133 protein-coding genes, 1 tRNA gene and 4 pseudogenes (1 of these 138 cut by a window edge) are annotated in these 230,686 nt (G+C 71.8%); 69 read left to right on the forward strand and 69 right to left on the reverse strand.

Annotated features, from left to right (window positions below):
• Positions 1 to 90 precede the first annotated feature (90 nt).
• From AC067N_RS23675 to AC067N_RS23695, 5 genes are all read right to left on the reverse strand, one after another.
• Positions 91 to 1,149, reverse strand: coding sequence for an MDR family NADP-dependent oxidoreductase (locus AC067N_RS23675; RefSeq protein WP_478680875.1), 1,059 nt, complete (start codon positions 1,147 to 1,149; stop codon positions 91 to 93).
• Entirely contained in the window at positions 1,146 to 2,867 is a 1,722-nt protein-coding gene (locus tag AC067N_RS23680; RefSeq protein WP_478680876.1) for a phytoene desaturase family protein, read from the reverse strand. Before AC067N_RS23680 ends, AC067N_RS23675 begins: the two co-directional genes overlap by 4 nt.
• 140 nt (positions 2,868 to 3,007) lie before the next feature.
• The gene (locus tag AC067N_RS23685; protein WP_478680877.1) at positions 3,008 to 3,397 is read right to left on the reverse strand and encodes a hypothetical protein; all 390 of its coding nucleotides are present in this window, start codon (positions 3,395 to 3,397) and stop codon (positions 3,008 to 3,010) included.
• A complete protein-coding gene (locus AC067N_RS23690) occupies positions 3,387 to 13,013 on the reverse strand; it encodes a non-ribosomal peptide synthetase/type I polyketide synthase (protein WP_478680878.1) in 9,627 nt (3,208 codons plus the stop codon). Before AC067N_RS23690 ends, AC067N_RS23685 begins: the two co-directional genes overlap by 11 nt.
• 203 nt (positions 13,014 to 13,216) lie before the next feature.
• Positions 13,217 to 14,110: a sterol desaturase family protein gene (locus AC067N_RS23695; RefSeq protein WP_478680879.1), complete on the reverse strand. Its 894-nt coding sequence runs from the start codon at positions 14,108 to 14,110 to the stop codon at positions 13,217 to 13,219.
• Positions 14,111 to 14,270: 160 nt separating this feature from the next.
• Between AC067N_RS23695 and AC067N_RS23700 the strand changes: the two genes are divergently transcribed.
• Positions 14,271 to 15,356, forward strand: a complete 1,086-nt coding sequence (locus AC067N_RS23700; RefSeq protein WP_478680880.1) for a hypothetical protein — start codon at positions 14,271 to 14,273, stop codon at positions 15,354 to 15,356.
• A 471-nt stretch (positions 15,357 to 15,827) separates the two neighbouring features.
• On the opposite strand, the gene AC067N_RS23705 is transcribed toward AC067N_RS23700, so the two are convergent.
• Positions 15,828 to 16,247 (reverse strand): MarR family winged helix-turn-helix transcriptional regulator, encoded by a 420-nt coding sequence (locus tag AC067N_RS23705; RefSeq protein WP_478681025.1) that lies wholly within the window; start codon positions 16,245 to 16,247, stop codon positions 15,828 to 15,830.
• 278 nt (positions 16,248 to 16,525) lie between these two features.
• Between AC067N_RS23705 and AC067N_RS23710 the strand changes: the two genes are divergently transcribed.
• Complete coding sequence (locus AC067N_RS23710; RefSeq protein WP_478680881.1) at positions 16,526 to 17,494, forward strand: alpha/beta hydrolase; 969 nt, start codon at positions 16,526 to 16,528, stop codon at positions 17,492 to 17,494.
• A 286-nt stretch (positions 17,495 to 17,780) separates the two neighbouring features.
• Here AC067N_RS23710 and AC067N_RS23715 read toward each other — a convergent pair whose 3' ends face one another.
• From AC067N_RS23715 to AC067N_RS23725, 3 genes are all read right to left on the reverse strand, one after another.
• The gene (locus AC067N_RS23715; protein WP_478680882.1) at positions 17,781 to 20,000 is read right to left on the reverse strand and encodes an NADP-dependent isocitrate dehydrogenase; all 2,220 of its coding nucleotides are present in this window, start codon (positions 19,998 to 20,000) and stop codon (positions 17,781 to 17,783) included.
• A 284-nt stretch (positions 20,001 to 20,284) separates the two neighbouring features.
• A complete protein-coding gene (locus tag AC067N_RS23720; RefSeq protein WP_478680883.1) occupies positions 20,285 to 21,370 on the reverse strand; it encodes a mechanosensitive ion channel family protein in 1,086 nt (361 codons plus the stop codon).
• A 317-nt stretch (positions 21,371 to 21,687) separates the two neighbouring features.
• Positions 21,688 to 21,879, reverse strand: a complete 192-nt coding sequence (locus AC067N_RS23725) for a hypothetical protein (protein ID WP_478680884.1) — start codon at positions 21,877 to 21,879, stop codon at positions 21,688 to 21,690.
• 486 nt (positions 21,880 to 22,365) lie between these two features.
• Between AC067N_RS23725 and AC067N_RS23730 the strand changes: the two genes are divergently transcribed.
• The gene (locus AC067N_RS23730; protein ID WP_478681026.1) at positions 22,366 to 24,243 is read left to right on the forward strand and encodes an ABC transporter ATP-binding protein; all 1,878 of its coding nucleotides are present in this window, start codon (positions 22,366 to 22,368) and stop codon (positions 24,241 to 24,243) included.
• An 88-nt stretch (positions 24,244 to 24,331) separates the two neighbouring features.
• On the opposite strand, the gene AC067N_RS23735 is transcribed toward AC067N_RS23730, so the two are convergent.
• From AC067N_RS23735 to AC067N_RS23770, 8 genes are all read right to left on the reverse strand, one after another.
• Positions 24,332 to 25,075, reverse strand: coding sequence for a metallophosphoesterase family protein (locus tag AC067N_RS23735; RefSeq protein WP_478680885.1), 744 nt, complete (start codon positions 25,073 to 25,075; stop codon positions 24,332 to 24,334).
• On the reverse strand, positions 25,072 to 25,383 hold the full coding sequence (locus AC067N_RS23740) for a hypothetical protein (protein WP_478680886.1): 312 nt from the start codon (positions 25,381 to 25,383) through the stop codon (positions 25,072 to 25,074). The genes AC067N_RS23735 and AC067N_RS23740 overlap by 4 nt, the downstream gene beginning before the upstream one ends.
• Positions 25,367 to 26,014, reverse strand: a complete 648-nt coding sequence (locus AC067N_RS23745) for a nucleotidyltransferase family protein (protein ID WP_478680887.1) — start codon at positions 26,012 to 26,014, stop codon at positions 25,367 to 25,369. The genes AC067N_RS23740 and AC067N_RS23745 overlap by 17 nt, the downstream gene beginning before the upstream one ends.
• A gap of 518 nt (positions 26,015 to 26,532) precedes the next feature.
• Positions 26,533 to 27,111: a GNAT family N-acetyltransferase gene (locus AC067N_RS23750; protein WP_478680888.1), complete on the reverse strand. Its 579-nt coding sequence runs from the start codon at positions 27,109 to 27,111 to the stop codon at positions 26,533 to 26,535.
• Between the two features lie 119 nt (positions 27,112 to 27,230).
• On the reverse strand, positions 27,231 to 28,805 hold the full coding sequence (locus AC067N_RS23755) for a hypothetical protein (protein ID WP_478680889.1): 1,575 nt from the start codon (positions 28,803 to 28,805) through the stop codon (positions 27,231 to 27,233).
• The gene (locus tag AC067N_RS23760; RefSeq protein ID WP_478680890.1) at positions 28,790 to 30,532 is read right to left on the reverse strand and encodes a hypothetical protein; all 1,743 of its coding nucleotides are present in this window, start codon (positions 30,530 to 30,532) and stop codon (positions 28,790 to 28,792) included. The genes AC067N_RS23755 and AC067N_RS23760 overlap by 16 nt, the downstream gene beginning before the upstream one ends.
• Entirely contained in the window at positions 30,529 to 31,104 is a 576-nt protein-coding gene (locus AC067N_RS23765; RefSeq protein WP_478680891.1) for a hypothetical protein, read from the reverse strand. Before AC067N_RS23765 ends, AC067N_RS23760 begins: the two co-directional genes overlap by 4 nt.
• Positions 31,101 to 33,767, reverse strand: coding sequence for a TIR domain-containing protein (locus AC067N_RS23770; RefSeq protein WP_478680892.1), 2,667 nt, complete (start codon positions 33,765 to 33,767; stop codon positions 31,101 to 31,103). The genes AC067N_RS23765 and AC067N_RS23770 overlap by 4 nt, the downstream gene beginning before the upstream one ends.
• 192 nt (positions 33,768 to 33,959) lie before the next feature.
• Between AC067N_RS23770 and AC067N_RS23775 the strand changes: the two genes are divergently transcribed.
• The 6 genes and pseudogenes from AC067N_RS23775 to AC067N_RS23800 all read left to right on the forward strand — a co-directional run bounded on the left by AC067N_RS23775 (position 33,960) and on the right by AC067N_RS23800 (position 41,434).
• Complete coding sequence (locus tag AC067N_RS23775) at positions 33,960 to 34,151, forward strand: hypothetical protein (RefSeq protein ID WP_478680893.1); 192 nt, start codon at positions 33,960 to 33,962, stop codon at positions 34,149 to 34,151.
• Between the two features lie 146 nt (positions 34,152 to 34,297).
• Positions 34,298 to 35,698, forward strand: coding sequence for a helix-turn-helix domain-containing protein (locus AC067N_RS23780; protein ID WP_478680894.1), 1,401 nt, complete (start codon positions 34,298 to 34,300; stop codon positions 35,696 to 35,698).
• A gap of 894 nt (positions 35,699 to 36,592) precedes the next feature.
• Positions 36,593 to 37,495: pseudogene (locus AC067N_RS23785) on the forward strand (non-reducing end alpha-L-arabinofuranosidase family hydrolase); the annotation flags it as partial.
• A 271-nt stretch (positions 37,496 to 37,766) separates the two neighbouring features.
• Positions 37,767 to 39,179, forward strand: a complete 1,413-nt coding sequence (locus AC067N_RS23790) for a DEAD/DEAH box helicase (RefSeq protein ID WP_478680895.1) — start codon at positions 37,767 to 37,769, stop codon at positions 39,177 to 39,179.
• 94 nt (positions 39,180 to 39,273) lie between these two features.
• Complete coding sequence (locus AC067N_RS23795; protein WP_478680896.1) at positions 39,274 to 39,516, forward strand: DUF5302 domain-containing protein; 243 nt, start codon at positions 39,274 to 39,276, stop codon at positions 39,514 to 39,516.
• Positions 39,517 to 39,781: 265 nt separating this feature from the next.
• A complete protein-coding gene (locus AC067N_RS23800; protein ID WP_478680897.1) occupies positions 39,782 to 41,434 on the forward strand; it encodes an N-6 DNA methylase in 1,653 nt (550 codons plus the stop codon).
• Between the two features lie 77 nt (positions 41,435 to 41,511).
• On the opposite strand, the gene AC067N_RS23805 is transcribed toward AC067N_RS23800, so the two are convergent.
• The 5 genes from AC067N_RS23805 to AC067N_RS23825 form a co-directional block, all read right to left on the reverse strand.
• On the reverse strand, positions 41,512 to 42,177 hold the full coding sequence (locus tag AC067N_RS23805) for a hypothetical protein (protein WP_478680898.1): 666 nt from the start codon (positions 42,175 to 42,177) through the stop codon (positions 41,512 to 41,514).
• Positions 42,178 to 42,250: 73 nt separating this feature from the next.
• A complete protein-coding gene (locus tag AC067N_RS23810) occupies positions 42,251 to 42,403 on the reverse strand; it encodes a hypothetical protein (protein WP_478680899.1) in 153 nt (50 codons plus the stop codon).
• A gap of 473 nt (positions 42,404 to 42,876) precedes the next feature.
• Positions 42,877 to 44,124, reverse strand: a complete 1,248-nt coding sequence (locus tag AC067N_RS23815; protein WP_478680900.1) for an McrC family protein — start codon at positions 44,122 to 44,124, stop codon at positions 42,877 to 42,879.
• Positions 44,117 to 46,225 carry an AAA family ATPase gene (locus AC067N_RS23820; RefSeq protein ID WP_478680901.1) on the reverse strand — a complete coding sequence of 703 codons (2,109 nt, stop codon included), beginning with the start codon at positions 46,223 to 46,225 and terminating at the stop codon, positions 44,117 to 44,119. Before AC067N_RS23820 ends, AC067N_RS23815 begins: the two co-directional genes overlap by 8 nt.
• 170 nt (positions 46,226 to 46,395) lie before the next feature.
• Positions 46,396 to 46,854, reverse strand: coding sequence for an ATP-binding protein (locus tag AC067N_RS23825; protein ID WP_478680902.1), 459 nt, complete (start codon positions 46,852 to 46,854; stop codon positions 46,396 to 46,398).
• A gap of 167 nt (positions 46,855 to 47,021) precedes the next feature.
• On the opposite strand from AC067N_RS23825, the gene AC067N_RS23830 reads away from it, so the two are divergent.
• The 3 genes from AC067N_RS23830 (at position 47,022) to AC067N_RS23840 (ending at position 51,395) form a co-directional block, all read left to right on the forward strand.
• Positions 47,022 to 47,888, forward strand: coding sequence for a helix-turn-helix domain-containing protein (locus tag AC067N_RS23830; protein WP_478680903.1), 867 nt, complete (start codon positions 47,022 to 47,024; stop codon positions 47,886 to 47,888).
• Positions 47,885 to 48,070, forward strand: a complete 186-nt coding sequence (locus tag AC067N_RS23835; RefSeq protein ID WP_478680904.1) for a DUF397 domain-containing protein — start codon at positions 47,885 to 47,887, stop codon at positions 48,068 to 48,070. The genes AC067N_RS23830 and AC067N_RS23835 overlap by 4 nt, the downstream gene beginning before the upstream one ends.
• Positions 48,071 to 48,299: 229 nt before the next feature.
• A complete protein-coding gene (locus AC067N_RS23840) occupies positions 48,300 to 51,395 on the forward strand; it encodes a glycosyl hydrolase (protein WP_478680905.1) in 3,096 nt (1,031 codons plus the stop codon).
• 710 nt (positions 51,396 to 52,105) lie between these two features.
• Here AC067N_RS23840 and AC067N_RS23845 read toward each other — a convergent pair.
• Both AC067N_RS23845 and AC067N_RS23850 read right to left on the reverse strand, forming a co-directional pair.
• A tRNA-Trp gene (locus AC067N_RS23845) sits at positions 52,106 to 52,180 on the reverse strand.
• A 123-nt stretch (positions 52,181 to 52,303) separates the two neighbouring features.
• Positions 52,304 to 52,591: a hypothetical protein gene (locus AC067N_RS23850; RefSeq protein WP_478680906.1), complete on the reverse strand. Its 288-nt coding sequence runs from the start codon at positions 52,589 to 52,591 to the stop codon at positions 52,304 to 52,306.
• A gap of 285 nt (positions 52,592 to 52,876) precedes the next feature.
• Between AC067N_RS23850 and AC067N_RS23855 the strand changes: the two genes are divergently transcribed.
• The gene (locus AC067N_RS23855; protein WP_478680907.1) at positions 52,877 to 54,241 is read left to right on the forward strand and encodes a polysialyltransferase family glycosyltransferase; all 1,365 of its coding nucleotides are present in this window, start codon (positions 52,877 to 52,879) and stop codon (positions 54,239 to 54,241) included.
• 224 nt (positions 54,242 to 54,465) lie between these two features.
• Here the strand turns inward: AC067N_RS23855 and AC067N_RS23860 are convergent, their stop codons facing one another.
• Positions 54,466 to 55,113: a 4'-phosphopantetheinyl transferase family protein gene (locus tag AC067N_RS23860; RefSeq protein WP_478680908.1), complete on the reverse strand. Its 648-nt coding sequence runs from the start codon at positions 55,111 to 55,113 to the stop codon at positions 54,466 to 54,468.
• Positions 55,110 to 55,682 (reverse strand): hypothetical protein, encoded by a 573-nt coding sequence (locus AC067N_RS23865; RefSeq protein ID WP_478680909.1) that lies wholly within the window; start codon positions 55,680 to 55,682, stop codon positions 55,110 to 55,112. The genes AC067N_RS23860 and AC067N_RS23865 overlap by 4 nt, the downstream gene beginning before the upstream one ends.
• A gap of 136 nt (positions 55,683 to 55,818) precedes the next feature.
• On the opposite strand from AC067N_RS23865, the gene AC067N_RS23870 reads away from it, so the two are divergent.
• Both AC067N_RS23870 and rfbB read left to right on the forward strand, forming a co-directional pair.
• A complete protein-coding gene (locus AC067N_RS23870; RefSeq protein ID WP_478680910.1) occupies positions 55,819 to 56,886 on the forward strand; it encodes a glucose-1-phosphate thymidylyltransferase in 1,068 nt (355 codons plus the stop codon).
• The gene (gene rfbB / locus AC067N_RS23875) at positions 56,883 to 57,902 is read left to right on the forward strand and encodes a dTDP-glucose 4,6-dehydratase (RefSeq protein WP_478680911.1); all 1,020 of its coding nucleotides are present in this window, start codon (positions 56,883 to 56,885) and stop codon (positions 57,900 to 57,902) included. The genes AC067N_RS23870 and rfbB overlap by 4 nt, the downstream gene beginning before the upstream one ends.
• Before the next feature lie 90 nt (positions 57,903 to 57,992).
• On the opposite strand, the gene AC067N_RS23880 is transcribed toward rfbB, so the two are convergent.
• Together AC067N_RS23880 and AC067N_RS23885 are read right to left on the reverse strand one after the other, a co-directional pair.
• Complete coding sequence (locus AC067N_RS23880; protein ID WP_478680912.1) at positions 57,993 to 60,065, reverse strand: 3-hydroxyacyl-CoA dehydrogenase NAD-binding domain-containing protein; 2,073 nt, start codon at positions 60,063 to 60,065, stop codon at positions 57,993 to 57,995.
• A 69-nt stretch (positions 60,066 to 60,134) separates the two neighbouring features.
• Positions 60,135 to 61,325 carry a cytochrome P450 gene (locus tag AC067N_RS23885; RefSeq protein WP_478680913.1) on the reverse strand — a complete coding sequence of 397 codons (1,191 nt, stop codon included), beginning with the start codon at positions 61,323 to 61,325 and terminating at the stop codon, positions 60,135 to 60,137.
• A gap of 762 nt (positions 61,326 to 62,087) precedes the next feature.
• On the opposite strand from AC067N_RS23885, the gene AC067N_RS23890 reads away from it, so the two are divergent.
• The 12 genes from AC067N_RS23890 (at position 62,088) to AC067N_RS23945 (ending at position 138,561) form a co-directional block, all read left to right on the forward strand.
• Positions 62,088 to 90,191 carry an SDR family NAD(P)-dependent oxidoreductase gene (locus tag AC067N_RS23890; RefSeq protein ID WP_478680914.1) on the forward strand — a complete coding sequence of 9,368 codons (28,104 nt, stop codon included), beginning with the start codon at positions 62,088 to 62,090 and terminating at the stop codon, positions 90,189 to 90,191.
• The gene (locus AC067N_RS23895; RefSeq protein ID WP_478680915.1) at positions 90,188 to 103,900 is read left to right on the forward strand and encodes an SDR family NAD(P)-dependent oxidoreductase; all 13,713 of its coding nucleotides are present in this window, start codon (positions 90,188 to 90,190) and stop codon (positions 103,898 to 103,900) included. The genes AC067N_RS23890 and AC067N_RS23895 overlap by 4 nt, the downstream gene beginning before the upstream one ends.
• Positions 103,897 to 121,560: an SDR family NAD(P)-dependent oxidoreductase gene (locus tag AC067N_RS23900; protein WP_478680916.1), complete on the forward strand. Its 17,664-nt coding sequence runs from the start codon at positions 103,897 to 103,899 to the stop codon at positions 121,558 to 121,560. Before AC067N_RS23895 ends, AC067N_RS23900 begins: the two co-directional genes overlap by 4 nt.
• A complete protein-coding gene (locus AC067N_RS23905; RefSeq protein ID WP_478680917.1) occupies positions 121,561 to 130,896 on the forward strand; it encodes an SDR family NAD(P)-dependent oxidoreductase in 9,336 nt (3,111 codons plus the stop codon).
• A complete protein-coding gene (gene fabD, locus AC067N_RS23910; protein ID WP_478680918.1) occupies positions 130,880 to 131,992 on the forward strand; it encodes an ACP S-malonyltransferase in 1,113 nt (370 codons plus the stop codon). Before AC067N_RS23905 ends, fabD begins: the two co-directional genes overlap by 17 nt.
• Before the next feature lie 67 nt (positions 131,993 to 132,059).
• Positions 132,060 to 133,319, forward strand: a complete 1,260-nt coding sequence (locus AC067N_RS23915; protein WP_478680919.1) for a hydroxymethylglutaryl-CoA synthase family protein — start codon at positions 132,060 to 132,062, stop codon at positions 133,317 to 133,319.
• Positions 133,307 to 134,092, forward strand: coding sequence for an enoyl-CoA hydratase/isomerase (locus AC067N_RS23920; protein ID WP_478680920.1), 786 nt, complete (start codon positions 133,307 to 133,309; stop codon positions 134,090 to 134,092). The genes AC067N_RS23915 and AC067N_RS23920 overlap by 13 nt, the downstream gene beginning before the upstream one ends.
• A 3-nt stretch (positions 134,093 to 134,095) precedes the next feature.
• Complete coding sequence (locus AC067N_RS23925) at positions 134,096 to 134,848, forward strand: polyketide synthase (protein ID WP_478680921.1); 753 nt, start codon at positions 134,096 to 134,098, stop codon at positions 134,846 to 134,848.
• A 4-nt stretch (positions 134,849 to 134,852) separates the two neighbouring features.
• Positions 134,853 to 135,092: an acyl carrier protein gene (locus AC067N_RS23930; protein ID WP_478680922.1), complete on the forward strand. Its 240-nt coding sequence runs from the start codon at positions 134,853 to 134,855 to the stop codon at positions 135,090 to 135,092.
• Positions 135,079 to 136,317 (forward strand): beta-ketoacyl synthase N-terminal-like domain-containing protein, encoded by a 1,239-nt coding sequence (locus AC067N_RS23935; RefSeq protein WP_478680923.1) that lies wholly within the window; start codon positions 135,079 to 135,081, stop codon positions 136,315 to 136,317. The genes AC067N_RS23930 and AC067N_RS23935 overlap by 14 nt, the downstream gene beginning before the upstream one ends.
• The gene (locus AC067N_RS23940; protein ID WP_478680924.1) at positions 136,314 to 137,273 is read left to right on the forward strand and encodes an acyltransferase domain-containing protein; all 960 of its coding nucleotides are present in this window, start codon (positions 136,314 to 136,316) and stop codon (positions 137,271 to 137,273) included. Before AC067N_RS23935 ends, AC067N_RS23940 begins: the two co-directional genes overlap by 4 nt.
• Positions 137,274 to 137,340: 67 nt before the next feature.
• Positions 137,341 to 138,561: a cytochrome P450 family protein gene (locus AC067N_RS23945; RefSeq protein ID WP_478680925.1), complete on the forward strand. Its 1,221-nt coding sequence runs from the start codon at positions 137,341 to 137,343 to the stop codon at positions 138,559 to 138,561.
• 61 nt (positions 138,562 to 138,622) lie between these two features.
• Here the strand turns inward: AC067N_RS23945 and AC067N_RS23950 are convergent, their stop codons facing one another.
• On the reverse strand, positions 138,623 to 139,891 hold the full coding sequence (locus tag AC067N_RS23950; RefSeq protein ID WP_478680926.1) for an activator-dependent family glycosyltransferase: 1,269 nt from the start codon (positions 139,889 to 139,891) through the stop codon (positions 138,623 to 138,625).
• A gap of 307 nt (positions 139,892 to 140,198) precedes the next feature.
• Between AC067N_RS23950 and AC067N_RS23955 the strand changes: the two genes are divergently transcribed.
• Positions 140,199 to 141,107: an SAM-dependent methyltransferase gene (locus AC067N_RS23955; protein WP_478680927.1), complete on the forward strand. Its 909-nt coding sequence runs from the start codon at positions 140,199 to 140,201 to the stop codon at positions 141,105 to 141,107.
• A gap of 5 nt (positions 141,108 to 141,112) precedes the next feature.
• Here the strand turns inward: AC067N_RS23955 and AC067N_RS23960 are convergent, their stop codons facing one another.
• Positions 141,113 to 142,081 (reverse strand): NAD-dependent epimerase/dehydratase family protein, encoded by a 969-nt coding sequence (locus tag AC067N_RS23960; RefSeq protein WP_478680928.1) that lies wholly within the window; start codon positions 142,079 to 142,081, stop codon positions 141,113 to 141,115.
• Between the two features lie 423 nt (positions 142,082 to 142,504).
• Here AC067N_RS23960 and AC067N_RS23965 point away from each other — a divergent pair, with 423 nt between their 5' ends.
• The 7 genes from AC067N_RS23965 (at position 142,505) to AC067N_RS23995 (ending at position 149,276) form a co-directional block, all read left to right on the forward strand.
• The gene (locus AC067N_RS23965; RefSeq protein ID WP_478680929.1) at positions 142,505 to 143,563 is read left to right on the forward strand and encodes a class I SAM-dependent methyltransferase; all 1,059 of its coding nucleotides are present in this window, start codon (positions 142,505 to 142,507) and stop codon (positions 143,561 to 143,563) included.
• A 316-nt stretch (positions 143,564 to 143,879) separates the two neighbouring features.
• Entirely contained in the window at positions 143,880 to 145,097 is a 1,218-nt protein-coding gene (locus tag AC067N_RS23970) for an IS110 family RNA-guided transposase (protein WP_478680930.1), read from the forward strand.
• A 236-nt stretch (positions 145,098 to 145,333) separates the two neighbouring features.
• The gene (locus AC067N_RS23975; RefSeq protein WP_478680931.1) at positions 145,334 to 146,095 is read left to right on the forward strand and encodes a HEAT repeat domain-containing protein; all 762 of its coding nucleotides are present in this window, start codon (positions 145,334 to 145,336) and stop codon (positions 146,093 to 146,095) included.
• 11 nt (positions 146,096 to 146,106) lie between these two features.
• A complete protein-coding gene (locus tag AC067N_RS23980) occupies positions 146,107 to 147,111 on the forward strand; it encodes a MerR family transcriptional regulator (protein WP_478680932.1) in 1,005 nt (334 codons plus the stop codon).
• A gap of 710 nt (positions 147,112 to 147,821) precedes the next feature.
• Positions 147,822 to 148,241 carry an aspartate 1-decarboxylase gene (gene panD, locus AC067N_RS23985; protein ID WP_478680933.1) on the forward strand — a complete coding sequence of 140 codons (420 nt, stop codon included), beginning with the start codon at positions 147,822 to 147,824 and terminating at the stop codon, positions 148,239 to 148,241.
• Between the two features lie 49 nt (positions 148,242 to 148,290).
• On the forward strand, positions 148,291 to 148,635 hold the full coding sequence (locus AC067N_RS23990) for a GNAT family N-acetyltransferase (protein ID WP_478680934.1): 345 nt from the start codon (positions 148,291 to 148,293) through the stop codon (positions 148,633 to 148,635).
• Between the two features lie 8 nt (positions 148,636 to 148,643).
• Positions 148,644 to 149,276, forward strand: coding sequence for an aspartate/glutamate racemase family protein (locus AC067N_RS23995; protein ID WP_478681027.1), 633 nt, complete (start codon positions 148,644 to 148,646; stop codon positions 149,274 to 149,276).
• Positions 149,277 to 149,839: 563 nt separating this feature from the next.
• On the opposite strand, the gene gndA is transcribed toward AC067N_RS23995, so the two are convergent.
• Complete coding sequence (gene gndA / locus AC067N_RS24000; protein ID WP_478680935.1) at positions 149,840 to 151,279, reverse strand: NADP-dependent phosphogluconate dehydrogenase; 1,440 nt, start codon at positions 151,277 to 151,279, stop codon at positions 149,840 to 149,842.
• A 413-nt stretch (positions 151,280 to 151,692) separates the two neighbouring features.
• Between gndA and AC067N_RS24005 the strand changes: the two genes are divergently transcribed.
• Complete coding sequence (locus AC067N_RS24005; protein ID WP_478680936.1) at positions 151,693 to 152,832, forward strand: transglycosylase family protein; 1,140 nt, start codon at positions 151,693 to 151,695, stop codon at positions 152,830 to 152,832.
• 41 nt (positions 152,833 to 152,873) lie between these two features.
• On the opposite strand, the gene AC067N_RS24010 is transcribed toward AC067N_RS24005, so the two are convergent.
• On the reverse strand, positions 152,874 to 154,004 hold the full coding sequence (locus tag AC067N_RS24010; protein WP_478680937.1) for a DMT family transporter: 1,131 nt from the start codon (positions 154,002 to 154,004) through the stop codon (positions 152,874 to 152,876).
• 228 nt (positions 154,005 to 154,232) lie between these two features.
• Between AC067N_RS24010 and AC067N_RS24015 the strand changes: the two genes are divergently transcribed.
• From AC067N_RS24015 to AC067N_RS24035, 5 genes are all read left to right on the forward strand, one after another.
• A complete protein-coding gene (locus AC067N_RS24015; RefSeq protein WP_478680938.1) occupies positions 154,233 to 154,973 on the forward strand; it encodes a (2Fe-2S)-binding protein in 741 nt (246 codons plus the stop codon).
• Positions 154,974 to 155,128: 155 nt separating this feature from the next.
• Positions 155,129 to 156,280, forward strand: a complete 1,152-nt coding sequence (gene glgA / locus AC067N_RS24020) for a glycogen synthase (RefSeq protein WP_478680939.1) — start codon at positions 155,129 to 155,131, stop codon at positions 156,278 to 156,280.
• 47 nt (positions 156,281 to 156,327) lie between these two features.
• Positions 156,328 to 157,548, forward strand: coding sequence for a glucose-1-phosphate adenylyltransferase (gene glgC, locus AC067N_RS24025; RefSeq protein WP_478680940.1), 1,221 nt, complete (start codon positions 156,328 to 156,330; stop codon positions 157,546 to 157,548).
• A 226-nt stretch (positions 157,549 to 157,774) separates the two neighbouring features.
• Positions 157,775 to 159,127, forward strand: a complete 1,353-nt coding sequence (locus AC067N_RS24030) for a wax ester/triacylglycerol synthase family O-acyltransferase (protein ID WP_478680941.1) — start codon at positions 157,775 to 157,777, stop codon at positions 159,125 to 159,127.
• A 337-nt stretch (positions 159,128 to 159,464) separates the two neighbouring features.
• Positions 159,465 to 160,967: an SDR family NAD(P)-dependent oxidoreductase gene (locus tag AC067N_RS24035; protein ID WP_478680942.1), complete on the forward strand. Its 1,503-nt coding sequence runs from the start codon at positions 159,465 to 159,467 to the stop codon at positions 160,965 to 160,967.
• Here the strand turns inward: AC067N_RS24035 and AC067N_RS24040 are convergent.
• Positions 160,946 to 161,440 carry a hypothetical protein gene (locus tag AC067N_RS24040; protein WP_478680943.1) on the reverse strand — a complete coding sequence of 165 codons (495 nt, stop codon included), beginning with the start codon at positions 161,438 to 161,440 and terminating at the stop codon, positions 160,946 to 160,948. The genes AC067N_RS24035 and AC067N_RS24040 overlap by 22 nt on opposite strands.
• Positions 161,441 to 161,934: 494 nt before the next feature.
• Between AC067N_RS24040 and AC067N_RS24045 the strand changes: the two genes are divergently transcribed.
• Positions 161,935 to 162,108 carry a hypothetical protein gene (locus AC067N_RS24045; RefSeq protein WP_478680944.1) on the forward strand — a complete coding sequence of 58 codons (174 nt, stop codon included), beginning with the start codon at positions 161,935 to 161,937 and terminating at the stop codon, positions 162,106 to 162,108.
• A 50-nt stretch (positions 162,109 to 162,158) separates the two neighbouring features.
• Complete coding sequence (locus AC067N_RS24050) at positions 162,159 to 162,641, forward strand: N-acetyltransferase family protein (RefSeq protein WP_478680945.1); 483 nt, start codon at positions 162,159 to 162,161, stop codon at positions 162,639 to 162,641.
• A 7-nt stretch (positions 162,642 to 162,648) separates the two neighbouring features.
• Here AC067N_RS24050 and AC067N_RS24055 read toward each other — a convergent pair whose 3' ends face one another.
• Together AC067N_RS24055 and AC067N_RS24060 are read right to left on the reverse strand one after the other, a co-directional pair.
• Positions 162,649 to 163,995 carry an amidase gene (locus AC067N_RS24055; RefSeq protein ID WP_478680946.1) on the reverse strand — a complete coding sequence of 449 codons (1,347 nt, stop codon included), beginning with the start codon at positions 163,993 to 163,995 and terminating at the stop codon, positions 162,649 to 162,651.
• A 352-nt stretch (positions 163,996 to 164,347) separates the two neighbouring features.
• Positions 164,348 to 165,772, reverse strand: coding sequence for a lipase maturation factor family protein (locus AC067N_RS24060; RefSeq protein WP_478680947.1), 1,425 nt, complete (start codon positions 165,770 to 165,772; stop codon positions 164,348 to 164,350).
• A 129-nt stretch (positions 165,773 to 165,901) separates the two neighbouring features.
• On the opposite strand from AC067N_RS24060, the gene AC067N_RS24065 reads away from it, so the two are divergent.
• On the forward strand, positions 165,902 to 167,983 hold the full coding sequence (locus tag AC067N_RS24065; RefSeq protein ID WP_478680948.1) for a SpoIIE family protein phosphatase: 2,082 nt from the start codon (positions 165,902 to 165,904) through the stop codon (positions 167,981 to 167,983).
• Between the two features lie 252 nt (positions 167,984 to 168,235).
• Positions 168,236 to 169,105, forward strand: coding sequence for an Fpg/Nei family DNA glycosylase (locus AC067N_RS24070; protein ID WP_478680949.1), 870 nt, complete (start codon positions 168,236 to 168,238; stop codon positions 169,103 to 169,105).
• A gap of 94 nt (positions 169,106 to 169,199) precedes the next feature.
• Here AC067N_RS24070 and AC067N_RS24075 read toward each other — a convergent pair whose 3' ends face one another.
• From AC067N_RS24075 to AC067N_RS24090, 4 genes are all read right to left on the reverse strand, one after another.
• Complete coding sequence (locus AC067N_RS24075; RefSeq protein ID WP_478680950.1) at positions 169,200 to 169,859, reverse strand: hypothetical protein; 660 nt, start codon at positions 169,857 to 169,859, stop codon at positions 169,200 to 169,202.
• A gap of 229 nt (positions 169,860 to 170,088) precedes the next feature.
• Positions 170,089 to 170,604, reverse strand: a complete 516-nt coding sequence (locus tag AC067N_RS24080; RefSeq protein ID WP_478680951.1) for a hypothetical protein — start codon at positions 170,602 to 170,604, stop codon at positions 170,089 to 170,091.
• Between the two features lie 147 nt (positions 170,605 to 170,751).
• Complete coding sequence (locus tag AC067N_RS24085; RefSeq protein WP_055522338.1) at positions 170,752 to 171,297, reverse strand: sigma-70 family RNA polymerase sigma factor; 546 nt, start codon at positions 171,295 to 171,297, stop codon at positions 170,752 to 170,754.
• 768 nt (positions 171,298 to 172,065) lie between these two features.
• Positions 172,066 to 172,527 (reverse strand): universal stress protein, encoded by a 462-nt coding sequence (locus AC067N_RS24090; protein WP_478680952.1) that lies wholly within the window; start codon positions 172,525 to 172,527, stop codon positions 172,066 to 172,068.
• A gap of 146 nt (positions 172,528 to 172,673) precedes the next feature.
• On the opposite strand from AC067N_RS24090, the gene AC067N_RS24095 reads away from it, so the two are divergent.
• Positions 172,674 to 173,528: a polysaccharide deacetylase family protein gene (locus AC067N_RS24095; protein ID WP_478680953.1), complete on the forward strand. Its 855-nt coding sequence runs from the start codon at positions 172,674 to 172,676 to the stop codon at positions 173,526 to 173,528.
• A gap of 52 nt (positions 173,529 to 173,580) precedes the next feature.
• On the opposite strand, the gene AC067N_RS24100 is transcribed toward AC067N_RS24095, so the two are convergent.
• Entirely contained in the window at positions 173,581 to 174,252 is a 672-nt protein-coding gene (locus tag AC067N_RS24100) for a class F sortase (protein WP_478680954.1), read from the reverse strand.
• 332 nt (positions 174,253 to 174,584) lie between these two features.
• Here AC067N_RS24100 and AC067N_RS24105 point away from each other — a divergent pair, with 332 nt between their 5' ends.
• Positions 174,585 to 175,076 (forward strand): hypothetical protein, encoded by a 492-nt coding sequence (locus tag AC067N_RS24105; protein ID WP_478680955.1) that lies wholly within the window; start codon positions 174,585 to 174,587, stop codon positions 175,074 to 175,076.
• Between the two features lie 137 nt (positions 175,077 to 175,213).
• Here the strand turns inward: AC067N_RS24105 and AC067N_RS24110 are convergent, their stop codons facing one another.
• From AC067N_RS24110 to AC067N_RS24120, 3 genes are all read right to left on the reverse strand, one after another.
• The gene (locus AC067N_RS24110; RefSeq protein WP_478680956.1) at positions 175,214 to 175,735 is read right to left on the reverse strand and encodes a hypothetical protein; all 522 of its coding nucleotides are present in this window, start codon (positions 175,733 to 175,735) and stop codon (positions 175,214 to 175,216) included.
• A gap of 299 nt (positions 175,736 to 176,034) precedes the next feature.
• Positions 176,035 to 176,799: a bestrophin-like domain gene (locus AC067N_RS24115; RefSeq protein WP_478680957.1), complete on the reverse strand. Its 765-nt coding sequence runs from the start codon at positions 176,797 to 176,799 to the stop codon at positions 176,035 to 176,037.
• A gap of 16 nt (positions 176,800 to 176,815) precedes the next feature.
• The gene (locus AC067N_RS24120) at positions 176,816 to 177,439 is read right to left on the reverse strand and encodes a hypothetical protein (RefSeq protein ID WP_478680958.1); all 624 of its coding nucleotides are present in this window, start codon (positions 177,437 to 177,439) and stop codon (positions 176,816 to 176,818) included.
• A gap of 273 nt (positions 177,440 to 177,712) precedes the next feature.
• Here AC067N_RS24120 and AC067N_RS24125 point away from each other — a divergent pair, with 273 nt between their 5' ends.
• The 3 genes from AC067N_RS24125 to AC067N_RS24135 all read left to right on the forward strand — a co-directional run bounded on the left by AC067N_RS24125 (position 177,713) and on the right by AC067N_RS24135 (position 182,016).
• Positions 177,713 to 178,702 (forward strand): SCO0930 family lipoprotein, encoded by a 990-nt coding sequence (locus tag AC067N_RS24125; protein ID WP_478680959.1) that lies wholly within the window; start codon positions 177,713 to 177,715, stop codon positions 178,700 to 178,702.
• Between the two features lie 369 nt (positions 178,703 to 179,071).
• A complete protein-coding gene (locus AC067N_RS24130; protein WP_478680960.1) occupies positions 179,072 to 179,884 on the forward strand; it encodes an SAM-dependent methyltransferase in 813 nt (270 codons plus the stop codon).
• Positions 179,881 to 182,016: a putative bifunctional diguanylate cyclase/phosphodiesterase gene (locus tag AC067N_RS24135; protein WP_478680961.1), complete on the forward strand. Its 2,136-nt coding sequence runs from the start codon at positions 179,881 to 179,883 to the stop codon at positions 182,014 to 182,016. Before AC067N_RS24130 ends, AC067N_RS24135 begins: the two co-directional genes overlap by 4 nt.
• A gap of 119 nt (positions 182,017 to 182,135) precedes the next feature.
• Here AC067N_RS24135 and AC067N_RS24140 read toward each other — a convergent pair whose 3' ends face one another.
• Positions 182,136 to 183,020: a LysR family transcriptional regulator gene (locus tag AC067N_RS24140; protein WP_478680962.1), complete on the reverse strand. Its 885-nt coding sequence runs from the start codon at positions 183,018 to 183,020 to the stop codon at positions 182,136 to 182,138.
• A 94-nt stretch (positions 183,021 to 183,114) separates the two neighbouring features.
• Between AC067N_RS24140 and AC067N_RS24145 the strand changes: the two genes are divergently transcribed.
• The 5 genes from AC067N_RS24145 to AC067N_RS24165 all read left to right on the forward strand — a co-directional run bounded on the left by AC067N_RS24145 (position 183,115) and on the right by AC067N_RS24165 (position 188,412).
• Positions 183,115 to 183,822, forward strand: a complete 708-nt coding sequence (locus AC067N_RS24145; RefSeq protein ID WP_478680963.1) for a succinate dehydrogenase — start codon at positions 183,115 to 183,117, stop codon at positions 183,820 to 183,822.
• Between the two features lie 2 nt (positions 183,823 to 183,824).
• Entirely contained in the window at positions 183,825 to 185,783 is a 1,959-nt protein-coding gene (locus AC067N_RS24150) for a fumarate reductase/succinate dehydrogenase flavoprotein subunit (RefSeq protein ID WP_478680964.1), read from the forward strand.
• Positions 185,780 to 186,529 (forward strand): succinate dehydrogenase/fumarate reductase iron-sulfur subunit, encoded by a 750-nt coding sequence (locus AC067N_RS24155; protein WP_478680965.1) that lies wholly within the window; start codon positions 185,780 to 185,782, stop codon positions 186,527 to 186,529. The genes AC067N_RS24150 and AC067N_RS24155 overlap by 4 nt, the downstream gene beginning before the upstream one ends.
• Positions 186,530 to 186,761: 232 nt before the next feature.
• On the forward strand, positions 186,762 to 187,544 hold the full coding sequence (locus AC067N_RS24160) for a GNAT family N-acetyltransferase (protein WP_478680966.1): 783 nt from the start codon (positions 186,762 to 186,764) through the stop codon (positions 187,542 to 187,544).
• 4 nt (positions 187,545 to 187,548) lie between these two features.
• The gene (locus tag AC067N_RS24165) at positions 187,549 to 188,412 is read left to right on the forward strand and encodes a lysophospholipid acyltransferase family protein (protein ID WP_478680967.1); all 864 of its coding nucleotides are present in this window, start codon (positions 187,549 to 187,551) and stop codon (positions 188,410 to 188,412) included.
• Here AC067N_RS24165 and AC067N_RS24170 read toward each other — a convergent pair.
• The 6 genes from AC067N_RS24170 to AC067N_RS24195 form a co-directional block, all read right to left on the reverse strand.
• Positions 188,367 to 189,377, reverse strand: a complete 1,011-nt coding sequence (locus tag AC067N_RS24170; RefSeq protein WP_478680968.1) for an LLM class flavin-dependent oxidoreductase — start codon at positions 189,375 to 189,377, stop codon at positions 188,367 to 188,369. The genes AC067N_RS24165 and AC067N_RS24170 overlap by 46 nt on opposite strands.
• A gap of 139 nt (positions 189,378 to 189,516) precedes the next feature.
• Positions 189,517 to 194,712 carry a family 43 glycosylhydrolase gene (locus AC067N_RS24175; RefSeq protein WP_478680969.1) on the reverse strand — a complete coding sequence of 1,732 codons (5,196 nt, stop codon included), beginning with the start codon at positions 194,710 to 194,712 and terminating at the stop codon, positions 189,517 to 189,519.
• A gap of 284 nt (positions 194,713 to 194,996) precedes the next feature.
• Positions 194,997 to 195,956 carry a GNAT family N-acetyltransferase gene (locus tag AC067N_RS24180; protein WP_478680970.1) on the reverse strand — a complete coding sequence of 320 codons (960 nt, stop codon included), beginning with the start codon at positions 195,954 to 195,956 and terminating at the stop codon, positions 194,997 to 194,999.
• 188 nt (positions 195,957 to 196,144) lie between these two features.
• Complete coding sequence (locus AC067N_RS24185; RefSeq protein WP_478680971.1) at positions 196,145 to 196,870, reverse strand: FAD:protein FMN transferase; 726 nt, start codon at positions 196,868 to 196,870, stop codon at positions 196,145 to 196,147.
• A 4-nt stretch (positions 196,871 to 196,874) separates the two neighbouring features.
• The gene (locus tag AC067N_RS24190) at positions 196,875 to 197,270 is read right to left on the reverse strand and encodes an FMN-binding protein (protein ID WP_478680972.1); all 396 of its coding nucleotides are present in this window, start codon (positions 197,268 to 197,270) and stop codon (positions 196,875 to 196,877) included.
• Positions 197,271 to 197,280: 10 nt separating this feature from the next.
• Positions 197,281 to 198,624 (reverse strand): ferredoxin reductase family protein, encoded by a 1,344-nt coding sequence (locus tag AC067N_RS24195; protein WP_478680973.1) that lies wholly within the window; start codon positions 198,622 to 198,624, stop codon positions 197,281 to 197,283.
• Between the two features lie 148 nt (positions 198,625 to 198,772).
• Between AC067N_RS24195 and AC067N_RS24200 the strand changes: the two genes are divergently transcribed.
• Positions 198,773 to 199,462: a response regulator transcription factor gene (locus AC067N_RS24200; protein ID WP_478680974.1), complete on the forward strand. Its 690-nt coding sequence runs from the start codon at positions 198,773 to 198,775 to the stop codon at positions 199,460 to 199,462.
• On the forward strand, positions 199,459 to 200,904 hold the full coding sequence (locus AC067N_RS24205; RefSeq protein ID WP_478680975.1) for a sensor histidine kinase: 1,446 nt from the start codon (positions 199,459 to 199,461) through the stop codon (positions 200,902 to 200,904). The genes AC067N_RS24200 and AC067N_RS24205 overlap by 4 nt, the downstream gene beginning before the upstream one ends.
• Before the next feature lie 83 nt (positions 200,905 to 200,987).
• Here the strand turns inward: AC067N_RS24205 and AC067N_RS24210 are convergent, their stop codons facing one another.
• Together AC067N_RS24210 and AC067N_RS24215 are read right to left on the reverse strand one after the other, a co-directional pair.
• A complete protein-coding gene (locus tag AC067N_RS24210) occupies positions 200,988 to 202,130 on the reverse strand; it encodes a hypothetical protein (RefSeq protein WP_478680976.1) in 1,143 nt (380 codons plus the stop codon).
• Between the two features lie 116 nt (positions 202,131 to 202,246).
• Positions 202,247 to 202,570, reverse strand: a complete 324-nt coding sequence (locus AC067N_RS24215; protein ID WP_478680977.1) for a hypothetical protein — start codon at positions 202,568 to 202,570, stop codon at positions 202,247 to 202,249.
• A 99-nt stretch (positions 202,571 to 202,669) separates the two neighbouring features.
• On the opposite strand from AC067N_RS24215, the pseudogene AC067N_RS24220 reads away from it, so the two are divergent.
• Both AC067N_RS24220 and AC067N_RS24225 read left to right on the forward strand, forming a co-directional pair.
• Positions 202,670 to 202,867 (forward strand): annotated as a pseudogene (locus AC067N_RS24220) (MarR family transcriptional regulator); the annotation flags it as partial.
• 154 nt (positions 202,868 to 203,021) lie between these two features.
• Positions 203,022 to 203,723 carry a 2-phosphosulfolactate phosphatase gene (locus tag AC067N_RS24225; RefSeq protein ID WP_478680978.1) on the forward strand — a complete coding sequence of 234 codons (702 nt, stop codon included), beginning with the start codon at positions 203,022 to 203,024 and terminating at the stop codon, positions 203,721 to 203,723.
• 82 nt (positions 203,724 to 203,805) lie between these two features.
• Here the strand turns inward: AC067N_RS24225 and AC067N_RS24230 are convergent, their stop codons facing one another.
• Positions 203,806 to 204,909, reverse strand: a complete 1,104-nt coding sequence (locus AC067N_RS24230) for an NAD(P)/FAD-dependent oxidoreductase (RefSeq protein WP_478680979.1) — start codon at positions 204,907 to 204,909, stop codon at positions 203,806 to 203,808.
• 137 nt (positions 204,910 to 205,046) lie between these two features.
• On the opposite strand from AC067N_RS24230, the gene AC067N_RS24235 reads away from it, so the two are divergent.
• Complete coding sequence (locus tag AC067N_RS24235; RefSeq protein WP_478680980.1) at positions 205,047 to 205,535, forward strand: phosphatase domain-containing protein; 489 nt, start codon at positions 205,047 to 205,049, stop codon at positions 205,533 to 205,535.
• 6 nt (positions 205,536 to 205,541) lie between these two features.
• Here AC067N_RS24235 and AC067N_RS24240 read toward each other — a convergent pair whose 3' ends face one another.
• The 5 genes from AC067N_RS24240 to egtA form a co-directional block, all read right to left on the reverse strand.
• Complete coding sequence (locus AC067N_RS24240; protein WP_055541560.1) at positions 205,542 to 205,757, reverse strand: dodecin; 216 nt, start codon at positions 205,755 to 205,757, stop codon at positions 205,542 to 205,544.
• Positions 205,758 to 205,939: 182 nt separating this feature from the next.
• Entirely contained in the window at positions 205,940 to 206,902 is a 963-nt protein-coding gene (gene egtD / locus AC067N_RS24245) for an L-histidine N(alpha)-methyltransferase (RefSeq protein WP_478680981.1), read from the reverse strand.
• A complete protein-coding gene (egtC, locus tag AC067N_RS24250; protein WP_478680982.1) occupies positions 206,899 to 207,708 on the reverse strand; it encodes an ergothioneine biosynthesis protein EgtC in 810 nt (269 codons plus the stop codon). The genes egtD and egtC overlap by 4 nt, the downstream gene beginning before the upstream one ends.
• Positions 207,708 to 209,054 carry an ergothioneine biosynthesis protein EgtB gene (gene egtB, locus AC067N_RS24255; protein WP_478680983.1) on the reverse strand — a complete coding sequence of 449 codons (1,347 nt, stop codon included), beginning with the start codon at positions 209,052 to 209,054 and terminating at the stop codon, positions 207,708 to 207,710. Before egtB ends, egtC begins: the two co-directional genes overlap by 1 nt.
• The gene (gene egtA / locus AC067N_RS24260) at positions 209,051 to 210,325 is read right to left on the reverse strand and encodes an ergothioneine biosynthesis glutamate--cysteine ligase EgtA (RefSeq protein WP_478680984.1); all 1,275 of its coding nucleotides are present in this window, start codon (positions 210,323 to 210,325) and stop codon (positions 209,051 to 209,053) included. Before egtA ends, egtB begins: the two co-directional genes overlap by 4 nt.
• Before the next feature lie 301 nt (positions 210,326 to 210,626).
• On the opposite strand from egtA, the gene AC067N_RS24265 reads away from it, so the two are divergent.
• Positions 210,627 to 211,514, forward strand: coding sequence for a TIGR02452 family protein (locus AC067N_RS24265; RefSeq protein WP_478680985.1), 888 nt, complete (start codon positions 210,627 to 210,629; stop codon positions 211,512 to 211,514).
• Here the strand turns inward: AC067N_RS24265 and AC067N_RS24270 are convergent.
• From AC067N_RS24270 to AC067N_RS24290, 5 genes and pseudogenes are all read right to left on the reverse strand, one after another.
• Positions 211,468 to 211,914 (reverse strand): type II toxin-antitoxin system PemK/MazF family toxin, encoded by a 447-nt coding sequence (locus AC067N_RS24270; RefSeq protein WP_478680986.1) that lies wholly within the window; start codon positions 211,912 to 211,914, stop codon positions 211,468 to 211,470. The genes AC067N_RS24265 and AC067N_RS24270 overlap by 47 nt on opposite strands.
• Positions 211,915 to 212,000: 86 nt before the next feature.
• Positions 212,001 to 213,404 carry a flotillin family protein gene (locus AC067N_RS24275; RefSeq protein ID WP_478680987.1) on the reverse strand — a complete coding sequence of 468 codons (1,404 nt, stop codon included), beginning with the start codon at positions 213,402 to 213,404 and terminating at the stop codon, positions 212,001 to 212,003.
• 173 nt (positions 213,405 to 213,577) lie between these two features.
• Positions 213,578 to 213,802, reverse strand: a complete 225-nt coding sequence (locus AC067N_RS24280; RefSeq protein ID WP_478680988.1) for a hypothetical protein — start codon at positions 213,800 to 213,802, stop codon at positions 213,578 to 213,580.
• A 54-nt stretch (positions 213,803 to 213,856) separates the two neighbouring features.
• A complete protein-coding gene (locus tag AC067N_RS24285) occupies positions 213,857 to 215,284 on the reverse strand; it encodes an amidase (protein ID WP_478680989.1) in 1,428 nt (475 codons plus the stop codon).
• Positions 215,285 to 215,574: 290 nt separating this feature from the next.
• Positions 215,575 to 215,835 (reverse strand): annotated as a pseudogene (locus tag AC067N_RS24290) (helix-turn-helix domain-containing protein); the annotation flags it as partial.
• Between the two features lie 617 nt (positions 215,836 to 216,452).
• Here AC067N_RS24290 and AC067N_RS24295 point away from each other — a divergent pair.
• Positions 216,453 to 217,487: a LacI family DNA-binding transcriptional regulator gene (locus AC067N_RS24295; RefSeq protein WP_478680990.1), complete on the forward strand. Its 1,035-nt coding sequence runs from the start codon at positions 216,453 to 216,455 to the stop codon at positions 217,485 to 217,487.
• 133 nt (positions 217,488 to 217,620) lie between these two features.
• Here AC067N_RS24295 and trxA read toward each other — a convergent pair whose 3' ends face one another.
• On the reverse strand, positions 217,621 to 218,007 hold the full coding sequence (gene trxA / locus AC067N_RS24300) for a thioredoxin (protein ID WP_478680991.1): 387 nt from the start codon (positions 218,005 to 218,007) through the stop codon (positions 217,621 to 217,623).
• A gap of 128 nt (positions 218,008 to 218,135) precedes the next feature.
• On the opposite strand from trxA, the gene AC067N_RS24305 reads away from it, so the two are divergent.
• Complete coding sequence (locus AC067N_RS24305; RefSeq protein WP_478680992.1) at positions 218,136 to 219,593, forward strand: dihydrolipoyl dehydrogenase family protein; 1,458 nt, start codon at positions 218,136 to 218,138, stop codon at positions 219,591 to 219,593.
• Positions 219,594 to 219,615: 22 nt separating this feature from the next.
• On the opposite strand, the gene AC067N_RS24310 is transcribed toward AC067N_RS24305, so the two are convergent.
• Positions 219,616 to 220,272: a peptide deformylase gene (locus AC067N_RS24310; protein ID WP_478680993.1), complete on the reverse strand. Its 657-nt coding sequence runs from the start codon at positions 220,270 to 220,272 to the stop codon at positions 219,616 to 219,618.
• 183 nt (positions 220,273 to 220,455) lie between these two features.
• On the opposite strand from AC067N_RS24310, the gene AC067N_RS24315 reads away from it, so the two are divergent.
• Positions 220,456 to 221,898: a PepSY-associated TM helix domain-containing protein gene (locus AC067N_RS24315; protein ID WP_478680994.1), complete on the forward strand. Its 1,443-nt coding sequence runs from the start codon at positions 220,456 to 220,458 to the stop codon at positions 221,896 to 221,898.
• Between the two features lie 93 nt (positions 221,899 to 221,991).
• Here the strand turns inward: AC067N_RS24315 and AC067N_RS24320 are convergent, their stop codons facing one another.
• Positions 221,992 to 222,339, reverse strand: coding sequence for a tetratricopeptide repeat protein (locus AC067N_RS24320; RefSeq protein WP_478680995.1), 348 nt, complete (start codon positions 222,337 to 222,339; stop codon positions 221,992 to 221,994).
• A 247-nt stretch (positions 222,340 to 222,586) separates the two neighbouring features.
• On the opposite strand from AC067N_RS24320, the gene AC067N_RS24325 reads away from it, so the two are divergent.
• Positions 222,587 to 223,552 (forward strand): pirin family protein, encoded by a 966-nt coding sequence (locus tag AC067N_RS24325; RefSeq protein ID WP_478680996.1) that lies wholly within the window; start codon positions 222,587 to 222,589, stop codon positions 223,550 to 223,552.
• A 147-nt stretch (positions 223,553 to 223,699) separates the two neighbouring features.
• The gene (locus tag AC067N_RS24330) at positions 223,700 to 224,191 is read left to right on the forward strand and encodes a GNAT family N-acetyltransferase (RefSeq protein WP_478680997.1); all 492 of its coding nucleotides are present in this window, start codon (positions 223,700 to 223,702) and stop codon (positions 224,189 to 224,191) included.
• Between the two features lie 175 nt (positions 224,192 to 224,366).
• On the opposite strand, the gene AC067N_RS24335 is transcribed toward AC067N_RS24330, so the two are convergent.
• The 3 genes and pseudogenes from AC067N_RS24335 to AC067N_RS24345 all read right to left on the reverse strand — a co-directional run bounded on the left by AC067N_RS24335 (position 224,367) and on the right by AC067N_RS24345 (position 227,280).
• On the reverse strand, positions 224,367 to 225,041 hold the full coding sequence (locus AC067N_RS24335; RefSeq protein WP_478680998.1) for a lytic polysaccharide monooxygenase auxiliary activity family 9 protein: 675 nt from the start codon (positions 225,039 to 225,041) through the stop codon (positions 224,367 to 224,369).
• A 242-nt stretch (positions 225,042 to 225,283) separates the two neighbouring features.
• Positions 225,284 to 225,804 (reverse strand): annotated as a pseudogene (locus AC067N_RS24340) (universal stress protein); the annotation flags it as partial.
• A 462-nt stretch (positions 225,805 to 226,266) separates the two neighbouring features.
• Positions 226,267 to 227,280 (reverse strand): LacI family DNA-binding transcriptional regulator, encoded by a 1,014-nt coding sequence (locus tag AC067N_RS24345; protein ID WP_478680999.1) that lies wholly within the window; start codon positions 227,278 to 227,280, stop codon positions 226,267 to 226,269.
• A gap of 316 nt (positions 227,281 to 227,596) precedes the next feature.
• Between AC067N_RS24345 and AC067N_RS24350 the strand changes: the two genes are divergently transcribed.
• The 3 genes from AC067N_RS24350 to AC067N_RS24360 form a co-directional block, all read left to right on the forward strand.
• A complete protein-coding gene (locus AC067N_RS24350; protein ID WP_478681000.1) occupies positions 227,597 to 228,907 on the forward strand; it encodes an ABC transporter substrate-binding protein in 1,311 nt (436 codons plus the stop codon).
• A gap of 95 nt (positions 228,908 to 229,002) precedes the next feature.
• Positions 229,003 to 229,989: a carbohydrate ABC transporter permease gene (locus AC067N_RS24355; protein ID WP_478681001.1), complete on the forward strand. Its 987-nt coding sequence runs from the start codon at positions 229,003 to 229,005 to the stop codon at positions 229,987 to 229,989.
• Between the two features lie 12 nt (positions 229,990 to 230,001).
• Positions 230,002 to 230,686, forward strand: partial view of a carbohydrate ABC transporter permease gene (locus tag AC067N_RS24360; RefSeq protein ID WP_478681002.1) — the 5' portion only. Its footprint extends 239 nt past the window's final position; 685 of the gene's 924 nt are visible here — the first part of the coding sequence; its start codon is at positions 230,002 to 230,004; the stop codon falls past the right edge of the window.

Consider the following 230,686-nt stretch of genomic DNA (forward strand, 5'->3'; position numbering starts at 1 on the left):
GAGCCGACAAATCCGAAACAGGACAGTCAGCGACGTCAGTCAGAGGGTGAGTCAGGCTCATCAGCAGAACCACCAGTCACATGATCACTGTCAGACCTCGACCAGCACCTTCCCCCGGCTCCCGTCCCGGTTCACATAGAGGCTGCGGTACGCGTCCGGGATGGCGTCGAAGCCGGTGTGCACGGTCTGGTGGTAGTGGATCTCGCCGCTGCGGACCAGCCCGCCCAGTTCCCGGTGCATCTGCGTCAACAGCGGCTCATGGAACCACTCCTGGGCGAAGATGCCGCGGATCGTGGTGCGCGGGAACATGATGTACGGCAGCAGCCGGGGCCCGGTCAGGTCACCGTTCACCGTGGTGGCCCACTGCCAGCAGACGGCCACCTGGCTGTCCACGTTGAGCATGGTGAACACGGCGTCGGTGACGGTCCCGCCCAGGTTGTCGAAGTACCGGTCGACCCCGTCAGGGGCGGCGAGCAGCAGCGCCTGCCGCACCTTCTCCGCGTCGTCGCCCTGTGCATAGAGCACCACCTCGTCGAAGCCGAGCCCGCGCAGATACTCGATCTTGCCCGGTGAGGCGGTGGTGCCCACCACCCGGGCGGCGCCCGCGCGCTTGGCCAACTGGCCCACCAGACTGCCGACCGAGCCGGAGGCGCCGCTGACGACCACCGTGTCGCCGGGACGTACCGTCATGAACCTGGTGAGCGTGCCCCACGCGGTCATCCCGGGCGCGCCCATGATGCCGAGCGCGGTGGACAGCGGCAGCCGCTCGTCGTACGCCTCCGGGTCCAGCCGGCGGTAGGCGGGGAAGACCATCGGGAAGGTACCCGTCCGCCACACCTCCTCGGCGCCGTTGTGGACGACGTGGCTGCGCCAGCCACCGAAGCCCTGCACCAGGTCGCCGACCTCGAACGCGGCCTCAGGCCCCGCCTGGAGCACCTCCATCACGGAGTCCGCGCCCATGTGGTGGCCGATCGGCGTCTCCAGCGCCAGCCCGTTCTGATACGGGTCGACCGAGACGTACCGGGTGCGCAGCAGCATCTCGTCCGGGCGCAGGTCGATCTCCACGTCCTCCACCGTCTTGTGGAAGATGCGTCCGACGTCCGGGACCCCGCCCAGGTGTTCACGGACGACCCACTTCTCGATCCTCATGTCAGTGCTCCTGTCTCGTTGTTCGCGGGATCGCCTGCCGCACCGCCACCGTCGGCCGTCGGCGCCCGTCGCGGTGGCGGCGGTCCGCCGACCGGGAGGACCACATGGGTCGGCGGCGGGGCGCTCCGGTCGATGTCGGCGGTGAAGTCCAGGCCGTCGTCCCGGCAGATGAACTGCATGACGTGCCGGCCGGCGGCGGCCGCCCGGATCAGGCCGCCGATGGTCGCCCAGACCCCGGAGAGGTAGAAGTCCGACAGGCCGGGCAGCACCGGGCCGCTGCGCCTGATCTCCTCCTCCATCGTCTCCGCGCCCTCCACGAAGGGGTTCCAGCCCGGGAAGGTGCCGTCGTAGACGCCCGTGTAGCGGACCTGGGTCAGCGGGGTCGAGACGTCGGCGACGGCGACCGCGTCCCCGAAACCCGGAAACCGCTCGTCCAGGAAGGAGACGATGCCGTTGCGGACCCGCCGCTTCGCGGCCACGTACTCCCTGCCGTGCCGGACCGGCAGGGTGTGCAGCTCCTGACCGCGCCGCACCCGGGAGGACCGTTCCGGTCCCTCGTGCAGCTCGCGCCAGGGGCCGATGTCGGAGAAGTACGTCGCGAACACCACGGTGGAGTCGCGAGGCGCCAGCTCCGGGTAGTGCCGGGTGCGGAACTGCACGTTCATCGACGGGCAGCGGATGCCGGTCAGTTCGCTCGCCTGCCGCTCCGTCAGCAGATAGGTCGTGCACGGGTCGCCCTCCGGGAAGGGCCTTCGCAGCCCGAGGAAGAGGGACACGTAACCGGGTGACAGCTGGCCGGGCTGGTCGATCAGCGAGGTGTAGAGCCTGCGGTAGGTGTCGTTGAGATACCTGCCCCCCAGCAGCTTCATCACCGTGGTGTGGCCGTCGGCCGCCGAGACCACGATGTCCGCGCGGAACTCCCGGCCGTCGCTGAGCCGCACGCCCACCGCGCGGTCCCGCTCGACCAGGATCTCCTCGACCCTGGCGTTGTAGGTGATCGAGCCGCCGAGCCTGCGGTACCGCTCCTCGACCGACCGGGCCAGCCCGAGCGAACCGCCCTCCGGCACGCCCGCCGCGCGATTGGCGTGCGAGGCCAGCTGGAAGTAGAACGGCAGCACCGGGAAGGCCGGATGCTTCTCGTAGAGGATGAAGTTGAACGCCTCACGCAGCAGCGGGTCGCGGAACCGCTGCGCGTAGTCGGTCATCAGCACACCGATCGACTTGCGGATGGTGTTGAAGTACGGGATGAAGGCCGCCATCATCCGCCAGCGCTCCCACCGGCCCATCAACCCGACCGGCTTGAGGAACGGGTAGACCGCCAGCGCCTTCCGGAAGGTCCGGACGCCCGCGCAGAACTCCCGGATCGGCGCGGCGTCGGCCGGTGAGATCGAGAGCAGATGCGCCTGAAGCCGGTCCGGGTCGGAGTAGAAGTGCACCGCCCTGCCGTCCCGGCCCCGGACGATGTTGAACACGTCGAAGTGCCGCATCTCCTTGCCCTGGAGCGCGCCCAGTTCGAGCCAGATCTGGTACATCTCGTTGCCCGGCCCGTTGCCGAGGAGCCAGCTGACACACCAGTCGAAGGTGAAGTCGCTGCGGTCCCAGCCCGTGCACGAGCCACCGGGGATCTCGTGCATCTCGAAGATCTGGGTCCGGTAGCCGTTCATCCGGGCGTAGCACCCGGTGGAGAGACCGCCGAGACCACCCCCGATGATGATCATGCTCTCTCGCCGGCGGCCGGTATCCGTGTCCGTGCCGGCACCCGTGCTCCTGCCGGAGTCCTTGCCTTTCTGCCCCGCCAATGTGCTCGCCTTCCTCGTCGTCCCTGTGGGGTGTGCCGGGTCGCGGTTCCCGTGCGAGGTCACCGGACGACCGGGAGTGTCCGGAGACCGCTGACCACCGCGTCCTGCTTCCCGCGGAGTTCGCTCCGGGGGACGGCCGGCCGCCGGCCGGGCAGCCGGTGCGGCACCCGGGCCAGGCCGAACCGAGGGCCGGCCGGGACCACCCGGACGTCCTCGTACCGCGTGACCAGCCAGCCCTCGTCGCCGTACGGCATCCGGATCCGGGCCGCCGCCCGCTCACGTGACACGGCGTGGCCGGGGTCGAGTTCGAGCCCGCGTGCGGCGAGGGGACAGGGGAGCGCGGGATGCCGGCCGGGCATGGGGGAATCCGTCTCCCGCACCGGGGTGGTGGGGGCGTGCGGGTGCCGTCGGCGCGGGCCGGGCGGACCGGTGCCGATGTCATGACGCATGGGGCGCGGCTCCGGTGAGGATCGACCGGGCGAGCCCGGCGTTGTGGGCGGAGAACTCGTGGTCGAGCATCTCGGCGTGGGCGCCGAAGCCCTGGACGACCGTCGTCCGGGTCGCCGAGCTGGCGTACCAGGCGCCGTGGTATCCGGACTCGTGGAGCGCGGTCTGCTCGGCGTCGGAGATCACGCCGATCTCCGCGGTGACCACCCCGACGTTGGGCGTCCGACTGCAGAAGCGCAGATAGTCGCGGGCCTGGGCACGGGTCTCCTCGGCGACCACGGCCGAGCCGGTGTGCCGCCGCAGATGCTCTTCCAGCTCCCGCTCGAAGGCCTCGACATGCTCGTCGGCGAGGTCGAAGGGCTCCGCGATGCGGTGCGAGTCCACGATCACCACATGGGACACGGCCCGGCCGCGCCGCTCCAGCTCCTTGGCCACCTCGAAGGCCAGGTTGCCGCCGAGCGAGTAGCCGAGCAGCGCGCAGGGACCCTCCGGCTGGAGCGATCCGACCAGATCGGCGTACGCGTCGACCTTGCCGTCCCCCGACACGTAGTTGAAGGCGACCAGCCGGTACTCGGGAAGGTGCTCCGCGAGCCGCCGGTACACCAGGCCGTGGCCGCCGGCCGGCGGGAAGCAGAACAGGGTCTGCCGCTGATCCCGGTTGAACCACAGGTACGGCCTGCCGCCCTCGATCCGGCCGGTGATGATGTCCTCGACGGTCCTGGCCATGCCGTGCAGGGTGGTGACCTCGAACAGCCGGCTCACCGGGACCGTGATGTTGAACTCGGTCTGCAGGCCGTGGACCAGCTCGATCAGCCTGATCGAAGAGCCGCCGCACTCGAAGAAGTCGTGCTGGAGGCCCGGCTTCTCGATGCCGAGCAGCGCCTGCCAGTGCTCGGCCATCCGGACCTCGTAGAGGGTGGCGGGCGGTTCGGCCGCCCGCTCCACGTCGTCCGCCGCGGGGGCGGGCAGCGCGGCGAGATCCACCTTGCCGTGGGCCGTGAGGGGCAGCTCGGGCACCTCGGTGAAGTGTGCCGGGATCATGAAGGTCGGCAGCCGGCCGGCCAGATGACGTCGCAGCCCACGCCGGTCGAGGGTCCGTCCGGGCGCCGGTACGCAGTAGGCGCAGAGCGCGTTCTCGCCGCGCCGGTCGGCACGGACGGTGACCACGGCCCGGTCCACCTCCGGCCACTCGGCGAGCCTGCTCTCGATCTCGCCCGGTTCGATCCGGTGCCCCCGCAGCTTGATCTGTGTGTCGGCCCGGCCGAGCAGATGGATCCGGCCCTGTGCGTCCCAGCGAGCGAGATCGCCCGTGCGGTAGACCCGGACCGGCTCCGTGCCGCCGGCACCGCCCAGCGGCAGGGTGGCGAACCGGCCGGCGGCCCGTTCCTCTGCGCCCGCGTAACCGAGTGCCACACCGCTGCCGCCGATCCACAGCTCGCCGCTGACACCGGGCGGGACCGGGCGGCCGTGCCGGTCCAGCAGATAGCAGGCGCTGTTCGGGAACGGTCGCCCGACGGGGACCATCCGGCCGGCTTCCAGTCCGTCCACCGGTCCCTCGAAGTAAGTGCTGTCGATGGTCGTCTCGGTGAGACCGTACGAGTTGACCAGCCTGGTCCTCGGCCCGCAGAGGGCACGCAGCCGCTGGTACTCCTCGACCTTCCACACATCCGAGCCGACCACCAGCAGCCGCATGAAGTCCAGCCGCTGCCCGGCCCGTTCGCAGTGCTCGGCCAGGACGCGGGCCACCGCGGGAACGAACTCCGCGGCGTCCACCCGCTCGGCGCGCATCACCTGATGGAGCCGGGCCGTGTCGAACAGCAGCTCCCGGCCGACCAGCACCAGCGTCCCGCCCGAGCAGAGCGCGCGGACCACGTCCCCGGTGAAGACGTCGAAGGGCGGGGCGGCCATCTGGAGGTGCACCCTGACATCGGTGTCCAGCCGGTACTCGGCGCGCCAGGCCTGGTACGCGGAGGCCAGGTTGCCGTGGGAGACCCGCACCCCCTTGGGCCGGCCGGAGGACCCCGAGGTGTGGATGACGTACGCGGGGTCCTCCAGGCCCACCGGTACGTCCGTGAAGGCGGTGTCCTCCGCGTCCAGTTCTCCCGTGGTGACCAGCCGTCCCGGCAGCTCGGCGAGCCGGCCGTCGTCCTCGGCGGTGACCAGCAGTCCGGCTCCCGCGTGCTCGACCATGTAGGCCAGCCGGTCGGCCGGGTCGCCGGGGGCGAGCGGGAGATAGGCGGCGCCGGTGCGCAGCACCGCGAGCAGGGCGACGATCAGCTCCGGTGACTTCTCCAGGCAGAGCGCCACCACCGACCCGGGCCCGGCGCCCAGCGCGCTCAGCCGGGCGGCGGCCCGCCGCGAGCGTTCGGCCAGTTCGCCGTAGGTGAGGCGGGCGGCCGGGCCGGGCCCGGCCGGCATCACCACCGCGAGCGCCGCCGGGTCGGCCGCCGCCGCCCGCAGGATCAGCTCGTGCACCGGCTCGTCGTACGCGACCCGGCGGTCCGCGCCGCTCCACCGCCCGAGCACCAGGGCCCGTTCCTCCGGGCCGAGCAGTTCGAGGCCGGTCGCCGCCCGCTCCGGGGCTGCCGTGGTCAGCGCCGTCAGCAGATTGACGTAGTGCCCGGCCAGCCGGGCCACCGTCTCCGGCAGGAAGAGGTCGGTGTTGTACTTGAGCACGCAGTGGAACCGGTGCTCCGACTCGTCCTCGTACGCGGACAGCGTGAGGTCGAACTGGCCTTCCTCCTCGGGCAGTTCGATGTACTCCAGCCGGTAGCCGTACTTCTCCGTGGCGACCTTGTGGTGGAGCAGGATGAACATCGCCTGGAAGACCGCCGAGCGGCTCGGGTCGTGCTGCAGCCCGAGCTTCTCCACCAGCAGCACGAACGGGTACTCCTGGTTGTCCAGCCCGCCCAGCACGGTGGTCCGCACCCGGTCCAGCAGGTCGGCCACGGTCGGCTCGCCGGCCAGCGAGACATACAGCGGCAGCGGGTTGACGAAGTAGCCGTAGACGCCGGCGAACTCCTCGTCGGTGCGGCCGGTCACCGGGCTGCCGACGATCAGGTCGTCCTGGCCCGAGTACGCGTGCAGCAGCAGGTAGTAGGCGCTGAGCAGCACCATGAAGACGGTGACGTTGTGCTCGCGGGCCAGCGCGTGCACCCGGGCGCTCAACTCCTCGTCCAGGACGAAGAACTCCGAGGCGCCGTTGTGGGTCTGCACCGCGGGACGCGGCTTGTCGGTGGGCAGTTCGAGGGCCGGCACCTCGGCCGGCAGCCGCGAACGCCAGTAGTCGAGCATCCTCGACGCCTCGCGCCCGGCCAGGAACTCGTTCTGCCGGTTGAGGAAGTCCAGGTAGCGCGCGGCGACCGGGGGCAGTTCGGGCGCCTCGCCGCGCCGTAGCCCCTCGTAGACCGCGAACAACTCCTCGATGAAGGTGAACGTGGAGATCGCGTCCGAGACGATGTGATGGACCGCCTTCATGATCACCCACCGTTCCGGGCCGCGCCGGAAGAGCCGCAACCGCACCAGCGGGTCGTGCTCCAGGTCGTAGGGCCTGCGGTACTCCCGGACGATCATCGCGTGGATCTCGTCCCAGTCCAGGTGCTCGACGTCGACGACCCCGAAGTCCGGCTCCACCGCCGCGGAGATCCGCTGCACCGGCCCGCCGTCGTCGAGCACGAAGTTGGCCCGCAGCCCGGGATGCCGCTCGACCATGCTCCGGAAGGCGAGGGCCATCAGTTCGGGGTCCAGCTCCACGCGGACCTCGACCGCGCCGCCGATGTTGTAGGCGAACCCGTCCGGGTCGAGCTGCTTGAGGAACCACAGGGCCTTCTGGTTCTGGGTCAGCGGGTACGCCGACTCGTCCTCGAAGCGTTCGACGCGGGCCCCGCCCGGGGCGGGGCGCTCCTCGTGGAGCAGCTCGGCCAGCGACTCGTACAGCTGGGCCACCAGGTCGGCGACCGGCGCGTTGCTCAGCAGCGCCACCAACGGGAGCGCGGTGCCGAGTTCGGTGGTGAGCCGGGCCCGCAGCTCCATCGCGAGCAGCGAGTCCAGGCCGAGGATGCCGAGCCCGGCGCCCGGTTCGACCTGTTCGGCCGGGACCCGGAGCACGGTGGCGACCAGTGCCGTGAACCACTCGGTGAGCAAGGTGAGGCGCTCGGCCTCCCCGCCGGCCCGCAGCGTCTCCAGCGGGCCGGTCGGCTCCGCGGCGGGGGCGGACTCCCGGGCCGCCGCGGCCAGGTCGGCCACCAGCGGTGGCGGTGCCGGATACCAGGAGAGGAAGAGCGGCCAGTCCACCACGGTGGCGATCAGCAGCTGGGCCCGGTCCTGGCCGAGCACCCGTTCCAGTACGGCCATCCCGGTGTCGGGGGCGAGTGAACTCATGCCCCGGCTGGCGCGGTAGTGGTCGATCAGCCCGAGTTCCTCGATCATGCCGGTGGCCCACGGGCCCCAGTCGAGGCTGAGGGCGGGCAGACCGAGCGCCCGGCGGTGGTGGGCCAGCGCGTCCAGGAAGGCGTTCCCGGCGGCGTAGTTGGTCTGCCCGGCGGTGGTCAGCAGTGAGGCGATCGAGGCGAACAGCACGAAGTGGTCCAGTGGTTCGCCGGCCAGCTGCCGGTGCAGGGCGAGGGCGCCGAGCACCTTCGGTCCGTACGCCGCGTCGAACGTCTCCCGGTCCAGCTCGCCGACCAGGGTGTCCCTGACCTGTCCCGCCAGATGGAAGACGCCGCGGATCGGCGGCCGGTCCAGCCGCCGGTACTCGGCCAGCCAGGCGGCCAGCGCGGACTCGTCGGTGATGTCCAGCCGTGCCGGGACCGGCTCGGCGCCCAGGGCCTCCAGCTCCCGCAGGAAGGCGACGCGCCGCCCCTCCGGGCCGGCCGGGTCGACGTCGCGCCACTCCTCGCGCGGCGGCAGCGGACCACGGCCGACCAGGATCAGCCGCCGGGCGCCGCGCCGGACGAGCGTGCGGCACAGCAGCCGGCCGAGCGCGCCGAACGCGCCGGTCACCAGGTACGCGGCGTCCGGGCGGAGCCGGGGCGGCAGTGGCCTGCTCAGCCCTTCGGCGCGGCGCAGCCGGCAGGTGAGCCGGCGGCCCTCGCGCAGTGCGATCTCGTCCTCGTCACCGAGGGCGAACTCACGCAGCAACGCGGCCGCCTCGTCGTCGGCGTCCCCGCCCGGTCCGAGGTCGACCAGCTTGCCGGGGTGGCCGGGCAGCTCCTGATGGCGCAGCACCCGGCCGATCCCCCAGGCGGGAGCGCCCAGCGGCTCGACCGGTTCACCGGCGACGGTGGCCTGCGCGCACCGGGTGACGATGTGCAGCCTGCTGCCCGGGAGTTCGGCGGACAGCACCGCGGCGAGGACGACCAGGCCGTAGGCACCGGGGGAGGTGTGGTGGGCGGGGTCGGTGGCGGGGTCGCCCGGCGCGGACAGTTCCGGCCGGTCGAGGTTCCAGAGGTGGACGACGGCCGCCGGGTCCGGCGTGCCGGACGCTCGGCCGTCGGCCAGCAGGCCGGCCAGATCGGCGGTGGAGCCGGGATCGACGACGGCCGGGCGGTCGCCCTCGGCGGGCCGGTACCCGGCGCCCGGCCGGACGAGCCGGCAACGTCCGCCGCGTGCGGTGATCCGCCGGGCCAGCGCCTCGGCGACGCCCTGCCGGTCCGCGAACACCAGCCAGTTGTCGGCGTGCCCGAGTGGCAGGCCGGAGGCGTCCGGCAGGCCGGGGGTGTCCGACAGGGCGGAGGCGTCCGACGGGCCGGGGGTGTCCGGCAGCTCCGTCCAGACGGGCTCGGCGAGCCAGCCGTCCATGGTCGCCGGGCCGACGGCCGTGGCGGCCCGCTCGACATCGGCGGCCCGGAACCCGGTGATCCCGCCCAGCGGTACGCCCTGCTCGTCGTAGACCGAGAGGTCGCCGACCAGTTCGCCGCCGGTGTCCCCGGTGACGGTGGCGTGCACCCACAGGGGGCGGTCGCCCACCGCGTCGAGCCTCACCTCCTCGATGGCGACCGGCAGCCGGATACCCGTGCCCGTGGGGCGGGCCGTCGCCAGCTGCGGGGTGAGCAGGCTCTGGAACAGGGCGTCCATCACCACCGGATGGACCTGATGGTCCGCTCCCCGGCCGGTGACCGCCGATGTCGGCCGTACCTTGGCCAGGGCTTCGCCGGGGCCGATCCAGACCTCCTCGATGCCCTGGAACGCCGGGCCGTAGTGGTAGCCGAGCGCGGCCAGCTCCGTGTAGCACTCCGGCCCGCTGAGATGGCGGACGGCCCGTTCGCGGAGCGCCGGGGCGTCCAGCGGCCGGTGCGGGCGGCGGCGCTGGCCCGGCCGGACGGTGCCGACGGCGTGCACGGTCCGCTCGGTTCCCCGCCCTGCGGGGGTGGCGACGGTGAAGCCGCCGTGCTCGGTCGAGAGGGTGAGCTGCACGGCGCGGCTCTCCTCGTCGGGCAGGAAGAGCGCCTTGCGCAGCTCGATGCCGGCCAGCGCGGCGTCGGTGCCCCCGGTCAGCGCGCGCACCGCCTGGACGGCCATCTCCAGATAGCCGGCGGCGGGGAAGAGCACGCTGCCCTCGATGCGGTGGTCCTCCAGGTACGGCAGCACCTCGGCGTCCAGCCGGGCCTCCCAGGCCGGCTCGGCGCCCGGCAGCCGGCGGCCGAGCAGCGGATGGTCCATCCGTCCCTGCCGGACGAGTGCGACGGGGCGGGGCTCGACCCAGTGCCGTTCCCGCCGGAACGGGTAGCGCGGCAACGGGACCGTCCGCCCGGCGGGCTGCAGCACGGACCAGTCGACCTCGACACCGAGGTTGTGCAGGGCGGCCGACGACGCGGTGAACGTGGCCCGCTCGTCCTCCTGGCGGCGGATCGACGGCAGGGTGCGCACCTCGGGGAGATCGGCCGCGGCGGTGCGGACGTCACCGGTCGGCCCGGTCGCCCGGTGCTCGATCGTCTCGGTGATCGACCGGCCGAGCACCGGGTGCGGGCCGACCTCGAGGAACAGCCGGTACCCGTCGTCGGCCAGCCGCTCGACCGCCTGCCGGAAGCGGACGCGGTCCCGGACGTTGTGCCACCAGTAGCCGGCGTCCAGCTCGGTGCCGCGCGCGGTGCCCTCGCGTCCGGTGAGATGGAGCGGAACCGTGGCCGGGCGTGGCTTGAGATCGGCGAGCGACTCCAGCAGCTCGTCCTTGATCAGTTCCATCCGGGCGCTGTGGTACGGCACTTCGACGGCCAGCGGGCGGACGAAGACCTGCTCGGCGGTGAGCGTGGCGGCCAGCTCGGCCAGCGCGGTCCCGTCCCCGGCGAGGGTGAGCGAACTCGGGCTGTTGACCGCGGCCACCGAGACCGCGTCGCCGTACGGGCGCAGCCGGCGGACCGCCTCGGCCTCCCCGAGGGCGACGGCGAGCATGCCTCCGCTGCCGGCCAGCCGCTGCTGGAGCCGGCTGCGGTGCACCACCACCTTGACCGCGTCGGCCAGGTCGTAGACGCCGGCCTCGTGAAAGGCGGCCACCTCGCCGGTGGAATGGCCGACGACGGCGTCGGGGCGGACCCCGCGGCTGCGCCAGAGCGCGGCCAGCCCGATTTGTACGGCGAAGTTGGCGGGCTGGGCGAGCCAGGTCTCGGCCATTCGGGAGTCCGCCTCGTCGGCGGCGAGTTCCTCGGTCAGCGACCAGTCGGTCAGCTCGGCCATGTGCTCGGCGCAGCGCTCGACGGCCTCCCGGTACACCGGCTCGGTGGCGAACAGTTGCCGGCCCATCGCCCACCACTGCGGGCCCATGCCGGTGAAGACCCAGGCCAGCCGCCGGTGCCGGGGCTCGCGGCGGTGGTCGGTGAGCACCCGGGGGTGCGGTTCGCCGCGCAGGTAGGCGGAGAGCGCCTCGTCCAGCGAGTCGCGGGCGGCGGAACCCCGGGAGTCGTAGACCACGGAGAGCCGCGCGTCGTGGTGCTGGCGTCGATGGGCCAGGGTGTGGCCGACGTCGGCCGGACGGGCCGGGGCACCGCCCCCCGCACCGGTCAGCTCGCCCCGGACACCGGCGGCCACCTCGGGGAGGGTCGCGGCCTCCCGGGCGCTGAGCGGGAGGACCGTCCAGAGGGGCTGCCCCGGGTCCTCCCCGGCCTCAGGGCCATCGGCCCCGGAGTCCTGCTGCGCAGGCACCCGGGGCCCGCGGCCCTCGGCGGTGGCAGTACCCTTCCCGGCCCGGTCCGCCTCCCCGCCCGGCTCGGCGAGTGCCGGTTCCGGCTCGGGCGCGGCCTCCAGCAGGACGTGCGCGTTGGTGCCGCCGAAGCCGAACGAGTTGACGCCGGCTCTGGCCGGCCCCCGGTGCGCGGGCCAGGGGGTGGGCTCGGTGGGGATCTCGTACGGCAGGGCGCGCGGGTCGATCGCCGGGTTGAGCCGCTCCAGGTTGATGTGCGGTGGGATCAGCCGGTGCTTCAGCGCCAGCGCCGCCTTGATCAGCCCGGCGAGGCCGGCCGCCGACTCGGTGTGCCCGATGTTGGTCTTCACCGAGCCGACGTAGCAGCGGTCTCCGGGCCTGCGGCCCACCGCGAGGGCCCGGGCCAGCGCCGTCGCCTCGATCGGGTCGCCGACGGGTGTGGAGGTGCCGTGCGCCTCGACGTACTGGAGGCTGCCGGGGGCGATCCCGGCCTCGGCGCAGACCCGTTCGATCAGGGCGACCTGGGCGTCCGGGTTGGGCACGGTGATGCCGTGGGTACGGCCGTCCTGGTTGACGCCGCTGCCGATGACGACGGCGTGCACGGGGTCGCCGTCGCGGACGGCGTCGGAGAGCCGCTTGAGGGCGACGACCGCGACACCCTCGGCGCGGACGTAGCCGTCGGCGGCGGCGTCGAAGGTGCGGGAGCGGCCTTGCGGGGAGAGGAAACCGCCCTTCGTCTCGGCGATGGTGTACTGCGGCGCGATGTGGAGCAGGGTGCCGCCCGCCAGTGCGAGGTCGGTCTCGCCGCGGAGCAGGCTCTGGACGGCCAGGTGGACGGCGACCAGGGAGGAGGAGCAGGCGGTGTCGAGGGAGACGCTGGGGCCGCGGAAGTCGAAGCAGTGGGAGATGCGGTTCGACACCATCGTCATCATCGTGCCGGTGGCGGTGTGCGCGGCGAGCGTGTCGAAGGAGAGGTCGGAGAACTGGACGATCTTGTAGTCCAGGGTGAACGCCCCGACGTAGACGCCCACGTCACGGCCTGCCAGCTCGGCGGGTCTCTGGCCGCCGTCCTCCAGGGCCTCCCAGGCCACCTCCAGCAGTTTCCGCTGCTGCGGGTCCATGTGGTCGGCCTCGCGGCCGCTGATGCCGAAGAAGGCGGGGTCGAACTCGTCGAAGCCGTCGATGTATCCGCCCCGGCCGCCGACCAGCCGGCCCGGTTTGGCCTTGTCGCGGCTGCCCAGCGTGGTCACGTCGTACCGGCTGCGCGGGGTCGGGGTGATGCAGTCCTTGCCGTCGACCAGGTTCCGCCAGTACGAGCGGTGGTCGTTGGCCCCGCCGGGCAGCCGGCAGCCGATACCGATGATCGCGATCTTCTCGCGCTCGCCCCCGTGGGGGCCGTGGGGCGGTGGGCCGTCCGGGACGGCGGCGGTGGGCGTCGGAGCGGGGCTGGGGTCCGGGGAGGGAACGAGGCATGAATCCGTCATGGGCGAGTCCTTCGGACGCTTCGTTCGCGTGGGCGGCTCGCAGCAGGGAGTGGACGCACACGCAGGGGACGGTGACCGGCCGCGCCGTGAGCCGTACCGGCCGGAAGCCGTGGCAGCCGAAGGGGCGGACCGCAGAGGTCTGGTCGAGCGGACAGTCGGACGATGAGGTGGTGGTCCGCCGCGGGCGCCGGGCGGAGGGGGTACTACGGCCTGCTCACCCCGGCCGAGCCGGTGGGGGAGCCGACGGGACGTGCGGGCCGGCGCCACGCCTGGAGGTGGCTGGCGACCACCTCGCCGGTCGGGGGGAAGTCCGCCGGGTTCCGCAGCCCCACGGCGACCGGCCGCCGGCCGGGACGCCAGGTGAAACTGCCGAACGCGTGGTCCCAGACCGAGAGTTCGGAGCCGTAGTGACCGGCCTCGGACAGGTCGACACTGTGGTGCAGCCGGTGCTGCTCGGGTCCCGCGAGGACGTGGTTGAGCGGGCCGATCCGGACGTCGATGTTGGCGTGCACGAAGTAGCCCTGGGCGACCACGAAGAGGCCGATCACGAAGACCGCCGCGGCCGAGAACCCCGCCAGGGCCAGTGAGCACTGCACGACGCCCTGCGTGAGCAGGACGTCCACCAGGTGGTTGACCCCGTTGTTCCCGACGTTCACCTTGTCGGGCACATGGTGCACACCGTGCAGCCGCCAGAGCCGTGGGCTGGTGTGGCACCAGCGGTGGATCAGGTAGTTGGCCAGTGAGCCGAGCAGCAGCGCCAGCGGGATCTCCGCCCAGAGCGGCAGTGCCGGGTGCCGCGGCGCGGCCCAGCCGACGACGGTTGCCACCGGCAGTTGGGCCAGGGCTCCGCCGGTGGTCGTGAGGACGAAGTAGACGCCGTACCAGCCCCATTCACGCGCGCTCGGTGCCCATTCCGGCTCGTACGGGATCAACCGTTCGAGCAGCGTGAAGTAGGCGATGGTGCCGACGAGGAAGAGCTGGCTCACCCGGCCGAGGTCCCAGCGCAGGTGCAGGGTGGCGATTGCCGTGGCCACGAGCGTGACCAGCAGGGCCGGGTACGCGACATGGCGCAGCGAAACGAGGAACTGCCCGCGCATGACGCCCCCCTGGCGGAAGTCACCGAAAGTGCTCGTGCCGATACTAAGGGTGGTTGAGGTTCGGTGTGAGAGGCTCCCGGCGAGAATCGGAAAGGGTGGTTTTATCCGATAGTCATAAGGCGATGTGCGAGGTCGCCCGGACCGGTGCAGTCTGAGGATCATGCCAGGCAAGCGGGTGAGGCGCCGCGACGGCGACGGGCCGGACGGGTCCGTCCGGGCCGGCGTACCCGACCTCGAGGCGGTCCTCGACGAGCTCTATGGGACCCCTCCGTCCGGCTTCGTCGCCCGCCGGGAGGTGTGGGCGGCTGCCGCCAGGACGTCCGGTCGCGGCGACGACGCGCGGCTCATCCAACGTGCCCGCCGGCCCACGCTGGCCGCATGGGCGGCCAACCTGCTGCTGCGCTCCCGGCCGGAGGAGTGCGGGCAGTTCCTGGAGCTGGGGGAGTCGCTGCGCGAGGCGTACCGCGTGCTCGACGCGGACGGGCTCAAGGCGCTGTCCGACCAGCGGCGACGTGTCGTCGCGGCGTTGTCCCGGGAGGCGGCCGGGCTGGCCCGTGAGGCCGGGCAGCCGCTGTCCGCCTCGGTGCTGCAGGAGGTCGAGTCCACACTGCGTGCCGTGCTGGCCGACGCGGATGCCGCCGAGCGGTGGGCCGAAGGTCGGCTCAAAACCGCCCTTGCCCCGCCCTCCGCCTTCTCCTCCGACGCCGCACCGGCCGCCTTCTCCTCCGACGCCGCACCGGCCGCCGCCTCCGCGAAGGGGAAGCGACCCGGCCCCTCGAAGACGGCGCGGCCCGCCCCCGTCGAGCCGCCGACGGCGTCGACGCAGGGCCGCACGAGGAAGGACGAACTCGCCGGGCGGCGCCGTGAGCGGCAACTGCGGCTGGAGCGGGAACAGCGGCTCGCGGCGGCACGTGAGGCGGCCGAGGCCGCCGAGCGACGGCTGCGCGACCGGCGGTCGGAGGCGGAGGACGCCGACGCGTCGCTGCGCCGGACCCTCGACCGCCGTGACCGGGCGCGGCGCCAGCTGTCCGCGGCCGAGCGCCGGCTGCGCCAGGCGCGGGAGGACCTCGAACGCGCCGAGGAGCGGGCCGGCCGCGCCGAAGCGGACCTCGACCATGCCGAACAGGAGCAGCGCCGGGCCGAGCAGCGGCGGCGGGCGGCGGCAGACGCCCTGACCGAGGCCGAGCGGGAGACGCGCGACACCGCCCGGGCCGTCCGGCGCCTGACCCGCTCGGACGGGGGATAGGGCCATCCCGATGGATCTCCGCGGGGTCGCGGCGCCCGGTACGCCCTCGCACCGCCGCGCGAAAGCCCGCGTAACGCCACTACGAGGACTGCCACGCGGCACGGCGACAAGAACGCAACGGACGCCGCTCCTTCTCCCGCGCGGAGCCATCGGAAGCCTCCTGGGTGTGCTGTCCCGGGACATTGGTGACGGGCGACTGGCGTCACCGAACCCGGGCCGGTGTGATCCCGACGGTGGCCGGCCCGTCGCGGTGCCGCAGGGGGGCGCCGCCCGTTCCCGCCGGGCGGAGGCCGGGGCGACCGTCGACCAGTGGCGGTCGGTTTCCGGATCGTCCCGCCGCGGGGGTCCTCGGTGGCGCGCGGCGGGAGCTGAGCCTCGCCGCCGTGGGCCTGGAGCTGACCCGGAACAGCGGGACCGGCTCGGCGCGGGCGCACTGGACCGGTGCGCCGAGGCCCCCCGGCCGGTACCTCCTCAGTCCTGGCCGACGTTCGCGGTGAGCAGGCGCAGCAGCTGCTTGGCGACGGTGTGCTGCTCGGGGGTCAGGCCCATCGCGGCGCCGATGTCCACCGGCACGGTCCGGGCCCGCTCCTTGAGCCGGGCCCCGGCCTCGGTGAGACGGATGGCGACGGAGCGCTCGTCGTCCCGGCGTCGTTCACGGCGGAGCAGCCCGCCCGCCTCAAGGCGCTTCAGCAGCGGGGAGAGTGTGCTGGACTCCAGCTGGAGCGCGGCACCGAGGTCGCGTACGGAGATCGAGTCCTGCTCCCAGAGAACCAGCATGACCAGGTACTGCGGGTAGGTCAGGCCCAGTTCCTCCAGCAGGGGCCGGTAACGGGCGGTGACGGCGCGCGAGGCGGCGTACAGCGCGAAACAGAGCTGGTCGTCCAGAAGCAGCGTGTGCCCCTGTGCCGGTTCGGCTCCGTCGGTGCTCACGAGTTCGCCGACTGTGCTCACGGTGTTGCTCCTCCGTCCCGTGCTCTGCATGACGCACTCTCACCCTACCGGCAGCCGCGCGCCTGGATCGAGCCCTAAGAAGTCGGGAGGTATCAAATCGCCTCCTAATTAGTTGTGCGCGATTTAATCGAGCGCTATGTTTCTGGGTGTGCCGCCGCCCCGGTGAGCAACGCGGGCCGAACCTGCCCGCGGCACCACCCCGACCCGAGGAGATCGCCATGTCCGAGACCACCGTCCTCCGTCCTGTCCTCGAACCCGCCGCCGCGGCCTTCGCGGAGGCGACCGCGAACCCTCCGTACCTCTTCGATCTCGGCCCGGTCGAGGGGCGCAAGGTCGTCGACGAGGTGCAGTCGGGCGACATCGCGAAGCCGGACGTCGACGAGGAGTGGGTGACCGTGCCGGGTGGGCCCACCGGCACGGTCAGCGCCCGGATCGTCCGGCCGGCGGGCGCCCGGGGGGTGCTGCCGGTGATCCTCTACATCCACGGCGCGGGCTGGGTCTTCGGCAACGCCCACACCCACGACCGGCTGGTGCGCGAACTGGCGGTCGGCGCGCGGGCCGCGGTCGTCTTCCCCGAGTACGACCTGGCGCCCGAGGCCCGCTACCCGGTCGCGGTCGAGCAGAACTACACGGTGGCCCGCTGGATCGTCGAGGAGGGCGCCGGACACCACCTCGACGCGGCCCGTATCGCGGTGGCCGGTGACTCGGTCGGCGGCAACATGAGCGCCGCGCTGACGCTGATGGCGAAGGACCGCGGCGACGTCCCGCTGGTCCAGCAGGTGCTCTTCTACCCGGTCACCGACGCCGCCTTCGACACCGGCTCCTACCGGCAGTTCGCCGAGGGCTACTTCCTGCGGCGCGACGCGATGCGGTGGTTCTGGGACCAGTACACGACCAGCGAGGAGGAGCGCGCCGAGATCACCGCGTCGCCGCTGCGCGCCTCGGCCGAGCAGCTGGCGGGTCTGCCGCCGGCGCTCGTCGTCACCGCAGAGGCCGATGTGCTGCGCGACGAGGGCGAGGCGTACGCGAACAAGCTGCGCGAGGCCGGTGTCCCGGTGACCGCCGTGCGCTACCAGGGCGTCATCCACGACTTCGTGATGCTGAACGCCCTGCGGGAGACGCACGCGGCCGAGGCCGCCATCAACCAGGCGATCGTCACGCTGCGGGCGGCCCTCGGCACCGCCTGACGACACCGGGGGCCCCGCCGGCGTCGCGCGGCCCCCGGCAACACGCCGCCCCGGCCGGAGATCCCGGCCGGGGCGGCGGTGTGCGGTCTGCGAGGGCGGCGGGCCCGGCGTCCGCGGGCGAGCCGCGGTGGCGCCGGGGCCGGTCGCACGGATCATGCCCGGGCCGCGGGGCTCACCGGCGGCCCCACGCCACCGGTCCCGAAGCCGACACGGTCCGGACGGCCGACCCTGTGTACGGCCGACCCTGTGTACGGCCGGCGGCGGGCCTGCCGTACGGAGCGGAGCGTCAGGCGAAGTTCGCCAGCGCCTCGTTCCACGTGGCCGACGGGCGCATGACCGCGGCGGCCTTGGCCGCGTCGGGCTGGTAGTAGCCGCCGATGTCGGCCGGCTTGCCCTGGACGGCGATCAGCTCGTCGACGATCTTCTGCTCGTTCGCGGAGAGCGTCTCGGCGAGCGGGGCGAAGGCCTTCGCCAGGTCGGCGTCCTCGGTCTGCGCGGCCAGCTCCTGCGCCCAGTACAGGGACAGGAAGAAGTGGCTGCCGCGGTTGTCGATGCCGCCGAGGCGACGCGAGGGGGACTTGTCCTCGTTGAGGAAGGTCGCCGTCGCCCGGTCCAGGGTGTCGGCGAGGACCTTGGCGCGGGTGTTGCCGGTGGCCTCGGCGTACTGCTCCAGCGACGGCACCAGGGCGAAGAACTCACCGAGGGAGTCCCAGCGCAGGTAGTTCTCCTTGACCAGCTGCTGGACGTGCTTCGGGGCGGAGCCGCCGGCGCCCGTCTCGAACAGGCCGCCGCCCGCCATCAGCGGGACGACCGACAGCATCTTGGCGCTGGTGCCCAGCTCCAGGATCGGGAACAGGTCGGTGAGGTAGTCACGCAGGACGTTGCCGGTGACGGAGATGGTGTTCTCGCCGCGGCGGATGCGCTCCACCGACAGCTTGGTGGCCTCGACCGGGGCGAGGATGCGGATGTCCAGGCCCTCGGTGTCGTGCTCGGCCAGGTACGTGTTGACCTTGGCGATCAGGTTGGCGTCGTGGGCGCGGGTCTCGTCCAGCCAGAAGACGGCCGGGTCGCCGGTGGCGCGGGCGCGGGTGACGGCCAGCTTCACCCAGTCCTTGATCGGGGCGTCCTTGGTCTGGCAGGCGCGGAAGATGTCACCGGCGGAGACGGTCTGCTCGATGACCACGTCGCCGTTGCCGTCGACCAGACGGACCGTGCCCGTGGTCGGGATCTCGAAGGTCTTGTCGTGGGAGCCGTACTCCTCGGCCTTCTGCGCCATCAGGCCGACGTTCGGGACCGAGCCCATCGTGGACGGGTCGTAGGCGCCGTTGGCGCGGCAGTCGTCGATCACGGCCTGGTAGACACCCGCGTACGAGGAGTCCGGGAGCACCGCGAGGGTGTCGGCCTCCTGGCCGTCCGGGCCCCACATGTGGCCGGAGGTGCGGATCATGGCCGGCATCGAGGCGTCGACGATGACGTCGGACGGCACGTGCAGGTTGGTGATGCCCTTGTCGGAGTCGACCATCGCCAGCTCCGGGCCCTCGGCGAGCTCGGCGTCGAAGGAGGCCTTGATCTCGGCGCCCTCCGGCAGGGCCTGAAGGCCCTTGAAGATGCCGCCCAGCCCGTCGTTCGGGGAGAGGCCGGCCGCGGCCAGCGTCTCGCCGTACTTCGCGAACGTCTTCGGGAAGAACGCGCGCACCACGTGACCGAAGACGATGGGGTCGGAGACCTTCATCATCGTGGCCTTCAGGTGCACGGAGAACAGCACGCCCTCCGCCTTGGCCCTGGCGACCTGGGCGGTGAGGAACTCGCGCAGCGCGGCGACACGCATCACGGAGGCGTCGACGACCTCGCCCGCGAGGACCGGTACGGACTCGCGCAGCACGGTGGTGGTGCCGTCGTCGCCGACCAGCTCGATCCGCAGCGCGCCGTCCTCGGCGATCACCGCGGACTTCTCGGTGGAGCGGAAGTCGTTCTCGCCCATGGTCGCCACGTTGGTCTTGGACTCGGAGGTCCAGGCGCCCATGCGGTGCGGGTGGGTCTTGGCGTAGTTCTTGACGGAGGCGGGGGCGCGGCGGTCCGAGTTGCCCTCACGCAGGACCGGGTTCACGGCGGAACCCTTGATCTTGTCGTAGCGGGCGCGGATCTCGCGCTCCTCGTCGGTCTTCGGGTCGTCCGGGTAGTCCGGCAGCGCGTAGCCCTGGCTCTGCAGCTCGGCGACGGCGGCCTTCAGCTGCGGGATCGACGCCGAGATGTTCGGCAGCTTGATGATGTTCGCCGCGGGCGTCTTGGCGAGCTCGCCCAGCTCGGAGAGGGCGTCGGGGATGCGCTGGCCCTCCTGGAGGTACTCCGGGAAGACGGCGATGATGCGCCCGGCCAGCGAGATGTCACGGGTCTCGACGGAGACACCGGCCTGCGAGGCGTACGCCTTGATCACCGGCAGGAACGAATACGTCGCCAGGGCCGGGGCCTCGTCAGTGTGTGTGTAGATGATGGTCGAGTCAGTCACCGGGTGCTCCGCTCCACGTCTGCAACATTGCTCGACATCAAGATATCTCGTGACCGGGCGGGATGGGGCAGGGGGCCGGACGCGGTGGAGTTCGGGGCCGTGGGGTGCGGGGGCGGGTGCGGGCGCGTGGTGGTTTCTCGCGCGGTTCCCCGCGCCCCGGAAAAGCGGCCGGGGGCGCGCCCCGTGCTTCCCAGCCGAAGGGCGGTCCGCGGGCCCGGCCCTTCAGGGGCGCGGACAACCGCGCGGCAGGCCCCCGCGCACCCGCACGTCCCCGGCGGAAATCCCTAGGGCACCTCGACCGAGCCGATCGACGTCTCGCGCTGGTGGGGGATGTCCACGCCGCCGCCCGGCTGCAGGGTGACCGTCCGGCGGGGGGCGGGGATGTGGATGCCCTCGGCCCGGTAGCGCCGGTGCAGGCGTTTGATGAACTCGTGCCTGATCCGGTACTGGTCGCTGAACTCCCCGACCCCGAGGATCACGGTCATGCCGATCCGCGAGTCGCCGAAGGTGTGGAAGCGTACGGCGGGCTCATGGTCCGGCACCGCGCCCTCGACGTCCTTCATGGTCTCGGCGATGACCTCGTTGGTCACCCGCTCCACGTGCTCCAGGTCGCTGTCGTAACCGACTCCCACCTGCACGAGCAGGGTCATGTCCTGCTCCGGCTGGTTGAAGTTGGTCATGTTCGTGCCGGCGAGCTGCCCGTTGGGGATGATCACCAGGTTGTTGGAGAGCGACTTGATCGTGGTCTGCCGCCAGTTGATGTCGACGACATAGCCCTCCTCGCCGCTGCTCAGCCTGATGTAGTCGCCCGGCTGGACCGTCTTGGAGGCCAGGATGTGGATGCCCGCGAAGAGGTTGGCGAGCGTGTCCTGAAGGGCCAGCGCCACCGCGAGACCGCCGACACCGAGGGCGGTGACCAGTGGCGCGACCGGGATGCCCAGGGTCTGCAGGATCACCAGGCAGCCGAGGGCGAGGACCGCGACCCGGGTGATGTTCACGAAGATGGTCACCGAGCCGGCCACGCCGGCCCGCGACTGGGTCACCGTACGGACCAGTCCGGCGATGACCCGGGCGGCGGTGATCGTGGCGACCAGGATCAGCAGCACGGTCAGCGACTGGTTCACATTGTGCTGGACCGTCTTCGTGAGCGGCAGCGCCGCCGCGGCGGCAGCCGCGCCGCCCGCGAACGCGCCCCAGGGCACCAGGGAACGCAGCGCGTCGACGATGACGTCGTCACCGCTCCAGCGTGTCTTCGTCGCGTGTCCGCCGAGCCAGCGCAGCAGAAGGCGCAGCAGGAAGGCGGCCACCAGGCCCGCGGCCAGAATGATTCCGGCCACCAGGCAGTCGTCGAGGGTGAGGGCCCGGTTCATCGGCCGCCTCCCGAGAGGCGCGGGGAGCGGTCGACGGGCCGTATGTCATGTCCCGCGGACCGTATGTGATGTGTCGTCACCTTGCCACCTGCTCGAATCCGGAATGCACGATCACGCTTGCCCGACGTGCGTACGACGTCGGGCGCGACCGCTCATCCTGCCGCACCCGTCCGGCTGATCGGCACCGGACCTGCGCGGATCGGCCATTGACGACCCGTCGGGCGCGGCGGAATGTCTGATACGCGCCACCGTGCGCGACCCGACCCGACCCGCGCCGCTCCCTCAGAGCACCTTCAGCCGCACCAGCGCCACCCGTGTCAACGCTCCCGGCGGCAAGGGCAGCCGGAGCGTGATGACGCGGTACGCCGCGGCCCCACGGCCGTGGCCGCGGCCCCCGGGGAGCCCGCCGCCACCAGGGCGACCACGAGCGCCGCGTCCACGGAACCGAGGCCGCCCGGCGCCGGGACCAGGGCGACCGCGACGGTGGCCGCGAGATACGCGAGCACCATGTGGGGCCCCGGTATCCGCCGGCCCAACGCCGGCCCGACGCCGGCCCGACGCCGGCCCGACGGCGGCCATCAGGGGACCGACCCGTCCGGGAGGAGCCGGCCGAGGCGCAGCGCGCCGGGGAACGCCGGCGGCAGGGCGAGCGGCAGACCCGGCCGGGCGACGGACTCCGCCGGCAGGTACAAGGCGGGTGCCGCCTCGGCGCCGTGACCCAGGTGAGACAGGTCGCGCCGGCCGCCGAGGCCCGCCGGGGCAACCGCGCGGCCCCCGACCGCCCGAAGTCCTCGACGAGCACGGAGCGGTGGCGTACGGCGAGCGCCAGGGCCAGATCGGCGTCACACCGGGGGAGGTTCTCCGCCACCGCCCGACGGCGGGTCGTGGACGCGCGGACGCGCGGTGACCGGTGCGGGACCTCACCGCTCGGGAACGTCCCCGGAAAACCCATTGACCTGAAGAATGGTTGAGGTTCTAGCGTCCTCCTCATGAGTATGGAGATGACCGCCTGGAGCCAGCTGCAGGGCATGTCGAACGCCCGGCAGTCGAGCCGCCCCTTCGCCCGTACGACGCTACGGCGCGTCGGCGCCTTCGCCCGTCCACATCGTCGCCGTATCGCGTGGTTCGTCGCGGTCAGTGTGATGACCGCCGTACTCGCCGTCGCGACACCGGTGCTCGCGGGGAACGTCGTAGACGTGATCGTGTCGGACGGCGACGAGGCGCTCGTCGTCCGCCTTGCCGTGCTCATCGCCCTCATCGCGGTCGCCGAGGCGGCCCTCGGGCTGCTCGGCCGATGGCTGTCGGCGAAGCTCGGCGAGGGACTCATCCTCGATCTGCGGACCGCCGTCTTCGATCATGTGCAGCGCATGCCGGTCGCGTTCTTCACACGTACGCGTACGGGAGCGCTCGTCAGTCGTCTCAACAACGACGTCATCGGCGCCCAACGGGCCTTCAGCAACACCCTGTCCGGAGTGGTCGGCAACCTGGTCACCCTGGTCCTCACCCTCACCGTGATGCTCACCCTGTCCTGGCAGATCACCCTGCTGTCGCTGGTCCTGCTGCCCGTGTTCGTGATCCCCGCCCGCCGGACGGGCGCCCGGATGGCCCGGCTCCAGCGGGAGGCCGCCGACCTCAACGCGGCCATGGGCACCCGGATGACCGAACGCTTCTCCGCACCCGGCGCCACCCTCGTCAAACTCTTCGGACGCCCGGCCGACGAGTCCGCGGAGTTCGCCGAACGGGCCCGCCGGGTGCGGGACATCGGCGTGCGTACGGCGATGGCGCAGTCGGCGTTCATCACCGCGCTCACCCTGGTCTCGGCCCTGGCGCTCGCCCTGGTGTACGGCCTCGGGGGCTGGTTCGCGCTGCGCGGCACCCTCGAAGCGGGCGCGATCGTCTCCCTCGCCCTTCTGCTGACCCGCCTCTACGCCCCGCTGACCGCCCTCGCCGGCGCCCGCGTCGAGATCATGAGCGCCCTCGTCAGTTTCGAGCGGGTCTTCGAGGTACTCGACCTGGAACCGCTGATCGACGAGAAACCGGACGCCCGCGAGGTGCCCGAGGGCCCGGTGTCCGTGGAGTTCGAGGACGTCCGCTTCGGCTACCCGTCCGCCGACAAGGTCTCCCTCGCCTCCCTGGAGGAGGTGGCCGCGCTCGACACCCGGGGCGGCACCGAGGTCCTGCACGGGATCTCCTTCCGCGCCGAACCCGGCCGGACCATCGCCCTCGTCGGCTCCTCCGGCGCCGGCAAGTCGACCGTCGCCCAGCTCCTGCCCCGCCTGTACGACACCGACGCCGGCAGCGTCCGCATCGGCGGCGTCGACGTACGGGACCTGAGCGCCGAGTCGCTGCGCGGCACCGTCGGCATGGTCACCCAGGACGGGCACCTCTTCCACGACACCGTCCGCGCCAACCTGCTGCTCGCCCGTCCCGGAGCCACCGACGACGACCTGTGGGAGGTCCTGCGCCGGGCCCGACTCGACGACCTCGTACGCTCCCTGCCCGACGGCCTCGACACCGTGGTCGGCGAACGCGGCTACCGGCTCTCCGGCGGCGAACGCCAGCGCATGACCATCGCCCGGCTGCTGCTGGCCCGCCAGCGCGTCGTCATCCTCGACGAGGCCACGGCCCACCTCGACAACACCTCCGAGGCCGCCGTCCAGGAGGCCCTCACGGAGGCCCTGGAGGGCCGCACCGCCGTAGTCATCGCCCACCGCCTGTCGACCGTACGCGCCGCCGACCAGATCCTCGTCGTCGAGGCCGGCCGGATCGTGGAGCGCGGCACCCACGAGGAACTCCTCGCGGCGGGCGGCCGGTACGCGCAGCTGTACCGCACACAGTTCGCGAAGGACGGGACGACGGTGGCGGTCGTCTGAGGGCTGTCCCGGGCCGGTCCGCCGCCGGCCCGGGACGGGCGCCGCGCGACGGGCACGGACCCGCCGCCCCCGAGCGCGGAAGCCGGGGCTACGACCCGGCGGCGGTCCCGTCCACCGGCAGCCCGTACACGGCGAAGGCGCGCCGGATGACCGGCTGGGCGACATTGCGCACCCGCACGCCGCCACTGGTGATGCCGTGCTCGGTGCCCAGATGGGCGTGGCCGTGGACGGCGAGGTCGGCGCCCGACTCGTCCATCGCCTCCGCCAGCAGATAGCTGCCGAGGAACGGATAGATCTCCAGCGGCTCGCCGACCAGTGTGTCCGGTACGGGCGAGAAGTGGGTGAGCGCGATGCGCACCGCGCAGCCGTCCGCGGCCAGCCCGTCGAGGGCCCCGCGCAGCCCGTCCGCGAGACCCCGGGTGTGCCGGACGAACGCCTTCATCTCGGGTTCGCCGAACTCGCTGCCGCTGCGCCCGGCGAAGCCGCCGCCGAAGCCCTTCGTCCCGGCGACGCCCACCCGGACCCCGTCGACCTCGACGACGGTTCCCTCGCCCTCCAGCACGTTCACGCCCGCCGCCCGGAGGACGTCCGTGACGTCGTCGGGCCGCTCGGCGTGGTGGTCGTGGTTGCCGAGGACGGCGATCACGGGCACCGGCAGCCCGGCAACCTCGTCGGCGACGACCCGCGCCTCCTCGGGAGTGCCGTGCCGGGTGAGGTCACCGGCCAGCAGCAGGAGGTCGGCCTGCCGGTGGAGGGTCTCGAACGCGGGGCGGAGCAGCCCCCGGCTGTCCGGCCCCAGATGGATGTCCCCGACGGCGGCGACCCGGATCACGACAGGTTCTCCGGGTGGTCGGGCGCGGTCACGTCGGCCAGCGCGATGTCGGCCCGGACCGCGATGCCCGGCAGCTCCTCCGCCGCCAGACGCAGGATCGCCTCGCGGTCGTGGGCCGTGGACGCGGTGCCGGTGATATGGACGGATTCGCCCCGCGACTCGATGCGCATACCGAGTTCGGCCAGATCACCGCCGGCGAGCCGTTCACCCAGGTGGGCGATGCGGTACTCCGTGTTCGGCGCCGAGTGCTCGGGGCCGGTGGCGGCGTCCGGGTCGGCGTCCCTTCCGTCATCAGGTCGTGTCGCCATGGCCGGTCTCCTCCGGCTCGATCACATGGAGGCGTTCCAGCAGGTACAGGAAGGCCGCGGGCATCGGCACGGCTCCGCACTCGCGGCGGACCCGGGCCCAGTCGATCTTCTCCCGCAGGGTCCGGGCGATCGGCAGCGCGGAACCGAAGTCGCAGTAGTGCTCCGAGAACGACATCAGCCGCCCGATGAGCAGATCCGTCGCCGACAGCACCGGCATCCACACCGACTGCACCGACAGCACCTCCGCCCGGTCCAGCAGCTCCCGGCTCACCGGGACCCGTGACGGACGGAAGATCAGGTCGACCTCCTGGCCGTGGCTCCGGGTCTTCAGCAGCCAGTCCTCGGGCGGCTGGACCACCGCCAGGCCGGCCGATTCAAGGGTGACGGTGACGGCGTCGATGTCCTCGGGAAGTACGCAGAAGTCGACGTCGTGCTGAAGGGTCCCGGGGCCGCCGTGGGCGTACACGGCGACGCCGCCCGCCAGCGCGAAGGGGTGCCCGCCCGCCTTGAGCAGCGAAGCGACCTCCTTGGCCGCTCCGAGAATCGCCTGGGTGCGGTCCGGAGGGAGCCCGTCGTCGTTCGGGTCGGCGAAATCCCCCGCCGGCCGGACTCCGCCGTTCCGCGTCTTCACGCGCGGCCTCCTGCCGCTGCGAAGAGTGCGAGGCACCGCTGGAGCACGAACGGGTTCTCCATGCTTTCCACGATAGTGCGGCTCCCGCCGATGGCGAGGCGGACGCCGGGCGGACGGCCGACGGCGAGGGGCGGGCGGCGGGGCCCCGGTCGGGACACCTGGCCGGCGTGCCCATATCCGGGTTGCCTACGGAGCGCCCCGCTCCGAACGGCAGGAGCCCCGGCGCGGTGCCGTGCATCTCCGAGCGGCCTGTCACAGGACGTCGCCGCTGCCGTACAGCCCGTGTGCCGCACCTTGTGGCGGCCGTGCCCGGCGGACGGCCGGGCGAGGAGACATGGACACCGCAGCCGTCTCCGGCCTACCCCCGAGCCTCCCCGGGACGGCCCCCGCTCCGTTTCCGAATCGAGCCCGAGATCGTCGAGGGCGGTGGTCGGGCAAGACCGTGTACGGCATCACCGTGCGCCCCGACGGTCCCACGCCCGCGACACTGCGACCGCCGGTCACCTGAAGAGCGATGCTCAGCGCAACCGGCGGGCCATGAACAGCGCCTGTTCGCCGGCGGACTTCGTGCCGTCGTAGAGCGAGGTGTCCAGTCCGCAGAAGGCGAAGCCCATCCGAAGATAGGCGCGAACGGCGGGAGCGTTGACGTTGCTGACCTCCAGCCATACGTGCCCGGCCCCGCACTCCTCGGCGAATTCGAAGGCGTGGCGCATCAGGGTTCGCCCGATCCCCCTGCCGCGCCAGGCCGGCGCGACCTCGATGTCGTCGATGGTCAGCCGACGGTTCCACGCGTCGAAGGACGCCTCCACGAACCCGCACAACTCGTCCCCGTCGTAGGCGACCACCGTCCGGCGTGGCCGGGAGTCCGCGTCGCCTTCCGCGTCTTCGCCGGCAGGGAAGACCTTGCGGAGGGGAGGGTCGATCGGCGTCTGACGGACCGTGAACCCATCGCCCGTGACGGTCACTTCGAACACCGAGTCCGTCGTGAAGGACCCGTCCAGCCCCGCCAGCGCCTCCTCGTCCTCCGGCCGTGCCGGCCGGTAGACGACAGTGCCCGCCGTGCCGCTCACCGTCGCATCGTCCACTGTCGATTCCATGGCACGACCGTACGCCCGTCCACCCGTGGGTGATCGCGTCGCCGCAGGCGACGGGATGTTCGCCGCCGTCAAAGGAAACGCCGAGAACCGCGATACGCTGCGCGGCCCCGTATCGGCCCTCACCCGACCTTCGGTCCGAAACGGACCTCCTCCCCGGCGAGATGGGCGAGACAGAGGTCGAGGAGACCCCGGTGATCGTCGAGGAAAGCACCGTCCTCCACCAAGGGCGCCCCCGCACCGCGCAGTTCGGCGAGCGCCGCCTTGTGTACCCGGACCCCGGCGTGCGACAACGGCCGCAGCAGCAGGGGCCCGACGGGCACCTCCGGAGTGCGTACCTCGCCGACCAGGAACGGGACCACACGGCCGAAGGACTCGATGCGCAGGAACACATAGTGGAAGCGGGCCTCGGGCCGGTCGAGCCATACGTCGAGATGCTGCCCCAACGGCAGGTCCAGCAGCAACGCCGTCCGGCTCGGCCAGCCTTGGCCCAGCCAGCGGCGCACCCGCTGGTCGCCGAGTACCGACAGGGCCGCCACCGACACGGCACGCGGCGCCGGCCCGGCGATGTCCTCGGGTTCGTCGAGCTCCAGCAGTTCCACCACCATGGCGCCCGAGGGCTCCCGCACCGTACGGCGGGCCACGGTGAGCACCCCCGCCGACGCAAGGGCACGACCGGCCCGCAGGGTGTAGTTGGAGGCGAGGCAAGCGGCCGGACGGTGGGTGAGGAAGAGATGCGGCTGAGCCATGTCGGCGACCATCAAGGCCGGATCCGTGTCGCGGGGGAGCAACCTGGCGCTCAGCGGGGGCGCCACGATGAACGTCTCCCGCTCGATGTTGCCGAGCACGATCCCGGGCGCCTCCGCCGCCCGGCGACGATGGCCGGGTTCGATGCCCACCCGGGCGTCGAGCCGCTTGGCCGCCGCGACCAGCCGGGGCGTCCATGCGAGGTGCCCGTCCTGGTCCAGCACCGGAACCCCCGCGAAGCGCAGCGCCTCGGCCGCGGCGTCGTACATGACCTCGGCCACCCGGTCCCACACCGCCTCGTTGGCCGGCCCGAAGAGGTCCGCCGTGAGAACCGGAGCGGTCATCGCCGCGTGCAGCCCGGCGTTGCCGGGCGTCTCGGCGGCCAGCGCGGACACGGCGCGGGCCCAGTCCGGGGGGCGGCGGCGCAGCAGCGCGAACCGGGAGTCCGGCCGCTCGCGGTCACGGACATCGGCGAGTACGAACCGTTCCAGCCCCCGCTCCAGCACTGACCCGATGATCTCCGTCTGCAGACAGACACGGGCGAGCGCGTGTGCCGCGTGGAACCTGGCGTAGGGACTGCTGACCGTCTCCACCAGTCGCTCCATGGCGTCGTAGTGGTGGCGGTACTCGGGATAGCAGGACACCAGGTCGTCCCGGGTCCACCCGAGCGCGGCGGCCGGCAGCCACGAGGCGAACGACTCGTGCACATTGCGGGCCGCTCGGGTGAGTTCGCCGGCGAGGGTCAGAAAACGGGTGAGTCCGGAGGCGCGGCCCAGTTCGTGGTAGACCCGGGCGACGGCTCCGTAGCTCGTGGAGTCCTGCAACTGCTTGTGGTGCCCCTCATGGGCCGAGGCGAACTGAGCGCTCCGCGGATCGTCACCGGGCTGGCTGATCCACCATCCCTCGTGCCCGAAACCGCCCGACGAGTGGCGCATCAGGCGGCCGCCCACACGCCGACGACGGACTCCTGGCCGACGAGGTGCCCGACCACGACGGGTACCGTGTCGGCCTCGTCCGGACCGAGGACCGCCAGGTCGGAGCGGAGGCGCTCGCCCGACGTGTAGTGAATCCAGGAGGCCAGCGACTGCCCCGCCGCGAAACTGCACGGCAGCAGCAGGAGCGGGTCGTCGGCGGCCCGCACGCACAGCACGTAGGCATCCTCCTGTTCGCCGCGCACCGAGATCAGCGCATAGCCCAGCGGCAGCCCGGAGGCCAGCAGCGGTGGGACGGTCTGGCGGGGCAGGGTGTCGAAGAGTGCCGTGGCCCGGCCCGAGGCGCACAGCTTCGGTAGCCAACGGGCGCTCCACGCCTGGTCGAGGCTGCAGGCGAGCGAGTAGTTGACCACGACGCCCAGGTCGGTGCCGGCGCGCGGGAGGTCCGCCAGCTCGTCCGGATCGTCCAGCACCAGTAGGTCCACGGGCCCTTCGCCTCCCTCGTCGGCCGGGACCAGTACCGCGGTGACGGGTGTGGTGGGAGGGTGGTCGGCGAGATGCCCGGCATCCAGCTCGAACTGCCGGCGAAGACGGCCCAGGGACCGCACGCACACGTAGACGTGGCGGCGGGGGTGCTCGCCCGTGGCCGTGACCGTCTCCCGGCGCCCCGCGACATCCGCCCAGCGACGGATGACGGCCCGCCGGGGTGCCCGCAGGGTGAGGTTCTCCAGTTCGAACAGACTGAGCGCGTCGGTCCGGTACTCGCCGGGAGGCACGAAGATCCGTCCGGCCTCCGGGACCAGCTCGCGCAGCCGGGCCAGCGTCCGGGCCGACTGCGCCATCATGTCCTCGATACCGGGTGTGGCGAAGCCCAGCGCCTCCAGGACGCCGCGGACACTCTCGAAGGTGACCGCCTGGAGCCGGTGCCACACCTCGGCATCGAACGCGTCGGGTTCGCTGCCGTCGGCCGGGGTGCTGCTCAGCCTCCTCCAGTCGGCGGGACCGAGCGCGTCGGCGAGGACTGCCTCCAGCTCCGCCCAGGCGGTGAGGCCGGTCCGGCGAAGTGCGGCGAAGCGTGCGTCGGGGCTGTCGGACTCCCTCAGCACCCGAGCGGTGGCGAACCGCTCCGGACCGTGCTCGGCGAGCAGATCCAGAACGGGTGTCTGCATGCAGACCATCAGCGCGCTGGAGACGGCCACGCAGTGCCAGTACGGACGCGCCACCGGATCCGGGCCCACGCGGTGGGCCAGTTCGTGGTAGCGCTGGTAGTCGGGATAGCGGGCGAGGAGTTCGGCGCTGCTCTTCCCGGAGTTGGAGGTGATCACGAAGACCGAGGCGTGGGTGGCGAACGCCTCGTGCGTCGTGCGGCAGCGGCGCACCAGCTCCTCGACGGCGTGACGGAACGTCGGGTCCCCGGTCTTCCGGTGAGCGACATGGCAGGTGAGCAGCGCGGTACCCCAGGAGCTGGAGGCGTTGAGCGCGGCGTGCTCCGCCTCGTGCTGACTGGTCAGCAGCGCGAGCAGAGGGTCCGTGCCGGTGACGTGCCGTACCTCCCAGCCTCCGGGGGAGTACGCACCGGTCATCGCCTGGCTGTCGGGGCCGGTGAACCCGAGGATGTGGCCGATCTCCCCGCTCGGCATCCGCGCCTCGGATCCGTCCGGGTCCGGCTGCCCGTCCGGGTCCGGCTGCCCGTCCGGCCCCGGGTGTCCGTCCGGGTCTGGGTGCTGTCGCCCATCGGCCGTCATCCGTGTGCCTCCGGTACGGCGGGTCGCCGGACGGTGAGGGTGACGCCCCCGTCCGTGAGACGGGGGGTCCCGGTGGCCGAGGCCAGGAGCTGCTCGGTGAACTCCTCGAAATCCTTGGGGTTCACGGTGTCGGCAAGTTCCGCGGGCAACACGTGGGGGCCGGGGCGCAGGACGACGACGGCGTGCAGGGCGCCCGGCTCGCCGACCACTCGGCAGGCCGACGGATCGGCGACGACTGCCAGGCAGTGAGCGGCCAACTCGACCGAGGTGAACGGCGAGACGGCGCCACACTCCACGACGGCCGAGCCCAGCGCGGCCCGTAGCAGGCCCGCCCGGTTGGCGGGCTCACCGATGTCGACCCAGCTGAGGTCGTCGTGCAGTTCGAGCCAGTCCGCAGGGCGGGTACGGCCGCTCGCCCAGGACAGCCCGCACACTCGGGTGACGGCGTCGATGAACTCCTCCTCCCGGCCGGGCGTCAGAGCGGCACCCACGCGTTCGAGCTCAGCGCGATGCAGGTGCTCCCCGTCCACCCGGGCCGCCGTCTTCAGGACGTCGATCGAGTCGTCGGTCACGGTTTCTCCTTGTCCTTCATGGCGGTCAGTCGCTCCAGCCATCGAGCGACGACGGCCGTCTGCTCGGTGAACCGGCCGGGATGGCGCGCCGCTGCCCGGTCGTACAGTTCGGTGGCCCGCAGTGCGAGCCGTCGCGCCTCCTCGGTGTGCTCCTGCCGGGCCAGGAGTACGGAGAGGTTGTGCGAGGTGCCGGCGAGAGCCGGCTCGTAGGCGTCCGGGCGCCGGGCGGCCAGCACCTCCCGCAGGGCGAGCGCCTCCCGGCAGACACTCACCGCGGCGTCCGTTTCGGGCGTCCGCACGCTCAGGGTGTCCAGACAGTCGGCGAGCAGCGACAGATGGGCCGCCCGGTTCTCGCGCACCAGGCCCCGGGCCAGGGCGACCGCCTCCCGCGCCTGGGCGAGGGCACTGGCGTCGTCACCCCGTCGGGCGGACCGCACGGCCTGGTTGTTCAGCGCGGTGACCAGTCCCGCGATCCGGTCCGTCCCCGGAGCCGGCGGGAGCGACCGGTACAGCCGCACGGCCTTTTCACCCGCGGCGAGTGCCTCGACGGGGTTGCCGGTGTCCATGAGCAACAGCGCGTGCACGGCGTGCGCCTCGGCGAGTTCCTGCTTCAGCCCGGCGTCGTCGGCGGCGAGCCGGGCGAACCCGGCGACCGCTTCCTCCGCCGCGACCCGCGCTTCCTCCAGGCACTCACCCCAGAGGCTGCACCGTTGGGCGAACTGCCGTGAGAGCCGGGCCGCTTCGAGTGGGTCCGGGTCCGGCAGCCGCTGGTGGGCGGTCCGTGCCATGCGGGTGAGCACGGCCGAGGTCTCGGCGAGCACCAGGCTGCGCTGTGGCAGCGAGGCCAGTACGGCGATGAGCGCCGCGGGTTCGGCGTCGTGCAGCGCGACGACGATCTCGGCCAGCAAGGGCCCCGGTTCTTCCACGACGAGTGCCGCGTCGAGCGCCGGCAGGACGAGCCTTGCGGGCTGCCGGGCGAGGACGGCGGCGCACGGGCCACGCAAACGGTCGTCGCGGACGAGCACCCGGCCCAGGACGGTCCACGCTCGCAGCATCTGCGTTTCGGAGAGATCTGGCAGGCAGTCCAGCAGGCCGGGTGAGCGCAGCACCGCCCGGGCGGCCTGGGTCTCCCCGACCTGCCGGGGCCGCAGCGGGTTCAGTGCCGCGGGGCCCGGATACATGGCCTGCGCCCAGGCGATGTACTTCTCCACCGTCGTGTCCGGCACCGATCGGAAGGCGGGAAGCGCGGCCAGGGTGGCGACGGCCTCCCGGTGGTCCGCCGCGCCGAAGAGGGTCGCGGCCGCCGCCGTCTGCTCGAACGGGACGGAATCGTCGGACGGGAGCTCGAACGCCTTGGCCACCTGCCTCCAGTACGCGATCTCAAGGTCCAGCATCCGGCCGAACGCGTCGGTCGCGGTCCTGGGGGTACGGTGCGGAGCGGAGGCCGGCAAGCCTGCGGGCTGCGGCATCGCAGGCGCGGGACCTTCCCCGGGTGGCGCGGCGGCCGGTTTCAGGACCGATTCCAGAGCCGCGCCGTGCAGTTCCAGATAGCTCTCCCGGCCGTCGGGTGCGGCGGGTGGTGACCGGTGTCCGGGTGGCGCGAGCCGCAGCCCGGCGGCGAAGGCCCGCGCAGCGCGGTTGAACTCCTGCTCCCGCCAGGCCGGATCCCCGCTCGGCGTGCTCAGGTGCCACACCTCGACCCGGTGGTGGAGCTCCGCTGCCCAGTCGTCGGCGAGCGGGATCTGGTCGAACCAGTGCCCGTGCGAACGCGCGAGCAGCAGCAGCCGGACCGGCGGCCCGTCCGGGGGCCGCCGAGCCGTCACGGCGAGGGCGGCCGCCAGTTGGTCCTGGCGGGCCTCGGCGGCGTCGAACACCAGCAGCGTGGGATGTCTCAGCTCCCGGATCCGCGCCAGAGCCTCCGGAGAGCTGCGTGTGGCGACGAGCCCGGCGCTCCAACCCCGCCCGCGCAGCCGCTCGCACAGCTTTCTCGCGAGCCGGCTCTTGCCATGGCCCCCGGGCGCGGTGAGCATCAGCACCGGCGGTGCCACCGCCTGCTCGCACCAGGCCGTCAGCTGGTCCAGGTACCGTGCCCCCGGGGGTTCTTGGAAGGGCACCACCTGGTACTCGGGCCGCAGCGCGGCGCTCGGCAGCCCCCAGGGCGGCGCGGTCGGCGCGCTCTCCAGCAGCGCCTCGACTCGTAACTCGGGCACCCATTTCTCGACTTCGGCCACCAGCCGCTCCAGGTCCGTCTCCACCGAGCGATGGTGAAGTCGGACGCCATGCTGGAACGCCAACTGGCCTATGTCAGAGGGGAGTTCTTCTTCCTTCGGGGCGGATGCCCCGGTCGCGTACACCGGGATGACCCGTTTGCCGTGCTCGAAGGCGAGTGCTATCTCCCGCCGGACCCAGTCCTCCTCCTGCCACAGACGTAACCGGCCCTCCTCGTCACGGCACTCGACCCAGCGGGGGCCGATGACGGGGAGTACGACCGTCGAGTCCATGAGGCGGGCGACGATCTGGTCCCGGAAGTCGTTGCCAGGGGTGTTCGAGCGGCTGGCCCGGAACACCCTGTCCGCGCCCAGGCGCTCCTTCAGCGCCAGATCGATCAGGGCGGCGGCGTACGGCTCGTCGGCGTTGCGGTAGCTGACGAACACTCCGGGCACGTGCGTCCTCCCGTCCGGTATCGGGCAGTACGACCCCATCGTGGCAGACCGGACCCGCTTGTGCTGCCTGCCCCGGTGGCTTGCTCGGGGGTTGCCTGTTGCCCATGCGTGAAGGCGCTCGGCAACCCCTTCGTCGCGCGGGGGCGACCGCCGCACGATGAGCTCAACACACCATCGGGAGGTGGGACGTTCATGGACAGGCCCCCGCGCACGAGGAGTTGCCTGGTCGCCGTGACGGCGCTGGCCGCTGATCTGCACGACGTGATCGAGCTCCTGCTGCACGCGACGCGATCGAGTGAGGGAGCCGTGCTGCTCGCCCTGGCCGCCGCCTGGTTCGTCCTCGGTGGCGCCTCGCACGACGACTCGACGCCCAAGCCGTCATGACCGCCGTCGCCGGACGCCAAGGCGCCGACCCTTGTCCGCCTTCCTTCCGTGTGTCACCTTTCCGTTACAGCCCGTGTGCGTTCGAGGCCGCCCGCATCGCGGGACGCCGAGCGAGCGGGGCGTCGCGGGTCGGGGCGGGAGGCGATGTGACGGGCGACGTGAGCAACGGCGCGCTGCCCGGCGCGGAGAGCGCGGAACGCTTCGGGCCGGCGCTGCGGCGCCGCCGTATGGCCGTCGGGGTCTCCCTGGCCGAGCTGGCCGAGCGGGTCCACTACAGCAAGGGCTACCTCAGCCGGGTCGAGACCGGCGCCAGACCGCCCAACGCGGTGCTCGCCCGGCGCTGCGACGCCGCCCTGAACGCGGGCGGCATCCTCGCCTCCCTGGTCCCCGCGGACGACCGCGGCGGGGCGGCGGGCGGGCCGACGCCCGTCGCCGGTGACGGCGGGGCCGAAAGGGCGGCTCAGGACAGCGGGTCCGGTGAGCTCGGTGGCGACGAGATGTGGACGATGGGCATGGGGCAGGACGGGTCGATCTGGTTCCAACCCGCGGACCGACGCCAGGTGGTGGCGATGGGAGCGGCCTCGCTGCTCGCGGCCGGGCTCGGCGGGCCCGCCGGGGCGGACCCGGGGGCGGACGCCGAGGAGACCGTTCATGGTTTCTCCGCGCTCTTCCCGCTCATTCGCGCGCTGGGCCAGCGGGCCAGCCCCGCGACGGTGCTGCCGACGGTGGTCGCCCAGACCCGCACCCTGGAGTCGGTCGCCGCACATGCCTCCGGCCGCGGCCGGACCGAGGGCTATCTGCTCGCCTCCCGTTACGCCGAGTACGCGGGCTGGATGGCGCAGGAGGCGGGCCGCGACGACATGGCGGTGTGGTGGACCAACCGGGCCGTCGCCCTGGCGCGCCGCGGCGGAGACCGCGAACTCGCCGCCTACGCCCTCGTCCGCTTCGCGCTGATCCGGATGTACGCCGGTGACGCCCTGTCCACCGTCGCCCTGGCCGTCCGGGCCCAGGACGCCGCCGATGCCGGGCCGCGGGTGCGGGGTCTGGCGGCGCTGCGGGAGGCGCAGGGTCATGCGCTCGCGGGAGCGCAGTCGGAGTGCCTGCGGGCGCTCGACCGGGCCCGCGGCCTCCTGGCGGAGGCGCCGCGCGGCAACGCGCCGGTGCTGGGCACCACCGGCGGGGGTGATCCGGTCGCGCTGGCCACCGCGGGCTGCCTCCACGACTTGGGCAGGCCCGGCCGGGCTGCGGAACTGCTCGGGCGCGAGCTGTCGGCGATTCCTCTGCGGTCCCGGCGGCTGCGGGTCCGCTGGGCGGCCCGTCAGGCGCTGGCGCTGGCATCCGCGGGGGAGCTCGACCAAGCCTGCGAAGTGCTGCGGGACCTGCTGCCGGAGTTCAGCGCGACGGCCTCCTGGACGGTCCGTACCGACCTGGTGGCGCTGGCCAGACTGCTGGCCCGGCATCAGACCCACCGGGGTGTCAGGGAGATGTTCCCGTTGCTCACCGAGAAGCTGTACGTGCCGTCCGCCCACTCCGCCGGCCGTCGGTGAGTTGCCGAGTTGCCGACGGCCCCGCCCCCGCCCGCGCACCCGCGGACGTCTGATCACCGGCGTGCGCCCGGAGTTCCGCGCCCGCGTGCTCCGCACGCGATGACCGCGCCCCGCGGCGTGCCCTCCTGTGCCCCGGACGAGGCGACCTGACCGGGGGAGTCCGGTCCGCTGCGCGCGACGGTCGGGACGTTCGCCGACGCGGCTCATGTCCGAGCACGCGAGGCGGGGAGGCTCCGCCGCCGCATCGAAATGTTTCGATGGTGGTGGCGAATCTTGCGAGAGGTATTGACGCCGCTCGCCAGCTCCCTATGATCCGAATTGATCGATACTTCGCCCCTTGTTCGATATCACGCACACATCAGGGCTGCCCCACTCCGCGAGTGGAGCGCCTCGGGTCGCACCCGTCGAAACGTCCGAGCCGCAAGGAGTACGTCGCATGTGTGTATGTCATGCCCGCGTCAGCCTGATCGCCGCGCGACGCGAGACCACCGCCGGGCCCGCCCCGTCCCGCCGGGGGACTCCCGGGCGCCTGTCGGTGAGGGGTTCGAAGGGGGAGCCGCGCGGGTGGTGACGGTCGACGGGCCGACCGTGTGTCGCGCGGCGCGACGAAGACCCCGGTCCCCACCGGCACGTCCGAGGCCCCGCGGCGCCGGTAGCCGCGAGGAGTCGGGCGACCCGGTGCCCCGGACCGCAAGGAACCGCACCACATCGACAGTCCGGACAGCCTCGGACGAGGCCGGCCGGAACCGCTCACTCACGAATCAAGAGGTCGTCATGCGCAGAGGAATCTTCAGTCGCAAGCGTCTGTCCGTGGTGCTCGCCGCCACGACCGCGGCCCTGGTCTCGATGGCGGGGTCGCTCGTCGCCAACCCGGCCCAGGCGGCCACCAGTGCGTGCTCCCTCCCGTCGACGTACCGGTGGACGTCGACGGGTCCGCTGGCGCAGCCGGCGAACGGGTGGGCCTCGCTGAAGGACTTCACCAACGTGACGTACAACGGCAGGCACCTGGTCTACGGGTCGAACTACTCGGGATCGGGATGGGGCTCGATGATGTTCAGCCCCTTCGCGAACTGGTCGGACATGGGGTCGACCCCCCAGCGCGGCATGAGCCAGTCGACGGTGGCACCCACGCTGTTCTACTTCGCCCCCAAGAGGGTCTGGGTACTGGCCTACCAGTGGGGCGCGTGGCCCTTCATCTACCGCACGTCGAGCGACCCGACCAACCCCAACGGCTGGTCCGCGCCGCAGCCGCTGTTCACCGGCAGCATCTCCGGCTCCGACACCGGCCCGATCGACCAGACCCTGATCGCCGACGGCCAGAACATGTACCTGTTCTTCGCCGGTGACAACGGCAAGATCTACCGGGCGAGCATGCCGATCGGGAACTTCCCGGGCAACTTCGGATCGTCGTACACGACGATCATGAGTGACACGAAGGCCAACCTGTTCGAGGCGCCCCAGGTCTACAAGCTCCAGGACCAGAACCAGTACCTCATGATCGTCGAGGCGATGGGCGCGAACGGCCGCTACTTCCGCTCGTTCACGGCCAACAGCCTGAACGGCTCGTGGACCCCGCAGGCCGCCAGCGAGAGCAGGCCCTTCGCGGGCAAGGCCAACAGCGGTGCCACCTGGACCAACGACATCAGCCACGGTGACCTGGTCCGCAACAACCCCGACCAGACCATGACCGTCGACCCCTGCAACCTGCAGTTCCTCTACCAGGGCAAGGCCCCCAACGCGGGCGGCCCCTACAACCAACTGCCCTACCGGCCGGGTGTCCTCACCCTGCAGCGCTGACCCGCCCTCTCCACGAGGACGTCGACGCACGGGTGCCTGACCCGGGGTTCTCCCCGGGTCAGGCACCCGTGCGTGCGAGCGGGAGAGGATTCGGGCACGGCTTCGACAGCACGGGAACGACGCCGTGGAGGAGTGCCGCGCCGTGTGTTAACGTGATCCTTTTGCGTGGTCGTCGCGGTGGGCGGTCGTAACGTGTCCGGTTCCGCCGGTGCGCGAGTTGTTTCGATACTGCCGGGCCTTCCTCGGTACGTTCCTCTGCGGAAGGCTGTCCATGAAGCATCCCGACGACTCCGGCACGGCGCACGACGGTTCCGCCCGGCCCGAGGGCACCACCCCGGCGCCGCCCCCGGCCGTCTCCTTCGCCGCGCTGGGGCTACCGGCGGAGGTGGTGCGGACGCTGAGCGGTCTCGGGGTGCGCGAACCCTTTCCGATCCAGGCCGCCACCCTGCCCGATGCCCTCAACGGCCGTGACGTCCTGGGGCGCGGGCGCACCGGATCGGGCAAGACGCTCGCCTTCGGCCTGCCTCTGCTGACGCGTACGGCCGGGCGGCGCGCCCAACCCAAGCAGCCCCTCGCCCTGATCCTCGTGCCCACCCGGGAGTTGGCCCAGCAGGTCACCCAGGCGCTTGCGCCCTACGCCGAGGCGCTGCGGCTGCGGATGGCCACGGTCGTCGGCGGCATCTCGATCGGCCGGCAGATCACCGAGCTGCGCCGGGGAGCCGAGGTGGTCGTCGCCACCCCGGGACGTCTGCACGACCTGATCGAGCGCAACGCCTGCCGCCTGGGACGGGTGAGGATCACCGTCCTGGACGAGGCCGACCAGATGTGCGACCTGGGATTCCTGCCGCAGGTCGTCGACGTCCTCGACCAGGTGCGCCCCGACGGCCAGCGGATGCTGTTCTCGGCCACCCTGGATCGCGACGTCGACCAGCTGGTCCGCCGCTACCTCGACGACCCCGTCGTCCACTCGGTCGACCCGTCCGGCGGCACGGCGTCGACGATGGAGCACCACCTACTGGTCGTCCACGGTCCCGACCGCTACGCCGTCACCACGGAGATCGCCGCCCGCGACGGCCGCGTACTGCTGTTCCTCGACACCAAGCACGCCGTCGACCAGCTCACCCGGCATCTGCGGGCCAGCGGGGTGCACGCCGGGGCCTTGCACAGCGGCAAGTCCCAGCCGCAGCGCACACGGACCCTGGCGGAGTTCAGGAGCGGCCGGCTCACCGTGCTGGTGGCGACCGATGTCGCGGCCCGCGGCCTGCATGTCGACGACCTCGATCTCGTGGTCAACGTCGACCCGCCCACCGACCCCAAGGACTATGTGCACCGTGCGGGCCGCACCGCCCGCGCCGGTGAGTCCGGCAGCGTGGTCACCCTCGTACCGGCGGCCCGGCGCCGCGAGGTGAGCCGAATGATGGCCGGGGCCGGCATCGAGGCAACAGTCACCAAAGTGCGCTCGGGTGAGGCGGAGTTGAGCCGGATCACCGGCGCCAAGCCGCCCTCCGGCACCCCCCTCGACGGCGGGCCCGCCGTCCCCCGGCCCAAGAACACCAACGCCCCCTTCCGCGGCCTCGGCACCGGCAAGGACACCTCGCGCGGGGGCGGCCGGTCCCGGAAGGCCGGCGAGGCCCGCAAGCTGGCCGAGGCCCGCAAGGCAGCCCTCGTGCGTCGCAACGGCTGAGAGACCGGAAACGAGCAGGATGACGGTGGCGGCTTCCGCACCGCACCCGGCATGACAAGCTGTGCCTGCCCATCCCCGAACCCAGGAGGTCACCATGACCGCAGAGCCCGCATCGACGGAAGGTTCGGAGCCGGCAGCCGCCGAGACGTCCCCTCTGGCACCGGACGGCGACGGCAACTACGACCTCAAGCGCAAGTTCCGCGAGGCCCTGGCGCGCAAGCGCGGCGCGCAGGCGGACGCCGCCGACGTCGCTGCCCATCCCGATGCGTCGAAGGTGCGCGCGGCGCACGGCCCGGCCGCCGGCCAGCGGTCGTTCCGGCGCAAGAGCGGCGGCTGAGCCGATCGGTCCCGCGACCCGGCGTGAAGCCGTGAGACGGCGAAGCCCCACCGGAGCGCTCCGGTGGGGCTTCGCCGTGAGCGGCCACGCGTTCCCGCGGCTGCTCTGGGCTGTGCCACCGGCCGTGCGAGCAGGACGCCGCGGACGCCCGGGAGGAAGACCCTTGGGATCCGGTACACGCGCTATGCGATCCCCATGCATTCGTTGACGTCGTCAACGAATCATGCATTGATGGAGAGATCGGGCCCTGTGTACGGTTGCCCGTATGACGGACACTCCCGCCCCCATGGCCAACGTGTTGGTCACCGGCTCCGAGATCGCCAGGCTGGCGGGCGTCACCCGTGCCGCCGTCTCGAACTGGCGGCGGCGTTACGACGACTTCCCCTCGCCGGCCGGCGGGGGTGGCAACAGTCCGCTGTTCGACCTGGCCGAGGTCCAGGCCTGGCTGGACCGACAGCGCAAGGGGCAGGAAGTCTCCGTGGAGGTGCAGCTGTGGCAGGCGCTGCGCGGAGTCTACGGCGACGACATGCTCGGCGGGCTCGTGGATGTGGCCCGTCTCCTCACCGAGGGAGAGGAACCCGGGGAGCTTCCCCCTGACGTCGTGCGGCTCGTGCGAGATCTGGCCGACGGCGGCGGCGCGGCGGAGGCGGTGAGCGTCCTCGCGGAGCGTTTCACCGAGTCCGTACGCCGGGCCGGATCGGACCAGGTCACCTCATGGCGGGTCGTCCGGGCCGTACGCCACTTCGCCGGGGAGGTGGCACCTGACGCGACCGTCTTCGACCCGGCCTGCGGCATCGGCTCCCTCCTCCTCTCCGTAGGTCCGGAGCGGGCTCGCCGACGCTGCGGGCAGGAGTCCGACGCCCGCAGGGCCGAGTTCGCGCAACTGAGGGCCGACCTCACCGGGCACATCGGTGTCGACGTCCTCACGGGGGACTCGTTGCGTGACGACCGGTGGACGGAGCTCAAGGCCGACCTGGTCGTCTGTGATCCCCCGGTCGGCGAACCCGACTGGGGGCGTGAGGATCTGTTGCTCGACTCGCGCTGGGAGTTCGGTACCCCGTCCCGTGCCGAGGGCGAACTCGCCTGGCTGCAGCACGCCTATGCGCACACCGCGCCCGGTGGTCGAGTCGTCATGGTCCTGCCCGCCTCGGTCGCCTACCGCAAGGCGGGCCGCCGTATCCGCGCCGAACTCGTACGGCGGGGCGTCCTCACCCAGGTCACCGCACTTCCGCCCGGCATGGCGGCCTCGCACGCGCTTCCGGTCCACCTCTGGCAGCTGCGTCGCCCGCGGACCCCGGGGGACGCCGTCACCACCGTCCGCATGGTCGATCTGACGGCGGCCGATCCGGACGGCTCACTGGAACCTGGCCCCGAGCAGACGGTGGACGTTCCCCTGATCGATCTGCTCGACGATGCCGTGGACCTCACGCCCGGCCGCCATGTCGAGGACTCCCATCGCGACTACGCGGCTGAATACCAGACCTTGCGACGGGAGCTGACCGAGCAGGTGAGGCTGTTGGCGGAGCTGCTGCCGGCGTTGGTGGCGGGCGACGGCCCCGGCTCTCTCGACGGCCCTGCCGTCAGCGTCGCCGACCTCGCGCGCGCGGGGCTCGTCGAGTACGGCGATCCGGAACCGGTCTCGATCAGCGACCAGCTCGACACCGACTACCTCCAGGGCTTTCTGCGCAGCACGGCCAACACCAGGCGCTCGACGACCACCAGTGGCACCTACCGCCTGGACGGCAAGGGCGCCCGCATCCCGCAGATGGACATCGCCGGGCAACGGCGCTACGGGGAGGCCTTCCGCGCGCTTCAGGAGTTCGAGAAGCGAGCGCGCAGAGTGGTGGAACTGAGCCGGGACGCAGCGACCCTGGCCAGGGACGGGCTCGGCAACGGCGCACTCGTCCCGGACAACTGACGGGGAGCGTCACATCGGCGGGGCTCTGGTCCCGGGGCGGACAGCCGGCCGGGACGCGGCGGTCGCCGTCGGGCGCCTCAGGTCATGGTGTTGGTCAGATGCGGGCCCATGTAGCCGACGAAGATCCCGTGATCGGTGCAGGCCCCGTCGTAGTAGTGCAGGCGCGGCGCGATGGTGTTGCCGCCGCCGATCCGCAGGTGGGCACCCATGAACAGCTTGCCGTCCGGATGCACGTGGCGGGGTACGGGGAACGTGCGCGCCCGGCTCCACTCGCCGTTCGCCTTCACGGACTTCGACTCGTCCCTGACGATCTTGCGGGGCGAGATGACGTGCGCTCCCTCGGGCGCGTCCGCACACCACTGCTTGAAGTCGCTGTGCGCGTCGCCGCTCGCGACGGCTTCCGCGAAGTCCTGGAGTGCCAGCAGGGCGTCCCAGGCCATCCGGACCCAGGACGAGCCGTAGGCCTGGTCGTCGAGTTCCAGGGTGTGCTTGGGCCGGCCGGTGAAGTGGACGCGTCGCATGTCGCCGATCCGCTCCAGGATCTCGGCGAAGGAGGTGGGCGCGTCCACCGAGGGGTCCACCGTCGCGTACGCCTTCTCGGCCGCGCCCAGCCTCAGCAGTTCTCTCTGCAGTCGCTTGGGTGGTTGGGCGAGCCAGTGGCGCAGCTGCTCGTCCACGAGTGCACCGGTCCGCACGTAGTCGGTCCGGCTGGTGACCACCATGCGGTAGCGGCGGGCGTCCATCAAGCTGCTCCTCACGTGTACGGGGAAAGGGGGCGGGGTTCAGGCAGTGGCGGCTGCCAGGACGTGGAGCGGTTCACCCACGTCCCGGGTGCCAGGCCCGTACCTCGGCGGGGGTGGACTGGGCGGCAGGCGGCGGATCGCGCACCAGGGCCTGCTCCTCGGTGGGGAGCCCCGATCGGGGGAGACGGGCGAGGGACAGGTCACGGAGGCTGATGGTGGCGCTCACGGCTCGGCTTCCTCGGGTGCTCTGGATGGCTGCGGCGGGCGTGCCCAAGGCGACGCGAGGGGACGGTGAGCCGTTGTCAATCCGAGCATGACGGAAGCGTGTTAGCGACATCAACAGACTTCCGTGAATTCGCCGGGAGTTGAGGTGTGTACACATGTTCGGGTGCATGCCGTGACCGCATGGTTCACCGGGTCGGACCGGTGCGGGCGCACGGGGATGCCCGCCTCAGCGGCTGCCCTGCTCGCTGCGGATGCGAGTACGCGCCGGGCGGCCGGCGCCTCGGGCCGGAGTACTGGCCCCAGCTCAAGGAGCGTGTGCTCGCGTCCGCGGCGAGAAGACCTTCTGCGGGGACGGGGTGCCTCCGCCCACACCCGGGCCGAGCCCGGCGGCCTACGCGAGCACGGCGAACCGGCCATCCCGTGGCCGCGTGGCCGTCCCCGGCTGCCGCCGCCCGCCCGGGCATCGTGCGACGGTCAGCGCAGCACCGAGCCGATCCATGCCGTCGCCTGCTCGGGCGTGGTGCGGGTGTCGACACCGAGGACGTGGATGGTGCCCATCGGGCCCTTGGGGCCGCGCACTCGCAGGGTCCGCTGGGCGTGACTGCCCGGCTGGGGATGGACGATGACGGCCGTCGGGGCGCCGGTGGGCGCGTAGCCCCTGCCGTAGGTGAGGAGCTGATGGACGTCGGCCGCGCTCACGCCGTGGCGGTCGTAACGCTTGTACTTGGCGTCCACGGGCAGCAGCGTGCGATGTGCCGTGTCGTGTCCGGGAAGCCCTGGAAGGCTGAGCAGGAGATCGGGCCTGAAGGTCGAGGCATTGCCCAGGTCTCCGCGGACCGTGATGCCTACGCCGCTTCCGCCGGGCACGGCGTGGCCGCCGTGCGGCCCGGCCGCTTCGGTGCCGAGGCGGCGGACGACGGCTTCCCAGAGCGGGGGCATGGCGAGCAGGAGTCCGTCCGCCGTGGTGCCTTGGTCGGTGAGCAGGTCGGTCACTCCGCCACCGCGCAGCAGCAGGCGGGCCCAGGTGTGGGCGGGCCGGTAGCGAGCGTTGAGGCGGGTGTAATGGGTGCGGTCCAGGGCGCGGAGTGCCGCGGCCGGGGTGGGAGCCTGAGGAAAAGCGCAGGCGACTCCGTGCAGAGCGCGCGCGAGGTCGGGATCGGCGGTCAGGCTGAGGGCCGCCTTCAGCGCGCTCCCCAGAACACGGTTGTCCCGGATGTCCGCTTCCCGGTCGAAGGTGCGGACGTGCAGCTGGTCCAGTTGCCCGTAGCGGCGGGTGGCCTGGGTGGCGACGTCCAGGCGTCCCCGGAGCACCGGCTCGATACTCCGGCGGCGTACGTAGTCCCGGCGCAGTCCCTCCCGCAGCAGCCGTTCGCACTCTCCGAGCAGGGCGGCGGCGACCAGATCGGCGTAACCGTCGGGGCCGGTGGCCCACCGTCTGGGTGTCGCGGGGACGGGCGTACCGAGGGCGTAGGCGAGCCAGGTCATGAGTTGCTCGCCCGGAATGGCGAACTTGGGTGTGATCGCCACGCGGACACGGTCCAGGACCAGGACTCCGACGGTCGCGTCGGCCTTGAGCCGCCACCCGGTGCGCTCCCTGGCCAGAGTGAGACAGCCCCGCGCCTGGAGGGCATGCAGTCGGTCGACGTCCCGGGGGGTGAGCTGACCGGGTTCCAGCAGGGCGGACTCGTACTCGCCGAGCTGAACCGGGGTGCGGTCAGGCATCCGGGCCGGGAACGCCGCTGGTGAACTCGGTCGCCAGCGCGTCCGCCAGGTCCTGCGGGGGCATGAGGAGCGGACGCCCGGTCCCGGCGTCCACCAGGCCGCCGAGGATGCGGTGCAGCAGTTCCGCCCGGCCGAGGCAGTAGTCCTCCAGCAGCGGGATCACCTCGTGGTGGAAGGCTGCGGCCAGATCCTCCTCGGTGGCGATCGGCTCACCGTCGCGGAGCAGGTAGGCGTGCCCGATCTGGTGGTCGGCGTCGAGATGGCGGGCGATGCGGGTGTTGAGGGACTCGAAGAACGCGGCCAGGTCCAGGGGACCGACGGTCCCGGAGACCGCGTCCGGATCAGGGCCCACGGGCAGGAACGCGAAGCGGCGGCGAACCGCGGCGTCCAGGTGGCTGATGCTCCGGTCGGCGGTGTTCATCGTGCCGATGACCCGGACGTTCGGCGGTACGGAGAAGCGCCGCTTGCTGACCGGCAAGGCGACCGGCAGGTTCCGCTTGTCGAGCTCGAGGAGTGTGATCAACTCGCCGAAGATCCGAGGCAGGTCACCGCGGTTGATCTCGTCGACGACCAGCAGGAATGTCTGGTCGGGATGGTCGGCGGCCCGGCTGCACAGGCTGTGGAACAGGCCGTCCGTGAGGGCGAGGGTGAGCCCCGGGCCGGTGGCGCTCAGGTCCGGCTTGAAGCCCTCGACGAAGTCCTCGTAGCCGTAGGAGGGATGGAAGGTGACCAGGCGGACGCGGTCGCCGTGCAGCATCTCGGCCTGCGCCGCGGCACGTTGGGCGGCGTCGGCGCCGAGCACGTCCGCGCGGCCGTCCAGGGCGAGGGCGGCGCCGAGCGCGAGCCGCGTCTTGCCCGTACCGGGCGGCCCGTGCAGGATCACCTGCCCTTTGCGCTCCAGCGCGTCCAGTACGGCCTGTACGTCCTCGGGCAGCGCGACCGGCGTGCCCGCCTGTGTCCGGCCCGTACCCGGGACAGCGTCGGAGCCTGAGTCGGCGTCGTGTGCGGTGAACCTGGCGAAGAGAGAGGGGTCCACCTTGGCGAAGGTGGACCGCCATCCGTGCTGGGGCTTCGACAGTTTCCGCGCGTGGGAGAGGTCCCAGACCACCGGGACGACGTGGTGGAACTCCGGCCGGTCCGGTTCGTAGCGGTAGCTCCCGTCAACGCTGCCGGTGGCCAGGACCTCGTCCGTTCCACGGTTGGCGACGACCCGGTCTCCCGCCTCCAGGTCCCGGAAGGCCAGCAGTCGGCGGGCGAGGGTCAGACTGCCGCCACTGCTGCGCGGCCAGTGCGCGTCCAGGGCATGCTTCAGCTCGGTGTCGCTCTGGTACTGGCCGAGATCGCCGACCTCGTCCCACCCGACGCAGATGAACGAGCCGTCCCGGCATTCCTCCCACAGGCGGGCGCGCTCGCCGGGGGCGATCTTCCAGATGGCGCGCTGCCGGGGATTGAAGTGCTTGTACAGGAAGCGCATCACCTCCTGCCCGGTCCAGCCCTCGAACTCCTCACGGGTCCGGACGAGTTCTCGCAGTTGACGGTTGGTGCGCGAGGCGGGGACACCGGCCTGCGCCTCGCCGCCCAGCAGAGTGACGAACGTCCGCAGATGCTCGGCCGCGTAGATCGGCAGGAAGTGCTGTGGGAAGTAGGTCGCCAGGGACTTGGTCACCAACGTCGGCCCGTATCGCAGCACTTCGAGGTCGTCCAGCGCCTCGAAGTCACCCGCCCCGACGGCGTCGAAGGCCCGGACGAACTGTCCGCGCAGTTTCGCCCAGGCATCCTGCGGATCCAGGCCGCGCAGGGGAGCGGCCATCCGCCATTCGCCGGAGTTGTGGTGGTACATGATGTGCTTTGCGGCGCTGCCGCCCTTGATGCTGCCCAGGTGGGGAGTGCCGAACTCCATGAGCCGGCAGTACGTCGGGCCCGACTCGGGCGGCGCGGCCTGCCCGAGGGCGTAGCGCTCCAGTGGCAGCTCCGCCCACTCCTCCAACGGAAACCGGGACAGCACCTGCTTGCGCTCGTCCTCGGCAGCCGACTCGACCTCCGCCACGGAGGTCCGGTCGAACTCGGCCGCCGCCGTGCGCACATCCACCCCGTTCGTCATGGGGGCCATGATGCCGGACCGCGACGTGGCATCCCACCGCCCGGCGAAGTCGGATGGTTTCCGGTGTGCGACTCAGGTGGCCGACAGAGAAGCATTCCGGGTACGCACTGGTTCGGACAGGCCTTGACCACGGGCGTACGTACCCGGTCCTGCGCCGCTGCCGGAAGGTGCTAACGGGCGCCTCGCCCGGCCGGACTGATTTCCGCCCAGACGGTTTTGCCGGAGGGCGGGCGGGGGTCCGTGCCCCAGCGGTCGGCCAGGGTGTCGACCAACAGCAGGCCGCGGCCCGACTCTTCGTCCGGGCCGCGGTCCTGGGGGATCGCGGGTCGACACTCGCCGCGCGTGTCGCTCACCGCGATGCGCAGGATGCCGACCGTGTCGGCCGGTGTCAGTGCCAGTGTCAGAGTCAGCAAGAAGTCACGGCCCTGGGCGCGGCCGTGCAGTGCCGCGTTCACCGCCAACTCCGCGACCACGTGTTCCGCCCGTTCGATGACTCCGGGTGACAACTCCCAGGCGGTCAGCCGTTCCACGGCCAGGAGGCGGGCGAGGCGGGCCCCGCGGCGAGTGGAGGAGAGCCGCTGCGCGAACGTGTGTGCGGTGGGCGTGAGTTGGGGCGTGATCGCGTTCATGGGACCACGGTGACGGGTGCGAAGGGGTGTGTTCCAGTGGCGCACCCCGTACGCAGCGTCAGCGTACGGGCGCATTCGGTGGACGGTACGGCGTTCCGTCCGTCACTCTGGGTGTTGTCGATCGCGGGGACTCGGCACGGCACGCACGCACCTGGAGGTGGCCGCGTATGACCATCGGCGCGGACGAGAACGACACCGACCTGACGGCCTGCGGGGTGGAGCGGGAACCCGACCGTTCGGACAGTCTGCGGACGTTCGGGGCCGTGCTGCAAGCCCTGCGCGAGCACGCGGGGCTCAGCCGGGCCGAGTTCGCCGAGTTGGTGCGGTACTCCAAACACACCGTTGAGTCGGTGGAGTTGGGGAGGCGGATGCCGGACGAGTCCTTCGTGGAGCGCGCGGAGGAGGCGCTCGGCAACACGGGTGCGCTGAGGAGGTCGGCCAGGTTCCTGACGCGGGGTGAGGCGGGGTTGGCGGAGTGGTTCCGGCGGTGGGCTCGGCTGGAGAAGATCGCGGTCAGTCTGTGTACGTACGAGTGCAGACTGGTGCCGGGGTTGTTGCAGTCGGAGGGGTATATGCGCGCCCTCTGTGACGAGGACATCCCGCCTCTGTCGGACGAGGCCCTTGAGGCCACAGTTCGTGCTCGTATGGAGCGCCAGCGGCTTCTGAAGGAGCGCCCGAACACCACCTTCGACTTCATTGTTGAAGAAGCTGTGTTCATGCGTCGCCTGGGCGGAGTCGACGTGACCCGTGATCTGATCGATCACGTTCTTGGGGCGATTGTCCCGAGAAATGTCACCTTGCAGATCATGCCGGCGAACTCCGAGCACCACGCATGCATGGCAGGGCCTGTCCAGCTGCTGGAAACCCCTGAGGGGAGCTGGCGCGGCTACTCTGAAGGGCAGGAGAACGGCCGGTTGATCGCTGACTCGAAACAGGTCAGCCGACTGCACATGCGCTATGCGAGACTGCGCTCACAGGCCCTCTCCCCGAAGGACTCCGTGGGCCTGCTTGAGCGGATTCGAGGAGCGCTATGAGCACGTCCGAACTCGACTGGTTCAAGTCCAGCTACAGCAGCGCACAGGGAGACAGCTGCGTTGAGGTCGCCGTCACTGAACAGGCCATCCACGTGCGGGACTCCAAGGACGTGACGCGTCCGTCCTTCGCGGTTACCGGTGGAGGCTGGACGCGGTTCGTGCGGTACGTCGCACGAGGCTGAGGCATATCGAGGGCGGCCCTTCCTCCGGGCGGCAGCCTGCCTCGTACCGGACGTGCCGCAGCCGGGGGCCGGACCCACCGCCGGGCGCCCGGCGCACCGGCGGGTCGGCCGTCCGGGCGTCACCGGCCCCGCGCCCGCATCGAATTGAATCCTGCACGACGTATTGACCGCCCGTTGGTGCGATCCTACGTTGACCCGCGTCTTGAGAGCGCTCTCAGAAGGGTCGCGCATGAGATTCCGTAGACGTCTGGCGCTTGTTTCGGCGGCCGCCGTGGCCGCCGCAGGTCTGGCGGGCACCGTCGGTGGCGGTGTCGCCTTCGCCGCCACCGTCGAGGTGGGCAAGGGAAGTTACAGCGACGTTCGGCCGGCTGGGATGAGGGGTCCCTCCGACAACGGTGGCCGGCCGGTCGAGCCCAAGGTCACGTCCGCCATGGCGGACAAGCCCGTGCCGACCAACGACTGGTGGTCCTCGCTGGTCTTCCAGCGGTTCGCCTCCAACCCGTGGTCGGAGAACATGTACGGCCACCCCCTCACCTACAAGGCGGTGTCCGGTGGTCTGGAGGTCGGTTACCCGACCACCCGTCAGATCGTCGGCGGCGGCCGCCAGTACGAGTTCCCGCACAAGGCCGACCTGACCCTCGGCCTCGCGGGCCTCAACTCGCCCGACACCAAGGCGGACGGGTGGAGCGACTGGACCGTCACCCCGTACTGGAAGGACGACGCGCGCACCCTGCGCACGACCATCGGCCACGGCTCGCCGTACGTGTACGCGGAGGGCAGCGGAGGCGCGGCGCGGATCAGCGCCGCGGCCCCGCCGACCGTCTTCGCCGACCGGGGCAACGTCCTCGGCGTCACGATCTCCGGCCACCACTACGCGCTGTTCGCCCCGAGCGGCAGCGACTGGACCGTCTCCGGCGACGAGATCCGGGCCGACCTCGGCTCCAAGGACTATTTCTCCCTGGCCGTCCTCCCCGCCAAGGAGGCGCTCGCCGACTACGAGAAGTACGCCTTCAGCTTCGTGACCGGTTCCGAGGTCGACTGGGACTACCGGGAGGGCGACGGCGAGGTCGAGGCGACCTACACACTGACCACCGAGGCGAAGGAGGGCGAGGAGACCGGCACCCTCCAGGCGCTCTACCGCCACCAGTGGCTGCACACCTCCGACCCGCTGACCGACTACACCTACGTCTCCTCGCGCGGCGAGATGAAGGTCCGCGAGGGCACCTCGTTCACCACCACGCAGAAGGTGCACGGCGTCCTGCCCGGGCTGCCGAGCGCCCCGGGCGTCGACAAGGCGAAGCTGAAGACCTACATCAACGACGTACTGACGCAGGGTGATCCGTTCAGCGGCGCCATCGACACGTACTGGACCGGAAAGGCCCTCGGTAAACTCGCCCAACTCGTGCCGATCGCCGACCAGATCGGCGAGACGGCCGACCGCGACAAGCTCCTTCAGCTCCTCAAGAGCCGGATGCAGGAGTGGTTCACCGCCGGCGGTCCGTCCGAGTTCTCCTACGACAAGGACTGGCGCACCCTCATCGGCTACCCCGCCTCGTACGGCAGCGACCAGGAACTGAACGACCATCACTTCCACTACTCGTACTACGTGATGGCCGCGGCGATCGTGGCGCAGTACGACCCGCGGTGGGCCGCCGACTCCGAGTGGGGCGGCATGGTGAAGGAGCTCATCAAGGACGCCGCCAACCCGGCCAGGGACGATGCCGAGTACCCGTTCCTGCGCGGCTTCGACGTCTACGCCGGACACAGCTGGGCCGCCGGCCACGAGGCGTTCGCCGCCGGCAACAACCAGGAGTCGTCCTCGGAGTCGATCAACCTCAGCGCCGGCCTGATCATGTGGGGTTCGGCCACGGGCGACAAGGCGCTGCGCGACCAGGGCGTCTACATGATGATGACCGAGTCGGAGTCGATCGCGCAGTACTGGTTCGACGCCGACCAGAAGGTCTACCCCGAGGACTTCAGCCACGACGTCGTCGGCATGGTCTGGAGCAGCGGCGGCGCCTACGCCACCTGGTGGACCGCCAACCCCGAGGAGATCCACGGCATCAACTTCCTCCCCGTCACCGGCGGTTCGCTGCACCTGGCCAGGGAGAAGGACATGCTCCGCCGCAGCGTGGCCGAGATGGAGAGGGAGAACGGCGGCCCGGCCGTCGAGTGGCGCGACATCTTCTGGCAGGTCCAGGCGCTGTACGACCCGGCCGGGGCCATGGCGGCCTGGAACCGGTCGAACGGCGGATACGTTCCCGAGGAAGGCGAGACCAAGGCCCACACCTATCACTGGGTCGCCACGATGAACTCCCTCGGTGCGCCGGACATGACCGTCACGGCCGACATGCCGACGGCCGTCGTCTTCGACAGGAACGCCACCAAGACGTACGCCGCGCACAACTACGGAGCCGAGGAGTGTTCGGTGCTCTTCTCCGACGGCGGCGTGCTGAACGTCCCGGCGAAGTCGACCGCGTCCGGAGCCGGCGACGACACGAGGCTCGGGACACTCTGCGGCGCGGCGGGCGGGGGTGAGGAACCCCCGCCGGGCGACGAGAAACCCACCGCGCCCGGCACCCCGGCCGCGACCGACGTCACCGACACCTCCGTCAAGCTGACCTGGGACGCCGCGACCGACGACAAGGGCGTCAAGAACTACGACGTCCTGCGCGACGGTGCGAGGGTCGCCACGGTCACCGAGACCACGTACACCGACACCGGACTGCGCCCCGGCACCGAGTACACCTACGGCGTCCGGGCCCGCGACACCGCCGATCAGGTCGGTCCGGCCGGCGGCACCGTGACCGTCACCACCACGGGTGACGCTCCTCCGCCGTACGTCACGGGCGACACCTTCTACCTGCGGTCGGGTGGAGAGCTCGCCACCCGGGAAGCCGCGACGGGCTCCTCCGACACCATCCGGTCCGCCGGCGGCACCAACAACGACGGCACGCCGAAGAACCCGCTCGTCTACGAGGTGAAGAACGTCAAGGGCGCGGTGAAGCCGGACCGCGGCACGGCCTTCACGTTCAAGGTGGACGCCGGTGACTCCGTCGGCTACGCCCAGCAGGCCCGGGTGTCGTACGACCTGACCGGCGACGGCACGTTCGACCGTGTCGAGACGTTCCGCTACTTCGCCACCGATCCGGTCCCCGGCTGGGAGGAGTACTCCTCTGCCCGGCAGGGGCTGCACTCCGCCTCGGGCACCTTGGACGACCTCGACGGCGGCACCGTCCGCGTGGAGATCTGGAGCGCCCTCGGCAACGGCCCGTCCGCCCTTCAGGTGGGCAAGGGCTCCGTCCTCACCATCCCGTTCGCCTGATCAGGGGCCCGGCTCCGCTCCGGCCCCCCGCCGGTCGGGCCGGGCACCCTTGGTCTGGTCGAGGGGGCCGAGAGCGGTGAGCAGGACGAGGCAGGGGAACAGGCCGCGACGGGCCTGCCGGGCCGGCGCGGTGCGGGGAATCGGGGCATGGATCGCGTGGTGCGGACCGGTGAGCCGATGATCGACGTCCTCTTCCAGAGTCCGATCGACAGCGACCCGCAGCGCGAGCGCGTGTGGACGTGCTCGTACCTCCGGCTCCAGGACCGGGAAGGCGGCCGATCGGGGTCTGCGAGGTCGGCCTGGACACCACCGATCGCACCGCCGTCGAGCCGGCGGAGGCCGCGGTTCCCCAGGACCGAGGTGTCGTCCGAGCCCGCCGACCTCCTGGGCGCGGCGGTGGCGGACACCCTGTCGTTCCGAGGTGGGCGAGCCCGGCCGGTGCCGGTCACCGCTCGCGCCGCGCTCGGCGTCGGGAAACCGGGCGGGCGGGGCCTCAGTAGAGAATGCACGGGTCCATGTCCTCGGCCGCGGCGGCGGAGTCCCGGAGGACGCGCCGGGTCCTCGCGACACAGGGGGCGGGCAAGCGCCGGCGTACACCCAGGAGGACGGTCTGCTGCCGAGCCCAGAACTGCGCGGTGCTCGACAGCTCTGCAGGGCGTCGGCCCATGAGTGAGCGGCCAGGTCCTCATGGATCTGGCCGCTCCGCAGCGCAGGGGCGGCAGGATTTGAACCTGCGGCGTGCGGGTTTGGAATCCGCTGCTCTGGCCGGGCTGAGCTACACCCCTTCGGTGGCTGGAGCCTGTCACGGGGGCGGGTCCCTCTGCCACCGGATTTCGGGCTGAGCGTCCGCGCCTGGACCTTCGCCGAAGCCCGGCGCGGCGTTCGGCGGAGGCGGCGCGCCGGGCCGATCAACCGCCGCAACCAGGGCGAAGGCGGATCCACATGTCGCCGGTGGCCTCGCCGGTCACCGGCACCACGGGCAGGCCATCGCCGTCCATGCCGGTGCCGTGCAGGTTGAGCCGGGGGCAGCCGAGATGCTCGGCGGTCTTGATCGACTCCTCGGCCGTGCGCAGGAGTTCGGCCGTGCCGTCCGGGTCGGTCGAAGTGCCGCGGATGTAGCCGGTCATCGAGGAGAACTCGGCGGGGGCCTGGGCCAGTGCGTTCAGGTCGTGCCGGGTCCAGTCCCGGATCTCCACCTGGAGGCCGGCCTCGTGGATGCGCCGGTATCCAGCGATCCCCCGTTATGGGGGCCTCCGCCGAGCCAGGATGGCAGGGGTGCGGCGTCGTGTTTCAGTGCAGCCGCCGACCTGCCCACAGCTGGTGACGTGGTCGGCGGCGCGGTCCACAGTGTGCGGCCACGGACGTCTTCGGGCGAACCGTTCGATCTCGCCGTACACCGCGTCCGTGGACGTGGCGCGACGACCCTGACTAGGGTTTCGGATGATCACGCTTCATGAACACGACAGGAGCCCCGAACGCTGATGGGCGCGACCCAACTTTTTTTCGCGTGCTCGCAGTACGCGGCCGCCACAGTGACCGCGGCGATCCGGGCAGGGCAGTTCGGCACCAGGGCCGACCACCGACGCATTCTGGTTGTCACGGACCGGGCTGATCTGCCCGAAATCAGTACGGCGCCCGACATGATGGCCGGATTCGCGGTTCTGGCCGCGGAATTCGACGATGTCCGTTCCTGGAACGAGTTCGTCCGGCCCTACCACCCGGCCGAATGGTCTCCGAGGGACCAGGACACGGCTCTGTGGCAACGGGCACTCCGCGCGACCTGGGACCTGGGCACCGGCGATCTCGAGATCGCCTGCGAATCCATCCAGGGACGCCCGTCGCAGACCGTGGCGAGGATCTTTGCCGACAGCCCCATCCATGTATATGCCGACGGCCTGATGAGCTACGGCCCGACGCGGAACAGACTCGACCCCGGAGTGGCGGCGCGGATCCAACGCCTCATTCACGTGGATCTGGTGCCGGGTCTCCGCCCTCTTCTACTGACAGAGCACGGGGTGCCCGCCGAGGTGGTCGCCACCGACGTCTTCACCGCGCTTCTACGCGAACTTGCCGACCAGGCAGGGGACGTGGGACTCGGGCCGACCACCGGGCCCGCGCTGCTGCTGGGTCAGTACCTGTCGTCCATCGGGATTCTGACAGCCGACGAGGAGCAGGCCCTGGAGTTGCGGATGCTCCGTGGCGCGGTACGACTGGGCCACCGCCACGTGCTGTTCAAACCCCATCCATCGGCTCCACTCGACAGGTCCCGGGCGCTGGAGCAGGAAGCACGGCACCTCGGCGTCGAGTTCGGTGTGCTGACCGAGCCGGTTCTGGCTGAAGTCCTCTTCCATCACATGCGGCCGGCCCTGGTGGTCGGCGCATTCTCCACCGCCCTGCTGACCGCGTCTCGTCTCTTCGGCCTCCCCGTGGCCCGGACCGGGACCGATCTCCTCCTGGAACGACTGAGCCCCTATCAGAACAGCAACCGGATTCCGGTGACGCTCGCTGACGCGCTCCTGCCCGACCTCGACGACGCTGATTCCGTGGCCGCGTGGTCGCTGGACCAGGCCCTGGAGGCACGGGGGGACCTGGCCGACCTGATCTCGGCTGTTGGCTTTGCGATGCAACCGGAGGCACACCCGGGGCTGAGACCACTGGCCGACCAGTACCTTGCCCATCACCTGGACGATGACACCCGACGCTATTTCCGGGGGAAGCGCCTGGCCCGGCTGGGACTCCCTGGTGGCACACCGGTGAGATTCGGTTTCGTGCCGCGGACACCGACTGTGCGGCGGGTGGCCCGGGGGGTGCGGTCGGTGCGCAGGGCTGTGTCCCGTCGAGGTTGAGCCCGTGACCGTGGTCGAGGGCCTCACCCTCGGTACCGACGGCGGACCGATCATCGGCGTTGTCGGTTTCGACGCAGAGCCAACGGGGCCGCAGCACGCGGAATCGCATCTCGGCGACGCGACACACGCATGCCGAATACCCGAGCAGAAGCAGCGCGCACCGGGGGACCCGCTGGAGGCCGTCCATGCGGCGGCGGAGAACGCTCCGCTACGGCTCTACGGCTCTACGGCTCTACGGCGATCGACGTCAGCACCAGTCCGTTCCCGACTGTCCAGCGGCCTGAGAAGCCGGTCAGCGGCCTGCCCCGCAGGGTCGGCGCGGGCACGAGCACGCGGGCCGTGAACGTGCCGTCCGGAAGGATGGCGACCGTGGCCTCCTGGAAGTCCAGGAGCCGCCTGCCCACCGGGAACCACGCCTTGTACACGGACTCCTTGGCGCTGAACAGCAATCGGTCCCAGGCCGGGCCCCCGGCGGGCAGCGCGGCCAGCGCGGTGAGGTCCTCGGGGCGGGCGATGGCCTCCAGCACACCGTCGGGGAGGGGCTCGTCCGGCTCCGCGTCGATGCCGAGCGCGGCCACCTCGTCGGCCCGGGCCACCACAGCGGCGCGGTACCCAGGACAGTGCGTCATGCTGCCCACCACGCCCTCGGGCCAGCGGGGCGCGCCCCGCCGGCCGGGCAGCAGCGGCGCCGGCGGGTGTCCGAGCTTCGCCAGCGCGTCCCGCGCGCACGCCCGGACCGTGGTGAACTCGGCCCGCCGCTTGGCGACCGCCCGGGCGATCACCGCCTCCTCCTGGGGGAACAGCGGGGTGTCGAGCCGGTCGGTGAAGCTGTGGACGTACACCGCGCCCGGCGGCAGCAGGCTCTCGATCACGCGCCCACCCGCCCCGTGACCGCCGCCGGTACGTGCCGGGCCGACACGATCTGCCGTGCCAGGTCGTCCCGCGGCCCGGACTGGCGCCACTCGCGCGGAAAGCCGAGCGGCGCCTCCTCGAACCGCGCCCTGTCGTACGCGGCGCGCTGCGGTATGTGCAGATAGCCGTAGACCACGGCTTCCGCGCCGTCGGTGCAGACGATCCCGGTCTCGTGCGCCCGGGCCAGTGACTCCTCGGGTGTCGAGGTGCCGGGCGCCAGGAACGAGTGGCCGTACAGCAGGAACAGCGGCGCGATCCGCACCGGGCCGCCCGCTCCCGTCCACACCGGGTATGGGTCCTCCGGCGTCAGCACCCCGAGGCGCCGGCACATCGCCACCAGTGCCTCGTACCGCGCGACCCCGCGCGGTGCGGCCGTGTCGTCCTTCTCGACGGTCCACACCTCGTGGTTCCCCCGCACCCAGATGACCCGCTCGAACGCGGACTCCGACTTCTCGACGACGGCCCGGTTTTCCTCGTACGACACCTGCAGGCCGCCGACCGCACGCAACTCGCTCTCGGTCCCCCTCATCCGGCCAGCATAATCACGCGCTGCCCGGCGGCTCGTATGGGTACTGCCCCGCACGTCAGTCAGATGATCTAACAAGAAATGATCTAGTGAGTACCGCACGACCGCACTCGCGTTCGGCAGCCTAGAATGCGCCGATATGAAGGCTCTCGTATTATCCGGCGGGGCCGGAACCCGCTTGCGGCCCATCACCCATACCTACGCCAAGCAGCTTGTCCCCGTGGCCAACAAACCCGTGCTCTTCTACGGGTTGGAGGCCATCGCGGAGGCGGGCATCACCGAGGTCGGCATCGTCGTCGGTGACACAGCCCCCGAGATCCAGCGGGCGGTGGGCGACGGCTCCGCCTTCGGCCTCGACATCACCTACATTCGGCAGTCCGCACCCCTTGGCCTGGCCCATGCCGTACTGATTGCAAGGGAGTTCCTCGGTGACGAGGACTTCGTCGTGTATCTCGGTGACAACTTCATCGTCGGCGGCATCGCGGGTCTCGTGGACGAGTTCCGGGGCACCCGCCCGGACGCGCAGATCCTGCTCACCAAGGTGGCCGACCCCTCTGCCTTCGGCGTCGCCGAACTCGACGTCTCAGGAAAGGTGGTGGGGTTGGAGGAGAAGCCGGCCGCCCCGCGCAGCGATCTCGCCCTGGTCGGCGTCTTCCTGTTGACCCCGGCCGTGCACGAGGCCGTGCAGGGGATCGAGCCGTCCGCACGAGGCGAGCTGGAGATAACCGACGCCCTGCAGTGGCTCATCGACCACGGACACGACGTCCGCTCCACGACCATCTCCGGGTACTGGAAGGACACCGGAAACGTCATCGACATGCTGGAGGTCAACCGCGCCGTCTTGGAAGGCGTCGAGGGACACGTCGACGGCTCCGTCGACGAGGCCAGCGAGATCATCGGCCAGGTCATGATCGAAGCGGGCGCCGAGATCAAGGGCTCACGGATCGTGGGACCGGTCGTGGTGGGCGCCAACACGCTGATCGTCGGCTCCTACGTCGGTCCATCCACCTCGATAGCGTCCGACTGCCGAATCGAGTCCAGCGAAATAGAGTTCTCCATCGTCCTGGCCGGAGCCACGATCCAGGGGGTCCGCCGCATCGAGAGTTCGCTGATCGGGCGGGGCGTCGAAGTGACTCCCGCGACCGGTGTGCCGGCGGCCCATCGCCTGGTACTCGGGGACCACAGCAAGGTGCGGATCTCCTCATGACGGACACGAAGGCCACCAGGATCCTCGTCACCGGCGGTGCCGGTTTCATAGGCTCCCACTACGTCCGCACCCTGCTCGGTCCGCAGGGGCCCGCCGGGGTACGGGTCACGGTTCTCGACAAACTGACCTACGCGGGCAACCCGGTCAATCTCGACCCGGTGCGCGAACACCCCGGGTTCTCTTTCGTCCAGGGCGACATCTGCGACGCGGCGACCGTGGACCGGCTGGTCGCCGACCACGACCAGATCGTGCACTTCGCCGCCGAATCGCACGTGGACCGGTCGATCCTGGGCGCCGCCGAGTTCGTCCGGACGAACGTGAGCGGGACCCACGTCCTGCTCGACGCTGCGCTGCGCCACCACGCCGACGGGCGGGGCGTCTTCGTGCACATCTCCACGGACGAGGTGTACGGCTCCATTCCGCACGGCTCCTGGCCGGAGACGGCCCCGCTGTCGCCCAACTCGCCCTACGCGGCCTCGAAGGCTGCCGCGGACCTGATCGCACTCGCCCACCACCGCACGCACGGACTCGACGTGCGGGTGACCCGCTGTTCCAACAACTACGGCCACCACCACTTCCCCGAGAAGCTGATCCCGCTGTTCATCACCCGGCTGATGCGGGGCCGCACGGTCCCGCTGTACGGGGACGGGCTCAACGTCCGCGACTGGCTGCACATCGACGACCACGTCCAGGGCATCGAGCTGGTCCGCACCAAGGGCCGTTCCGGTGAGGTCTACAACATCGGCGGCGGCACCGAACTCACCAACAAGGAGCTGACCTCCCGGCTCCTGGAGGCGTGCGGGGCGGGCTGGGAGTCGGTCGAGTACGTCACCGACCGCAAGGGCCACGACCGCCGTTACTCTGTGGACTGCTCCAAGATCGCCCAGGAACTGGGCTACCGGCCGCGCAGGGACTTCGCCACCGGGCTCGCCGAGACGGTCTCCTGGTACCGCGAGAACCAGCAGTGGTGGGAGCCGCTGGAGCGGCGCGCCGCGCTGGGAGCGGGCGTTCGGTAACACCGTTCCGGTGCCCGTACGAGACCGCCCCGGCGGCCAGCGGTGAGCTGGCCGCCGGGGCGGCACGGGTCCGGTCCGGGGCCGGGTCCGCTACTCCGCCTCGGGCACGCTGGCGACGCCCGGCGGCAGGAACCGCCGGCCCGTCACCCGTTGGGACACGCCGGTCCGGTCGAGGTACGGCGTGATCCCGCCGAGCCAGAACGGCCAGCCGACGCCGAGGATCAGGCACAGGTCGACGTCCTGCGGCTCGGCCACCACGCCCTCGTCCAGCATCCGCCGGATCTCGTCGGCGAGCGCCGCCGACGTACGCTCCAGCAGCGCGGCCGCGGTGGACGGCGAGGAACCGGCCCGCCACAGCGCCGCGACCTCGGGGTCGAGGGTCTTGCCGCCGGCGGCGTCCCGCAGCCACACGGAGGTCTTGCCCGCCTCGGCGAGCCGCCGTAGGTTCCCGCTCACCGCGAACCGGTCGGGGAACGCCGCGTGCAGGGCCTCGGCGACGCGCAGGACCGCCGCGGGGCCGATGAGCCCCAGCAGGCCCAGCGGCGCCATCGGCAGCCCCAGCGGTTCGAACGCCTGGTCCGCCAGCTCGAACGGGGTGCCCTCGTCCAGGGCGGCGACGACCTCGCCCAGGAAGCGGGCGAGCACCCGGTCGACCACGAGCGCGGGCGCGTCCGAGACCAGTACGCACGTCTTGCCCAGCTGCTTGCCCAGTGTGAACGCCGTGGCCAGCGAGGCGTCGTCGGTGCCGTCGGCGCGAACGACCTCCAGCAGCGGCACGGAGGCGACCGGGTCGGCGAAGCGGAGCCCCACCACCCGCTCCGGGTGCCGCAGTTTGAGCGCGGTCTCCGCGACCGACGAGGAGAACGTGGCGGTCGCCAGCACGCATCCGGCCGACACGTACTCCTCGATCTCCGCGAACACCTGCTGCTTCGCCGAGAGATCGCCGTCCAGCGCCTCGACGACGACACCCGCCTCGCGGAGCGCTCCGGTGTCCGGCGAGCCCGACACCAGCGCCTTGACGCGGTCGGCCGCGTCCCGCGACAGCAGGCCGCTGTCGGCCAGCGCGTCGGCCTCGGTGCGCACGCGGACCACCGCTTCGTCCAGGCGTGCCCGGTCGGTGCCGATCAGCACGACCGGGATGTCCAGCTGCCGCGCGAACAGCAGGGCCAGCTGCGTGGCCTGGGGGCCCGTACCGGCGATCCCGACGCTCGGCACCGGGCGCGCCAGCGACTCGTCGGGCAGGCCCGGCTGCTGGGCTGCGCGCCACTGCACCAGGCTGAACGCGTACAGGCTGGCCCGCGACTCGTCGCCCATCAGGACGTCGGCCATGGCTTCGGACTCAGCCCGGTAGCCGCGGTCCAGGTCGTTGTGGCGGGCGAAGTCCAGCAGTTCAACGGCCCGCACCGGGCCCGGCGACGCGCCGCGGGTCTTGGCGTCGACCAGCGCGCGCGCCCGGTCGATCGCCGCGTCCCAGCCCGCGCCGCGGTCGAACTCGGGGCGGGGCACCGGGGTCTGGCCGTTGACGACGTCCGCGACCCAGTGCAGCGACGCGTCGAGGAAGCCGCCCGCGTCCAGCAGCACGTCGGCGACGCCCAGTTCCACGGCCTCGGCGGGCTGGAGCATCTTGTTGTTGAAGGCGTTCTCGATGATCACGGTGACCGCGCGGTCCGGACCGATCAGGTTCGGCAGCAGCTGCGTGCCGCCCCAGCCCTGGAGCAGGCCGAGCGCGCACTCGGGGAAGCCGATCGCGGGGACGTCGGACGCCACCGTCCGGTACTGGCACGACAGCGCCAGCTCCAGCCCGCCGCCGATCGCCACCCCGTTGACGAACGCGAAGGTCGGGATCCGGGAGTCGGTGAAGCGGCGGAACGCGTCGTGGCCGAGCTTGCCTACGGCCAGCGTGGTCTCGCGGTCCATCCCGACGGCGGCCAGGTCGGCGCCGACGGAGAAGCAGAAGGGCTTGCCGGTCACCGCGATCGCCGCCGGGTCCGCGGCCAGCGCCTCATCGAAGGCGGCGTCGATGCTGTTGAGTCCCTCGCGGCCGAACGTGTTCGGCTTGGTGGGGTCGAGCCCGTTGTCCAGGGTGATCAGTGCCACCGGCTTCGCCAGCCCGGGCACCGGGATCACCCGGGTGGTCGCGCGGGTCACGACTTCGTCTCTCACTTGCCCCTCCAGTGTGGGTTCTGCTCGGTCATCGTGCTGCGCGGCGGCACGCCCGGGTCGCCGACCGCCTCACCAGGCGATCGGGAGGGACAGCGGGCCCTGGATCGTGTCGCCCGGCGCGAACGGGATCTGGTCGACCGGGTTGGCCAGGCGCAGGCCGGGCAGACGGGCGAACAGGGCCCGCAGCGCGATTTCCATCTCGACACGCGCGAGGTTGTGGCCGAGGCACAGGTGGGTGCCGTGGCCGAACGTGATGTGGTGGCGCGCGTCGCGCGTCAGGTCCAGCTCGTCGGGGGCCGCGTAGAGGGAGGGGTCCCGGTTGACCAGCGAGGTACCGAAGAACACGGCGTCGTCGGGGCGGATGACCACCCCGCCGATCTCTATCTCCTTGGTGGCCACCCGGGCCAGGCCCTCCACGATGGAGAGGAATCGCAGGAGTTCGTTGACAGCGTTGGGGAACAGCGTGTCGTCGGCCCGCAGCGCGGCGAGCTGCTCGGGGTGCTCCAGCAGCGTCAAGGTGCTCAGTGTGATCATGCTGGCGGTCGACTCGTGACCGGCGATGAGCATGAAGATCGCCAGACTCACCGCGTCCTGGCGCTCCAGCTCACCCGCGTGCATGTGCTCGACCAGCGTGTCGAGCAGGTCGTCGCCCGGCTCGCTCTCCTTGCGGGCTATCAGTTCGCCCATGTAGGTCATGAGTTGGACGGCGGCGCCCGCTGCCTCCTCACCCGTCGTGGCGCGCAGCAGGAGCGAGGACTGCTCCTCGAAGAAGTCGCGGTCGGAGAACGGTACGCCGAGCAGTGCGCAGATCACGCTGGAGGACAGCGGGAGCGCGAACTGGGCGACCAGGTCGGCTGTCTGACCCTTTTCGACCATGTCGTCCAGCAGGTCGTCCACGAGCTGCTGGATCTGCGGGCGTAGGCCGGCGACGCGCTGGTTGGTGAAGCGGGGCAGCAGCATGCGGCGCTGGGCGTGCTGCTCGGGGCCGTCGGCGCCGAGCAGCGGGGTACGGCGCTGCTCGAGGGGGATGGCCGCGAAGCGCGGCGAGGTCACCGGGAAGGCGGGGTTCTCGCGGACCGACGACAGGCGCTCGTCGGTCAGCAGCTGCCGTGCCTCGGCGTGTCCCGTCACGATCCACGCCTCGCGCCCGTCGTAGAGCCTGACGCGGGAGATTGGCCCCTCTTCGAGTAACGGCTGGTAGCCGGTGGGCGGGTGGTAGGGGCAGGAACGATCCTGCGGGAAGGAAACGGCTTCGGTCACGTCTGAACCCCTCGCGAATGTCGGTCCCCGGCAGCGACTGTGCCAGGCACTGGATCATCCCGGCGCGCTCCTGGGGGGTCAACCGCCGCCGGGCTCAATCGGGTTGTACGAGACGCCGGGCCGCATGGTGTGAGGGCGTGTCGGCACCGGTTGCCACCTGCGTCGACGCGGTTGTCCGCCCCTCTCACGCGCTCGGCGGACCCCGGTGGGCAGCGTCGCCGCGGCAAGAATGATCAAGCCTCTTCAACTGCCTTGACGCGAAACTCCTTTGGGGTAGCGTATACCTGCAGTCCGAACGGACGTACGTAGCGTAGTCGGCGGGGGGATGAGGGCATGGCCGTGGAACGGCAGGCGTGCAGGGACGTCGTGGAGGTTCTACGCACTTGTCCGGACGCGCGCACCGGTTCCTCAGCGCTGTGAGGCACCGGCCGCAGCAGGTCCGGCAGACCGTCGGCCGCGCAGATGAGTTCGATCGCGGTGCACATGCTGTTCGTTTTCTTGCAAGGCGCCCTCGTTGCAGGGAACTTGTTCGCTCCTCGGTGCGCGTGAACGCGACGCCGCTTCGAAGGAGAGCGCGCTGAGAGTGTGATCCGGCGGATGCCGGCGGGCAACGGAGCCCGCGCGGCCAGTGGTCGCGCCGCCGCCGCGATCCGCTGTCGAACCCACACGCGAAGTTCGAAGTTGAAGTCCTTTCCTGATCGCCGCCCCCTCGGTTGTGGCACGTCCCGATCGGGATGCCGGGGTTTGAAGGAGGGCTTTTCTGTGCTGAGCAACGACAACGACATCGCCGTCATCGGCATGGCGTGCAGGTTCCCCGGAGCTGACGACTACCGCCAGTTCTGGGCCACCGTGGAGAGCGGTCGCTCGCACATCGGCGAGGTGCCGGGCGACCGTTGGGACTGGCGGGCGTACGCCGACACCGAGGGTCCGGGGACCAGCAGGTGGGGCGCCTTCCTCACGGACGTCGCGGGCTTCGACGCCGCGTTCTTCCGGGTGTCCCCGCTGGAGGCGGAGAGCATGGACCCGCAACAGCGGATCATGCTGCACCTCGTCTGGTCCTGCTTCGAGGACGCCGCCGTGCGCCCCGCCGAGCTGGCCGGCAGCGACGTCGGGGTCTTCATCGGCGCCTTCAACCTGGACTACAAGGGCCTGCAGGAGACGAAGGTGCGCGAGCCGGCCGCGCATCACGCCACGGGGACCGCGGGCGCCGTCATCGCCAACCGCGTGTCCCACTTCTTGGACTTCACCGGCCCCAGCGTGACCGTCGACACCGCGTCCTCCGCATCGCTGGACGCCGTGCACCTGGCCGTGCGGTCCCTGCGGCAGAAGGAGTGCGGCGTCGCGATCGCGGGCGGCATCAGCCTGGTGCTGACGCCCGAGCGGACCGTCTCATTCTCCAAGGTCGGTATGTTGTCCCCGACCGGCTCGTGCAAGACCTTCGACGCACGTGCCGACGGCTACGTGCGCGGCGAGGGCGGCGGCGTGGTGCTGCTCAAGCCGCTCGCGGACGCCGTCCGCGACGGCGACAGCATCCACGGTGTCATCAGGGGCAGCGCCGTCAGCCACGGCGGCCGGACCCGCAGTCTCACCTATCCCAGCGCGGAAGCGCAGGCCCGGGTCGTCTCGAAGGCGCTCGCCCAGGCGGACGTCGAGCCCCGGACCGTCAGTTACGTCGAAGCGCACGGCACCGGCACGCCGACCGGCGACCCGATCGAGGTCCGCGGCCTGGTGGAAGGGTTCCGCAAGGCCCGGGGCAACGACGCCGCCCCCGGACCGTACAACTACTGCGGGCTCGGCTCCGTCAAGCCCAACATCGGCCACCTCGAACCCGCCGCGGGCATCGCGGGCGTCATCAAAGCCCTGCTCGCGATGGAGCACCGCAAGATACCCGGCCTGCCGGACTTCACGAAGCTCAACCCCGCCATCACGCTCGACAGGACGCCCTTCTACATAGCCGACGCCACGCGGGAGTGGGAGGCGCCACGCTCGGAGACGGGCGAGCCGCTGCCGCGCCGCGCCGGGGTCAGCTCGTTCGGCTTCGGTGGTACGAACGCGCACGTGATCCTGGAGGAGGCGCCGACCGGCGAGCCGGTCACGCCGCGCGCCAGGCCCGCCTACCTGCTCTGCCTGTCCGCCAGGACCGACACGGCGTTACGGCGCCGGGTCGATGACCTGGCGGACTGGCTCGGGCGCGCGGACGCAGCCGCCGAGACCGCCGACGTCGACCTGACGGACCTCAGCGCGACGCTGCTGCTGGGACGGGAACACTTCAGCGTCCGGGCGGCCTTCGTCGTACGCGGCGTCGACGAACTGCGCGAGGCGCTGGACCGCTTCACGCGCGAGGGCCGCGCCGCCGACTGCTTCCACAACCTCGGCGCGGACAGGAGGGCGGACGCGCCGGCGACGGGGCTGGAACTCCCCGACTTCCGCCTCGGCGCCGAACTCCCCGCATCCGAGTACGCTCGTCACCTCTGCGACCTGGCCGAAGCCTTCGCCGCGGGCGCCGACCTCCGCGCGCGTGACCTCTTCGCCGGGATCCGTACCGAGAAACTCCGGCTGCCCACGTACCCGTTCGACGCACAGCGGTACTGGATCACGGCCGACCCCGCGCCCGAAGCCCCGGCCGAACAGCTCCCAGCGGCGCGGAGCGACCGGCCGGAGGCCGCGGACCTGGTCCTGGCCGACCTCCGCCGCATCGCCTCCAGCGTCCTCAAACTGCCGACGGACGGCATCCAGCCGGCCGACAAGCTCTCCGACCTGGGCTTCGACTCGGTCGGCAACACCCGGCTGGCCACCGAGCTGAGCGAGCACTACGGGATCGACCTCACGCCGTCGGACCTCTACACGCACTTCACCCTGGGCATGATCCGGGACCACCTGGTCCAGGACCACGGCGAGGCCGTCGCGCGGACGTACCAGACGCATGAGGCGCACGAGACGCGTGAGGGGGCCACCGGCCCGCTGCCCGTACGGCAGGGCAGCCTCCCCGTGACCCGGCCGGAGCCCGCCGCCGCACCGGCAGCTCCGGCCAGGGGCCCCGGCGGCGACGACATCGCCATCATCGGTCTGAGCGGACGCTTCCCGCAGGCGCGGACCGCCGATGACCTCTGGGACATCATCGCGGGCGGCCGGGACGTGGTCGGTCCCCTCCCCGTACAGCGGCGACGGGACTGGACCGGTGCGCCCGGCGACCACGCGCCCAAGGGCGGATGGCTGCCCGGCGCCGCCGAGTTCGACCCGTTGTTCTTCGAGATCGTCCCCAGCGAGGCCGAAGCCATGGACCCCCGGCAGCGACTGCTGCTCCAGGAGTCGTGGCGGGCCCTGGAGGACGCGGGCTACGGCGCGCGGGAACTGCGCGACAACACGATGGGCATGTTCGTCGGCGCCGAACAGGGCGACTACCAGCGGGTCGCCGGCAGCGACGAGACCCTCACCTCCTCCCACGACGGCATCCTGGCATCCCGCCTCGGCTACTTCCTGAACTTCTCCGGACCGGTCATCGCGATCAATACGGCGTGCTCCGCCGGACTGGCCGCCGTCCACCAGGCGTGCGCGAGCCTGCGCACCGGCGAGTGCGACACCGCCCTCGCCGCGGGCGTCAACATCCTCGCGACCTCCCAGTTCTTCCGGCACGCCGACCGCGCCGGGATGCTCTCCGACGACGGCGTCTGCCGCCCCTTCGACAAGCGGGCCAACGGCATGGTGGTCGGCGAGGCGGTCGCCGTCGTGGTGCTCAAGCCCCTGGCCAACGCGCTGGCGGACGGGGACAGGATCCACGCCGTCATCAAGGGAAGTGGCATCAACTACGACGGCCGCACCAACGGCATCACCGCGCCCAGCAGGTCGGCGCAGTCCTCGTTGATGCGCTCCGTGTACGAGCGGTTCGGCATCGATCCGGGCGAGATCGAGCACGTGGTGGCGCACGGCACCGGAACCCGGCTCGGCGACCCCATCGAGGTCAACGCCCTCGCAGACGCCTTCGCCCCGTACACCGACAAGAGGCAGTACTGCGCGCTGACTTCGGTCAAGAGCAACGTCGGGCACACCCTGGCCGCGTCCGGCGTGGTGAGCCTGATCGGCCTGGTGCAGTCGCTGCGGCACGAAACCCTGCCCGCGAGCCTGCACTGCGAGCAGGACAGCGACTACATCGATTGGGCGCACAGCCCCTTCTACGTCAACAAGGAGACCCGCCCCTGGAAGAGCCGGCCGGGCAAGAAGCGGCTGGGCGCGGTCAGTTCCTTCGGGATCAGTGGAACCAACGCCCACGTCGTCGTCGAGGGGTACGACGCGCCGCAGCCCGAGGAATCCGGTGAGCCCGCGCGGCTCCACCTCCTCGTGCTCTCGGCCAAGACCGCCGAGGCGCTGCACGCCAAGACCACCGACCTGCTGGTCTTCCTGGAGAACAAGGGCCGGGACGAGGCGGATCTCGCCCGGATCAGCGCCACGCTCCTGCTCGGCAGGCACCACTTCGCGCACCGTCACGCCCTGCTCGCGGCGACGCCCGAGGAGGCCGCGCGGCTGCTCCGCCAGGTGATCGAAGGGCAGGAGGCGCCCGACGCGTTCCGGGGCGTGCGCCCACGGGACTTCCTACCGCAGGCCGCGCTCGCCGAGTACGCCGGCCAGCTGGTCGAGCGCGCGGGCGGCCAGGTTGCCGACCTGGGCAAGCACCAGGACACCATGCGCGCGCTGGCCGACCTGTACCGGCAGGGTTACGACCTGGAGTGGGCGGGTCTGTTCGGCGGACGCGTGCCGCAGGTAACGTCCCTGCCCACGTATCCCTTCGCCCGCGAGGAGTACTGGATCGAGGGGCGCCACGAGCCCGGTGTGGCGCAGCCGCAGGGCGCGGGCCACGAGAGCGAGGACCTGGGGAACCAGGACCTGCACTTCTACGTGCCGCGCTGGGTGGCGACCGAACCCGTGGCGGGAGCGGGCTCCGGTGCGACCCTGCTCGTCCTCGACGACGAACCGGCGCGCGTCGCGCTCTTCCGCCGCCACCACGCGGGAACCGTGATCCAGGTGCGGTCCGGTGCGTCGTTCGCCGCGCACGCCGCGGACCACTACGTCGTCGACCGGCGCAGCCAGGCGGACTTCGACCGGCTGCTGAGCGCGGTGGGCCTGCCGGGGCGGACGCCGCTCGCCGTCGTCAACCTCTGGCCTCTGGCATCGGACGGCGCGGACCGCACCGTCGAGCTGGAGAGCCTGCTGCACTTCTTCCGGGCGGCACACCGCACCGGACTCGAACACGAACTCCAGCACCTGTCTGTCGTGCCCGACGGGCGGGGGCCGGCCGGAGCGGCGGCGCAGTCGCTCTCGGGGTTTGCGCGCGCCATGACCCCGGTCAACCACCTGATCCGGATGAACACCCTCGAGTTCGGCGGGGAACCGGACGCGGAGTCCGTGGTATCCGGGGTGCTGGACGAACTCCGCGTCGGTGAGGGGACGTCCGCACGGGGACAGGAGGTCCGGCGGGCCGGCGGCCTGCGCTCGAAGCGGGTGCTGCGGCGGTGGACCGGCGGCGCGGACGCCCACTCGTCCGGGCTGCCGCTGAAGGAGAACGGCGTCTACCTCATCAGCGGCGGAGCGGGCGAACTCGGGGGCCACCTTGGCCAGTACCTCGCCGAGCAGTGCCGGGCGAGACTCGTCCTGCTCGGCCGCAGGGCACCCGACGCGGACCTGCGGGAGCGGATCGTGGCGCTGGAGGCGGCCGGCGCGCAGGTCGAGTACCTGCGCTGCGACGTCGCCGACCGCGACGCCGCGCGCGCCGCCATCGACGCCGCCCGGGCGCGGTTCGGCCGGCTGGACGGGGTCTTCCACAGCGCGGGCGTCATGGGCGGCAGCGACGTGATCACCGCGCCGAAGGCAGACTTCGACGGGGTCCTGGCGCCCAAAGTGCACGGCACCGTCCACCTGGACGAGCTGACGCGTGACGAGTCGCTGGACTTCTTCGTGCTGTTCTCGTCGATCGCCGCCCACCTCGGCGACTTCGGGCAGGGCAGCTACGCCGCCGCCAACCGCTTCCTCGACGCCTACGCCCACCACCGCGAGGTGCTGCGGGCCGAGGGCGAGCGCAGCGGCCGGACCATCTCGGTCGACTGGCCCTACTGGGACGAGGGCGGAATGCTCGGGGACATCGAACAGGACGCCACGTCGAAGGCCCTCTACTTCGATCACTCCGGCCTGCGCGGCCTGGGGACGTCCGAGGGCATCGGGGCGCTGATGACGATCCTGGCTTCGGACGAGACGCAGATCGTGGTGGCCAAGGGCGAGCGGGACAAGATAGAGCGGGTCCTGCGCGTCGCCGAACGCGAGCAGGCGGACGCCGCCGTCCGGCGCGAGCCCGAGCCGGTGCGGCCCGCCGCAGAACCGGCCGCCGGGACCTCCGGTTCGACCGGGGAGGCAGGGGCGGCTGCCCTCGAGCTGTTCAACGGGGCCGTCGACTACATCAAGGGCAAGATCTCCCAGGTCTTCAAGATCAAGCCGGAGCGCGTCGACGCCGCCGCCGAACTCGGCGAGTACGGCATCGAATCGATCCAGATCCTGGAGCTTCTGCGGCTGCTGGGCAAGGACTTCGACTCCATACCGGGCACGCTGTTCTTCGAATACCGCACCATCCGCGACCTGGCCCGGTACTTCGTGCGCGAACACGCGGAGCGGATGGCGGCACTGCTCGGCACCGGCCGGGACGCCGCCGCGCCCGCGACCGCCGCGGCCACGACCCTCCCGGCGGCCACCGCGGGGCGGGCCCGGGTGACCGCGCGAGTCGAGGCGCCGAGCGACACCGGGCAGGTGCGCGACGGCGGCTCGGGACGCTCCCGCGACGTGGCCGTCATCGGGATCAGCGGCCGCTACCCGCACGCCGCCGACCTGGACCGGTTATGGGACGTGCTGCGCAAGGGCGAGGACTGCGTCGAGGAGATACCGCCGCACCGGTGGGACAAGGACGCGTACTACGACCCCGAGGCCAAGCCCGGCAGGACCACCAGCAAGTGGGGCGGCTTCATCGACGGGGTCGAGAACTTCGACACCATGTTCTTCGGCATCCCGCCCAAGCGGGCAGCCGCCATGGACCCGCAGTCCCGGCTCGTCCTCCAGGCGGCCTGGGCCGCCATGGAGGACGCCGGGTACACCCGGCAGGGCCTCAACCCCGACGGCACCGCCAAGGTCGGCGTGTACCTGGGCATGACCTGGAACGAGTACCAGCTCTACAGCGGCCAGGACGTGTCCGACCGCGCGGAGGCCGCCAACCTCGTCTCGTACTTCCTCGACCTCCACGGCCCGAGCCTCACCCTCGACACGGCCTGCGCGTCCTCGCTGTACGCGGTCGCCATGGCGTGCGAGAGCATCAGGAGCGGCGAAACGGCGATGGCCTTCGCGGCGGGTGTGAACCTGTCGCTGCACCCGAACAAGTATGTGGCGCTCAGCCAGCTGAACTTCCTCGCCTCCGACGGGCGCTGCCGCTCGTTCGGCGAGGGCGGCACCGGTTACGTCCCCGGGGAGGGCGTGGGCTGCCTCCTGCTCAAGTCCCTGGACCGGGCCGTCGCGGACGGCGACCACGTGCACGCCGTGATCCGGGGCGTGGCGACGCGACACGGCGGCAGGACCAACGGCACCACCGTGCCCAACCCGGCGGCGCAGGCCGACCTGATGGTCGCCACGTTGCGGGACGCGGGGATCTCCGCGGACGACATCAGCTACGTCGAGGCCCACGGGACCGGTACGTCGCTGGGCGACCCCATCGAAATCGCCGGTCTGACCCGGGCGTTCCGCGAGGACACCGACAGGACGGGGTTCTGCTCGATCGGCTCGGTCAAGTCGAACATCGGTCACCTGGAGGCCGCGGCGGGTATCGCGGGTATCACCAAGGTGGTCCTGCAGATGCGGCACGGCATGCTCGCACCCTCGCTGCACGCGCGGCAGCTGAACCCCCACATCGACTTCGCGGACTCGCCGGTGCGCGTGCAGCAGGAGCTGGAGCCGTGGCGGCGGCCCACGAGGACCGTCGCGGGAGTGACCACGCAGGTGCCCCGCATCGCGGCCGTCTCGTCGTTCGGCGCCCATGGAGCCATCGCCGGCGTGGTGATCGAGGAGTACGCGGATCACGACGACCGGCCGGTGCCCGACGCGGCTCCCGAACTGGTGGTGCTGTCGGCGAAGAACGCCGAGCGCCTGCGGGAGAAGGCGCGTGAGCTGCTGCGCTGGCTCCCGGAAGGGGGCCTGAGCACCCGGCTCGCAGACATCGCGTACACGCTGCAGACCGGCAGGGAGGCCATGGAGGAGCGGCTGGCCCTGCTGGTGGCGAGCCGGGCCGAATTGCTCGACAAGCTGCGAGCTTTCCTCGACGGAACCGAGGACGTCGACGGCGTGCGCCGCGGCCGGACGCAGCGCACCCGCGAAGCGGTCGCGGAGTTCGCGGCCGACGAGCAGCGGCAGCGTACGGTGCGGCACTGGCTGGAGCGCGGCGACCACGGGGAACTGATGGACATCTGGACCGACGGCTTCGACGTGGACTGGGAGCACCTCGCGCGCGCCGTGGCGCCGCGGCGCGTCCCCCTGCCCACGTACCCCTTCGCGGCCGAGCGCCACTGGGTCACCGCCCCGCACGCGGCGGGAGCCGTCTCTGGGGCGAGCGGCGCGCCGTCGCACCCGCTGGTGCACGCCAACACCTCGACGCTGGAGGCCCAGCGGTTCGACTCGGTGTTCTCCGGTGACGAGTTCTTCCTGCGGGACCACGTCGTCAGGGGCGACCGCGTGCTGCCGGGCGTGGCGTACCTGGAGATGGCACGGGCCGCGGTGACGGCTTCCGTCGAGAGCCGTCCCAACGGGCTGAGGCTGCGCAACGTGGTGTGGGCGCGCCCCGCCAAGGCCGGCGAGCGGCCCGTCCGGGTCCGCACGGAGCTGTACGCCGCCGAGGACGACGAGATCGCGTTCGAGGTCTCCAGCCTCCCGGACGCGGCCGGTGAAGAGGCGGTGCCCGTGGTGCACAGCCAGGGCGTGGCGTCGCTCGTCGAGCCGGAGCCCGTCGGCCCGGTCGACCTGACGGGCGTGCGGGCCGCGTGCCAGGGCCCGCGGCTCGACGCGGCCGGCTGCTACCGGGCGTACGAGCGCTTCGGCCTGGCGTACGGGCCCGCGCACCGTGGCGTCGAGAGCGTGTGGACCGGGGACGGCCAGGTGCTCGCCCGGCTTCGGCTGCCCGCCGAAGTACGCGGCTCGCTCGACGCGTTCGTGCTGCACCCGAGCCTGCTGGACTCGGCGCTCCAGGCCGCGATCGGTCTGGACGCGCAGGACGCGGCCCGCATCCCGTTCGCGCTGGACGAGCTGCGGGTCTTCGGACCGTGCCACGAGGTGATGTGGGCCTGGGTGCGCCGCAGCGCCGACGACAGGCCGGGGAGCCGGGTGCACAAGCTCGACATCGACCTGTGCGACGAATCGGGCGCCGTGGCCTGCCGGTTCACGGGGTTCTCCGCCAGGCCGTACGAGACCGGTGACACGGCCGCGCGGCCGTCCCGCCCGGAGTCGCCCGGCAGGGCCGCCCCCGAGCCGCGGGACGCCGCACCGGCCGATGCGGCCGTGAGCGGGGACGGGCTCGACGAGCGGGCCTCCCAGTACCTCATCGGGCTGCTGGCGTCGGAGCTGGGCCTGGCCGCGGACCGGATCGACGCCGACGACGCGTTCGAGGTGTACGGCATGGACTCCGTCATGACGATGGCCCTGACCACCAGGCTCGAGCAGGTCTTCGGGTCGCTGCCCAAGACGCTGTTCTTCGAGTACCAGAGCATCCGCGCCCTGACGGAGTACTTCCTCCAGGCCCACGAGGTCGACCTGGGGAAGCTGGTCGGTGCGGACGCGCCGACGGCGGCGAGCGCCCCGTCCCACGCGGGCACCGAATCGGACGCCGACACCGATGCCGGCGCCGGGCACGCCGACCACGAGGGCGCCGCCGGTGCCCCCGCCTCGGCCGCCCGTTCGGTCGCGGCGTCCCGGCGGCGCTTTGCCCAGGTGACCCGGCGCGTGGAGCGGCCCCGCCCCGAGGCCGCCGTGGGCTCCGTCGACGTCGCGATCATCGGCCTGGCGGGGCGCTACCCGCAGGCGCGGAACGTACGGGAGTTCTGGCGGAACCTGGCCGAGGGCAGGGACTCCGTCACCGAGGTTCCGCGCGACAGGTGGGACCACGGCCAGTTCTTCGACCCGGACGTCAACGCCGGCGACAGGACGTACTCGAAGTGGGGCGGCTTCCTGGACGGGGCCGACCGCTTCGACCCGCTGTTCTTCAACATCTCTCCGCGCGAGGCGGAGTACATGGACCCGCAGGAGCGGCTGTTCCTGGAGTGCGTCCAGGAGACTTTCGAGGACGCCGGGTACACCCGCGCCGCGCTCGGCCGCGACCGCGCCGATGGCGGCCCCGGCGGCCACGTCGGCGTGTTCGTCGGGGTGATGTACGAGGAGTACCAGCTGTACGCGGCGCAGGAGCAGGCCAGGGGCCGCAACCTCACGCTGGCGGGCAGCGCCTCGTCGATCGCCAACCGCGTCTCGTACTTCTTCGACCTGCACGGGCCGAGCATGGCCGTCGACACGATGTGCTCCTCGTCGCTCACGGCGATCCAGCTGGCGTGCCAGAGCCTGCTGACGCGCGGCTGCGAGCTGGCCGTCGCGGGCGGGGTCAACCTCTCCGTGCACCCCAACAAGTACCTGATGCTCGCGGGCGGCAAGTACCTGTCGAGCAAGGGGCAGTGCGAGAGCTTCGGCCAGGGCGGTGACGGCTACGTTCCCGGCGAGGGCATCGGCGCCGTCCTGCTGAAGCCGCTGGCGAAGGCGGAGGCGGACGGCGACACGATCTACGGCGTGATCCGGGGCGTGGCCGTCAACCACGGCGGCAGGACGAACGGCTACTCCGTCCCCAACCCCCGTGCGCAGTACGACGTCATCGGCCGGGCACTGCGGGACGCGGGCGTCGACGCGCGGTCGGTGAGCTACGTCGAGGCGCACGGCACCGGTACCTCGCTCGGCGACCCGATCGAGATCGCCGGGCTCACGCGGGCGTTCCGGGAGCACACCCAGGACAGCCAGTTCTGCGCGATCGGTTCGGTGAAGAGCAACATCGGCCACGCGGAGAGCGCCGCGGGCATCTCAGGGCTCACCAAGGTGCTGCTCCAGATGAAGCACGGGCAGTTGGTGCCCTCGCTCCACTCCGAGGTGCTGAACCCGCACATCGACTTCGCGAACAGCCCCTTCTTCGTGCAGCAGGGGCTGACCGAGTGGCAGCGCCCGCTGTCGGCGGACGGCACGGAACTGCCGCGCATCGCCGGGGTCTCCTCCTTCGGCGCCGGCGGCTCCAACGCCCATCTGATCGTGGAGGAGTACGTCCCCGATCCGGCGCGTCGTCGCCCGCGGGAGGGCTCCGAGGTCGTCGTGCTCTCCGCGCGGACCCCGGACGCCCTGCGGGAGCGGGCCGAGCAGTTGGTCGAGTGGCTGGCCGACGAGGACGGCGCCGGGGCCTCGCTCGCGGACGTCGCGCACACCCTGCGGACAGGCCGGGACGCGTTCGAGGAGCGCCTCGGTCTCGTGGCGGACACCACCGCGGACCTCGCCGACAAGCTGACGCGCCACCTCGCCGACGAGGACGTTCCCGGTCTGCACCGGGGCACGGTCAAGCGGCGCCAGGACGACGCGCTCCAGCTCTTGGCCGCGGACGACGACATGGCCCGCACGCTGGGCGCGTGGGTGGAGAAGGGCAAGTTCGACCAACTGCTCAAGCTGTGGGTGACGGGCGTGGCCGTCGACTGGGGCAGGCTCCCCCAGCGGGGCGCGGCGCGCCGCATCCCGATGCCGGCCTACCCCTTTCAGCGCGAGCGCTACTGGCCCGCCACGAGTGAGGAGACCGAGCCTTCGGCGCGGGCGACGGCCCGGCTCCACCCGCTGGTGCACACGAACACCTCCAGCCTGACCGGCCAGCGGTTCGCTTCGGTGTTCACCGGGGACGAGTTCTTCCTGGCCGACCACCGGGTGCACGGCGAGCGTGTGCTCTCCGCCGCCGCCTGCCTCGAACTGGTGCGGGCCGCCGTCGAGGCGTCGCTGGACGAGCCGCACGGAGCGCTGGTCATCGCCGATGTCGTATGGGCGCGGCCGGTGACCGTCGGCGAGGGGCACCGGGGCATCGAGGTACGCCTGCTGCCCAGGGGAGCGGACGAGATCGGCTACGAGATCGTCGGCCTGCGCTCAGGCGACGACCCGGTGGTCCACGGCGAGGGCGTGGTGCGTCTGCCGCAGGAGCCCGCCACGGGCACCGAGCTGGACATCGAGCGCCTGCGCGCGCAGTGCGCGAGCTCCACGGTCGACGCCGACCAGGTGTACGAATGGTTCCTGGCGCAGGGCATCGCGTACGGGCCCGGGCACCGGGGCGTCGAGCGCCTGTGGATCGGCGAAGGCCAGGCCGTGGCCCGGCTGACGCTGCCGGATGCCGTCGGCGCGACCCTGGCGAGCTACGGGCTGCACCCCGCCCTGCTGGACTCCGCGCTCCAGGCGTGCGTCGGACTGGTGCCGGGCGACGGGGCGCGGCGCGAGCTGCTGCTGCCGTTCGCCGTGGACGAGGTGCGGGTGCTCGGCGCGTGCACCGCGTCGATGTGGGCCTGGGTGCGCGGCGCCGCCGACGCGCAGGCGTCCGCCGGCGCTTCGGTGCGCCGCATCGACATCGACATCTGCGACGACGCGGGCACGGTGTGCGTCCGGCTCAGGGGCGTCTCGCTGCGGGCGCTGCCCGCCGAGCAGCCCACGGGTGAGCTGCTCGCCTCGCCGCTCTGGGTCGCCCATGACCGGACGCGGGACGCGGGCGAGGTGGAGGGCGCGCCCGTCGCGCTGGCCCTGCTCATCGCTCTGCCCGAGGTCGCACAGGCGCTGCGGGCGCGCGGGACCGGGCGGGTCGTGCTCCTGGACTCTCCGGCGACGAGCCTCGACGGGCGGTACTCCGACTACGCGCGGCAGGTCTTCTCGCGGCTCAGGGAACTGCTCGGCGAGCGGACGCACTACGCATGTCGCGTCCAGCTCGTCGTCCCGGCCGACGCGGACGCCTGGCTGTGGACGGGCCTGGCGGGCATCCTCAAGACGGCTCAGCTGGAGAACCCCCGTGTCTCGGGCCAGTTGGTCATGGTCGACCCGCAGGACGGGCCGGAGCGTGCCGCTTCCCAGGTGGACGCCGACCGGGCCGTGCCCCAGGACGCGGTGGTCCGGTACCGGGCCGGTGTGCGTGAGGTGCTGCGGTGGCGCGAGTTCGAGGGCGCGCCCGAGCCGCGGCTGCCGTGGAAGGACGGCGGCGTCTACCTGATCACCGGCGGTGCCGGCGGGCTGGGCGCGCTGTTCGCGCGGGAGATCGCCTCGAAGGCGGACCGGCCCCGGCTGGTGCTGACCGGCCGCGCCGCGCCGGACGAGCGCAAGGACCGACTCCTGGAGCGGCTGCGGCTGCTGGGCGCGCAGGCGGAGTACCGGCAGGCCGACGTCGGCGTCGCCGAGGACGTCGCCGAACTCGTGGACTGGACGCGCCGGACCTACGGCGGGGTGGATGGCATCCTGCACTCCGCCGGGGTGCTCAGGGACGGTTTCATCCTGAAGAAGACGGTCGACGACTTCTCCGCCGTCCTCGCCCCCAAGGTCTCGGGGCTGGTGCACCTGGACGCCGCGACCCGGGACGCCGACCTGGACTTCCTCGTCCTCTTCTCGTCCTTCACCGGTGCGTTCGGCAACGTGGGACAGGCCGACTACGCGGCAGCGAACGCGTTCATGGACGCCTTCGCGGCGTACCGGAACGGGCTCGTGGCACAGGGCGAGCGCCGGGGCCGTACGGTGTCGGTCAACTGGCCGCTGTGGGCCGACGGCGGGATGCACGTCGACGCGGGCGTCGAACAGTGGCTGCGGGCGCAGTTCGGCCTGGTACCGCTGCGCGAGGAGACCGGGGTGCGGGCCCTGTACCGGGCGCTGGCCGCACCGGACGACCAGGTCCTCGTCATCGAAGGCGACCGGCCCCGGATGAGGCAGACCCTGCTGGCCGCGGCCGAGCCCGAGGCCACGACCGCACCGCGGCGTACCGAGGACCGTCGCCCGGCGCAGTCGGGGCAGTCGCCGCCGTCGACGCCGGACGCGGGGCAGGAGGCTGAACAGGGGGAGGGCGCGCGGACGCCTGAGACGGCCCAGGCCCTGGCGGGCCGGGCCGAGGCGTACTTCAAGAAGCAGCTGTCGTCGGTGATCAACCTGCCCCCGGCCAAGATCGACTCGGAGGCGACGCTCGACGACTACGGCGTCGACTCCGTCATGACGATGGACATGACGCGGGCCCTCGAGGAGGTCTTCGGGTCGCTGTCGAAGACCCTGTTCTTCGAGTACCGCACCATTGAGGCGCTCGCCGCGCACTTCCTCGAAGCCCACCCGGAGCGCATGCGCGACCTGTTATCCGTCGGCGAGAGCGGTGCCGGTGCCGGGCAAGCGGTGCGCCCCGCCACGGTGAGCGCCGCCGAGCGGCAGCGCGCGTGGCGCGTCTCCTTGCCCGTCTCCGCCACGCTTCCCGCACGGGCCGCCGCCCCGGAGGCCGTTGCCACGGGGCGGACGGACATAGCGATCATCGGTCTGGCGGGCCGCTACCCGCAGGCGCGCGACATGGTGGAGTTCTGGGAGAACCTCGCGGCGGGCCGGGACAGCGTCACCGAGATTCCGGAGTCCCGCTGGGACCACGGCCAGTTCTTCGACCCGCGCAAGGACTCCGTCGGCAAGTCGTACAGCAGGTGGGGCGGGTTCCTTGACGGTGCCTACGAGTTCGACCCGCTGTTCTTCAACATCTCGCCACGCGAGGCGGAGAACATGGACCCGCAGGAGCGACTGTTCCTCCAGTGCGTCCACGACACCCTGGAGGACGCCGGGTACACACGGGGCGGCCCGAAGAGCCGGACCGGCAACGTGCTGGACGGGCGGGTCGGAGTGTTCGTCGGCGTGATGTACGAGGAGTACCAGCTCTACGGCGCCCAGAACCAGCTGCTGGGCGGCGCGGCGGCGGTGGCGGGCAGCTCGGCCTCCATCGCCAATCGGGTGTCGCACGTCTGCGGGTTCCACGGCCCGAGCATGAGTATCGACACGATGTGCTCGTCGTCCCTGACGGCCGTTCACCTCGCCTGCCAGAGCATCAGGTCGGGCGAGTCCGACGTGGCGGTAGCGGGCGGTGTCAACCTCTCGCTCCACCCGAACAAGTACCTGCTGCTGAGCCAGGGCAAGTTCGCCTCGACGGACGGCCGATGCCGGAGCTTCGGCGCGGGCGGCGACGGCTACGTGCCCGGCGAGGGCGTGGGCGCGGTCCTGCTGAAGCCGCTGGCGAAGGCGGTCGCCGACGGGGACCGGATCCACGGCGTCATCAAGGGAACCGCCGTCAACCACGGCGGCGCCGGGGGTTACACGGTGCCGAGCCCCAAGGCGCAGTCGGAGGTGATCGGCCGCGCCCTGGAGAGCGCCGGGGTCGGTGCGCGTGCGGTGAGCTACATCGAGGCGCACGGCACCGGGACCGCGCTGGGTGACCCGATCGAGATCACCGGCCTGTCGAACGCCTTCCGTGACCACACGGACGACAAGCAGTTCTGCGCGATCGGCTCGGTGAAGAGCAACATCGGCCACGCCGAGAGCGCCTCGGGCATCGCCGGGATCACCAAGGTGCTGCTGCAGCTGCGGCACGGCAAGCTCGCGCCGTCCCTGCACGCGCGGACGCTGAACCCGCACATCGACTTCGCGGACACCCCGTTCGTCGTCCAGCGCGAACTGGCCGACTGGGAGCGGCCCGTACTGCCCGGTGGCGGTGCGGGCGAGCAGGCGCCGCGTGTCGCCGGGATCTCGTCCTTCGGCGCGGGCGGATCGAACGCCCACGTCATCATCGCGGAGTACGTGCCGGACGGCCACGAGGACGGGTACCCGCTCGACCCCGCACTCGGCGCGGTGGTGCCGCTGTCGGCGCGCACCGAGGACGGGTTGCGGGCGCGGGCCGAGAACCTGCTGGAGTGGCTGGAGCAGCCGCGGAACGCGGCCGTCGAGCTGGCCGACGTGGCCTACACGCTGCAGGTCGGGCGGGAGGCGATGGAGGAGCGTCTGGGCGTACTCGCCGCGTCCGTGTCGGACCTGGTGGCGGCGTTGCGCGCCTTCCTGGCCCCCGACGGCCCGGGCGACCCGGCCGGTGCCGTGGTGCGCGGCTCGACCAGGAACGAAAGCGGAGTACGGACGCTGCTGGCCGCCGACGCCGATCTGGGCACGATGGTCGCGACCTGGGCGGGCAAGGGGAAGTACGACAAGCTCCTGGAGCTGTGGGCCAACGGCGTGCCCGTCGACTGGAGCGTCCTGTACGACGGTCGCACGCCGCGCCGCATCGGGCTGCCCGCCTACCCCTTCGCCCGCGAGCGCTACTTCCCGTTCGACGGCCAGCCGCTCACCACGCCGGAGCACGCCGCCGCGCCCCGGGCCGGTGCGCCCGTCCGGAACTCGCGGCCTCTGGTCTTCACCGAGGACTGGGAGCCCGCCCCCCTGGAGGACGTGACGGAGGGCCGGGCACGGCGGCTCGGCAGCATCGTCGTCCTGTGCGCCGGTGCCGAGCCCCAGGCGGAGGTCGCGCGGGCGGTCCGAGCGCTCGACCCCGACGCCCGCGTCGCCTTCGTCGCGCCGGGCACCGCCTGCCGCGAGATCTCCCCGGACTCGTACGAGGTCCGCACGGCGGAAGCGGGCGACTATGTGAAGGCCTTCGCCGCCATCGCGGCGAGCCACGGCGGCATCGACGCCGTCTGGGACCTGTGGAAGCTGGCACCGGACTCGCGCCCGGACGACGTCAGCGAGGTCGTCCTCGCCCTCCGGGCCCTGGCCGGGACCGAAGCGGGCGTGCGGCGGTTCGTGCTCGCGGGCCAGTACCGCGACGGTGTCGGGCGCGCCCACCTCGAAGCGGCCATCGGCTTCGAGCGCTCGCTGGGACTCGTACTGCCGCAGACCGCCTTCACGGTCGTGCTCCAGGACGCCGCCGACCCGCGGCGGCCCGGCGGACTCGCGGACTGGGTCGGGCGGCTGGCCGCCGAAGCGGGCCAGGAGACCGCGTCCAGCGCCCTGTACCGGGACGGCCGGCGCTACGTCAGCCGCGTCCGGCCGACGGAGCCGGCCGAGGCCCCCAGCGCCTTCAAGCGCGGCGGGACCTATCTCGTCACCGGTGGCCTGGGCGGCCTCGGCCTGCTCGTGGCCGGGCACCTCACCCGCACCTACGGGGCCGGCGTGGTGCTGACCGGCCGCTCCGCGCCCGACGCGGCATGCCGGGAGAAGGTGCGCGAACTCGGCGCGGACAAGGCCCTGTACGTACAGGCGGACGTCTGCTCCGCGGGCGACATGAAGCGGGTCCTGGCGCAGGCTCGCGAGCGGTTCGGAGCCGTGCACGGCGTCATCCACGCTGCGGGCGTGGAGAGCGAGGGGAGCGTGCTCGACAAGAGCGTGGCCGCCTTCGAGCGAACCACGGCCGCAAAGGTCGCGGGCACGCTCGCGCTCGACGAGGCGCTGGCCGGTGAAGTCATCGACTTCGTCTGCTACTTCTCCTCGACGTCCGCGGTGATCGGCGACTTCGGCACCTGCGACTACGCATTCGGCAACCGCTTCCAGACGGCCTACGCCGCCCAGCGCGGCGAACGGGCCGCCGCCGGGGAGGTCTCCGGCAAGACCGCTGTGATCAACTGGCCGCTGTGGCGCGACGGAGGCATGCGCCTCGACGACGACGCGACCGACCTGTACCTGCGCTCCAGCGGCCAGGACCTGCTGGAGACGGAGGACGGACTGCGGCTCTTCGAGGCCCTGCTGGCCCAGGACGCCGTGCAGCACATGGTCGTGGTCGGGGAGCCGGGCCGGGTGCACCGCTTCCTCGGTCTGCCGCCGCAGCCGACGGTCGCCGCGGCGGAGCACGCCGCCGCATCCGTCACCGCGCCCGCGGCGGCGCCCCCCGGGCCGTCGGCCAAGGGCGTCGCCGAGGGTCTGGACCAGGACCTGCGGAACATCATCCACCGCGTCGTCAAGGTCGCGCCCGACAGGATCCACGAGGACGACAACCTCTCCGAGTACGGCTTCGACTCGGTGAGCCTCGTCGAACTGGCCACCGGCATCGGCAAGCACATCGGCGTCGACATCACACCGTCGGTCTTCTTCAGCCACCCCACGCTCGGGAAGCTGCGGGGCCACCTCGTCGGCAAGCACAAGGACGCCCTCGACGCGCTGTACGGGGCGGCGTCAGCGCCGACGGCGGAGGAATACGCCGACGCGCCCGCCGTACCCGGCGTGCCTGTCGTGTCCGTCGCGGAGGACCGGACGGGGACGGCACCTGCCGCGCAGGCGGTCCGCGTGCCGGCGGCGAGGCCGGCGGGCGGCGACGAAGCCGTGGCAGTCATCGGCATGAGCGGGCGCTTCCCCGGCGCGGGCGACGTCGACGAACTGTGGTCCGTCCTCGCGGAAGGTCGCGACGTCATCAGCCCGGTGAGCGCCGAACGGCTCGCGCTGTGGGGCGAGGCGGCCGACAGCCCGCTCGCCGCCTTCCGCTGCGGACAGCTCTCGGGTCCCGAGGAGTTCGACCCGCTGTTCTTCGAGATTTCCCCCAAGGAGGCCCGCGCCCTCGACCCGCGTCAGCGGCTGCTCCTGCAGGAGTCGTGGCGGGCGCTGGAGGACGCGGCGTGGCGGCCGGGATCGCCGGGCAAGGTCGGCATGTTCGTGGGCGTCGAGCACGGCGACTACGAGGGCCTGGCCGAGAGCACGGGCAGCATCACCGCCAACCACGACGGTGTCCTGGCCGCGCGGCTCGCCCACTTCCTCGACTTCACGGGCCCGGTCATGGCGATCAACACCGCCTGCTCGTCCGGGCTTGTCGCTGCCCACCAGGCGTGCCTGAGCATCCGCGCAGGCGAGTGCGACACGGCACTCGCCGCGGGCGTCAGCCTGATCACCACCCCCCGGCAGCTCACCGACATGCGACAGGCGGGAATGCTGTCCGAGGACGGCGTCTGCTACGCCTTCGACGAGCGCGCCGACGGCATGGTGGCGGGCGAGGCCGTCGCCGTCGTCGTGCTGAAGCGGCTGTCGGCGGCCGTCGCTGACGGGGACCGGATCCACGGCGTCATCCGCGCCAGCGGGATCAACTACGACGGCCGGTCCAACGGCATCACCGCGCCCAACGGTGCCGCGCAGGCAGAACTCCTGCGGTCGACCTACGAGAAGCACGGCATCGACCCGGCGGAGATCGACTACCTGGTCGCCCACGGCACGGGCACCCGGCTCGGCGACCCCGTGGAGGTCAACGCGCTCAACGACGCCTTCACCGGCCTCACCGACAGGCGCCGGTACTGCGCGCTGACCTCGACCAAGCCCAACGTGGGTCACACGCTCGCTGCGTCCGGGCTGGTCAGCCTGATCGGGATCCTCCAGGCCATGCGCCACGAGACCATCCCGGCCAGCCTGCACTGCGAGCAGGAGAGCACGTACATCGACTGGCAGGACAGCCCGTTCTTCGTGAACCGGGCGAACAGACAGTGGCCGCGCACGGCAGGACGCGAGCGGGTCGCGGCCCTGAGCGCCTTCGGAATGAGCGGAACCAACGCACACATGGTGGTGGGAAGCTTCGTGACGCCCGAAACCGAGCCCGACTCGACGGTGCCCGCCCACCTCTTCGCCGTGTCGGCGAAGGACGCGGAGGCGCTGCGGCAGCGGGTCGCCGACCTGGTGGACTTCCTCGACGGCGGCGCCGGCGGGCACGGCCCACGCGAGATCAGCGCGACGCTGCTCGACGGCCGGACCCACTTCCGGCACCGGTGCGCCGTGGTCGCCCGCGACACGGACGAGGCCGCACGCCTGCTCCGCGACTGGCTGGGCGGCGCGGCCGCGCCGGGAGCCGTCGACGGCAGCGTGGCCAAGGGCTTCGTCCCGCGGACCGATGTGCTGGAGTCCGGCAACGGCCTGGTACGCGAGGCGTACCGGCTGCGCCACGACCGGCAGGCGTTCACGGAGGCGCTGCGCCCCGCCGCCGGACTCTACTGCCAGGGGTACGACCTGGACTGGCGGGAGCTGTACGGCGGCAGGCGCCTGACCCCCGTGTCGCTGCCCGGGTACCCGTTCGCCAAGCGGAAGTGCTGGCCCGCCGACGTCACGCGGCTGCCGGCCGGAGCGGCAGAGGGAGCGGGTGTCGGCACCGGGGGCGGGAGCGTCGACGACGCCCGGCTGCGGCGGGTGATCGCTGACTCCGGGAGCGGCCGGGGGTTCGACGATGACCTCCTGTGCGGACTGCTGGTCGCGCAGTTGCGGGAGCTGGGCATGGCGGCGGAGGGCAGCGGCTCCGTCGCCGCGCTCCGAGACCGCCTCACGCCGGGCGGCGTCCATGGCCGCTGGCTCGACGAGAGCCTGCGGTTCCTGGCCGAGCACGGTTATCTGGAGCTGGACGCGGAGCGCTACGAGCCCACCCCGAAGGCGGTGGCGGACGGTGCCACCGCGTGGCGGCGCTGGGCGGCCGTCTGCCGGGACAACGGAGGCACGAACCCCTACGTCAACCTCATGGACCAGGCGATCCGCGGGTGCGCGGACGTCGTCTCCGGACGCAGTAGGGGAACCGACGTGATCTTCCCCGACGCCTCCACGTCGCTGGTCGAGGGCGTCTACCGTCGCTGCGACAGCGCCGAGGCCCTCAACGAGGTCGTCGCGGAGCAGGTGGCGGACCGCGTCGCGGCCCTGCTTGCCGCCGCCCCCGGCCGCCGGGTCCGCGTGCTGGAGATCGGCGCGGGCACGGGTGGCACCACCGAGAAGGTGCTGGGCGCGCTGAGCCGTCACCGGGACGCCGTCGCCGAGTACTGCTACACCGACGTCTCCGCCCACTTCCTGCGTACGGGCAGGCGGCAGTTCGGCGCCGCGCACCCGTACCTGCGCTACGAGCACTTCGACGTGGAGCGGAGCCCGGCGGAGCAGGGCCTGTCCGAGGGGACGTACGACATCGTCCTCGCGACCAACGTCCTGCACGCCACCGGCGATGTCCGGGCGGCGGTGCGCCACGCGCGCGCCCTGCTGGGGCGCGACGGCACGCTCGTCCTGAACGAGCTGGCCGCCCGCACCCTGTTCTCGCACCTGACCTTCGGCCTGCTCGACGGATGGTGGCTCTACCGGGACCCGGAGCTGCGGATCGCCGGATGCCCCGCGCTGGAGCCCGACAGCTGGCGGTCGGTGCTGCGCGACGAGGGCTTCGCTGCCGTCTCCTTCCCCGCCGCCGCCGTCCACGGCGCCGGGCACCAGGTCGTCGTCGCCCGCACCGGCGTGGCGGCGACCGCACCGGACGCGGGCCGCCAGGACCTCGGTACGCGGATCAGCGGCGCGGACCACCGCGAGACCTACGACCGCGCGACGTACGACCGTGCCGCGCACGAGCCGGACGCGCGCGAACTCGACGCGCGCGTGCGGCGCGAGATCGTGGCGCAGCTCCGGAAGGCCCTGGAGCTGGATGAGCACGAGATCCACGTCGAGGACTCGTTCGCGGACTACGGCGTGGACTCCATCGTCGGCGTCCAACTCGTCCGGGATCTCAACGAGACCCTCGGCGGGGTGCTGGAGCCCACCGATTTGTTCGACCACAGTTCGGTCCAGCGCCTGGCCGCCTACGTCACCGAGAACTTCGCGGCGCGGATCGGCGCCCGTCTGGTGCGGCCCGCGCAGGACCAGGAGGCCGCGCCCCCCACGGCGGGCGCTGCGGACACGGCATACACAGCGCCCACCGCACCCTCGGCACACCCGGCACCCGAGATGCTCGCGGCGGGCCCGGCCGGTGCTGACGTGGTGCCGGCCGGGCGCGCCGAACCGCACCTGGAGCCGATCGCCATCGTCGGCATGAGCGGCCGGTTCGGCCGGGCGGAAAGCGTCGACCAGCTGTGGGAGCACCTCGCCAACGGGGACAGCCTCGTCGGCGAGATCACCCGCTGGGACATCTCCCGGTTCGCCGAGCCCGGCGCCGACGTCCCCCGTCACGCGTCGCTGATGAACGACATCGACCTGTTCGACCCGGCGTTCTTCCAGATTTCCGGCGTCGAGGCGACCTATATGGACCCCCAGCAGCGCATCGCCCTGGAGGAGTCCTGGCGGGCACTGGAGGACGCGGGCTACGCCGGTGCGGGCGTCCAGAGCATCAACTGCGGTGTCTACATCGGTACCCAGCCCGTCGACTACCTGCCGTCGCCCGGCGCCGACACCCCGGCCCAGGCCATGTGGGGCAATGCCGAGTCGATCATGCCCGCCCGCATCTCGTACCACCTCGACCTGCGGGGCCCCGCCATCGCCGTCGACACGGCCTGCTCGGGCTCACTGGTCGCCGTGCACCTGGCGTCCCAGGCGCTGCGCGCGGGCGAGGTCGAGATGGCGCTGGCGGGCGGGGTATCCGTCCAGTGCGCGCCCCACTACTACCTTCAGGCCCACCGGGCCGGGATGCTCTCCGCGACCGGGCGGTGCCACACCTTCGACGAGCGGGCGGACGGCTTCGTACCCGGCGACGGCGTCGGCTTCGTCGTGCTCAAGCGTCTGAGCGACGCGCTCGCCGACGGCGACCACATCCACGGCCTGGTCCGCGGCTCCGGCCTCAACCAGGACGGCACGTCCAACGGCATCACCGCGCCGAGCGCGAAGTCCCAGGAGCAGTTGCAGCGGTTCGTTTACGACAAGTACGGCGTCGACCCGGCCGACATCGGGTTCGTCGAGGCGCACGGCACCGGCACCCGGCTCGGCGACCCCATCGAGTTCCAGGCGCTGACCCGCGCGTTCCGCCGCTACACGGACAAGCGGGAGTACTGCGCCATCGGCTCGGTGAAGACCAACATCGGCCACACGTCGCCGACGGCGGGCGTGTCCGGGCTCATCAAGATCCTTCTCGCGCTGCGGCACCGAGAGATCCCGCGCTCCCTCAACTTCGAGCAGGGCAACCCGCACATCGACTTCGCGGCGAGCCCGTTCTACGTCAACACCGTCCACCGGCACTGGCCCGCCGAGGCCGGGCGGCCCCGGCTCGCGGCGCTGAACTCCTTCGGGTTCAGCGGGACCAATGCCCACATGGTGGTCGAGGAGGCGCCCGTTCGGCAGCGCGACGGCGTCCGCCCGCCCGTCCACCTCGTCGTGCTCTCCGCGCTCTCTCGCAAGCAACTGCACACCCAGGCCGAGCAGTTGGCCGATCACCTGCGCGCCAACCCCGGCACCGATCTGGGTGACGTCAGCCTGACGCTGCTGCTCGGCCGCAGGCACTGCGCGGTCCGGCTGGCCTGCGTCGCGCGGACCACCGGCGAACTGGTGGAGCTGCTCAGGGAATGGTTGTCGACCGGGCGCGAGGAGCACGTGCGCGTCACCGACCTCTCCGAGACCCGCCGGGGCGGCGACATCGAGCAGGAGCGGCACGGCGACTCCCGCATCCGGCAGTGCGCCGCAGACGTGTCGGAGAGCGAGCGCGCCGAGCACCTTGCGGTCGTCCGCGACCTGTACCTCCAAGGGTACGAACTGGAGTACGCGGAGCTGTTCGCCGCCGGTGCGTACCGGCGCACCCCGCTGCCGACGTACCCCTTCCAGCGCCGGCGGTACTGGCTGCCCGAGGCGGTCGAGGCCCCCAGCAGGCCCCCGGCCCCGCGCGTGCGGCCCGCGCTCGCGGGTCCGGTGGCCGAGGAGCCCGCAACCGCGCGGCCCGCACCGGCTGAGTTGCCCGCACCCGCAGAGTCCGTGTCGGCGCGGCGCCCGGCGCTCCCCGCGGATGGCAACCACCTGACGCTGACCCCCGTGTGGGTCCGCGACCAGGCACCCGCGCGGGAGCCGGCCCCGCAGGCCGGTGTGGTCGTGTTCGGTGCAGACGCCACCGAACGCGCCCGGCTCACCTCCGTGTTCGGCGCGCCCGCCTTCCTGGACATCGAGCCCGCGCTCGGTGTGGAGGAGCTGACCGCGCGGCTGCGCGGCGTCGGGGACATCCGGCACCTCGTCTGGATCTCGCGGACGGGCGACGACTCGGACGCCACCGCGCTGCTGCGGCGGACCGACGCCGGGGTGATCGCGTTCTTCCGTCTCGTCAAGGCGCTGCTCGCGCTGGGGCACGCGGGTTCGGACCTGACCTGGGCCGTCGTCACCCGGCAGACGCAGCCCGTACTGCGCGGCGAGCGGGTCCACCCCGCCGACGCGGGCCTGCTCGGCCTGGCGAGCGTGATGGGCAAGGAACTCCCCAACTGGCGGGTGAGTCCGCTCGACCTCGGCGCGGGCGACGACCTTCCCGTGACCGCCCTGCTCGGCGCCGCTTCGCAGCCGGTCCGCGCGCTGCGAGGCGGACAGTGGTTCCGCCAGCGGCTGGCGCCCGTCGCGCTCGCCGCGCCCCATGGCAGCCCGTACACCAGGGGCGGAGTGTACGTCGTCCTGGGCGGGGCCGGCGGGCTCGGCGAGATCTGGAGCGAGTACGTGATCAGGGGCTTCGGCGCCCAAGTCGTCTGGATCGGCAGGCGGGAGCCGGACGACGCCGTCCAGCGCAAGATCGACAGGCTGGCCGCGCTCGGCCCCGCGCCCTGGTACGTGCGCGCCGACGCCGCCGACCGCGATTCGCTCGCCGCCGCCCACGCGCGGATCAAGCAGCGCTTCGGCACTGTCAACGGCGTGGTCCACTCCGTGTTCGGCCTGGTGGACCAGGGCCTGCCCAACACCGACGAGCAGCGGCTGCGGCTCGGCCTGAGCGCCAAGCTCGACGCGAGCGCGTGGATGGCCGACGTCTTCGATGCCGACGGCCTGGACTTCATGCTGTTCTTCTCGTCGATATCGTCGCTCAACCCTGCCATGGGCTATTGCAGTTACGTCGCGGGTAGCGCCGTCGAGGACGCCCTCTCCCACCGTCTGTCTGCCGAGCGGCCCTACCCCGTGCGGGTGGTCAACTGGGGGTACTGGGGTGCGGTGGGAAGCGGTCTCGACGTGCCGCAGCACATCAGGGAGCGGATGTACGGGCAGGAGGGGCTGGCCGACATCGACCCGGCCCGCGCCATGGACACCGTCGAGCGGCTCCTGGCCTCGCAGCTGGTGCAGGTGGCCCACCTCAACACGCGCAAGCCGGAGAAGCTCGAGTCGTTCGACGGCCGGGAGTCGGTCCGCGTGCTGGGCCCCCTTGTGCGCGTGCCGGCGCTCTCCCCGGCCCTGCCGTCGCGCGTCGAGCAGGTGCGGGCCGTGCGCACCGGCACCAAGGCCAAGGCGACGGAGCTGGACGAGGTCCTGGCCAGGCTGATCTGGTGCGACCTGCGCGAGCGCGGCTGGTTCGGCAGGCGGACCTTCGACGTGGCGTCCTTCATGCGGGACAACGGGATCCAGGCCGGGTTCGACCGGTGGGTCGGGGAGTGCTTCGCCGTCCTGACACGCTTCGGCCACATCAAGGAGACCAGCGACGGGTCCTTCACCGCCGTCGGCGACCGGTTCGACGCGCGGGCGGCCGAGCGGGAGTGGGAGCGCGGCAAGCGCGTGTGGCTCGCCGACCCCGAGCTGCGGGCCACGGCCGAGCTGGCCGACCGGACCTTCCGGGTGCTCACCGAGATCCTTACGGGGACGGTGTCCGCCGTCGAGGTCATCTTCCCCGGCTCCTCGCTCGAGTTGGTCGAGGGCATCTACAAGCACAACATGATCGCGGACCACTTCAACGATGTCGTCGGCGACTGCGTCGTGGAACTGGTCGAGCGCAGGATCGCCGATGACCCCGACGCCCAGGTCCGCATCTTCGAGGTGGGCGCGGGCACGGGCGGCACGACCGCAACGCTGATGCGGCGCCTCAAGCCGTACGCGCGGAACATCGGCGAGTACTGCTACACCGACATGTCGAACGCCTTCCTCATCCACGGCACGCGCGAGTTCGGCGCGGAGAACCCCTTCCTGCGCTGCCGGCTGTTCGACGCGAGCAAGCCGGTGACGGAGCAGGGCTTCACCGAGGGCGCCTACGACCTCGTCGTCGCGACCAACGTGCTGCACGCCACCCGGGACATCCGCGAGTCGCTGCGCAACGCCAAGGCGCTGATGAAACCCGGGGCCGCCGTGGTCATCAACGAGATCGACGGTTACACGCCGTTCAGCCTGATCACGTTCGCGCTCCTGGACGGCTGGTGGCTGTACGACGACCCGGAGCTGCGCACCGAGGGCGGACCCGCGCTGTCGCCCGAGATGTGGCAGTCCGTGCTGGAGTGGGAGGGGTACCGAGCGGTCGAGTTCCCCAGCGCCGACGCGCACCTGCTCGGCCAGCAAGTCGTCGTGGCCTACAGCGACGGGGTGATCCAGCAGACCCGTTGCGGCGGGCAGCCGGTCGCCGCAGAAGCCGCCATGGTCGCCGCCGCGCCGCCGGCGGGCGGTGCGGACCCGGAGCCCCGTACGCCGACCCGGGTGGACCCGGGAGCCCTCGAGGAGGCCATGGCCGGCTACCTCAAGGATCTGGTGGCGCGCACGCTGATGATCCCGGCGGATTCCGTCAAGACCGGCGAGCCGCTGTCCGCGTACGGCATCGACTCCATCCTGATCCTCCAGCTGCTCAACGGGCTCCAGAAGGACTTCGGGGAGGTCAGCAGCACGCTCTTCTTCGAGTACCGCACCGTCGGCGCGCTGGCCGACCACTTCGTCGCCGAGCGGCCGCAGGACGTCGCCCGGGTGGTCGGCCTCGCGCCGAAGCAGCCGCAGGAGCCGCAGGAGCCGCAGCAGGGGGTCCCCCCTGCCCCGGCGCCCGCCCCGGCCCGGCCCGCCGAGTCCCGTGCCGTCCCGGCACCGGCCCGCGTGACCGACACCCGGACGCCGGAGCGCGCCGTGCGGCCGCGCGGCGGCGGGGACATCGCGATCATCGGGATGAGCGCACGGTTCCCGCAGGCCGATACCCTGGACGAGTTCTGGGCCGGGCTGCGCTCCGGCAGGGACTCGATCACCGAGATCCCCGCGGACAGGTGGGGACTCGACGGCTTCTACGAGGCGGACAAGGACCGGGCCGCCGAAGAGGGCAAGAGCTACAGCAAGTGGGGCGGCTTCCTCGACGGCTTCGCCGAGTTCGACCCGCTGTTCTTCGCGATGACGCCCAACGAGGCGGTGGAGGTCGACCCCCAGGAGCGGCTGTTCCTGCAGGAGACGTGGAAGGCGTTCGAGGACGCGGGCTACACGCGGGCGCGCATCGAGCAGGAGCACGGCGGGCGCGTCGGGGTCTTCGTCGGCATCACGCGCGCCGGGCACAACCTGTACGGTCCCGAGCGGTGGCGGCGCGGCGACACGACATCCCCGTACACCTCCTTCGGTTCGGTCGCGAACCGCGTGTCGTTCAAGCTGAACCTGAACGGCCCCAGCATGCCCATCGACACGATGTGCTCCTCGTCGCTCACGGCGCTGCACGAGGCGTGCGAGCACCTGTTGAGGGACGAGTGCGAACTGGCCGTGACGGGCGGGGTCAACCTCTACCTGCACCCGTCGGGCTACGTCGGCCTCTCCCGGCTGCAGATGCTCTCGGACGACGGCAAGTGCCGCAGCTTCGGGCGCGGCGGCAACGGCTTCGTGCCGGGCGAGGGCGTCGGCGCGCTCGTCCTCAAGCGGCTCGACGACGCGGAGCGGGACAACGACCGCATCCACGCCGTCATCCGCGCCACGAGCGTCAACCACGGGGGCGCGACGAACGGTTACACCGTGCCCAGCCCGGTGGCCCAGGGGAACCTGATCCGCCGGGCGCTGGACAAGGCGGGCATCGACGCTTCCACGGTCAGCTACGTGGAGGCTCACGGCACCGGCACCGAGCTGGGGGACCCCATCGAGATCAACGGACTGAAGCGCGCCTTCTCCGACGACACCCAGGACACCCAGTTCTGCGCGATCGGCTCGGTGAAGAGCAACATCGGGCATGCGGAGGCCGCGGCGGGCGTGGCGGGCGTATGCAAGGTCGTGCTCCAGATGCGCCACGGCGAGCTGGTGCCCACGCTGCACGCGGACGAGGTGAACCCGCACATCGACTTCGCGTCGTCGCCGTTCGTCGTGCAGCGCGAGCGGGCCGAGTGGCGGCGCCCCGTCGTCGGCGTCGACGGGGTCGCCCGCGAGGTGCCGCGCAGGGCGGGTGTCTCGTCCTTCGGCGCGGGCGGCGCCAACGCCCACGTACTGATCGAGGAGTACCGCCCGGCCGGACACGCCTCCCGGCGCGTCCTGGACGGAGGACCGGCCGTGATCGTGCTCTCCGCGATGGACGCGCAGCGGCTGCGCGAGCAGGCGGACGCGCTCCTGCGCTGGCTGGCAGGTCCGGAGCGGGACGAGGTGCCGCTCGCCGACGTCGCGTACACGCTCCAGGTCGGCCGTGAGGCCATGCCCGAGCGGCTCGGGACGGTCGTCGGCTCGCTCGGCGAGCTGGCGGACAGGCTGCGCTGTTTCCTCGACCGGCCCGAGCACACCGAGGGCCTGCACCGCGGCCGCGTCAACCGCGGCGCGGCGTTCACCGCTGACGAGGGCCTGGGCGAGGTCGTCGCGGCCTGGATCGCCGAGGGCCAGTACGCCAAGGTGCTCGACCTGTGGGTGAACGGCTTCGACGTCGACTGGCGGGCGCTGCACGCCGGCATGGACTCGCGGCCGGTATCCCTGCCGACCTATCCCTTCGCCAGGGAGCGGTACTGGGTCGCCGACGAAGCGGTGGACGAAGCGGTGGACGAAGAGGCCGACGAACCCGGCGGCTCTGCGGAACCGGACGGCGAAGGCCCGCGGTCGCAGGTCGACGACGTCCTCGACGACTACCTGAACGGCTCACTCGACCTGGCCGCCGCGGCACAGATGCTCAGCCCGGCGTTCACCACCGCGCCGGTGCGCGCCACGGAAGACGGAGAGGCGGCCAAGTGAACGACGCACTGGTCAAGATGCTGCTGGACCTCAAGGCGAACCGCATCTCCAAGGAACAGTTCAAGGAGGCGGCGAACAGCGGGGCGCCGCGCGCGAGCGAGGACACGGGCCCGGACCTCGTGAGGTTCGGCCCCGTCTGGGAACGGGCGGCCGACGCCACCGCCGCCGGGACACCCGGGCACGTCGTGCTGGTCGCGGGGGAGCGGCAGGTGGCGGAGGCGCTGAGGGGCGCCTTCGACGTCCGCCTCCTGGAGACCCCCGCACCCGGACTCGCCGAGCGCTACACGGAGTTCGCCTGCCAGGTGCTGGAGACGGTCAGGCAACTGCTTGTCGACCCGGCGCTGCCTCGGACGCTCGTCCAGCTCGTCTGCCCGGAGACCGGCGACGACGCGCCGCTGTCCGGTCTGTTCGCGATGGTGCGGACCGCGGCGCTGGAAAACCCGAAGGTCGTGCCGCAGCTGGTGCTCGTCGAACGGGAGCAGCGCGCTCAGCGGGTGGCCGAGCAGGTCCGGGAGGCGCGGGACCACGCCGACGCCTCGGCGGTGCGCTGGCGCGACGGCGAGCGGCAGGTCCTCGCCTGGCGGGAGCTACCGGCCCCCGCCCGCACCGACCTGCCCTGGAAGGAAGGCGGCACCTACGTCATCACCGGCGGCCTTGGCGGCTTGGGCCTGATCTTCGCCGAGGACCTGCTGCGGTCGGTCCGCAGCGCCACGCTCTACCTGACCGGCCGTTCGCCCCTGGACGGCGAGCGGGCGCGGGCGCTGGAGGCGCTGAGCCGCCCGCACGCGCAGGTGCGCTACATGCGGCTCGACGTCGCGGACGCGGCCGCCGTCGAGGAGTTCGTGACCGGGGTCGGGCGGGAGCACGGTTCGATCGACGGCATCATCCACAGTGCCGGGCTCACCAGGGACGGCCTCATCCGGACCAAGACCGCCCAGGAGCTGCGGGAGGTCCTGGCCCCGAAGGTGACCGGGACGGTCAACCTCGATCGCGCCAGCCGGGACCTCGCGCTGGACTTCTTCGCCACGTTCTCCTCCGGCGCCGCGGTCACCGGCAACACCGGACAGGCGGACTACGCGACCGCCAACGCGTTCATGGACGCCTTCGCGCACCACCGCGACGCCCTCGCCGCGGCGGGCCGGCGTTCCGGGCGCAGCCTGTCCGTCAACTGGCCCCTGTGGGCAGAGGGCGGCATGACGGTCGACGAGGAGACGGCGCGGGCGCTCCACGAGGACCTCGGCATGGCTCCGCTGCGCACGGAGAGCGGCATCCGCGTCCTGCACGAGTTCCTCCTGTCGACGCACAGCCAGGTGATGGCCGTCGAGGGCGACGGCGCCCGGATCCGCCGGGCTTTCGCCGCCCCGCCCGCCACCGCCCCGCCCGCCGAGGCCTCGGCGGCCCCGGCGCACACCGGGCCCGGGCTCCCCGCGGCGGCCGTCGACGACGACGAGCTGCGCGAGAAGGTGGTCGACAAGCTCGCCAGGATGCTCGGCGCCGTCACCGGCCTGCGGGCCGCGCAGATCGACGCCGGCGCGACCCTGGAGAGCTACGGGATCGACTCCATCGTCGTCACGCGCCTGAACCGCAAGCTCGCCGCGGTCTTCCCCGGCCTTTCGGTAGCGCTGCTGTACGAGTACAGGTCGCTGGACAGCCTCGGTGCCCACTTCGTCGCCGAACACCGGGAGCAGTGCCTCGTCTGGACCGGCACCGAAGAGGCGCGCCCCGTGGCCACGGCCCCCGCCGTGGCGCAGGCCCCCGCACCGGCCGTCTCCGCTCAGGCCGCCCCCGCCCCTGCCCCGGTCGTCTCCGCTCCGGCCGGCGTCGTGCGGGACACGCCCGACGCCGCCGAGGCCATCGCGGTCATCGGCGTGAGCGGCCGCTTCCCCCGGGCGCGCAACCTCGACGAGTACTGGGAGAACCTGGCCGAGGGGCGCGACTGCGTCTCGGAGGTCCCGCCGCAGCGCTGGGATCTGACCGGCTTCTTCCACGCGAACCGCGACGAGGCCGTCGCGCGGGGGCTGAGCTACAGCAAGTGGGGCGGCTTCCTGGAGGGGTTCGCCGACTTCGACCCGCTGTTCTTCGCCATCTCGCCGCACGAGGCGATGAGCATGGACCCCCAGGAGCGCCTGTTCCTCCAGGAGTCCTGGAACGCGCTGGAGGACGCGGGCTACACCCGCCGCCGCCTGGCCGACCTGCACGGCGGGCGCGTCGGCGTCTTCGCCGGCGTCTCCAAGACCGGCTTCGAGCTGTACGGGCCGGGTCTTTGGGAGCGGGGCGAGAACCTCCACCCCGTCACGTCGTTCGCGGCCGTGGCGAACCGGGTGTCGTACTTCCTCGACCTCAAGGGCCCGAGCCTGGCCATCGACACGATGTGCTCGTCGTCGCTGAGCGCCGTCCACGAGGCGATGGAGCACCTGCGGCGCGGCGAGTGCGACGCGGCCATCGCGGGCGGCGTCAACCTCTACGCCCACCCGTCGAGCTACGTCCTGATGTCCCGGGTGCGGATGCTTTCCGACGACGGCAAGTGCCGCAGTTTCGGCGCGGGCGGCACCGGATTCGTCCCCGGCGAGGGCGTGGCCGTCCTGCTGCTCAAGCGGCTGGCGGACGCGCGGCGCGACGGCGACATCATCCACGCCGTGCTGCGCGGCAGCAGCATCAACCACGGCGGCAGGACCCACGGCTACACCGTGCCCAACCCGGCCTCCCAGGCCGAAGCGGTGCGCGAGGCCATGGACAGGGCCGGGGTTTCGGCGCACGACATCGGCTACGTCGAGACACACGGCACCGGGACCTCGCTCGGCGACCCCATCGAGATCGGCGGTCTGACCCGGGCGTTCGCCGGGGACACCGATTCCCGTCAGTACTGCGCGATCGGCTCGGCCAAGAGCAACATCGGCCACCTGGAGGCCGCGGCGGGCGCCGCCGGGCTGGTCAAGGTGGTGCTCCAGCTGCGGCACGGGAAGATCGCGCCCAGTCTGCACGCACAGGAGCCGAACCCGGAGATCGACTTCGGCTCGACCCCGTTCCGCGTCCAGCGGGAACTGGCCGAGTGGAAGCGCCCCACGGCCGTCGAAGACGGGGCCGTGGTGGAGCGCAACCGCGTCGCCGGGGTCTCCTCGTTCGGCGCCGGAGGCTCCAACGCGCACGTGATCGTGGAGGAGTACCGCGCCACGGCCGCCGCGCCCGACGACCACGGCCCGCAGCTGATCGTGCTCTCGGCCAGGGACCGCGCCCGCCTGCGCGAGCGCGCCGCGGAACTGGCGGGCTGGCTCGGCCGCGGGGACACCGCGCACCCGCGCCTCGCCGACGTCGCGTACACGCTGCAGGTGGGCCGCGAGGCGATGGAGTCGCGGCTCGCCCTGCGCGTCGCCTCGCCGGCCGAACTCACGGACAAGCTCAACGCGTTCGCGGCGGGCGACGACGACATCGAGGACCTGTACCTCGGCGACGTCAAGCAGCACAGGGAGACCCTGGCCCTGCTCACCGCCGACTCCGACATGGCGTCGACCGTCGGGGCGTGGATCGGCAAGGGCAAGTTCGCCAAGCTGATGGACCTCTGGGTCAAGGGACTCGCGTTCGACTGGGAGAGCCTGCCCCGCGCGGGCGCGACGCGCCGGGTGTCCCTGCCGTCGTACCCGTTCGCCAAGGAGCGCTACTGGGTCGGCGACGTGGGCACGGCCGTCCCGCGCACCGGCGGCGCGCCGAGCGCCGGCGCGGTGCACCCGCTGGCGCAGGTGAACTCGTCGACCCTGGAGGTGCAGCGCTTCGACTCGGTGTTCTCCGGCGACGAGTTCTTCCTGCGGGACCACGTCGTCCAGGGCGAGCGGGTGCTGCCGGGCGTGGCGTACGTGGAGATGGCGCGGGCCGCGGTCGCGGCGTCGGTGGAGGGCGCCGACGGGCTGAGGCTGCGCAACGTGGTGTGGGCGCGGCCCGTCAAGGTGGTCGACCAACCCGTGGGGGTGCGCACGACGCTGGTCGTGGAGCCCGGGGGAGAGGTGCGCTTCACGGTCACCACGTCCCCCGGAGCGGACGGCGACGTGGTGCACTGCCAGGGCGCGGCGGTGCTCGGCGCCCTGGGCCGGGTGACGCCGGTGGACATCGCGGGAGTGCGGAGCGCCTGCGAGGGCGCGGTGTGGGACGCGGAGCGCTGCTACGCCCTGTACCGGTCGCTGGGCCTGGACTACGGTCCCGGCCACCGCGGGGTGGAGAGCGTCGCGGTCGGCGAGGGCCAGGCGCTCGCCCGGCTGCGGCTGCCCGCCGGAGCGGCGGCCGCCCCGGGCGAGTTCGTGGTCCACCCGGGCCTGATGGACTCGGCGCTCCAGGCGACCGTGGGGCTGCTCGCCGAGAGCGGCGACGCGAAGGACGGCGCGCTGTTCCTGCCGTTCGCGGTGGACGAGGTGGAGATCCACGCGCCGTTCCGCGACAGCATGTGGGCCTGGGTGCGCTACAGCGCCGACGACAGCCCTGGCAGTGGGGTGCGCAAGCTCGACATCGACGTGTGCGACGACGACGGCGTGGTGTCCTGCCGGTTCACCGGGTTCTCGACACGCGCCTACGGCACCGGCGACGCCCCCGAGCCGCGGCCCGCGGCCCATGCGCCGCGCACGGCTCCCGTACCGCGGCAGGCTCCGGCGCCCGTGCCGGACGGCACGTGGGAGGAGCGCGTCTGCGCCTACCTGGTCGGAGTGCTGGCGGCCGAGCTGCGGCTCGGCGCCGACCGGATCGACGTCGACGACGCCTTCGAGGTCTACGGCATCGACTCGATCATGACCATGAACCTGACCAACAAGCTGGAGCAGGACTTCGGTTCGCTGCCCAAGACGCTGTGGTTCGAGTACCAGAGCATCCGCGGCCTCGCCGGGTACTTCGTGACGGCGCACGAGGAGCGGCTGGCCGAGCTGCTCGGCGCGGCAGGCGGGTCCGACGGCGGGCAGACCGGGCGCACCGAGGACACGGCCGCCGACGGCGCCTGCGCCGAAGCCGCCGGGCCCGTCATGGTGTCGGCGAAGCGTCCGCTGGTACGGGCGCGTGAAGCGGTGCGGACGCGCTCCACGGGGCGCGCCGACGTGGCGATCGTGGGCGTCGCCGGGCGATACCCGGGAGCGTCGAACTTACGGGAGTTCTGGCGCAACCTGGTGGACGGCAGGAACTGCGTGACCGAGATCCCGGCGGACCGCTGGGACCACGGCCGCTACTACGACGCCGACGAGCACGCGGCGGGCAGGACGTACGCCAAGTGGGGCGGGTTCCTGGACGGCGCGGACTGCTTCGACGCACTCTTCTTCAACATCTCGCCGCGCGAGGCGGAGTTCATGGACCCGCAGGAGCGGCTGTTCCTGGAGTGCGTCCAGGAGACGTTCCAGGACGCCGGGTACACGCGGCCCGACCTGAGCCGCCACACCGCCGACGGACTCGGTGGCAACGTCGGCGTCTTCGTCGGCGTGATGTACGAGGAGTACCAGCTGTACGGGGCCCAGGAACAGGCGCGGGGCCGCAACATCGCGCTGTCCGGCAACCCGTCCTCCATCGCGAACCGGGTGTCGTACTTCTTCGACCTGCACGGCCCCTCGATGGCCGTGGACACGATGTGCTCCTCGTCGCTCACGGCGCTGCACCTGGCCTGCCAGAGCATCGTCAACGCCGAGTGCGAGGTGGCTGTCGCCGGTGGCGTCAACCTGTCGCTGCATCCCAACAAGTTCCTGATGCTGGGCAGCGGCAAGTGGGCGTCGAGCCGCGGACTGTGCGAGAGCTTCGGTGCCGACGGCGACGGCTACGTACCCGGTGAGGGCGTGGGAGCCGTTCTGCTCAAGCCGCTGGAGCGCGCGGAGGCGGACGGGGACACGATCTACGGCGTCATCCGCGGCACGGCCGTGAACCACGGCGGCAAGACGAACGGGTACTCGGTGCCCAACCCGCGGGCGCAGGCCGAGGTGATCGGCAGGGCGCTGAGCCGGGCCGGGGTGGACGCCAGGGACGTGTCGTACGTGGAGGCGCACGGCACCGGAACGTCGCTGGGCGACCCGATCGAGATCGCCGGTCTGACGAACGCGTTCCGCGAGTACGCCGAGGACAACCGGTTCTGCGCGATCGGCTCGGTGAAGAGCAACATCGGCCACGCCGAGAGCGCCGCCGGCATCGCCGGGCTCACCAAGGTGCTGCTCCAGATGAAGCACGGGCAGCTGGTTCCGTCTCTGCACTCCGATGTGCTGAACCCGCACATCGACTTCGCGAACAGCCCCTTCACGGTCCAGCGGTCCCTGGCCGAGTGGACCCGCTCCCGCGCCGCCGACGGCACCGAGTCGCCGCGCATCGCCGGCGTGTCCTCGTTCGGGGCCGGAGGGTCGAACGCCCACGTCATCGTGGAGGAGTACGTCGGCACCGAGCGGCCCGACCGGGAGCCGGACGCCGAGGTGGCGATCGTGCTCTCCGCGCGGAACGAAGCCGGGCTGCGCGACCAGGCCGGGCAGCTCCTGGAATGGATCGGCCGGGACGGGGAGGCCGAGGCGCTGTCCGACGTCGCCTACACCCTGCAGACCGGCCGGGACGCGTTCGAGGAACGGCTCGGCCTCGTCGTCGCGGACACCGGTGAACTCACCCGGGCGCTCCGGGGATTCCTCGCGGGCGAGGACGTTCCCGGCCTCTACCGCGCGAAGGCCAGGCGGCGCGGCGACGACAGCCTGCGCGTGTTCGCCGTCGATGAGGACATGGCGCGGGCGCTGGACGCCTGGATCGAGAAGAAGAAGTACGGCAAGCTGCTCGAACTGTGGGTGGCGGGTCTGGCCGTGGACTGGGCGAAGCTGCACGCGCCCGGCACGCGGCGCCGGATCTCCTTGCCCACGTACCCCTTCCAGCGCGAGCGCTACTGGCCGTCCATGGGCGAGGACCGGGCGTTGCCGCCGGGCGCCGCGCGACTGCACCCCCTCGTTCACACGAACACCTCGAGCCTGGCCGGACAGCGGTTCAGCTCGGTGTTCACGGGGGACGAGTTCTTCCTGGCCGACCACCGGGTGAGCGGTGACCGCGTGCTCTCCGGGGCGGCGTGCCTGGAGCTGGTGCGGGCGGCCGTGGCGGTGTCCCTGGACGGCGAGCCGCACGGCACGGTCCGCCTCACCAACGTCGCCTGGACGCGTCCTGTCGTCGTGGGACAGACGCCGCTGGCGGTCCATGTGCGCCTGAGCCCGGTCGGCGGCGACGGCATCGCCTTCGAGGTCTACAGCACCCCCGGCCAGGACCCCGCCGCGCGGTCGGTGATCCACAGCGAGGGCGTGGTGCTCGTGCCGCCCGCGCACGAGGGCGGCGCCCCCCGCACCACGGTCGACCTGGCGGGGCTGCGGGCCAGGTGCCGGGACGTGGAGCTGGACGCCGGTCAGGTGTACGGCGCCTTCGCGGCGCACGGCATCGACTACGGCCCCGGCCACCGCGGCGTCCAGCGGCTGTGGGCGGGCGAAGGACAGGCCGTCGCCCGGCTGGTGCTGCCCGACAGCGTCGGGGCGACGCTGGACGGCTACGGCCTCCACCCGGCCCTGCTGGACTCGGCCCTCCAGGCCGCGGTCGGGGTCACCGCGGACGCCGACGGCACCCCGCATCTGCCCTTCGCGGTCGACGAGGTGGAGATCGCCGGAGACTGCGCGCGGTCCATGTGGGCATGGGTGCGTCCCAGCGGCGGCCGGCAGGAGGACTCCGGAGTCCGCCGGCTCGACATCGACCTGTGCGACGACGACGGTACGGTCGCCATCCGGCTCAAGGGCCTGTCGGTGCGGGCCTACTCGGCCGGGAAGACCGGGACCGGTGAGGCCGGGTCCGGTGAGGCCGGGGCGTTCTTCGCCGCGCCGCACTGGGTCGGCGAGGAACACCGTGGCGGCGCGCGCGAAAGCGGCCCCGCCACGGTGACCGCGGTCGTCGGGCTGCCCGGCGTCGCGGACGTGCTCGAAGCGCGCGCGGGGGCCCGCGTCGTCCGGCTGGAATCCGACGCTTCGGGTCTGGACGGGCGGTTCTCCGACTACGCGGCACAGCTCTTCGGCGTGGTGCGCGAGGTCCTGGCCGAGCGCTCCCCCGACAGGGTGTGCGTACAGGTCGTGGCGGGCGCCGACGGGGAGTCGTCCGTGTGGTCGGGTCTCGCCGGTGTCGTGCGGACCGCCGCGCTGGAGAACCCGCGCGTCACGGGCCAGGTCGTCCTGGCGGAACCGTGGGAGGAGCCGGAGCGGCTCGCCGGGTGGGCGGCGGCCGACCGCGCCACGACGGACGACGCGGTGGTGCGCTACCGCGGCGGTGCCCGTGAGGTGCTGCGGTGGCGCGAGCTGCCCGGCGCCGCTTCGGACGGCGCAGTGCCGGTGGCGTGGCAGGACGCCGGGGTCTACCTGATCACAGGCGGTGCCGGCGGGCTGGGCGTGCTGTTCGCCCGCGACATCGCCGCACGGGTGCGGGGCGCGCGGATCGTGCTCACCGGCCGCGGCCCCCTGGACGAGAGCCGGGAGGCGGTCGTAGCCGAACTGCGGGCGTCGGGTGCGCACGCCACGTACGAGCAGGTCGACGTCACCGACCGGGCCCAGGTGGAGGCGCTGGTGCGCCGCGTCCGCGATGCGTACGGTCGCCTGGACGGCGTCCTGCACAGCGCGGGCGTGATCCGGGACGGCTTCATCCTGAAGAAGTCCCGGGCCGACTTCGACGCCGTGCTGGCGCCGAAGGTGACGGGCCTGGTCAACCTCGACGAGGCGACCCGGGACCTGGACCTCGGCTTCCTCGTGACCTTCTCATCGGTCGCCGGTGTCTCAGGCAACGTCGGGCAGGCCGACTACGCGGCGGCGAACGCCTTCATGGACGCCTTCGCCGCGCACCGCAACACCCTGGTGGCCAGGGGCGAACGGCGCGGCCGAACGCTCTCGGTCAACTGGCCGCTGTGGGCCGACGGCGGGATGGGCGTCGACGCCGGAACCGAGCGGGCGATGCGCGAGAACTTCGGCATGGTCGCGCTGCGGACCCCGACCGGGATCGACGCCCTGCACCGGGCGCTGACCACCGGCGAGGACCAGGTCATGGTCCTGCAGGGCGACACCGAGCGCTTCGCGTCCCTCATCGGCGCCCCGGCGGACGGCCCCGGGCCCGCCGCTGACGACCAGACCGTCGACGCACCGGCCGTCGACGAACTGACCGTCCACACCCCGGGCGCCGACGAACCGGCTTCCGGAGGTGGTGAAGGCGTCGAGCGCGCGACGGTGGCGTACCTCACCAAGCTGCTCTCGTCGGTCATCAACCTCCCCGCCGCCCGGATCGACCCCGAGGCGTCGCTGGAGGACTACGGCATCGACTCCGTGATGACCATGGACCTCACCCGGGCTCTGGAGGAGGTCTTCGGGTCGCTGTCGAAGACCCTGCTCTTCGAGTACCAGAGCATCGAGGCGCTCGCCGGGCACTTCGTGGCCGCCCACCCGCAGAAGGTGCGCGCGCTCCTCCCTGCAACGGACGGTGGCGCACGGGCCGTCGCGGCGGCCGAGCCGGCCGCGCGCGAGACCGTGCCCGCGAAGACGGGCACCTGGCGGGAGCGCGCCGGGCGCCCGCGAGCCGGGGCAGCGGCGGAGGGCACTGCTCCGGCCGGGCCCGCCGACATCGCGATCATCGGCCTGGCGGGCCGCTACCCGCAGGCGCGCGACCTCCACGAGTTCTGGCGCAACCTGGCCGACGCCAAGGACTGCGTCACCGAGATCCCCCCCGAGCGCTGGGAGCACCAGCGCCACTTCGACGCCGGACGGCAGGCTGCCGGAAAGGCGTACAGCAAGTGGGGCGGATTCATCGACGGCGCCTATGAGTTCGACCCCCTCTTCTTCAACATCTCGCCGCGCGAGGCGGAGATCATGGACCCGCAGGAGCGGCTGTTCCTGCAGTGCGTGTACGAGACCCTGGAAGACGCCGGGTACGTACGGGAGTCGGTGAAGACCCGCGCGGGCAACGTGCTCAACGGCCGTGTCGGGGTGTACGTCGGCGTCATGTACGAGGAGTACCAGCTCTACGGCGCGCAGAGCCAGGCGCTCGGCGATCCCCTCGCGGTCAGCGGCAGCGCCGCCGCCATCGCGAACCGGGTGTCGTACTTCTGCAACTTCCACGGCCCGAGCATGAGTGTGGACACCATGTGCTCGTCGTCCCTGACGTCGATCCACCTGGCGTGCCAGAGCATCAGGTGGGGCGACTGCGACGTCGCGGTCGCGGGTGGGGTCAACCTGTCGCTGCACCCGAACAAGTACCTGCTGCTGAGCACCGGCAACTTCGTCTCCAGCTCCGGACGCTGCGAGAGCTTCGGCGCGGGCGGCGACGGCTACGTCCCCGGTGAGGGCGTGGGCGCCGTCCTGCTGAAGCCGCTGGCGAAGGCTGTCGCAGACGGCGACCGGATCTACGGGGTGATCAAGGGTACGGCGCTCAACCACGGCGGGAAGACCAACGGTTACACCGTGCCGAACCCGCACGCACAGGCCGCAACGATCGCCGACGCGCTGAAGGCGGCCGGTGTCAGCGCCCGCGACGTCGGCTACGTCGAGGCCCACGGCACGGGGACCTCGCTCGGCGACCCGATCGAGATCACCGGGCTGTCGAAGGCGTTCCGTGAGCACACCCGGGACAACCAGTTCTGCGCGATCGGTTCGGTGAAGAGCAACATCGGCCACGCGGAGAGTGCCGCCGGGATCGCCGGCCTCACGAAGGTCCTGCTCCAGCTGCGCCACCGCAAGCTCGCCCCGTCCCTGCACGCCGAGACCCTGAACCCGAACATCGACTTCACCAGCACCCCGTTCACCGTCCAGCGCGAACTCGCCGACTGGCCGACGCCCGACCCGGCGACCCCGCGGATCGCCGGGATCTCCTCCTTCGGCGCGGGCGGCTCCAACGCCCACGTCATCGTCGCGGAGTACCTCCCCGCGGCGCGGGAGCACGCCCCGGCGGCCGGCGGCCCCGTCGTCGTGCCCCTGTCGGCGCGCACCGGCGACGAGCTGCGCGACGTGGTCCACAACCTCGCCGAATGGCTGACGCGCCCCGGCAACGACGGACTCGGCCTGGCGGACGTGGCGTACACGCTCCAGGTCGGCCGCGAGCCGCTGGCCGAGCGCCTGGGCATCCTGGCCACCTCCGTGCCCGACCTCGTCGAGAAACTGCGCCACGTCCTCGCGGGCACCCCCGCCGACGACATCGTGCGCAGCGGGGCCAGGGACCAGAACGGCGAGAACACCGTCTCCGCGCTGTTCTCCCACGACGCCGACCTCGACACCCTGATCACGACCTGGGTCGCGAAGGGGAGGCACGAGAAGCTGCTCCAACTGTGGGTCAACGGCGTGCCCGTCGACTGGCACCGCCTCTACCCCGGCGGCAGGGCACCGCGACGCGTCGCACTGCCCACCTATCCGTTCGGCCGCGAGCGCTACTTCCCGTTCGACGACCGGGCCGTGGACACCGGCGGGCCGCGCGTGCTGCACCCGCTGGTGCACGAGAACACGTCGGACCTGACGGAGCAGCGGTTCACCTCGGTGTTCACCGGTCACGAGCCGTTCCTGCGCGACCACGTCGTCAACGGCGCCAAGCTCATGCCGGGCGCGGCCCTGCTGGAGATGGCTGTCGCCGCGACCTGCATCACCTGCCGGACCCAGGCCGAACCCGAGGCGCCGGTGGCGCTCAAGAACGTCGCTCTGGCGCAGCCGCTGCACGTGGGCGGCGAGCCGCGGGAGGTCCACATCGGCCTGCGCCCGCAGGCCGACGGCGACATCGTGTTCCGGGTCTACAGCACCGCCGACGACGCGGAGCCGGTCGTGCACGGCGAAGGCGCCGTCTATCTCGCGGAAGGAGCCGCCCAGCCGGTGCTCGACCTCCGGGCCCTGCGCGAGACCTGCGACCGCGCGGAGCTCACCGCCGAGCAGTGCTACGCGGCGTACAGCGCCGCGGGCATCGACTACGGACCCACGCACCGGGGCGTCCGGCACATCTGGATCGGGCGGGACCAAGCGCTGGCGCGGCTCGCGCTGCCCGCGGCGGCCCACGGCACGCAGGGCGACTACACGGTGCACCCGAGCCTCGTCGACGCGGCGCTGCAGGCGTCCGTGGGCGTGGCGGGCAGCCTGGGGGCACGGCGCGAAGGCGCCGTGCTCGTGCCCTTCGCGATCGACGACGTCCTCGTCCTCGACGGCGGCACCGCCGCCATGTGGGCGCTGGTCCGCCCCAGCGCTGACCAGCCGGGCGACGCCGCGCTCCACAAGGTCGACGTGGACCTGGCCGACGACGAGGGCCGCGTGCGCGTCCGGATCGGCGGCCTGTCCTTCCGCGCCCTCGACGGGCAGCCGGAGCACGGGCAGCCGGAGCACGGGCAGCCGGCCGGACGTGCGCGGCAGACGGCCGACGTGCGGGCGCTGCTGCACCCCCAGTGGCAGACGCGCTCCGCGACGAACGCCCCGCCCGAGGACGACGGCGTGCGGCGCACCGTGCTGCTCGTCGAAATGCCGGAGGTGGCGGCGCTGCTGCCGGTGCACGACAACGCCGTCGTACTGACCTCCGGCGACAAGGAACTGGACCGGCAGTACATCGCGTACGGGCTGCAGGCGCTCGAACACGTGCGTTCCGTGCTGCGCGGCGCGTCCACGGGCCGGGCCGGCATCCAGCTGGTCATCGGCCAGGGCCCCGCGTCCGCCCCGCTGGCCGGGCTCATCGGCCTGCTGCGCACGGCCACGATCGAGAACCCCAACGTCTCGGCGCAGGTCATCCTCCTGGAGGAGACGGACACGCCCGAGAGTGCCGCCGAGCGGGTGCGGGAGAACCGCGCGCACCTCGACGACACGCTCGTGCGGTACGCCGACGGGCGGCGCGAGGTGCTCGTATGGACCGAGGCCGGCGACACCGCGGCCGACGCCCCCCCGGTTCCGTGGCGGGAGAACGGGGTCTACCTCCTGACCGGCGGGGCGGGAGCGCTGGGCCTGGTCTTCGCGCGGGAGATCGCGACGCGCACGCACAGCGCCACGCTGGTGCTGACCGGGCGCTCCCCGGTCGACGCGCGGGTGCGCGAAGCCCTGCGGGAGCTGCGGTCCCACGGCGCGTCGGCGCACTACATACAGCTCGACGTCGCGGACGCGGCAGCGGTCGACGCGGTGGTGGACGCCCTGGTGGAGGAGCACGGCCGCATCGACGGCGTCGTGCATGCCGCCGGGGTGACCCGGGACGGCTACATCCTGACCAAGCGCGCCCGGGACTTCGCGGAAGTCCTGGCCCCGAAGGTGTCCGGAACGGTGAACCTGGACCGGGCGACGGCCACGCTGCCGCTGGACTTCTTCGTGACGTTCTCGTCCACGACGGGCGCGTTCGGCAACGCGGGCCAGGCCGACTACGCGGCGGCCAACGCGTTCATGGACGCCTACACCTGGCACCGCCAGGACCTGGTGGCCCGCCAGGAGCGCTCCGGGCACAGCCTGTCCGTCAACTGGCCGCTGTGGGAGGACGGGGGGATGGGCGTGACACCGGAAGTCCGGGCGGTACTGCGCTCGCGCTACGGCGTCGTCCCCCTCGACACGGCGGCCGGCGTCGCGGCCTTCCTCCGTGCCGTCGCCTCGACGCACCACCAGGTCATGGTCGCCTCCGGACCAGGCCGCGCGGGAGCCGGGGACACCGGCTCGTCCGCCGCGCAACCGAGCTCGCACCAGAGTCCGTACCAGAGTTCCCCCTTCTCCTCTGCCGCCGGGACGAATCAGTGACGCACAACGACACCAGCTCCCTCGAAGCCAAGGCGACGGCGTTCTTCACGGGCGTCCTCTCCGAGGTCATCAAGCTCCCGGCCGACCGCATCGACGCCCGTGCGGCGTTCGACAGCCTGGGACTCGACTCGGTGATGATGATGCGGATGACCGACGAACTGGAGGCCGTCTTAGGGTCGCTGCCGAAGACCCTGTTCTTCGAGTTCCGCGACATCCGCGCCCTCACCAGCCACTTCCTCACCACGCACGGCCCCGAGCTGGCCCGGCACCTGGGCGCGGAGCCCGGCAGCGGGCCCGCGGTTCCCGCGCCGGCTCCGGCCCCGGCGCCCGCCAGGGAGCGGGCCACCGCACCGGGCCTGGCCGCCTTCGCGCGCAAGCCGCTCAGGGCGGGCAAGTGGGCGACGCGGTTCGACGGGCCGCAGACACTGCCGGCCACACCGGCACCCGCACCCGCACCCGTGTCCGCGCCCGCGCCACAGGGCCGGGCGAAAGGGCTCGACATCGCGATCATCGGGCTTGCCGGGCGCTACCCGAAAGCCCGCACGCTGGATGAGTTCTGGGCGAACCTGGCCGACGGACGCGACTGCGTGACCGAGATCCCGGCCGACCGCTGGGACCGGAGCGTGTACTACGACCCCGACAAGGACGCGCCGGGCAAGACGTACAGCAAGTGGGGCGGATTCGTAGACGGCGTCGACGAGTTCGACTCCCTGTTCTTCCGCATATCGCCGCCCGAGGCGAAGCTGATGGACCCGCAGGAGCGGCTGTTCCTGCAGTGCGCCTACGAGGCCGTCGAAGACGCGGGCTACACCCCCGAGCGGCTGAACACCTCGCCCGGTGACGGCACGCGGGCGCGCGTCGGCGTCTATGTCGGGGTGATGTACGAGGAGTACCAGCTGTACGGTGCGCAGGAGCAGGTCCTGGGCAACCCCGTGGCGCTGTCCGGCAATCCGTCGGCCGTCGCCAACCGGGTGTCGTACTTCTTCGACTTCCACGGCCCGAGCATGAGCGTCGACACGATGTGCTCGTCGTCGTTCACCGCCATCCACCTCGCGTGCCAGAGCATCGAGTCCGGCGCGTGCGACGTCGCGATCGCGGGAGGGGTGAACCTGTCGGTCCACCCCAACAAGTACCTGATGCTCGGGCAGGGCAAGTTCGTGTCGAGCAAGGGCCGGTGCGAGAGCTTCGGCGAGGGAGGCGACGGCTACGTCCCCGGCGAGGGCATCGGCGCGGTCCTGCTCAAGCCGCTGCACCTGGCGGTGCGCGACGGGGACCGCATCCACGGCGTCATCAAGGGCATCGCGGTCAACCACGGGGGCCGGACGAACGGCTACTCCGTGCCCAGCCCGCAGGCGCAGGCCCGGTCCGTCTCCGACGCCTGGCGGCAGGCGGGAGTCGACCCGCGCGCGCTGAGCTACATCGAGGCGCACGGCACCGGCACCTCGCTCGGCGACCCGATCGAGATCGCCGGGCTCACGCGGGCGTTCCGGGAGCACACCCAGGACAGCCAGTTCTGCGCGATCGGTTCGGTGAAGAGCAACATCGGCCACGCGGAGAGCGCCGCGGGCATCTCAGGGCTCACCAAGGTGCTGCTCCAGATGAAGCACGGGCAGCTGGTGCCCTCGCTCCACTCCGAAATGCTGAACCCGCACATCGACTTCGCGAACAGCCCCTTCTCCGTGCAGCAGACGCTTGCCGAGTGGAAGCGGCCCGTGCTGGTCGTCGACGGGGAGGAGCGGGAGTTACCCCGCATCGCGGGAATCTCGTCGTTCGGCGCGGGCGGTTCCAACGCGCACCTGGTCGTCGAGGAGTACCGGGCCGAGCCGCCCGCCGCACCCGCCCACGAGGGGCCCGTCGCGGTCGTGCTCTCCGCGCGCAGCGCCGAGCGGTTGCGGGCGAAGGCCGCCGACCTGGCCGACTGGATCGAGGCGCGCGGGCTGTCCGCCGCCGACCTGCCCTCGCTCGCCCACACCTCACAGACCGGCCGCGAGGCCATGCGGGAGCGGCTCGGCATCGTGACGGACTCCGTGGCCGAACTGATCTCCCGGCTGCGGGACTTCGTCGCGGGCACGGAGGACGGCATCGCGCGCGGCCGGGCGGTCCAGGGCGCCGAGAGCCATGTCGACGCCGTCACCGCCGGGCAGCCCAGAGGCCCAGCCGAACTGGTGGAGCTGTGGGTGCGGGGCGCCGTCGTCGACTGGTCCGTGCTGTACGCCGCCGGGACGCCGCCGCGCATCGCCCTGCCGACGTACCCGTTCGCCAGGGAGCGCCACTGGCTCGACACCTCCGCCACCGTCCGTGCCCTGCGGCAGGACGCCCCCGGGGCCCACGTGTTCGAGGAGTACTGGGAGCCCGCGCCCGCTTCGGTGCGCCAGGACGCCGGACCGAGGACCCTGGTGTTCCTGTGCTCCGAACCCGCGAACCAGGCGGAGCTGGAGCGGGCCGCCGGTGAGACCGACCCCGGGACGACGCTCGTCTTCGTCTCGCGGACCCCGGCGACCGACGGCGGCGGGCGGCGCCGCTGGGCGGTGGACGCGGGGGAGCGGGCCGACTGGATCCGCGTCTTCACCGAGATCCGCGAGCGGTTCGGCGCCGTGGACGGCGTACTGAACCTCTGGCCGCTCGAGGAGGGGGCGGGGCCGCGCTCCTACACCGACATCGTCCACCTGCTCCAGGCCGTCGCGACGGTGGAGACGGGCGCCCGGCACGTCCTGCAGGCGGGCGAGTTCCGCGACGGGACGGAGCGCGCCTACGCCGAGTCCTGGCTGGGCTTCGAACGCTCCCTCGGCCAGGTCCTGCCCGGCGTGCGGTTTGCCGCGGTGCTCGACGACGCCGCCGGCACGGGCGTCGCCCGGACGCCCATGGCCGACTGGTTCGCGCGCCTGAGCGCCGGACTCGCCGAGCCCGTGAGCACTCTGTACCGTGACGGGACGCGCCATGTGAGCAGGGTCCGCCCGGCCGCCGCGGGCGCCGGGAACGACCTGCTGAAGCAGGGCGGCACCTACCTGATCACCGGTGGCCTGGGGGCCCTCGGGCTGCTGTTCGCCGAGCACCTCGCCGGCACCCGCTCGGCACGGCTGGTGCTGACCGGCCGCTCGCCCCTCGACGAGGACCGCGCGCGGCGGATCGCCCGGATCGAGTCGCTGGGCGGCGAGATCCACTACGCGCAGGCGGACGTCGCCGACCGGCGGGCCATGCGGGAGGTCGTCCGCGAGGCGCACGAGCGCTTCGGCGGGATCGACGGCGTCATCCACGCCGCCGGGGTCCCCGGTACGGGCAGCGTGCTCACCGGCGAGGCACACGCCTTCCCGGGCCTGCTGGCCGCCAAGGTGGACGGCACGCTCGTGCTCGACGAGGTGCTCGCGGACGAACCCCTCGACTTCGTCTGCTACTTCTCGTCGTCCTCCGCGCAGCTCGGCGACTTCGGAGGCTGCGACTACGCCGTCGGCAACCGCTTCCAGACGCTGTACGCCCTCCACCGCGACGAACTGGTCCGCCGAGGCGCTCGCTCGGGCGCTACCGTCGCCGTCAACTGGCCACTGTGGCGCGACGGCGAGATGGGCTTCGACGACGCGCGGGCCACCGAGCTGTACCTCACCTCCAGCGGCCAGCGCCTGCTGGAGAACGCCGACGGCATCAGGCTCTTCGAGCGGCTCATCGGCCAGGGCGTGCCGCAGGCGCTCGTCATGGCGGGCGAACCGCAGCGGCTGCGCCGCTTGCTCGGGATCGACGAGGGGCCCGCGGAAGCGGCTGGAACCGCTGAGCCCACTGCGCCCGTTGCGACCGTCGCGCCCCCCGCGTCAGCGTCGGCCGCGGCGCCGGGCCACGAGCACCTCGCCGCTCGCGTCCTGTCCGACCTGAAGACGCTGATCGTCGAGACCGTCCGGGTGCCGCGCGACCAGATCCACGCCGACGAGAACCTCGCTCAGCTCGGATTCGACTCGATCACCCTGGTACGGCTCGCGAACGCGATGACCAGGCACTTCGGCGTCGACATCATCCCCTCGGTGTTCTTCTCCCGCCCCACCCCACAGATGCTGGTGGCGCACCTGGTGTCCGAATACCCGGACCTGCTCGGCGACCGCCACCCGGCGGAGTCCGCGGCCGAGGCCGCACCGGCCGCCGCCGAGGCCCCGCCCGAGGCCCGGACCCCGGCGGCTGCTCCCGCGCAGGCCACGGCCGCGCCGGGCCCGGACTCCGGACCCGAGCCCATCGCCGTCATCGCCATGACCGGCCGCTTCCCGGCCGCCCGCACGGTGGACGAGTTCTGGCGGATCCTCATGGACGGGCGCGATGTCCTGTCGGCCGTCCCCGACGACCGGCGCGCCGACTGGAGCGACCCGCAGGCCCCGGACCCCGCGACAGCCCGCGTCGGCTTCGTGCCCGGCATAGGCGAGTTCGACCCGTCCTTCTTCGAGATATCGCCGCGCGAGGCGCGCACCATGGACCCGCGCCAGCGCCTGCTGCTCCAGGAGGCGTGGCACGTCCTGGAAGCCGCGGGCTACGGTGAGCGGAAGCTGCGCGACGAGCGCATCGGCATGTTCGTCGGCGCTGAGCAGGGCGACTATCTCCACCTGGGCGGCGGCGAAGGCACCCTGACGGGACACCACGAGGCGATCCTGGCCTCCCGGCTGGGCTATCTGCTCGACTTCAAGGGCCCCGTGCTCGCCGTCAACACCGCCTGCTCGTCGGGCCTTGCCGCAGCCCACCAGGCGTGCGCCAGCCTGCGCAACGGCGAGTGCGACGCCGCCATCGTGGCCGGGGTCAACCTGGCCGCGTCCTCCCGGGTGTTCGCCGAGACGAGCAAGGCGGGCATGCTCTCCCCGAGCGGTGCCTGCTACGCGTTCGACCGACGCGCGGACGGCATGGTGCTGGGCGAGGCCATCACCGTCGTGATGTTCAAGCGCCTCTCGCAGGCGGAGGCCGACGGCGACGACATCCTCGCCGTGATCCGCGGCAGCGGCATCAACTACGACGGCCGTACGAACGGCATCACCGCCCCGAACGGCGCCGCGCAGGCGCGCCTGTACCGCGCCGTCTACGAGCGGCACGGCATCGAGCCCGCGCACATCGGCCACGTCGTCGCCCACGGAACCGGCACCCGCCTCGGCGACCCGGTCGAGGTCAACGCGCTCAACGAGGTGTTGTCCGAGCACACGGACAGGATCGGGTTCTGCGCGCTCACCTCGACCAAGCCCAACGTCGGTCACACGCTGGCCGCCTCCGGCATCGTCAGCCTGATCGCGCTCGTGCAGTCGGTGCGCCACGGCATCATCCCGCCGAGCGTGCACTGCGAGCAGGACAGCGACTACATCGCCTGGCAGCGGAGCCCCTTCTACGTCAACAAGACCCTGAAGGCGTGGCCGGAGAACCCGTCCGGGACGCGGCTCGGTGCCGTCAGCTCGTTCGGCATGAGCGGCACCAACGTCCACATGGTCGTGGAGAGTTACCGGGGCCGTACCCGCCCGGCGCGGCCCGCCGAGGCACCCGCACGCCTGCTGGCCCTGTCCGCGAAGACCGCGGGGGCGCTGCGCGACCGCATCCGCGACCTGGCCGAGGCCTTGCGGAGCGCGGATCGTGACGCCGTCTCCCTCACCGACGTGAGCCACACCTTGCTGGAGCGCAGGCAGCACTTCGAGCACCGCTGCGCGATCGTCGCCGGCGACCTTGACGAGGCCGTCACCGCGCTGGGCGCCGCCGAGCGCGGCGAGCGGCACGCGGGGATCCGCTACGGCGAGGTCCCGGGCGACTGCGGGGACCGGCCGCGTGACGCGGAGAGCGAGGCGCTGTTCGCGCGGCTCGCCGACGTGGCCACCGCAGGGCACCGAGATGTGCTCCTGGAGCTCGCTGACCTGTACTGCCGGGGCGCTTCCCCCGACTGGCGGGCACTGTTCACGGGCGACGAGCCGCAACTGGTGGCCGTCCCCGGCTACCCCTTCTCGCGCAAGGTGTACTGGGTGAACAGGGAGAACCCCGCAGTGACACGACCGTTGTCCGACAAGCCCGTTGAGGACGCTGCAGCCGCCGAGGCCGCCGAGGCCGCCGAGGAGCCCTCGGGCCCTGTCGCCGGACGCCGCCGGGTCACGCTGCACAACCCGGCCGAGGGGCCGGCCGCGCCGCTGCCGACGGCCGCCAAGCCGAGGAACGTCCGGCTGATCGACCTGGGGGAGCGGTCCGCCGCCCCCGTCGCCCAGGTGGCCGCGGCCGCTCCGGTTCCTCCACCCGCCGCCCCCGTCGCGGTGTCCGCGTCGGTCGCCGCACCGGCGGACGCGGGCGCGGTGAAGGCTGTGGGCGAGCTGCGGCAGGAGCTGCGGAGCGGCCTCGCCGACGTTCTGCAGATGCCGGAGGGCGACATCGATCCCGGCCGCAACTTCACGGACCTGGGCCTGGACTCCATCCTCGGGGTGGAGTGGGTCAGGGCCATCAACAAGAAGTACGGGACCAGCCTCGCCGCCACGAACCTCTACGACCATCCGTCGGTGCGCGAACTCGCGGACTTCGTCCGGGTCCAACTTGCAGCGTCCGCACCCGCGAAGGCTGCATCCCTGGCGGCGCCGCCCGCTCCGGTCACCCAGCCCGCCGCGGCCCCGGCGCCCGCCCGTCCCCGGATCTCGAAGACCGCACTGCTGGAAGGCGTCCGCGACAGCCTCTCCGACGTGCTGTTCCTCGCCGCCGAAGACATCGCCGCCGACCGCAACTTCGTCGAACTCGGCATGGACTCCATCGTCGGCGTGGAGTGGGTGAAGGTCCTCAACAAGAACTACGGGACGTCGCTCGCGGCCACCCAGCTGTACGACCACCCCACCGTGCGCGAGCTCACCGAATTCCTGCTGACGCTGGTGGAATCGGCCTCCGGCCCGGAGCCGGTCGCACCGGTCGCGGCCCACGAGCCCGTCCGGGCGGCCCAGGCCGTCACGCCCCCCGACCTCGTCGCGCACATCGCGCCCGTGGTGGGCACCGCCCCCGCGGCGGACGCTCCTGCGGCACCCGCACCCGCACCCGCACCCGCACCCGCACCCGCACCCGCACCTGCACCCGCCGCCCGCGCCGCCGACAAGGTGGCCGTCGTCGGGATGTCCGGGCGCTACCCCGAAGCGGCGGACCTCAACGCCTACTGGGACAACCTGCGCGGCGGACGCGACTGCGTGACCGAGGTCCCGCCGTCGCGCTGGGACGTCTCGCGGTACTACGACCCCAGGCCCGGCCAGGAGGGCAAGACGTACTCCAAGTGGCTCGGTCACCTCGCGGACGCCGACCACTTCGACCCGCTCTTCTTCAACATCTCCCCTCTGGAGGCCGAGGGGATCGACCCGCAGCACCGGCTGTTCCTTCAGGAGGCGTACCGCGCGTTCGAGGACGCCGGGTACGACCCGCGGTCCCTCGCCTCCCAGAAGTGCGGCGTCTACCTGGGCATCAGCGGCAGCGAGTACAGCTTCCTGGTGTTCGGCGGCGAGGGGACGTCCGCGTCCGCGACGAGCAGCAGCAACGCCATCGCCGCCTCGCGCATCGCCTACTACCTCGACCTCAAGGGCCCGGCCGTCGCCGTCGACACAGCCTGCTCGTCCTCGCTGGTCGCGCTGCACCTCGCCCGGCAGGCGCTGCTGAACGGCGAGATCGACATGGCACTCGTCGGAGGCGTCTCGCTCTACCTGCTCCCCGACACCTACGTCGGCATGTGCCAGGCCGGGATGCTCTCCCCGGAGGGGCGGTGCAAGACGTTCGACAACAGCGCCGACGGGTTCGTCCCCGGCGAGGGCGTCGGCGCCCTGGTGCTCAAGCGCCTCAGCGACGCCGAGGCCGACCGCGACCACGTCCACGGCGTCGTCGCCGCGTCCGGCATCAACCAGGACGGCAGGACGAACGGGATCACGGCGCCGAGCGCCGCCAGCCAGACGGAACTCGTCCGCACGGTCTACGACCGCCACGGCATCGACCCCGCGACCATCGGCTACGTCGAGATGCACGGCACGGGCACGAAGCTGGGCGACCCGATCGAACTCTCCGCGCTGGGCACCGTGTACGGCGAGTCGGGGGTCCCCGCGCGGTCGTGCGCCATCGGAGCGGTGAAGAGCAACATCGGGCACACATCCGAGGCCGCCGGCGTCGCGGGCGTGCACAAGGTGCTGCTGAGCATGCGCCACGGCACGCTGGCACCGTCCCTCAACTTCGCATCGCCCAACGAGCACTTCGACTTCCAGAACTCGCCCTTCCGCGTCGTCACGGCCCCCGAGCCGTGGGAGAGGCCGTCCGACGGCCGCCCGCGGCGAGCCGCCGTCAGCTCGTTCGGGTTCAGCGGGACCAACGCGCATGTCGTGCTGGAGGAGTACCGCGCCAGGACGGACGGCGCCCCGGCCGGGGCGGAGCCCGTGATCGTCACCCTGTCCGCCAGGACCGGGGAACAGCTGGACGAACTGGCGGGGAACCTGCTCGCCTTCGTCAACGACGAGCCCCGGCCCGACCTGGCGCGCCTGGCGTACACCCTCCAGGTGGGCCGGGAGGCGATGGAGGAGCGGCTGGCGTTCGTGGCCGGCTCCCTCTCGGACGTCGTACGCGGGCTCCGTGCGCACCTGGACCGGGCGGACGAAGGCGCGCCCGTGCGCGGCCGGGTGACGGCGGACCAACTGGCCCGCCAGGAGGACGACGAGCGGCAGCAGGAGCTCGTACGGACGTGGACCGCGGCCAAGGACCTACGGCGGCTCGCGCAGGCGTGGACCGAGGGCTGCGCCGTCGACTGGGCCGCGCTCCACATCGGCCCCGCACCCCTGCGCCTGCCGCTGCCGACGTACCCCTTCGCCAAGGAGCGGCACTGGGTCGAGCCCGCGCCGCGCAAGACGGGCGCGTCGGCCGTCGTGCTGCACCCCCTGCTGCACCGCAACACGTCCGGGTTCGCGACCCTGCGCTACACCTCGACGTTCACCGGCGACGAGGACTTCCTCACCGGCCACCGCGTGCGTGGCGAGAAGGTCCTGCCGGGTGCGGCCTACCTGGAGCTGGCGCTGGCCGCGGTGGCCGACGCCTCGGGAACGCCGCCCACCGGGCTGGCGCTGACCGGCGTGGTCTGGACCCGCCCCTTCCAACTGGGCGACGGACCGCGCGACCTGCACGTCAACCTGCGCCGTGACGATGCGCCGACCACGTACTTCGAGGTCCTCACGACGGCGTCGGACACCGCGGGCGACGCGGCCGTGGCCGTCCACGGCGAAGGCTCGGTCGTCCCGCTCGCGGACGGTGCCGCCGACCGCGCGGACCCCATCGACATCGCCCGGCTCCGCGACGAGTGCGGCGCTCGCGAGCTGGACGCCGCGCAGGTCTACGCCGCGTTCGGGGCCGCGGGCATCGAGTACGGGGACTCGTTCCGCTGCGTCGAGCGGGTCCACGTCGGCGAGGGCCAGGCGCTGGCCCGCCTCGTACTGCCCGCCGCCGCGCGGCCGGTGCGCGACGGCTACCTGCTGCACCCGGGACTCACGGACGCGGCCCTGCAGGCCGCCCTGGGAGTGCTGTGGAACACCGCTGACGCCTCGCGCCCCCTGCTGCCGTTCGCCGTGGAGCGCGTCGAGGTGCTCGGCGCCCTGGAGGACACCATGTGGGTCTGGGTCCGCGAAGGCGCGGGCGGGCCGTCCGACGGCTCCGTACGCCGCCTGGACCTCGACCTGTGCGACGACACGGGCCGCGTGCGCGTCCGCATGAGGGGCTTCTCCGTACGGGCCGCCGACGGCGGCGGCGCGCCGAATGACGCGGGCATCCTGCTGTTCCCGCGCTGGCAGCGGCACGAGCTGCCGAGGCCCGCGCGGAGCACGGGCGGTCCGCAGCACGCGCTGGTCTGCGCGGAGGAGGGGGCGATCGCGGACGCCCTGGCCTTGGACCCGACGTGCGAGGTGCTGGTCCTGACCTCGCGGGCGGCCACGGCCGACGGCCGCTACGCCGACTACGCGCTGCAGGTCTTCGAGAAGACGAAGGCGATCCTGCGCGCCACCCCGCGCGCCGAGACACTGGTGCAGGTCGTCGTGCGGGACAGGCCACAGACCGCGGCCCTGTCCGGCCTGGGCGCGCTCGTGTGGAGCGCGCGCCAGGAGAACCCCGGAATCCTCGGCCAGGTCGTCGTCGTGGACGACTACGACGACGTGGCCGCCCTGCGGGCGCGCCTCGCGGCCGAGCGGCTGCGCCCCGAAGATGCGACCGTCCGCTACCGGGGCGGACGGCGCGAAGTGGTCGTGTGGGACGAGGACCGCGCGGCCGACAGGCCCCGTTCCCCATGGCGCACCGGCGGCGTCTACGTGATCACCGGCGGTCTCGGCGGCCTCGGACGGATCTTCGCCGAGGAGATCGCCGGACAGGCCGATGGCGTAACCCTCGTACTGACCGGCCGCTCCCCGGAGTCCGAGCGGTCGCGCCGGTTCCTCGCGGAGCTGCGCGAGGCGGGCGCGCGGGTGTCGTACACGCGGCTCGACGTCACCGACAGGGCAGGTGTCGACGCCCTGGTGGCCGACACCCTGCGCGAGGCGGGCCGCATCGACGGCGTCATCCACAGCGCCGGGGTGCGGGAGGACAACTTCATCCTCAAGAAGTCGCGCGAGGAATTCGCCGACGTACTGCCGCCCAAGGTGACCGGCACGGTCAACCTCGACGAGGCGACCCGGGACGTGGACCTCGACTTCTTCGTGATGTTCTCCTCGGGTGCCGCCGTCACCGGCAACATGGGCCAGGCCGACTACGCGACGGCGAACGCCTTCATGGACGCCTACGCCGAGTATCGGCAGCACCTGGTGGCCCGCGGTGAGCGCCGGGGCCGCACCCTTTCGATCAACTGGTCGCTGTGGGCCGAGGGCGGCATGCGCCCCGACGCCGTCAGCGAGGAGATTCTCCGCGAGCGCTTCGGCATCACCCCGTTGAGCCGCGAGGCGGGGCTCGAAGCCTTCGCGCGATGCCTGCGGACGAACCATCACCAGGTGCTCGTCGTCGCGGGTGACGTGGCGGCCTTCCGAAGCGCCCTCAAGGCACAGCATCCGAGCGAGGACATACGACCCATGAGCGCCGAGAGCAGGACGGAAAAACCGACGCCGCAGGAGAACGACCTGGTACCGGCGGCGGTCAACCACATCAAGTCGCTGCTCGCGACGGCTCTCAAAGTGCCGTGGCAGCGCATCGACGCCGACCTCCCGATGGAGCGCTACGGCATCGACTCGGTGATGGCGCTGACCATGACCGCGAGGCTGGAGGAGGTCTTCGGACGCCTGCCCAAGACGCTCTTCTTCGAGTACCAGAACATCACCGCCCTGGCCGGGTACTTCCTCGCCGCGCACGAGGCCCGCCTGCGCGAGCTGCTGGGGGCCGAAGCCGCCACGGCCGTGACCGGGACGCCGGAGTCGGAGCCCGCACCCCGGGCGGCCCTCACCCCGGCGCCCCCGGCGCCCGCTCAGAGGGTCGCTCCGGTGGCCGCATCCGCGGCGGCCGTGCCGCCCGTGGCCGACATCGCGATCATCGGTCTGGGCGGGCGCTATCCGCAGGCCCGCAACCTGCGCGAGTTCTGGCGCAACCTGTCCGACGGCAGGGACAGCATCGTCGAGATCCCCCGTGACCGCTGGGACCACAGCCTCTACTACGACACGGACGTCTCGCAGCCCGGCAAGACGTACTGCAAGTGGGGCGGGTTCCTCGACGACATCGACCGGTTCGACCCCCAGTTCTTCAACATCTCGCCCCGCGAGGCCGAGGTGGTCGACCCCCAGGAGCGGCTGTTCCTGGAGTGCGTCTACGAGACCCTGCAGGACGCCGGGTACACGCGGCAGGCCCTGCGCGAGTACCGCTCGAACGGCGTCGACGGCAGCGTCGGCCTGTTCGTGGGCGTGATGCACGACGAGTACCAGCTGTACGGCGTCGGCGGGCAGGGTGTCGAGAGCCCCCAGGTGATACCGGGCAACTCGGCCTCGATCGCCAACCGCGTGTCGTACTTCTGCGACTGGCAGGGGCCGAGCGTCACGGTGAAGACGATGTGCTCCTCGTCGCTGACGGCACTGCACCTGGCGTGCCAGAGCCTGCGGGTCGGCGACTGCGAGGTGGCGGTCGCGGGCGGGGTCAACCTGTCGCTGCACCCTGCCAAGTACCTGCTGCTCGGGCAGACCGGGTTCGCGTCGAGCCGGGGCATGTGCGAGAGCTTCGGCAGCGGCGGCGACGGCTATGTGCCGGGCGAGGGCGTGGGCGCCGTGCTGCTCAAGCCGCTCGACCGGGCCATCGCCGACAACGACCGGATCTACGGCGTCATCAAGTCCACCGCCGTCAACCACGGCGGCAGGACCAACGGCTACACGGTCCCCAACCCCAACGCCCAGGCCGCCACGATCGCCTCCGCCCTGGACAGGGCCGGCGTCGACGCCCGTACGGTCAGCTATGTCGAGGCGCACGGCACCGGCACCGAACTCGGTGATCCCATCGAGATCGCGGGCCTGGCCAAGGCGTTCTCCCGGGACACCGACGACCGCCAGTTCTGCGCGATCGGCTCGGTGAAGAGCAACATCGGGCACTGCGAGAGCGCGGCGGGAATCTCCGCCCTGACCAAGGTCCTGCTCCAGCTCCAGCACCGCAAACTGGTGCCCTCGCTCCACGCAGAGGTGCTGAACCCGCACATCGACTTCGCCGAGACGCCCTTCCGGGTGCAGCGCGAATCGGCCGACTGGAAGCGGCCGACGGTCACCACGGCCGACGGCCGGGTGCGGGAGTACCCGCGCATCGCGGGCATCTCCTCGTTCGGCGCCGGCGGCTCGAACGCGCACGTCATCGTCTCGGAGTACGTACCGGCCGAGACGGCCGACCCGGAGCCGGTGGCCGACCCGCTGTCGTCCGTCGTGGTCGTGTCCGCGCGGACCGTCGAACAGCTCCGGGAGTCCGCCCGGCGGCTGGCCGACTGGGCGGAGGAGGAGCGGATCACCGACGCCGACCTGCCCGACATCACGTACACGCTCCAGGTGGGGCGCGAGCACATGGACGAGCGGCTGGCGTTCGTTGCCGGGTCCGTGGCGGAGTTCGTCGCCGGGCTCCGCGCCCACGCCGAGAACGGCGAGGCCGCCGGGCCGTCCGGGCTCTACCGGGGCAAGGCCCAGCGCTCGACGACCGCCGTGTCGTCGCTGTTCGACGACGAGGACATGACGGGTGTCGTCGACGCCTGGCTGCGCAAGCGCAAGCTCGGCAAGCTCCTGGAACTGTGGGTCAACGGGCTGAGCGTGGACTGGCACGGCTGCTACGCCACTGTGCCGCGGCGCGTCGCGCTGCCGACGTACCCCTTCGCGCGCAAGCGGTCCTGGATTCCGGGGAGCACCCGTCAGGACAGCGCGGCGGATGTCCCGTCGAGCGCCGCGCCGAAGCCCGTCGCGGAGCCGAAGGCCGCCCCGGTGGCGGCGGAAGCGCCGAAGGCGAAGGCGGCCGAGCCCGCCCGTACCACGGTGCGGTCCGGTGCCGCCGTGACGTCGAAGCCGCGGGGCATCGGCCTCGCACCGCTCGGCGGCGGGGCCGGGCAGGCACAGGGGCCCGCGCGGAGTTCCGTGCCGTCCGTGGCCCTCACCGCCATCGAGCCGGTCCAAGAAGGGACCGCCGAACCCGCCCCGGTCCCGGTGGTGGCACCGGTCGCGGGCCCGGACGAGGAGACCCTCGCCGCCGAGCTGACCGCGCTCCTCGCCGAGGCGCTGTACCTGGCCGAGGACGAGATCGACCCGGAAGCGAACTTCACCGACCTCGGGCTCGACTCGATCGTCGGCGTGGAGTGGATCAAGGCGATCAACAAGCGGTACGGGCTGGAGCTGGCCGCCACCAGGCTCTACGACACGCCCACCGTCACCGGTCTCGCCGCCCACCTCAGGTCCCTGCTGCCCACGGCCCAGGAGCGGCCGCGGACGCAGGCAGAGCCGCAGGCGCAGGCCGAGCCGCAGGTCCGTGAGGAGCGGGGCGCGGTCGTCGCCGCTGCCGTCACCGAGACCGTTGTCGAGGCCGGACCTGTCCTCGACGAGGACCAGGTGCGGGCCGAACTCCTGACCAGCCTCGCCGAAGCCCTGTACCTGTCCGAGGACGAGCTGGACCCGGACCGCAACTTCACCGCATTCGGGCTCGACTCGATCGTCGGCGTGGAGTGGATCAAGGCGATCAACAAGCGGTACGGCATCGCACTGCAAGCCACCAAGCTCTACGACCACCCGTCCGTCCTGGAACTCGCCGCCCGTGTCGTCGAGGAGGTCGCGAAGACGGGGGGAGCCGGGCAGCCGCGCAAGGTGACGGCCCCCGCCGCCGCTCCCGCCCCGGCTCCCGTCCCCGCCCCGGCTCCCTTACGAGAGCTGGTGGTTGAGCCGGAGCCCGCTCCGGAACCCGTTCCCGTCACCGCTCCGCTCCGCGCTCCGGTCCCCGCTCCGGCGCGGACCCGGTCCGCCGCCCCCGCCGACGCGATCGCCGTCGTCGGCATGGCGGGCAAGTACCCGCTCGCCGACGACCTGGACGAGTACTGGGACAACCTGGCGAACGGGCGCGACTGCGTCCGGGAGATCCCGGCGTCCCGGTGGGATGTCGACAAGTACTACGACCCGCGGCCCAACCAGCCCGGCAAGGTCTACTGCAAGTGGATGGGGCTGCTCGACGACGTCGACGTCTTCGACCCGCTGTTCTTCGGCATCCCGCCGGCCGAGGCCGAGGCGATGGACCCGCAGCAGCGGCTGTTCCTCCAGGAGGCGTACCACGCGTTCGAGGACGCGGGGTACGACGTCCAGGGGCTGAGCGGCCAGAAGTGCGGCGTCTACCTGGGCATCATGAGCAACGAGTACAGCGCGCTCGTACGGGAGCAGGGCGGCGACGCCGGCTCGGCGACCAGCAACAGCAACGCCATCACGGCCGCGCGAATCGCCTACATCCTCAATCTCAGGGGCCCGGCGATCGCCCTCGACACCGCCTGCTCGTCCTCGCTGGTCGGCACCCACCTCGCGGCCCAGGCGCTGCGCAGCGGCGAGATCGACATGGCGCTGGTCGGCGGGGTCACCCTCTACCTGACCGCGGAGTCCTACATCAGCATGTGCGGTGCGGGCATGCTGGCGTCGGACGGCAGGTGCAAGACCTTCGACGACGCCGCCGACGGATTCGTGCCCGGCGAGGGGGTGGGCGCGCTCGTCCTGAAGCGGCTCGCGGACGCCGAGCGCGACGGGGACACCATCCACGGCGTCATCAGCGGCTCCGGCATCAACCAGGACGGGCGGACCAACGGCATCACCGCGCCGAACGCCGCCGGCCAGCGGGAGCTCCAGCAGGACGTGTACGAGCGGTACGGCGTGGACCCCGGCTCCATCAGCTACGTCGAGATGCACGGCACGGGCACCAAGCTCGGCGACCCGATCGAACTTGAGGCCCTTGCCTCCGTCTACCGCGAGAAGACGGACAAGGTCGGCTACTGCGCTATCGGTTCGGTCAAGAGCAACGTGGGCCACACGTCGGCCGCCGCGGGCGTGGCGGCCGTCCAGAAGACGCTGCTCTGCATGAAGAACAGGCAGTTGGTGCCGACGCTGCACTTCAACACCCCCAACGAGCACTTCGACTTCGAGAACTCGCCGTTCTACGTGAACACCGAGCTGGTGCCGTGGAAGGTGGGCGCCGGTGAGACCCGTCGCGCGGCCGTCAGTTCCTTCGGCTTCAGTGGCACGAACGCCCATCTGGTGCTGGAGGAGTACGACTCCGGGGACGCGGACACCGAGCCGGTGGCGAGTGCCGGGACGTCGGTCTTCGTCCTGTCGGCGAAGGGCGAGGAGCAGCTGGGGGCCGTCGCCGAGCGGATCAGAGACCACGTCGCGGCGCGCCCCTCCGTGGACCTGCGGAACCTGGCGTACTCGCTCCAGACCGGGCGCGAGGCGATGACGTGGCGGCTGGCCTTCGCCGCCGCGACGCGCGAAGAGTTCGTGGAGAAGGTGACGCGGTACCTCGCGGGCGGCCCGGCCGACGGGCTGTTCACCGGACGGGTCAAGCCCCGCAGGGGCAAGGCCGCGTCCGCGGGGCAGGAACCGGTCGTCCCCGCGGACGGCGCCCTGACCACCGCGCAGGCCGAGGAGTTGGCGGACCGTTGGGTCCGGGGCACCGCGGTCGACTGGGCGCTGCTCCACCCGCAGGGCGAGCCGCGCCGTGTACCGCTGCCCGCCTACCCCTTCGCGCGTGAGCACTACTGGCTCGGACTGCCCTCGACGGCCCCTGCCGATGCCCCCGCCCCTACCGCGCCCGTGGCCGACGCCCCGGCCGTGTCGAAGCCCGCGGCCGACACCCGGGCCACGGCACAGCCCGTGGCCGACGACCCGAATCCAGGCACGAACGTCCTGCTCAAGCCCGTCTGGGACCAGGTGCCCCGCCCCGAGCCGGTGAACACGGCCGGACTCGGCGGCCGGGTCGTCGTGATCAGCGGGGCCGGGCAGTGGGATCGGATCAGCGCGGCCCTGCCCGCCGCCGAGCGGTTCCCCGTCAGCGCTGCCGACACCGTGGAGACGATCGCCGAGCGGCTCCTGGCCCTGGACGGACCGGTCGACCACCTCATCTGGGCCCCGGCCCCGGCCGGGACAGGCGCCGACGACGCGTTGGTCGAGGCGCAGGAAGGCGGCCTGTACGCCTGCTTCCGCACGCTCAAGGCGCTGCTGCGCACGGGCTACGGCAAGCGCCCACTGGAGATGACCGTCCTGACGGAGCGCAGCCAGCGGGTGCGGCGGGGCGAGCACGTGGACCCGACTCACTCCGGCGTGCACGGCCTGATGGGCTCCGTGGCCAAGGAGTACCCCGGCTGGAACGTCCGCCTGGTCGACCTGGACGGTGGCGGTCACCTGCCGCTGGCCGAGGTCCTGGCCCTGCCCCAGGTCGAGCGCGGCAGCATCTGGGCGCACCGCAGGAACCGCTGGTATTCGCAGGCGCTGGTACCGCTGCAGGGCGCTCCCCAGGAGTCTCCGGACCGTCCGGTGTACCGCCGGGGAGGCACGTACGTCGTGATCGGCGGCGCGGGCGGCATCGGCGAGGCGTGGACGGAACACCTGATCCGTGCCCACGCCGCCCACGTCGTGTGGATCGGCAGGCGGGAGGAGGACGCCGAAATCCGCGAAAAGCTGCGGAGGCTGGCGAAGTTCGGCCCCGCGCCCAGCTACGTGCGGGCCGACGCGGCCGACCGGCAGTCGCTGCGGCGCGCCTACGAGCAGATCAAGCGGAGCCACCCGGTCGTCAACGGGGTGGTCCACTCCGCGATCGTCCTGCTGGACCAGAGCATCGAGCGGATGGACGAGGAGCGCTTCCGTGCCGCCGTCACGGCCAAGGTCGACGTCAGCGTGCGGATGGCGCAGGTGTTCGGTGACGAGCCGCTGGACTTCATGCTGTTCTTCTCCTCCATGAACTCGTTCATGAAGGCGCCCGGGCAGTCCAACTACGTGGCGGGTTCGGTGTTTGAGGACGCGTTCGCCCAACACCTGGCGGGGACGGCTTCGTTCCCCACGAAGATCATGAACTGGGGTTACTGGGGTAGTGTCGGCGTCGTCGCCACCCCCGAGCATCAGAAGCGCATGAGCACGGCGGGAGCGGGCTCCATCACGCCCGCTGACGGCATGTCGGCTCTCGACGTTCTTCTCGGCGGGGCATTCGGCCAACTCGGCTTGGTCAAGGACATGGGGGGTAACGCGTAGATGTGGGGCATAACCCGCAAGGAGACCATCACCACGGCCCGCACGGGCCCCCCGGTGCAACTGGACCGGCTGTGCCGGGACATCGCGGCCGGCGCGGAAGCCCTTCTCGCTGAGGTTCCCGGTGACGCGGACGCGGTCATCGACGAGGACCTGCTCGGCAGGCTCCTGCTCGACCAGCTGCGTACCGCCGGGCTGTTCGCGGTCGACGGCGGTCCTTCGGTGGACGAGGCGATCGCCGGGCTCCCCGTCGGCGACGAACTGCGCCGCTGGGCCGCCGAGTCGGTGCGGCAGCTGCGGATACGCGGCCATCTCCAGGCAGGGCAGGCCAACTTGCGGCCGGAGGCGGCGGACAGCGGCCGTGACCCGTGGGCGGAGTGGGCGGAGCGGAGCGCCCGCTGGGCCGCCGACGCCGACCTGCGCGCGCAGGTCGTCCTCCTCGACGCCACACTCAGGGCACTGCCCCGCATCCTCACCGGCGCCGTACCGGCCACCGACGTCCTGTTCCCCAACTCCTCCCTGGAGCTTGTCGAGGGGATCTACAAGGGCAACGCCGTCACCGACCTCTTCAACGGAGTGCTGGCCGACACGGCAGCCGCGGTCGCGCATGCCATCCTGGGCAGCGGCCCAGGGGCCCGTATCAGGATCCTGGAGATCGGCGCGGGCACGGGCGGCGGCAGCCAGAAGGTCTTACAGAGGCTGGAGCCGCTCGCGTCCCACGTGGAGACCTACTGCTACACCGACCTGTCGCGGTCGTTCCTCATGCATGCCGAGCAGGAGTACGGACCGAAGTACCCCTACCTGGACTACCGACTGCTCGACGTCGAGAAGCCGCTGGCGCCCCAGGGCGTCGAACTCGGCAGCTTCGACCTCGTGCTGGCCACGAACGTCCTGCACGCCACGCGGGACATCCGCAGGACACTGCGCAACGCCAAGGCGGCGCTCAAGGAGAACGGCGTCCTGCTCGCCAACGAGATATCGGCGAACTCCCTCTTCACCCACCTGACGTTCGGCCTGCTGACGGGGTGGTGGCTGTACGAGGACGCCGAGCTGCGCATCCCCGGCTGCCCCGGCCTGTCCCCCGAGTCCTGGGCCGAGGTGCTGGAGGACGAGGGCTTCGACGCCGTTTCGTTCCCGGCGGACGGCCTGCACGGCATGGGGTACCAGATCGTCGCCGCGCAGAGCGACGGCGTGATCCGGCAGGAGGTCGAGCAGGACGCCGCGGCCCGGCGGGACGAGCGGAGGCCGCAGGCCGCCGCGGCGGCGCGGCCGGCGCTCCGCGCCCCGGTCACCGGCGGCGGCCCCGGGCCCGGGGCGGCGGTCTCCGACAGCGCGCTGCAGCAGCACGTCAGCGACGTCGTCTTCGACCAGCTCGCCCAGGCCCTCAAGATCGACAGGGCCCGGATCGACGCCGACGACGCCTTCATGGACTTCGGCGTCGACTCCATCATCGGCGTCCGGCTCATCCACGAGATCAACGAGCGGCTCGGCGTCGACCTGGCCACCACCGACCTGTTCGACCACCCCTCGGTCCGGCAGCTGACGGCGTACGTGCTCGACGAGCACCGGGAGCGGGCCGCCGCATCCCTGCCCCTCGTGCCGACGGCCGTCGCCACCGGGCCCGAGCAGCTCCCGGTGGAGCCCGCACGGCTCGGCACCGACTCGCTCGGCGCGGATTCCGTCCGTACGGCTCCGGAAGCCGTCGTGCCCGCGGGCGTCGCGCGGCCGCCCGCCCCGGGCCGCGAACCGATCGCGATCGTCGGCATGAGCGGGAGGTACGGCGGCTCGCCGGGCGTCGACGAGCTGTGGGAGCACCTGGTGCGCGGGGACAACCTCGTCGAGGAGGTCACCCGCTGGCACCTGCCCGCCCCGCCCCCGGGCGCCCCCGAGTGCAGGCACGGCAGCTTCGTCGACGACCACGACCGGTTCGACCCGGCCTTCTTCAACCTCTCGGGCGTCGAGGCCACCTACATGGACCCCCAGCAGCGGGTGTTCCTGGAAGAGGCGTGGAAGGCGCTGGAGGACGCGGGCTACGCCGGGAACACGGCCCGCGGCAAGCGCTGCGGCGTGTACGTCGGCTGCCAGGAGAGCGGGTACACCGCGCTCTTCGGCGACGAGGTCCCGGCACCGGCCATGTGGGGCAACGCGCTCTCCGCGCTGCCCGCGCGCATCTCGTACCACCTCGACCTGCAGGGCCCCGCGGTCGCCGTCGACACCGCGTGCTCCAGCTCGCTGGTCGCCATCCACCTGGCCTGCCAGGGTCTTTGGGGCGGCGAGACCGAGATGGCGCTGGCGGGCGGCGTCTCCATCCAGTGCACCCCGCAGTTCTACCGGCTCGCGGGCCGGGCCGGGATGCTCTCCCCGACCGGCCGCTGCCACACCTTCGACGACCGCGCCGACGGGTTCGTGCCGGGCGAGGGTGTCGGGGTGGTCGTCCTCAAGAGGCTCGCCGACGCCCTCGCGGACGGGGACCACATCCACGGCGTCATCAGCGGCTCCGGGATCAACCAGGACGGCGCGTCCAACGGCATCACCGCGCCGAGCGCCAAGTCCCAGGAGCGCCTGGAGACGTCCGTCTACGACGCGTTCGGGATCGACCCCGACGGCATACAGCTGGTCGAGGCGCACGGCACGGGCACCAAGCTCGGCGACCCCATCGAGTACCACGCGCTGAAGCGGGCCTTCGGCCGCTACACCGACCGACGGGAGTTCTGCGCGCTGGGCTCGGTCAAGTCCAACCTCGGGCACACCACCACCGCCGCCGGCGTGGCCGGGGTCATCAAGATCCTGCTCTCGCTGAGGCATCGGCGCATCCCGCCGTCGATCAACTTCGAAGTGGGCAACTCCCACATCGACTTCACCGACAGCCCCTTCTACGTCAACACCGAAGACCGCGCCTGGGAGCCGGGCGCGGACGGCAAGCGCCGCGCCGCCGTCAGCTCGTTCGGCGTCAGCGGCACCAACGCTCACATGGTGATCGAGGAGGCACCGCAGCGCGCCCGGCGCGCGAGCGCCCATCCGGCTCACCTCGTCACGCTGTCGGCGGACAGCGCGGAGCAACTGCGCGAGCAGGCCGAACGGCTGGCCGCGCACTGCGCCGCCAACCCGGGGCTCGACCCTGGCGACGTGAGCTTCACCCTGCTGGTCGGGCGAAGGCACCTGACGCACCGCCTGGCCTGCGTGGCGCGCGACCGGGACGACGTCGTGCGCGCGCTGCGCCAGTGGCTGGCCACGGGAGCGGGTCCGCAGGTGCACGTCGGCGGGCCCGCCGAGCGCGGACAGGGCGAGAGGGCCTCGCTGAAGAGCTACGGCAACGACTGCGTACGCCGCTCCGTCTCGGCCACGGACGTCGGGGCCCGTACCGAGCTGCTGTCGACGGTCGCCGACCTCTACGCGCAGGGGTACGACCTCGACTACGCCGGGCTGTTCGCCGGTCAGCGGCCCGTGCGTGTGCCGCTGCCGACCTACCCGTTCGCACGCGACCGCTACTGGGTGCCCGAAGCGCCGCGCCCGGCGGCGGGACCGGCGCCCTCGGCACCGCACCCGCTGCTGCACGTCAACGCCTCGACGCTGCGCGCGCAGCGCTACGAGACCACGTTCACCGGCGGCGAGTACTTCCTCACCGACCACGTGGTGCGGGGGCAGAAGGTCCTGCCGGGCGTCGCCTGTCTGGAGATGGCCAGGGCGGCCGCCGAACTGGCTGAGCCGGACCGCGGCCCGGCGGGGCTGACGCTGCGCAACGTCGTGTGGGCGCGCCCCGTGACGGTCGGCGGGAGTCCGGTGACGCTCACCACGGCGCTCACCCCCGGCAGCCGGGACGAGATCGACTTCGCGATCACCGGTGCGGACGGCGCGGTACACAGCCAGGGCCAGGTGATCAACGCGCCCTGCACCCCGTCGGTGCTCGACGTCGAGCGGATCAGGGCCGCGTGCGACCGGGCCGAACTCGACGCCGGACAGCTGTATCCGCTGTACGAGCGCATCGGCTTCGGGTACGGCCCCGCGCACCGCGGTGTCGAGCGCCTGCACATCGGCCGCGACGAGGTCCTGGTGCGGCTCGCGCAGCCCGGCTCGGTGCGTGACACGCTGGACGCGTTCGTGCTGCACCCCAGCCTGCTCGACTCGATGCTCCAGGGCTCCCTGGGCATGGGGGCGGCGTCCGCGCCGGAATCCGCCCTGGACGTCGCGGGGATGAAGCCGTCGCTGCCGTTCGCCCTGGACGAGCTGGAGATCCTCGGCCCGTGCACGGAGCACATGTGGGCGTGGATCCGCTACAGCCCCGGCACGGCGAAGGCCGGCAGGGTCTTCAAGCTCGACATCGACCTGTGCGACGAGCGGGGCTCGGTGCGCGCCCGGGTGAAGGGCATCTCCTACCGCGTCCTGGACGAGCAGGTCGGCGACACGTGCGTCACCTTCCTGCCCGTGTGGGAGAGGACGGCGCCGGCCGCCACCGAGGCGCAGCCCGCGCGGCACGTCGTGCTGCTGTGCGACATGCCCGACCTGGCCGACGCGTTCGCGGCCCGGCACCCGTCCGCCGACGTACTGCGCCTGACCTCGGCCGCGCCCGGGACGGCCGAGCGCTTCACCGAGTACGCCGTCGCGGCGCTGGAGCACGTCCGCCGGATCATGCCGGGCTCGGCGCGGGACGTACTGGTGCAGCTCGTCGTCCCCGAGGACGGTGACCGGGCACTGGCGCTCGGCCTGCTCGGACTGCTGAAGTCCGCACGGGCCGAGGACCCCGCCCTGCGGGTGCGGGCCGTGCTCGTCGACGCGGACGACAGCCCCGAGCACCTGGCCTCACAGGTGGCCGAGGGCGCCCGGTGGGCCGAAGGCGACTGCGTACGCTTCCGGGGCGGCGAGGCCGAGGTGCTGAACTGGGCCGAGCACACGGCGCCGCCGAAGCGGCGGGTCCCGTGGAAGAACGGCGGCGTCTACCTGGTCACGGGCGGGCTCGGCGGCATCGGCACGCTCGTCGCCGCCGACATGGCCGCCGAGGTCGGCGACGTCACCGTCGTCCTGGCGGGCCGCTCACCACTGGGCCCTGAGCAGGAGGCGCTCATCGCGCGGTGGCGCGGGCAGGGCGCGGACGTGCGCCATGCCCGCGTCGATGTCGGCGACGCCGCGGCGGTCAGAGCCCTGGTCGACGGGATCGTCCGGGACCACGGCGCCCTGCACGGCGTCGTCCACGGTGCCGGAGTCATCAGGGACAACTTCCTCGGGCGCAAGACGCCGCAGGAGTGCCGCGAGGTGCTCGCGCCGAAGGTGGCGGGCGTGGTGAACCTGGACGAGGCCACCAAGGACCTGCAGCTGGACTTCTTCGTCACGTTCGCCGCCGCCGCCGGGGTGTTCGGCAACACCGGGCAGGCCGACTACGCCGCCGCCAACGCCTTTCTCGACGCCTACGCGCACCACAGGCGCGGCCTCGTGGAGCAGGGCCTGCGGTCCGGTGCCAGCGTGTCCGTCGACTGGCCCCTGTGGGCCGACGGCGGCATGCGCGTCGACGAGCGCACCGAGTCGGTGATGCGCGAGCGCCTCGGCATGGTGCCCATGCGGGCCGAGACGGGTATCCAGGCGCTTTACGCGGCCCTCGACGCGGCGCACCCCCAGGTCCTGGTGATCGCGGGCGACGCCACGAGGATCAGGCGTACGGTGCTTCGCGAGGAGCCGCGCCCGGAGCGGGCCCCGGCTCTCCCGGCGGCGGACCGCCCGCCGGCCGCCACCGGCACCGAGGCCGCCCACGCCAAGGTCGTCGGCTATCTGCGCACCGTCATATCGGAGGCCATCCAGGTCCCGGCGCACCGCCTCGACCCGGCCGCGCCCTTCGAGCGGTACGGCATCGACTCGGTGCTGGCGCTGACCATCACCGATCGGCTGGAAGCCGACTTGGGCTCGCTGTCCAAGACGCTGCTGTTCGAGCACCAGTGCGTCAACGACCTCGGCCGGTACTTCCTCGGCGCCCACGCGGACGCGCTGGAGCCGGTCCTGGGCATCGGCGCCGCACCGGAGCAGTCGGCCCCCGCAGCGGAGCGGCCGGTCGCCGTACCGCCGGCGCGGTCGCACGCCGCGCCCGAGACCTCCGTACGAGCGGCCGGGACCTCCGGGCGCCAGGCTGAGCTCCCCGTACGGCCGGCCGGATCCCGCGAAGAGGAAGCGGTCGCGGTCGTCGGACTCGCGGGCCGCTACCCCGGGGCCGCGGACCTGGATGAGCTGTGGGAGAACCTGGTCACCGCCCGCGACTGCGTCACTCGGGTGCCCGCGGACCGCTGGGACCACGAACAGGTCACCGGCGAGCCGGGCGAAGTCCCTCAGTGGGGTGGCTTCCTCGACTCCGTCGCCGACTTCGACGCGCTGCTGTTCAACGTCGCGCCCAGCGAGGCGGCGATCATGGACCCGCAGACCCGGCTGTTCCTCGAATGTGTGTGGACCCTGCTGGAGAGCTCCGGATACACCCGGGACAGGCTGCGGACCCGGCATGGCGGCCGGGTCGGCGTCTACGTCGGCACCATGTACCAGCAGTACCAACTGCTGCCGTCCGACACCGTCCACGAGTCCATCACGTCGGTGGTGTCCGCCAGCGCCGTCGCGAACCGGGTCTCGCACTTCTTCGACCTGCGCGGGCCGAGCATGGCGGTCGACACCACGTGCTCCTCGTCGCTGGTCGCCATCCACATGGCGTGCGAGGAAGTGCGCCGTGGTGGCAGCGAACTCATGATCGTCGGCGGCGTCAACCTCTCGCTCCACCCGAAGAAGTACCGGGGACTGCGCATGACGGGACTGATGGGCAGCAGCCCGGACAGCCGGGCGTTCCTCGACGGCGACGGGTTCGTCCCGGCGGAGGGTGTCGGCGCGGTCCTGCTCAAGCCCCTGTCCCGGGCCGTCAGCGACGGCGACGAGGTCCTGGCGGTGATCAGGTCCAGCGCGGTCAACCACAAGGGGCGTACGAACGGCCCCATGGTGCCCAGCGTCGAGCAGCAGGAAGAGCTGCTGGAGGGGAACCTGCGCAGCGCAGGGGTCCACCCGCGCACCGTCACCTATGTCGAGGCGTCCGCCAACGGCTCGCAGCTGGGCGACGCCGTCGAGTTCGCGGCCCTCAAGAACGTCTTCGGCCGACACACGACCGACGAGGGATTCTGCGCCCTGGGCACCGTCAAGTCCACGATCGGCAACCTCGAAGCCGCGTCGGGCGTCGCCCAGCTCAGCAAGGTCGCCCTGCAGATGCGGCACGGCAGGATCACCCCGCCGCTGCTGCGTGGCGAGCTCAACCCGGGACTCCGGCTCGACGGGACCGCGTTCTACCTGCCGGAGCAGGTCACGCGGTGGGACCGGCCCGTGGCCGAGATCGACGGAGTACGACGGGAGTACCCGAGGCGCGCGACCATCAGCGCTTTCGGGGCGGGCGGTTCCAACGCCCACCTGGTCGTCGAGGAGTACCTTCCCAGGGCCGACGAGCGGGAGCCCGCCGCCGACGCGCGTGAGCCGCGGATCGTGGTCCTCTCGGCCCGCGGAGCGGAACGGCTGCGGGCCCACGCCCGCCGGGTGCTGGGCTTCGTGCGGACGCACGACGAGGTGTCGGTCGCCGATCTCGCGTACACGCTCCAGCGCGGGCGGGAGGCCATGGAGCACCGGCTGGCCGTGGTCGCCGAGGACGTGCAGCAACTCGTCGGTGCTCTGGAGCACTTCTTGCGGGACGAGGCGGCGGACACGGCGCCGGTCCCGCTCTTCACCGGCGACACCAGGCGCGACGGTGCGGAGTTCGGCGCGCTGCTGACCGGGTCGGCAGGTGAGGCGCTCGTCCAGCAGCTCCTCGCCGAGAACCGGTCGCAGGACATCGCCCTGTTCTGGGCGCGGGGAGGCGAGGTGCCGTGGGACCGCGTCCAGGGTACGGGCCGGTTGCTCCCGGCGCTGCCCACCTACCCCTTCGACCGGCAGCGGCACTGGCTCAACCCCGTCCCGGCGGCGGACGGGACGGCGGTCGTGGCGCCGCGGCCGGAGACCCGGGAACCGGTACGGCGAGCGGACGCCCCGCGCTCGGCACCGCGACCCGCACCGGACGGCATCCCTGCCGTCGTCGCGGGCCTGCTCGGCCTGCCCGTGGCGGACCTCGACCTCGACACCCCGCTGGAGGACCTCGGCTTCAGCTCCATCCTGGCCACCCAACTGCTCCAGCGGATTCAGCGGTTCGCCCCCGAATCGGGCTTGCGGGAGCTGGCCGCCTGCCGGACGACACGGGACCTGGTGCGGAGGTTCGGGACCGCGACCCGGCCGGACTCGACGGCGTCCGGGGAGGCTTCGGGCGAACCGACGGAGACCGAACCGGCGGAGCCCGAACCGGCCGAGCTGCCGGAGGTCGTGCACCTCAACGGCAGCAGCCGGGGCAGGCCGGTCTTCTGGTTCCACGGCGGTCTCGGCGGCGTCGAGGCGTACGGCGCCGTCGCTGACAGCATCGAGCGGCCCTTCTACGGCATCCAGGCCAAGGGCTGGATGACCGACAGCGAGCCTGTGACGGGCATCCTCGCGATGGCGGCCCACTACGCCGCCATCATCCGGACCGTCCAGCCGGAGGGCCCGTACGACCTGGGCGGATACTCGCTCGGCGGCATGCTGGCCTACGAGGTCGCGCGGCAGTTGCAGGAAGCGGGCTGTGACGTCGAGACGATCACCATGCTCGACACGATGTACGCCGACGAGGTCAAGGCCAGGACCATGTCGCGCAAGGACATGGTGCTCCAGCAGGTGAACGCGCTGCTGCAGGCCGGTGCCAGGCCCACGGGCCCCGACGCGCCCCCGGCGTTCATCGCGGGCTACGAGGTGGACCTGAGCCGCGACGCCGACGAGCTGCTGGACGAACTGCTGCCGCTCGCCCGGCAGCGGGGACTCGTCGGCGAGACGGCGGCGGTGCGCGAGCGCATCGAGCAGAACATCCGCGTCCTGGAGGCGTACCAGGTACTGGAGTACGAGGTGGCACCGCTGCCCCGACCCGACGCAGTGACCTGCTTCTACTTCCGCAACAGCAGCGGTCTCTTCTACGGTGACCTGGAACCGGTGCTGTCGACCCAGGACGACGGCAAGGCGTTGGACCACGTCGTGTACTGGGGCGAATGGGAGCGGCGCATCCCCGACTTCCACTGCACCGACGTCGACTCGTCGAACCACTTCGTGATGCTCAGCGACGAGGCTTCGCTGTCCGCCATCCGCGCCTTCTGCAAGGTGTTCTACTCCAGCGGTCGGGAGAAGACCAGGATCCCCAACGCCAAGAAGTGGGTGGGCCGCCGCCGCGCCAAGCGGCCGGCCCCGGACCAGGTGAACACGCACGCACACCCCGATGGTGGCAAGAACTAAGAGAGGGCTCGTCGTGAGGACGTACGTTTTCCCCGGTCAGGGATCACAGAAGAAGACGATGGGAGGCACCCTGTTCGACGAGTTCGAGTCGCTCACCCGGGTGGCCGACTCGATCCTGGGCTACTCCATCAAGGAACTGTGCCTGGAGGATCCGGACAACCGGCTGAACCGGACCGAGTTCACCCAGCCCGCCCTCTACGTCGTCAACGCACTGTCGTACTACAAGAAGCTGCAGGAGTCGGAGCGGCCGGACTTCCTCGCTGGGCACAGCCTCGGCGAGTTCAACGCTCTGCTGGCGGCCGAGTGCTTCAACTTCGAGACCGGGCTGCGGCTGGTGCGCAAGCGGGGCGAACTGATGGCCCGGGCGGAGGCGGGCGCGATGGCGGCCGTGCTCAACGCGTCGGCGCAGGAGATCCGTACCATCCTTGACGACAACGGCCTCACCTCGATCGACCTGGCGAACTTCAACTCCGCGTCACAGATAGTGATCTCGGGCCCGCCGGAGGACATCAAGGCGGCCAAGCCGCTCTTCCAGTCCGGAAATCACCTGTTCGCCCCGCTGAACACCAGTGGTGCCTTCCACTCGCGGTACATGGAGCCGGCGCGTCAGGAGTTCACCCGCTTCCTGGACACCGTGACCTTCTCCCCGCAGAAGGTGCCGGTCATCTCCAACGTGACGGCCCGTCCGTACGAGGACCACCGGGCCAAGGAGCTGCTGGCCGAGCAACTGACCAGCGCGGTGCGCTGGTCGGACAGCGTGCAGTACCTTCTCGGGCTGGGCGAGATGGAGTTCGAGGAGCTGGGGCACGGCAACGTGTTGACCAAGCTGATCAACAAGATTCGCCGGGAGGCGCCGCAGCCGCCCCAGCGGCAGACCCGGCTCGCCGCCGATCAACCACCTCTGTCCGCGCAGGAGTTGGTGCGGCAGTGGAACGAGCGGAACCCTGTCGGAACCCGTGTCCGATCCAAGATCGGCGACTACCAGGACCTGCGGACTGCCACCCCGGCAACGGTGCTTTTCGGCCACCGGGCGGCGGTGTACATGATCGGTTATCGCGGCTACTTTGACCTTACTGAGATCGAGTCGGTCAACTAGCGTGGCGTTCCAGGAGGGTTGGCGGCAGGCGTCGGAGCCGCAGTCAGCCAGGGGGAGGAATTTCATGATGCCCGTGGGCATTGAGGCCATGAACGTCTTCGCGGGTACGAGCTACGTGGACGTCAGCAAGCTGGCGGTCCACCGCGGACTCGACACCGCCCGGTTCGAGAACCTCCTGATGAAGGAGAAGACCGTCGCGCTGCCGGACGAGGACCCGGTCACGTTCGGGGTCAACGCGGCGAAGCCGATCATCGACGCGCTCAGCGAGGAGGAGCGCGACCGGATCGAGATGGTGATCACCGCGACGGAGTCGGCCTTCGACTTCGGCAAGTCGATGAGCACGTACTTCCACAGTCTGCTCGGTCTGGGGCGCAACTGCCGCCTTTTCGAGATCAAGGTCGCCTGCTACTCGGGCGTGGCCGCCCTGCAGACTGCGGTGAACTTCGTGCTGTCGCAGACGTCGCCCGGCGCGAAAGCGCTGGTGATCGCCACGGACCTGACGCGGTTCATGGTGGCCGAGGGCGGTGACGCCCTGTCCGAGGACTGGTCCTTCGCCGAGCCCAGCGGCGGGGCCGGCGCGGTCGCCATGCTCGTCAGCGACAACCCGAAGATCTTCCAGATCGACGTCGGCGCGAGCGGCTACTACGGCCACGAGGTGATGGACACCTGCAGGCCGCTGCCCGACAGCGAGGCGGGCAACGCCGAACTGTCGCTGCTGTCCTACCTCGACTGCTGCGAGAACGCCTTCCTGGAGTACCAGCGGCGCGTGGGCGACGTGGACTTCGTCGACACCTTCGGCTACCTGGCGTTCCACACGCCCTTCGGCGGCATGGTCAAGGGCGCGCACCGCAACCTGATGCGCAAGCTGAACAAGGCGCGCCCCGCGGTCATCGAAGAGGACTTCACGCGCCGCATGGGGCCGGGCCTGACGTATTGCCGGCGGGTCGGCAACGTCATGGGCGCCACCACGATGCTCTCGCTGGCAAGCACCATCGACAACGCGGACCTGTCCGGTGGCGCTCAGCGTGTGGGGTGCTTCTCCTACGGCTCCGGATGCTGCTCGGAGTTCTTCAGCGGCGTCGTGCGGCCGGAGAGCCAGCAGCACCTGCGCCGGATGGGCATCGCCGCGTCCCTGGACGACCGGTACGAGCTGGACATGGACCAGTACGACCTGCTGCTCAAGAACAACGACGCGGTCAGGTTCGGCACGCGCAACGTCGAACTCGCCGGCTCCACGGTCCCCGAAACCAGGGCCGCGCTCAGCCGTGAGCGGCTGTTCCTGAAGCGAATAAACGAGTTCCACCGGGAGTACGAGTGGATCTCCTGACCGGCGCCGCGTACGAGACCGTCGAGGTCCGGTTCGCCGGCGAGATCTGCTTCCTGCGGATCAACCGGCCCGAGGCCGAGAACAGGATCAGCAGCCGCCTGGTCGAGGAGTGCGCGAGGGTCGTCGAACTGTGCGAGCAACACGCCAAGGTGCTCGTCCTCGAAGGTCTGCCCGACTTCTTCTGCACGGGTGCCGACTTCCGGGAGATCAGCTCGGCGCCGCAGGGCGGCGGCTACCAGCGGTCGCACGCGGAGGCGCTGTACGACCTCTGGCTGTCGATCGCCCTCGGCTCGTTCGTCTCCGTCGCGCACGTGCGCGGCAGGGTCAACGCCGGGGGAGTGGGCTTCGTGGCCGCCTGCGACGTCGTCCTGAGCGAGGAGAAGGCGGTCTTCAGCCTGTCGGAGCTGCTCTTCGGCCTGATGCCCGCGTGCGTGATGCCCTTCCTCATCAGGAAGGTCGGCGTCTCGAAGGCCAACTACCTGACCTTGATGACCCAGCCGGTCACCGCGAGGCAGGCGCTCGACTGGCAGCTGGTGGACGCCTGCGAGGACAACAGCGCCAACCTGCTGCGCAGGCACCTGCTACGGCTGCGCTATCTGCCGAAGAGCGGCGTCGCGCGCTACAAGAAGTACCTCGGAGCGCTCGACGACACGCTGGTCGCGTCCCGCGAGAAGGCGATCGAGGCGAACCGGGAGGTGTTCTCCGACCAGGAGAACCTGGCAAAGATCTCGCGTTACGTGCGCACGGGACAGTTCCCCTGGGAGGAGGAGTAGCGCGTGCAGGACGATCCGGTGGGCTACACCGACATCGGCGACGGCGTGGTGCAGATCACCATGCAGGACAGGGAGCACAAGAACACCTTCTCCGCCCGGCTCATCAACGGCCTGAGCGAGGCCTTCGAGCGGGTGGCGGCCGACAGCCGGTGCAAGGCCGTCGTCCTCACCGGCTACGACAACTACTTCGCCAGCGGCGGCACCAAGGAGAGCCTGCTCCAGATCCAGAACCGCCAGATCAGCTTCACCGACTCCAACATCTACGGGCTCGCCCTGGACTGCCCCGTCCCGGTCATCTCCGCGATGCAGGGCCACGGCATCGGCGGCGGGTTCGCCATGGGGCTCTTCGCCGACTTCGTCGTCCTCAGCCAGGAGAGCGTCTACACGACGAACTTCATGCAGTACGGGTTCACCCCCGGCATGGGCGCGACGCTGATCCTGCCCAGGAAGCTCGGATTCAGCCTGGGCCAGGACATGCTGCTGTCCGCGAGGACCTTCTACGGGCGCGACCTGAAGGAGCGGGGAGTCCCCTTCCCCGTACTGCGGCGGGCCGAGGTCCTGCCCTACGCGCTGGAGCTGGCGGAGAACCTCGCCGAGAAGCCGAGGGCGTCCCTCATCACCCTCAAGGACCACCTCGTGTCGGACCTGCGGGCCGAACTCCCCTCGTACATCGAGCGCGAGGTGGCGATGCACGACAAGACCTTCCATCAGCCCGAGGTTCGCGACCTCATCCAATCCCGGTACTTAGGTGGTTGACGAAATGCCCATTCAAGAAGTGTTCGACCTGGTCGTGAAGCACACGTGCGAGGTCATGCCCGAACTCGACGGCCATACCTTCGCGGCCACCGACTCGCTGCGCGAACTGGGGGCCAACTCCATGGACCGGGCGGAGATCATCATGATGACGCTGGAGGCGTTGTCGGTGACCATCCCGCTGGTCGAGCTGGCCGGCGCGAAGAACATAGGCGAACTGGCGAAGCTCATCCATGACAAGTCATGACCAGGGCGATGTGGTGATCACCGGCCTCGGGGTCACCACCGCGGTGGGTCAGGGCAAGGACGACTTCATCGCAGCGCTCCTCGAAGGCCGCCACGCCTTCGCCCCGATGCGCAGGCCAGGCCGTTCGCTGCCGGGCGACGAGTCGGCGACGCCCTTCCTGGGCGCCGAGATCGCGGAGCTGTCGGTACCCGAGGCGTTCCCCGCCCGGGTGCTGCGCACCGCCTCCCTGTCCGCCCGCGTCGCCCTGGCGACGATCTCCGAGGCATGGCACGAGGCGGGTCTGGACGACACCGACCCGACCCGCGTCGGCCTGATCGTCGGCGGGTCCAACGTCCAGCAGCGGGAACTTACGCAGGCGCACGCCCGGCACGCCGACCACCCCGAGTTCGTACGCCCCACGTACGGCCTCACGTTCATGGACAGCGACCTCTGTGGTCTGTGCACCGAACTGTTCCCCGTCCGCGGCTTCGCCCACACGCTGGGCGGCGCCTCGGCCAGCGGCCAGCTCGCCGTCCTGCAGGCCGTGCAGGCCGTGCGGTCGGGCCAGGTCGACGTGTGCATCGCCCTCGGGGCGCTGATGGACCTCTCGTACTGGGAGTTCCTGGCGTTCCGGTCCATGGGCGCCATGGGCTCCGACCGCTTCGCCGACGACCCGGGCTCGGCGTGCCGGCCGTTCGACCGGCAGCACGACGGGTTCGTCTTCGGCGAGGGCTGCGGCGCGGTCGTCGTGGAGCGGGAGGGCGCACGCAGCCACCCCGAGCCCTATGCCCGGGTGCTCGGCACGGCCACCGCCGTGGACGGCAACCGTAACCCCGACCCCTCGCTGGCGGGAGAGATCAGCGTCATCGAGGGAGCGCTGGCGCAGGCCGGTCTGACCGCGGGCGACGTCGAGTACGTCAACCCGCACGGGACCGGTTCGGTGATCGGCGACGACACCGAGCTCCGCGCCCTCTCCAAGTGCGGACTGGGCCACGCGCGGATCAACGCCACCAAGTCGATCACCGGCCACGGGCTGACCGCCGCCGGCGCGGTGGAGGTCGTGGCGACGCTGCTGCAGATGCGGGAGCGGCGGCTGCACCCCACCCGCAACCTGGTGGACCCGGTGGACCCGTCCTTCGGCTGGGTGCGGGAGGAGTCACTGCCGTACGAGTTCGAGACCGCCATCAGCCTCAGCATGGGGTTCGGCGGCCTGAGTTCGGCGATCTGCCTGCGGAAGTGGCGATGACCAAACCCGTCGTCTTCATGTACTCGGGACAGGGGTCCCAGTACTTCCACATGACGCGTGAGCTGTACGAGCACAACGCCCGCTACCGGCTCTGGCTGGAACACTGCGACGAGATCGCCTCGCCCCTCATCGGGAAGTCGCTGCTGGACACGGTCTTCGACCCCCGGCGGGACAAGAGCGACCCTTTCGACTCCCTGCCGGACTCCAGCGCGGCGCTGATCTGCGTCGAGTACAGCCTCACGCGCGTCGTCCAGGAACTCGGCCACGAGTGCGACTTCCTCCTCGGCTACAGCCTGGGGGAGATCACCGCGGCCGTGGTCGCGGAGGCGCTGCCCCTGGAGGACGGCATCGGCTTCGCGGTGGAGTTCGCGCGCCTGCTGGAGCGATACACCCCGCGCTCCGGCATGTTGGCGGTCGTCGGCTCGCAGGAACTCCTGCGGACGCATGAGTCCCTGTTCGCCGACTGCTGGGTGACGGGGCGCAACTTCGAGGGGAACTTCGTCGTGAGCGGGCGCGCCGCCGACGTCGACGCGCTCGAACACGCGCTGGAGGCCGAGTCGGTCCTGTGCCAGCGGCTGCCCGTCGACTACGGCGTGCACACCGAGCTGATCGACCCCGTCGAGGAGCAGGCCCGGCGCCTCATGGACTCCCTGAGCTTCGCACCCCCGCAGATCCCCGTCATCTCGTCCGCCACCGAGGAGAGGGTCGAGGAGGTGTCGGCCGACGGCATCTGGGCCGCCGTGCGGGAGCCCGTGGAGTTCTCCCGCACCATCGAGAAGGTGACCGCCTCGGGCGGCGCGACGTTCGTCGACCTCGGCCCCAGCGCCACGCTTGCCACCTTCGTGAAGTACATCGCCGGACCGGGTGGCTGCTCCTCGCACGTGAGCGCCGTCAACCGGTTCGGCAACGACGTGAAGTCGATGAACGACTTCCAGACGTTCATGGCAGCACTGTGACGTTCCCGCCCCACTCGTTCGGCACGGATCCCCGATGTCGACAGAGCATGATTGAGGAGATGTGCCGATGAGCGACGGCAGCCCGATGCCGAGCGATGCCGAGCAGCAGGCGTTCGAGCAGAACCCGCACCTGCTGTACAGCGCCCTGCGGGCGGAGGCCCCGGTCAGCAAGGTGACCGCGCCGGGCGGCCTCGGCGTGTGGATGGTGACCCGCTACGAGGATGCCCGCCCCGCCTTGAGCAGCACCAAGCTGTCCAAGAACGTCCAGGTCGGACAGAAGGTGATCGAGCAGAACACCGACAACGAGGAATTGCGGCTGATGTTCGCAACCGAGCTGTCGGCGCACATGCTCAACTCCGACCCGCCGGTCCACACCCGCCTGCGCAAGCTGGTCAACAAGGTGTTCACCCCGCGGGCCGTGGAGCGGCTGCGCCCCCGGATCGAGGAGGTCACCACGGACCTGCTCGACGCGATGGAGCGCGAGGGCCGGGTGGACCTGATGACCGCCTTCGCGGCCCCGCTGCCGATCGCGGTGATCTGCGAACTCCTCGGCGTCCCGCTGCTCGACCAGGACAAGTTCCGCGGTTGGGTCGCCGCGCAGCTCTCCGGCGACCCGGAGCGGCTCGCCGAAGCCGCGCCCGCCCTGCTGGCGTACCTCGACGAACTCGTCGAGAGCAAGCGCACCAACCCCTCCGAGGACCTGCTCACCGACCTGGTGCACGCCAGCGACGGGGATGACAAGCTCAGCGCCCAGGAACTGGTCTCCATGGCCTTCCTGCTGCTCGTAGCGGGCCACGAGACGACGGTGAACCTCATCGGCAACGGCGTGCTCGCGCTGCTGCGCCACCCGGACCAGCTCGCCGCGCTGCGTGCCGACCGTTCGCTGCTTCCCGGCGCCATCGAGGAGTTCCTGCGCTACGAGGGCCCGGTCAACACCGCCTCGCTGCGGTTCACCACCGAGCCCGTCGAGCTGGGCGGGGTCGTCATACCGGAGAACCAGCTCGTGGTGGTCGCCGTCGCGTCGGCCAACCGCGACGAGGACCAGTTCCCCGGCGGCGACAAACTGGACATCACCCGGGAGACCGGCGGCCACCTGGCGTTCGGCCACGGCATCCACTACTGCGTGGGCGCCCCGCTGGCCCGCCTCGAGGCCGAGATCGCGTTCGGCCGACTGCTCGACCGGTTCCCCGACATCCAGCTGGACGTCGACGACGAGGACGTGCGCTGGAAGCCCGGCACGGTGCTGAGGGCGCTGAAGGAACTGCCGGTGCGCGTCAGCGCGCGGTAGCCCGGCACGGGGCCGCATGGTCCGCGTGGGAGCGCGGACCAAGCGGCCCCGTATCGGTGGATCAGCCGGCGCGGTGCTTGGCCACGACCTCTTCGAGCTGCGGAACCAGCCCGTTGAGCGAGGGGGCGGCCAGGATCTCGTCGCGCAGCGCGGTCGCGCGCTCGGTGAACCGGGGCTCGGTCAGGAGGCGGTGGACGCTCTCCTTGATGTTCTGCCCGGTCGCCTCCGAGGTGTGGATCTCCAGCCCCGCGCCCTGTTCGGCCAGCTTGCGGGCCAGGATCGGCTGGTCGAAGTGGTAGTGCAGGGACAGCTGTGGCACCGGGTGGCGCGCGGTGGTCGCGAGGGTCGCGGCGCCCGCGTGGTGGATGACGGCCGAGCACGTGGGAACGATGGCGTGCCACGGCACGTAGGAGACGAGGCGGACGTTGTCCGGGACCTTCCCGAGCTTCTCCTGTTCGCGCTCGGCGATGGTCGCGACCAGCTCGATGTCCAGCTCGGCCAGCGATTCGAGGATCTCACTGAGCGGGATGTTGTAGCCGTTGAAGACCTCGGTCGCGGTCAGCCCCAGGGTCATGCCGACCCGCGGACGCTCGGGAGCCGTCTTCAGCCAGTCCGGTACGACCGCCGGGCCGCCGTACCCGATGAACTGCGTCTGCAGGACGTCCAGGCTGGTGTCGAGCTGCAGGCTGCGCGGGAACTGGTCGATCGTCACGTGGCCGGTCGTCATGTCCTCGCTGAACTCACCGCCGAACGCGTGCGCATGACCGCCCAGCCAGTCCGCCAGCGGGTCCAGCTGCTCCGCCTCGGGCTGCTGCGCCTTGAGCCGCAGGTAGATGTCGCGGGTCGCGCCGAACACGTCGGCGCCGAAGACCACGCGCGCGTGCGCCGCACCGCACGCCTTCGCCGTGATGGAGCCGATGTAGCTGAAGGAGTCCCAGACCACCAGGTCCGGCTTCCAGTAGCGGGCGAACGCCACCAGGTCGTCGATCACCGCGGCGGCCTCGCCGCCGTGCGCGCCCTCCACAGCGGCCTTGTGGCTCTGTGATGTGTACTCCCAGGTCGCGCCCTGCGGGTCCTCCGCCACGTCCCACGGCGGGGTCAGACCGGGCCGGATCGACTCCAGCAGCTCCGGGTGCTGGCGGCCCCACTGCCACTTGTCGAAGTCGTTCCCGACGGGCACCGCGGTGAGCCCGGCCTGGGTGATGGTGGGGGCGAAGCGCGGTTGGCTGGCGATGAGTACCTCGTGCCCGGCCGTGCGCAGCGCCCACGCCATCGGCACGAGGTACATGAATATGTTCTTCTCAGGGTTGACGGTTAAAAGCACGCGCATGATGAGGACTTCCTCGGTTCGGTTCGGCGCAGGCAACGATCACGCAGCCTGGTGGACCCGGTCTCGGCGCTCAGGTTCCGGCACCCCGGTGGTGTGACGAGATCGCCCCCCAGACTCGTGAGCCACACACTACGCGCGATGCCTCCGAACATGGAAAGATCATCGAAGTTCCTTCTCCCTCCCGGCTCATGCAAGGTTCCGATGGGGCTCCGGACCTTGGACCGCTACCCAACTGGCGGTCCCACAAGTAGCGTTCGAGGTGTTTCGGAGGGTGGAGCCGTGTCTACTGATCTACTGAGGAGTTCAGATGAGCACTGGTATATCGCTTCCCAAGCCCGAGGAAGTCGGTGCGTTCTACGATGCGGCCAACGGTCTGATCGCCCAGTTCCAGGGCGGCAGCATGCACTACGGCTACTGGAACGGCCCCGAGGACGACAGCACCTTCGAGGAGGCGTCCGACCGGCTGTCCGACATCATGATCGACAAGCTGGGGCCCGGCCCTGACGACCGGGTGCTCGACGTCGGCTGCGGCGTCGGCACGCCAGGCGTGCGGCTGGCCACCAGGACGGGTGCGGAACTGGTCGGCATCTCGATCAGCGCCCGCGACGTGGAACTGGCCAACGCCCGTGCACAGCGCGAGGGATGCGCGGACCGGGCGCGCTTCCAGCACGCCAACGCTTTGGAGATGCCCTTCGACGACAACTCCTTCGACCACGTCCTGGCGCTTGAGTCCATCGTTCACATGCCGGACCGGGTACAGGCGCTCAAGCAGATCGCGCGGGTGCTACGGCCCGGGGGTTCGCTGGCGCTCACCGATTTCGTGGAGCGCAAGCCCGTCTCCGCAGACCTGCCCAAACCCTCGCTGCTGAAGAGGATCCAGGGCAGCATGGTCGAGAAGGTGCAGCAGGCGGCGCTGACCAAGGTCATGGAGTCGTGGCACACGGCTCCGCTGGTCAGGGCGGCGGACTACACGTCGTTCGCCTCGGCCGCGGGCCTGGAGGTCGTCGAGGTCACCGACATCAGCCAGTACACCAAGTACACCGCGCAGCGGTTCTACGGGGCGGTCTACGAGTACGCCAAGCACAACGAAGTCCCGCCGGAGATCAAGAAGATCCTGCAGGCGGGCCCCGGCGAGAAGCGGCTGCACTGGCTGATCGAGGACGACCCGGCGGTCGGCGTGATCATCGCGGTGCTGCGCCGCCCCTCGCGGGGCTGAGCCGGCTACCGGCCGTCGGTCCGCCGGGCAGAGCGGGCGGGCTCCCGCTCCATGCTCAGGTGGTACCGCCAGGTGTCGGCGAGCCCTTCGGTGAGGCCGATCTCCGGCCGCCAGCCGAGGACTTTCGCCGCGCGCCCGATGTCCAGCCACACATCCCTGCGGTCGAACGGACGAGCCGGTTCGCGCTCCACGGGAACCGGCCGCCCCACCGTGGCCTCCAAGAGCTTGTGCAGGTCGTCGAGCGACGTCGGCTCACCGGCGCCGATGTTCAGCACGGTCGTCCGGTCCGCAGCGCGCAGCGCGTCCGCCCTGCGCAGCACGGCGAGCATCGAGTTCGCGACGTCGTGGACGTGTACGTAGTCCCTGCTCGACCCGCTGTCGCCGAGTATTCGCAGCTGTTCGCCGGCGAGCAGTGCCTGCATCCAGTGCCCGATCACGCCATACCCCGCGGCGGTGCGCTGCCCGGGGCCGTACGCGTTGGACAGCCGCAGCAACACGGGAGCGAGCCAGTCCGACGCGGCGGCCAGCACCTCCTCCTGCTCCAGCTTGGCCTTGCCGTAGACGTGGTCCGGACCCACGGGTGACTCCTCGTCGTACGGTGGCTTGCAGCGCGGGTCGTACACGGTGCCGCCCGACGCTGCGAGCGTCACGACCGGTCGTCGCGGGTTCTCGCGCAGTGCGTCGAGGAACGTCCGGAAGGAGGCGATCTCCTGGGCGGCGCGCTCGGGTTCACGTTGGGCGATCGCCGGACTGATCCGGCTCGCCAGATAGAAGACCACATCGCAGTGACGGAGCGCGGGATCGAGCCGCGTACCGTAAACAGCCGGTGCCGCGCTGGTGAACGCAAGTGCTTCGACTCCGGCTCTGGAGAGTGTTCGCATGACGCTTCTGCCGAGGAAGCCGCCCGCGCCGACGACGGCCACGACGGGCGCGGGTCCGCGAAGGCCATCATGTGCTAAGAGTGCTGCGGGCATTCTTTTCCCCCAGTGAAGAACCGGCGACCTGTCACCGGTCAAGAGACTGAAACCAGGCCGCCCGCGCGCTCGGAGGCTTCCGGGCCGTTGGACCGAACGGATGGCGCTGGAAGCCGACAACTCTGATCATGGAAGGTGCGGGTTACGGATGAGCGGTCGCGTGGTGCGGTCAGGCGCCCCGCTCTTCGTCGATACGGCGCAGAGCCGATTCGGTGCCGGCACGAGTTCCTGCCCGCCGGTGCCGTGATCACCGCCAATGCACCGTACCAGTCTGCCCCTGCGGAAAGAACCGGTCGGGTCGACTGGGTGATCCCTTTGACCGGCACCCATCCCCGCAGTACCTGGGCCTCCGGCTTGTCGATCACCGTCCAAACTCGCTCCAGATCGGGCTGAGTTGGACCGTGAACGGCTAGCATCGCTCACATGACCACGAGAAGCGATGCGGTCGCCGAGCGCCGACCGGCCTACCTGTTAGACCTCGCCGCCGGAACCGAGCGGTTCTTCGACGAACGCAGGGAATCCTGCCCGTGGTGCGATTCCACGCAACTCGGTGTCCTGCTGCGCACGACGGACGTGATGCAGCACAAGCCGGGCGTCTTCGTCCTGGAAACCTGCAAGGACTGCGGGCACGTCTTCCAGAACCCCCGGCTGAACGACGACGGACTCGAGTTCTACTACCGGGACTTCTACGACGGTCTCGGCGAAGAGAACATGAACAAGATCTTCGGGACCAAGCGCGCAGGGCACGACGGGCGGACCCACATGGTCGCCGCACAGGGCAGGCCGAAGCAGTGGCTCGACGTCGGCACGGGGCACGGGCACTTTCTGGTCGACGCGAAGAGGGTGCTGCCGGACACCGAGTTCGACGGACTCGACCGGACCGACGGAGTGCTGATAGCCCAGGAGAAGGGGCGGGTCCGCAAGGCGTACCAGGGCAGCTTCATCGGCCTTGCCCCCGAGTTCGCCGGTCAGTACGACGTGATCAGCATGTACCACTACCTGGAACACACCGTGGACCCCAAGGCGGAGATGGCCGCCGCAGCAGCAGCCCTGCCGGTGGGCGGGCACCTGGCCATCGAACTGCCCGACCCGGAGTGCGCCTGGGCCAAGCTCCTCGGCAAGTGGTGGATCTCCTGGCTGCAGCCCCAGCACCTGCACATGATCCCGATCGCGAACCTGCGCTCCGAACTGAACTCCCTGGGACTGACCGTCGTCGCCGAACAGCGGGCCGAACCGCACAACGGGCAGGACGTCGTCAGCGCCGCGATCCTGGCGATCAACGCCGGGTTGATCGGCGGGGAGGACCTGGCGTGGCGACCGGACCCGCCGACCCGCGCCCGCGCGCTGTTGCGCAAGGTCGCCTTCAACGCGAGCGTGCCGGTGCTGGCGCTGGCCTACCTGGTGGACCGGGTCTCCGCGTCGATCGGGGGCGGCCGCGGCCTCTCGAACACGTACCGGGTGCTTGCGCGCAAGGCGTCCTGACTGTGCGAGGACGCCAGGCGCCTTGACCGTCGTGAGGCGGCCGGGCGCCCGGTCCCCGTTATGTTTTTCGCGGTCCTGCAAGAGGGCCGCTGGCCTCCGGGCCCGGCATGACTGTGTCCCCCTGTCGAACGGATGACCTGGGGGGTGGTGTCACCGGGCCCGGGAGGTGCCGTCGGAGACGCTGATGAGAGGTCCGGCCACCGTCCGGTCCGGCGCAATGCCGGACAGCTCGCGGGCGGCAGGTCTGCATAACGTGGATGCGCGCGTACGACACCACTGCCGAGGCCGGCACACTCAACTCCCCTGGAAGGGCGCGATGGTCGACACCGAAGACGTGGGCGTGTTCCTCGGCCTGGACGTCGGCAAGACGGCCCACCACGGCCACGGGCTCACCCCGGCCGGGAAGAGGGTCTTCGACAAGCAGCTGCCCAACAGCGAACCGAAGCTGCGGGCCGTCTTCGACAAGCTGACCGCGAAGTTCGGCACCGTCTTGGTGATCGTGGACCAGCCCGCCTCCATCGGAGCCCTGCCCCTGACCGTCGCCCGGGACGCGGGCTGCCAGGTCGCCTACCTGCCCGGACTGGCCATGCGCCGGATCGCCGACCTCTACCCGGGCGAGGCGAAGACCGACGCCAAGGACGCCGCGGTGATCGCGGACGCCGCCCGCACCATGCCCCACACCCTGCGCACCCTCGAACTGGCCGACGAGATCACCGCCGAGCTGACCGTGCTGACCGGCTTCGACCAGGACCTCGCGGCCGAGGCCACCCGCACCTCCAACCGGATACGCGGCCTGCTCACCCAGTTCCACCCCTCGCTGGAACGCGTCCTCGGCCCCCGCCTCGACCACCCCGCCGTTACCTGGCTGCTGGAGCGTTACGGCTCTCCGGCCGCACTGCGAAAGGCCGGCCGCCGCCGGCTGGTCGAGGTGATCCGTCCGAAGGCACCGCGCATGGCCGCACGGCTGATCGACGATGTCTTCGACGCCCTCGACGAGCAGACCGTCGTCGTCCCCGGCACCGGCACCCTCGACATCGTGATCCCCTCCCTGGCCGCCTCGCTCGCCGCCGTCCACACCCAGCGCCGGGCCCTGGAAGCCCAGATCAACGCCCTGCTGGAGGCCCACCCTCTTTCCCCGGTCCTGACGTCAATGCCCGGCGTCGGTGTCAGGACCGCCGCAGTCCTGCTGGTCACCGTCGGCGACGGCACCGGCTTCCCCACCGCCGCCCACCTCGCCTCCTACGCCGGCCTCGCCCCGACCACGAAGTCGTCCGGGACCTCGATCCACGGCGAACACGCACCCCGAGGCGGAAACCGGCAGCTCAAACGCGCCATGTTCCTCTCCGCCTTCGCCTGCATGAACGCCGACCCGGCCTCCCGCACCTACTACGACCGCCAGCGAGCCCGCGGCAAGACCCACACCCAGGCCCTCCTCCGCCTCGCCCGTCAACGCATCAGCGTCCTGTTCGCCATGCTCCGCGACGGCACCTTCTACGAACCCCGCATCCCCAAGGACGTCGAACTCGCCGCATGACCCCAGCCAGCCAAACCACCCCAAACCCAACCTGGGCGCCTTGACGAAAGACATAGAGGCACCCCCCCCACGTACTCACCCATGATGTCCGACCTGCTCCCCCAACCGTTGCTGGCGTGTCTGTTCCGTACCTGTGACCAGCAGTTTTCCCAATACGTCGATCACGGGCTTGACCTTGACACGGTGACAAGGTTTCCACTTGGGCACAGGAGGTGGTCCCGATCAACACGACCAATGTGACCGCGCAGCAGACCCGCTTGATCAACGCCCTGGGTGCCGAGGACTCATCGGTGCGGCTTAAGGCCGCCCTGGCGGCCGGCTCGGATCCCGACCCCGTCTTCCTGGAGCCCCTCGTCGAGCGGTGCGCGGTCGACCCCGACTTCTTCGTACGAGACATGCTGTCCTGGGCGCTGACCCGCCTCTCGCCGGAGATCACCCTGCCCCGGATTCGCAAGGAGCTTGACTCCAACCGCAACCAGGCCCGCAGCCAGGCGCTGCACACACTCTCCAAGATCAACGACAAGAGCACTTGGGCCTGGATCACCCGCGACATGCTGCGCGACGCCGATGACGAGGTCGCGCGGACCGCGTGGCGCGTGGCGGTAGTCCTCGTACCCGAAGACGAGGAGAAGGACCTGGCCGACGAGCTGGTTCTGCAGCTCGGCCGCGGCAACCGCAGCGTGCAGCTGAGCTTGAGCCGGGCCTTGGTCGACCTCGGCGAAGTGATCAAGCCCGCCCTGGAGAAGGCTGCGGAACACCCGGACCCGGACGTGGCGGCGCACGCCCGTGCCACCGAGCTGCTCCGGCAGAATCCGGAGACCGGTTTCGACGCGGCGATCGAGGAGGCGAAGCGCATGGTCAGGCTCGGCCCGGAGCGAGCTGCCGCGGCCGAGGCGGCGGCGAGCACCGAATCCGCAGAGATGGCCGAGCCTGCGGCGACGACTGAGCCGACCGGGCAGATCGGCCCGACCCAGGCCACCAAGGCCGCAGAGGGCTAGGAGACCGTAGGTTGCTGATCGGTGATGTGGCCCGTCACTCCGGGGTGAGCACCCGGATGCTCCGGCACTACGACGCTCTGGGGCTGGTGCAGCCGACGGGCCGCACCGTCAGTGGCTACCGCGAGTACTCGGCCGAGGACGTCCGCAAAATCTTCCATGTGGAGAGCCTGCGGTCCCTCGGGCTGTCGCTCAAGCAGATCGGGCGCGCGTTGGAGGACCCGGCCTTCACACCGTCGGCCTTGGTCAGCGACCTCATCCAGTGGACGGAGGACCGCTTGGCGCGCGAACAGGAGCTGCTGGAGCGGCTCCGTGTGATCGACGCGTCGGCGCCCACCGGTTGGCAGGACGTCCTGCGCGTCGTCGAACTCATGCGGGAACTCAACTCGACCAGCGCCGCGCGCAGGCAGCAGGCCGTTCTGACGCAGCCGGAGGGCGTGTCGGTTCCGGCCGAACTATTGGTCGGGGCGGTCCTGGCCGAATCCGACCCGCATGTCGCGGGCGCCTTGCGCTGGGCGCTCGCCCGGGCGGGCGGCGAGGGTGTGGCGGCGCTGGCCGCCGCCGCGCGCTCGGAGGACGTGGACATCCGGCGCCGTGCGGTGCTGGCGATCGCCGAGATGTCCGAGGCTCCGGGGGCGATCGCGATGCTCGCGGACGCCCTCGGGGACCCGGACGCCACGGTGCGCGGGCGCGCCGCTCTGGCTCTTGGCAGAAACGGAGTGGCCGCGGCGGTGCCGGCGCTCGTCGGCATGGTGGTCGAGGGCTCCAACGACGTGGACGCGGCGGAGGCTCTGGGAACGTTGTCCCAGGACCCCGAATGCGCGGACCGGATCGCGACCGCCCTGGCTGACGAACTCGCCGCGCCCACCGTGGACTCGGAGACACGGATCCGCCTGACCCAGGCGCTGGTCGAACTGGAGGGAACCACCGCGCAGGAGATGCTGCGCCACCTGGCCCACGACAAGGACCGAGCGGTGGCCCTCGTGGCATCGGCCCTGGTAGGAGTCCTGGGAGAGTGAACCGACGAGGACTCAAACACACAGAGACGCACAGCGGCACCGGGCCCCGTCGGCATGTCGCCACCGAGGTGGGGCACCGCCCACACTCACGGCATCACCCACTCCGCCACCGACCGCGCCGTACCGGCACCCCGACCTCAGCCGCCGACCGGCCAACCCCGAGAAGGCCACCTATCCGACCTGAGGGCAGCGGCCACGCGGACCACCGAGATCCGCTTTGCGCTGGGCCGCCCAGTTGACCAGGTCATCCTGGTCCGCGCCTCCGAACCCGCAGAGCAATCGGCTGTCGGGACCGTTGAAGGCGCCTTGGGGGCCTCAGTGATCCGGTGGGAGAGCGGGACGTGGCGCGGAGCCGATGTGGCTGGTGCGGTGCCAACCTCTCCTGGCCTCTTGTAGGGGTGTCTGAACCGCTCCCGGGTTCGGTGGAGGCTCCGGCAGATCCGGAGCGGTTCCGAGGCATCTGGTGGGCCGTCAGGTAAGTCGACATCTGACCAGCATGAGTCCCCTGGCATTCCGAGACGGTTGTGCGAACAGGCCCCGGGTGACGGCGTCACGACAGTCTGGTCGATGCGGAAGCCCAGGCAGGGAGCCGTCTTCCCAGAGTGAAGCGATGTTCCTCACAATCGTCGACTCCGACGCCCGCCGGTGTACAGTGAAGAACGCCCTTGACCTGCACAAAGCAGGCAGGGAGCCGCCTTCCAGGAGTCCAAATGCTGCGTACTCTGTTCAAGTCCAAGATCCACAGAGCCACCGTCACCCAGGCCGACCTGCACTACGTCGGCTCCGTGACCATCGACGCCGATCTGCTCGACGCCGCCGATCTGCTGCCCGGTGAGCTCGTGCACATCGTGGACATCACCAACGGGGCCCGTCTGGAGACGTACGTCATCGAGGGTGAGCGCGGTTCCGGGGTCATCGGCATCAACGGCGCCGCGGCCCATCTCGTGCATCCCGGCGACCTGGTGATCATCATCAGTTACGCTCAGGTCTCCGACGCCGAAGCCCGGGCGATGAGGCCCAGGGTGGTGCACGTGGACGGCGACAACCGGATCGTGGCCCTCGGCGCGGACCCGTCCGAGCCGGTACCTGGTTCGGAACAGCGGCGCAGCCCCCAGGCGGTCAAGGCCTGAGTCCGCGAGCGGCCGCCCGGCGACGCCGACCGCACGCGAGGAGAACCGCATGAGCGACATCGAGATCCGCGACGACCGGGCCGGCGGCCGCCTTGAGGCCTTCGCCGGGGACCAACTGGCCGGACACATCCAGTACTTCGTCCTTCAGGCCCCGCGGCGCGCCCTCGTCCCGGTCCACACGATCGTCGAGCCCGCGTACGAGGGCCAGGGCATCGCCGGTTCGCTCGCGCGGCGGCTGTACGGCACGGCGGAACGCGAGGGCATCGTCGTCGCCCCGCTGTGCCCGTACGTCGTGAAGTGGGCGGAGCGGCACCCCGACGAGGCTCCGGCGGCCGACCCGGAGCTGCTGCGGGCCGCCAAGGAGTGGCTGCTCGCCCACCCGGAGGGGTTCTGATGGGAGGCGTGCTCGCCCTGCTGCACACCTCCTCCCTCCACATCCCCGTCTTCGACGCCCTCCGGGACGAGGCCCATCCCGGCCTGGAACTGCGGCACTTCGTCGCCGAGGACCTGCTGACCCGCGCGGGCACCGACGGTCCCGCGTCGGTCGCCGGCGATGTGCGGGCCCTGCTCGACGTGGCCGTCGCCGAGGGCGCCACGGCGGTGCTGTGCACCTGCTCCAGCATCGGGGCCGTCGCCGAGGCCACGGACGCCGGCGTGCCCGTGCTCCGTGTGGACCGACCGATGGCCGCCGCCGCCGTGGCAGCCGGCCCGCGGATCGTCGTCCTGGCGACGGTGCCCGGCACCCTCGCCCCGACCGTGGCCCTGATCGAGGAGGAGGCCACGGGCCCGGTGGAGATCCGCACCCGCCTCCTCGACGATGCCTGGGCCCTGTTCGAGGCCGGTGACACCGCCGGCTACGCCCGCGCGATCGCGGGGGCCGCCGACGAGGTCACGGCCGCCGACGTGATCGTCCTCGCCCAGGCATCCATGACGCCCGCCGGGCAGTTGACCACGACCACGATCCCCGTGCTGTCCAGCCCCCGACCGGGGCTGGCGGCGGGAGCGACGGCGGCGGCGGTGCGGCCGGCCGGGTGACTGCCCGTGGGGGGCCGGGGTACCCGTGGCACAAGTCCATGGTCGGCGTATCCATTGGCTGGAGGACACGATGACCCACCCAGAACCGGACCCCGTGCGGCCCGGCCCCACCCCGGGCCCGGGCCCGGACCGCCCCGAACCCGTCCCGGCCCCGAACCCCTACCCCGACCCGGTCCCGCCACCGGAGCCCGCCCCGACGCCGGAGCCGGACCCGGTCCCCAAGCCCCCGGGCCCTGACCCGATCCCGGGAGAACCGATGCCCAAGCCCCTGTCGTAGGGGCCCGATGGGATGAAGAACGACAAGTGGCCCGGCGTGAACCCCTTCACGCCGGGCCACTTGTCGTGCCGCCCGCCCGTGGGAGAGCGAGGGGAACGGCGCGACGGCCACGACCGGCCGGCGGCCACCGCCGTCCTCAGCGGCCAGCCCGCGCGAGACCTACCGCCACCGAGCGGTGGCCACCGCCGTCCTCAGCGGTCAGCCCGCGCGAGACCAGCCGTACCCGGTCGGACCCCGACCCGCCGAGGTTCCCGCGGGCCGTCCCCTTCACACCTCGGCCTCCGGCCTACGCCTCGACCTCGGACCGGTCGCCACCCCACAGCGTGTGGAACGACCCCTCCCGGTCCACCCTCCGGTACGTGTGTGCCCCGAAGAAGTCCCGCTGCCCCTGCGTCAGCGCCGCCGGCAACCGCTCCGCGCGCAGCGCGTCGTAGTACGCGAGCGCCGCCGCGAAGCCCGGGGTCGGCACACCCTGCCGGGTCGCGGCCACGATCACCTCACGCCAGTCGTCCTGCGCCGCCGCGATCTCCTGGGCGAACGTCTCGTCGGACAGGAGGCTCGGCAGGTCCGGACGGGCGTCGTACGCGGCGCGGATACGGTCGAGGAAGGCCGCACGGATGATGCAGCCGCCGCGCCAGATGGAGGCGACCTTGCCGAGGTCGATGTCCCAGTCGTACTCGGCGCGGGCCGCGTCGATCTCGTGGAAGCCCTGCGTGTACGACACGATCTTGGAGGCGTACAGCGCCTGCTCGACGCGGTCGGCGAAGGCACCCGCCTCGGCGGTGCTGAGCGGCTCCGCCTTCGGGCCGGCCAGCGACCGCGAGGCCTCCCGCAGCGCGGCGTGCCCGGACAGCGAGCGCGCGAAGACGGCCTCGGCGATACCGGAGACCGGCACCCCCAGGTCCAGCGCGATCTGCACGGTCCAGCGGCCCGTGCCCTTCTGCTCCGCCTGGTCGACGACCACGTCCACGAACGGCTTGCCGGTCGCCGCGTCCACGTGCGCCAGCACCTCGGCGGTGATCTCGATCAGATACGAGTCGAGGCGCCCGGTGTTCCAGGTGCGGAAGATCTCCGCGATCTGCGCGGGGGAGTAGCCGGCCACATCGCGCAGCAGCTGGTACGCCTCGCCGATCAGCTGCATGTCGGCGTACTCGATGCCGTTGTGGACCATCTTCACGAAGTGCCCGGCACCGTCCGGACCCACGTGGGTGACGCACGGCGCCCCGTCGGCGGCCTTCGCGGAGATCTTCTCCAGCATCGGGCCGAGGGAGTCGTACGACTCGGCCGGGCCGCCCGGCATGATGCTGGGCCCGTTGAGCGCGCCCTCCTCACCGCCGGAGATGCCCGCGCCGACGAAGAGGATGCCCTGCTCGCGGAGTGCGGCCTCGCGGCGGCGGGTGTCGGCGAAGTGCGCGTTGCCGCCGTCGATGATCATGTCGCCGGGCTCCAGCAGCGGCGCGAACTCCTCGATCACCGCGTCCGTGGGGCCGCCGGCCTTCACCATCACCACCAGGCGCCGGGGTCGCTCCAGCGCCTGTACGAAGTCCTTGGCGGTCTCGGCCGCGATGAAGTCGCCCTCGTGCCCGTGCTCCTTCACCAGCGCGTGGGTCCGCGCAGCGGTGCGGTTGTGGACGGCGACCGTGTAGCCGTTGCGGGCGAAGTTCCGGGCGAGATTGCTCCCCATGACCGCGAGGCCGGTGACGCCGATCTGGGCTGAAGTGCTCATGCGGTTGGCTCCTATGGATCCTGGAATCAGTGGTGCCGGTGAATCGGTCAAGTCGTGATGGTCAAGACGTGATGGACAAGTGGTGCCGGTAGGTCCTCATATCGGTGCCGCCGTCAGTGCTCGCCAGTATTGCCCTTCCGGTCACCCTGACGTGCGGCGGCCCCTTGCGCACCGCGCGGCGCGTCGTGCTTGAGTACGCGGAAAGGGCCCCACCTGCCTCAACGGACCGCGCAACCGGCGCTCTTCACGCGGCGCACTCGCTCACGCGCGCGCCGGACAGGGGTACTCAAGCGCCGGGACAGGTCGCTTCCACGCCACTCACGGGGTTGGTGCGGCTGGATTTTCGTCTTGTCATGGCCGGTTCGTGGCGCTTACTTTTGCGGCTTCGTGGCAGAGGCGAGGGGGGCTACTCCATGGCCGTACGCGGCCGGCACCGCCGGTACCAGCCGAACAGGATCAACCGTGCTTCACTCACGGTCACAGCCGGCGGCGCCGGCATCGCGCTCCCGCTGATCGGCACGGGAGTCGCCGAGGCGGCCGATGTGGACACCTGGGAGAAGGTCGCGGCCTGCGAGTCCACCGGTGACTGGGACATCAACACCGGCAACGGCTACTACGGCGGCCTCCAGTTCAGTCAGTCCACCTGGGAGGCGTACGGCGGGAGGAGCTACGCCCCGCGCGCCGACCTGGCGACCAAGGAACAGCAGATCGCGATCGCCGAGAAGGTGCTGGACGGCCAGGGCCCCGGCGCCTGGCCCCACTGCTCGGTCCGCGCGGGACTCACCCGCGGCGGCGACACGCCGCGCACCATCGAGGACGTCAAGCCGCAGACCACGCCTCAGTCGCAGGCCGGCAAGGTCGAGATGTACACGGTCGTCCGGGGCGACACGCTCTCCGAGATCGCCGAGTCCCACGAGGTCAAGGGAGGTTGGCGCGGGCTCTACCACGCCAACCGCAGGACCGTCGGCTCCGACCCGGACCGCATCCTCCCGGGCCAGCGGCTGAGCCTGACCTCGGCCGCCCCGAAGAAGGAACACAAGAGGGAAGAGCCGAAGAAGGAAGCGAAGCGGGAACCGAAGAACGAGCCCAAGAAGGAGCAGAAGAAGGAGCAGAAGCGGGAGCGGCGGACCGACACTCGGCAGGAGTCCGGGTCCCTGGTCGCCCCCGTGAACGCCTCACTGGGCACCCCGTACCGCGCCTCCGGCTCCTCCTGGTCGAAGGGCTACCACACGGGTGTCGACTTCCCCGTGCCGACCGGCAGCACCGTCAAGGCCGTGGCCTCCGGGCAGGTCGTCACGGCGGGCTGGGGCGGCTCCTTCGGCTACCAGGTGGTGATCCGGCACGCCGACGGCCGGTACACGCAGTACGCCCATCTGTCGGCGATCTCCGTGAAGGCCGGGCAGGGTGTGAGCGCGGGGCAGCGCATCGGCCGCTCGGGTTCCACGGGCAACAGTTCGGGCCCGCATCTGCACTTCGAGGTGCGGACGGGGCCCGGCTTCGGCAGCGACGTCGACCCGATCGCCTGGCTGCGGGCCGGAGGGGTGCGTCTCTGACGCGCTGACGAACCGCGGGAGGCCCGCTCCGGGCCTCCCGCTCAGGACGTGACGTGGTCCCGATGCCGATCGGTATGCGGCCGCGGCACATACAGCTCGCCGTGGAACGGCCGCAGCTCCGGTCCGGGCGGCCCCTCCTCCCCGGAGCCGCCGCTCCTGCGGAACGGAGCCGGTACGACCACCCGCTGGTCGAGGCCGAGCGAGCCGTCGGCCGCTGCCGGTGCCCCGGCGGACCGCGCGGCGAGCCCCGCGAGCAGCCGCTCGACGGCGAGGGCCGCCTCCCGGTCGGCGACCGTGGACGCGTCGTCCGCGCCGTCGTCGCCGGTCCGCCCGGGCCGCGCCTGGTCATGGAGCCGCTCGGTGGTCAGCAGGATCAGGCCGCCCGCCGCGACGACCCCGCTGGCCAGGGCGAGGAGGGTGCCCGTGGTGCCGTAGCGGAACGTCTCGCCGAACATCGTGATGCCGACCGCCGCCGCCACCACCGGGTTCACGACGGTCAGCGTGGCGAGCGGCGCCGCGAGACCGCCGCTGCGGTAGGAGGCCTGCGACAGCAGCAGACCGGCGGTGGCGAAGACACCGATGACCGCGAGGGTCGGCAGGTCGGCGGGACCGACACCGTCCGTCCAGTCCACGGCGACCGTCTTGGTGAACACCGAGGACATGCCGAACGCCACACCGGACGCCACCGCCAGCAGGATGCTGCGCGCCGTCGGGTGGCGGTGCGCGGCGCGAGCCGCCGTCATCAGCGCCACCACCACGCCTGCGCTGACCACCGCCACCAGCACGCGCTCGACGGTGTCGAGGGACTGCGCATCGGCCGTGCCGACCAGGGAGAGCAGGCCCGCGAGACCCACCGTCGCCATGATCGCGCCCCGCCAGGCCGCGGCCCCGGCCCTGCGGCCGACGAAGAGCGCCGCCATGGGCAGGGCGAACACGATGGTCAGCGCGCCCAGCGGCTGCACCAGGCTCAGCGGGCCGTAGGCCAGGGCCACCACGTGCAGCAGCCCGCCGAGGCCGTTCAGTCCGACGGCGGCCCACCAGCCCGGACGGCGCAGCGGCGCGTAGGTCGGACCGGGCGAGGACACCGCGACACGCTCCTGCACGATCGCACCGCCCGCGTAGGCCACGGCGGAGACGAACGACAGCAGCACGGACAACGCGAGGGCGCTCATGAGCGGCTCCTTCGCGAGGGGCGGGGGCGCTCGGCCCGCCGCTGCGAACGGTCGGCTTTCATGATGACCACGATGCCTCGCGAACGCGTCCGCGTCGTCGTACCAGAGCACTCATTGCGTCCTACTGCCGATGGAGTACGACCCGGCCCCCGTCATCCTCAGGAGGGGCGACACGGAGTGCACCCCTCCGCGCGAACGCCGCCAGGGGGCCTGGTACTACTCGACCTCGTGGACGACGCCCCCGGCCTCATGGACCTCTCCGCCCTCGGCGGATTCTTCGTACTACACACGGCGGCACCGTCGCGGGGCCCCCTGCCGACCCTCGCCGAGGCGTACGCGGCACGGGATGCCGATGTGAGAAAGGAGGTTTACGCGAATCCGGTAATTTTCCGTGTCCGGAAGGTGGCGGACGGCATCCGGGCCCCGGAGCCGCGCGTCGCGGCCTCCATCGCCCACCTCGGTCTCGCCGCACGGCTGTGGTCGGTCGCCCTCGGTGCCGTCGCCCTGTACGACCGCGTCCCCGATCTGGACCCCCGGCTGCTGCGCTGGGACCCGGACGCGAGTGCCCCCGACGAACTCTGGCTGACCGGGGTACGGATGCTGTCCGCCGACCGGATCGGCGAGGTCGTACGGGAGGCGCATCTCGTTCCCCTGGCGGCGGCCCTCTGCTCCCAGCTGCCGGTCTCCCCTCGACTGCTGTGGGGGAACGCGGCCTCCGCGCTCATGGGAGCCGTACGGCAGATCGACCGCTGGGCCGTCGCGAACGGCCGGACGGAGGCGGCCGTCCGGGCCCGGCGGCTGGCCGCCGCACAGCTCGCGCACCCTGACCTCGCCGGCACCCTCGACCCCGCCACCCACCGCCGCCGCAGCTGCTGCCTCTACTACCGGCTGCCCGGCGGCGGACTGTGCGGCGACTGCTGCTTCGACCGGCCGCCCGCCCGGACCCGGCCGCCGGCCGCCGAGGGGTAGGGCCCTTCTGACGGATCTCCGGGGCGAAGGAGCGGCGTCCGGGGGGAGTCCCGCTCGGCGCTTCCCCGGCCGCCCCGGGGAGAATCGCGGTCTTCCCCAACCGCCGCGTCTGGGTGACCATGTGGGAACGAGTCATGTGAGACAGGGGGTTCCGGGTGCGAGTCGGCCTGCTGACCCGGGAGTATCCGCCCGACGTCTATGGGGGCGCCGGGGTCCATGTCGAGTTCCTCGCACGGGAGTTGAGATCCCTCGTCGACCTCGACGTGCACTGCTGGGGTGAGGGCGCCGCGGGCGGCGTCGTACGGCACCGGCCCTGGTCGGCGCTGGACGGCGCCAACGACGCGTTGCGCACGTTCTCCGTGGACCTGTCCATCGCCGCCGGGCTCGAAGGCCGTGAACTCGTCCACTCGCACACCTGGTACGCCAATCTCGCCGGCCACTTCGGCAAGCTGCTGCACGGCATCCCGCATGTGATGACCGCCCACTCGCTGGAGCCGCTGCGTCCCTGGAAGGCCGAGCAACTGGGCGGTGGATACGCCCTGTCCAGCTGGGCCGAGCGCACCGCGATCGAGTCCGCCGACGCGGTGATCGCGGTGTCCGGCGCCATGCGCGACGACATCCTCGGCTGCTACCCGGCCCTGGACCCGGCCAGGGTGCGGGTCGTGCACAACGGCATCGACACCTCCCTCTACCGGCCGGACCACGCCACGGACGTCCTCGACCGCGTCGGCCTCGACAAGGCCCGCCCCTACGTCCTGTTCGTCGGCCGCATCACCCGCCAGAAGGGCGTGCCCCATCTGCTGCGCGCCGTACGGGACATCGACCCGGACATCCAGGTCGTGCTGTGCGCCGGCGCCCCCGACACCCCGGAGATCGACCGGGAGTTCCGCGACCTCTTCGAGGAGCTGAGCCGCGTACGCGAGGGCCTGCACTGGATCCCGCAGATGCTGCCGCGCCCGGAGGTGATCCAGCTCCTCACCCACGCCGCCGTGTTCGTCTGCCCCTCGGTGTACGAGCCGCTCGGCATCGTCAACCTGGAGGCCATGGCCTGCGGGACGGCGGTGGTCGCGTCACGGGTGGGCGGTATCCCGGAGGTCGTGGAGGACGGCGTCACGGGCCTCCTCGTGTCCACCGAGGACGACTTCGAAGCTCAGCTGGCCCGCGCCCTCGACTCCGTCCTCGCCGACCCCGCGACCGCCGCCCGCATGGGCGAGGCGGGACGGGAGCGCGCGGTGCGCGAGTTCGGCTGGGACGCGGTGGCCCGGCGGACGGTCCACCTGTACGAGGAAGTCCTCAAACAGGGGTAGGCACACAGGACAGAGCACGGCACAACCGGGCGTAGAGGGGCGGCGGCATGCGGCGCGGTGGACCTTCGGTGCTGGGAATCGTACTGGCGGGCGGCGAGGGCAAGAGGCTGATGCCCCTGACCGCCGACCGCGCGAAACCCGCGGTGACCTTCGGCGGGACGTACCGTCTCGTGGACTTCGTACTCTCCAATCTCGTGAACGCGGACATCCTGCGGATCTGCGTCCTGACCCAGTACAAATCGCACTCCCTGGACCGGCACATCACCACCACCTGGCGGATGTCGAGCCTGCTCGGCAACTACGTCACCCCGGTCCCGGCCCAGCAGCGGCTCGGTCCGCGCTGGTACCTGGGCAGCGCGGACGCGCTGCTGCAGTCCCTCAACCTGGTGCACGACGAACAACCCGAGTACGTCGCCGTCTTCGGCGCCGACCACGTCTACCGCATGGACCCCCGGCAGATGCTGGCCCAGCACATCGAGGGCGGCGCGGGGGTGACCGTCGCCGGGATACGCGTGCCCCGCACCGAGTCCTCCTCCTTCGGGGTGATCACCCCCGGCTCGGACGGCCGGTCCGTGGAGGGCTTCCTGGAGAAGCCCGCCGACCCGCCCGGACTGGTCGACGACCCCGAGTGCGTGTTCGCCTCGATGGGCAACTACATCTTCACCACCAAGGCCCTGGTGGAGGCGCTCCAGCGGGACGCCGAGGACGAGAACTCCGTCCACGACATGGGCGGCTCGATCCTGCCCCAGCTCACCGAGCGCGGCGAGGCCCAGCTGTACGACTTCAGCGCCAACCACGTCCCCGGCGAGACCAACCGCGACCGCGGCTACTGGCGTGACGTCGGGACCCTCGACGCCTACTACGACGCCCATATGGACCTCATCGCCGAACGCCCCGCCTTCAACCTGTTCAACCGCAGCTGGCCCATCTACACCAGCTCCGGCCAGCTCTCCCCGGCCCGCTTCAACGCGGGCGGCATCGCCAGCGAGTCGATCATCAGTGCGGGCTGCCTGATCCGCGGCCAGGTGACCAGGTCCATCCTGTCGCCCGGCGTCGTCGTCGACCCGGGTGCCGTGGTCCAGGGATCGGTCCTGCACGACAACGTCCACATCGGCCGGGGCGCGGTCGTACGGGGTGCCGTCCTCGACAAGAACGTCCAGGTCCCCCCGGGCGCCACCATCGGCGTCAACCCGGAGCGCGACGCCGAGCTCTACACGGTCTCCAAGGGCGGGGTGATCGCCCTCGGCAAGGGCCGGCAGGTGTCGTAGCCCGGTAGCGCCGGGCGGCGAGCTATTGTGCGGTTCGTCACGCCGCACTGGGCCGGGTGGGTTGAGATGACCCCCGAGTGACGGCAGATGCCCCACCGGTCCCGCCTCTCCCCAGGAGGTGGGACTTAATCTGCTGTTAACTGAGTGTAGCGCGATCGTACTTGACCGTAATCGGCCATCGGCGATTGACTGCAGACTCATCCCGTCGTCGACGCGAGGCAAGCCATTGACTTCTGACGTGCTCGCACCACTCGACCTGGCCTTCTGGAACATCGAGACCGCCCAACATCCCATGCACCTGGCGGCCCTCGGCGTCTTCACGGCGAACTCACCCACCGCCGGGGCCCACGCCGCCGACCTGCTCGCCGCGCGCGCCGCCGGGGTGTCCGCGCTGAGGATGCGGATCCGGGACGTATGGCGGCCCGACGTACGGCTGCCGCTCACCTTCGGCGGCGCTACCCGCGAGCCCGTCGACGACTTCGAGCCCTTCGACCACGTACGGCTCCACGCGCCGACACGCGACTTCCACGCGGTGGCCGGGCGGCTGATGGAACGCCCCCTGGAGCGCGGCCGGCCGCCGTGGGAGGCGCACGTCCTGCCGGCCGAGGACGGCACCTCCTTCGCGGTGCTGTTCAAGTTCCACCACGCCCTGGCCGACGGACTGAGGGCGCTGACGCTCGCCGCCGCCGTCATGGACCCCATGGACATGCCCGCGCCCCGGCCGCGCCCCGCCGAGCCCCCGCGCAGCCTCCTCGGCGACGTGCGCAAACTGCCCGGCCTCTTCCGGTCCACCCTCTCCGACCTGGGCCGTGCCGTGGACATCGGCACCTCCGTCGCCCGCACCACGCTCGACGCGACGCTGGGTGCGCGGGGCACCGCCGCCCTGACCGCCGAACCGAGCGGCACCCGCCGCACCGTCGGCGTGGTCCTCGACCTCGACGACGTGCACCGCATCCGCAAGACCGTCGGCGGCACCGTCAACGACGTCCTCATCGCGGTCGTCGCCGGCGCGCTGCGCCGCTGGCTGGACGAGCGGGGCGACGGCAGCGAGGGGGTCACGCCCAGGGCGCTCATCCCCGTCTCCAAGCGCCGGCCGCGCACCGCGCACCCCCAGGGCAACCGGCTCTCCGGCTATCTGATGAGGCTGCCCGTCGACGACCCGGACCCGCTCGGCCGGCTCCGCACGGTCCGTACGGCCATGGACCGCAACAAGGAGGCCGGGCCCAATCGCGGCGCCGGGGCGGTCGCGCTGCTGGCCGACCATGTGCCGCCGCTGGGGCACCGCCTGGGCGGGCCCCTGGTCAGCCAGGCCGCGCGCCTCTGGTTCGACATCCTCGTCACCAGCGTCCCCCTCCCGAGCCTCGGCCTGAGACTCGGCGGCTGCCCGCTCGCTGAGGTCTACCCGCTCGCTCCCCTCGCGCACGGCCAGTCCTTGGCCGTGGCCGTCTCCACGTACCGCGGCGGCGTCCACTACGGACTGGTCGCGGACGCGGCGGCCGTGCCGGATCTGGAGGTGCTGGGCAAGGCGGTGTCGGGGGAGCTGGAGGAACTGCTGGCGGCGTGCGAGAGCCGGCGCTGACCGCCGGGGCGAAGGGCGCCCCGTAGCTCGGGGGTGCGGGTGGGTTCGGCGAGTGCAGGCGAGTGGGGGTTTCTCGCGCAGTTCCCCGCGCCCCTGGAGGGCTGGGCCTGCGGCCCGCCCTTCATCCCGAAAAGCACGGGGCGCAGCCCCGGTCGCTTTTCAGGGGCGCGGGGAACTGCGCGAGAAACCACGAACCACCCGCAGTCGCCCTACGACAGTGGCCCCCGGGCTGTGAGGCGCCCTGGGTTTGGTCAGCCGCGCCGACGTCCGTAGAATTCCGCGTTCGGTGACGGGCGCGAGTCGGCGCGCCGCGAGTGATCAGGGAAACGGCAGCGCGATGACGGTGACAGAGGACGGCCCGGCGACCACGGACGAGGCCGTGTACGGCCCCGGTATCGACCCCGAGCGGCTCGCCGTCTGCCTCAGCGTGCTCGAGGAACTCGACACGCTGGACGTCGACCACCCGGACGCGATCACGGTGCGCCGCGCCACCGCCGCCATCTACCGCACCGTGAAGCAGCGCCGCCGCCAGGAGCGCCGCGCCGCGAAGACCGCCCACGACAAGGCGGTCACCGAGGCCACCGCCACCGGCTCCGCCCAGCGCATCGACGACGAGACCGAGGGCATCCTGCCGTCGTCGGTGACCGGCGCCGGGCAGATCGCGGGGATACTCCAGCGCCCGCGCTCCTGCTACGTCTGCAAGACCCGCTACGTAGAGGTCGACTACTTCTACCACCAGCTCTGCCAGGACTGCGCCGCCGAGAACCGCGCCCGCCGCGACGCCCGCGCCGACCTCACCGGCAAGCGTGCGCTGCTCACCGGCGGCCGCGCCAAGATCGGCATGTACATCGCCCTGCGGCTGCTGCGCGACGGCGCCCACACCACGATCACCACCCGGTTCCCGAAGGACGCGATCCGACGCTTCAAGGCGATGGACGACTCCGCGGACTGGATGCACCGCCTGGAGGTCGTCGGCATCGACCTGCGCGACCCCGCCCAGGTCGTCGCCCTCGCCGACCAGGTCACCGACGCGGGCCCCCTCGACATCCTCATCAACAACGCGACGCAGACCGTGCGCCGTCTGCCCTCCGCCTACGCGGCCCTCGTCGAGGGCGAGAGCGCCCCGCTGCCCGCCGGTGAGCTCCCCGCCCACCACGTCATCGGCGCCTTCAACTCCGGTGCGGTGGACCGGCTGACGGGACCGGCCGAGCTGCCCGTCGGCACCAGCGGCCTCGACGCGCAGCGGGTCGCCGACCTCGCCCTGGTCGCGGGCAACGCCAGCGTCGCCCGGCACCTCGACGGCACCGCCATCGACGCCGGCGGTCTCGTCCCCGACGTGGTGGACAGCAACACCTGGGTGCAGACCATCGAGCAGATCTCCCCGGTGGAGCTGCTGGAGACCCAGCTGTGCAACTACACCGCGCCGTTCATCCTCATCAGCAAGCTCCGCCCGGCGATGGCCGACGCCGCCCGGAAGGCGCAGAGCGGACGGGCGTACGTGGTGAACGTCTCCGCGATGGAAGGCGTCTTCGGCCGCGGCTACAAGGGCGCGGGCCACCCCAACACGAACGCGGCCAAGGCCGCGATGAACATGGTGACGCGGACCAGCGCCCAGGAGATGTTCCAGACCGACGGCATTCTCATGACCTCGGTCGACACCGGCTGGATCACCGACGAGCGCCCTCACTTCGACAAGCTCCGCCTCGCCGAGGAGGGCTTCCACGCCCCGCTCGACCTCGTCGACGGCGCGGCCCGCGTCTACGACCCCGTCGTCCGCGGCGAGCAGGGCGAGGACCTGTACGGCGTCTTCCTGAAGGACTACGCGCCCGGCAAGTGGTGAGACGCCCTCGCCCGGTCCGACACCAGCTCCAGCACCGTCCGCCAGTCCTCGAGCACCCCGGCGTCCGCCCCCGGGGTCCGGCCCGCCTCGTCCGCGTCCCGCAGTGTCAGCACGTCCTCCACCAGGGTCGCGTCGGCCCAGCCGCCCGCGTGCAGCCGTACGAGGTCGTCGGGGCCGAGGGCGTGCAGCCGTACGAGACGGGCGACCCGCTCACCGAGCAGGGGGCGCACCGCGTCGGCTGCCAGGTCGGCATGGCCGGTGTCGTCACCCGGACGGAGCAGCCGGCCGAGGCCGTGCACCAGGCCGGCCACCTGGAGCTCCTTGTCGGCCGGCCGTGCCCGCCGCAACAGCGCGGCGGTGCGCAGCGCGTGCTCGTGCCGATCCCCGACGTCGCCTCGGGCGCCGGGTGCGTCACCGGCGCCCCGGCACGCGTGCAGCAGATCCATCAGCTCGTCGATGCCGCGCAGCTCCATGCGTCGGTCCTCCCGAGTCCGCCCGCGAGAAATGCCGTTGCGACACAGGAGCAGACCATGGTCGGCTTGCTGTTCGGCCAACGGGACCTGAACTGCGTGCCGAGGGCGGCGATCCGCTGGAGCGCCGGTCCGGCGTGGAGTTCGGGAGCTGCTCCGATCGGGTGGCGGCAAAACGTGACGAAACAGGGCGGATCGGGGCGAGTGGGCCTGCTGAACACGGAACGACTCAAGACAGTTACCTCGTGTTTTCAGCCCCATCGAGCGGGCGCCCGCTCATTTGGTTACTCTGTACCGGACGGACAGCCTTGAATGGGTTCCACCCACACCCACGGTCCGTCCCGGGACAAGCCGGTCACCACGGCCTGCTCTCACCCAAGTGAATCCGGCGCCACCGCGTCCGAACTGACATCGACTCAGACCCGAGCGGACGTCAGGCGTTCAGCGGCAGGCTGGGCCGACGTCCCGAGGGTGACCCGACACATAAGGAGTGCGCGGTGACACCAGAGAAGACGAATCGCGATCAGCGCCCCAAGGAACGCTCGGAGCGCGCCGGCCGGTCCAAGAAGGAACTGGGCAGCCTCGACGTGTGGGCCAGGTCCGCTCCCATCCGTCTCGCGGGCTACGAGGACGACCTCGCCGAGCCCCACATCCTGCCCAGCGTGGACTGATCCGTCAGCATCGCGATCGACGTCTGCGTGGGCGTGCCAGACTCACGCCCATGCAGATCAGAGAAGCCACCGCCGAGGACTGGCCGCGGATCTGGCCGTTCTGGCACCGCGTGGTCGCCGCCGGTGAGACCTACACCTGGGACCCGGACACCTCCGAGGAAGCCGCCCGCGAGCTCTGGACGGCCCCCGCCAAGCGGGTGTTCGTCATCGAGGACGGCACCGGAGCGGTCGTCGGCTCCGCGTACCTCACACCCAACTACGGTGGTCCCGCCGCCCGTATCGCCAACGCGGGCTTCATGGTCGACCCCGACCACGGCGGGCGCGGCATCGGCCGCGCACTCGCCGAGCACGTCCTGACCGCCGCCAAGGCCGACGGCTACCGGGGGATGGTCTTCAACGCCGTCGTCGAGACCAACCCGGCCGTGCGTCTGTGGACCTCCCTCGGCTTCACCGTCCTGGGCACCGTGCCGGACGCCTTCGAACACCCGCGGGACGGCAGAGTCGGGCTCCACATCATGTACCGGGCCCTCTAGGACCACGTCAGTCGAGCGGTGCCGTCCGCCGCCACGGGTGCAGCTCCTGCAACTGCTCGGCCACAGCGAGCAGTTCCGGTTCGGAGCCGGGACGGCCGACCAGCTGCACCGCGCAGGGGGCGCCCGACGGGAGCGTGCCGAACGGCACCGACATCGCAGGCCATCCCGTCAGGTTCCACGGAGGGGTGAGCGGCGAGCAGTTCGTGTTCACGAGCAGATTGCGCAGCCACCCCCGCTCGTGCCAGGACGCGGCGGCCGGTCCGCGCCGGGCGAGCGCCGGGGTGAGCAGCACGTCGTGCTCGGCGAAGAACGGCTCCATCCGCCGGCGCAGCCGCTCCCGGCGGTCACCGGCCCGGACGCCCGTGAGGAAACGGCGTCCCACGGCGGCGTGCACACGGGTGCGCCGGGTCAGCAGCGACGGGTCCAGACCCTCGGCGTCCACCGCCGTGCCCGCCGTCCAGTGCGCCAGCGACGTCGTGCCCAGCCAGAGCGGATACGGCGGGTCTGCGGGCCGCACCCGGTGGCCCGCCCCGGCCAGCGACTCGGCGGCCCGGCGCGCGGCATCGGCGTACGGGCGGGTCACGGTCACTCCGACCAGGGGGCTGCGCACGGAGACGGCGACGGTGCGGGGGGAGGGGGGTCGGGGCGGTTCGACGGACTCCGTGCCCGCCAGGATCCGGAACATCAGCCGGGCGTCCTCGACGGTCGTCGCGAGCGGGCCGTTCTCCGACATCCCGAACCAGTCGCCGTGTCCGATGTCCGCCGGGACGACCCCGTAGCCCGGCTTCAGACCTATGAGCCCGCAGTTGGCGGCCGGTATGCGCAGCGAGCCCATCCCGTCGTTGCCGAGCGCGACGGGCACCATCCCGGCGGCCACCGCTGCCGCGCTGCCCCCGGACGAGCCGCCCGTGGTGCGGGTGGGGTCCCAGGGGTTGCGGGCGGTGCCGTGCACCCCGTCGGTCGTGCCGAAGACGCACAGCTCGGGCACGTTCGTCAGGCCCACGACCACCGCGCCCGCCGCACGCAGCCGGGCCACCGTCACATGATCCCCGGCGGCCGGAGTGTCCGGTGTCGCCGCCGACCCGTTGCGCGTGGCCTCACCCCGAACGGCGAGGTTGTCCTTGACCGCCACCGGCACTCCGGCGAGCGGCAGGTCACCCAGGCCGGCGCGGGCCGCCACCTCGTCCGCCTCGGCCAGCGCCGCCTCCGCCCGGACCGTACGGAACGCGCCGATCCGCCCGTCCAGCGCCGCGATCCGCGCGAGATGCTCCGCCACCACCTCGCGCGGCGTCACCCGCTTCTCCTGCACAGCGGCGGCGATCTCGGCGGCGGTGCGGCCGACCCAGCTGGTCATGGGGCTCCCTGTCGATCTGGTGTGCGTGGGAGCACTGTGCCCCGTGGGGCGGCGCCGCGTCGAGAGCCGGGACCAGAGCTCCCCATGCCGTCGCTGACTCATCCGGCCATCCGGCCATCCGGCCATCCGGCCATCCGGCCATCCGGCCATCCGGCCATCCGGCCATCCGGCCATCCGGCCATCCGGCCATCCGGCTCCGCTCGGGTGGGCGGCCCTCGCGGTCGGCGCGCGGGTCGTCACAGACCGGGGTGCGGTCACCGCCGGCCTCGGGAGGACCGTCGAGGTGGGCCGGGCGGGCACCTGGACCTCGGGCGGCGTGGCCGCCCGGTTCGGGCTCCACCGGTCGCGGGCCCTACCGGTCCCGGGCCGCCGACACGGCCAGCCGCGTCGGCGGCATGAACTCCCGGACGTACGTGCGCTCCCAGCAGGCGCCCGTCGCCCGCAGCTCGCGCCAGGTCGTGTAGCGGTAGCGGAACAGACGGGCGCGGACGAAGCGCGGCGGGGCATCGGCGGGGAAGGGGGAGCGGCGCAGCAGCCGCAGGGTGTCGCGGTCGTTCTCCAGAAGGCGCTCCACCAGACCGCCGAACCAGGGATGCGCGTACGCGGGGGAGAGCGCCGCGAACCACATCAGCCAGTCCAGCCGCAGATGGTACGGGGCGAACTGGCGCGGCCAGTACCGCGGATCACCCGGCTTGCCCCTGAACTCGTACTCCAGCCAGCCCGCGTCCTCGCGCGGCACCTCGTCCGCCGTCCCCTCCACCACCACCTCGTACCTGACCCGGCTGACACTGCCGAAGGCCCCATAGGTGTTGACCAGGTGCAGCGGGTCGAAGGACCGGTTCATCACCTGGCGATGGGAGATCATGTTGCGGACCGGGTGGTAGCTGAGCCAGAGCACCAGCGCGGTGACGGCGAGGACCACGATCTCGTACCAGAGGGGCGCGTCGGGGACGTCCGGCGCGCCGGTCCCCAGGTCCACCGCCGACAGGGCCAGCACGATCGTGATCCAGTTCAGCCAGCTGAAGTTGCCCGACAGCACCAGCCACAACTGGGTCAGGATCATCAGCGAGGCGGCGGCCGTCGCGACGGGCTGCGGGGTGAACAGCAGGAACGGGACGACCAGCTGGGTCACGTGGTTGGCGGCCGCCTCCACCCGGTGGAGCGGCTTCGGCAGATGATGGAAGAACCAGCTCAGCGGTCCCGGCATCGGCTGCGTCTCGTGGTGGTGGTACAGACAGGTCAGCTTCCGCCAGCACTCGTCGCCGCGCATCTTGATCAGGCCCGCGCCGAACTCCACCCGGAACAGCACCCAGCGCAGCAGGAACAGCACGACGACCGGCGGCGCCACCTCGTCGTTGCCCAGGAACACCGCCAGGAAGCCGACCTCCAGAAGCAGCGACTCCCAGCCGAACGAGTACCAGGTCTGGCCGACGTTCACGATCGACAGGTACATCACCCACGGCACCAGCCACAGCAGCATTCCGCCCCACAGGGGGAGCAGCGAGTCCGCCCCCGCGACGAGCGCGGCCGACACCGCGCAGCCCGCCCACGCCCATGCCGCGAAGAACCGGTCCGAGTAGTGGAGGTGGAACACACTCGGTGACCTTCGCCAGGGCGTCCGCGCGAGGAAGCGGGGGACCGGCAGCATCCCGCGCTCCCCGATCAGCGCCCGGAACTGCAGGGCCGCCCCCAGAAAGGCCACCAGGTAGATCACGGCGAGGGAGCGCTGGAAGAGCAGTCGGCCGAGCCAGTAGTCGGGTGCGGTGAACCAGTCCATGGCTGTCGCGCTCCTGGGTCGCGCGCCGGAACGGGGGCGATACCGACACTAGTGATCGGATCCACGGGGCCGAAACAGGACAGCCCATCCCCACTCGAATAATCGGGCAAACCCTGGCAAAGTGGCCACATGGTTGATCGGGGAGCGAGTGAGCTGCCGCTGCCGGACGATTGGCTCGCCCACCCGGACCCCGTCCTGGCGCTCAATCTCATGGGCAGCTTCGACTGGGACCTCGACGCCGGCGTGATGCACTTGGACGCCACGGCCCACGAGGTCTTCGACCTGCGCCCCGACGAATACGACGGCGACCCCGAGACCCTGACCGTCCGGGTCCCCCCGATGGAGGGCCGCAGGCTCGACACACTGGTGTCGCAGGCACTCAAGGACGGCAGTGAGAACTACGGCGCCTACTTCCGCATCCGGCTGCGCGACGGGACTCCGCGCTGGACCCACACCCAGGGCTACATCCTCCGCGACGAGACCGGCCGACCGTACCGCGTCGTCGGCATCGTCCGTGACGCCACCCGGGAGCTGCGCGAGATCGGTGACCGGACCGAGCAGGCGGCGCTGGACGAGGCCCACCGCAGACGCACCGACGTGGTGCAGGTCATCACGGCCGCCCTGGCCCACGCCCGGACCGTCCAGGACGTGATCGACGTCCTGGAGGACACCGACGGCATCACCCACCTGGGCGCGACCAGCCTGGTCATGGGTCTGGTCGAGGCCGGCCGCATCCGCATGATCGCCGCCGGCCCCAGGGACAGCTACGTACCCGGCACCCAGATCACCCGCCTCGACGTGAAGTACCCGATGAACGAGGTCGTACGGACCCTCGCCCCGCACTTCATCGAGTCACCGGAGGAGTTCGCCGAGTCGTATCCGCTGCTCTGGCCGCACATCACCGACCTCCAGATCACCTCGGCCGCCTATCTGCCCCTGATCGTGCAGGCCCGGCCCATCGGGGCCATGGGGCTGCTCTACAACGACCGGCGGGGCTTCACCCGGGAGGAACGCGACGTCCTCGTGGCGCTGGGCAGCAGCATCGCCCAGAGCCTCCAGCGGGCCATGTTCTACGAGGGGGAGAAGGACCTCGCGGAGGGCCTCCAGCAGGCCATGCTGCCCCGGTCCATCCCCAGCGTGCCCGGCGCCGACATCGCCGTCCGCTACCGGGCCGCGTCGTTCGGCGGTTCGCTCGGCCGGGACATCGGCGGCGACTGGTACGACCTCGTCCCGCTGCCCGGCGGCCGGGTCGGCGCGGTCATCGGCGACGTCCAGGGCCACGACACCCATGCCGCCGCCGTCATGGGCCAGTTGCGCATCGTCCTCAAGGCGTACGCCACCGAGGGCCACACCCCGGCCACCGTGATGTCCCGCGCCTCAACCTTCCTCCACGAACTCGACACCGACCGGTTCGCCACCTGCCTGTACGCGGAGGCCGACCTGTCCACCGGTGTGGTCCAGGTCGTCCGGGCCGGACACATCGACCCCCTGATCCGGGCGCCCGACGGCGAGTGCCGGCGGGTGACCGTCGACGGCGGGCTGCCGCTCGGGCTGTCCGCCGAGTTCGGCGGCCTGGAGTACCCCGTGAGCACGATCGAGCTGGATCCCGGGGACACACTGCTGCTCTGCACGGACGGCCTCATCGAACAGCCCGGCGCCGACCTCGACGACGGCATGCTCACACTGCAGGCGCTGATCAGCACGGGCCCCGACGACGTCGACGACCTCGCCGACCGGCTCATCGACGTGGCGGAGGAACGCGGTGGCGACGACGACGTGGCCCTGCTCCTGCTGCGCCGCCGCAGCCGCCGCTCGGAGCAGCCCGGCGGGCGGCTCCAGCAGCATGTCGCTCCCGGCGACCCGGAGGCGCTCACCGAGGCCCGGCACATGATCGGGGCGGCCGTCCGCGCGTGGGGCGCGCGGGAGCGGGCCGACGAGATCGAACTCGTGGCCGACGAGCTGATCACCAACGCCCTCATGCACACGGAGGGCTCCGCGATCGTGACGCTCCGGGCGCTGACCGGGACGCAACGGCGGCTGCGGGTGGAGGTCGAGGACTCCTCCAGCGCGCTGCCGCGCCGCCGGGAGGCGGGGGAGTCGGGTGTCTCGGGGCGGGGGCTGCTGCTGGTGGACCGGCTGACGGACGTGTGGGGGGTGGAGGCGCGGGGCGGGGGGAAGTGCGTGTGGTGCGAGTTCGTGTTCGCCCGGTAGCTCGGGGGCGCGGGTTCGTTGGGCGGGTGCGGGTCGTGTGTGGTCTCTCGCGCAGTTCCCCGCGCCCCTGAAGGGAAGGGCCTGCGGCCCGCCCTTCAGATGAAAAGCACGGGGCGCAGCCCCGGTCGCTTTTCAGGGGGCGCGGGGAACTGCGCGAACAACCCCCACCCACCGCACCCGCCCGACGAACCCGCACCCCCGAGCGATCAGGCGCCCCGGCAAAGCGCCGCAGGCAGTGGCACGCTGGATGACATGCCGGAACTGCCCGAGGTCGACGCCCTGCGGGACTTCCTGGCCGGCGCTCTCGTCGGCCATGAGGTCGTCCGTGTGCTGCCCGTGGCCATCAGCGTGCTCAAGACGTACGACCCGCCGGTCACCGCCCTGGAGGGGCGGGAGGTCACGGCGGTGGGACGGTACGGGAAGTTCCTGGACGTGGAGACCGACGGCGGCGAGCTGCACCTCGTGACCCACCTCGCCCGCGCCGGCTGGCTGCACTGGCGGGACCGGCTCCCCGACGGGCCGCCCAGGCCGGGCGGGAAGAGCCCGCTGGCGCTGCGGGTCGCGCTGGAGACCGGCGAGGGCTTCGACCTCACGGAGGCCGGCACGCAGAAGAGGCTCGCGGTGTACGTCGTACGGGATCCGCGGAGCGTCCCCGGTATCGCCCGGCTCGGCCCCGATCCCCTCGCCGACGACTTCGACGAGGCCCGCTTCGCCGAGCTGCTGGCGGGCGAGCGACGGCAGATCAAGGGCGCCCTCAGGGACCAGAGCCTGATCGCGGGCATCGGCAACGCGTACAGCGACGAGATCCTGCACGCCGCCGGGATGTCGCCCTTCAAGCTGGCCTCGTCCCTCAAGCCCGAGGAGGTCCGGCATCTCCACGAGGCGTTGCGCACCACGCTCACGGAGGCCGTCGAGCGCTCACGGGGCCTGGCCGCCGGGAGGCTGAAGGCGGAGAAGAAGAGCGGGCTCCGGGTACACGGTCGGACCGGGGAACCCTGCCCGGTGTGCGGGGACACCGTCCGTGAGGTGTCCTTCAGCGACTCCTCGCTCCAGTACTGCCCGACCTGCCAGACCGGAGGGAAGCCGCTCGCCGACCGGCGGCTGTCACGGCTGCTGAAGTAGCGAGGCCGGGACCCCGCCCCATCCCCGACCATGATCGGCAACCATTGAAGGTACGGACCATGTGCCGGGCCGGTGGGTCGGTCACCGGAACGGCTCAGCGCCAGGCCGGGGCCTTCAGTTTCACCACGAGTTCGCCCTCCTGGCTGCGTACCTCGAAGTGGCTGATGTCCTCGCGCTGCATCGAGGTACCGCCCTGCATCGTGGAGGGCCCGTCGGCATCGTCGGGGGACTTCCAGTTGGCCGCCGTCTCCTCAGAACCGTCCTTGCCGATCACGACCAGCCGGCAGGCATGGGCACCCTCTGCCTCCTTGACCTTCAGCTGGATGTCGCTGCCCCAGATCCGGTCCTCGGCCTTGACCTCCGCCCACACGCCCGACTCGGGGTCCGTGGCGGCGACCCTGTCCGGCGGGGCGCCCGGACCTGCGAGAACGGCCACGGCGGGGCCGCCGACCGCGATGATCACGGAGGCGGCGACCGCGAACAGCCAGCGCCTGCGACGTGCCCGGTGGCGGGCCGCCACCTGGTCGAGCAGCCGTCCGAGCAGCTGTGGGCCGGGCGCCGCGAAGGGGTGCACGGCGCGCGGTGTCGCGTTCCGGTAGAGCATCAGCTGCCGGGCGGCGGGACGGAACTCGGTGACCTGTACCGCGCACTGGGGGCAGCCGCGGACATGGTCCTCGAAGTGGAAGGACTCCACCTCGTCCAGCACGCCCAGCGAGTACGCGCCGACGTCGTGATGACGATCCTGGGACCACATGGCAATTCCTCGGGCCGGTGTGCGGTGGGGGTTGCTTCCTGCCCCCATCGGTACGGACCAGACCCGAGAATCACTCAAGCCCCGCGCCCAATGCCAACCAAAAGATTCGGAGCCGTTACCCCGGCGGATTGGTCGCCGACCGGGAAAACTTCCCCGCTGCCGCCCGAACAGGCAGTTCACCGCACCGACACGCCCCGGTCACCCGGAGTGTCCGCAGGGGCGGCCGTCCTCAGAAGAGATGGATCGCCAGATGGCCGAGCGGCAGACCGAGCCGCCAGGCCGGTGTCCAGACCTTTGGGCCCTCGTCCTCGCCGAGTACCGCGCCGCCCCCCGGCACCGCGTCGAGGTCGGGCGCGAGCAGCTCGGTCTCCTCCAGCCAGCGCCAGGCCGCCGCCGCCAGTTCCAGGTCCGGCGCGGGGCCGCCGATCTCCAGCGCCTCGGCGGTGAGGTGGGCCAGGCGCTCGCACACCCAGTCCTGCCACGGCTGGTCGTACGCCGTCAGCGACAGCCAGGTCTCCAGCTGGGTGACGACCCGGATGCCGGAGAGCTCACCGCCGGAGTCCGCGAGGAAGATGGTCAGCGCCAGGGCGTCGCGCCCCGCACGGAACTCGAAGGACGTCGGCGGCATGAGGTCGCCGGTCCGCAGCAGTTCCTCGGCGATGTACTCGGCGTAGAACCACGCCATGGGGACGGTCAGTTCGCCGCCGCCGGCGCCGTCCGTGCTCTCTTGACCTCTGTGCAGCATCCCTTCCTGCCTTCCTCCGGTACGTGCGCGTCGCCCGACACCGGGCCCCGGGGCAGGGCCCCATCCGGAACACGGATGAGGACAGCTGATGGCCCAACAGCGGTCCTCAGCAAGGCGCTTTACGGAGGTTTGACTCAGCCGTCGGTTTCACCGCAGGTCGGCCGCGTATCCCGGAAGCACCCGGCGCAGGGCGCGCAGCGCGTAGTAAGCGCGCGACTTCACCGTACCGGGCGGGATTCCCAGGGCTTCCGCGGCTTCCGCCACACTCGCCCCCTGGAAATACACCTGCACCAGTACTTCGCGGTGCTCCGGAGTGAGTGTCTTCACAGCTTCGCGCACATCGAGGGTGGCGACGGACCGCTCGGCATGGTCAGCCATCACTCGGGCGTTCTCCAGCACCGCGTCCCCCACCTCCGCGGGGCGTGCCTGCCGGGCCCGTCGCGCGTCGATGGCGAGTCTGCGGCCGACGGTGAGCAGCCAGGGGCGTACGGAGTCGAAGTCGTCGGCGCGCAGCGCCTCGGGGTGCTGCCAGGCGCGTACGAAGGTCTCCTGCACGAGGTCCTCGGCGCGATGACGGTCCCCGTCGGAGAGCCGCAGCAGCAGGGCGAAGAGGGGGCGTCCGTGTTCACGCTGGATCTCGGCCAGTTCGTGTTCGGCGGTCGTCCCGTTGGTGATCGTGGTTCCGGCCGTCATGGGCGTATGGGAACGCGGGGCGCTCCGCGGGGACAGGGGCCGGTCACGGGTGTGCGGCGGGCGGTCGAAGCTGTCGACGAACGGTGCGACGAACGGTCTGCCGGGGTTTCGGAGGCTCTGCCTCCGGACCCGCGCGCCGCCGTCCGGTCCCGCTTCTCGAAGCCCGGACTGGCCGGATTCCCCGCCGTCCGTCCGTGACAACCGGGCTGCGCTTCCCGGGGGCGAGGCGCGGCCCAGAGGGTGGAGAGGACTTCACGGGCGTGGGCCGCACGCAGGACGGAAACCTCCACCGAACCCTTTCGGGCGGCGCAGGGGCCAACGCACGGCTCGCGCCGCGTGGCACGGCCCCGGGGCAGCTTCGACCGAGTGGCGTGGCTGCCACCCGGCTTTCGCCGCTCGGCGCGGACGTGGCGGGGCCGTGACCGCACGGGGTGGCCCCGGAGCGGTTCCGAACGCGCGGCGCTCGGCGCGGCATCGGGCCTGACCGCTCGGCGCGGCCACGGGACGGTTCCGACTGGGTGGCGTGGCTGCCGCCCGGCTTCGGCTGCGCGGCGTGGTGCCCCGCGGCGCCGCCGCTAGCGACCGCGTCGTGCGGTCTCGGCGCGGCTTGGACTGCGCGGGGTGGCTGTTTGACGGCTTGGCCTGAGCGGGGTGGCCGCCCTCCGGCTTTCGTGGCGCGGCAGGGCCTCGACCGCATCCGCACGGTGCGGACTCGGCGCGGTGCCGTCCGCGCCTCGTCGTCGCACCACGGCTCCGCCCGCGGCGCGGCTACGGCACCACCGTCACCGGCCAGCGGCCCGCCTTCACCAGGCGGATCGCGACCGAGCCGACGATGCGGTGGCCGGCCTGTTCGGAGGCGCCCACCACGACCGCGTCGGCCTTGAGGTCGTCGGCCGCCTTCACCAGACCGTTGTACGGGTCGCCGCGGAAGGTGTGGAACTCCCAGCGGGTCTCGAAGACCCCCTTCACCTGCTCGGCGGCCTCGCGGATCTGCGCGACGAGGCTTTCGGCGATCTCGTCGGTCGTCCCGGCCACCGGCATCCCGAGCGCCGCGCCGGCCGCCATGACCGGCTGCACGTACACGATCGCCAGCAGCGCCCGCTGCCGCCGGGCGAGGCCCGCGGCGTAGGCCACGGCGCGCAGGGAGGAGTCGGAGCCGTCCAGCCCGACGAGGACGACCTTCGGCCCGTCGGTCCCCCGCTCGAACTGGTGCGCTTGCTGATCCGTCACGGTGGTGAGGCTATCTGAGAGCCCAGGAACCGGCGTGCGCCGGGCGGTCACAGGGGGCGCGGAGGATTACTCACATTGGGTGTTTTCATGCCGCCGCACCGGTGTCGTGGTGGTGCGCCGTCCCTGACTTGGTCGACTCATGAGTCATGACGAAGGATCAGATGTTCACGCGCCGCCGCCTCCTGCTCAGCGGTGCCGCCCTGGCCGGCGCGGCCGGTGTCGCGGGCACGACCGCCCTGCTCGGTGGCGAAGGGAGTTCCGGGCGGGCCCGGAACGCCGTCACGGCCGCCGGTCCCGGCGCCCGTCCCGCGCTCAAGCAGTCCGTGTACCGGTTGCGGCCCATCGCCGGATACGGCGCTCCGCCGCTCAGGCGCCGCACCCTCGTCCCCGCGACCGTCCGCAGCCGGCCGTACCTGCGCGTGGACGGACGGGGCCGGACCATGGTGCTGACCTTCGACGACGGCCCTGATCCGCGCTACACCCCGGACATCCTGCGCATCCTCCGCAAGCACGACGCCCGCGCGATGTTCTTCGTGTGCGGTGAGATGGTGCACCGGCACAAGGACCTGCTGCGGGAGATGGCCGACGACGGTCACACCGTCGGCAACCACACCTGGTCCCACCCCATGCTGCCGAGCCTCTCCCGGTCCAGGATCCGCTCCGAGATGGCCCGGACCTGCGAGATCATCGAGAAGACCTACGGCGAACCTCCCCTGTGGTTCCGGGCACCCTACGGCGCCTGGAACCGGGCCACCTTCGAGTTCGGCGCCGATCTCGGCATGGAACCCCTGGCCTGGACCGTGGACACCCTCGACTGGCGTGCCCCGGGGGCAGCCACCATCGCGGACCGTGTGGAGAAGGGCGCGGCGCCCGGTGTCGTCGTGCTCTCCCACGACGCGGGAGGCGACCGCTCGCAGAGCGTCCGGGCGCTGCGTGAATACCTTCCCGAACTGCTGGACTCGGGATACCGGATCACGGTGCCGCACCGGAAATACGCGTAGGGCCGGAAAAGGGAATCCGCTTCGGGCGTTCGCCCGCCCGGTCGGGGAACGCTCAGCGAACCTCGACCAGGCGGGCGAACACGACGACGTTTCCGTCGTAGCCGTTCTGCTTGGAGAAACCGCCCCCACAGGTGATGACACGCAACTCGGGAATTCCGCTGTTGCCGTAGACGCGGTCACCGGGGAAGTTGTTCTTCTCGAAGACCTCGATCCCGTAGATCTCGAAAACGGCGGTCTTCGCGTCACCGCGCTGGACCTCGACCCGGTTGCCCTTCTTCAGCGCCCCGAGACCGTAGAACACGGCGGGCCCCTGGTTGTTGTCGACATGGCCGACGACGACGGCGGTGCCCTTCTCGCCCGGGGAGACCGCGCCGGTGAACCAGCCGGCCAGGTTGGGGTCCTCGGCGGGCGGCGCGTCGACCCAGCCCTGGGCGTCCAGCCCGACGGGCACGACCGGCGCGTCGACCTGGATCGAGGGGATCCGCACCCGGTCGACCATGGCGTACGGCAGCGGATCGGGCACATTGGTGAAGGTGCCGTGCGGGGAACTGCGGCTGTCGGCGGCAGCCGCCCGGGCGGGCTGCGGCGGTCCCACGTCGAATTCCCCCGAACCGTTCCGGATGAGAGCGAGACCGGTCAGCAGAACCAGCGCTATCACGCCCCACGGCGCGCGCTTTCTCCGCCGCTCCTCCTCTTCGGCCTCGGCCGGCTGGGACCAAGACATTCGCCATCCCCTCTCGACACGGCCGTCGCCGCGTCAGTCGCGCATAGGGGAAAACTAAGCGTGCCGCGCCGGGACGGCGACGGGGCAGGTACGAACGGGTGGCGGCGAGCCGAGGTCATGCGCCATCCGAGTTGCCGCCCACAGGAATTTTCTGACGGTGCGTGACCTGCGGCGATATCCGGCGACCCGGAAATATCACGGCGTGTCCGCTCACCAGGACGGACCAGCTTCGAAATGCGGCCCTGAGCACGGCATCTGAGGGTCTTTACGGGAGGCGCTTTCTCGCCGATCGACCGGGGACGGGTCCCGGGGCGTCTTCCGCGGAGGATCACATGCGTACTACTCGTGCCCTGGCGGCCTCGGCCGTCGCGGTCACTCTGGTCGGCCTCGCCGCCCCGACGGCCGCCGCGTGGGACCAGCCCAAATCGGTCACGGCCGCCCCGCAGGTCATCGCCCGCGGCGGTCAGCTCGTCCTCACCGTCAGCGGCGGCGACGCGTGCGCGACATCGGGCAGCACGATCAGCTCGACCGCGTTTCCCACGACCAACCTCACGTCCATGGGCGGCAACACCGCCACGGCGACGGTGCGGGTCAACTCCAACGCGAGCCCCGGCTCGTACAGCGTCACCACACACTGCGAGGGCCAGCGCAGGACGTTCAACGACGTCTTCACGGTCATCGGCGGTGTCCGCGGTGGTCTCGGTGGCAGCAGCTCCGTCGGGGCCACGCCGACCGACATCGCGATCGGCGGCGGGCTGGTGGCCGCAGCGGCCATCGGCGGCGGCGTCTTCTGGATGCGCCGTCGTTCGGAGAACAGGATCTGAGGTCAGGACGACTCGGGCCCGAGAACCGGATCCGTCGCTCGCTCCCTTCGGAGCGCGGGTCGTACGCCGTCCAGCCTTTCGCCCCGGTATCCCGCAAGGGACCGGGGCGAAAGGCTGGACGGCGTACACCGTCAGGGTCAGGTGTGGCTGCCGTCCTCGGAGCGGCGGCGCGACAAGTGCCACGCGGCGCCCACGGAACCCGCCACGAGCGCGGCTCCCAGGCCGATCTCCCCCAGGTCCAGGCCGGCGACGGTGCCGCCGATCCCGGCGTGGGAACCGTGCGAGGGATGACCGTGCGAGGGATGGTGGCCCGGGCGCCCGGTGGCGATGGTGAGGTCCGTCTGGCCGCTCTCGTTGCCGCACTGGAACGTGACCTCGTACACCGCTCCGGGCTTGGCGTCCCAGTCGACGGTGGCCTTCGCCGACGACTGCCACTTGGGGATGGTGACCGTGTCGAACACGGCCGAGGACACGGTCGTCCGGGAATGGCAGCCGTCCACGCGGAGCGTGACCTCACCGCCGGCCGCGATGGTCGAGGGCAGCACACTGAAGCCGAACGACGTGATGTCGCCGGCCGTTGCCGCGTGCGCGGCGGGAGCGGTGAGCGAAAGGGCGGTCACGCCCAGCAGAGCGGCCGAAGCGACGTGTATCGCGCGCATGATGAGCCTCCGGGTCCCGAGGAGCCTGCTGCGGACCTTTTCCGCCTGCGCCTGACATGCACCTCGATGAGCGAAACGCTAGGAAGGCTCGCCCGGGGCCGCGATCGCAGTCGCGCGAATGGGGCAAGAGTGTGCTCCGCCCAGGGGACGGCCCCGCGCACGACGGGCGTACGACCCGGGAGACGGGCCCCGCGTACGACGGGCCCGCGTACGACCCGGGGGCAGGCATGCGTGCGGCCGGGGGACGGGGTCCGCTGTGGCCCCTCGTCCCCCGGCCGCGAGGTCGCTCCGGGCGGCCGTCAGGCCCCGATGCCGGGGAAGAGGGCCATGAAGGGCTCGGCCGAGGCCGTCAGTCCCCGGCCGTAGGGCGCGTCGAAGTCCCAGACCAGGAAGAGCAGGAAGGCGATGAGGGCGGAGAACAGGCCGGCGAGGATCAGCTCGCGTGCCGTACGCCGGATCTGCAGGGCGAAGACCATGCCGACGGTCACGACGGCACCGGTGATCAGGCCGAACCACACCACCCCGGGCATCGTCTCGCCGGTGGAGTCCGCGCGGGAGTTGCGCGCGGCGTCGGCCGCCGCCATCTGGTCGAGCAACGGCTGGTAGGCCTGTGCCTCGAAGTCGTCCCCCGGCCGGTAGTCGGTGACGTCCCGGCGGACGGTGTCGAGCAGCTCGTCGCCCCGTTCGGTCATCTCGCCCCTGGCGGCCATGACCTTCCACTCGGTGGACACGACATGGCCGACATACGCCTCGATGTCGTCACGGATCCGGTCACGCACCTCGTCCGGGTACACCCGCACCCGCTCGTTGATCTCGTGCAGCGCCTGCGCCTCCGCCTGCACATGGTCCTGGGCGACGCTGCGGGCCTCCCAGACACCGGCGATGGCCAGCCCCAGGACGATGGCGTACACCACGCCGATCATCATGGTGATGTACTCGATCACGTCCGGGGTCTCGGACGGGTCCTCGTCCGCCGGTGCGGCGTGGTGCCGTACGACGGCCACGAGGAGGACGACGAGACACGCCGCCCCCATAGCGAGGGTGAGAACAAGCCATTCCGACAAGAGGTTCCTCCTGGGGTCAGCGCGGGCGCAGCGCGGCGACGGCGAACACCGCGGGCGCGGTGACGAGCAGGGCGAGGGACACGAGGGACGGCCCCGAACGCTTGGTCCGCGGGCGGGTCGCAGCCTTGTAGGGCGGGTAGTGCACCGGGCTCGGCGAGACCTCGGGCGTGGGGCTCGGCGGCTTCGGTGCGGAGGTCGGGGGCGGGGCGGGCGCGGGCCTCGCGGCCCTGGTGACAGGGGGCGGCGGTGGCGGTGGCTCGGGCCGGGGGACCGGGGTGGGCGTCGGGCGCGGCGTGGGCGTGGGGCGGGGCGTGGGTGTCGGGTCTGGGGCCGGTTCGGGCGTGGGGCTCGGCGGCTTCGGGGGCGGTGGGGGAGTCGGGGTGGGCACCGGCGGGCACGAGGGTGTGGGTGCGGGGGACGGCGTGGGTGTGGGGGACGGTGTGGTCGCCGGAGGCGGCTCGCAGGTGCCGGTGCTTCCGATGGCCAGGGCGACGGCGCTGCCGTCCGGGCCGGTCGAGGCGTAGGCGCAGGCGTCGGCCATCGCCGTGCCGCCCGGCACTCCGGTGAGGAGCCAGGTCAGTGCGAGCAGGGCCGACAGCCGCAGGGCGAGAGCGGAACGGGTCCGCGGGGGTCCTTGCACGTCGGAGATCATCCGTGCCTCGCGCGCCCGCGTATGCGGGAGTTGGCCCGGATTGCTCCAAAGGAGGGAAAACCGATCACGAAGGTTTGACCGGGGACCCCGGCCGCCGACCGACTTTTGGGCGCTTTCGCAGGCGGCGCCGGGGGGCGCCTCCACAGAGTTTCGAAAGAAATCTGTGTTCCGTTGAACACTTCGGCCACCCCCGCCCGTACCTAGGGCCAGCGAGCGGCGCAGTAGGGCGCTGCAACACCCAAGGATTGACGGGGAGATGGAATGAACACCTCCTGGCGGAGCGCCTCACTCGTAGCCTCAGCTGCGGCTGTGCTGGCGCTGACGACGGCGTGCGGTCAGGAACAGGGGTCCACGTCCTCGCAGAACGTGGGTGCCGCTTCCACCCCGACGCTCGGCGCCGGCACCATCGCCGGGGCAGGCGCGGCCGGGTCCGGTACGTCGGACCAGGCCCAGTCGACCACGGCGGCGTCCGCGGGCCAGCTGACCGTGTGGAACAGCGACGAGTACGGCAAGGTCCTCACGGACAGCGCCGGTCGCACCCTGTACCGCTTCGACAAGGACTCCTTCGAGCCGCCGAAGACGACCTGTGAGGGCGAGTGCGCCACCACCTGGCCTCCGGTGCCCGCCGCGGGTGCCACCGCCGCCGACGGCGTCGACAAGGCGCTGCTCGGTGAGATCACCCGCCCCGACGGCACCAAGCAGCTGACCGTGGGCGGCTGGCCGATGTACTACTTCGCCAAGGACACCAAGGCCGGTGACATCAAGGGCCAGGGCCTCAAGGGCACCTGGTTCGCCTCCGCCCCCAACGGCAAGAAGGCGTCCACCAAGGGCGGCGGCGGTGGTGGTGGCACCGGTGCCGCGGGCGACGCCGGCGGCGAGGCGGTCGGGCAGGCCGGTCTGACCACCCGCAACGACCCCAAGCTCGGCGAGATCGTCGTCGACAAGAACGGCATGACGGTCTACCGGTTCCTCAAGGACAAGCAGTGGCCGATGTCGACCAAGTGCACCGGTGCCTGCCTCGACAAGTGGCCCGTGGTCGCCCCGGTCGACAAGAACGACACCGAGGGCATCCTGCTGAAGGGCTACACGGTCTTCGACCGGCCCGACGGCATCAAGCAGCAGACCATCAACTGCATCCCGCTCTACACCTTCGCCGGTGACAAGGCCCCGGGTGACACCAAGGGCCAGGGTGTGGGCGGCACCTGGTTCGCCATCAACGGCGACGGAGAGCCGATCGGCGCGCAGCAGTAGGAATCACCTTCCCCAGGGTGGAACGCCTCGCCATTCGAGAACCGACCGCACGCGGAAGGGAGTGGACGAGAAGCAGAGTGCCGGACGCACCACATCAGCGCGGCCGATCAAGGACCCGCCCCCTCCGCACCGCATCGGAGGGGGCGGGTCGTTTGGCGTGCCCGTGCGTCGGCGGGTGGTTCGCGGACAAACGGCGGCGCTCGGGCGTGAACAGGCATGGTCGGGACGGCGTTTGGGCATGTGCCCACGGCGGCGAACTTGAACGGACGGTCAATTTCCGGTTTTGCTCGCCCCTGTGGCGGACGATCAGTAGCCTCTGCTCGAACACCGGATCGCCTACGCCGCCCCCGACGCGTTGGAGTCACAGATATGGAGCGTCCCGCCTGGGCGCCACGGAGCATCGACATCTCGATGCCGTCCGTGGCCCGCATGGACGACTACTACCTGGGCGGTTCGCACAACTTCGAGGTCGACCGGGAAGCGGCGCGCAGGGCCATGGAGTTCGTGCCGGGCCTGCCGAAGATCATGCAGGCGAACCGTGCCTTCATGCGCCGCGCCGTGCGCCACGCGGCCCGAACGGGTGTCACCCAGTTCCTGGACATCGGGTCCGGCATCCCTTCCTTCGGAAACGTGCACGACGTGGCGAGGGAGGCCGGCCCCGGCGCGCGCGTCGTCTATGTCGACCACGACCCGGTCGCCGTAGCACACAGCCAGGCCGTTCTGGAAGGCGCCGAGGACGCGGATGTGGTCGCGGCCGATCTGCGCAAGCCCCGGGACATCCTCACGAGCCCCCAAGTCGAGCGACTGATCGACCTGAACCGGCCAGTGGCCCTGCTTCTGGTTGCCATACTGCACTTCGTGGAGGACACGGACGACCCGTACGGAGCGGTGGCCGAGTTGCGCGACGCACTCGCGCCCGGCTCCGTGCTCGTCCTCACGCACGCCTCCTACGAGGGAATTCCGCTGCCCCGGGAGCGGATCCAGGGCGCGGTGGACGTGTACAAGGACATCCGCAATCCGCTGATCATGCGCTCTCGCGACGAGATCGCGCGGTTCTTCGAGGGGTACGACATGGTGGAACCCGGACTGGTGCCGATGGCGAAGTGGCGGCCCGACACGGCTCCCGAGGACGAGGATCCGTACGCCTTCTCCTGGTTCGCCGGCGTGGGGACCACGGCGTGAGCGCGGAACCGGACGGGCCGGAGGACAGACTGCGCCGGTTCGCGACGATCTGGAGCCGCGCGGTCTTCCCGGTCACCTCCACGTCGCTGACCCGACCCGAGTTCGAGGAACTGCTGCTGCCGCTCGCCCGGCGCCTGAGCGAAGCACTGCGGGCCAGGACGTACGACGCCGGCGAGGGCCGGGCCGTCGGCGCCGCCCTCGTCGAGGCGCACTGCACCGAACCCGAGGCCCTCAGCCAGACCCTCGACTGCGTCGACGCCTATCTGGTGCTGTACTGCGGCGGGGACGGCCACCGGGAGGATCTGCGCGCCCGTGCCGCACGGCTGCAGTCGGCGATGGCCGCCGGATACGCCGAGGCGCTGCGGCAGCGCACCCTGGCCGAGCAGGAGGCGATCGCCCGCGCGGCCCTGGAGGCGCAGGGCGCCGTGGCCCGGGCCCTGCACGCCACCGAGGCCCGCTTCCGGGCCGTGTTCGAGGGTGCCGCCATAGGGATCGGCATCGCCGACCTCGAAGGCAACCTCCTCCAGGTCAACGCCGCGCTGCTGCGTATGTTCGGCGTCACCGAGCAGACGATGCTCGGGCGCTGCGTCACCGAGTGGACGCACCCCGAGGACGCGCCTCAGGTTTGGCGCCTGTACGAGGAGCTGGTGCGCGCCGAACGCGAGCACTACCACACCGAGAAGGCGTTCCACCGCCCTGACGGAACGGTCCTGTGGACCAATCTCACGGTCTCCCTGCTGCGGGACCCGGACGGCAACCCCCAGTACCAGCTGGCGCTCATGGAGGACACCACCGAACGCCGCCTGCTCAACCTCCGCCTGCGCTACGAGGCCACGCACGACGCGCTCACCGGACTGCCCAACCGCACCCTGTTCTTCGAGCGTCTGGAGAAGGCCCTCGCGGCGGCGGACGGCCAGCGGTTCGGCCTCTGCTACCTCGACCTGGACGGCTTCAAGGCCATCAACGACAGCCTCGGCCACGCGGCCGGCGACCGGCTGCTCGTCGAGGTCGCCGACCGGCTCCAGTCCTGCGCGACCGCCCCCGGCGAGATGGTCGCCCGGCTCGGCGGTGACGAGTTCGTGGCGCTGACCACCGGCCCCGACACCGAACGCGAGGTCGACGACCTCGCCGACCGCATCATGAACGCGCTGGTCACCCCCGTCCGTATCGACGGCCGGGAACTGCTCGTACGCGGCAGCATCGGCATCGTCGAGGGCCCGGCGGGCGAGCGGGGCCCGGCCGAGGTGCTGCGCAGCGCCGACATCACGATGTACCGGGCCAAGTCCGCGGGCGGCAACCGCTACGAGGTCGCCGACGCGGAGGCCGACGCCCGCGCCATCACCCGCCACGGACTGACCACGGCCCTGCCCGCCGCGCTCGACCGGGGCGAGTTCTTCATCGAGTACCAGCCGCTGGTCCACCTCGGCGACGGCACCGTGCGCGGCGCGGAGGCGCTGGTCCGATGGCTGCACCCGCAGCACGGTGTCCTCGGCCCCGACCGGTTCATCCCGCTCGCCGAGCGCACCGGCCTGATCGTGCCGCTCGGCCGCTGGGTGCTGGAGCAGTCGGTGCGCCAGGCCCGTGAGTGGCAGCGACGGCACGGCGGCACGGGTCCGCTGCGCGTCAACGTCAATCTGTCCCCGTGCCAGCTCACCCATCCCGGGCTGGTGCAGGACACCGTGGAGATCCTGGAGCGGGCCGGCCTCGAACCCGACGCCCTCTGCCTGGAGGTGACCGAGTCCGCGCTGATCGGCGCCGACGACGATCTGCTCAAACCGCTGCGCAGGCTCTCCGAGATGGGCATCGACATCGCCCTCGACGACTTCGGGACGGGCTACTCCAACCTCGCCAATCTGCGGCGGCTGCCGGTCCGCGTCCTGAAGCTGGACCGTTCCTTCACCCAGGGCATGCAGCAGTTCCCGGCCGATCCCGTCGACCTGAAGATCGTCGAGGGCATCGTCTCCCTCGCCCACAGCCTGGACCTCGCGGTCACCGTCGAAGGCGTCGAAACCGGCGCGCAGGCCGAGCAGTTGCGGATACTGGGCTGCGACACCGCCCAGGGCTGGTACTACGCCCGCCCCGGCCCGCCGGAGCGGCTGCACGAGCTGGCGCTGGTGGACGCGACGGGTTAGGGGAGAGCGGCGCAGCGCCCCCACCGGGGGCGCGGGGAACTGCGCGATCAGCCACAGCAGACCCGCAACCCCGAACGGCGATCAAGAGACGACGGCGCGACCGGGACTTCGGCCAACGCTCACCGCTCCACCAACATCCGCTGCAGTTCCCTCGCGGCCCGGGGCGGAGCCACATCGCTGCGGTGGGCCAGCGCGATCGTCCGGTGCAGACCGGGGCGGGCCAATGGGGTGACCCGTAGGCCCCGCCCCGAGCGCGTCGCCACCATCCGCGGGACCACCGCGACACCCAGACCCGCCCGGACGAACCCCAGCACCGCGTCCATCTCGCCCCCCTCCACCGCGAAATCCGGCTCGAACCCGGCGGAGCGGCACGCGGCTACGGTGAGTTCCCGCAGGTCGTAGCCGTGCCGGAACATGACCAGGCGCTCGCCCTCCAGATCGGGGATGCCGACCGTGCGGCGGCCGTCCCCCGGCCGTGGCGCGTCCGGGGAGGACACCACCACCAGGTCCTCGCGCAGCAGCTCCACCGTGGTCAGCGCGGGGGAGGGCGTGGGGAGGGGCAGGACGACCAGGGCCAGGTCGAGGGCACCGCGTGCGAGGTGCCGTACCAGGTCGTGGGAGCCGCCCTCCTCGATCAGCAGCCGGATGCCGGGGTAGCGGTCGTGGAAGTCGCGCAGCACGTCCGGCAGCAGACCGGTGCACAGGCTCGGGGTCGCGCCGAGACGCACCCGGCCCCGGCGCAGCTGCACCAGTTCCTGCACCTCCAGCCGGGCCGTCTCCGTGTCGGCCAGGATGCGGCGGGCCAGCGGCAGCAGCGCCTCACCGGCGTCGGTGAGCGTGATGTTGCCGCGCGCCCGCAGGAACAGATCGGCGCCCAACTCCCTTTCCAGCGCCTTGATCTGCTGCGACAGCGACGGCTGGGCGACATGGACCAGCTCGGCGGCGCGGGTGAAGTGCCGGGTCTCGGCGACCGCCACGAAGTACTGGAGCTGCTGGAACTGCACTCCTCCACGATACGGGACGATAGTTCCCGGCTATCGAATCGAGCCGCATCATGTCTTGGACCGATGAGGGGTGCCGGTCCTAGCGTCTTGTCCCATGGCTCTGGCAACGCGGACGGACCGAAAACCGTCCATGGCACGCACGGTGTGGGACAGCTCCGTCGGCAAGAAGACGGTGATGGCGGTCAGCGGTCTGATCATGCTGGCGTACCTGGTCGTCCACATGCTGGGCAACCTCAAGATCTTCTTCGGCTCGGCCGAGTTCAACGGCTACGCGCACTGGCTGCGCACCCTCGGCGAGCCCTTCCTGCACCACGAATGGGCTCTGTGGATCGTCCGCGTGGCCCTCGTCGCCGCGGTCGTCGCCCACGCCACGGCCGCATACCAGCTCAGCCGCCGGGACATCAAGGCCCGGCCCACCAAGTACGTGCACACCAAGCGCCGGGCGAGCTACGCGACCCGCACCATGCGGTGGGGCGGCGTCATCCTCGGACTGTTCATCGTCTGGCACATCCTCGACCTGACGACCGGCACCGTCCACCCGAACGGCTTCCAGTCCGGTCACCCGTACCAGAACGTGATCGACACCTTCTCCACCTGGTACGGCAACGTCATCTACCTCGTCGCGATGCTCGCCCTCGGCCTGCACATCCGGCACGGCTTCTGGAGCGCCGCGCAGACCCTCGGCGCCGGCAGCCGCACCCGTGACCGGGCCCTGAAGACCACCGCGAACGTCCTCGCGCTGGTGCTGACCGTGGGCTTCGTCTCCGTCCCCGTCGCCGTCATGACCGGAGTGGTGAGCTGACCATGAGTACGTCCTCCGCGTACGCGGACTACACGACCGGGGACCCGGTCGTCGACGCCAAGGCGCCCGAGGGCCCGATCGCCGAGCGCTGGGACCGGCGCCGCTTCGAGGCCAGGCTCGTCAACCCCGCCAACCGCCGCAAGCACACCGTCATCGTCGTCGGCACCGGGCTCGCCGGCGGCTCCGCCGGCGCCACGCTCGCCGAACAGGGCTACCACGTCGTCCAGTTCTGCTACCAGGACTCCCCGCGCCGGGCCCACTCGATCGCCGCGCAGGGCGGCATCAACGCCGCGAAGAACTACCGCAACGACGGCGACTCCGTGCACCGGCTGTTCTACGACACCGTCAAGGGCGGCGATTTCCGGGCCCGCGAGTCCAACGTCCACCGGCTCGCGCAGATCTCCGTGGAGATCATCGACCAGTGCGTCGCCCAGGGCGTGCCCTTCGCCCGGGAGTACGGCGGCCTGCTCGACACCCGCTCCTTCGGCGGCGTCCAGGTCTCCCGGACCTTCTACGCCCGCGGCCAGACGGGCCAGCAGCTGCTGCTCGGCGCCTACCAGGCCCTCAGCAGGCAGATCGCCGCCGGCAACGTGGAGATGCACCCCCGCACCGAGATGCTCGACCTGATCGTGATCGACGGGCGGGCCCGCGGAATCGTGGCCCGCGACCTGATCACAGGGAAGATCGACACGTACTTCGCCGACGCGGTGGTGCTGGCGAGCGGCGGCTACGGCAACGTCTTCTACCTGTCGACCAACGCCATGAACTCCAACGCGACCGCCGTCTGGCGGGCGCACCGGCGCGGCGCGCTGTTCGCCAACCCGTGCTTCACCCAGATCCACCCGACGTGCATCCCGCGCACCGGCGACCACCAGTCCAAGCTGACGCTGATGAGCGAGTCGCTGCGCAACGACGGCCGGATCTGGGTGCCGAAGGCCAAGGGCGACCGGCGGCCCCCGGCGCAGATCCCCGAGGACGAGCGCGACTACTACCTGGAGCGCATCTACCCCTCCTTCGGCAACCTCGTGCCCCGCGACATCGCCTCCCGGGCCGCGAAGAACGTCTGCGACGAGGGCCGCGGCGTCGGACCCGGCGGGCAGGGCGTCTACCTCGACTTCGCCGACGCCATCGAGCGGATGGGCCGGGAGGCCGTCGAGGCCAAGTACGGCAACCTCTTCGACATGTACCAGCGGATCACCGACGAGGATCCGTACCGGGTCCCCATGCGGATCTACCCGGCCGTGCACTACACGATGGGCGGGCTGTGGGTCGACTACGACCTCCAGACCACCGTCCCCGGTCTGTTCGCGATCGGTGAGGCCAACTTCTCCGACCACGGGGCCAACCGGCTCGGCGCCTCCGCGCTGATGCAGGGGCTCGCCGACGGGTACTTCGTCCTGCCCGCCACGATCAACGACTACCTCGCCCGCCACCCCCGCCAGGAGGAGATCGGTCCCGGGCACCCCGTCGTGCAGGAGGTCCTCGCCGAGACCGAGGACCGGCTGAACCTCCTCCTCGCCGTCGACGGCGACCGTACGCCGGACTCCTTCCACCGCGAACTCGGCGAGCTGATGTGGGAGTTCTGCGGCATGGCCCGCACGGAGAGCGGCCTGCGCAAGGCCCTGGAGCGGATCCCGCAGATCCGCGAGGAGTTCTGGCGGCGGATCAAGGTCCCGGGGACCGGCGAGGAGTTCAACCAGTCCCTGGAGAAGGCCAACCGGATCGTCGACTACCTGGAGCTCGCCGAGCTGATGTGCCTCGACGCGCTGCACCGGAGCGAGTCGTGCGGCGGCCACTTCCGCGAGGAGTCCCAGACGCCCGACGGCGAGGCGGAACGCAAGGACGAGGAGTTCTCGTACGCGGCCGCCTGGGAGTTCACGGGCACCGGCACCGCCCCCGTCCTGCACAAGGAAGACCTCGTCTTCGAGTACGTCCACCCCACCCAGCGGAGCTACGCATGAAGCTCACCCTGCGCGTCTGGCGACAGCGCGCCGCCGACGCCGAAGGCGCCATGTCCACCTACGAGGTCGACGACATCTCGCCCGACATGTCCTTCCTGGAGATGCTCGACACGCTCAACGAGGAACTCATCCTGCGCGGTGAGGACCCGGTGGCGTTCGACCACGACTGCCGGGAGGGCATCTGCGGCGCGTGTTCGCTGGTCATCAACGGGGACGCGCACGGGCCCGAGCGGACGACCACCTGCCAGCTGCACATGCGGTCCTTCTCGGACGGCGACACGATCGACGTCGAGCCGTGGCGTGCGTCGGCGTTCCCGGTGATCAAGGACCTCGTCGTGGACCGGTCCGCGTTCGACCGGATCATCCAGGCCGGCGGGTACATCACCGCGCCCACCGGCTCCGCGCCGGAGGCACACGCCACGGCCGTGCCGAAGCCGGACGCGGACTTCGCGTTCGAGCACGCCGAGTGCATCGGCTGCGGGGCCTGCGTGGCCGCCTGCCCCAACGGCGCCGCCATGCTGTTCACGTCCGCCAAGGTGAACCACCTGAACGTGCTGCCGCAGGGCGCGCCCGAGCGGGAGACCCGCGTCCTGGACATGGTGGCCCGGATGGACGAGGAGGGCTTCGGCGGCTGCACCCTCGCCGGCGAGTGCGCCACGGCCTGCCCCAAGGGCATTCCCCTGGTGTCCATCACGAACATGAACAAGGAGTGGCTGCGGGCCACGCGGAAGGCCGGGAAGCGGTAGGGGCAGCAGACGTTCGCCGAGAGTGCGGACGGGCGGGGTCGGGAGTGGTGCTCTTCCCGGCCCCGTCTGGTTTTCGCGGGGCGTCCCGGTTAGTTCAGCGAGCGCACATCCGCGCTCCCGCCCTCGGTCACGCGTCGGCCAGACGGCCTCGGGAGAACAGGTACGAGCGGGCCGTACCCGACCGGCCCGCTCTTCCGCCCAGGCCGAACCGGCCCGTGACCTGGAGTGAGCCATGACCGCCGTACCCGCTCTGGACACCCCGCCCCTGCCCTCCCCGTCGGCGGTCCCCGCCCGCTACACCGTCGGTCTCGCCCGCGACGAGGCCGACGTACGGGCCGCGCAGCGGCTGCGCCACGACGTGTTCGCCGGTGAGATGGGCGCCCTGCTGACCGGCCCGCAGCCGGGCCTCGACGTCGACGCCTTCGACGCCTACTGCGACCACCTGCTCGTCCGGGAGACCCTGACCGGGCAGGTCGTGGGCACCTACCGGCTGCTGCCGCCCGAGCGCGCCGCCGTCGCCGGACGGCTGTACTCGGAGGGCGAGTTCGACCTCGGCCGCATCGACGCCATCCGGCCGGGCCTCGTCGAGGTCGGCCGCTCCTGCGTGCACCCCGACCACCGGGACGGCACCGTCATCGGCCTCATCTGGGCCGGCATCGCCCGCTACATGCTCGACCGCGGCCACGAGTGGCTCGCCGGCTGCTGCTCCGTCCCCCTCTCCGACGGCGGCGCCCTCGCCACCGCCACCTGGGACCGGGTCAAGGACAGGCACCTGGCGCCGGAGGAGTACCGGGTACGCCCGCTCCTGCCGTGGGTCCCCAAGGCCGAGGCCCCGGCCGAGCGCGTCGAACTGCCCCCGCTGCTGCGCGGCTATCTGCGGCTCGGCGCCTGGGTGTGCGGCGAGCCCGCGCACGACCCCGACTTCGGGGTCGCCGACCTGTACGTGCTGCTGCCGATGCGCCGCGTCAACGCGCGCTACCTGCGGCACTTCCTCTCCCTCGCCCCGGCGGCGTGACGCGATGAGCGTGTGGCTGCCCGGAGCGCCCTGTACCCCGGGGGCGTGCGTGGACACCACGGGACCGGTCGCCGCCGTGGCGCGGGCCGTGCTGCGGCTCACCGCGGTCATGGCCCTGATTCTCGCCGGGGTCCTGCTCAGCGGCCTCGGACCCCGGATCCCGGCGCGCGCGGTCCGACGCTGGTGCCGATGGCTCGTCCGGGCCTGCGGGGTCCGTGTCCGGATCACCGGCGCCGCCCCGCCCACCGGCGGCCTCCTCCTCGTCGCCAACCACGTCTCCTGGCTGGACATCCCCCTCCTCGCCGCGGTCCGCCCGGCGCGGATGCTCGCCAAGTCGGAGGTCCGGCGGTGGCCGGTCGCGGGCCCCCTCGCCGAGCGGGGCGGCTCCCTGTTCATCGAACGGGACCGCATCCGCGCGCTGCCCGGGACGGTCGCCCGGATCGCCGGCGTCCTGCGCGCCGGCACGGCGGTCGCGGTCTTCCCCGAGGGCAGCACCTGGTGCGGCCGGTCCCAGGGACGCTTCCGGCGGGCCGTGTTCCAGGCCGCCCTCGACGCGGGCGTCCCCGTGCAGCCCGTGCGCGTCCGCTACCGGTCCACCGGGGGAGGGGCCAGCACGGCGCCCGCCTACGTAGGGGAGGACTCGCTGCTCGCGTCCGTGTGGCGGGTGGTCCGCGCGCGCGGAGTCGTCGCCGAGCTCGACGTACGGCCCCTGATCGACCCGGGCACCCACCCCGACCGGCGCACCCTGGCAGCGGCCGCGCAGACGGCGGTGATCGGCGTGGAGGCCATGACCGCGCACGTGACGGAGGACCGCGGAGACGCTCAGGAGGGACTGCCCAGGCCCGCGAGCCGGGCCAGCCTCCGGTAGGAGTCCAGCAGCGCGCCCCGGTCGTACGTACTGGTCGTGACCAGCACCTCCTGGGCACCCGACTCCTTGATCACCGACTCCAGTTCGCGCGCGACCTGCTCCTCCGTGCCGAGGACATGGCCGGTGAGCCCGGACTCGTAGAGGCCGCGCTCCTTGGCCGTCATGGGCCGCCGCTCGATCTCCTCCGCGGGGGCGAGCGGCGGGAACGTGCCGTGGGTGCGGGAGTACGCCATCGCCCAGGCCTCGGGCAGGAGGAGGCGGTGGGCCTCCTCCGGAGTCCCGGCGACGGCGACCGTGCCGGAGACGACGACGTACGGCTCCGCCGCCCAGACGGACGGCCGGAACTCGGCGCGGTAGCGCTCGATGCCGCGCAGCATCCTGTCCCGGGCGCGCAGGTCGCCGATCACCATCGGCAGGCCCGCCCGCGCGGCGATCGAGGCGCCCTCGCCCACCGCCAGCACGAACGGAGGAACGGACAGGCCCTCCGGGGGACGGGCGTGCACACCGGTCGGGGACGTCCCGAGGAACCAGCCCAGCAGCTCGTCGAGCTGCCCCGCGAAGTCGTCGGCATCGTCCTTGTCCCGGCCCAGCGCCCTGCGGACGCCGTCCGTGAAGCCGACGGAACGGCCGAGGCCCATGTCGACGCGCCCCGGGAACAGTGACTCCAGCACCCCGAACTGCTCGGCCACGACCAGAGAGCGGTGGTTGGGCAGCATCACCCCGCCCGTGCCCACCCGGATGGTGCGGGTGGCCGCCGCGACGGCAGCCGCCAGCACCGTCGGCGCGGAGCCGGCCACCCCCGGCACCCCGTGGTGCTCCGAGACCCAGAACCGGTGGAAGCCCAGCTCCTCCACGGCCCGCGCCAGCCGCACGGTGTCCCGCAGTGCCTCGGCCGGCTCACGGCCCTCCCGGACGCGGGAGCGGTCGAGGACGGAGAACCGGGTGGCGGAGAGCACGGAGGTCACATGGGGTTCAACGCTCGGGCCGCGCCGGGATTCCCGACGCCTCCTGACCTGCGAGGCCGGCGCTCGCGTGGACCGGCCGCGAACGCGCCGAGGGGCGCCCGGACCGTGTCCGGACGCCCCTCGGCGGAGCTGACGCTCCCTATCGGCCGACGGTGATCCCCTTCGTCTTCGCGGCCTTGGTGTTCTCGTAGACGACCTTGCCGGTGGACTTCTTCCAGATCTTGATCTTGAAGGTGTCCGGGCCGTCGGTCGCGGTGATCCGGAAGGCGTAGCCGCTGGTGCCACCGATCTTGCCGGAGCCCTGGTAGACGGCCTTGTCGCCGGTCACCACGAGCCAGTCGGAGCCCGTGGAGCGGAACTTCAGCCTCGCCGCGCCGAAGTCGAAGGAGGCCCGGCCCGTGGGGACGGTGGCCTTCTTCGTGTACTTGGCGAGGAAGGAGAAGGCCGCCTTGCCGGTCAGACCGGCCTTGGCCGGGTAGGCGCCCTTCGGGGAGCCGAAGGTCCCGGTACCGGTCGCGGAGCCCGCGGCACGGTCGTAGACGATCAGCTCGGGGAGCCTTGCGGTGTCCGAGGCGCCGTCGTCGTCGGTGACCGTGACCACCGGGCGGTGGATGCCGGCCGTGCGGTAGACGTGCTCGGCCTTGCAGACACCGGCGCCGACCTTGCCGGCCGTCGGCCGGGTGCCGTCCTTCCAGTCGACCTTGCACGTCTGCTTGTCGGCGGTGCCCGGGTCGGTGAACCTCACCGTGACCGAGGTGCCCTTGCCCGCCGCCACCGGGGACTTCGGGCCGGTCGCGGAGGTGATCACCGGGGCCGCGTTGGCGACGGTCACCGTGGCCTTGTCGCTGCTGCGGCCGCCGGTCAGGGTCACCGTGTAGATGCCGTTGTCGGCGCAGGTGATCGTGGTCCGCGCGGAGGAGGCGTCGGCGAAGACGCAGGGCGCGCCGACCTCGACCTTCCACTTGGGGGCGCCCGCACCGGAGACGGTGCCGTCGAGCCGGATGCGCTCGCCCTCCTTGCCCTTGGCGTCCTGGCCGGCCCGGGCGATGGTGACCGGGTCGATGCCGCCGAGGGTGGGGACCACCTTCTTGATCAGGCCGTCGCCGTCGAACTCCAGCTTGTCGATGGTGGTTTCGCGGTGGGTGCCGTCGCCGCCGGGGATGGCGAAGCGGTGGTAGGCGATGTACCAGTCGTCGGTGTTCGGGACGTGGACCACCGAGTGGTGGCCGGGGCCCTTGATGCCGAGCGAGAGGTCCTTCTCCAGGATCACTCCCTGCTTGGTCCAGGGGCCGGTGGGCGAGGAGCCGGTGGCGTAGGCGACCCGGTAGTTCTCGTCACGCGTGTCGTTCTCCGACCACATGAAGTAGTAGGTGCCCTTGCGCTTGACGACGAACGTGCCCTCGTTGTAGCCGCTGGGCGTGATGTCGGTGACCTTCGAGGCGTCGAAGGAGACCATGTCGTCGTTCAGCGGGACGACGTAGGCACGGCCGTTGCCCCAGTAGAGGTACGACTGTCCGTCGTCGTCGGTGAAGACCGCCGGGTCGATCATCTGGCCGCGGTGGTCGCCCGCCTTCAGCAGCGGCTTGCCCAGCGCGTCCTTGAACGGGCCGGTCGGCGAGTCGGAGACCGCGACACCGATGTTGGCGTCGGCGCAGAAGTAGAAGTAGTACTTGCCGTTCTTCTCCTCGATGGCCGGCGCCCAGGCCCGGCTGTCGGCCCAGGAGACGTCAGGGCCGAGGTCCAGGATGACGCCGTGGTCCTTCCAGTGGACCAGGTCCTTGGAGGAGTACGCCTTGAACTGCGTGCCGCTCCAGCCCTCGAAGCCGTCGGTGGTCGGGTAGATGTAGAAGGTGTCGCCGAAGCGGACGATGTTCGGGTCGGCGTTGAGCCCCGGCAGGACCGGGCTCTTCATGATCAGTGCCGAGACCGTCCAGGTGCGCTTCTTGCCGTCGGACCCCGTGACCTCGTACGTCCTCGGCTCGCTGAAGTCGCGCAGGGTGCCGGAGGCGGGGCTGATGGTCGCGCCGTGGGCCAGGGTGAACTCCGGTGCCAGGGCGGTGATGTCGCTGCCCTCGGTCAGCGGCAGGGTGATCCTGCTGTCCTTGTCGTCGATGATCGCGTCGACCTTGAGCGCCGGGTGGGTCGCCGCGGCGATCCCGGTGGTGTTGCCGCCGAGCTCCAGGACCTCGGCGGGCGATAGGGCCCGGTTGTAGATCCGGAAGTCGTCGACCTCGCCGCCGAAATACGGGTCCGGGGAGTACAGGGACCTGCCGATGTAGCCGGAGTGGTCCTTGGCGGCGTCGTACAGGTCGGACGGCTTGACGGTGACACCGTTGACGCGGGCCACCTCGGCGCCGTCCACGTAGAGGATCGCCGTCTCCGTCGCGCCGTCCAGCGTGACGGTGAGGTGCTTCCACTCGCCCTGGGTGAGCGGGGAACCGCCGATCATCTGCTTCTCACCGGACCAGGTGGCCTTGGTGATCGCGGAGAACAGCTTCCCGGCGCCGTTGGACGGGGTGGCGAAGAGGTACTTGTCGCTGTCGGGGCCGAGCCCGAACAGCCACTGGAAGTTGTCGCCGCCCTTCCACTTGACGTACGTGGAGACGGTGACGCCGTTCGCGCCCTTGAGGACCCCGTTCGGGATCTTCACATACGGCGAGTTCGAACCGCTGTTGCCGCCGGACATCTTGAACGAGCCGCCCTCGACGCCGGTCCCGAAGTCGGGCGTACGGACGTAGGTGCCGTGGTAGCCGTGGCCGCTGGAGTCGCGGGCGATGCTGCCGCCGGTCTCGTCGAAGCCGTAGTGCAGGACCAGGTCCGCCGGGACGTCCGGGCCCTTCTCGGAGACGGTGACCTCGGCGCGGACCCCGGTCGTGGCGTCGCCCGGCAGGGTGCCTTCGACCGTGAACGTGCCGGCCTGCGCGTACTTCGACGCGTCGACGTCGGCCCAGGTGACCGCGATGGGCCGCTTGGCGCCGTCGGCGTACTCGGCGATGACGGTGGCGGGCAGCACCGGGGCCTCACCGATGCGCGTCTCGACCTTGATGTCCTCGACGCTCTTGACGATCTGGTCCGGCTGGTAGGTGTTCAGCAGCCGGTCGTACTCGGCCTGGGTCACCGGCAGCACCGTGCCGTGCCGGGGCTTGGCCGGCAGGTCGTACGAGCCGGACGGTGTCCACACGCCGGAGGCGAGGTCGGTGGTCTCGAAGGGGATGTAGCCCCGTCCGCCGAACTCGTCGAGGAACGCGTACCACTTGTCCTCGGTGTTCGACTTGAACACCAGCGGGCCCTCGGCAGCGCTCATCGCGCCCTTGCCGATGCCCTCGGCGACCGGGTCCCACGACAGGTCGAGCAGCGAGTCGCTCTTCTCCTCGAAGATGAACTTGCTGTTGGGCGTGGAGGAGCTGTTGTTCCGCTCGTCCTTGGAGAGACGGAAGTACGTGCCGTCGTGCTGGATGACCGTGGAGTCGATCACCGAGTAGCCGCGGTCGATCCAGACCTTGGGCTCGCTGAACGTGTAGAAGTCACGGGTCGTCGCGTACATCATGCGGTTGTACGTGTCGCCGGTGTGCGCCTCGTTGTCGTACAGCTTCGACGCCCAGAAGACGACGTACTCGCCGAGCTTCTCGTCGTAGTACGCCTCGGGGGCCCAGGTGTTGCCGGCCGCGTCGGGGGAGACCTTGACCAGGCGCTGGTTGGTCCAGTTCACCAGGTCGGTGGACTCCCACACCATGATCGACTTGCTGCCCTGGCGCTGCGAGCGGTCCCAGTCGCCGTTGCCGTAGATCTTCAGGTCGGTGGCGATCTGGTAGAACTTGTCGCCCTCGGGGGAGCGGATGATGAACGGGTCGCGCAGGCCCTTCTCGCCGAGCGAGGAGGTGAGGACGGGCTTGCCGTCGTTCAGCTCGCGCCACTTCAGCGGGTCGTTGCCCTTGCTGAGCGCGAAGTAGAGCTGCTCGCCGTCCGCGGTGCCCTCGCCGGTGAAGTAGCTGAACATGTAGCCCTTGCGGGCTTCCTTCTTCGGCAGCTCCGGCACCTTCACGGTGAAGGCGCGGGTGGTCTTCGCGTCGTTCTTGGTGACGGTCGCGGTCAGCTCGGCGGTCGTGCCGCCGTCGCCGTGCGCCGGGCGGTGCACCACTCCGTCGTCGGTGACGACATCCGGGTCCGCGGAGGACCACGACACCTTCGTGCCGAAGTCGCCGGACGCCGGGAGCGTGAGGTTGCCGCGGGCGTCGTCGGCGTTGCGGACGGTCAGCGCCTCGGCGGCCTGCTTGACGGCCGTGGTGTCGTCGAAGGACGGCAGGACCGTGACCTCGAAGGTCTTGGTGTCCGTCACGGAGCCCCGCTTCAGGGTCGCCGTGAGGGTGGCGTGGCCGTTCGGCTCACCGGCGGAGGGGCGGGTCACCGCGCCGGAGTCCGCGACCACCGAGGTGTTGTCGCTCTTCCAGCTGATGGAGGAGCCCCCGGCCGAACCGGTCTTCGGCAGGTCCAGGTCGGCGGTCACCGCACTCGTGTCACCGAGGGTGAGAGCGGCCTTGTCGGCGGCGACGCCCTGGACGGCCACGGGGAGCGAGAGCTGCTCCACCTCGGTGGCGGCGAGGGCGCGGTCGTAGACCCGGAAGTCGCGGATCCTGCCCTTGAAGAGCTTGTCCCCGGTGTAGACCGACTTGCCTATGTAGTTGGCGGTCGTGGTGCCCGAGCCGATCGACCCCGGCGTGATGGTGACCGAGGTGTTGCGGCCGACCTCGACGCCGTCCTCGTACAGCACGCCCGTGGTGCCGGTCTGCGTGTAGGTGAGCTGCTTCCACACCGAGCGGGTCAGGTTGTGCGAGTCGCCGGGCCGGATGTTCTGCTCGGTCGACCAGTTGCCGGACGCGATGGCGGTGCGCAGCGAGTTGCCGGTGGCGAAGAGGTAGCCGTTGCCCGTGCCGCCGCTGGTGTTGCCGAAGCCGTAGATGAAGTACGGGCCGGCCTGCGACTCGTCCATCAGCACGTCCATGGAGACGCTGATGGAGTTCATGCCCTTCATGACGTCGTTCGGCACCTTGACGTAGGTGTCCGAGCCGTTGAACGCCAGGCCCTGGCCGTCGCCCGTCCAGCCGGCGGTGCCGTTCACCGTGCCGTCCCGGCCGTTGCCGGAGGCGTCGGTGACGGTGGTGCCGGAGGTGGCGTCGAGCTTGTACCAGAGGGCCAGGCCGTCGGTGAGGTCCGCGCCGTCCGCGACGGCGGGGGCGACCGGTCCGGCCAGGCCCAGGAGCAGTGACGCGGCGGTCAGTCCGGCGAGCCGGCCTGCCCGGCGTCTCGCGCGGCCGCGTGGACCTGCGTTGTACGTCATATGGTGTTTCCCTGCTGAGAGCACGGCTGATGAAGGGGCGGAACAAGGAAAAGGGGGACGGCCGAGGGCGGAGGACCCCGTCCCCGGGTGCCCCGCCGTTTCGGCTGTGTGACGTCGTGTTGCGAGAGTGTCAATCGAGGCGTGGCGGGGCGTCAAGGGGTTTCGAACGATGTCCGACCTGCCGAACAAGTCGGACCGCCGCTCGCCAGGAGCCTTGATGCGCGGCCGAGTTGAGATGATGCCGTGCTACTGATTCAGCGCTTTGTCGACAGTGCCGCCGCTGTTCACGCCACGGGGCGGACGAGCTCCCAGGTGTCGACCGCGAAGTCCAGCTTCATGCCGTGCCGCTCGTAGAGGGCGAGGGCGCCGGTGCTGTTGTCGGTGTCCACACCGAGTCCGATGCGGTCGCGGCCCCGGGCCGCGTAGTGGCCGAAGGCGTGGCGCAGCAGATGGCTGCCGAGACCTCGGCCGCGGGCCTCGGAGAGGACGCCGAGGGCGGAGATCCAGGCCATGGTCGTGCGGTCGTCGCGGGTCCGTACGGCCGCCGCGTCGCCGAGACCGTCGACGTGCGCGATCCAGATCAGCGACCAGTCGGCGTTGTCGGCGTCGATGTCGTCCAGCCACTGCTCGTAGGTGCGCGGCTGGAAGTCGAAGTGGTCGGCGAAGGAGGCCTGCAGCAGGGCGTGGGCCTGCCGGCGGTCCGCCTCGCTCCCGACCGGCCGCAGTGTCACGCCGGGCGGCGGGACGGGAAGGGTGTCGGCGGCGGACAGGGGCCGGTCCAGCACGTGGTAGCGCCGGACCGGGCTCCAGCCCCGGCCGCGCAGGGCGTCCAGATCCGTGGTGGGCGCGGTGTTGAGGTGCAGATGCACCACCGCGCGGTCCGCCCCGTTCGACGCGGCCCGCTCGACGGCACGGGCCTCCATCAGCTCGAACAGGTGCAGGGCGCCGAGCGGCCGGTCCGGTAGCGCGTAGTGGTCCATGTCGATGCGCTCGTCGCCGGACTCGTCCCACATCAGGCCGTACCCCACCAGCAGGTCTCCGTCGAACAGCAGCCAGGAGTCGCGCTCCAGGTCCACCTCGGGGTGTTTCAGATCCGCCTGGACCTCGGCGAGTTCCGTCTCGGCCCGGCCGATCTCCAGCCGGTCGACCTCGTTCAGTAGAGCGCACACCGCCGCCGCGTCGTCGAGGCGCGCCGGGCGCACGGTCATACCGGCCGGCAGCGCGGCGGGGTGCGTCGTCGTCATGGGGCCACTGTCGGCGGCGCCGGGCGCGTCTCGCAACGCAATTTCGGAGCACCGGACCACCACCGGCAAGCCCTGGCACCGGGGTCCCACCCCTCCAGGGGCGCGGGGAACTGCCCGACCGGCCACGCATCACCCGCAGGCGCCCGACAACACGCGGCCCCGAGCCCTGAGGCGCCGCAGGCCGACGCTCAGGCCGCCGCCACCGGCACCCCCGGGGTCCGGTACACCTTCCGGTCCGCGTCCACGGCGAACACCTCGCACCCCTCCCGCGAGGCGGCCCACTCGATCCCCTCCACCCCCATCGCGAACGCCGCCGTCGCCGTGGTGTCCGCCTCGGTGAGGGAGGCGGCGACGACGGTGAGGCTCAGCAGCCCCGTCGCCGGGCGGCCCGTTCGGCCGTCGAGGATGTGGTCGCCGCGCTCGTAGCGCGCGGACGTGGCCACCGCCCCGTCGCCGACCTCCAGGACCGTGCAGAGCCGGTCGGCCCGCTCGGGATGGCGTACGCCGACCCGCCACGGTCCGCCGGCCACCGCCACGTCCCCGCCCGCGTTCAGGCAGAGCCGTTTCGCGCCCCGCTCCGTGAGCAGGTCCGCGGCCCGCTGCACGGCCCAGCCCTTCACCATGGCGCAGGGGTCGAGCCCGCGCCCCGGCAGCCGTACGTCGAACGCGCCACCGGTCGCCACGCGGTACTCCTCGCACAGGGCGAGGACCTCGGCCAGGTCCGGGCTGATCTCGTGCGGTGCGAGTTCACCCCGGTCCAGCCGGGACACCTCGCTGTCTGCCCGGAACGGACTGAACCGCGCGTCGACCTCGCGCAGCCAGTCGAACGCCGGCTCCGCGGCCTCGGCGGCCGTGCCCTCGTCCTCGATGAGCAGGGAGATCGGGAAACCCATGATGTGTTCGACGCGGCGCATCTCGTCAGCCCTTCGCGTCGAGGGCGGCCTGGAGGGACTTCCGGTAGGCGTCGCTGGTGATGGTGGCGCCGGAGACGGTGTCGATGTCGGCGCTCTGCGCGTCCAGCGTCTCCTCGACGAGGACCGGCACCGCGGCCTCGGTCTGCGGATGGTTCGGCTGCTTCAGCATCTTCACGGCGCTGATCTCGTCGCCCTCGAAGGTCACCTGGACCTGGACGGGACCCTTCTCCGTGTCGATGGTGGGGCCCGAGACCACGGTGGAGTCACCCGAGGTGGACGCGGAGGCCGACGGGGCCGGCTCGGCGGTCACCGTCGTGGTCGTCTCGGTCGAGGGGGTGTAGCGCCACACGGGGACCAGCGCGGCGGCGCTCAGGACCAGGGCGGGTATCGCTCGTTTCACGGTGTCTTCCTCATCCCGCCAGGCTGAAGCGTTCGAAGTGGATCTGCGGCTTGGGCACGTCCAGCTCGCGCAGGCTGCCCAGGACGGCGTTCATCATCGGCGGCGGCCCGCACAGGAACACGTCCCGGTCGGCGATGTCCGGCACCATCCGGGCCAGCTCGCGCGGCGCGAGGAGGTCGGGGACGACGGGACCCGAGACCAGGTGCAGCTCGGCGCCCTTGTCGAAGGCGAGCCGCTGCAGCTCCTCGTAGAGCACGGCGTCCTGCTTGGTGCCCACCCGGTAGATCACCACCGCGTGCCCCTGGACCTCCTCCAGCAGCGCCCGGATCGGGGTGACGCCGACGCCGCCAGCGATCAGCACCGACTCCGGCCGGGTGCGGTGCATCGCGGTGAACGCGCCGTACGGGCCCTCCGCGAACACCCGCGTGCCGACCTTCACATGCCGCAGGGCGGCGGAGCCCGCGCCGGCCGCCTTGGCCGTCAGCCGGAGCTGCCTGCCGTCGGGCGCCGCCGACAGCGAGAACGGGTTGGCCTGCCACCAGCGGTCCCGGGTCAGGAACCGCCACAGGAAGAACTGGCCGGCCCGCGCGGGCATCCGGTCCAGGTCGCGGCCGCTCATGTAGATGGAGACGACCTGGTCCGACTCGTGGACGACGGCCGTGACACGCAGTTGGTGCCGCCAGTTCCGCCACAGCGGCAGCACCAGCCGGCCGAGGAACACCGCGGTCAGGGCAGCGCCCCACAGCGCGTACCAGTACGCCGTCGCCACCTCGGACGAGGCGAACGTCGTGCCCGCCGCGACCTGGTGCGTGAAGGCCAGCACCACCGCCACGTACGTGTACAGGTGGATGAAGTGCCAGGTCTCGTAGGCGAGCCGGCGCCGCGCGAAGCGGGCCGAGACCACGCCGATCACGATGATGACGCCGAGCGCGACGATGGCGCGGAGCACGCCCTCGGTGGTCTCGGCGAGGTCGATCACCTGGTTCACCGGGTCCATGTCCGAGGACTGGGCGTACCCGAAGGCGATGAACACCCCGTGCGCCACCAGCAGCCACAGCACGGAGAAGCCGGTCCAGCGGTGCCAGGAGGTCAGCCGGTCCATGCCGATGCGGCGGTCGAACCACGGCAGCCGGGCCACCAGCAGCAGCTGGAAGGCCATCAGGAGCGCCCCGTACAGGCCGGTCAGGCGGCCCAGCACGATCAGGGCGTTCGAGGCGAAGCCGGCCTGGACGAAGAAGACGGCCACCACGGCCACGTTCGCCGCCAGCACCGCGTACAGGCCGGTGCGGGCGACCACTTTGGGACGCGCTCCCGAGCGGCTCACGGCCGCAGGGGGTTGTTGGACAGTGGTCACGCTGACAGCTCCTTGATCGAGTGGGGGATACGAGCTTGTCCGGTCGGGGCTGTCGTTTTGCTGTCGGTCAACTTTCAAGTTTTTATCGATCGGCTGCCGGGCTGTGAGCGGCTATGGCCAGAGACGATCGGTGCCGCAGTATGAGCACGTGGAAAAAGTGCGACTTCTCGTGGTGGACGACGATCCGCCCATCGCGGATCTGGTGGCGACCGTCGCCCGTTACGAGGGCTGGGACGCGGTCACGGCGTACTCCGGCGAGGAGGCGCTGCGCCGGGCCGCCGAGTTCCATCCGGACATCGTGGTCCTCGACCTGATGCTGCCCGGCCTGGACGGCTTCGGCGTGCTCGACCGGCTGCGCCAGTCCGGCACGATGGTGCCGGTGGTGTTCCTGACCGCTCGCGACGGCGTCGCCGACCGCGTCGCCGGGCTGACCCGGGGCGGCGACGACTACCTGGTCAAGCCCTTCGCCGTGGAGGAGTTGATGGCCCGGCTGCGCACCGTGCTGCGGCGCAGCGCCGGCCCCGCCTTCCAGCGTTCCGTGCTGCAGGTGGCCGACCTGACGATGGACGAGGACACCCGCGAGGTCCGCCGCGGCGAGAAGCTGCTCACCCTCACGCCCACCGAGTACGAGGTGCTGCGCTATCTGATGCGCAAGTCGCCGACCGTCCTGACCAAGGCGCAGATCCTCGACCACGTCTGGGAGTACGGCTTCGGGGGCCGCTCCAACGTCGTCGAACTCGTCGTCAGCCGGCTGCGGCGCAAACTCGACGACAGCGGCGAACCGCTCATCCACACCGTGCGGGGCTTCGGATACGTCCTCCGGCAGGCCGCCGAGTGATCGCCCGCCTCAAGGAGACCTACCGCGACATGCGCCTGGGCACGAGGCTCGCCCTCGGCCTCGGCGCTCTCGCGCTCGTCGTGTTCGCCGTCGTCGGCAGCGCGCTGACCATGTACATGGGCGACTACCTGGCACGGCAGCTCGACGAACAGCTCCATATCGCGCAGGTCGCCCAGTCCAAGAGCATCGCGGACAACGGCACACTGGAGGGCAAGAAGTACTGGGGCTGGTACTACGCCGTCTACGACATCAAGGACGGCACCCCCGACCTGCGCACGCCCGAGGATTCGGTCGATCTGCCCCAGGACATCGACGACTTCACGCTCCTCGCCAGGGATCAGGTCGACTCGGAGACCGAGATCACCCGCACCGAGTACCTCGAGGGCGCCGGTGTGTACCGGCTGCGGGCCTGCGAGGTCGAACCGGGGGTGATCCTGGTCAGCGCCGCCCCCATGGAGGAGATCGAGGACACCGTCGAGCAGCTGGTCACGATCCAGGTGATCACGTTCGCGCTCGCCCTCGCCGCCCTCGTCGTCTTCGGCCGGGGCATGCTGCGGCGCGGACTGAAGCCGCTGAGCGACATGGCGCACACCGCCCGCGGCATCACCTCGCACGACCTGACGGACTCGGCGCGGCTGCCGGTGCGCCACGACCGCCGCGACGGCGGCCCCGAGGTGGAGGAGCTGCGGACCGCGTTCAACAGGATGCTGGAGCACATCGACGACGCGTTCGCCGTCCGTACCGAGGCCGAGCAGCGCCTGCGCCAGTTCGTCGCCGACGCCTCGCACGAACTGCGAACCCCGCTGATGTCCGTGCGCGGCTACGCCGACCTGTTCCAGTACGCCGCCGCGCACAGCCCCGAGGAACGCGACAAGCACCTCGCCCGACTGCGCGCCGAGGCCGCCCGGATGGGGGTGCTGCTGGACGACCTGCTGACGCTGGCCCGCCTCGACGCGGCCGACGTGGAGGCGCCGCTGCGGCTGGAGGAGGCCGATCTGGTGGAGCTGGTGCAGCAGGCCGGGGACGCCTTCCGCGCCGGGCACCCCGGCCATCCGCTGACCCTGACCACGGGCCCCGACCGGGTACGGCTGCGCATGGACCCGCTGCGGGTCCGCCAGGTTCTCGACAACCTCCTGACCAACGCCGCCGTGCACACGCCGGCGGGCACCAAGGTCCACCTGGAGGTGTACGTCGTCTCCGGGACGGCCGAGGTGCGGGTCACGGACTCCGGGCCGGGCATACCGGCGGAGGACCAGGAGCGTGTCTTCGACCGCTTCTACCGCGTCGACAAGGCGCGCAGCCGCGACCGGGGCGGCAGCGGCCTCGGCCTCGCCGTGGCCCACTCCCTCCTCCAGGCCCACGGCGGCTCACTCACCCTGGCCAGCGTCCCCGGCGCGACGACCTTCACGGTACGGCTCCCCCTGGGCGGGGCCCCGGGATAGGGCCTTGCGGCCGCCGGCCGGCAAGGGGCGCGCGGCGGTGCCGCCGGGCCTCGACGGGGGAGGGGCGTTCGGGAACCGATGCCCTACGGCTCCGTCCGGGCGGAGGTCTCGGTCTCGTCGCCGCGTGGCGCGGCCGCCGGACGCCACGTCATGGCACCGCCCTTCAGCCGCTCCAGCGTGCGCGTCAACTGCTGGAAGGGGGACGTGGTCCGCGTCCCGGACGGCTGCCGTTCGACGGGGGCGGCCCCGCCGGACTCGCGGTACGCGGCGAGTGCCTCGTGGGCACGCTCGGCGGCCTCCCGGTACAGGTCCCGGGACTGCGTCATGGCCTCCAGTGCCTCGGCGTACATCGCCACCAGCTTCCGCTCGCGGTCGAGTTCCTCCTCCAGGGTGAGCAGATGCCAGTCCTCCCGCAGCGCGGTGAGGGCGTCGTCGGCGCCGTCCGGCAGCGGCCGGGGCAGCGCGGCGAACCCGGTCACCGCCGCGATGAGGTCGGCCGGCTCCGAACCGTCCAGGAACACCGCGCGCACGGCGAACTCCCCGGCGTCACGGCCGGCGGGCGCCGGGTCGCCGGGCAGCACCACGGCTCCGCCGCGCGGGATCTCCAGGCCGAACTCCCGCAGCGCCCAGTTCACGACCCGCAACTGGTGCGGCGCGGCCCGGTGTTCCACCACGCGGTGACGCAGGCTCGGCGGCAGCCAGCGGGCGAGGGGCAGCCGGCCGCGCTCGTCGGTCGTCATGGCCTCGTGGACGACGACGTGGACGCACCATCCGGCGTGTCCGGCGTCCCGCAGCAGACGGCGGGCCTCCTTGTCGTCCTCGGGCAGGGCGTTGATCCTGCTCAGCGACAGTCCCGTGGCCGCGTCGTGGTCCCAGTCGCCGTACTCCGGCCAGAACCGGGTGACGGGCGAGGGCCACGCCGGGTCCCACGGCTCCTCCGCCTCCGCGACGATGGTCCACTCCCGTCCGGCGCCGAGGTCCGGCGCGAGGCTCAGCCGGGCGCGTACCGTCACGTCACCGTGGACCCGCCAGCGGGCCTGGAAGACCCGCTCGGGGGCATCGCCGCCGGGGTCGGGCAGTTCCAGGAAGTCGTCGATGACCCGGCTGTCCCTGAGCCGGCGCAGGGTATGACGGAGTACGTCTTCCGCGCCGGGTCCGACGTGGCGGCCGCGAGCCGGCCACACCGTGGCGGGCGTCGTGGGACGGGCTGTGGGGGAGGTCGGCATGAGTCCATCGGGGAGCAGGGGCACGTGCACATGCCAGTATCGTCGTCGCGGCCCGGCGGAGATCACCGGGGGTCCTGCCCGCCCCCGCGTCCGCCCCGCGACCGTCTCCGAGATGCCTACCGCCCCTCACCTCCCTGATCGGCGTCCGGCTCGCGTCCCGAGACGACGTCGGTGACGCCGGACTCGTCCGCCGTGCCGTCACCCGGACGGGGTGTGCCGCGCCCGCCCGCTTGACCGCCGCCGGTGCTGCCGTAGCCGCCCGGCACGCCGGGGACGCTGTCGGCGTCGGCCTGTTCCCGGCTGATGTGCCGGGTGGCGCGCACACCGGCACGCCGTTCGGAGTGCGGATGACTGAAGGGTCGTGCGGCGGCGCGGGCCTCCTCGGCTGCCTCCGCCTGCTCGGCCCTCCGCTCGGGATCTGGTGCCTTGCCGTGGGTCATGCGCTCCGCGTACCCGTGCTCAGCCGTGCCATGTCGCCCGGCCGGGACACGGGCTACGAGCCGTGGTCGGCACCGGTGACGTCGTGGTGGCCGACCAGCGCCCCGGCCGGTGTCCGGCTGGACCGTGCCGCCGGGGCGTTCCCGCGGCAGATCGCCGACTCCGAACCGTTGCGGCCGGGGGAGCCGGCCAACCGGCTGGGCGTCGTGGTGTCGCATGTCACCCGCCGGGTCCAGCAGCTGCAGAAGTCCGGCTACGTCAGCCGCGTACCCGCCCCGGACGACCGCCGCGCCGAGCGCTCGAACCCACCCCGGCCGGTCGGCATGGCCGGTGCCCGCGACGGCGGCTACGGCATCGGCGGCGGATGCGTCATCCACGGCGGGCACGCCTTCGGCTGCGGGCACGCCTTCGGCTGCGGGCACGCCATCGGTGGCGGCACGGCATCATGGTCCGATGGATCATCACTTCGTGGGAATCCCGGAGTTGACCGGAGTCCCCCGCGTCGCGGTCGTCATCGACGTCATGCGCGCCTTCACCGTGGCCGCATGGGCCTTCTCGCTCGGCGTCGAGAGGATCGTCCTGGCCTCGACGGAGAGCGAGGCCCTCGTCCTGAAGAAGAGCCACCCGGGGTGGCTCGCCCTCAAGGACGGACCCCCGGCGGAGGGCTTCGACGCGGTGAACTCGCCCGCCCTGCTCAGGGGGCACGACCTCGCCGGTCGCACACTGGTGCAGAAGACGACGGCGGGAACCGTGGGCGCGCTCGCCGTCGCGGACTCCCCACTGGTCCTCTGCGCGAGCTTCGCCGTGGCAGGCCCCACCGCGCGGTATCTGCGGACCGGGGCCTCCGGCCCGGTGACCTTCGTCGTCACCGGCGACGAGGGCCGCGCCGACGAGGACCTGGCATGCGCCGAGTACATCGGCGGACGCATGGCCGGGGACGACGTCGAGGCGGCCCCGTACGTCCACCGCGCGAGGACGTCCCGCGCCGGGGCGGACCTCGCCGCCGGACGGCGCAGCGGATCCCACCCCGACGACATCGACCTCTGCCTGGAGGTCGACAGGTTCCCCTTCGTGATGAAGGCCCGCCGGGAGGACTCACTGACGGTGCTCCGCCCTGTCCCGGTGCCGCCCGACACCCCGTTTGGCACGAGCTGACCGGAGCCCGCGCCGGGACCGGGGTCCGTCGAGCGGCGGCGACCCTGTCCCGGGCAGCCGCCCCCGACCTGATCGCCGTCCCTCAGGCGGAGTAGCCGAGTTGCCTCCGCATGTACGGCGTCATCAGCGTCCTCGCCTTGGCGAGGGTACTGGTGCGGCCGCCGAGCACGGCGGTCTCGCCGCCCGGCACGGGGATCAGGGTGAGCCCGTCGGCCGGCCCGAACGGCACGATCAGCGGGGTCCGCTGGATCGGCCGGTAGAAACGCGGCTCCTTGCGGTGCCTCCCCGAACTTCCCAGATGGGCGCGGATGTTGTGGGCGGCGATGTCCGCCTGGGCGATCGCGGCGGGGGAGATCTTCAGCTCGGTGACGTCGTTCACGTCGCCGACCGCGAACACGTCGAGCCGCCCGTCGACCCGCAGCATCCGGTCGACCTTCACGTGCCCGGAGGGGTTCAGCCAGTCGCCGTGCCCGGCCAGCCGCAGCCAGAGCGTGTTCGGGGTGGTGCCGGTCGCCCAGAACGACAGATCCGCCTCGATGACATGGCCCCGGCCGTCCCGGTACGAGCCGAAGTCGGCGCCGGGGGAGACGAACGAGTCGAGACGCACCTCCACGTCGTGTGCCTCCAGCCATGCCAGCGCCCGCCGCCCGGCCCACTTGCTGCCGGTGGAGCTGAGCAGCGCAGGCCCGGCGTGCGCGAGCGTCACCCGGGTGGCCGGCCGGGCCAGACGGATCTCCGCGGCGAGTTCCACGCCACCCGGACCGCCGCCCACGATGAGCACATGCCCGGCCGCGGCGATGCTCTCCTGGTGCGCCGTGAACGTCTTGGCCGCCTCCTCCGTGGTCGTCCCGAGGAAGCGGGCGGGCTCCGGGTAGTCGGCGCCGGTCGCGATGACCACCACGTCGTACGGCAACCGCTCGCCGGTGGCCAGCTTCACATACCGTTCGCCGGTGTCGATGGCGACCGCCTTGCCCACCAGTACGCGGCCGTTGCTCAGCAGCCGGTCGTAGGGGATGAAGGGCGCCGCCGTCCATTCCTCCTGCACGCCGGCGCGCATCGCGGCGATGCGATGGAAGAAGACCTCCTTGCGGTCCACGAGGGTGACCCGCGCGTACTCGTCCAGTTGCCTCGCCAGGCGGATGCCCCCGTATCCGCCGCCGATCACGATCACTTCGCCGTCAGGCACACCGATTCTCCTGTGCTGTGTGTGGGGGGAGAGACGATGAGCCTAACGCTTGAAACTTAAAGCTATGGGAGGGGTTTGTGCTCCTTGTGTGAAGCGACGGCGGACGACACGAGTAACGCACTGCCTAGGCTGGACCCGTGACCGACGACAGCAGACCCCTCGCCGTGTTCGATCTCGACAACACGCTCGCCGACACCGCTCACCGGCAGCGGTACCTGGAGCGCAGGCCACGCGACTGGGACGCGTTCTTCGCCGCCGCCCCGCACGATCCGCCGCTGCCCGAGGGGATCGCGCTGGCGCTGCGCCACGCGGAGGAGTGCGAGGTCGTGTATCTCACCGGGCGCCCCGAGCGCTGCCGCCGCGACACGGTCGACTGGCTCGCGGCGCAGGGGCTCCCCGAGGGGCGGATCCGGATGCGGGCGAACCACGACCGCAGGCCCGCCCGCCGCACCAAGCTGGAGATCCTCCGGCAGCTGGCCCGCACCCGCGAGATCCGCGTCCTCGTGGACGACGACGAGCTGGTGTGCGAGGACGCGGAGCGGGCGGGCTTCCCCGTCGTACGGGCGCGCTGGGCCGCCGCCTCCGCCGCGCTGAAGGTGGCGCAGGAACGGGAGGGCCGTACCTGAGGGCGTTCAGTCGGTGCCCTCCAGCCGGAAGCCGACCTTCAGGCCGACCTGGTAGTGCGCGATCTCGCCGTTCTCGATGTGCCCCCTGACCTGCGTCACCTCGAACCAGTCCAGGTTGCGCAGGGTCTGGGCGGCGCGGGCGATGCCGTTGCGGATGGCGTGGTCGACGCTCTCGCCCGAGCTGCCGACGATCTCGGTGACCCGGTACACGTGGTCGGACATACGGCTTCTCCAATCGGGACCTCTCGCCGTGGCCTGCGGCCACACGTCCCTCCACCGTGCCCCACGTCGCGCTGCCGCGCGAGACGTCGGCGCCTGACGCCTCATGGCTCGGGGGCGCGGGGAACCGCGCGACGGGCACCCCGCACCCGCAGCCGAAGAACCCGCCGGGCTGGCTCGTCCGGCTACCCCGCCATGCTCAGGGACAGTGCGAAGCGGCCCTGCCCGTCAGTCCACCAATGGGTCAGGTCCAGCCCCGCGGCGGCCAGTTCGGCCGTCACGCCCTCCTTCCGGAACTTCGCCGACACCTCCGTCCGCAGCTCCTCCCCGTCCGCGAAGTCGACGGCGAGTTCCAGCGCGGGGATCTTCACCGTCTGCGCGGCCCGCGACCGCAACCGCATCTCGATCCACTCCCGCTCGGCGTCCCACAGGGCGACATGCTCGAAGGCGCCGGGATCGAAGTCCGCCCCCAGCTCACGGTTCATGACGGACAGCACGTTCTTGTTGAACGCGGCGGTCACCCCCGCCGCGTCGTCGTACGCGGCGACCAGCACCGCCTCGTCCTTGACCAGGTCAGTCCCCAGCAGCAGCGCGTCGCCGGGCGCCAGCAGGGCACGGACGGAGGCCAGGAACGCGGCCCGCTCCACGGGGACCAGATTCCCGATCGTGCCGCCGAGGAACGCCACGAGCCGTGGCCCGGGAGTCTCCGGCAGCCGGATCCCGGCGGTGAAGTCGGCGATCAGCGCGTGCACCTCCAGCCCCGGCCGCTCGGCGACCAGCGCCTCACCGGCCTGCCGCAACGCGCTCTCGCTCACGTCGACCGGCACATAGGCGTGCAGCGCGGGCATCGCGTCCAGCAGATGCCGTGTCTTGTCGGACGAGCCCGAACCCAGCTCGACGAGCGTGCGCGCACCGCTCGCCGCGGCGATCTCCCCCGCCCGGCCGAGCAGGATCTCCCGCTCGGCTCGGGTCGGGTAGTACTCGGGCAACTCGGTGATCCGCTCGAACAGCTCACTGCCGTGCGCGTCGTAGAACCACTTGGGCGGCAGCGTCTTCGGAGTGCGGGTGAGGCCGTTCAGGACGTCGGCGCGCAGGGCCGCGCCCGTGGCGTCCTCGGGCAGGGTGCGGGTGAGGTGGAACGGGCTCACGCAGGGGACTCCTTCGGTGGTACGGGGACGGGGTCGGCGCTCGGGCGCCCGGCTTCCTCCGGCTCCTTGAGCGGGGTGAGCAGGATGTCCGTGCGGTCGGCGGTGAGCAGCGTGCGGTCGGGCACCTCGACCCAGTGCGGGTCGTCGTCGTACGGCTCGGACGCCACGACGGTGCCGTGACCTGGCCGGGCGAGGTACCACAGGGTGTCGCCCCAGGCCGTCGCGGTGATGGTGTCGCCGCTGGTGAGCAGCAGGTTGAGCCGGGAACCGGGGGCCGCCCGCGCGACCTCCAGGACCGTGTCGGCCAGCGCCTGCCCCTCCTCGTCACCGGCCCGCAGCCGGTTCAGGGCCAGGGCCCACACGAACGCGGAGTCGTTGCGGGCCTCCATCGACAGGACTTCCACGGCCGGCAGTCCGCCGGCCGGCTGCGCCAGGGACCGGGGCCAGCCGGTGACCGCCCCGTTGTGACTGAACAACCAGGGCCCGCCCGCGTACGGCGCCGCCGCGGCCTCGTTGTCCGCGCCCGGCACCGTGGCGTCCCGTACGGCGGCGAGCAGCGCCCCCGTACGGACCACCCGGGCGAGATCCGTGAACGACAGGTCGCCCCAGATGGGCCCCGCCCGGCGGTAGCGGCCCGGCACCGGGTCGCCCTCGGCATACCAGCCGACCCCGAAACCATCGGCGTTGACGGTCCCGTACCGCTGCCGCCGGGGCGCCCACGACTGCCGGAACAGACTGTGCGGTGGTTCCACGAGGACCGCCCCGAGCGGCACCTCCGGGCCCAGATAGGCCAGGTGACGGCACATCAGAGGGCCTCCGGGGACGCGTCACGGGCCGTGCGGAACCCGCTGAAGATCTGCCGCCGGATCGGATAGTCCCAGTTGCGGAACGTCCCCCGGCACGCGACCTGGTCCACGGCGAACGAACCACCGCGCAGCACCTTGTACTCGGGGCCGAAGAACACCTCCGAGTACTCCTTGTACGGGAACGCCGTGAACCCCGGGTACGGCAGGAAGTCGCTCGACGTCCACTCCCACACGTCACCGATCAACTGCCGTACGCCCAGCGGGGACGCGCCCAGTGGGTAGCTGCCGGCCGGGGCCGGGCGGAGGTGGCGCTGGCCCAGGTTGGCGTGGTCGGGCGTCGGGTCCGCGTCGCCCCACGGGTAGCGCGTCGAGCGCCCGGTGACCGGGTCGTGGCGGGCGGCCTTCTCCCACTCGGCCTCCGTGGGCAGCCGGCGCCCCGCCCAGCGGGCGTACGCGTCCGCCTCGTACCAGCACACGTGCAGCACCGGCTCGTCGGCCGGCACGACCTCGGTGACGCCGAATCGCCGCCGCAGCCACTGCCGGCCGTCACGCCGCCAGAACAGCGGCGCGGTGATGTCGTGTGCGCGGATGTGGTCCCAGCCCCGGGGCGTCCACCAGCGTGCGTCCTCGTAGCCGCCGTCGTCGATGAACGCCTGGTAGGCGCCGTTCGTCACCGGGGTGGTGTCGATGTGGAACGGCGGGATGATGCGCCGGTGCGCGGGCCGCTCGTTGTCCAGCGCCCACGGCTCGGTCGAGGTGCCCATCATGAACTCACCGCCCGGCACCAGGACTTCCGCAGGCCCGGTGAACAGCGGCGCGGGACCGGGATCGGGCGCCGACAGCGCGGCCGGGCCCCTGCGCAGCTGATGGGTGATCAGCATCGTCTCGTCGTGCTGCTGTTCGTGCTGGGCGATCATGCCGAAGGCGAAGCCCGCCTCGGTGAGCCGGGTGCCGTGGAACTCGGTGCCCTCCAGCACGTCGAGCGCCCGGCCGCGCACCTCGGCGAGGTACCGGCGGGCCTCCTCGGGCGGCAGCAGCGGCAGCGACGGCCGCTCGGCACGCGGATGCTCGAAGGCGTCGTACAGTCCGTCGATCTCGGGCCGCATCGCCTCCCGTCCCGCGACGTTCCGCAGCAGCCACAGCTCCTCCTGGTTGCCGATGTGGGCGAGGTCCCACACCAGCGGGGACATCAGCGGCGAGTGCTGCGCGGTGAGGTCGGGTTCGTCGACGGCGGAGGTGAGGAGCGCGGTGCGGGCGCGGGCCGTGGTCAGCGCCGCCAGCGCGCGCTCCCGCAGTATCTCGGGGTCGGCGTCGTGCGTCGGGGCCGGCGTCTCGGGCGCGGTCATGCGGGGATGTCCTTCCCGTGCAACTGGTCGAGCAGATCGTCGGCGGGACAGCGGCCCCGGGCCACCTGGCGGTCGGTGAACTCCGCCACGGCGTCCAGCACCCGGGTGCTCGCGCCGAGCCGCGGCAGTGCCTCGGCCGCCGCGGCGAAGCAGACGGCCGCCGCCTCCCGCAGCTCGGGGTCGGCCAGCCCCTCACGGGCGGCGGCGAGCCACAGCGGATTGCGCGGCGCCCGCAGTGAACCGGCGCGCTCGGCGAGGGGCTTGACCGTCCGGTAGGCGACCTCGGTGGCCTCCGGGTCCTCGAACAGGGCCGTCGTCACGGCGAGCGGCACGATCCAGCCGTCCTCGCCCGGCTGGGCGTCGATCATGCGCAGCTCCAGATGTCCGCGCGGCCGTACCGGTGGGAACAGCGTCGTCATGTGGTAGTCGAGGTCGGCGCGGCTCGGCGGGGTGTCGGACCTGGTCCACTCCCGGAACGTCATCGCGCCGGGGACACCCCAGGGCCCCTCGTCGGCCCGGATGCACATCACCGGTGCGTCCAGCACCAGCCGTGCCCAGGCGCCGCGCGGATCGCCGTCCAGCTCCGGGGCCGTCGTGCGGCCCGGGTCCATCGCCGCCCACAGCGACTGCCGCGTCGAACGCCAGCCGGTGACCCGGCCGCGCGCCAGCGGGGAGTGCGCGAACGCGGCGAGGAGCACCGCCCCGAGCTGGTGCGTCAGCCACCAGCGCCGCTCGTGGCCGAGGGGGCCCGGCTCCTCGTACCCGGCGTCGAGACACACCTGCACGGACGCCGACGAGCACATCATGGACCGGCCCTCGGGCCCGAAGCGGTCGAGGTACACCTCCATCGCGTCGTACCGGGGCTCGTGCAGGAACCGGGTCGGGGGGTTCCAGGGATCGTGGCCGAAGCCGCTGATGCCGAGGTCCGCCTCGCGCAGCGTCGCGCGTACGGCGTCCAGGTCGGCGGAGACGGACCCGACGCACTCCATCAGGGAGGCGGCGGGAGCGGAGCTGAGCTCCAGCTGGCCGCCCGGCTCGATCGTCAGCGACGACGTCAGGCGCAGGGTCCGCAGTGCGGCGTAGGCCGCTTCGAGTCGTGCGGGTGTCGCGGGCAGCCGCGGATCACGCAGCTCATGGACGTGCCATTCGAGTTCGACACCGAGTGCGCGGGGCGGGCCCGTCTTGAAGCAGATGCCCCGTACCAGGGCCTCGACCTCCGCCTCGGTGACCGGGGAGCGCTGCTCCGTACAGCCACCAACCGAATCTGACATGTCGGGATCCTCCTGAGATTCCACCATGTCGCCGATCCGATGCCGGGAGGGCCGGACCGGCGTTGCTCGTCCCACCCAAACCCCTGGGCGACGGTTCGCACAAGGGTGCACATCGTGGCAATGCGGATCGTCGATCTCTGTTTCAGGGAACTTCAGGCACCTCTTCCCGGACCCGTCGAGGGCCATTCGCGCCAGGGAAAACTCCGTTGCGGTCACCCACCAGCATCACCCACGATGCGTCCATGAGCACGACGGGGGAGCGCACGCGGGCGACGTCCGTGGCGCGCACGGGGGTGGCGCCATGAGCGCCCGCCTGCGGGGTATCGCTCGGGAGACCGAGGACATCGTCGCGGCGGGGCGCTACCGCGCGCCGGACGGCCGCGAGGTGTCGATCGCGGCGCGGATCGACGCCGCGCGGACGGGAACGCGCCTGTACGGCCCGGAACCGGTCGCCGCCGCCGAGGTGGACCCGCCGCGGGTCGCCCCGGCGCGGACCCGGATCGAGGTCACCGGTGAGAGCAGTCTGGAGGCCGCCCGCCGTCTCACCGGCACGGCCCCCGTCGCCGTCCTCAACTTCGCCTCGGCCCGCAACCCCGGAGGCGGCTACCTGAACGGCGCCCAGGCCCAGGAGGAAGCCCTCTGCCGGGCCTCCGCCCTGTACACCTGCGTACGGGAGGCCCGCGGCTTCTACGACCACCACCGCGCCCACCGCGACCCGTTCTACACGGACCGTGTCATCCACTCGCCCGCCGTGCCCGTCTTCCGTGACGACCGCGGTGACCTCCTGGCCGCCCCGTACGAGGCCGGCTTCCTGACCTCCGCCGCCCCGAACGCTTCGGTCGTCCTGCGGACCGCGCCGGAGCGCGCCCCGGAGCTGCCGGGCGCCCTGGCCGTGCGCGCGGAACGGGTCCTGGAGACGGCCGTGGCGAACGGCTACCGCAGACTCGTCCTGGGCGCCTGGGGCTGCGGTGTCTTCGGCAACGACCCGGCACACGTGGCGACCGCGTTCCGCGGGCTCCTCACGGACGGCGGCCGGTTCGAGGGCCACTTCGAGCACGTGGTGTTCGGCGTACTGGACCGCACGAGGGGAGCCACGGTCCGAGCCGCCTTCGAGCGGGAGTTCCAGCCCGCGGGTCGTCCGGCTACCGCCAGCCGTACCGCTCCCGCAGCCGGTGCACGACGGAGTTGAACCGCATCCGGTCCAGGGCGCACGCCTCCCGCCGCATCCCCGCCTCGTGCAGGCGCAGCACCCGGTCCACATCCACCCAGGACGCCCGCCCCGACCGGTCCCACGGCCCGCTGCCGATCGGCACCCACTCCCGGTCCCCGTCATGCCGCTTGCTCGACAGCCGCACGGCGAGGAACGTCCCGCCCGGCTCCCGCGCCACCACCAGCACGGGCCGGTCCTTGCCCCGCCCGTCGTTCTCCTCGAACGGCACCCAGGTCCACACGATCTCCCCGGGGTCGGGGTCCCCGTCGTGCGCGGGCGAGTACTCGGTACGCACCCGCCCCACGCCGCGCGGGTCGGCCTCGGTGGTGGCGGAGGGGCCGTAGCGCCCGGGAACGTCCTGATCGGCAAACGCAGTCACGGGGCAACGCTAACCCGCGCCCCTCCAAGGGGGCGCGGGGCTGTGGCGTTGTGCGGCTCCGCCGCCCGGGCCACAACAGCAGGGCTCTAGGGTTCCCGGTCCACCGGTACCTTCTCCACCGGCAGCCCGTTGACCCCGGGTGGGCCGCCGGCGGGCGCCCCGTTCTTGTTCATGGACGCCAGCAGCTGCCGGGCCAGCCCCAGGCCCGTGCCGCCCATCGTCAGCGCCTTGGCGAACATGTCGGCCATCCCGTCGGCCCCGTTGAGCAGCACCATGTTGTCGACGTTCCCGAAGGCGGACGCCCCCGCATGCACGATCTCCGGCCACTTCTCGGCCAGTTGCTGCGCGATCACCGCCTCCTGGTTCTCGGCCAGCGCGGCGGCCCGCGCCTTGATGCCCTCGGCCTCGGCGAGCCCCTTCGCCCGCGCGGCCTCGGCGGCCGCGAGCCCCTTGGCCTGCCGGGCCGCGGCCTCGGCCTCACCGGTGGCGCGGGTCGCGTTCGCCTCGGCGGCGGCCGCGAGTTCGGTCTCCTTGGCCTTGGCCTGGGCCGCGGAGATACGGGCGTCGCGCTCGGCCTCGGCGAGGGTCCGCTTCTCGTAGGCCTTGGCGTCGGCGGGCTTGCGCACATCCGCCTGGAGCTGCTGCTCCCGCCGAGACGCCTCCAGCTCGGCGACCCGGGTCTCCTGGACGACGACCTCCTGCCGGGCGCCCGCCTCGGCGAGGGGCCCGGCCTGCTTGGCCTTGGCGGAGGCCTTGTCCCGCTCCGCCTGGTAGCCGGCCTGGAGGATCTCGCTGTCCCGGGTGGCCTCCGCCATCCGCGCCGCGGCCTGCTGCTCGGCCTCGGTGGCCAGCCGGTTCGCCTCGGCCTGCGCGATCCGGGCGTCCCGCTGGACGGCCGCCGCGTGCGGCATGGCGAGGTTCTTGATGTAGCCGGTCGGGTCCTCGATCTCGTGGATCTGCAACGAGTCGACGATCAGCCCCAGCTTCTCCATCTCCGTACCGCAGGCCGCCCGGGTCTGCCCGGTCAGCTTCTCCCGGTCGCGGATCATGTCCTCGACCGTCAACCCGCCCACGATGGACCGCAGATGGCCCGCGAACACGTTGTGCACCCGCTCCGAGACCCGCTTCTGCTGGTCGAGGAAGCGGCGGGCCGCGTTGGCGATGGACACGAAGTCGTCGCCGACCTTGAAGATGACCACGCCCCGGATCTTCAGCGGAATGCCCTGGTGGGTCACGCACTCCACGGCCAACTCGGTCTGGTTCAGGTCGAGCGAGAGCTTGCGCACCGCCTGCATCCCGGGCAGCACGAGCGTGCCGCGCCCGGTGACGATGCGGAAGCCCATGCCCTCCTCCAGGCCCTCCGTCCTGTGCTTGGAGCCGGAGATGATCAGCGCCTCGTTGGGTTCGGCGACCCGCCACATCAGTTTGAACAGGCCGATCAGTACCAGGACGGCGCCCAAGGCCGCCCCCGCGATGATGCCGATGAACATCGGCACACCCCCCTTGGCCAGGTGCCCTTTCGGCACCGAACGTCGGGAGTGTCCCAAGGGGCCCGCCCGGGGTACAGAGCCGTACGGACCGTTGTTGCAGTCTTGATGCGAACCGCTCCCGCAGAGGCGGCGAGCACCCCCGGCGGACCGTCAGCGATCGACCTGACGGTCCGTCAACTGTCGTACGCGGCCGAGACGTAGACCGTGCGCGGCGGCAGGTACTCGATCACCATCACGAGGGTCCCCGGCTCGATCCGGTCCTTCGCGGAGGCGGGGTACGCCAGGAAGTGCTCGGCCCCGCCGCGCACCCGGACGATCACCTCGCCGACGAGCCCGGGACCGACCGCACCGGTCACCCGTCCCATCAGCCCGACCATCGACGGTTCGTCCATGGTCACAGCGTACGGGTCGCACCCGGGCCCCCGAACCCACTCGCGACGGGGCGGCCCCGCTCACACCGCGGGGGACTCGGCGGGGGTCGTCGTGTCCGGCGGCCACAGTTCGTGCCAGCGCTGGTCCGCCTCCAACTGCGCGGCCAGCGACAGCAGCAACGGCTCGCTGTTCGCCGGACCGAGCAGCTGCGCGCCCACCGGCAGCCCGTCGCCGACGAAACCCGCCGGTACGTTCACGCCGGGCCAGCCGAGCACGTTCCACGGCCAGGCGTAGGGGCAGGCGGCGATCATCGCCCGGTCGGTGCCGAGCCCGCCGAGGCCGATCATGGAGCCGACGCGCGGCGGGGGAGCGGCGGTGGTCGGCGCGAGCAGCACGTCGTACGTGGTGAAGAGGGCGCCGATCCGCTGGTGGAGCGTGGCCTCCGCGCGGCGGGCCAGTCGCAGGGGCGCGCCGGCGAGCAGCCGGCCGAGGCGGGCGGCGTCGAGCGTGCGCCGGTCGAGGAGGTCCTGCCGGGCGATCCCGCCGACGTGTTCGGCGATTCCCGCGGTGGCGCGCGGGACGAAGGTGAGCCCGATCCGCCCGTAGCGGGGCTCGGCCTCCTCCACCTCGTGCCCGAGTGCGGCGAGCCGTTCGGCGACCGCCCGGACCCTGTCCCGCACCCGGGGGTCCAGTCGTGCGGGCAGCGCGGTGAACGGCGGCTTCAAGGAGAGCGCGATCCGCAGCCGCCCCGGATCCCGCGTCACGGCCTCGAAGGCGTCGACGGCCTCAGGCCGGTGCAGGTCGCCCTCGTGGTTGCCGGCGGCCGCGTCGAGCAGAAGGGCGGCGTCGGCGACCGTGCGGGCGAGGGTGCCGTTGACGGTGATGCCCTGGAAGGACTCCGGGAGCGGCCACGTCGAGATGCGGCCGCGCTGCGGTTTGATGCCGATGAGATGTGTCCAGGAGGCGGGGATACGGATCGAGCCCGCCCCGTCCGACCCCAGTGCGCCCGGCACGAGTCCCGCCGCGACGGCCGCCGCCGAGCCGCCCGAGGAGCCGCCGGGGGTGTGGTCGCGGTGCCAGGGGTTGCGGGTGGCCCCGAAGGCCGGCCCCTCGGTGAAGGGCCACTGCCCGAGTTCACAGGTGTTGGTCTTGCCGACCACGATCGCCCCGGCCGCCCGCAGCCGCCGTACCGCCTCGCCGTCCTCCGGCAGCGACGGGAACTCGCCCCGGCAGCCGAACGCGGTGGGCTCGCCCGCCACGTCCATGTCGTCCTTCACGGCCACCGGCACCCCGAGCAGCGGCCGCCGCCCGCCTGCCGCGAGTTCCCGGTCCGCCGCCTCGGCCTCCACCAGTGCCGCCTCGGCGCGTACCCGCCGGAAGGCGTTGACCGTCGGCTGACTCGCCTCGATCCGGGCCAGGGTCCGCTCGACCAGTTCCCGCGACGTCACCTCCCCGGCGGCCAGCGCACGGGCACACTCCGCCAGACCCGGGGCACGGTCGGCAGCCATACGGAACACCTCCGGTAGCAGGTTGTTCTACCGAACGGTAACGTCCGCGCGCGGGCGGCGGTACGGGACGGACGACTTCGCTGGTGACCACGGCGGTTCGCGGCCTGAGCGGGCGGGCCCACGACGACGGGGGCCGGGCCCGGCCGACCCCTGGCGCGCGTGCGCGTGGCATGCCCGGGCCCACCGGCGGCCCGAGGCGCCCTGAAGCGGAGCCATTCGGGAGTCTCGGAAACGCCGCGAGCGGGCGTGCCAGACGCCGCGGGGCAGGCGGGACTTTCGAAACACACCCTTCAGCCGTGAGCCAAGCGCCGCAGGGTGAGAGCCAGTTGCGGGCGCAGCCGGCCGTGCGGGTCGCGGACGGGCCCGCCCAGGAGGGACTCCGCGTGGGTCAACCGGTCCCGGAGCGTGGAGTGGTGGACGTCGACCTCGGCGGCCGCCGCCCGCAGGCTCGCCGTGGACGCGACCGCGTGCAGTGTGGCCGGCATCCACGGCGCGTCCGCCGCGGCCTTCTCCAGCTCTCGCACATCCGGCGGCGGTTCACCTCCCGGCACGCCCCGACCCGCCCGCCGGGCACCCCGTCGGCCCCGGCCGCGTCCCACCGACGCGCCGGCGGATCACCGCATCGGTACCCCACCGCGAGAACCGGCCGCCCCGACGCCTGTTCAACACACAGTTCACGCCATAGCTTTGGCGTGTTACGCGGACGTAGCGGCCGCGCGCACCTCCGGGCGCCCGCCGACCGCACGGCCCCGGCACCCCTCTCGCGGAGACCGCGGCGAGAACCGGCACCCGTCCTGTCCCGCGTGCGAGGCCGCCCGCTTTCCGTCCTCCCGAGCAGCCCACCAGCCCCGTTGCCAGCGCAACCACGCCCCGCGCGCCGCACCGGCACACCACGGCGCTCCCGGGCCGAGGACGGCCGCGTACGGGCGTGACCGCTCCCGCGGACGCCGGGGCCCGTCCGCCAAACGCCGCCATCACCCCACCTTCACGGAGATGGCGCGAAATGGTTGCAGGACTGAACAGGTTTCGAACATATTCGCCAAACTGCCCAGCCACAAAGATCGGTCGCCCGAACCGAGCCCCCGCACGGCCCGGACCCGAGCTCCCGTACGGCCGGAAGTCCCCCGGCCGGAAAGCCCTTCACAGCTTCTGCAAGGATGCCGTCGTCATGGTGCAGATACCGAAAGAGCCCGCCCCGCCCGCGCCGCTGCAACGGTCCGTGCCCACGAGCGCCGATGTGGCCCGCCTGGCGGGTGTCTCACGTGCGACCGTCAGTTACGTCCTCAACAACACCAGTGCCGTCCGCATCAGCGAGCCCACCCGCCGCCGGGTCCACGAGGCCGCGAAGGAACTGGGGTACGTACCGCACGCGGCGGCCCGCAGCCTGCGCGCCGGCCACAGCCGCATGGTCCTCATGCCCACCCCGAACGTGCCCATAGGGCCGCTCTACAGCCAGTTCATCAACGATCTCCAGTGGGCCCTCAGCCGCCTCGACTACACCGTCGTGCAGTACGGCGGAGTAGGTCTGCGCGGCGACGAGGCGGCCCGCGCCTGGGCCGAGCTGCGCCCGGTCGCGGTGATCGTCCCCGGTGAGGGACTCGGCCCGCAGGGCGTGGCCATCCTGAAGCGCTCCGGCGCACGCGCCGTCGTCACCCTCAGCCCCGAACCCGTCGAGGGCGCCCATGTGCTGCTCCTGGACCACGGCGTCGTCGGCGAGAGCGCTGGCCGCCATCTGGTCGAGCGCGGGCACCGCCGTATCGGCGTCGTGGTTCCCGAGGAGCCCGGCCTCGGGGTGTTCTCCCGGCCCCGGCTCGCGGGCGTACGGCGTGCGGTGCGGGGCACCGAGGCGACGGTCACCGAACTGCACCTCGCCTACGACGAGAAGGCCGCGGGCCGACTCGCCGCCCGCTGGCGCTCCCTGGGCCTCGACTCGGTGTTCGCCTACAACGACGAGTACGCGATGCTCGTCATGCGGGCGCTGCGGGACGAGGGCATCGGCGTCCCCGACGACACGGCCGTCGTCGGCGCCGACGACCTCATGCTGGGCCGTCTGCTGCGACCGCGTCTCAGCACGGTCCACATCGAGCTGCCGTCCGGTCGCGACCTCGCGGAACTGGTCGACCGCGCGGTCCGCGACCCCGCCATGGTGCCCACGACCCACGATGTGCTGGGTGCGCGGATCGTCCACCGCGAATCGAGCTGACGGGGCCGCGTCCGGACCGCTGTGTGGACCGCTTCCGGATGAGCGCGCCCGGCCGGAGGGCACCGGCCGGTGACCGTCGGCACGCCGGCCGGCGACCACCCGGAGCCGCCGTCCGCGCCGCGGTCCCGCCGGTTCACTGACCGTTCTGCTCGACCTGCGCCTGCTGGGCCGCGACGGCCTTGCGGACCTCGTCCATGTCCAGCTTGCGGGCCTGCCCGATCACATCGGTCAGCGCGGCCTCGGGCAGCGCGCCCGGCTGCGCGAACACGGCGACCTGGTCACGGACGATCATCAGCGTCGGGATGGACTGGATACCGAAGGCCGCGGCCAGCTCCGGCTGCGCCTCGGTGTCCACCTTGCCGAACACCAGGTCCGGGTTGTCCTCGGCGGCCTTCTCGTAGACCGGCGCGAACTGACGGCACGGCCCGCACCAGGACGCCCAGAAGTCGATCAGGACGAAGTCGTTGTCCGTGACCGTCTGGTCGAAGTTCTCCTTGGTGAGCTCCACGGTGCTGCTCATGGCGTGCATCCCTCTTCCTGGGTGTCGGTACTCGGGGTGAGCCGCTGTCGACAACGCGCCCCGCCGGTGGCGTATTCCGCGCGCGTACCCGTGTGGCCACGGCGCACACCACCAACCAGACTGACCCCATGACGGATACGGAACACACCGAAAACGACGAGGACACCACGGGGACCCGGTACGACGTGGTGGTGCTCGGTGCCGGACCCGTGGGGGAGAACGTCGCCGACCGCACCCGCGCGGCCGGCCTGTCCACCGCGGTCGTGGAGAGCGAACTCGCGGGCGGTGAGTGCTCGTACTGGGCGTGCATGCCCAGCAAGGCCCTGCTGCGCCCCGCGATCGCCCGGGCCGACGCCCGCCGCGTCCCCGGCCTGCGCCACCTCGTCGAGGGCCCGCTGAACGCCGCCGAAGTGCTCGCCCACCGCGACCACGAGGCGTCCGACTGGAAGGACGACGGCCAGGTCGCGTGGCTGGAGAGCATCGGAGCGGTCGTCCACCGCGGCCACGGGCGGCTGGCCGGGGCCCGCCGGGTGGTCGTCGACACCCCCGACGGCGGACGGCAGGTCCTCACCGCCCGGCACGCCGTGGTGGTCTCCACCGGCAGCCGCGCCCTGCTGCCCGATCTGCCGGGGCTGGAGCGGGTGAAGCCGTGGACGAGCCGGGAGGCAACCAGCGCGAAGCAGGTGCCCGGCCGGCTGATCGTCGTCGGCGGCGGTGTCGTCGCCGTCGAGATGGCCACCGCCTGGCGCGCCCTCGGTTCCGAGGTCACCGTCCTCGTCCGCGGCAAGGGCCTGCTGCCCCGCATGGAACCCTTCGCCGGTGAACTGGTCGCCGAGGCGCTCACCGAGGCGGGCGCGGACGTCCGCACCGGCACGTCGTTGACGGCGGTGACCCGCGAGAGCGGCACCGTGGTGGTGCTCACCGACGCCGGGGACCGCCTGGAGGCCGACGAGATCCTCTTCGCCACCGGACGCGCCCCGCGCACCGACGACATCGGCCTCGACACCGTCGGTCTGGACCCCGGCTCCTGGCTGCCCGTCGACGACAGCCTCCGGGTCACCGGCAGCGACTGGCTCTACGCGGTCGGCGATGCCAACCACCGGGCGCTCCTCACCCACCAGGGCAAGTACCAGGCACGGATCGCGGGGGCCGCCATCGCCGCCCGCGCGGCCGGTGTCCCGATCCTGGAGAGCGACCCCTGGGGCGCCCACGCAGCCACCGCCGACCACCGGGCCGTTCCGCAGGTCGTGTTCACCGACCCCGAGGCCGCGGCCGTCGGTCTCTCCCTCGCCGAGGCGGAGCAGGCCGGACACCGCGTCCGAGCCGTCGACGTCGAGTTCTCCTCCGTGGCCGGGGCGGGGCTGTACGCCGACGGCTACCGGGGCCGCGCCCGGATGGTCGTCGACCTGGACCGCGAGATCGTCCGCGGTGTCACCTTCGTCGGGCCCGCCGTCGGCGAACTCATCCACTCGGCCACGATCGCCGTCGCCGGGGAGGTCCCCGTCGACCGGCTGTGGCACGCGGTTCCCTCCTACCCGACGATCAGCGAGATCTGGCTGCGGCTGCTGGAGGCGTACCGGGGCTGAACCGGCCGGCTTGCCCCACCCCTCAGTCGGGCAGCGGGAAACCGAGGGCGCGGGCGGCGCGGGCCGGGGTGGGGTCGTTCCAGCGGTCGGCCATCGCCTGGTTCGAGGACAGGGAGCGCAGCTCGGCGTGGTCGAGGTAGAGCATGCCGTTCAGGTGGTCCGTCTCGTGCTGGACGATACGGGCGGGCCACCCGGAGAACTCCTCGTCCACCGCCCGCCCCCGCTCGTCGAGCGCCCGCAGCCGGACCCGGGCGGGCCGGGCCACCACGGCCTGCCACCCGGGCACGCTCAGACAGCCCTCGAAGAACGCGTTCCGGTGCGGCCCGGCCGCCTCGTACGACGGATTGACCAGGACACGGAACGGCTGCGGGATCCGCCCCCGGGCCAGCCGCACCTCGTCGGGCACCGGCGCCGGGTCCTCGATCACCGCGATCCGCAGGGGCACGCCCACCTGCGGTGCGGCGAGACCGACACCCGGTGCCGCGTGCATGGTGGCCCGCAGCGCGGCGACGAAGCGGGCCAGCAGACCGGGGTCGAGCTGGCCGTCGAAGGGCTCGGCCGTGCGGCGCAGTACCGGATCGCCCGCGGCCACGATCGGCAGCGGGCCCTCGTGGGCGAGGAGTTCCCCGACCCGGTCGCTCAGGGGGCGGGACTCGGCGCGCTCTCGTTCGGAAGCCATCGCGCCAGCATGCCAAGCGGGACGACCCCGACGCGAGGCGGCGCTCCCGGCCCGGTGGGCCCCGACCGCCCCCGAAAGGCCATGTGACCCACGCCACACGATTCTCCGGGAACTCGGCGCCTTCACGCTCCGACTACTGAACCGCCACGACATCCCCGTCCCCGTACCCCGGAGCAACCGCCGATGACCATCGCCCCCTCGACCGAGACGGACGAGACCCGTCAACCCGTCACGCCCGACGGCGCGACGAGGAGCGCCTGGGCCTCCCTCCGGCCGCTCGTCCTGCGGCTGCACTTCTACGCGGGGGTCCTGGTCGCCCCGTTCCTGCTGGTCGCCGCCCTGACGGGCGGGCTGTACGCCGCCTCGTTCCAGATCGAGAGGATCGTCTACGCCGACGAGACGACCGTCGCGAAGGTGGGCGGGGAGAAGCTGCCGATCTCCCGGCAGGTGGCCGCTGCCCGCACGGCGCATCCCGAGGGCACCGTCTCCGCCGTACGCCCCTCGCCCGAGGACGACGCGACGACCAGGGTGATGCTGTCCGGCGTCGAGGGCGTCGACGAGGACAACACGCTCGCGGTCTTCGTCGACCCGTACACGGCACAGGTGCGCGGGGCGCTGGAGCAGTACGGTGCGACCGGCGCGCTGCCGCTGCGGACCTGGATCGACAAGTTCCACGCCAATCTGCACCTCGGTGAGCCCGGCCGCCTCTACAGCGAACTCGCCGCCAGCTGGCTGTGGGTCATCTCGGCCGGCGGTCTCGTCCTGTGGTTCGGCCGCCGTCGCGCCCAGCGCAAGGTGCGCGGCACCAGCGGCCGGCGCCGCACCCTGGGCCTGCACGGCACGGTCGGCGTGTGGGCCGCCGCCGGGTTCTTCTTCCTGTCGGCGACGGGCCTGACCTGGTCGGCGTACGCCGGCGCCAACATCGACGTCCTGCGCACCGAACTGCGCCAGGCCACCCCGGCCATCTCGGCCGCGGCGGGCGACCACGGCGGTCATGACGCCGGCGCGGCGAAGGGAGGGGCCGCCGCCGAGGGCGATCTCGACAAGATCCTCGCCGCCGCCCGCGCGGAGGGACTGGGCGACCCGGTGGAGATCGTGCCGCCCGCCGACGCGTCGTCCGCGTACGTCGTGAAGCAGGTGCAGCGCAGCTGGCCCACCAAGCAGGACGCGGTGGCCGTGGACCCGGCGACCGCCGAGGTCACCGACACCCTGCGGTTCGCCGACTTCCCCGTGCTGGCCAAGCTCACCCGGTGGGGCATCGACGCTCACACCGGCGTACTGTTCGGCCTCGTCAACCAGCTGCTCCTGATGGCGCTGGCGGCCTCCCTGGTGCTGCTGATCCTGTGGGGCTACCGCATGTGGTGGCAGCGCGGCCGGGCCTCCGCCTTCGGCCGCCCGATCCCGCGCGGCGCCTGGCAGCAGGTGCCGCCGCAGATCCTCGTCCCCGCGCTGGCGGCCGTCGCCGTCCTCGGCTACTTCGTCCCGCTCCTCGGCATCCCGCTCGCCGTCTTCATCGTGGTGGACGTCGTCCTGGGCGAGATCGCCCACCGCCGGGGCAAGCGGACGTACGGGGGCCGGACCGAGGCGAAGCAGGGCGTGGAGCAGGGTGCGGGGAAAGCGCCGTAACAGGGCGTACGGAAGCGCCGGGGGGTTTGTCCCGACCGGGACACACCCCCCGGCGCACGGCGAAGGCTCCTGCTCCTTCCGGCTGACTCTCCCTCACAGCCGCTCGAAGTCGCCGGCGAGGGCCGAGGCGATCCTCAGGTGCGACTCCGCCTCGTCGTGCCGGGCCTGCCGTTGCAGGGTGCGGCCCAGCAGCAGCCGGGCGTAGTGCTCCACCGGGTCACGCTCGACGAGAACGCGCAACTCGGCCTCAGTGCGCCGCAGTTGGGCGGAGTGGTAGTAGGCGCGGGCCAGCAGCAGCCGGGGGCCGGTCTGCTCCGGCACCTCCTCGACCAGCGCGCTGAGGACGCGCGCGGCGGCCGCGTACTCCTCGGCGTCGAAGAACATCCGGGCGCGCTCCCAGCGCTCCGCCGGTGTCCCGTGGTCGTAGTACGTCGTGTCCACTGTGACCTCCTTCGACGCCCACAACCCACCGGTCCGGTCGGGTATTCCACCGTCCCCGTGGGGTGCGGGGGCCGCCGGGGCGACCGGTCACGCAGGGCCGCGAGCTCCGGGACCGCGGTGTGACGGGCGGGGTGCGGGCAGGGACGGGCCTCGGGGCGGGGAGGTGCGGACCTGCGGGAGGCTGCCGGCCGGGGGCGGGAGGCGGTCGGTCTGACGGAGTGGCCGACCGGGGGCTAGGTTGAGCGGTATGAGCAATCTTGACCGTCAGGCCGTGCCGAGTGTGTGCGGCGGCCGGGGATTCGTCGTCGCGGAACCCGTGCGGGAACTGCTGAGCCCCCGCCGTGTGCAACTCGGCGAGTCCACGGAAGTACGGCGCCTGCTGCCGAACCTGGGGCGCCGCATGGTGGCTGCCTGGGCGTTCGTCGACCACTACGGGCCGGACGACATCGCGGACGAGCCCGGTATGCAGGTGCCGCCGCACCCGCACATGGGCCTGCAGACCGTCAGCTGGCTGCACCAGGGCGAGGTGCTGCACCGCGACTCCACGGGCAGCCTGCAGACGATCCGCCCGCGTGAGCTGGGGCTGATGACCTCCGGGCGGGCCATCAGCCACTCCGAGGAGAGCCCCAGGCCGCACGCCCGTTTCCTGCACGGTGCCCAGCTGTGGGTCGCCCTGCCGGACGGGCACCGGCACACCGACCCGCGCTTCGAGCACCACGCCGACCTGCCGGTCGTCACCGCGCCCGGCCTGGAGGCCACGCTCATCCTGGGCTCGCTCGACGGCGCCACGTCGCCCGGCACGACGTTCACGCCGATCGTCGGCGCCGACCTCACGCTCACCCGGGGTGCCGATCTGCGCCTGCCCGTGGAACCCGACTTCGAGTACGCGGTCCTCTCCATGTCGGGCGAGGCCCACGTGGACGGGGTTCCGGTCCTCCCCGGCTCCATGCTCTACCTCGGCTGCGGCCGCACCGAACTCCCCCTCCGCGCCGACTCCGACGCCTCCCTCATGCTCCTCGGCGGTGAGCCCTTCGAGGAGGAGCTGATCATGTTCTGGAACTGGATCGGCCGGTCGCAGGAGGAGATCGAACAGGCCCGCCGCGACTGGATGGAAGGGACACGGTTCGGGGAGGTGAAAGGGTACGACGGGGCTCCGCTGCCGGCCCCCGAGCTGCCGCCGACACCTCTGAAGCCGCGAGGGAGGGCCCGTTGACCTGCGGAAATGACTGATCATCCGGTGCCGGGTGGGTGACGTGCTGCCGGGTGCCGGGGCAGGCCGTTCCCGGGAGCGGTGCGGGAATCCCGTCCGCGCGGCCGACCCGCCGCACGAAGGTACTCTCCGGTGCGAAATACTCTCCCGATGAGTTCGCGTACTTCCCCGAGCAGTGGGCCGATCACGATACGGAGGGCCGTCGCGCGGGACGCCAAACGGCTCACGCGGCTCGTGCGTGGCTCAAGCGCCTACGAGGGCAAGTACGCAGCCGCGGTCGCGGGCTACCGGGTCGGTCCTGACTACATCGAGGCCCACCGCGCCTTCGTAGCCGTCGGCGCCGACGAGCATGGAGCCCGGGTCCTCGGGTTCTACTCGCTCGTCCTCGCCCCACCGGAGCTCGACCTGCTGTTCGTCGCTGACGATGTGCAAGGAAGGGGTATCGGCCTCCTGCTCGTCGCGCACATGCAGTCCGAGGCCCGTGCCGCCGGCCTCGACAGGGTCAGGGTCGTCTCGCATCGTCCCGCCGAGGGCTTCTACCACCGTGCCGGTGCGATGCGGACCGGGACCGCGCTCGCGAACCCGCCCGCCGTGCCGTGGGACCGTCCCGAGTTCGAGTTTCGCATTCCTTCGGGGCCGTGACCGGAACGGGGACGTGCTGCCGGGCCGCGGCTCAGGCGCCGACGGCGACCGGCACGCGGGTGCCGCCGCACCCGTTCGGGGCAGGGTGACCCAATGGGACCCTGCCCCGACGGGGCTCGGTCGGCGGGCTACCCGCGCCCGGCGGAAACCGGTGCCGTGGGCGGTGCTTCGCTGCTCAGCCGAAGTTCACGTCGCTGCACCACATGTAGGCCTGGTCGAGGTGCGAGGCCTGCCAGATCACGAACACGATGTGGTGTCCGGTGTACCCGGAGGTCTGGACGGGGAACGTGATGTTCTGCGCCGGGGCGAAGCGGCCGGTCTGCGTGATGAAGTCGAGGTTGCCCCAGCCCAGGGTCTGGGTCTTGGGGTTGAAGCCCTGCTTGCTCACGTAGACCTTGAAGTAGTCGGCACCGTGGGACGCCTGGTCGTACAGCTGGACCGAGAAGTTGTTGCCGATGGTGGTGGTCTTCCACGCTCCGGGCTTGTCCAGGCTGGCGTTCCTCGAGAGGTTGTTGCTGCAGAGTGTCCCGTCGGGGGTCCGCGCCTGGAACTGGCCTCCGAGGCCGTCGCGGAGCGCGCTCATCCAGTTCCACATGGTGTCGGAGTTTGCCTGGAAGGCCTGCCAGCACATGGGGTCCTGGGTCTGCATGGCCGGGTTGGTGTGGTTGTTTCCCCACGTCTTCCAGCACTGGTACGCGCGGGTGGCGGGGCCGACGACGGTGCCGTGGGCCTGGGCGGGGGTCGACCAGGCGAGGGCGCCGACGACCACGGCGAACAGCATGACGAGCGCTTGGAGAGGCCGGCGGAGGGACGCCCGCGAACGCCCGGTCAACGGGCTCTTGTTGCGCATGGGGGGACTCCTTCCAATTGCGCATAGCTGATTTGGGAGCGCTCCCACAGTTAGGTCTTCCGGGCGAGATGTCAATGAAGCCGACTGAGTTGATTGCGGGAATGGGCGGTGGGCAGGGAATCCGCCGTGAACCGGGAGCCGGAAATGTTCGCGGGAAGGGTTGATCCTTGGCGGGAAGACGGACACGCGGCTGACGTTCCATCGCGCGGCCACGCCTCACCGGAGGGGTGCCAGCGGTGCGTGTCCCCACCCCGCACCACCGCGGTGGGGCAGAGCGCGCGATGCAGCAGGGCCTGGCTGACCGATCCCGGCAGTAGCCCGCCGAAGCCGCCGCGACCCGGGGCGCCGACCACGACAAGCTGGGCAGTCCGGCCGGCCTCGATCAACGCCTCCCGCGTCCTGCCGTGCACCACCTCGTGCTCCACAGCCACACCCGGGAAGCGCTCCTGACGGCCGGTGAGCGCCTCGTGCGTCAGACGTCGTTCCTCGGCGAGGGCTCCCGGAGGGTTCGCGTACGGCATCGACGCGTCCTGCGGTGCGGGCTGCGGCGCGTTCCACGTCGTCCAGGCGTGCAAGGCCACCAGCGGCGTCTTCCGCAGCTCCGCCTCGACGAAGGCGACCCCCGCTCGCCCGCCGCCGAGCCGTCCACACCCAGCACGATCGGTCCGTCGCTCCTCGGGGGCTCGCGCACCACCAGGACGGGACACCGGCCGTGCGCCGCCAGATGCACCGCCGTCGACCCCACCAGAAGCCCGACGAACCCGTTCTCCCGCGGGCCCGTGGGCGGAACCAGCCGGCAGCCCGGCGCCGCCGGACACCATCCTCGTGCTCGGCCTGCCCCCGGGCCAGGCCGACCCGGTCCAGGTCCTCCCGCAGGCGGGGGATCCAGTGACGCCGCAGAGCACGGGCCCGGTGCCGAGTGCGGACGTGGAGACCGTCACCGGACGCCCTACCCCCATGGAGGTGGTCCAGTCCACCGTGAACTCGGCGGGAGCGGTGCCCGCGGCGGCCGAGTCGAGGGCCTGTTTCCCGCCCAGGAGCCCCCCGCAGCAGCCAGCCCTCGGCTTCGGACAGCAGGTGGAAAGCGATCACGCCCGCACTCGTCCCGTCCGCGTTCCCTGCAGCGAACCGGTGCGGGAGCGGGCGAAGGGCGCGGTGGGCCCGTGGGCCGCCCTGCGGGGAGCCTGCCGCCCTGCGGACCTGCCGCACTGAACGCGTCGGACCGTCAGGTGGACTCGCGCACCACCAGCTCGGTCGGCAGCGTGACCTGCCGCCGGGGCGCCCCGTGCCGGGTGATGTCGGTGAGGATGCGGACCATCGTACGTCCGAGTTCCTCGACGGGCTGGCGCACCGTGGTCAGCGGCGGGTTGGTGTGGCGGGCGAGGACGGAGTCCTCGAACCCGGCGACGGCGACGTCGCGCGGCACCTGCCGCTTCTGCCGCTTCAGTTCGGTGAGGGCGCCGACGGCCATGAGGTCCGAGGCCGCGAAGACCGCGTCGAGGTCAGGGGCGCGTTCAAGAAGCGAACGCATCGCGCGAATGCCGCTCTCCTCGGTGAAGTCCCCTTCCTCGACGAGCAACTCGCTTGCGGGGACGTTCGCTTCGCGGTGTGCGGTGTGCCAGCCGGCGAGCCGGCTGCGGCTGACGTCCATGTCCAGGGGGCCGGTGATGGTGGCCACGCGCCGCCGGCCGCGTTCCAGCAGGTGCCGCACCGCCGCGGTGGCGCCGCCGGCGTTGTCGGCGTTCACGTAGCTCAGTTGCTCGCCGGCGTCGCGGCGGCCGGCGAGCACGGTCGGCAGGCCCATCTCCTCGAGCATGCCGGGCAGTCGGTCCGTGGAGTGCACGGAGACCAGGAGGACGCCGTCCACGCGGCGGGTGGCCACCGACTCGGTCAGCTGGTCGCGTTCGGCCTGGTCGCGGACGAGCATCAGCTGCAGTTGGGTGCGGCTGTCGGCGAGGGCGCCGCTGACGCCGCGGATGAGCGCGGCGAAGAAGGGCTCCGATCCGAGCCGGCTCTCGGACTCCGGGATCACCAGGGCAACGGCGTTGGTGCGGTTGGTGACCAGGCCGCGGGCGACCGAGTTGGGCACGTAGTTCAGTTCCTTGATCGCCGCGAGGACCCTGGCGCGGGCGTCGGCGCTGACGAGGTCAGAGCCGTTGACGACACGGGAGACGGTGGTGCGACCCACACCGGCGCGGGCGGCGACCGTTTTGATCGTTGGGCGGCGGTTGCCGGACATGCGCTTCCCCCTCGGCGTCGCGCGGCCGTGCCTGCCGCGGAGGTGACCTGCGGCAATTCTTGCAGACCCGGCCGTCGGCACGGCATGCCGGGATGCCGGGGGGCCGGCCGCACCCGGGCCGCGCCAGGACGAGTTGCGTTCAAGTCATTGACAGAGCCGCCCTGCTCCGACGAGTCTTCGATGCGCGGTGGGAACGTACCCACCTCGAATTGGGCACGTTCCCACCGTCATCTGTCAGAGCCGCTGTCCGGCATCGCTGCAGCCATCGCAGAACGCGTCACTCCGATGTGCCGGCGCCGCCGCTAGGAGGAGATCCATGGGCACTTTCGGTTGGTCGCACAGAAAGGCGGTGGCGACGGTCGCGGCCGTCGGCGCGCTGACGCTCGTCGTCGGCTGCGGCGGCAGCGACGACTCGGTCACCGGCGGGGGCAAGAAGGACGGCAAGGTCACCATCACCATGGGCCTGTTCGGGGTGATGGGCATCAAGGAGACGGGCCTTCTCGAGCAGTACGAGAAGGAGAACCCCGACGTCGACATCAAGGCCGAGATCGCCGGTGACGAGCAGACCTACTACACCGCGCTGCAGACCAGGCTCGCCGCAGGCAAGGGCCTGAAGGACATCCAGGGCATCGAGATCGGGCGTGCCAAGGAGATCACCGAGACGCAGGCCTCCAGGTTCGCCGACTTCGCGGGGATGCCGGGCACCGACCACTTCCTGCCGTGGAAGCAGTCCCAGATCAGCACCGGGGACGGCAAGGTGCTGGGCCTGGGCACCGACATCGGCCCGATGGCCGTCTGTTACCGCAAGGACTACTTCGAGAAGGCGGGCCTGCCCACCGACCGCGACGAGGTCGCGGCGCTCTGGGAGGGCGACTGGAAGAAGTACGTCGACGTCGGCCGCACCTTCAAGAAGGACTTCAAGGGCGACGGCGTCGCCTACATGGACGCGGCCAGCGGCCTGTTCAACGCCATGGTCTACGGCTACCCCGAGCAGTACTACGACGAGCAGGGCGAGCTGATCTACGACTCCAACCCCGCCGTCAAGCAGGCGTGGAACCTCGCCGCGGACGCCGCGGAGGACGGTCTGACCGCCAAGCTGCGCCAGTTCCAGCCCGGTTGGGACCCCGGTCTGGCCAACGGCACCTTCGCCACGGCCGTGTGCCCCGCGTGGATGCTCAGCCACATCAGCGAGAAGGCCGGTGCGGCGAACAAGGGCAAGTGGGACGTGGCCAAGGCCCCCAAGGGCGCCAACTGGGGCGGCTCCTTCCTCGGCGTGATCGAGCAGAGCCCGGTGAAGGAGGAGGCCAAGAAGCTCGTCGCCTGGCTGACCGCGCCGGAGCAGCAGGCCCACATCTTCAAGGAGATCGGCAACATCCCGTCCTCGCGGAAGGCGCTGGAGAGCGCCGACGTGAAGAGCGCCAAGTCGGCGTACTTCGGTGACGCGCCGATCGGCGAGATCTTCGGCGCCGCCGCCCAGGAGATACCGGACAAGCAGGTCCTCGGCCGCAAGGACGGCACGATCAAGGACACCTTCTCGCAGGGACTCACCCTGATCGAGCAGCAGGGCACCGCGCGGGACAAGGCGTGGAAGACCACCGCGGAGCGCATCGAGAAGGCGGTGGGCTGACCCCGGTCCGCCCGGCCGCGGCCGTTTCGGGCCCGCCTTTCGGCGGCGGGCCCGGACGGCCGGCTCACCCATCCGCTCTCAGGAAGGATCTTCCGGTGGCCACCTCCACCACCAAGGCCCCGGCCGGGGACGGGCCCGCCGGGCACTCCCCGGACAAGGCCCCGGCCCGTCGGCACGGCGCGCTTCTGCACCGCCTCGACCTCAGGGGCGCCCCGTACGCGTTCGTCGCGCCGTTCTTCGTGGTCTTCGCCGCGTTCAGTTTCTACCCCCTGCTCTACACGTCGTGGATCTCGCTGCACGACGTGGAGCTGGCCACCCTCGACGTCATGGAGTGGGTGGCGTTCGACAACTACGTGGAGCTGTGGGGTGATTCCCGGTTCTGGAACGCGCTGCAGAACACGATCACCATCGGTGTCATCTCCACGGTGCCGCAACTGCTGATGGCCCTGGGGCTGGCGCACCTGCTCAACTACCGCATGCGGTTCTCGCTGTTCTTCCGCGTCGCCTCCCTGGTCCCCTACGCCACCTCGGTCGCCGCCGCCGCCCTCGTCTTCACGATGATCTTCGAGCGTGACTTCGGCATGATCAACTGGGCGCTCGGCACGGTGGGGATCGACCCCCTGGACTGGGAGGGGGGCAAGTGGCCCGCCCAGATCGCGATCTCCACCATCGTCATCTGGCGCTGGACCGGCTACAACGCGCTGCTCTACCTGGCCGCGATGCAGGCCATCCCCGCCGACCGCTACGAGGCGGCCTCCCTGGACGGCGCCTCCCGCTGGAAGCAGTTCACCCACGTCACGGTCCCCGGGATCCGCTCCACCATCGTCTTCACCATCGTGCTCTCCACGATCGGCGCCACCCAGCTGTTCGGCGAACCGCTGATCTTCGGCCAGGGCCCGAACGGCATCAGCGGCGGCGCGGACAACCAGTACCAGACGCTGGGTCTGCTGCTGTACGAGGAGGGCTGGAAGAACTACCAGATGGGCCGCTCGGCGACCGTCGCCTGGGTGATGTTCCTGCTGCTCGTCCTCGCCTTCCTCGTGCAGCGCCTCGTCAAGCGCCTGCGCGCCCGAGCGTCCTGACCTGGAGTCATCATGACCACTCAAAGTCTCCCGGTCCGGACCGGCACCGCGGCCCGGACATCCGCCGACCAGCCCGCCGGCCGCGGAGGCCGCCGGCTGCTGCGCCAGCGCGCGGGCCGCCAGCACCACGCCGGCCCCCTGGCCTATGTGCTGCTCGCCGTCATGGCGCTGCTGTCGATCTTCCCGTTGTACTGGACGATGGTGGCGGCCTCCACCGACAACACCCGGGTCAGCCAGACACCGCCGCCCTTCCTGCCCGGCCCGAACCTGTTCGGCAACCTCGCCCGGGCCTGGGACGAGGCGGCGATGGGCAAGGCCATGATCAACAGCCTCATCGTGGCCGGGGTGATCGCCCTGTCCACGGTCATGTTCGCCACGCTCGCCGGGTTCGCCTTCGCCAAGCTGCGGTTCAAGGGCCGCAACGTCCTGCTCATGCTGGTGATCGGCACGATGCTGGTGCCGCCGCAGCTCGGTGTCGTACCGCTTTTCATGATGATGGCCGAGCTGGGCTGGTCCCAGCAGCTGCCCGCCGTCATCTTCCCGACGCTGGTGAGTGCGGTGGGGGTCTTCTTCATGCGGCAGTACCTGTCGGAGGCGCTGCCGGACGAACTCGTCGAGGCCGGACGCGTGGACGGGGCCCACTCGCTGCGGATCTTCTGGAGCATCGTGCTGCCCGTCGCCCGGCCCGCGATGGCCG

It is taken from the genome of Streptomyces sp. NPDC042364, from assembly GCF_056437585.1.

What these genes read in the sequence shown, in the direction of transcription:
- AC067N_RS23675 (WP_478680875.1), bottom strand. Translation starts at nt 1,149, where the DNA reads ATGAGGATCGAGAAGTGGGTCGTCCGTGAACACCTGGGCGGGGTCCCG.
- AC067N_RS23680 (WP_478680876.1), bottom strand. Translation starts at nt 2,867, where the DNA reads ATGATCATCATCGGGGGTGGTCTCGGCGGTCTCTCCACCGGGTGCTAC.
- AC067N_RS23685 (WP_478680877.1), bottom strand. Translation starts at nt 3,397, where the DNA reads ATGCGTCATGACATCGGCACCGGTCCGCCCGGCCCGCGCCGACGGCAC.
- AC067N_RS23690 (WP_478680878.1), bottom strand. Translation starts at nt 13,013, where the DNA reads ATGACGGATTCATGCCTCGTTCCCTCCCCGGACCCCAGCCCCGCTCCG.
- AC067N_RS23695 (WP_478680879.1), bottom strand. Translation starts at nt 14,110, where the DNA reads ATGCGCGGGCAGTTCCTCGTTTCGCTGCGCCATGTCGCGTACCCGGCC.
- AC067N_RS23700 (WP_478680880.1), top strand. Translation starts at nt 14,271, where the DNA reads ATGCCAGGCAAGCGGGTGAGGCGCCGCGACGGCGACGGGCCGGACGGG.
- AC067N_RS23710 (WP_478680881.1), top strand. Translation starts at nt 16,526, where the DNA reads ATGTCCGAGACCACCGTCCTCCGTCCTGTCCTCGAACCCGCCGCCGCG.
- AC067N_RS23720 (WP_478680883.1), bottom strand. Translation starts at nt 21,370, where the DNA reads ATGAACCGGGCCCTCACCCTCGACGACTGCCTGGTGGCCGGAATCATT.
- AC067N_RS23725 (WP_478680884.1), bottom strand. Translation starts at nt 21,879, where the DNA reads ATGGTGCTCGCGTATCTCGCGGCCACCGTCGCGGTCGCCCTGGTCCCG.
- AC067N_RS23730 (WP_478681026.1), top strand. Translation starts at nt 22,366, where the DNA reads ATGGAGATGACCGCCTGGAGCCAGCTGCAGGGCATGTCGAACGCCCGG.
- AC067N_RS23740 (WP_478680886.1), bottom strand. Translation starts at nt 25,383, where the DNA reads ATGGCGACACGACCTGATGACGGAAGGGACGCCGACCCGGACGCCGCC.
- AC067N_RS23750 (WP_478680888.1), bottom strand. Translation starts at nt 27,111, where the DNA reads ATGGAATCGACAGTGGACGATGCGACGGTGAGCGGCACGGCGGGCACT.
- AC067N_RS23760 (WP_478680890.1), bottom strand. Translation starts at nt 30,532, where the DNA reads ATGACGGCCGATGGGCGACAGCACCCAGACCCGGACGGACACCCGGGG.
- AC067N_RS23775 (WP_478680893.1), top strand. Translation starts at nt 33,960, where the DNA reads ATGGACAGGCCCCCGCGCACGAGGAGTTGCCTGGTCGCCGTGACGGCG.
- AC067N_RS23790 (WP_478680895.1), top strand. Translation starts at nt 37,767, where the DNA reads ATGAAGCATCCCGACGACTCCGGCACGGCGCACGACGGTTCCGCCCGG.
- AC067N_RS23795 (WP_478680896.1), top strand. Translation starts at nt 39,274, where the DNA reads ATGACCGCAGAGCCCGCATCGACGGAAGGTTCGGAGCCGGCAGCCGCC.
- AC067N_RS23800 (WP_478680897.1), top strand. Translation starts at nt 39,782, where the DNA reads ATGACGGACACTCCCGCCCCCATGGCCAACGTGTTGGTCACCGGCTCC.
- AC067N_RS23805 (WP_478680898.1), bottom strand. Translation starts at nt 42,177, where the DNA reads ATGGACGCCCGCCGCTACCGCATGGTGGTCACCAGCCGGACCGACTAC.
- AC067N_RS23815 (WP_478680900.1), bottom strand. Translation starts at nt 44,124, where the DNA reads ATGCCTGACCGCACCCCGGTTCAGCTCGGCGAGTACGAGTCCGCCCTG.
- AC067N_RS23820 (WP_478680901.1), bottom strand. Translation starts at nt 46,225, where the DNA reads ATGACGAACGGGGTGGATGTGCGCACGGCGGCGGCCGAGTTCGACCGG.
- AC067N_RS23825 (WP_478680902.1), bottom strand. Translation starts at nt 46,854, where the DNA reads ATGAACGCGATCACGCCCCAACTCACGCCCACCGCACACACGTTCGCG.
- AC067N_RS23830 (WP_478680903.1), top strand. Translation starts at nt 47,022, where the DNA reads ATGACCATCGGCGCGGACGAGAACGACACCGACCTGACGGCCTGCGGG.
- AC067N_RS23835 (WP_478680904.1), top strand. Translation starts at nt 47,885, where the DNA reads ATGAGCACGTCCGAACTCGACTGGTTCAAGTCCAGCTACAGCAGCGCA.
- AC067N_RS23840 (WP_478680905.1), top strand. Translation starts at nt 48,300, where the DNA reads ATGAGATTCCGTAGACGTCTGGCGCTTGTTTCGGCGGCCGCCGTGGCC.
- AC067N_RS23855 (WP_478680907.1), top strand. Translation starts at nt 52,877, where the DNA reads ATGGGCGCGACCCAACTTTTTTTCGCGTGCTCGCAGTACGCGGCCGCC.
- AC067N_RS23865 (WP_478680909.1), bottom strand. Translation starts at nt 55,682, where the DNA reads ATGAGGGGGACCGAGAGCGAGTTGCGTGCGGTCGGCGGCCTGCAGGTG.
- AC067N_RS23870 (WP_478680910.1), top strand. Translation starts at nt 55,819, where the DNA reads ATGAAGGCTCTCGTATTATCCGGCGGGGCCGGAACCCGCTTGCGGCCC.
- rfbB (WP_478680911.1), top strand. Translation starts at nt 56,883, where the DNA reads ATGACGGACACGAAGGCCACCAGGATCCTCGTCACCGGCGGTGCCGGT.
- AC067N_RS23905 (WP_478680917.1), top strand. Translation starts at nt 121,561, where the DNA reads ATGTGGGGCATAACCCGCAAGGAGACCATCACCACGGCCCGCACGGGC.
- fabD (WP_478680918.1), top strand. Translation starts at nt 130,880, where the DNA reads ATGGTGGCAAGAACTAAGAGAGGGCTCGTCGTGAGGACGTACGTTTTC.
- AC067N_RS23915 (WP_478680919.1), top strand. Translation starts at nt 132,060, where the DNA reads ATGCCCGTGGGCATTGAGGCCATGAACGTCTTCGCGGGTACGAGCTAC.
- AC067N_RS23930 (WP_478680922.1), top strand. Translation starts at nt 134,853, where the DNA reads ATGCCCATTCAAGAAGTGTTCGACCTGGTCGTGAAGCACACGTGCGAG.
- AC067N_RS23935 (WP_478680923.1), top strand. Translation starts at nt 135,079, where the DNA reads ATGACAAGTCATGACCAGGGCGATGTGGTGATCACCGGCCTCGGGGTC.
- AC067N_RS23940 (WP_478680924.1), top strand. Translation starts at nt 136,314, where the DNA reads ATGACCAAACCCGTCGTCTTCATGTACTCGGGACAGGGGTCCCAGTAC.
- AC067N_RS23945 (WP_478680925.1), top strand. Translation starts at nt 137,341, where the DNA reads ATGAGCGACGGCAGCCCGATGCCGAGCGATGCCGAGCAGCAGGCGTTC.
- AC067N_RS23950 (WP_478680926.1), bottom strand. Translation starts at nt 139,891, where the DNA reads ATGCGCGTGCTTTTAACCGTCAACCCTGAGAAGAACATATTCATGTAC.
- AC067N_RS23955 (WP_478680927.1), top strand. Translation starts at nt 140,199, where the DNA reads ATGAGCACTGGTATATCGCTTCCCAAGCCCGAGGAAGTCGGTGCGTTC.
- AC067N_RS23960 (WP_478680928.1), bottom strand. Translation starts at nt 142,081, where the DNA reads ATGCCCGCAGCACTCTTAGCACATGATGGCCTTCGCGGACCCGCGCCC.
- AC067N_RS23965 (WP_478680929.1), top strand. Translation starts at nt 142,505, where the DNA reads ATGACCACGAGAAGCGATGCGGTCGCCGAGCGCCGACCGGCCTACCTG.
- AC067N_RS23970 (WP_478680930.1), top strand. Translation starts at nt 143,880, where the DNA reads ATGGTCGACACCGAAGACGTGGGCGTGTTCCTCGGCCTGGACGTCGGC.
- panD (WP_478680933.1), top strand. Translation starts at nt 147,822, where the DNA reads ATGCTGCGTACTCTGTTCAAGTCCAAGATCCACAGAGCCACCGTCACC.
- AC067N_RS23990 (WP_478680934.1), top strand. Translation starts at nt 148,291, where the DNA reads ATGAGCGACATCGAGATCCGCGACGACCGGGCCGGCGGCCGCCTTGAG.
- gndA (WP_478680935.1), bottom strand. Translation starts at nt 151,279, where the DNA reads ATGAGCACTTCAGCCCAGATCGGCGTCACCGGCCTCGCGGTCATGGGG.
- AC067N_RS24005 (WP_478680936.1), top strand. Translation starts at nt 151,693, where the DNA reads ATGGCCGTACGCGGCCGGCACCGCCGGTACCAGCCGAACAGGATCAAC.
- AC067N_RS24010 (WP_478680937.1), bottom strand. Translation starts at nt 154,004, where the DNA reads ATGAGCGCCCTCGCGTTGTCCGTGCTGCTGTCGTTCGTCTCCGCCGTG.
- glgC (WP_478680940.1), top strand. Translation starts at nt 156,328, where the DNA reads ATGCGGCGCGGTGGACCTTCGGTGCTGGGAATCGTACTGGCGGGCGGC.
- AC067N_RS24035 (WP_478680942.1), top strand. Translation starts at nt 159,465, where the DNA reads ATGACGGTGACAGAGGACGGCCCGGCGACCACGGACGAGGCCGTGTAC.
- AC067N_RS24040 (WP_478680943.1), bottom strand. Translation starts at nt 161,440, where the DNA reads ATGGAGCTGCGCGGCATCGACGAGCTGATGGATCTGCTGCACGCGTGC.
- AC067N_RS24050 (WP_478680945.1), top strand. Translation starts at nt 162,159, where the DNA reads ATGCAGATCAGAGAAGCCACCGCCGAGGACTGGCCGCGGATCTGGCCG.
- AC067N_RS24055 (WP_478680946.1), bottom strand. Translation starts at nt 163,995, where the DNA reads ATGACCAGCTGGGTCGGCCGCACCGCCGCCGAGATCGCCGCCGCTGTG.
- AC067N_RS24060 (WP_478680947.1), bottom strand. Translation starts at nt 165,772, where the DNA reads ATGGACTGGTTCACCGCACCCGACTACTGGCTCGGCCGACTGCTCTTC.
- AC067N_RS24065 (WP_478680948.1), top strand. Translation starts at nt 165,902, where the DNA reads ATGGTTGATCGGGGAGCGAGTGAGCTGCCGCTGCCGGACGATTGGCTC.
- AC067N_RS24070 (WP_478680949.1), top strand. Translation starts at nt 168,236, where the DNA reads ATGCCGGAACTGCCCGAGGTCGACGCCCTGCGGGACTTCCTGGCCGGC.
- AC067N_RS24075 (WP_478680950.1), bottom strand. Translation starts at nt 169,859, where the DNA reads ATGTGGTCCCAGGATCGTCATCACGACGTCGGCGCGTACTCGCTGGGC.
- AC067N_RS24080 (WP_478680951.1), bottom strand. Translation starts at nt 170,604, where the DNA reads ATGCTGCACAGAGGTCAAGAGAGCACGGACGGCGCCGGCGGCGGCGAA.
- AC067N_RS24085 (WP_055522338.1), bottom strand. Translation starts at nt 171,297, where the DNA reads ATGACGGCCGGAACCACGATCACCAACGGGACGACCGCCGAACACGAA.
- AC067N_RS24095 (WP_478680953.1), top strand. Translation starts at nt 172,674, where the DNA reads ATGACGAAGGATCAGATGTTCACGCGCCGCCGCCTCCTGCTCAGCGGT.
- AC067N_RS24100 (WP_478680954.1), bottom strand. Translation starts at nt 174,252, where the DNA reads ATGTCTTGGTCCCAGCCGGCCGAGGCCGAAGAGGAGGAGCGGCGGAGA.
- AC067N_RS24105 (WP_478680955.1), top strand. Translation starts at nt 174,585, where the DNA reads ATGCGTACTACTCGTGCCCTGGCGGCCTCGGCCGTCGCGGTCACTCTG.
- AC067N_RS24110 (WP_478680956.1), bottom strand. Translation starts at nt 175,735, where the DNA reads ATGCGCGCGATACACGTCGCTTCGGCCGCTCTGCTGGGCGTGACCGCC.
- AC067N_RS24125 (WP_478680959.1), top strand. Translation starts at nt 177,713, where the DNA reads ATGAACACCTCCTGGCGGAGCGCCTCACTCGTAGCCTCAGCTGCGGCT.
- AC067N_RS24130 (WP_478680960.1), top strand. Translation starts at nt 179,072, where the DNA reads ATGGAGCGTCCCGCCTGGGCGCCACGGAGCATCGACATCTCGATGCCG.
- AC067N_RS24145 (WP_478680963.1), top strand. Translation starts at nt 183,115, where the DNA reads ATGGCTCTGGCAACGCGGACGGACCGAAAACCGTCCATGGCACGCACG.
- AC067N_RS24150 (WP_478680964.1), top strand. Translation starts at nt 183,825, where the DNA reads ATGAGTACGTCCTCCGCGTACGCGGACTACACGACCGGGGACCCGGTC.
- AC067N_RS24155 (WP_478680965.1), top strand. Translation starts at nt 185,780, where the DNA reads ATGAAGCTCACCCTGCGCGTCTGGCGACAGCGCGCCGCCGACGCCGAA.
- AC067N_RS24160 (WP_478680966.1), top strand. Translation starts at nt 186,762, where the DNA reads ATGACCGCCGTACCCGCTCTGGACACCCCGCCCCTGCCCTCCCCGTCG.
- AC067N_RS24165 (WP_478680967.1), top strand. Translation starts at nt 187,549, where the DNA reads ATGAGCGTGTGGCTGCCCGGAGCGCCCTGTACCCCGGGGGCGTGCGTG.
- AC067N_RS24175 (WP_478680969.1), bottom strand. Translation starts at nt 194,712, where the DNA reads ATGACGTACAACGCAGGTCCACGCGGCCGCGCGAGACGCCGGGCAGGC.
- AC067N_RS24180 (WP_478680970.1), bottom strand. Translation starts at nt 195,956, where the DNA reads ATGACGACGACGCACCCCGCCGCGCTGCCGGCCGGTATGACCGTGCGC.
- AC067N_RS24185 (WP_478680971.1), bottom strand. Translation starts at nt 196,870, where the DNA reads ATGCGCCGCGTCGAACACATCATGGGTTTCCCGATCTCCCTGCTCATC.
- AC067N_RS24210 (WP_478680976.1), bottom strand. Translation starts at nt 202,130, where the DNA reads ATGCCGACCTCCCCCACAGCCCGTCCCACGACGCCCGCCACGGTGTGG.
- AC067N_RS24215 (WP_478680977.1), bottom strand. Translation starts at nt 202,570, where the DNA reads ATGACCCACGGCAAGGCACCAGATCCCGAGCGGAGGGCCGAGCAGGCG.
- AC067N_RS24225 (WP_478680978.1), top strand. Translation starts at nt 203,022, where the DNA reads ATGGATCATCACTTCGTGGGAATCCCGGAGTTGACCGGAGTCCCCCGC.
- AC067N_RS24240 (WP_055541560.1), bottom strand. Translation starts at nt 205,757, where the DNA reads ATGTCCGACCACGTGTACCGGGTCACCGAGATCGTCGGCAGCTCGGGC.
- egtC (WP_478680982.1), bottom strand. Translation starts at nt 207,708, where the DNA reads ATGTGCCGTCACCTGGCCTATCTGGGCCCGGAGGTGCCGCTCGGGGCG.
- egtB (WP_478680983.1), bottom strand. Translation starts at nt 209,054, where the DNA reads ATGACCGCGCCCGAGACGCCGGCCCCGACGCACGACGCCGACCCCGAG.
- egtA (WP_478680984.1), bottom strand. Translation starts at nt 210,325, where the DNA reads ATGTCAGATTCGGTTGGTGGCTGTACGGAGCAGCGCTCCCCGGTCACC.
- AC067N_RS24265 (WP_478680985.1), top strand. Translation starts at nt 210,627, where the DNA reads ATGAGCGCCCGCCTGCGGGGTATCGCTCGGGAGACCGAGGACATCGTC.
- AC067N_RS24275 (WP_478680987.1), bottom strand. Translation starts at nt 213,404, where the DNA reads ATGTTCATCGGCATCATCGCGGGGGCGGCCTTGGGCGCCGTCCTGGTA.
- AC067N_RS24285 (WP_478680989.1), bottom strand. Translation starts at nt 215,284, where the DNA reads ATGGCTGCCGACCGTGCCCCGGGTCTGGCGGAGTGTGCCCGTGCGCTG.
- AC067N_RS24295 (WP_478680990.1), top strand. Translation starts at nt 216,453, where the DNA reads ATGGTGCAGATACCGAAAGAGCCCGCCCCGCCCGCGCCGCTGCAACGG.
- trxA (WP_478680991.1), bottom strand. Translation starts at nt 218,007, where the DNA reads ATGAGCAGCACCGTGGAGCTCACCAAGGAGAACTTCGACCAGACGGTC.
- AC067N_RS24305 (WP_478680992.1), top strand. Translation starts at nt 218,136, where the DNA reads ATGACGGATACGGAACACACCGAAAACGACGAGGACACCACGGGGACC.
- AC067N_RS24310 (WP_478680993.1), bottom strand. Translation starts at nt 220,272, where the DNA reads ATGGCTTCCGAACGAGAGCGCGCCGAGTCCCGCCCCCTGAGCGACCGG.
- AC067N_RS24315 (WP_478680994.1), top strand. Translation starts at nt 220,456, where the DNA reads ATGACCATCGCCCCCTCGACCGAGACGGACGAGACCCGTCAACCCGTC.
- AC067N_RS24325 (WP_478680996.1), top strand. Translation starts at nt 222,587, where the DNA reads ATGAGCAATCTTGACCGTCAGGCCGTGCCGAGTGTGTGCGGCGGCCGG.
- AC067N_RS24330 (WP_478680997.1), top strand. Translation starts at nt 223,700, where the DNA reads ATGAGTTCGCGTACTTCCCCGAGCAGTGGGCCGATCACGATACGGAGG.
- AC067N_RS24335 (WP_478680998.1), bottom strand. Translation starts at nt 225,041, where the DNA reads ATGCGCAACAAGAGCCCGTTGACCGGGCGTTCGCGGGCGTCCCTCCGC.
- AC067N_RS24345 (WP_478680999.1), bottom strand. Translation starts at nt 227,280, where the DNA reads ATGTCCGGCAACCGCCGCCCAACGATCAAAACGGTCGCCGCCCGCGCC.
- AC067N_RS24350 (WP_478681000.1), top strand. Translation starts at nt 227,597, where the DNA reads ATGGGCACTTTCGGTTGGTCGCACAGAAAGGCGGTGGCGACGGTCGCG.